Source organism: Algoriphagus lutimaris (assembly GCF_017051705.1).
GTDB classification, from domain to species: Bacteria; Bacteroidota; Bacteroidia; order Cytophagales; family Cyclobacteriaceae; genus Algoriphagus; species Algoriphagus lutimaris.
In genome coordinates, this window is the sequence record NZ_JAFIDJ010000002.1 from 268384 (window position 1) to 499069 (window position 230686).

Sequence of the window (230686 nt, forward strand, 5' to 3'; positions counted from 1 at the left end):
AACGGCTACTGATTCTGACCAACCTGATAAAAAAGGGGATTTGATTGACGATTCAACTGCACCATCAGACAAAACAGATGCACCACCAAGTGATACTGAAAACAAGCATTCTGAGGAAGATCAATCAGATATAAATAAGGATACAGCTAATCAATTAATGGTAGAATCAGCAACAGAAGAGGACTCATCCGTTAATAAAGATAAAACGGCTACTGATTCTGACCAACCTGATAAAAAAGGGGATTTGATTGACGATTCAACTGCACCATCAGACAAAACAGATGCACCACCAAGTGATACTGAAAACAAGCATTCTGAGGAAGATCAATCAGATACAAATCAAGAAGTAAAAAAAGCAAAAGCTAAAGACCCGATTTCTGGTAACAAAAATGGTACTCTCCCAATTTTTCCAGAATAAATAAAACCAGTTTGTAAAGCCTATTATCATTTATCTGCTTAACATAAATTAGAATGTAATCATTAATAGGTATTAGTTAAGCAATTTTAGTGAGTTTAATGTAATGGTATTAATACTGGAGATTGCACTGAGAAAAATAAGTTTATGATTTAACCGTACTCATTTATGTGCTAAACAATGGAAAATCAGAAATATGAAAGCTAATGAGTAAACTAAGCAATAAAATTGAAGCCCACGACCGATCTATTTCAGAAGTATTGGACGATAAAAAGTATACAGTAGATTACTTTCAGCGTGAATACAAATGGGAAGAACGGCACATTGAACAATTGGTTTCTGACTTAACTTCTTCATTCCTGAATGAATACAAGCCTGAGCACAAAAGAAAAGATATAGAGAACTATAATTCCTACTATTTGGGTCCTTTTGTAGTGAGTGTCAAAGATGGACAACGCAGTATTATTGATGGACAACAACGACTCACATCTCTTACTTTACTTCTGATCTACTTGAACAACCTTCAAAAAGAACTTGGAATAAATGAAAAATTAGAATCCCTCATATTTTCAGAGAAGTACGGCGAAATGTCCTTCAATATTCAAGTAGATGAACGCATTGCCTGTATGGAATCACTTTTTAAGTCAGGCGAATATGAACAAAAAGAAACGGATGACGAGTCTACGTTAAATATGGCAAGTCGCTATACTGATATAGAAAATGCTTTTCCGGAAGAAATAAAAAATAGTGTGCTTCCCTTCTTTATTGATTGGTTGAAATACAATGTTGTGTTAGTGGAGATCATTGCCTATTCAGATGAGAACGCCTACACTATTTTTGAAACAATGAATGACCGGGGTCTAAATCTTACCCCAACAGAAATGCTAAAAGGCTTCATTCTATCGAAATTTGAAGACAGTAAAAAGCGTCAAAAAGCAAATGAACTTTGGAAATTATCTATGCAGGATCTTCATGCCTTTGATAAAGACGAGGATCAACGCTTTATACAAGCCTGGTTTAGAGCACAATATGCGGAAACCATCAGACCAGGAAAGGCGGGTTCAAAAAACGAAGATTTCGAGAAAATAGGTACCAGGTTCCACAGTTGGTTCAGAGACAATTTAGACAAAGTTGATATCGAACAAGACGACTCAGAGGGATTTCAGCTTTTTATTGATCGGGACTTCAAATTCTTTTTTAATGCCTACAAGCACATTTTATCGGCCGAACGTAAACTAAATGAAAAACTTCAACACGTTTTCTATATTAAAAGATGGGGTATTGCAAATTCGCTTAGTTATCCATTGCTACTTTCTTCATTGAAAACAACAGATAATTCTGAAATTGTAATGGAGAAAATAGATTTAGTCGCTAGATATATTGAAACATTCGTTGTTCGAAGATCTGTAAACTTCAGGAAGTTTGCTTCAAGCTCCATTCGGTATACTATGTACACTTTAGCTAAAGAAATTAGGAGAACCGAAGTACACGAACTCAAAGCTGTATTAAAGAGAAAATTGAATGAAATGGAGGAATCTTGGACAGGTGTTCAAAATTTCCGTTTGCACGGTCAAAATAGGGTTTTTGTGAAGTTCTTACTTTCAAGAATTACATCCTATGTGGAACAGCAATCAGGTTTCAATTCATCATTTGAAAAATACTATCATAATCCAGGAGGAAAATCCTTCGAAGTAGAGCACATCTGGGCAGACAAATATTTCAACCACCAAGATGAATTTGAACAAGAATACGAATTTCAAGAATATCGTAATAGAATTGGTGCCCTGGTGCTTTTACCAAGAGGAACAAATCAATCTTTCGGTGCAAAACCATATAGTAAGAAGTTGAGTCATTATATTAAAGAAAATTTGTTGGTTCAAAGTCTTTGCCCGCTTACATATCAGAACAACCCAAATTTCATTTCGATGAAGAATAAATTAGCCCTCCCCTTCAAGGCTCATGAAGAATTTAAAAAGGCTGACATCTCAGATAGACAAAAGCTGTATCAGGCCATCTGCGAATCAATTTGGGGTATAGAAATTTATTTTTATGAGAATTAAAAAAGTTGAAATAAAGGATTACAAAGCATTTTACGGTAAGAATGAGTTCAGTGTAGATGGTAAAAACCTGTTTATCTATGGTGAAAATGGTAGTGGTAAGAGTTCTTTTTACTATGCTTTAAAAGATTTTTTCCAGTCTTCGACTGAGGTCTTAAATTACAATGAAACCGAAAACATTTTCCTTACAAAAGCTCAAAAAGGTAAAGGCTATATCGAAGTAACCTTCAATCCTGATAAGGATGGAACAGCTTCCGATAAAAAATATTTTTTAAAGAAAAGCTCGAAAAACACCTATGTAGCAGGAGATACAAGTATTAGGGATGCTATCAAGCTAAAAAGCTTCCTTACTTATAAACACCTTCTAGGTATTCATTCGATCAAAAAGGATAAGGAAATAGACCTATTCGATTTGCTGGTAAAAGGAGTACTAAAGCATTTTAAAAGTATAGCTATTACTGGCAGTAAAGAATTAGGAGAGCTTTGGGAAGATGTTGAAAAAGCAATATCCAAACAAACTGAAGGAACGGCTTACAATATCACTCAAAAGAAAACTGATGTTCAAAAGACAATCAACGTTTTTGATACAGCATTCAAGAAACTCTTTGCTGAAAATAGTATTGAAAACATTCTAAAATACGCCCAACCTATTTTGGACAAATTTGGCCACAACATTGAATTGAAACTAAATTACACCCAAGCAAAGCCAACACTAGATTACAAATCGGTTGAACGCAATCATGTTAGAGTCAAGATCAAATTTCTAGGCAAAGAGATTGATAAACCGCATATATTTCTGAATGAAGCAAGACTTTCTGCAATTGCCATTTCTATTTACCTCGGAATGGTAAAAAGGCATATTCAGGGAATACCTTGCAAGGTTCTATTTCTGGATGACATCTTTATTGGTTTGGATATATCCAACAGATTACCGCTATTAGAAATACTCAGAACGGACTTTACCAACTATCAGGTATTTATCACTACTTACGACAAGCCGTGGTATGAATTTGTAAAAACCAATTATTTACACAATAACAATAACTGGAAATGCTTTGAGATTTATGCAGGTCGATCCAAAAAGGGATTCACAATTCCAGTAGTAAAGGAAATAAAAGCCCGAGGAAATAATGACCATTTAGATTACTACATTCAAAAGGGAGAGAATTATCATAATTCTGGAGACAATAAAGCTGCGGGGGTCTATTTGCGTTCAGCGTTTGAAGCAATTTTAAAGCAATTCTGCTTTGGAAAAGTTACTGTGAAATTTGTGGTGGATCAAAGTAAACTTACAGCAAATGATTTTTGGACTGCCACAAAAAACCATAGCACTGCAAATACAAGATTAACACAACCAACAGTGAGTGAAATTGATAATCTCATCCCTTTGGTCTTGAACCCTCTCAATCATAATGACATTAACAAAAACGAACACAGCATTGAGATAGGAAGAACGATTAGAGTACTTAAAACCTTAAAAACAGAACTTAGGGTTTAAAAGCTTATAATCAGATTTATAGTTATTTTTAGTAAACCAATCTGATTATGAAACAATCATCTAAAATCAATTGCGAGGAGTCACATCTTTCCGACAAGGAACTAAGATTTGCCAATTATTACTTAGGCGAAGCAAATTTAAACGCTACAGAAGCAGCCAAACTTGCAGGATACAGCCCAAATACTGCACGACAACAAGGCTCTAGGATGTTGACAAATGTTAACATTAAAAAATACATTCAATCCAAATCCTCCGAAATACTAGAAAGTATAGGAGTCACCCAAGAAAAGGTTTTAGCAGAAATCGTAAAAATTGCATTCGCTGATATTACTGATTTTTTTAATGATGATTGGAGCCTTAAACAAGTAAGCGAAATTCCAAAAGAAAAATCTGCAGCAATAAAATCTCTGAGAAAAACTGAAACAGGTGTTTCAATCCTAATTCATGATAAAGAAAAAGCTCTTTCACTTCTTTGGGAATTGGTAAAAGATGATGCCCCAACCCGATAAAGTGTACCCCAGAGTGTACCCCAAAAAAAGAAAACCCCAAATACTGAACGTATAAGGGGTTTTTAGTAGCGGGAACAGGACTCGAACCTGTGACCTTCGGGTTATGAGCCCGACGAGCTACCAACTGCTCCATCCCGCGATATGTCTTTTGCTTGATTGAGCTCTACGAGCTACCTCCCGATAGCTATCGTGGATGCTCCATCTCGCGATATATTTTTAAGCTTTAAAGCTAATTATTCTGTTCTGAATCTGCCCTTGTGGCGAATTGTGATACAAAAGTAGTGGTTTAAATTTCAAATGCAAAATACCAAACCAAAAAAAATTTGTAATAACTAGATTTCACCCTTTTTCCATCCAATTAAGATAAAAACAATTTCCCCCAAGCCCCTCAAGAGCAATCTGTTTAGCCATCCAGGAAAAACTTCTTTAAATCTTTTAAAAATCACCAAATTTTATTTTGCTGAAAACCCAAAAACTCCTGTATTGTCTAAAAATCAAGTACCTTTGTGGAAAATTTCTCAGAATGACTCAAGAAAAACACCAAGCTGGATTTGTCAATATTATTGGCAAACCCAATGTAGGAAAATCTACATTGATGAATATCCTTGTTGGAGAAAGGCTTTCCATCATTTCCTCGAAAGCCCAAACTACCAGGCATAGAATCTTAGGCTTGACCAATTCTGAGAATTACCAAATTGTATTTTCTGATACTCCCGGGATGCTCAAGCCTCAGTATGAGCTACACAAAAACATGATGAGTTTTGTCAACATCTCCCTAGAAGATGCGGACATCATCTTGTTTGTCACGGACCTGTATGAAACAGATGAGGAAATTGAGGAAGTGATTGAGAAAATCAATCAATCCGGAATCCCAGTCATCCTTGTGATCAATAAAATAGACCTAGCCAAAGAAGGTCAATTGGATACAGTTACTGAATACTGGACTTCCAGGATCAAATCTTCAGTAGTAATCCCGATTTCTGCCGGTGAGAAATTCAACACGGACAAAATTTTACAAGAAATTCTAGCTAGACTACCTGAGCACCCGGCTTTTTACGATAAGGAGGAACTAACTGACCGCTCAGAAAGGTTCTTTGCCTCTGAGATTATCCGTGAGAAAATCTTCAAAAACTATAAAAAAGAAATCCCTTACAGTTCCGAGGTAAACATTGAAGAATTTCATGTAAAGAATAAAATCATCCGAATCCGAGCGACCATTTACGTAGAAAGAGATAGTCAAAAAGGGATTATCATCGGTGAAAAAGGGAAAGCTCTTAAAAAAGTAGGAATTGAAGCGAGAGAGGAGCTAGAAAAATTCTTTGGCAAGCAAGTCATGCTCGAAACCTTTGTGAAGGTGGAGTCAGACTGGAGAAAAAATAAATTGAAACTGAAAAAATTTGGGTACGACCCAACTTGATTATGGCAAATATTGTAGCAATTGTAGGTAGACCCAACGTAGGCAAGTCTACTTTATTTAATAGACTGGTAGAGGAGAGAAAAGCGATCGAGGACAACATGAGTGGTGTGACCCGAGATCGTCATTATGGCCATGCTCAATGGATCGGTAAATTTTTCTCAGTCATCGATACTGGCGGATATGTGACCGGTTCGGATGACATTTACGAAGCTGAGATTAGAAAGCAAGTAAAACTTGCCGTAGAAGAATCAAATGTAATCCTATTTGTGGTGGATTGCCACGACGGATTAACTGATTTAGATATGGAGTTTGCGAATGAACTGAGAGGTACGGAGAAGCCCATTTACATTGTAGCCAACAAAGCAGATAATCAAGACCTCAGCTTTATGTCTGCTGAGTTCTATTCTTTAGGAATCAGTGACTTTGAGGTATTTCCAATTGCTGCTGCCAGTGGTAGCGGAACAGGAGATTTATTGGATAAGGTTGTCGAACATTTTGAAGATGAAGGAACAGAAGACCCAGATGCCGGCATCCCTAAAATCTCCATTCTAGGAAGGCCCAATGTGGGTAAATCTTCTTTCTTGAATGCCTTACTAGGAAAAGAAAGATCGATCGTCACCAATGAAGCAGGTACAACCAGGGATGCTATCCATACGAGGTACAAGCTTTTCGGCCAAGACTTTATCATCACTGATACTGCAGGGATTCGGAAAAAAGCCAAAGTTCATGAAGACATTGAGTTTTATTCCGTGATGAGATCTTTGAGAACTTTGGAAGAATCCGATGTAATCATCGTCATGGTAGATGCTACCAGAGGTTTAGAGGCTCAGGATATTAACTTGATTTCTTTAGGTATCAAAAATAATAAAGGTATCATGATCATGGTCAATAAATGGGATCTGATTGAAAAGGACCATAAGACCATGAACAAAGTGAAGGAAGATATGCTGGAGCGCTTGGGAGAAAACAAGTGGATTCCAATAATTTTTACATCAGTGACAGAGAAGCAACGGATTTTTCAGGCGATTGAACTGGCAGTAAAAGTTTATGAAAACAAAACCCGGAAAGTACAGACTTCTAAACTGAATGATGTCATGCTTCCTGAAATAGAAAAATATCCTCCACCAGCATGGAAAGGGAAGTACATTAAAATTAAGTATGTCACGCAGTTACCGACCAAAAACCCTGTTTTTGCGTTCTTTTGCAACCTCCCTCAATACATCAAATCTCCTTACACGAGGTACTTGGAAAATCGTTTAAGAGAGAACTTTGAATTCGACGGAGTACCTGTAAAAATTATTTATAAAAACAAGTAAAAAATATTTAAACGGTCTCTTGTTTAATTGCGAAATCCTATAATACTTTGTGCTGTAATTAAGAAAATCACAACAAATGAAAAAAGTATTTGCAATTTTCGCAATCTCCAGCGTAATGTTCGCTACTTCTTGCGGTAACAAAGAAGTGAAAGAAGAGACTGTAGAAGTAACTGAAACAGTAGAAACTGTTGAAGAAGAAGTGATCATTGAAGAGTCTACTTCTGACTCTACTGAAGTTGTAATCGTTGAAGAAACGGTTGAAGAAGTAAAATAAAAGAAACCACTTCTTAAAATTGAGAGTCCTGAAATTTCGGGACTCTTTTTTTTGTATTTTACGCCATGCTTGCTCCCTCAAAATTGGAAGAAGTTTTTTCAAAACACCTACCTGCAAATGCGGTTAACCCTTGTCTTAAACTTTGGGAAGAAAAACCATTCCATTTTAAAATTACGTCTAGTAGAAAAACCAAACTCGGAGACTTTAGATACAGGAAGGACCAGCAGTTCCAGACCATTACTTTAAATGCTGATCTGAACCCTTACCAGTTTCTTTTAACTTTTGTCCATGAGGTAGCCCACTTACATGCATTTCAAAAATTCGGATATGCTATTGCCCCTCATGGGAGAGAATGGAAGTCTACGTTCCAACAACTTCTTTTTCCTTTTTTGATGGAAAATATCTTTCCGATAGATATTCTAATTCCTCTCAAAAAACACATGAGAAACCCAAAGGCAAGTTCGGCTTCGGATCTGTTTTTGATGAAGGAAATGAGTAAATATGACAAGCATCTAACAGGAAATGCCACCTTCTTTTTATCTGACCTAAAACCAGGAAGTAACTTTACTATTTCTGGAAGAGTGTTCAGAAAAGGTGAAACTAGAAGAACACGAGTCCTTTGTGAGGAGGTGAATACTGGAAAAAAATACTTGATTGCTCAATTGGCAAAAATACAGCCGTTGGAATAGAAGCAGTAACTAACTCGTCAACCAACACCACTATGTTTTGAATTACTCTTTCTCCTCTCCAATCTGGTTTTCAGGTTGGGAAAAATCTTTAGGTTGAGGAAGATCCTGAATGGAATTAATGCCAAAATACTCCATGAACTTGTCGGATGTACCAAAAAGTAACGGCCTGCCTATCCCATCGGACTTACCTTTGACTTCCACCAATTCTTTCTCCAATAACTTTTGAACTGAATAATCAGAATTCACCCCTCTTATTTGCTCAATATCCCCTTTGGTAACAGGCTGCTTATAAGCAATAATAGAAAGGGTTTCCAACTGAGCGGTGGACAATCTTTTTTGGGATTGTTGCTTGAGCAAAATACTAATACTAGTCTGGTAGGCAGGTTTGGTTAGGAATTGATAGCCTCCACCGAGATTTTCCAATGCAAAAGAAAACTCTTCTGAGTCGTACTTTTCCTTTAACTCTTCAATAGCATTTTGGACATGATCTTTGGGCACCTCTGCCTCAAACATTTCTGTAAGACATTTCCCAATTTCATCTACCCCCAATGGGGAAGGGGCACAAAATATCAATGCTTCAATATGCCTATGAAGAAATTCCAAAGATCAGATTACTTTTTAGCTAGTTTCGCTTCAATTGAATGCATGGTATGAGGAACCGCTTTTAATCGCTCCTTGGAAATTAATTTACCAGTATCCACGCAGACACCATAAGTTCCATTTTTAATACGGATTAATGCATTCTCCAAATTGATAATGAACTTTTGTTGCCTAGCGGCCAATTGATTGAGGCTTTCTCGTTCTAGCGTGTCTGCACCATCTTCAAGCAATTTTGATGTTGAGGCAGTAAAATCAGTCCCACTATCATTTTTCTTGCTCAAAGTTTCCTTTAACGAATGTAATTCTTCCTTAGCTACTGACAACTTCTGAAGAATGATCTCTTCGAATTCTTTTAGCTCACTCGCAGAGTAAGCAGTCTTACCTTCCTGACTCATAATACGCTGGGATTAGATGATATACTTGGGACGAATAATTTCAATAAATGTTCCCTAAAATACATTTAGCTGGCTTAAATACAAAGATTATATAGCGAGAAGAATTTAAAAAAAGCAGCAAATGAAAATTAAACCATATTAAAAAATAAAAACACTTCTCATTATCAAGCTATTATAAATTTCAGGGCTTTTTTACAAGTTGGATTTATTGATAAATATGATTTTAATCAGAAGGAAGCAGCATAAAAAAAGCTGTTATGCAACAGCTTTCTCTTCATTTAAAATTTTCTCTAATCTTTTTTGCAGCACCAGAAGATCCACGTCCATTCTATACTTCATCAGCAAATATTGATGTACTTCTTTATGGTCTTTTCCTTGTTGTATGCAAAGATTCTGTAGGGCAAGGGTAATGAGGTCTCTTTCCATAGTTCTCCATTTATTATATCTAATTTATTTATTTTTCCTGTCAACTAATAGAAATATTTCAAGAAAGTTAAAATTGAGTCGCTACCACCATCGTTTTTCTAAATCTGATCACCTCTCCCTGTAAATCAAATAGTTCCACCAACAAAACATAATAACCCGGCCTTACTTTTCTTCCTGAATCATCCGTACCACTCCAATTATACATTCCTGAATTTCCCAAAATCGCATTTCGATCCAATACTTTAACAATTCTACCCCCGACATCATATATTTCAAAGGTCCCAACCCAACCAGGTTGGTCCAATTCGTAGGATATTACAGTGAAGGTATTCCCATTATTTCCTTCCGGATCAAATACCTCTGGACTAATGGTGATCAGCTGTGATTCAAACTCTCCAGTAAATGAATTGGAGTTTTTCTTGCCAGGGGTTCCATAGTCCTCTACCCCAGATGCGGAATGCCAATTACTTTTTAAATTGGATGGAGCGTTAATGGATATCCTTTCCAAGGACACTCCTTTGGGATCTCTCATTAAAGGATGATGCATTTCTTCATCAAAGGAAAATTCTTCCAATAATTCTTGTTTCTCCGAAAACAGCACTACTGTCCCTCCACTAATTGGATAACTGGGTAGGATTGTCACCTGAAGAAAATTCCCAATTGACGATTTCGGAAAATCCTGTTTAAGCAAAATCGTATCTGTGGTAATAGCCAAATAGGATTGAGGAGGGAAAATAAATCCGGATTCACTAATCTTCTTGAGTTGATCCGGAAGACCATTTGCATCCAGATTTCCCAACTGAAGGTCCCCGATTTGCAAGTAATTCGAACTCCTATTGTATAGCTCTACAAACTTCGGCCTTCCAGATTGAGGATTAAATAATAGCTCATTGATGATCACATCTCCTGCAAGAGGGATAGTTGACAAAATCACAGTTGCTATTGGGCTTTTTAAGCCATTCCCCGCACAATCAAGAACAGAATACAGGCTCACTCTATATTCAATAGATTTAGCCGCTGCACTTTTCAATTCTAGCTTTAATGTACTAGCCTCATTCAAATAAACCGTATCAATATCCAATTCAGGTTGATTTTTAATTTCCTCGAAGCTCCATTTGATTGGTTCGGAAAATTGTACCTGCAGGGTCAAGGAGTCCAAAAACTTAATTTCTTGAACCCAAGGCAAAACCTCATCGGGACTTAAATCAAATACCGAGTTTCTACTTCCAGGTGTGCCTCGAAATAGGGAATTAGAAACTTTAAGAAAGGTGGATTGCTCACAGTCCAAAAATGGATTTACCACCTCTAAGCTAAACCCTGAATTCCTTAATTCAGGGTCATCCCAACTCTCTGAAGAATAACTTATACGATCAACCAGATCTCCCTCCCTACCTTTTAATTCCAATTGATCTCCTGCATTTAATAGGGTTGGCCAAGATCCCACAGGAATTAGAGTTCCAAATTCTCTCATTTCTTGTTGTTGGTTGGAAGGCACTAGTAGAATTAACTCCTCGGGATCAATCCAAACATCAGATAGTTCAACCGTATTTCTGGAATTAGACCACGCCATGCCCTTGGTACGAATCGGATAATCCAGGTTATTTCTCAACTCCACATATTCCACATTAGGCAAATCCAAATCTGCTTTTGGAGCAGGCATAATCTCATTAATGACAAGGGATTTGTAAGGGATTAATATGGGGTTATGGTACCGAAAACTGAGTAAAGTATCCTTGATAAAATTCCCCGCTAAATCAGGTATTTGAGAAACTTGAAGATCAAGCTCTTCTCCATGAACAAGAGGGCTTGAAAAAGTCAAAGTAGCCAAAGAATCACTCTCTAATCTCACCAAATCGGGCTCTTGACCATCCAGTTTATAATTGAGTTGGATAATAGAAAATACAGGATCAATGGCTTCGGAAAATTCAACCTGAATTTCATTATCATTAAAACCACGAACCATTTGAACGCTCGGAGGCAAGGTGTCTTCAGCTATATCTCCAAACACAAAATCATCCAATAGCCAGCGAGCACAAGTCCCAGCTCCATTTCCATAACGTACCTCTAGCTTAAAAAATAGTAAATCACTCCCCTTAAATTGATCCGGCATATGAATTTCAAAAAGACGAAATTCCTGTTCCTCATTTGGAAATTCTTCAAGGGAACCTAAAATCTGGGGAGTTGAAAAATTCTCATTTAAACTATTAGACCAAGAAAAGTATACTTCGGCAGCCCTGCTTCCATTTCCATTCTTACTGGATTTGGCCAAAAATTGGATTTTTGGAGCAGTAAATTCTGAAACGGAAAGCCTGACTATTAACTCACCATTAAAGGTTGAAATTGGTTGAACCGCTAAGGCATGGGATTGATTAACTCCATGACCTTTCTCCTGAAAGATTCTAGAACTGGAATTCCTTACCTCATTCCCATACCATCCTGGTAAAAATTGGGATGGAAAGCTTACCGGATTAAAATCAAGTTCGAAGGCTTGAGTTTGTGCATGAACTTCTGACGCTTGGTATAAAAGCAGTGCAAAAAAAAGATGAACCAATAAATTAGAATCCAAAAATAAAGACTTCATAGTTTATTAATTAAAAAATTAATAATTAAATATAATGATGAATATTAAACTATTAGTAGATTCAGAATAGAATTTTAACTCGAGTTTGATAATTTTTTTTAGCAGATTATCCTGAAAATGAACCCATAGCCATTACTTTTGCAATCCAAAATAAAAACAACCTATTAAAAACCAGTCTGATGAAATTAGCAGTGGTAGGAGCTACCGGTTTGGTGGGCTCCGAAATCTTAGAGGTGCTGGATGAGCACAATTTCCCTTTTGACGAACTTCTATTAGTTGCTTCTGAGCGATCTGTAGGTAAACAGATTGAGTACAAGGGTAAACAGTATACTGTGATAGGACTTGCCGAAGCTGTTTCATTAAAACCTGAAATTGCAATTTTCTCAGCTGGCGGAGGCACCTCTTTGGAATGGGCTCCGAAATTCGCTGAAGTTGGAACCATCGTAGTAGACAATTCTTCTGCATGGAGAATGGACCCAAGCAAGAAGTTGGTGGTACCCGAAATCAACGCAAAAGAACTGACCTCAGAAGATAAAATCATCGCAAATCCAAACTGCTCTACCATCCAAATGGTATTGGCATTGGAACCTTTGCGTCAGCGATATGGAATCAAGAGAATCGTAGTTTCCACCTACCAGTCAGTGACAGGAACAGGAAAGGCTGCAGTAGATCAAATGATGGCAGAACGTGCAGGAGAGGCCCCTGAAATGGTCTATCCTCACAAGATAGATATGAACGTGCTTCCTCATATTGATGTATTCCAACCAAATGGATATACTAAAGAGGAAATGAAGATGATCAACGAAACCAAAAAGATCTTTTCTGATGATAGTATTCAGGTAACCGCCACTACCGTTCGAATCCCTACTATGGGCGGACATTCTGAGGCTGTAAACGTGGAGTTCAAAGAGGATTTTGATCTGGATGAAGTAAGAAAATTACTTTCCGAAACTCCTGGAATCATTGTTCAGGACGATCCTGCCAACTTTGTATACCCCATGCCTATCCATGCTCATAAGAAGGATGAAGTGTTTGTAGGAAGGTTAAGAAGAGACGAATCTCAGGCAAATACCTTGAATATGTGGATCGTGGCTGATAACCTTCGAAAAGGCGCAGCAACTAACGCAGTTCAAATCGCGGAGTATTTAAAAGAACATAGCCTAGTTTGATGAACTGGGAAGAAGTGCATAGTACAGAATTTCAAAAATTTGTGCAGGATCATCTCCAGGAAGATCCTGCACTTTTACTTTTTAAGTACCAAGGAAAACCAAATTTTGACCTGAAAGCTGCAGTTCATCAAATCGCAGCTAGACAGAAAATTTCCAAGAAGCTTCCCTCCTGGGCAAAAGACCCAAACCTTGTGTTTCCTGCCAGTATTTCCCTAGAGCAATCATCATCAGAAGAGACTGCCTTATTCAAATCCAAAGGTCTTTCGGGAAAATGGATGATCGATTTGACAGGTGGGTTTGGCGTGGATTCCTTTTATTTAAGTCAAGGTTTTGAAAAAGGAACCTATTGTGAATATCAAGAGGAGCTTGCCCAAATCGTTTCTAAAAATCTGGAATACCTTGCTCCTGGCAAATTCGAAATTGTAACGGGAGATGGACTAGCTTTTTTATTATCCAACAAACGGAACTATGACCTCATCTATGTGGATCCGGCTAGAAGAGGAAAAGGCAATCAGAAGTTATATAAACTCCAAGACTGTCAGCCTGATGTAGTTTCTGTTTGGGACCAGCTTAAAGAAAAAGCACAGCAAATCTTGATCAAAGCTTCTCCCATGCTGGATATTTCCCAAGCATTTTTAGAATTACCAGACCTTCAACTGATTCAAATCGTCTCTTCAAAAAATGAGGTCAAGGAACTTCTGCTACATTGGAAAAAAGGTGGAAACTTTTCCGAGAAAAGAATTGAAGCTCATGATTTAGGAAGCAACCAACCAACTTTTTCCTTCTCCATGGAGCAGGAAGAAAAAGCTGTGTCTGAATTCGGAGAGATCACCGAATATCTAATTGAACCGATGAGTGGAATTCTGAAAGCTGGAGCATTCAAGCTTTTCGGAAATCAATTCAAATTGAAAAAACTCGAGCCAAACAGCCACATTTATACAAGTGACTTCCTTCCTGAAAACATTCCAGGTAGAGTTTTTAAAGTCATTCAGGAAGTCTCGGCAAATAAAAAAGAAATCAAGAAACTTTTTCCAAAGGGGAAAGCAAATGTGATCACCCGAAACTATCTCCAAGGTGCAAACGATTTGAAAAAGAAATTAGGATTAAAAGATGGAGGCGAGGACTTTTTAATAGGAACTAAAACCAGCGGTGGCTATAAATTAGTCTGGTGTAAAAGAGTTAAATAGGGTCGTCCTTACAGGACTTTACTATGCCCATTCATTTTTACATTTCTACCAATCCCAAATCCCGAAGGGATTTTATACAAAGAGGATTATTGGCATAGAAAACTTGTCTTATTTATTTTTAATAATTAATTTTATAGTTTTAATTCTGTGCCGTAGGCACGCCAGCTTGTTAGAATAATTAATAAAAATAAATATTAAATGCCGTAGGCATGATCCATTTATTCTTTTTGATGATTATTAAACATTTTTTTCAGTTCCCTCATTCATTTAAAAAACATTTTTAGGGCAAATACCTATACCAAATCTCATCTACCAAGAGTCATAAACTATATAGTAAATCAAAAGACTCATCATCAAAAAATCGATTTTTTGAATGAGTATAAAAATATACTTACTGAATTAGAGGTTGAGTTTGACCTAAATTACATATTCAAAGAACCCACATAAAAAAAGTGAAGGATTAATCCTTCACTTCTTCAAAATCGACGTAGTCACCGCCTTTAATATCTTTCTGCCTTTTCTCTTTAAACTGCTTAGGAACATAATCCACTACCACTTCATCTTTTGGTCTAGAAGCGTGAGCCTGCGCCCTCTGCTGTTCTTTTGCAGCTTCGTTTACCTGTTGGGCAAATTTAGCCAACTTAGATCTGAGAAAGTATCGGATTAGCTGGCCCAAAAGCCAGCCAACTCCAAGAACTATGATAAGAAATTTTATCAAAACTAATTATATTTTTAATCAGGGTTATCTACTCAAATACAAGTTACGTTCTGAGTAAATCTTCAAGAAATAATCATCCATCAGGTCATCGATAAAGTAAATCGCTTCCCCAGTAGATTTCATTTCAGGTCCCAATTCTTTGTTAACATTCGGGAATTTATGGAATGAGAAAACAGGTTCCTTGATTGCATAACCTTTTTTGTAAGGTTTGAATTCAAAATCTGTTACTTTATTCTCTCCAAGCATCACCTTTACGGCGTAATTTACATAAGGTTCTTTATATGCCTTACAAATAAAAGGAACGGTTCTAGACGCTCTCGGGTTTGCCTCAATGATGAATACTTTATCATTTTTGATAGCAAACTGAATGTTGATCAAACCTACTGTCTTCAATGCCAAGGCAATTTTTTCAGTATACGTTTCAATCTGACGGATTACCAAATCTCCCAAATTATAAGGAGGAAGTACCGCATAAGAGTCCCCAGAGTGGATACCCGCAGGCTCGATATGCTGCATAATTCCAATGATGTATACATTCTCTCCATCACAGATCGCATCTGCTTCCGCTTCAATTGCACCTTCCAAGAAATGATCCAGAAGAATCTCATTGTTTGGAATATCTCTTAAGACTTCCACCACGTGCTCTTCCAGTTCCTTCTCATTGATCACAATCTTCATCCCTTGTCCACCCAATACATAACTTGGACGAACCAATAATGGGAACCCGATCGTCTTACAAAGCTCTAAGGCCTCGTCTGTAGAATGGACTGTTCCAAATTCAGGATAAGGAACATCATTTTCTTTCAACAGGGTAGAGAATCTTCCTCTGTCTTCTGCAAGATCCAATGCTTCGAAACTGGTACCAATGATTTTGATTCCGTATTTCTCTAATTTCTCTGCCAATTTTAGGGCAGTTTGTCCACCCAATTGAACAATTACACCTTCAGGTTTCTCGTGCAAGATGATCTCATAAATATGCTCCCAGAATACTGGCTCAAAATAAAGCTTATCCGCCACATCAAAGTCTGTAGACACCGTCTCTGGGTTACAGTTAATCATGATAGTCTCATAGCCACATTCTTTGGCTGCAAGCACCCCATGCACGCAGGAGTAATCAAATTCAATCCCTTGACCTACACGGTTTGGACCTGAACCTAACACAACTACTTTTTTACGGTCAGTTTTTATAGATTCATTTTCCTCACCAAATGTAGAATAGTAATATGGGGTTTGCGCCTCAAATTCCGCAGCACAAGTATCTACAAGTTTATAAACTCGCTTGATACCCATTTCATCATAGCGCTTATTAAATACTTCACTTTCCAAGCAACCGAGTAAATGCGCCAACTGACGATCCGCATATCCTCTTTTCTTGGCCATATCCATAATTTCATATGGAATGTTATTCACATTATATTTTCCAATCTCTTCTTCAAGATGGATTAGTTCTTCAATTTGTCTTAGGAACCACTTATCGATTTTTGTCAAATCGTAAATTGTCCTGAATGAAATACCCAATTTGAAGGCATCATAAATATGGAACAATCTATTCCAACTTGGATTGGCTAAAGAATACAAGATTTTTTCCTGATCTCTTAACTCTTTTCCATCAGCCCCCAATCCATTACGTTTGATCTCAAGGGATTGACAAGCTTTTTGTAAGGCCTCTTGGAAATTTCTACCGATTCCCATTACCTCACCTACTGCTTTCATAGAAAGACCCAATCTTCTATCAGATCCTTTGAATTTGTCAAAGTTCCAACGGGGCACCTTTACGATCACATAATCGATTGAAGGTTCAAAGTAAGCAGAGGTAGTACCTGTGATGGAGTTTGGCAACTCATCCAAATTATATCCGATTGCCAATTTAGCAGCCACTTTAGCGATTGGATAACCAGTCGCTTTAGATGCCAAAGCAGAAGAACGAGAAACCCTAGGGTTAATTTCAATCCCGATGATGGTTTCGTTGTCAGGGCTAACTGAGAATTGTACGTTACATCCACCCGCAAAATTACCGATGCTATTCATCATGGTAATTGCATAGTTTCTCATGCGCTGATACACTGTATCAGGCAAAGTCATGGCAGGAGCCACAGTGATAGAATCTCCAGTGTGAACACCCATTGGGTCAAAGTTCTCAATGGAACAGATCACAATCATGTTCCCGATATTATCCCTCATGACCTCCAGCTCGTACTCTTTCCACCCCATTATACTTTGCTCGATCAACACTTCATGAACTGGAGAAGCCTGAAGACCTGCACTCAATAGTTTCTCAAAATCTTCAGCTTTTTCCACGAAAGCTCCTCCTGCCCCACCAAGGGTATAAGAAGCTCTAATAATCAAGGGAAAGCCAATCTCCTGAGCAATTTCTTTACCTTGAAGAAAGGAAGTAGCAGTATCACCTTTACAGACACCCACTCCAATTTTCTTCATCAATTCTTTAAACTTCTCACGATCTTCTGCAGTATCGATGGCATCGATATCTACACCGATCATACGGGTATTGAATTTTTTCCAGATACCTGCTTTCTCACAATCAATTGCCAAATTCAAGGCTGTCTGACCACCCATGGTAGGTAAAACTGCATCAATATCCGGATGCTCTGTCAAAATCTTGATAATGGATTTTTTCTCCAGTGGAAGCAAATACACGTGATCTGCTGTCACCGGGTCAGTCATGATGGTGGCAGGATTGGAATTGATCAATGTCACGATAATTCCTTCTTCTCGAAGGGACCTAGCAGCCTGGGAACCAGAATAGTCAAACTCACAAGCTTGACCGATGACGATGGGACCAGAACCGATAATTAATACGTGCTTGATGCTACTGTCTTTTGGCATTACAAAAGGGGAATAGAGAGATGAAATTACTTACGTCCAAATTGGGGCAAAATTAGAAAAAAATTCCCGAAGGGGAAGGATAAATCCAGATTAAAATGGAAAAGTCCCCTCAATGAGCTCAACAAAAGTGACTTATCAATTGAAACTAAAGGATCATTCTTTCCAACGAAAGCTTTTCTGGTCAATCGCACGCATGGTACAAAGAATACCATCCAAATGATCATACTCGTGCTGAATCAATTCAGATTCGGCTCCTGAAACCTCCCATTCTTGTTCCTCCCAATTTTCATCCCGGTATTTCAAAGTCAAAGCTTGATGTCTTCTCACCTTGACCAAAAGATTTGGAAAACTCATGCAATCATCCCAAAGTTCAAACTGTTCCTCACTCTTATCTATCAGCTCAGGATTCAAAATCACATACGGCTTATCTAGATTAAGATAAAACATACGTTTCAAAACTCCCAGTTGTGGAGCAGCGATTCCCCTTCCAAAACCATAGACTTTTCGGATATCTTCCATGGCTTCGTGTAGCTGCTGAGTCCATTCTGGAACAAGTGCTAAATCTGATTCTAATACCGGCGCACAGACCTCATAAAGTCTGGGATCTCCGAGTTTGAGAATATCATGGATGGTTTTCATAATTTGAAAATAGCTTTTCTATTGAAACTTAGGAAGTCATAGGTAAACTCCTTATGCTTTTCCCTACTTTTGCGGCATGAATTACCTTTCGGTCGAAAATCTCAGTAAAGCGTTCGGGGAACGCAAGCTATTTTCCAATATCTCTTTTGGCATTTCCCAAGGACAAAAAATCGCATTAGTCGGCATCAATGGTGCAGGTAAATCCACCTTGATGAAAATTATCATGGGTTTAGAAATCCCAGACACAGGAAACGTAGCTATCAATCAACAAGTAAAAGTGGCCTACGTTCACCAAAACCCAGTTTTTGAGGGAAGCCTGAGCATATACCAAACGATATTCGATCAAAGTAATTCTGAAGTGCTGCAAGTCATTGAGGATTATCATAAAGCCATGCTGGAAGCAGAACGAGGCGTTGATAACTCCGAAAAAATGGCAGGTTTATTTGAAAAAATGGATGCATTTCAAGCTTGGGATTTCGAATACCAAGTCAAAGAAGTGCTTGGTAAATTAGGCCTCCACGACACTGATATTCCAGTAGGCACTCTTTCTGGAGGACAGCGTAAGCGAGTAGCTTTGGCCAAAGCCATCCTAGAAAAGCCAGACTTACTGCTTCTTGATGAACCTACCAACCACTTGGACTTGGAAACCATCGAATGGCTGGAAGATTATTTGGCAAAGGCCAATTTGGCCCTTTTTATGGTCACTCACGACCGATATTTCTTGGAGAAAGTAACCAATGAAATCCTTGAACTGGACCAGGGAAAAGTTCACCGCTACTTGGGAAATTATGGCTACTTCTTAGACAAGAAGGCGGAGCGGATGATGCAGGAAGATGTGGAGTTGGAAAAAGCGAAAAGTCTTTATAAAAAGGAGCTGGAATGGATTCGTAGACAGCCTAAGGCTAGAGGAACCAAAGCCAAATACCGCGTGGATGCGTTTGAGGAAACGAAAGAAAAGGCTTCTCAAAAGCGAGAAGAACGTGATATCCAACTGACTGTGACTACCCAGCGATTGGGCAACAAGATTATTGAGATCGAAAAGATGCAAAAGTCTTTTGGAGATAAAACCATTGTCAAGGACTTCTCATATACTTTTAGGAAGAAAGACCGCATAGGAATTGTGGGGCCCAATGGAGCCGGTAAGACCACCTTTCTGAATATGATTACAGGCCAACTGGAACCAGATGCAGGAAAAATATCCATTGGTCAGACCACTGCTTTTGGCTATTACAGACAGGAGGAAAGTTCATTTGATGAAGAAAAACGTCTGATTGATATTGTCAAAGAAGTAGCCGAAGTGGTGAATATTGCAGGAGGAGCAACGATCACTGTCTCTCAATTTTTAACCCAGTTTGGTTTCCCTCCTAAACAACAACATACTCCAATCGCCAAGTTGAGCGGTGGGGAGCGTAGAAGACTTCAATTATTGATGGTTTTGATCAAGAATCCAAACTTCTTGATTCTCGATGAACCTACCAATGATCTGGATTTGATGACCTTAAATACTTTGGAGGAGTTTTTGGACACATTCCCTGGCTGTTTGATCATTGTGTCCCACGATCGATATTTTATGGATCGATTGGTAGAACATTTATTTGTTTTTGAAGGAGAAGGAGAAATCAAAGACTTCCCAGGCAACTATACTGATTTTAGAGAGTGGGAAAAGGAGAATAAGAACCAAGTATCGAGTATCAAGAATTATGAGTCTGAGAATAAAGTTGCCGAAACTAAATTAGAGGCTTCGACTCCGCTCAGCGAGACAAAAGCAAAAGCAAGCTATAAGCAAAAGCAGGAATTCAAGGAAGTAAATGCTTCTATTGCAAAATTGGAAGAAGAAAAAGCCGGGATCACCGATAAAATTTCTGCTGGCATTGAAGATCATGAGGAATTGATCAAACAGTCCAACCGAATTGCTGAAATAGATGCTGAGTTAGAAGAGCTGGAATTGACTTGGTTGGAATTAAGTGAATTGGATGGGATAGAATAAAGCGAAAGCGAAATATAGCTTCGCTGAGATACGCCTGCCGCGATTTAAGTATAGCATGATATTTTGGATTAAACCTTAGACGAGAGTAGCTACGCCTGAAACCTTGGCTTTTTATTTATTTCGAACCTAAATGGAGCATTTATTTATGGATTTTAATTCAGAATTCAGAATTCTGAATTCATACTTAATATTTCAAATCCTGCCTTTCAAAAAATCTTGCCTTACCTTCTCATCAAACTTTTCGATTGCATAGCGTAAGGCGGTTCTAGGCATTTTTTGGTAGTGCTTTTTCAAAAACTCATATTCGACTTCATAATCCTGATTCCCAATTTCACGAAGCATCCAACCAAGTGCTTTGTGCATGAGATCATGGGGATGATCCAGGAACTTTTCAGCCAAGGCTAATGCATCCTTAAACTCTCCTCTTTTGATCCAATAATAGGTACTAACCATAGCTACTCGCTGGCTCCAAAGGTGATCTTTCGAAGCGAGTTCGTAAAAAAGAGATTTATCCTTATTCAGATAGTAATGTCCTAAAATATGATGGCAAGAGCTATCGACCAGGTCCCAATTATTTACCCATTGAAGGTTTACCAAATAAAAATCAACCAACTTTTTTCGCTCTTCATCAGATTTTAGCTTTTCATAACGATAGACCAAAATCATCACTCCAGTCAATCTCACCTCATGATAGGCATCATACATCAAGGTTTCTATTTCCTTGAGGCTGATTTCTTTGTATACAGACTTAGCGATTTTCCGTTGCTCAGGAACTTTCACTCCTAGGAACTGATCTCCTTCCCCATATTCACCAGGCCCTGATTTGAAAAATCTCGGAAAAAAAGCAGCCTTTTCTGGGATGGCTTTATCAGCCAAAGCTGCTTTGATTTGTTCAACAAGTAAAGTCATTCTTAAAGTTAAATGAAGATTGATTAAGAATCATCTCCCATATCATCTCCCACTCATCTTCTGCTTTGTCCACCACTCTTTTCTTTAAGCCCTCCAAAACGAAAGGTAAAAAAAGGGCATCAATTCTGGATTCATTCTGGAACTTATGGAACTGTGTGAGTCGCTTATCATTTGTGGTAATCTTTAAATTACGGGTATGGAAGATATCACTTACATTCAAACTAACGGTGGCTTGATTAGACTCATAAATATTGTTTTAACAGCATAAAAAAACGTATACCGGGGCTCTAATAAACTAGTATCCAAGTAATAAATTGATTTAGCTATATTTAAAACTAAATCAACGAGTTATTTTGAAAATTGCGGACAATGGGAAAGGATTTGATTTTTTTGAAAGGTTTGTGACTTCCAGAGTCTAGCTCTAAAAACATTAAAGGATAGAATCGCTTCTATTACTGGAAGCATGAAAGTAACAAGTCAAAAAAGGAAACTACACCAGTTTAAGTTTCAATACCTATGTCTAAGCCAACAGTAGTAATTGCAGACGATCATCCTTTATTATTGAAAGGTCTCCAAGAGTTTTTGGAGGAAAACAATATTGATGTATTGGATTCAGCCAGTAATGGGAAAGATGCATTAGAAAAAATCCTAAAGCATCATCCACAACTTGCAATTTTGGATATGGAAATGCCTTATTTTTCAGGCCTAGAGATTGCCGCTAAATGTAAGAAACTGCAAGTTCCTACCAAGATTATTTTATTGACACTACATAAAGAATTGTATTTGTACCACCAAGCAAAGGAACTGAACCTTTCCGGCTACATTTTAAAAGAATTTGCATTAGGAGAACTATCCAAAGCCATTGATTCCGTATTACAAGGGAATCATTTTTTCAGTGAAAAGATTTTTGAAAACAAAGAAATTGGCAATTTGGAATCTGAGCAGACCCAATTAACTCCTTCTGAAAAGAAAATTTTAAGGCTAATTGCTAATGGACATTCTACCAAAGAAATTGCAGAGAAATTATTTATCGCGGAACGCACAGTTGATAAGCACAGAAGCAATATGATTGTGAAGCTCAAACTGGAAAAAAAGCACAATTCCCTTCTTCTCTGGGCTCAAAAAAATAAGGAAATCATCAATTGAAATACCAATTTTTGCAGTTCCTATTTTAAAAAATAGGTATTAATACGTATTGAGAAGTGCTGATTTTTAATCTAGTTTTGATTAATCAAATCAGTTAAACCAACTTTTTACGTCATGAAAGTATCCACATCAAGAGGAAATTTTAAAATCATTCAAACTGTCAAAAATCAAGATGAACTCCTAATTCTTGGCTCTTGGAATGATCTTGTAAACAACTTTGAAAGCAGCCGAATTTTTTTAGTTAATAAGCCTGATAGCTTGTTTGGTATTTATGTGTGCAAACAAGAATGTACAGATTTTTTAGGCGAGCTGCTTTTGTCAATTAACTATAACGAATGGGAAGACTTCAAATTGGGAGAAATAAATGCTTATAGAACGTATTTAGCGTAAGGGTGATTATTTTTTAACAAGCAACTTCAGTGCTGCGCGGATCAAGGAATCCACGGTTTTTTCAGCCACTTTATCAAACTCTTTAAGTTTTCTATTCGCAACAATCGCATTTAGGCTAAGCACCTGATGCCCCAATAAAGCTCCCATAGCATAATACCCCGCCGTCTCCATTTCAAAATTAGTCAATCTTTCACCCTCAATTTCCATTTCTGCCAGACGGTCTAGCATCTGATCAATTGCTGGTTTTAATTTGACTGTTCTTCCTTGTGGTGCATAGAATCCTGGACAGGTTAGGGTAATTCCTTTCAAAAATTCCGGTCCCAGTTTAGATAGTAAATTTGGACTGCATTCTGCTTGATAGGGAACAAAACCCAAATTCAATTCCTGATGGATTGCTTCTCCCCAAACTTGAGAGCTGCTTAATGCAGGATAAAATTGCATCAACGTATCCAATCCTACTGCTTTTGAAGAGGCCAATAAGGAGCCCACAGGAATATCCTTTTGCATAGCTCCTGAAGTGCCAATTCTAACTATCTGAAGACTTTGGTGTGTAGGTTTGAGGGTTCGGGTTTGTAAGTCAATATTAACCAAGGCATCGAGTTCTGTCATTAAAATCTCGATATTGTCAGTTCCCATCCCAGTACTCATGACTGTCACTCGCTCCCCAGCAATCCTTCCGGTGTGAGTCACAAACTCCCTCTTTCTTGTCTGAAATTCAATCTCATCAAAATATTGAGAAACCAGAGGAACTCTGTCTGGGTCACCTACAGTAAAAACAAAAGAAGCCAGATTTTCTGGCTTCAAATGTAAATGATATACGCTTCCATCAGCGTTAAGTATTAGTTCGGATTCAGGAATTCGTTGGCTCACCCTCTAATTTAGTAATTTGATTTTTATTGCCAGAACGTTTTAATCCTTTGTAAGGATTATATCCATTGGTATTTTTTTGGTAATAACCTGTTCCGTCATAGGTTCTTTTTTCAGGATGATCTTTACACTCATCCGAACACGCACCTTCCATTTTCCATCCACATTCCTCACAAATGGCAACATGGGCATTACAAGATGGGTTTGCGCAGTTGACCATTCTGTCAGAAGCAGTACCGCAAACATGGCAAGTCGAAATTACTTTTGGATTCACCTTATTTACATCCACTGCAATTCTGTTATCAAAAACATAGCATTTCCCTTCAAAATCTTCTCCTCCAGCTTCCATTCCATACTTGATGATCCCTCCATGAAGTTGGTACACATCCTCAAAGCCTTGTTCCAATAAGAAAGCTGATGCTTTTTCACACTTGATCCCTCCAGTACAATAGGTCAGGACTTTTTTGTTTTTCAAGTGTTCCAATTCCTTTACTTTTTCGGGAAAATCCCGGAAGTTGTCAATATCCAAGGTAAGGGCATTTTTGAATCTCCCTAACTCATGTTCGTAGTTAGAGCGAACATCCAAAATGACTACGTCCTCCTGATCTTTCAATTTTTTAAATTCTTCCGGATCAAGGTGTTTCCCAGTTTTGACATTTGGATCCAAATGTCTCAATGCAGAATGAACAATCTCAGGTTTGTACCTTACATGAATCTTGGTAAATGCATGTTTGTCATGTTCATCGATTTTAAATTCAGTTTTGGCAAATCTTGGGTCTGCATGAACGTAGGCCATGTATTTTTCACAGTCTTCCTTCAGACCGGAAACTGTACCATTCAATCCTTCATCTGAGATAATGATCCTACCACGGATGTTGTTTTCTACACAAAACAAGTGATGCTGCTCCCGATATTCTTCAGGATTTTCAATTTTGGCGTAGCAATAATAAAGGAGGATGTAATAATTGTTATTTTCCATAACTAAAGCCCTGTTTCGGCAGGGTGTTTAAGGATGTATAAGTTTGTACTGATAAATTAAAAGGCAAATTTAAGATTTAATTTTTGCAGCAGGGTTACCAAAAACTGTTTCATTGTCTCCAACAGAAGAAATTACCACTGAACCGGCTCCTACTCTCGCATTTTTTCCGATGGTTACTCCAGAGACGATGGTCACTCCAGAACCGATAAATGCTCCTTCTCCTATGGTTACTTCAGAATTGATAATAGAACCTGCCCCTATTTGAACAAAATCTCCCAACTTCGCTTTGTGATCTATGATCGCACCGGTATTCAAAATACAGTGTTGACCGATCTCTGCTCCTGTTCCAACAGTAACTTTGGCATTGATAAAGTTTCCATGACCAATAAGCGCATCGGTAGAAATATAAGCTGTTTGGTGAATTGCGTTGATCGGCTGAACCTTTCTTCGCTCGTTCAACAATTTCACAAGAAATTTTCTATACTTGACATCATCTACTGCCACAAAAGCCTCCGCTTTTTTCCCTACTAGTTTTAAAAACCCATCATCTTCAGGATTCCCTAAAACAGAAACGGTATTGATTTCAGTGCCATGAAGCTTTTCATCTTCATCCAGAAAACCATATACCACGACATCATTGCTGTTAAATATTTCAAGAGCGGGATGAGCAATACCGGTTGCTCCCAAAATAATTACTGGTTTTTCCATAGTATTTTCCTTTTCGGACTGCAAAAGTACGGTAAATCATATGCTTACGCAAAAATCATTTGCTTTCTCTCTTTACCAAGCTCTGGGCGATTTTACATTGAAGACACTTTTTGGGTAGGCAATAATTTTTGTATAAACCCAACATCCCCTGGGTATCAAAAGCGTTGGAAGGAATCCAGTTGGCAGTTTGAAATTTCTTAATAATCCTATTATCCTCAGGAGCCACCTCCTGAAGTAAATCAAAACAGCGTTCTTTCCATTCCGATTGCTGGAAATACCTCCCATAGGCAAACCACAAAGGCAAAACATAATTGATTATTAACAACTGCAACACTGTATTGGAAACTCCATTAGAAACTTTTCTAGAAGCTGGCTTTCCAAAAGAATAATGATGTAACCAGTAATCACTTGGCTTAACTTGAAGCAGCTTTTTAAACGAGAAGAAATCTCTTGAATCTTCTAATATTGCCCTCAACAAACTCGGTGCATTAGATAAAATAGCCGCAAGTTGCGCAATTCTCAGTGTTGGAAAATTGCTAGGTCTGGTTCCCATAAAGGACCAATGCTGACGGCTCAAGGAACGCTCCCATCTATATTTCCTCTGTATAAATTCCGACTCCTTTATCAAATATTGTACATAAGGCTCTTTTGAATCCTCCGGTAACAATCCCGCTTGTCCGAATAATATGGCTTCCAATACAGCTAGCTTATCCCGGTGTTTCATCAGGATTTTATAGGGTACTAACTTAGCCAACTCAGTCATTCCTTTACTGTTAGTTTTGAATCCAAAAGTGGTAAATAACCACTGGTAGGCAGTTTCCTCCCAATCTCCTTTGTTTTCCTCCAACAGATTTAAAATTGATTGAGACTTTTCTTGAAGTCGTTCTACCAAGGATTTTTCCAAACTCGAAAAGCGAATGATCTCTTGGACCTGGTACACAGCATGAGCACAGGGAAGCTCTGATTGATAGTCCAATAAACGCTCGTAGTTTCTCCAGATATTTAAAAATATTTTCCCTTTCAATTCAACAGTAGGAATTAAGGTCCCATCATTACGTAATACGGCTTTGTCATTTTCCCATACTACATGCAGGACTACAGAATTATATGCGGGATTCTCCTCATGATCATGGTTTTTCCAATCGGAAGCATATTTATGGACCTCTACATGACCATGCAAGGTAACCCCATCTATCATGACCACAGAATCTAAAAAATCGGGCCCTTCCGCTAGATTATGGAAGCCAATTTGGATCACCTGAACTTGTTCCTGATTGGTAGTTTGGAAATCTCTTTTTTCGAAATATTGAAATTTCCAGACGAGCTGTAAAAAATCTTCTCTGAAATTCATAAAAATCACCTAAAGTCTTCTTTAAATTAAAAAAACTTTATAAAAATAAAAAGCCAGTAAAAACTGGCTTTAAAAACAATTAATAATCTTCTGTTTTATAGGTAAGTGTCCAATAGACGGGACATTTCTTCCTGTAGTTTTTGGGATTCAGACCTAGCCGACTTACCAAAATCTTTATCTTGAGATGCATAAATAATCCCACGGCTTGAATTCACGAGCAAACCACAGGAAGAATTCATTCCATATTTTGCAACATCAGACAGGCTACCGCCTTGAGCTCCTACCCCTGGCACTAAAAAGAAATGATCCGGAACCAATCTCCTTACCTCTCCAATCAACTCTCCACGTGTAGCTCCTACCACATACATCATATTATCTGAATTCCCCCATTGCTTGCTTTTCTCTAACACAGTTTGATACAATGGCTTGCCGGTTTCATCCTTAATGAGTTGAAAATCCATTGATCCGGCATTAGAAGTAAGCGCCAAAAGAATGACCCATTTATTTTCAAATTCTAAAAATGGAGTCACACTATCTACCCCCATGTAAGGAGCCACTGTTACCGAGTCAAAGTCCATTTTTTCGAAAAAGGCTTTAGCATACAATTTAGAGGTATTCCCAATATCTCCCCTTTTTGCATCTGCAATTGTAAAAATTTCTTTGGGGATTAATTCATTTACTTTTTGGAGCGTTTCCCAACCCTGCTGACCTAAGGCTTCAAAAAAAGCGATATTTGGCTTGTATGCTACTGCAAAATCAGCTGTCTGCTCTATGATTTCTTTACAGAAAGTGAAAATTGGATCTTTCTCCGTCTTAAGATGTGCTGGAATTTTCTGGATATCTGCATCGAGCCCTACACATAGAAAGGATGACTTTTTCTGAATTTGGGAAAATAGCTCGGCTTTGTTCATGAATTATAGGATTTTGGGCAAAGGTAAGAAATGCTGTTTAGCTATTTTTGGGAAAAGTTAATTTATGAAGACAGTCCTTCTTACTTTCTTATTTTTTTATGCTTCACATTAACATTTGGGCAAGAACTCCTTGGGAATTGGAAATGGATCGAAAATTCAGAGGAAAGGTCCTTTAGGGTAACCTTATTCAATGATCAAGATAAATCAAAATCACTCATTAAAGGAATCCATTGTGGAGAATATTACAATGGAGGCCGGGTAGATTGTGCTTCAACAGTTTCCATCATTTTAAAACCGGAGAAACTTCCAAATAGGTGGAGTGGAAGCATCAAAAGTAACTTTTCAGGAGAGACTTCCGAGATTAGAGTTACTTATATACCCCATAAAGGTCAATTGAGCTGGGAAATAAAAAAGGCCTTAGGTCAATTCTATTTTCCTTATGACGCAATCCTTATAAAAGAAAACAGTTTATAAATCTGATACTATTTTATCTTCAAATTCCACCTTGATCATGGAACCTGCGAGAGAAACAAATGCAGAAATCAAGAAAAAAATCAAACTAAAAGCAACTGCAGTGGCTTCATTTATCCCTGCATAGGTATGTGCATAAATGAACACCAGTTCACGAGCCCCAACCCCACCAATGGTTAAAGGAAGCACGGCAACGATAGAAGAAAGTAAAAATACCAGTTGATAGGCTAAGAAGTTTGTTTCTACTCCTAAGGCAATCAAAATAAATACGGCACAAACCAACTGAGAAATCTGTCCTAACATGGACCAAATGTTAGACTTTATAAATGACGGTAAAAAAGATTTGAAGAAAAGCTTTTGAACCATCCAAAATGCTGGGAATACCAACACTAAAGCAATTATAATCAATACTTCCCAAGGTACTTGGGATTCAAATGGAAGCTCTAAATCTACCGGAAGTACTAGGAAAAGTAACAGAAACACAATGGCAACCAATCCTCCTAATCGGTCCAATAGAGAAGCTTGTATCAGCGATTTAACAGAAGCTTTATAATTCTTATTGAGTAAATAGATTTTGTAACCATCTCCTCCAATTCCTCCAGGAAGAAATAGGTTATAAAACATGCCTACCAGATACAATCTGAAATTCAACTTTTCAGATATATTCAATCCAATATTTCTGAAATAAAGATTCAACCTTAATGCTGTAAAAACTTTACTTAGTACAAATAAGATCAGGGCAGGCAATAACCAAAACCAATGAATGGACTTGGTGATCAACCAGAGTTCCTCGGTGTCAATTTTTCGGAACACCAAGAAAATCGCCAAACCCGTCAAAAGAAGTTTTAGTCCAGTTTTGAGTTTTTTTCCTAATGTACTTACTTTTTTTTCCAAGGGAAGTCAGGTCTATTCTTCTGAATTGAACAGCTCAACGAATAGGGAATAAAACAGTCTTATGCTGTCAATACTTCCCCTTGATAAACTGATTTAATGGTATAGGTAGTTTTATTTTGAGACTCAAAATAAGTTCTGACGATGATCTCAGCAATAATTCCAGTCGTGATAAATTGAATACCTCCAAGCACCAAAATAAAACCTAAAATCATGATTGGCCTTCCCCAGATATCCTCTCCCATTATTTTCAACACTAGCAGGTAAATATTGATTAGAAATCCTATTAGGAAAGCGATAATCCCTATTCCACCAAACAAGTGAATGGGACGCTGGAAATACTTTTGAAAAAACAGCATCAAGATCAGATCAGCCATTACTTTAAAGGTTCGGCTCAATCCATATTTAGACTCTCCATGGATTCTAGGGTGATGCTTCACATCCATTTCGGTCATCCTTGCCCCCTGTTGCTTGGCAAGAACTGGAATAAAACGGTGCAATTCTCCATATAACCCCATTCCTTGAGCAATCTCTGCTTTGTAGACTCTAAGTGTACAGCCATAATCATTCAAATAGACTTTGGTAGTATTTCGGATCACCCAGTTTGCGATTTTGCTCGGAATCTTCCTTAAAACAAACCCGTCTTTTCTATTTGCCCTTCTTCCAGCTACCACATCCCAGTCCTCATCAATCGCTTTTTGAAGCATAATAGGAATGTCAGTCGGGTCATTTTGCAAATCCCCATCCATGGTAGAGATATACTCTCCTGTGGCCATATCTATTCCTGCTGCCAATGCGGTGGTCTGACCATAATTCCGATTAAAAATAATCAGTTTAGTCCGATCATTTGCATACTTTTTCACTTCAGCCACTGTCTTATCAGTAGAACCATCCTCTATTAGAATGACCTCATAGTCGATTTCGGAAAGTGCAGAATAGGTAGCTTCTAATAAGGGCTTGATGTTTTCTTCTTCGTTGTAGATGGTAATAACTACAGACAACCGGGGCTTGCTCATGATCATAAATTTGGTCAAAAATACGGCAAAATACTTCCGTTGGCAATAAACTGCTTATCGGCTTTCGGATGCCAACGAAAATTTGGTGTGACAAAGTTCATTCATCTTATCTTTGCAAGATGTTTTCAAAAGAGCTTCAAATTAATCCATGGGTATTGATGGCTGCCTTTACTATTTTGGTTGGACCATTTGCCCTAAGTTTTCATATGCATTTCCCGGACGAAATGTATTATAGTGATGCTGCTGTTAAAATGATGCAAAATGGAGACTACCTCACCACTTATCTCGGAAACGGAGAGTTGAGGTTTCGAAAACCCATAGGAACTTACTGGGTGGTTTTAGCTGGGTTTAAATTATTTGGAGTCAGTGCTTTTTCATCAAGAATCTTCTTTTTATTAGCTGGCTCTATGACAATCGGAATCACCTATATGGTGGCAAAAGTCTTATTCTCAGACAAAAAAATTGCAGGTCTTTCTGCCTTGATCATCGCTTCCAATATAGTTTTGATATTTGCCTCGACTCGCTCCATTCCTGACGTATTGTTAGGCCTCACTATGTCCGCTAGTGCTATTGGTTTTGCTGGATTGATGCGATATGGAGATCATACTCCAAAAAAGTACATATGGATATTATATATCAGTTTGGCTTTGGCCTTTGAGGTAAAAGGACTACCTGCCGCCGCTTTAGGAGGAATTGGAATACTTTACCTACTGTTCAATCCATGGAAAAAAATATCCTGGAAGACTTTCCTTCATTTACCTTCTCTACTTATCGCCATTTTTATCGGACTCTTCTGGTTTGTGGCCATGTGGAAAATCCATGGACCTACTTACCTGGATAGCTTTTTGGAAGATCAAGTAGGAGGAAGAGTAGCATCACGCTACTTACTTATTCTGAAAAATGGCGCACTTGCCACTGCCATTCTATTTGCGATTTATCTGCCTTGGGGGATCTATTCCTTCCCGAAATTCAAAGAGACCATTCAGAAAACTTGGAAAGAGAATGCTGTATTCTTTGGATTCGCCGTTCTGTGGGGACTTGCGATATTGGGAATGGGAGCTATGACTACCAAATTCTATGAGCGCTACTTACTCCCAGTTGCCCCGGTTTTAGCCATCTTTCTCAGTTGGATCCTAGTAAAAGCTGATTTCCAAATTCGTCAAAAAGGTTTGAAGATAGGCACTGGTTTTTTCATCCTATTATCGCTCATAGTAGGAATAGCTGGACTTTGGATCAATTTCCAATTAGGTAGTACCTTTTGGATTTACTTGCAACTAACAATTGGATTCACTCTTATAATTTATTTAGCCCGATCAGTTTATAAAGAAAGGCAGCTTCCATGGGGATTATCCCTATCGGTTTTACTTGTTTTCTTTCTCTTATCTACTGTCACTGCAAAAATCTCCCTACCAGAGCAAGGAGCCCAAGTTCAAGCATATGCGTCTTCCCAAGGGATTGATCCTGCAAATGAAATCGGTTTTATCGGCAACATTCATGTCAGCAGCAAGATTCGGGTTTACTTAGGCCCAGATTATTACATGACTGATATTACTGGTGAGAAATCCTTGAGTGAGCAAGAACTATTGGACCGATCATCTATTTACCCCAACTTAATAGTCGAAGACAAATACCTTCAGAAACTCCCACTTCAAAATTTTGATGTTAAAGTTGCTTCTTTGAATTGGGATTCGAAAAAGATTCCATTTTTACTTCAGCATCTGGGAGATCCCAAATTTGAAGAACTTTTAAAAGAAAATGGGAAAGTCTACTACTGGCTTCAGAAAAAAGGGGATCAATAGGTTTCAGGAATAAAGGGATCAAACTCTTTTAAGTCTTTCCAAACTTGAATAGTAGCAGTTCTCAATGGTTCTCCCTTAAAGTATACCTCAAACTTCTCCTCGTATAGCAAAGAGTCAAATTGAGCGAACATACCCAGAGAGTCATAATTCCAGCTGACAAAAATCCCCACCTTGTTCTGTCCCAAAAACTGCTCCATTCCAGGCCAAAGATCAAATTGGTTTCTTCTTGCACCCATGTTTAACATATAGGGCTGCGGATGATCTTTTAGATAAAAAGACATTTCTGAGGCCATGTGATAGGTTTCAGAAAAGACAAAAGGAGCCGACAAAGCCAAACTATCCTGTAAAAAACCAACTCTTTCGGCAAGCGGATCGTAGCCAGACATCCTTCTAAAAAATTGGCTTTCACCTTTTTTAATGAGTGGAATTGATTTGAAAAAAGTGAAGTCAGGAAGAATGAGTAATAAGGATAGACCAATACTGATTCCAATACTCCAATTGCGAAAATTCTTCCATTTAACTGATTGGTTTAAAACCCATTCACTCATAATAATCGGCAATCCCACATAGGAGAAAACTGGCCAATTCACTAGAACCTCTGTGAAAAAGCTTAAAAAAGAGAAACTGATAAATGTGAGTAAAGCAGGTAGAATGATGTAAAACTTATCTTGGCTTCTAAATTTCAAGACACTCTTGATGGAGCAAAATAGGATTGGCAACAAGAATATAGAGAGCATAGCCAATTGACCACCTAAAAATTCGAAAAATTGAGCGACAGATTTCCCTAAAGAGGCTGTAGTCACTTCATTACCTCCAGCCCAAGCTAGGTTGGCCAGATGCTTGAAGGTATAAAAGTCATTTTGAAAATTCCATACCAGAATCGGAATAAATGCCAAGGACATGATCAGGAAGAAAAGTAGCATGTCTCTCCACTTTTTGCTCAGCTTTCCTTCTTGCAAAATGAATAAAAAAAGGAATGGAAACACCAGAACCATCATAGCCTTAGCCATCAGTCCCAAAGCAGCTGCCAAACCAGCTAGTATCCACCAATTAAGCTTACTTTCTTTCAGGGCTCTATAAAGTAAATACATGGTCAAAGACCAGAAAAAAGTAAGAGAGGTATCTGTAGTGTGAAAAGAAGAAACTATCCACCAAAAAGGCATTGCCTGTAAAAGGATGGAAGCCCAAAAGCCAACCTTCTCATTGTATAGATAAGATCCGAATTTATAAGTCACCAAAGCAGTCCCCAGACCAAAAAGTATTGGGTTGATACGAACGCCCAATTCGGTAACTCCAAAAATGGAGGTACTGATATAATTTAAAAAGGCCACCAAAGGCGGTTTGGAATAATAATGCCAAGCTAAGTTTTTTGACCAAAGCCAGTACTGGGCTTCTTCCGTAAACAAATCGAGTTCAGGCCGAAAAACGAAGGCTATTTTTGCCAAAATGATAGCCAGGTTGACTATCCAAAATGCCGATTTATAGGAAAAGTTGGATTTCATGGGAAAAAGCTCTCAAGAAAAAGGAAAACCCTCGGAGTTCCGAGGGTTTATAAAAGATTTTAGGGTTTACTATTGCCTTACGAGAACAACCTTTTCTTTGTACTTTTTAATTTGCCTTCTTAACCCTTCTATCGCTTCATCAGCGGCCCCTTCGAAAGAATCTGACTGATTCTTTGCAAAAAACTGCTTCCCTGGCACATTTAATTTGATTTCAACAATCTTGTTTTCATTGTTGTCATTCTTATCGAGCCTCATAAAAACCTCTCCGTCTATGATTCGATCATAAAAGGTCTCCAGCTTGTCTGCTTTTCTTTGAATAAAATCGATCAATTTTCGATCAGCATCGAAGTGGATTGAGTGCATCTGCAGTTTCATTTTGATTTGCATTTAATGGTTGAACAATAATTTATTTACGCTTTAGGATGTGCCTGTTCAAACACAGCCTTGAGTTTTTCTAACGAATTGTGAGTATACACCTGCGTCGCCGCAAGGTTGGAATGCCCAAGTAAATCTTTAACAGCATTCAAATCTGCTCCCTTGTTGAGTAGATGAGTCGAAAAAGTATGGCGCAGGATATGAGGACTGCGCTTGGAAGTCTGTGCAAAAAGGTCTAGATACTGTCTGACTACACGGTATATCATCATAGGGTAACTTGGCTTTCCGTGATTTGTAACAATAAAATAGTCACTTTGAGCAACATTTGAAAACCTTTGCTCAAATACTTTTTTATACAAAATGATATTTCGAACAAGCCCCTTTGTAAGAGGTATTATTCTTTCCTTTTTTCGCTTTCCTAAAACTTTTACCACTTCCTCTTGAAGATTTATATTTTCCCATTTCAATCCGGTGAGCTCAGAAAGTCTCACTCCTGTCAGGTACAAAAACTCCATCACCATTCGGTCTCTATTACCTTCAAATGTTTCTTCATAAACACTTTCCTCTAGAACGGAGGAAATGGTGGTTTCTTGAAGAAATTCGGGTAATTTTTTCGGGTTTTTAAGGGATTTTAACTTGTAGGTAGGATCCTTTGAAATAAGCCTGGAGCGAAGCAAAAATTTATAAAAAGAACGCAGGGTAGCGATTTTCCTGTTAACAGTAGTGGTACTCAGACCGTTCTCTACCAATTCTATCACCCATGCCCTAATTTCAGAATGATCGGACATCAAAATATCCTTCCTTTCAAAAGCGGTGGAAACGAACTCCTCAAATTGCTCCAAGTCTTTTTGATAGGCCAATACGGTATGTTGACTGGATTTTTTCTCGAATTCTAAATAATTAATAAATGAGTCGATCATGTACTGAGATTACTTATTTAAGGTACATGAAAAAAAATGAAATAAGTAATGAAAATGAAAGGAAATATTACTGATATAAATCAGCGAGAAAACAGGCCTCCTTGTCCATAACCTAGAGCCATTCACATCCTTCTTTAAAATGACCCTATTAGAATTCGAAATACAAAAAAAGCGCACTTACCGAAGTTAGTACGCTTTTATATGTTTTTGTCAAAAACGATTACTTATTAGCTTCCTCTTGAAGTTTTTGCTTATAAGACGCTTTGATGACCTGTGCTCTTCTTTTTACAGAAGGTTTTGTGAACGCTTGTCTAGCTCTAAGTTCTCTGACTGCACCAGTCTTGTCAAACTTCTTTTTGAAACGCTTTAGCGCTTTTTCGATAGATTCGTTCTCTTTTACGTTTACTACGATCATATTTTTACACCTCCTTTCGCGACTGCAAAGGTATGGATAATACTTTAGAAACAATAACATTCCTCTAAATTATCCTTATCAATGTTTTGACCTTGAAGTTCATATTCAATTAACTATTTTCGGGGCTTAAAAAAGAAATTCAATTACCCCATGTTATTTAGAAAAACAGCTTCTCTACTAATTCTGACTTTTTGCCTGATCACATTTCTTACCTCCAAACCAGCTATTTCACAGGAAAACCCCAATAAAATGGAGTGGTTTAAGGATGCAAAACTAGGAATCTTTATCCACTGGGGTATTTACTCGGTCAATGGAATTGATGAATCCTGGTCTTTTTTCAACGACTACATCAAGTACGAGGATTATATGAAGCAGTTGGACAGATTCACAGCTTCCAATTATGACCCAGAAAAATGGGCTAGATTAATTAAAGCAAGTGGTGCTAAATATGCGGTTCTCACTACCAAACACCATGATGGGGTTGCACTTTGGGACACCAAGGCAAGCGATCTCTCGGTAGTTCAAAAATCTCCTGCTGGAAGGGATTTGGTAGGGCCTTTTATGAATGCTTTGGAAAAAGAAGGAATTAAAAAAGGAATCTATTTCTCTGTACTGGATTGGTCCCATCCAGATTATGACAGGAATACTCGTGAATCATTTCGATACAAAAATGATCCGGAAAGATTCCGTAAGTTCACTGATTTCAACTTTGCTCAGTTGAGTGAACTTTCTTCCCAATATAGTCCCGATTTATATTGGTTTGATGGGGATTGGGAACATAGTCCAGAAGAGTGGAGAAGTGCTGAATTGAAAGAAAAATTATTGGGCTATAATCCCAACCTGATTATCAACTCCCGGTTGGGCCCTGGATTTGGAGACTATGCTACGCCTGAACAAGGAGTCCCTGTTTCAAGACCCGACAGTGAATATTGGGAATTGTGTATGACCATGAATAACAGCTGGGGATATCAAGGAAATGACCATGCCTATAAATCTCCCAGTGAACTCTTAAGAATCTTTGTGGATTGCCTACACATGGGCGGCAACCTATTAATGGACTTCGGCCCAAAGGCGGATGGCTCTATTCCCGAAGAAGCAGAAAATATTTTAACCGAATTTGCGCGCTGGACTTCCAAACATGAATCAGCCATTTACGAAACCCAGGCGGGAATTCCTGATGGTCATGTCTATGCTCCTACCACCTTATCGAAGGATAAGACCATCCTGTATATCTATCTGGATTATAAAGTGAATGAATCACTTGCTATCAAAGGCCTGAAAAATAAAATCCAGCGTGTCTGGGTGGTTGGAAATGGAACCAAATTGCAATCTAGGGAAGTGGGAAAAATGTACTGGAGTTCTGTCCCTGGCATGAAATACATTGATATACCTGACAATGTTTATGATAAAGACATTACTGTATTAGCTGTGCTATTGGATGGCCCTGTGGATTTGTATCGTGAAAAAGGTCAGGTGATTGAGAGTAATTAAGAAGTCGGGAAGTTGGAAGCAAGCAGTTCGATGAATGATTTGAATTGAAAAAAGAAAATAGAAAGGCTTCCCGTTTCAAAAATAATAATCAACACCCGACCTGATTGAGCGGGGCCTTTCTTTTTGGTGAACACGAAATATTTTAAAATAAAAAAGTCCAACTCGAACAAGTTGGACTTTCTTTATATCTAATCAAATTAGCTTAAGCCTCTACTTTTTCGGCTAGCAATACTATCACATTATCTTTTACTTCCACAACTCCACCATCCACAACCATGGATTGCTTGCCTTCTGCAGTGGTAAAGGAAACAGTTCCTTTTGCCAAAGCAGATACGATCGGAGCGTGATTATTCAGCACCTGAAATGCACCTCCGGCACCTGGGAAACTGGCCTCGGTCACTTCACCCTGAAATACTTTTTTGTCCGGTGTGACGATTTCTAAATGCATCTGATTCGGATTTATATAAAAGCAAGCGGCCAAGAATCACCTAAGCCGTCGCTCTATTTTCTAATTATTTAACTTCAGCCAACATTTTCTCACCCTTAGCAATCGCATCTTCGATGCTACCTACCAAGTTGAAAGCTGCCTCTGGAAGATGATCTAACTCACCATCCATGATCATATTGAAGCCTTTGATCGTATCCTTGATATCAACCAACACTCCTTTTAGACCAGTAAACTGCTCTGCCACGTGGAATGGCTGAGATAAGAAACGCTGTACACGTCTTGCTCTGTGTACCACTTGCTTATCTTCTTCAGAAAGTTCTTCCATACCCAAGATCGCAATGATATCCTGCAATTCTTTGTAACGCTGAAGAGTTTCTTTCACTCGTTGAGCACAATCATAATGCTCATCACCCAAGATCTCTGCAGAAAGAATTCTTGAAGAAGAATCCAAAGGATCCACTGCTGGGTAAATACCTAATTCGGCAATCTTTCTTGACAATACCGTAGTAGCATCCAAGTGAGCGAAAGTCGTCGCTGGAGCAGGGTCAGTCAAGTCATCCGCAGGTACATAAACTGCCTGTACGGAAGTAATGGAACCATTCTTAGTAGAGGTAATTCTTTCCTGCATGGCACCCATTTCTGTTGCCAATGTTGGCTGGTAGCCTACCGCAGAAGGCATACGACCTAGAAGTGCAGACACTTCAGACCCTGCCTGAGTGAAACGGAAAATGTTATCGATAAAGAAAAGGATGTCTTTACCAGCACCTTCTCCATCACCATCTCTATAATATTCAGCCAAAGTCAAACCAGTCAAGGCTACACGAGCACGCGCCCCTGGAGGCTCATTCATCTGACCGAACACGAAGGTTGCTTTAGAATCTTCTAATTTTTTCAAATCCACTTTGGAAAGATCCCATCCACCTTCTTCTTCTAAGCTGTGGATGAAGTCATCACCGTAAGTTACAATACCTGACTCGATCATTTCACGAAGCAAGTCATTTCCTTCTCTTGTTCTTTCACCTACACCGGCGAATACAGAAAGACCAGCATATGCCTTCGCAATGTTGTTGATCAATTCCTGAATCAATACTGTTTTACCTACACCGGCACCACCAAACAAACCGATCTTACCACCTTTTGCATAAGGCTCGATCAAATCAATTACTTTAATACCAGTGAAGAGTACTTCTGTAGAAGTAGAAAGGTCTTCAAATTTTGGTGCGGATCTGTGAATAGGAAGTCTAGCTCCAGTAGTAACTTGTGGAAGACCGTCAATTGCATCTCCAACCACGTTGAAAAGACGTCCTTTAATAGCCTCGCCAGTTGGTACAGAGATTGGTTGACCCAAGTCTTTTACCTCCATGCCACGTACCATCCCTTCGGATGAGTCCATTGCGATAGTTCTTACTCTGTCTTCACCCAAGTGCTGTTGAACTTCCATAACGACTACTTGGCCGTTTTCTTTGGTTACTACAACCGCGTCAAGGATGTTTGGCAGTTTACCGCCTTCGAAGGAAACGTCCACTACGGGTCCAATTACCTGAGTTATCTTTCCAATATTTGCCATTTGATAGAATGAAATGTAAAAAGGATATGCTTTTTGAATTCGTCCGCAAAATTAACCAATAAAGCCTAATCCCAAAGGATATTTGGGAAATAATCCGAAGCTTATCAATTATTTGTTAAGTATTTGCTCCAAAAATGCACCTATAGTCAAAAAATCACTCCATTACTCTCCGCGCAAATAAAAATACCTTGGACCAATACCGGTTACTCAAATAATCTTCCGAAACCCCCAAAGAAGTGGAAGAATGTATAAATCGTACATCATTTTTGCTGACTTCAGTCACAATTCCGGCATGGGTCACCCTGTTTTTTCTTCTTCCAGTAGCAAAAAACAACAAGTCCCCCCGCTGTAAATCTCTTTGATTAATTTTTTTTCCTACTTGACTCTGATCCGCAGAAACTCGAGGCATTGTGACTCCAATAGAGTAATAGGCATGGTACACTAAAGCCGAACAATCCATTCCTGCTCTACTCGTACCTCCATATTTATAAGGGGTCCCGGTATAGCTTCTAGCGGTGGAAATCACTACATCAAACGGATCCGATGCCGCTTTCTTTTTTGATGCACAGGAAAAGGCCAAAAAGGCCAGAATTGGAATCCAATAAAGAAAGGAAGAAAATCTTTGCTTAATCATTCGCATAATTACTCTTTCAAGTATATGATTCTCGAACGAAGGAATCAACCCTAATATATCAAAAACAACCTATCATTTCGTTATATTCGTAGTTTGAAGCGAAGGATATGAGTAGAGAAGAATTTACAAACCTCCCTTTCCATAAAAAAATCAACACCTTATATACAGAAGGTACATTTGTCGTGGGTATTCGTTATTACCGACATAAAGTAAACTTGTACCTTTTGAATAATGAATACGTCGAAGTTTTTTACAATCACAAATTGGACAAAATCGATAAAATTGACTTTTTACCCAGGAATCATTCTAGAATGAAATTTTATCTAGATCAAATTAAACTGGCTTAAAAAATCCCGCAGATATCCGCAGAAAAGGACGCTGATCCAAGCTAATTTTTATTCTTCTACCCTATAACAACTCTTACTTTAGCGAAAATCTGCGGTATTTATCTCCGAGAATCTGCGGGGAACTGCGGGAAATAAAAGAAAATTCAAGTAATTCGTAGTTCTAATTTTTATCCCAATGAAGAAGAAAATAGCTCTTGTGACCGGAGGATTTACCGGAGAGTCGGTCATATCATTAAAAAGTGCGGCAGTTGTTGAAAAAACCATAGACAGAGACCTTTATGATATTTATAAAATCCTGATTTACCCTGGCGACTGGTATTTTTTAAACGAGTCGGGAATTAAAATCCCTGTCAACTTGAATGACTTTAGTATTGAGTTGGAGGGGCAAAAAATCATCTTTGACGGAGTATTCAATATCCTTCATGGTTCACCTGGGGAGGACGGAAAGCTTGCCGGATATTTTGATATGATTGGCATCCCATATACTACTTGTGATCAACTGACTTCAGCCATTACCATGAATAAGGGCTATACCAAGGCAATAGTAGATGACATCGAGGAATTATACATTGCAAAATCTCTCCAACTTTTTGAGAACTCCTCCGAGAATCGAGAAAAAGTCGCAAATGAGTTAACCTTACCCTTATTTATCAAACCAAACAATGGGGGAAGCTCCATTGGCATGAGCAAAGTCAAAACTTGGGAGGAGTTACCAGAAGCCTTGGAGAAAGCTTTTGCTGAAGACAAACAGGTGTTAGTGGAAGAGTTCGTCTCAGGAAGAGAATTTTCTATCGGTTGCTTCAAAGGCAAAGGCAATATCCAGGTATTACCAGCTACGGAAATAGTGAGCAGCAAAGAGTTTTTTGATTATGAGGCGAAATACGTAGCAGGTGTTACAGAAGAAATTACTCCTGGCAGGATGAACGAAGAAGAGGTAGATAGAGTCAATCGCATCATCCCAAAGATTTATGAAAAATTGAACTGCAAAGGTGCTGTTAGAATCGATTATTTTCTTCAAAAAGAATCTGGGAAATTCTACTTTATAGAGATCAATACAGTGCCAGGTCAAACTGAAACAAGTCTAATTTCCCAACAGGTCCGCGCGATTGGGATGGAGGTAAAAGACTTCTACACTCAGATAATTGAAGAAATGTTTTAAGATCCTCAAATTCTAATCTTAAGCACCCCTTAGGAAGAATATCGAATTTTGGAATAACATTTGGACCATTTAGGCAAGAAATAATTAATAATTCATTGATCAAGCCTTCAGGAGCTAAAAAGTAGCTTTCAAGGTAATTAGCATGTATTGCATGTGAAAATAAATCCCCATTTCCGGGAAAATTTTGGTCTGTGAACTTCATCCTAAAACCCAAATTCGATATGAAAAATTACATGTTTGTAATGGTGCTTTTTGGATTGATTGTGAGTTGCGGTCCATCTGATAGGCAAGAAGAAAAGTTGAAAGACCTTATTGCGGAATGGAAAAATACGTCTGAAAAAGTAGCAGATCTTTCTGAGCAAGTAGGGAATCAAATGTATTTATTGAAAACGAAAAAAGAAGAAAATGGAATTTCCGAAATGATTCCTGTTCGTTTTCAGGGTGAGGAGAGTAATTGTGAAACTGCCTATGAAACTCTTCGTGAGGATATTGATGAGTTTATTGTCGACTGGAAAGAAAACTCTCTAAAAGTTGACGAACTTACAAATAACATGGCAATAGGAAAATGGACTATTGAAGATGATGAAAATCTCAAAGCCTTAGATTTAGAGGTTAAAGAAAGAGATGTTGACATCGAACAATGGTTGAATCAATTGGAGGAATTGAAGGAAAATTGCGGAATCAATACAGAGCCTTCGAATTCCTAAATTCTGCTCTTTAATAAGTAAATATTGAAACAAAAAAGCCTTCTGAGCAATTCAGAAGGCTTTTCGTTTTATAACCCGAAAGCGGATTTAATCTTATCTACAAAATCTAATTTTTCCCATGTAAAGAGCTCTACTTCCAAGGTAATCTCATCTCTATAAGGAGAAAGGAAAGTTTTTGAAACGACCTCATTTTGTCTTCCCATATGACCATATGCAGCAGTTTCCTCATAAATCGGATTTCTCAACTTCAATCGTTGTTCGATTGCATAAGGTCGCATATCAAATAACTCTTCTACTTTCTTTGCAATTTCCCCATCATGCATATCTACTTTAGCAGTGCCATAAGTATTTACATAAATACCCATTGGTGCAGCTACTCCAATTGCATAAGAAACTTGAACTAAGATCTCATCAGCAACTCCAGCAGCCACCATATTTTTGGCAATATGTCGGGTGGCATAGGCAGCAGATCTATCTACCTTAGAAGGATCTTTTCCAGAGAATGCACCTCCACCATGAGCCCCTTTACCTCCGTAAGTATCCACGATGATTTTTCTTCCAGTTAATCCAGTATCCCCATGAGGACCACCAATTACGAATTTACCTGTTGGGTTGATGTGGTATTTAATATCGTCTGTAAATAACTTCTGAATTTCAGGCTTTAATTGTGCGATCACCCTTGGAATCAGAATAGAAACTATATCTGATTTGATCTTGGCAAGCATAGCTTCTTCCTCATCAAAATCATCATGCTGAGTAGAAACTACAATAGCTTCAATTCTCTGGGGTACATTGTCATCAGAATATTCGATAGTCACCTGCGCTTTGGAGTCTGGTCTCAAATAGGTGATCTCTTTATTTTCTCTTCTTAATTCAGCCAATTCCCGAAGGATCATATGAGAAAGATCTAGTGCCAAAGGCATGTAGTTCTCAGTCTCATTAGTTGCATATCCAAACATCATTCCCTGATCACCAGCTCCTTGTTCTTCAGGACTCTTTCGATCTACTCCTTGATTAATGTCTTGGGATTGTTCATGAATAGCAGATAAAACACCGCAGGAATTACCTTCAAACATGTAATCGGATTTGGTATAACCAATACGGTTAATTACATCTCGGGCGATTTTCTGAACGTCCAAATAAATATCGGATTTTACCTCTCCGGCCAAGACTACTTGTCCTGTAGTCACCAAAGTTTCACAAGCAACCTTAGAATTAGGATCAAATGCCAAAAAATTATCAATTAATGCGTCGGAAATTTGATCCGCAATTTTATCTGGATGCCCCTCAGAGACTGACTCTGAGGTAAATAAATATGCCATAAATATTAATTTGTAATGCGTTTTTTAAGCAAGCACAAAAATACAGGAACTGTACGAAATAAAAAATCGAAGTAAAAGGTCCTTCAATTTGTTTTTAAGGGAGATAATGGGACATTCTCTTTCCCCGCAAAGATTAGCCTTAGTCACCCATCAAGTTAATTAACAGCCTCTCTAATAGAAACTGGATTTACCAACTCTATACATTATCTTACTTTTTAATTGAAAACCTCTTCCTACTATGAAGCTTAAAATTTTACTTTTCACCTCCCTAACCTTTTTTTCCTTTCTGCTCTTGCATAGCCAAGCAATGGCAACAGAACCGATATCATCCTATAACGAATTAGTTGCTCTCTTTAAAACATGGAGAACATTTGAAACTCCACCATTACATGAAGGAGCGCCTGATTACCGGAAGGAAACTTTTGAAAAAAGACAAACTCAGTTTAAGGAAATCCAAACTCAATTTTCCCAACTCGATACTTCTGATTGGTCTATTTCAGAACAAGTGGACTATCGAATTGTACAAGCAGAATTAAATGGGTATGATTTTAATCAACGCATCCTTAAACCTTGGGAAAGAGATCCTGCTTTTTATAAAACTATCTGGACAGAAAGAAGTGATGTTCCTGCCCATGAAGGACCTACCCATCATGGGGTTTTAGAACTTTGGCAATACGAATTTCCTTTGCAAGGAGAGGCTCTTTCGGAATTTATAGGTGAGATTAAAATCATTCCTGCTTTAAACCAACAAGCCAAACAAAACCTAACGGGAAATGCCAGAGAACTGTGGGCTGCAGGCATTCCTTCTATCGCTACACAGATCAATGATCTGGATAATATATTGAAACTAGAAGGAGTTTCTGATCAGCCGGAATTAGTAAAAGCCATTAACGAAGCAAAAAGTGCTACCCAAGACCTGGTCACTTGGTTAGAGAAAGAAGCTTTGACCAAAACCGGAGAATCCGGTATAGGAAAAGAAAATTACACCTGGTATTTACAAAATGTACATTTAGTACCCTTAACCTGGGAAGATGAGGTAATGATCTTGAAACGGGAGTTAGCAAGAGCTTGGTCTTCCTTGAAACTTGAAGAGTACAGAAACGCTGGACTGCCCGAGCTGAAAGATGCAAATTCCCCCGAGGAATTTGACCTCATGGCCGAGGAATCAGTAAAAAGTATCCTGACATTCTTAGATGAAAAAGACATCGTCACAGTTAAAGACTATTTTGAACCAGCACTTAGAGAACACATGGGTTCATTTATTCCTAAAGAAAAACGAAACTTCTTTACCATAGGAATGCATTATGATCCACGTCCCCTTTATTCTCACTTTTACCATTGGTTTGAATTAGCTAGGATGGATAATGAACCTCATCCTAGTGAAATCCGAAAAAATCCCTTGCTATATAATATTTGGGATTCAAGAAATGAAGGAACAGCCACTGCCGTAGAGGAAATTTTTATGGATGCTGGACTGTATGAAGACTCCCCGCGATCCAGGGAAATTGTCTACATCATGATCGCACAAAGAGCCGCACGAGGTTTGGGTTCGCTTTATGCACAAGCCAATGAAATGACCATGGTAGAAGCTGGAGGGATCCATTCCAATTATACCCCTCGCGGGTGGATGAAAACCGAAAAAGAATTACTCCTTTTTGAACAACATTTATATATGAGACAACCAGGCTATGGAAGTAGTTATATCACAGGGAAGTATTTACTTGAAAATGCATTGGCTGATTATTTCAGAATCAATGAAGGCAGGTCTTTTCCGTTAAAAGAATTCTTTGACAAACTCAATTCAATTGGAAGCATTCCTATCTCACTTGGGCATTGGGAAATGACAGGTATTGATCAACAACCTAGCAGATAAAACTTAATTTCAATCCAAAGGGCTTTAACGATTTGTGACTAGCCCTTTGGTGATTTTATTCATTGCTTTCACCTTATGTTGAAAGTCTCCTTTTAAGGTATCTCGATAGGCATTCAGGTTATTCAATAACTCATCCATCTCTTCTGGAAGTACCTCTTCAAATAATTGCCTTAATCTCTTCGCTGCCGTAGGGGATTTACCATTGGTACTGATCGCAATTTTTAAATTGCCTTTGGTCACAATTCCTCCTAAATAAAAGTCACAGAGGGCAGGCGTATCCGCTACATTGACTAATAAAAATCGCTCCTTTGCCTGATCATGGATCAGTTTATTTACTGCCTTATCATCTGTAGCCGCAATTACTACGTGCTTTGCTCCCAAATATTTTTCGTCATAGGCATCAGTGATCATGGAAACAGTTTCTGCCGTCGAAGCCAATCCCAAAAAAGAAGGTGAAAACTCCTTTGCCACTGCAGTGACCTGGGCATTGGGACTTGACTTCAAAAGAAATTCTAATTTTTCAGTACCCACATTCCCTCCACCAACGAGAAGGATATTGAGTTCATGAACTTTTAGAAAAACAGGGTAAAGATGATTCATTGAGATTCTAGGGTTTATTATTGGATGATTATTCAAAAGATAGGAAATCTATCTTGGAATAGGCCGTTTCTTGATAAAGAAGACTACAAGCCCCCTAAACATTAGAAACAAGGAAGGCGATAAATCACCTGTCACTTAATCTATCATTAGTCTAAGCATTAAATTTTACTACCTCTCTGTACAGCTCTGCTAATTTTTGACTTTCTCTTACTACTTCTCCCAAAATGATAATAGCAGGTGCTTTTATATGTTTATCGAAAGCCTTTTGGGCAATATCCTCAATGACCCCTGCGACAATTTTCTCCTCAATAGTAGTCCCACTTTGAATAATCGCTACTGGCAACTCAGATTTCCCAAAATCTTGATATATCCTTACTATTTCATTTAGTTTTTTGGTTCCCATCAAAACTACCACTGTAGCGGTGGATTGTGCAGCTAATGCAAGGTCTTTGGAAAGCTCTCCTTGCGAAGTTGTTCCAGTCACCACCCAAAAACTTTCTGAAACGCCACGTTTGGTTACGGGAATTCCTGCAGCCGTTGGTACAGCAATAGCCGAGGTTATTCCTGGCACCACTTCAGTTTTTATCCCAAAGGTTTCAATGTAATCCAGTTCTTCTGACCCTCTCCCAAAAACAAATGGATCTCCCCCTTTCAATCGAACCACATGACCGTGTTGAATCGCCATACTCACACAAAGTTCATTGGTATCCTGCTGAGGCATGGAGTGTTTACCCACCCTTTTTCCAACATATATTTTAATGGCGGTCTCCGGTGCGTGCTTCAATAAAGCAGGATCAATCAAGGCATCGTAAAGAACCACGTCAGCCTGATTCAATGCCAATACTCCCTTGAGGGTGATCAGGTCCGGATCTCCCGGACCCGCCCCCACAAGGGTTACTTTAGGGTTTAAATTTTTGTTCATGCTTCTACCTCTTCCTCTCTGTAGCTTTTCAGTAAGTCATAGATTTCCAAAGCTTGAGCAGCATAAGCTTTCGCAAACTCTTCCTTAGGTTCATATTTATTGATCTGATAAACTTTCTCTGCGAAAGTCCCTCCTAAATCAATCTTCCCATTTTCGACAAAGTTTTGATCAAACTTTGCGATGATATTAGCATAACTATTCGTGGTTACATTTTCACCTAATAAGATGGCTTTTGCAGCATTAATTAAGCCTGCATAGTGATGATAAATACTATCTGACCATCTACCTTCTTCCAGAGCTTCTTTTCCAAGATCTATTTTCTCGTAAGCTTCCAATAGCAAGGTGGCCACCAAGTCCAATACCACTCCGGCACATTCTCCAACCCCTACAGCAACTTTATACTCTTCGGTATTTCCCCAGTCTATAAAATCAGCTGGAGTTACGGTGGAAGCATCACCCAATTCTTTTAGAAGTTCATAAAAATAAATCTGCCCTTTTTCATCATAATATGACAAGAAGTCTTTTCCAGCAGCATTTTCTTCAAAATCATTCAATAAAATACGTAATGCTTCTGGCCCTCTTTTACTAGGAATTTTGGTCACTTTATCCGCAAATCTGCCATTACCATCTCCAAGATTTCCGCCTCCTAGCAGCACTTGTAAAGCGGGAATTACCACTTTTCCAGCTTTCATGGACATTCCCTGGAAACCTATATGTGCCATATTGTGCTGCCCACAGGCATTCATACAACCTGAGATCTTAATGACCAGGTCTTTGTTTTTCAAATACTGAGGGTATTCCGCCAAAATCACTTTCTCCAATTCAGCAGCAATCCCGGTAGAACTTGCAATTCCCAGATTACAGGTATCGGTCCCTGGACATGCTGTAATATCCGCCAAAGAGTTATATCCCCCTTCAGCCAAACCGATTTTCTTTAATTCCTGATGGAAATATGGAGCTAAATCCTCTCTCACATCACGTATCAAGAAATTCTGTCGAAGTGTAAAACGAAGCTCAGAATTAGCATAGGTTTCCACCAAATCTGCCAATTTTCTTGCTTGATCGATGTAAAAATCACCCAAGGGAACCCGTACCCCAATAGAAACAAAACCCTCTTGCTTTTGAGGTAAGACATTGGTTAATTTCCAAAGCTCATAATCCAAGCCTGGCTCTGCATCTAATTTAGCTTCAGGTGCATTGGGTAGGGTTTGGACAGCATCATAAGTAGCTGCATCAATAGGATAGGTAGAAAAAGGCAATGCTTTCTTTTCCTGTTCTACTAATTCCAGAAATGCTTCCAAGCCCAAATCCTTTACCAAGAACTTCATTCTCGCTTTATTTCTTCTTGCCCTTTCACCGTGACGGTCAAAAATCCTCAATACCGCCTCAATAAATGGGATAATCTGATCTGTTTCCAGAAAATCATATACTGCATCGGCATGTCTAGGTTGAGAACCTAATCCTCCTCCTAACAAGACTTTAAATCCACGAACTTCTTGTCCATTGACTGTTTTCATTTTTGGAATGAACCCCAAATCATGTAGATAGCTCAAGCCAGTATCCTCATCTGAGGAAGAGAAAGCCATTTTAAACTTTCTTCCCATTTCCTGGCAAATTGGATTTCTCAAAAAGTATTTGAAGGTAGCATCGGCATAGGGAGTCACATCAAATGGTTCATTCGGATCAATACCTGCAGTCTCTGATGCAGTGACATTCCTAACGGTATTTCCACATGCTTCCCGCAAGGTCACATCATCCTTCTCTAATTCAGCCCAGAGTTCAGGGGTTCTATCCAAACTCACATAGTGAATCTGAATATCCTGACGAGTGGTAATATGTAATCTTCCGGTAGAATATTCTTCAGAAACTTTTGAGATTCTTCTTAGCTGATCCGAACTCACCCTACCATAGGGTAATTTGATTCGGATCATCTGAACCCCCTGCTGTCTTTGCCCATATACACCTCTGGCAAGACGCAGGCTTCTGAATTTCTCTTCATCAATTTTACCATCTTTAAACAGCGCTATTTTACGCTCTAACTCGATGATATCTTTTTCTACAATAGGATTTTCTAATTCGGTTCTAAAGCTTTGCATGGCTTTACTGTTTTTACCCTATAGGGATAGTGGTTAAAAGGTATGAGGAAACGTCCGGTGTTTTTCCCGGACGTCTTAATTTCTATAAATCAACTTCATTAAAGCTTATTACCAAGGTCTATTTTAAAACAAGTTTCAATCGATAAAGCCAACTGAAACGGTATCAAATTCACCTTCTTCAATCAGGATAAAGCTTCCATTTGACTTATTCTCTCTATAGGAGTCAAAATGTATAGGTTTACTCAGCCTAAATTTCACCTTTCCTATATCATTCAATTTCAATTGATCTGCCTCCTCAGAACCAGAAAAATCTGTATGAATTTTAGATTCAATTTGATCCACTTTTGCCAATACTCGATTGACTCCGTGCTGCAAAATATACTTAGCTCCTACTCGAAGACCTTTGCTATTTACCTGACAAATAGTGGCCGAAATCTGCTTTTCACTTCTTGGAACAGCATCACTCTTGACTAACATATCACCTCGGCTCAAATCTACTTCTGAATTCAAAGTCACTGTAATTGAACTTCCTGGCGTCGCCTCATCCAGCTCTCGGTCAAAGAAGTGTATACTTTTGATAGAGGAAGTATTCATAGAGGGGAGTAAAGTCACTTCATCTCCAACTTTCAAACTTCCACCATACAATTTTCCGGAGAATCCTCTAAAGTCATGGAAGGCTTCTGTTTTAGGTCGGATCACATATTGTACGGGAAATCTAGCTACCGAGCTTTCCTGTAAATCCTCCGGTTCTAATACCTCCAAGTGATCCAATAAGGAATTTCCAATGTACCAAGGCATTTCCTCAGACTTTCTGGCAATATTTTCACCATTTAAAGCCGACACAGGAATGAATGTGATTTGATCTTCTGAGAAATCAGATTTTGCTACCAATTCATCAAAATCCTTTTTGATATTTAGAAACACTTCCTCGTCATAATTGACCAAATCCATTTTGTTGATAGCAACCACTACATGGCTCATTCTAAGCAAATTGGAAATAAAGAAATGTCTATAAGTTTGCTCGATTACACCTTTACGGGCATCAATGAGAATAATAGCCACTTGGGAAGTGGAAGCACCCGTCACCATATTTCGGGTATATTCCACATGTCCAGGAGTATCTGCGACGATGAAATTTGTTTTCTCCGTATTAAAATAAATATGGGCCACATCGATGGTAATCCCTTGCTCACGCTCTGCCACCAAACCATCCGTAGCCAAAGAAAAATCAAGGTAATCGTATCCTCGCTGCTTGGAGCTACGTTCGATTGCTTCAATTTTATCAGTAGTCAAGGACTTGGTATCGAATAATAATCGTCCGATCAGTGTGCTTTTGCCATCATCCACAGAGCCGGCAGTAGCGATTTTGATAAGTTTTCTATTTTCAGACATTTTGTTCGTTTTTTTGATAGTAAAAGACCATGGTTGTGTCTACTTTGTACTTGGTGTATTCTAATTAGTACAATTCTAGAAGTATCCGACTTTCTTTCTGGTTTCCATCGCCGCTTCGGAGCGCTTATCGTCAATTCTAGCTCCTCTTTCAGAAATAGTGGACTCCCTGATTTCGCCTACTACATCCTCTAATGAAACTGCTTCAGAAAGTACTGCTGCGGTACAGGTCATATCGCCTACGGTTCTGAATCGCACCATTTTTACTATCACCTCCTCATGCTCTTCCCTGTACACATGCTCATTGGCGGTCCATATCATTCCATCTCTTAAGAAAACTTCCCGTTCATGCGCAAAGTAGATCGATGGAATTTCAATATTTTCTGTTTTGATATACTCCCAAACATCCAATTCAGTCCAATTGGAAATTGGAAAACACCTAACATTTTGACCTACATGAATTTTCCCATTGAGCATATCAAAAAGTTCAGGACGTTGATTTTTTTCATCCCATTGCCCAAAGTCGTCTCTGACAGAGAAAACCCGTTCTTTGGCCCTGGCTTTTTCCTCATCCCTTCTCGCACCACCGATACAAGCATCAAATTTGAATTCTTCGATTGCATCCAAAAGGGTGGTTGTTTGAAGGGAATTTCGGCTAGAATACCTGCCTCGTTCCTCCCGAACTTTTCCTTGATCGATGGAATCCTGAACATTTCTTACAATTAATTCCAGACCCAATTCATCCACCAATTTGTCTCGAAACTCAATAGTTTCAGGGAAATTATGCCCTGTGTCCACATGTAATAATGGAAAAGGAATCTTCGCTGGATAAAAAGCTTTTTGAGCTAATCTTACTAATGTAATCGAGTCTTTTCCGCCTGAAAAAAGCAAAACCGGACGCTCAAATTGAGCTGCCACTTCACGAATGATGTGGATCGATTCTGCTTCTTTTGGATTAGGTATTAATAGGTTGTTCATGATATTTATGATTTACGAAGTACGATTTACGAGGTAAAATTGCACTTCAAATTTCATCGATTAACAGGTCATTTTGTCTTCGACTTCGCTCAGAATGACTAGACTTTCGTCAGTTTTGAATCTTTTGTCTTGTGTCTTAATTCTAAAATCTCACTTGGCATGTAGCCCACATTCTTTTTTGGAGTCTTCCCACCACCATCTTCCTGCTCTTGCATCTTCGCCTTCCATAATTGCTCTTGTACAAGGCGCGCAGCCAATACTGATAAATCCTTTATCATGTAGAGGATTGTAAGGGATACTCTTCTCGGAGATATAAGCTATCATCTTTTCAAAAGTCCAATCCAATAAGGGATTGAATTTTAAGATCTGATTTCCTTCATCCCATTCAATTCGCTTCATATCAGATCTATTGGCAGACTGCTCTGCACGAAGTCCAGTCACCCAAACCTCATTTCCTGCCAATGCCCTTTTTAAGGGCTCCACTTTACGGACAAAGCAACAAGACTTTCTATTTTCTACAGACTCATAAAAACCATTGATCCCGATCTCGGAAACCAATTTTTCCACTGACTCGGTAGTTGGATAATACACCTTGATTTGTTGCTTGTACTTTGCCTCCGTCCTAGAAAGCAATTCCAATGTTTCTGGAAATAATCTTCCTGTGTCCAAAGAAAATATAGAAATAGGCAAATGTGCATCGGCAATCAGCTGGGTAATCACTTGATCCTCCTGCCCCAAGGAGGTGGAGAAAGTTACTTTTCCCGGAAATAGATCAGCAATGAGTGCCAACCCTTCCTGTGCACTCAGTTGATTTAACTGAGCTTCCAGTTCATGCATATTCTTTTTGAGTGTCATCTTCTTTTGCTTTAGGTGCAGCTTCCCAAACTCGCTCGTGTAAATAGTATAAAATGATTTTAGAGAACACTTCCACAGAACCTATTGATATGGCCATTACAAATTGCCCGGTGACGAAATAGGAAATGATAATCGTATCAATCGTCCCTACAATTCTCCAAGAAATTGACTTGAGCAGACTCTTTGCATTGCTGTCTTTTCCAGACTTGTTGCTAAATAGTTTCTTAAGAGGTTGATCTAAAATCATATCAGGTTTATACGAGCGTAAAGCACAAAAGTATATAAACCCTATTTAATTTATAGGGTTTATGGTAAAAAAATTTTAACCTGTCTTCAAAATATCCTCTAACGTTTTGTTTTCCAGTATTTTAAGAGTCTCATCTCGAACCTGCACCATGACTTTATTAATCCCACAAAGCGCTTCACTTTTACATTCAGCACAGGGTTCATAGTAATTCAAACTCACACATGGAAGCAATGCAATGGGTCCATCTAAAAGCCTGATTACTTTAGATAATGGAATATCCTTAGGTTCTTTGATCAAGTAATAACCTCCTCCTTTACCTTTTTTACTCCCAAGCATCCCAGCCTTTTTCAATTCCAGCAGAATATTTTCCAAAAACTTATGAGAAATCCCATGTTCCTCAGCTATATCATGGATCAATACTGTTTTTTCATCTTTGTGCTTACCCAGGTAAGTCAAAGCATGTAGCGCATATTTGGTCTTTTTTGAAAGCATGGACAAAAATAAGTTATTTCAGGTAATACCCTAGTATGGAACTAGGCTTTTATAAATATGATAAAAAAAACGGGTATGCAAGCACACCCGTTTAAGATTTCATATTAAAACTCGCTTATTTAAAGCAATTCCACACTTCTCTTTACAAATGCAGTCAAGTCTTTGCCTGTTAACAAGCCTTGAGAAAGTTTCGCCAAATCAAAGGCTTGCTTAGCCAATTTGGTTTTCTCTTCTTCTGTTTCTGCTTTTAAGACTTTATCTACCACTGGATGGTTTCCGTTGATCGCTACTTTGTAAGCATCGGGAAGCTGTCCGTAGAAGCCCATTCCTCCACCACCTGTAGCTGCCATGTCTTTCATTCTTCGCATAAACTCTTCCATGGTAATGGTTACAGGAAGTTCCTCTGGACTTAAACCTTCTACCTCTACTGAGTAAGTCTTGTTATTGATCGCCTTCTCAAAGATCTCCTTTACTTCTTTGCTCTGATCTTCAGTAAGCAAATTAGAATAGGTATCTTCTTTTTGGATCAATTTCTCCACGACATCAGAGTCCACTCTCTTCAAAGAAGTCTTTTCCAATTTGGACTCTAAGTTTTGGATAAAGTGACTATCAATAGGTGAATCCATCACCAGTACATCATAATCCTTCTTATTGGCAGATTGGATAAAGCTATCTTGCTTTTCTACATCTGTAGCATACAAGACGATGGTTTGCTCATTTTTATCTGTTTGGATAGGCTTTACTTTAGATTGGTATTCTTCTAAAGTAAAGTACTCACCCTTGGTATTTTTAAGCAAGGCAAAGTCTTTTCCTTTTTCATAGAACTTCTCTTCGGAAATCATTCCGTATTTCACGAACAAGCCGATATCATCCCACTTCTCCTCATAAGCTTTTCTGTCTTTCTTGAAAAGCTCAGCCAACTTGTCAGCCACTTTCTTAGTAATGTAAGAGTTGATCTTCTTCACATTTCCGTCGGCCTGCAAGAAGCTTCTAGACACGTTCAAAGGAATATCCGGAGAATCAATCACCCCATGAAGCAACATCAAGAATTCAGGAACGATATCCTTCACTTCGTCCGTAATGAATACCTGGCGAGAGAATAGCTTGATCTTATTTCTCTGAAGCTCAAATTCATTTTTAACTTTTGGGAAATAGAGCACTCCAGTCAAATTGAATGGGTAATCCACATTCAAATGAATCCAGAAAAGTGGATCCTCTGACATTGGATACAGCTCTTTGTAGAACTTCAGATAATCCTCGTCTGTCAAATCACTTGGAGACTTGGTCCAGATTGGCTCAGTAGTATTGATGATATTATCAACTTCAACTGATTTCCATTTCTTTTCTCCTTTGTCATCTACTCCATCTTCAACAGATTCGGTCTTAGTACCAAACTTAATCGGCACAGGAAGGAATTTCGCATATTTATCTAGGATACCTTGAAGCTTCCATTTATCCAGGAATTCTTCAGAATCCTTGTTGATATGAAGAATGACGTCTGTTCCCCGTTCTTTTCTTTTCCCTTTGGAAATTTCAAAAGAAGTTGAACCATCACAAGTCCATTTTGCGGCCTCAGCACCTTCTTGATAAGAAAGGGTGTTGATCTCCACTTTATCAGCAACCATAAAAGCTGAGTAGAAACCTAAACCAAATTTACCGATGATCTCATTGGCATCTTTGGCATCTTTAAATTTCTCCACAAACTCTTCTGCTCCAGAGAAGGCCACTTGGTTGATGTACTTTTTAATTTCCTCAGCGGTCATCCCTAGACCACGGTCAGAAATGGTAATGGTCTTTTTCTTTTCGTCAAACTTTACCTCCACGGTCGTGTCACCTAGTTCGCCTGAATACTGACCTAATGTCGCTAATCGTTTGATTTTTTGAGTTGCATCCACTGCATTCGATACGAGTTCACGAAGAAAAATCTCATTGTCAGAATAGAGAAACTTCTTGATTATTGGGAAAATATTCTCGGTATGAATCGAGATGGTGCCTTTTTCCTGCATGGCTATAAATTTGTTAAGTTAAACACAATGTTTTTTGGGCTACGGATTGCAACAGTTGTTCCAGTTGAAAAAAAGTGACAAGATGACAGAAATTTAAATCAGAAATTTTAAGGTAGAAGCTTGAAAAATCTCCTCATATGTCTCCCGAATCTAACTTCTGACTTATCTTTGGCCGATGTTAAAAGAAATCTCCATTTTAATCCAAAAAGAACTGACCCTTGAATGGCGCCAGAAATACGCGTTGAATGGAATTCTTTTATATGTAGTTTCTGCAGTTTTTATCACCTACCTCAGTGTTGGAGCAAAGCAAGGCAATATTTCATCTCCTACCTGGAATGCACTTTATTGGATTATCATTCTTTTTTCTGCGGTGAACGCAGTGGCCAAGAGTTTTGTACAGGAACACCAAGGGAGGCAGCTTTATTATTACATGATCGCTTCACCTGAGTCCATCATTTTATCCAAAATCATCTACAATACCGGTTTGACTTTGGTACTGGCCCTTTTGGGATATGGTGTTTTTTCTATTATTCTTGGAAATCCCGTTCTAGATCAGGGCTTGTTTCTTTTGAATTTGATATTAGGAGCCATGGGTTTTTCAGCCAGCTTGACCATGGTCAGTGGAATAGCTTCGAAAGCCGGGAATAATGCAACTTTAATGGCAATTCTGAGCTTTCCGGTCATTATTCCTATTCTGTTGATGGCGATCCGAATTTCAAAAAATGCCATGGACGGATTGGACTGGAGTGTCAGTGCAGATAAAATTATATCCCTTTTTGCCATCAATGCCATCGTGGCGGCAGCTGCCTATATTTTATTTCCTTATTTGTGGAGATCCTGATCAAAGAGATCTACAAATAGATTATCTGAAATTCATCCAAAAAGTTTAAGTCAAGCTTAGGGACTAATTTCCTTTATAGGTTTTACTAAATGATCCCCCATTTCAAAAGACTTTAGAAAAAGCAGCGAAATCAGGAACTTATGACTTATTTTTGCGCTTGAATTAGCAAAAATACCCTATGCGCCAAAGTTGGTGGAAAATCCTTACCATCGCCCTGCTGCTGTATACCTTGATTGCAGGTTTGCTGATGGATGTACCACGTCTCCCGATTCTAAACGAAACGATCAGAGCACTGCATTTCCATGTGACCATGTGGTTTGGAATGATCTTGATGCTGGTAGTTTCCGTATTCTACAGTATCAAATACCTCCGAACCAATGACATCAAGAATGATGACATGGCAATTGAATTTGCAGGAGCGGCCATTTTATTCGGAGTATTAGGAATCGTGACCGGCATGCTTTGGGCCAAATTTACTTGGGGAGATTATTGGAGTGGAGATCCAAAACAAAATGCAGCAGCCATTGGTATCCTGATGTATTTTGCCTATTTGATTTTGCGTAATTCACTGACTGACACTCAACAAAGAGCTAGGATAGGTGCCATTTACAACATCTTTGCTTTTGCTGCATTTATTCCTCTAATATTTGTACTTCCAAGGTTGACAGATAGCCTTCACCCGGGCAATGGTGGAAACCCAGGATTTAATGCATATGACCTAGACTCTAAACTTCGAATGGTTTTTTATCCGGCTATCATAGGTTGGACACTTTTAGGCAGCTGGATCGCAACTGTTCGTGTGAGAATGCGTAGGGTGGAAAGGATACTTGAAGACCGAATGATTAATTCCTGATCGATGAAAAAATTACTGATTATAGCTTTTATGATTTTCTCATTTGGTGCAATGGCCCAAGAGAAGATTCCCGTTACTGAATCTGACTATTCTAACAACACTGTTGAAATGGCTGATTCCATGAGAGCAGATGGAAAAATTTATGTGTTGGTAGGTATAATTGTCTTGATATTCGCTGGAATCACTATCTACTTGATCAGCACAGATCGAAAGATCAGCAGACTAGAAAAAAATATTCAATCCTAACATTCAGAAAACATGAAAAAGGGACATTTAATAGGAATTGGGATTATTGCCATTGCCATTGTCATCATTATGACCTCCATCGGCGATGCCAGTAGTTATGAAAGTTTCAATACTGCTTTGGAAATGAAGCATGATGGAAATGACAAACCGATTCACGTAGTAGGACAATTGAAGAAAGACCAAACAGGAGCTGTTACGGGCTTGAATGTTAGAGAAGACAAAACCTCATTTACCTTTGTATTAGTCGATAATGACGGCACTGAACAGGAAGTTTTTTACAACGAGCCTGTCCCTGCAGATTTCACCCGATCTGAATCCGTGGTTGTAATCGGACAATACAAAACAGATGATATTTTCATCGCAGATAAGATCCTGATGAAATGCCCATCTAAATATCAGGAAACAGATGTACAGGCTGCGGGAATGTGAGAAGTGTAGATAGAATAAAAACCCCATGATCAATACCTTTATCGGAAATCTTGGCCACATGATGACCATCGTGGCCTTTGTCAGTGCATTGGTTACGGCCTATGCTTACATCCAATATTTCCGTGCAAACGAACTAGAAAAAGCAAGCTGGAGGAAATTCAGTAGAATCAGTTTTTTAATCCATGGCGTATCAGCCACGTTGATTGCGGTTTCACTTTTTGAAATCATTTACAATCACCGGTTTGAATATTTCTACGCATATTCGCACAGTTCAAAAGCCCTACCAGTCCATTACATGATCTCCAGTTTCTGGGAAGGTCAAGAAGGAGCGTTTATCCTTTGGATCTTCTGGAATGTGATACTGGGGGCTGTGTTAATAAAAACCAATAAATTCTGGGAAGCGCCTGTTATGGTTGTGTTTGCATTGGTACAGGCATTTTTGGTATCCATGATTTTAGGAGTGGTCATTGGGGACTTGAAAATAGGAAGTTCGCCCTTCATTCTGCTTCGGGATGCTACTCAAGCACCTATTTTCCAAGTAAACCCAGACTTCGTACCGGAAGACGGAACTGGACTCAACCCATTACTTCAAAATATTTGGATGGTCATCCATCCACCCACCCTTTTCCTAGGGTATGCTTCTACCCTTGTCCCATTCGCTTTTTTGATGGGAGGATTAGTGATGAAAAGATACTCAGAGTGGATTCGTCCAGCATTACCTTGGGCTATTTTCTCTGCCATGATCCTAGGAATGGGAATCATAATGGGGGCCTATTGGGCTTATGTGACGCTTAACTTTGGAGGGTACTGGAACTGGGATCCAGTAGAAAACGCTGTGTATGTGCCTTGGCTAATCTTAGTGGCTGCCATTCACACTATGATCACTTTCAAGAAAAGTGCTACTGCTCTGAAAACTTCCATCATATTGGTGATATCGACCTTCATCCTGGTATTGTATGCCACTTTCTTGGTAAGGTCAGGCGTATTGGGAGATGCTTCGGTACACTCCTTTACCGACCTAGGATTATCAGGTCAGTTGTTAATCTACATGCTGTTCTTTTTGGTAGTAGCCATAGTACTTTCTGTCAGAGCCTGGAAACATATCCCAAGTTCAGAAAAAGAAGCTTCCGTATACTCCCGGGAATTCTGGGTTTTCATTGGTGCAACTACTTTAGCTTTAATGGCATTCCAAGTGATTTTACCTACATCTATTCCTGTTTGGAATACCTTGGTAGAAAGCTTTGGTGGAATCTCCAATATGGCGCCTCCTGCTGATCAAATTGAATTCTACACGAAGTTTCAATTATGGTTTGCAGTAGCTTTGTCCCTTTTGACTGCAGTAGGACAATTCTTCTGGTGGCAAAAAATGGACAAGCAGAAGTTGAAAGAAACATTGGTGACGCCTTATATCGTTTCCGTGTTGATTTCTGCTGTGATCATAGTATTGGCCAAAGTTTACGACTGGAAATACATCATTATTATTCTGGCAGGAACCTTTACCATTGTGGCCAACTCTGTGATTTTGGCAAAGATTCTCAAGAAATCTACTTTCAAATTAGCAGGTGGATCTCTAGCACATATTGGCTTAGGAATGGTTTTGATTGGAATCATGTTTAGCTCCGGTTACTCAGATGTTATCTCCATCAACATGTCAGGGCTAACTTATAGCAATAGCTGGGAAGATGAATTGAACAAGGAACATGTTTTGCTTTGGATCAATAAACCTACTCAGATGAAAGACTATACGGTCACGTATAGAGGCCGACAAAAGAAAGTAGTGGGAGTTCCTGAATACGTTCCTGCAAAAATCCTGGAAACTACCGGTTTGGTAAACAAATCCGTAGCATTGGAATCCTATAAGGACTATTTCCAAAAAGGGGATACGGTTAATTTGGTGTTGGAAGAAAATGATTATTTCAAAATCGACTATTACCAAAACAATACGCTACAATTTTCCTTGAACCCTATGTCTCAATTCAATGCGGGCATGGGAGGTTTGATCTCTTCTCCGGATTCTAAGATTTATTTCGACAAGGATCTTTATACCTATGTAGCCGCTATGAATGACTACGAAGACCCTGACTGGAAAGAGGATGAAATCTATGAAGTAGCTCCTGGAGAGCAGTTCCATGTAGCTGATTTCGTTACCTATTTTGATGGTGCGGAGGTATTGCAGGAACTAGAAGACTATGTCTTACAAGAAGGAGATGTAGCTGTGAAAGCCAAGCTTAGAATATTGGATTACGATGTAGAAAAAGTATTGGAACCCACCTTTATCATCAGAAATAGCCAAGTCGGTAAAATCCCATTAGTTGATTCTGAATTAGGAATTAAAATTTCTTTGGAAAACATTCTTCCAGAGGAGAATAAATTCGTCTTCAAGGTCAATCAATACCAGAAAGATTATGTGGTCATGAAAGCCATTGTTAAACCTTATATCAATGTGTTGTGGATGGGTACCATCATTATGTTGACAGGTTTTACCGTAGCCATTTTTAGAAGATTTGATGAATTCAAGAAAATGAGAGATAAAGGCTTGGAATAGCCTTAACATAAATACTTACAAAAAGAAAAGCCCGAATAAAATCGGGCTTTTCTGCTATCTAACATATCCTTTACACTTAAAGCAAAGGGGTAAATTGTTTCAGGAATCTGACATCGTTTTCTGTGAATAAACGAAGGTCTTTGATTTGATATTTCAACATCGCAATTCGCTCAATTCCCATACCAAAAGCAAAGCCTGTGTATTTCTTCGAGTCGATTCCACAGTTTTCCAACACATTCGGGTCTACCATTCCAGAACCTCCAATTTCAACCCAGCCAGTTCCTTTACAAACATTACAACCAGATCCTCCACAGATCAAACAAGTAATGTCAATCTCTGCACTAGGCTCCGTAAAAGGGAAATAAGAAGGTCTGAAACGTACTTTAGTGCCTTTACCAAACATCTCTTTAGCGAAGTGGTATACGGTGTTTTTCAAGTCAGCAAAGCCCACGTTTTCATCCACATAAAGCCCTTCTACTTGATGAAAGATACAATGTGCTCTTGCTGAAATTGCTTCATTTCTATACACTCTTCCAGGGGAAAGAGTTCTGATAGGCGGCTGTTGGTTTTCCATTACTCGCACCTGCACAGAAGAAGTATGAGTTCTGAGCGCGATGTCTGGATTTTTCTCTATAAAGAAAGTATCCTGCATTTCACGTGCGGGGTGATTTTCAGGGAAATTCAAGGCTGTGAAATTATGCCAATCATCCTCAATCTCTGGTCCTTCTGAAAGGTTGAAACCTATCCTTTCAAAAATTTCAATAATTCGCTGTCTGGTAGCAGTAAGAGGATGAATTCCTCCCAAACCTTGATTGGAAGGAGGCAATGTCAAATCAATATCCGCAGATTTAGACTTTTTATTTGCTTCGCTTACCTTTTCGATTAGCTCCTTAAACTTAGCTTCAGCTAGTTGCTTTACTCCATTGACCAATTGTCCGTAAGCACGCTTTTCTTCATTAGGAACCTTTCCCATACCTGCAAAAAGCTCTCCCACCACAGACTTCTTGGAGATATACTCCATTCTGTAGGCTTCCAACTCCTCTGGTGTATTCGCATCAGCCGCTGAAATGGCTGCTTTGATCGCTTCAATTTTTTCCTGATACATGCTTTGCAATTTTATCAAGCCACAAAGCTAAGAGTTTTAGGATTTTTTGGACAAAAAATCAGGAGGGATTGCATGCATTTCATGATAGTCGGGGCAAGATTCTAAAAATAGTTTGAATCTCTTGCGATCCAGTTGACATAGCTACCGCGTATTTCCATTCAAATACAAATACTAAGAATCATCAAAATTTAAAAAATCATGGACATTCAAAAATTCTTCAAATTGGCTTTTGCTGCCTTTATTTTTCTATATGCAAACTCAGCTTTTGCTCAAATGGAAAAAACAGTCCTAGTCGGAGGAGCAGAAATGTATCCCTCTAAAAGCATTGTAGAAAATGCCACCAACTCCATGGATCATACCACCTTGGTAGCAGCTGTAAAAGCCGCTGGTTTGGTAGAAACTTTACAAGGAGCTGGTCCCTTTACGGTATTTGCGCCAGACAACATGGCTTTCGAAAAATTACCAGCAGGTACTATTGAAACCTTACTAAAACCTGAAAATAAAGCTCAGCTTCAAGCTGTATTGACTTATCACATAGTAGCAGGTAAAATGGGATCAAAAGATATCACAGAAGCGATCAAAAAAGGAAATGGAAAAGCAGAATTCACCACAATTCAAGGAGGCAAATTAACCGCATGGATGAAGGGAAAAGACCTGTACATCACCGATGAAACCGGAGGCCAATCAAAAGTAACCATCGCAGACGTGTGGCAGAATAATGGCGTCATTCACTCTGTAGATGCGGTAGTACTTCCGAAAATGTAACAGATATAGTTTACTTAATAAAAAAACCGACTCCATTCCTTGAGTCGGTTTTTTTAATACAGATCCTTCAGGAATTTGAGAAAAAGCAATTCTAAGATCTTAATCTGTAGCCTATTCTTTGATGGAAATCTTAACTCAAAATTCGAAATTCACATATTACCAAGTTCTACTTCCTCCAGGTCTTCTGCGCTCCCAAGGGTTATTTGAAGGTTCTGGTTGTTTGAAATTACCAATGATATAAGTAAAGGTTAACATCCCATATCTCGTCAAAACATTTGTGAAAACATCGGTCACCGAAACGTCGGAAATAGTTCTTTGGATGCTATTGTTCTGGTTGAGCAAGTCAAAGATCATTACTTTCAACTCAGCTTTATTATTCTTAGCAAATCTATATCCGCCTTCAATATTCCAAAGCCAAAACGATTGATCAAATCCTTCGGACAAGCCACTGTATAAGCTATGATTGATATTATTTCCAATAAATAACTTTCCTCCATTTGGAGAATAATACAATCTCAGATTGGACTCCTGTACGTAGAAATTATTATCCTGCGTAGTTTGAAGACTGGAATTGACAATATTATAATTACCTGTCGTACTCAAGGTGAAATCTACATTCTCACTGATGTTTGAGGTAAAGGTAATCCCTTGCCTTAAAGACAGGTTATCATTGAGATTTCTTTCCCCATTGATCAACCCAGGAATTCTATTGAAATTCACCCGGGTATTCATATTAAACTGAGTCTTGATCCCTTTTATTGGAGTTCCGTAAGTGAAGAAGAAGGTGGTTCTAAAGTTGCCGTCCAAGTTGATGGGCTGGGTAATTTGCCCTCCAGGTCTCAACAAAATCTCTCCATTGATCAAAGTGTCTTGCGCTGTCAAAAAGGTGCTTGAACCTATGTAATTCTTCGTGCCTGAGTAATTAAAAAACATAAACATGGTGTGGTTCTTCTCCATATTTATTTTGCTCATGTTGAGGAATATATTGTGATTATAGCTTTGCCCCAGATTTGGATTCCCAACACTCAAGTTCAATGGATTTTGATTATTTACTACATTTTGAAGCTGAGACACATTTGGTTCATCGGTATTGGTTCTATACCTCATCCGGTAAGAAATTCCAGTCTCTCTATTTCTATAGCTCAAACTTGCCCCCGGCAAAATATTATTGAAGCTTCTATTGAACACTCCTGGCTCTGGAAAAAAAGCCTCATTATCTAATTTCGCATTTTGATAATCTAGGTTGAAGTTCAAGTTTAACCCATTGTTATTGTAGGCATAGCCTGAACGTACTCGTTGGGTTATAAACTTGTTATCAAACTCATTACTCAAGGCAGTATCCAAGAGATAAATCCCTTGTTCTGCACCCAGCACATATGTCTTTTGATCTGAGTTAGATTTATTATTTCCAACTTGATAACCAATAGTACCTATTGACTTCTCTCCCAAAGGTTCGGTCAACGTCGCATTGACCCTATAGTTAAACCCTTTGGAAAGAGTATAAGTCTCCTGTAATGTCGTATCTAAAACCTCTCTTTTATAATCTATGCTGGCAGCAAGCAAATCGGAAATTTGATCCCGATTGGACCAGGTTGTATTGATATCCGTGGAAAAAGTTCTCCCTTTTTTATCAAATTTATATCGATAGGTAATGTTGTTAGAAATATTGTAAGTCTTATTCTCAGCATTGGTAATGGATCTTAAGGCACTTAAAGAATCTCCTGTACTCGCAGTGGTCAATGCATCCCGGTCACTGTAACTAGTACTGTTTTGAATGGATACATTGGGAGTCACAATAAAGGAATTCTTGTCATTTAAATCGGCTTCCAATCTTCCGCTAAATCGATGATTGTAATTGTCTGTAGTACTGATCAGGTTTTCCTGATAATACTGGGTCAAACTTTCATTGACCACTGTTTCTCGATTGGTGATTTCCTGTAAATTATTTGCTGAGTTATTGAAAAAATAGCTACCTGTAAAATTCACTTTTTGCCCCCATTTATCAGAGTAATTAAGGCCTATAGAATTGGTAGTATTGATGCCACTATTATTTCCTGCATTGAAATTATTATTTCCTCCGCCAAAGCCTCCTCGGCCTCTACCTCTATCTCCTCCTGAACTATTGGCGTTCACTCCGGCCAAATCCTGACTAGAAAAGTTTTGTTGATTGATATTATTCGCCAATCCTAAAATTGAAATTCTTCTGTCCCCACTAAACAAGTTCAAACTTCCTCCTGCAGAATATCGATCGTCCGTTCCATACCCTCCATATACACGTCCGAATTTCCCATTTTTTCGATCTTCTCTTAAAATGATGTTTATCGTTTTGGTATAAGACCCATCATCGAAACCTGTCAATCTACTTTGATCAGATCTTTGGTCCAACACCTCTACTCGGTCAATTGCATCGGCAGGAAGGTTCCTTAAGGCAATATTTGGATCAGAACCGAAAAACTCTCTTCCATCAACCAAAATCTTTTGCACGGTTTCCCCTTGAGCCTGAACTTCGCCATTTTGAATGGTGACCCCTGGTAGTTTTCTAATCAGATCCTCTGCTTGGGCATTTTGTTGTGTTTTAAAGGCTGAAGCATTGAAGGAAGTGGTATCCCCTCTCATTTCCCCAACAGGAGACTGCCCCTCAATCACTACTTCTCCCAACGTCTGGGTATCTTCATTTAACACCAAGATGCCCAAATCAGCTGGTTCACGAAAGCTGTGAGTTTTGGAAATCGTTTCATAACCTATAAATTTTATTTCAATTTTTACTTGAGGAATCATCGGCCTAATCAATTCGAATTTCCCTTGGGCATCTGTTACACCTCCTACTAATAAAGAATCAGTAACTGTCTTAATCAAAACATTGGCTCCATTCATTGGAGTCTTGGTGCTTCCGTCTATGACGGTGCCAGTAAGTTTAATTTGAGGTCTTTGACCCTGAGGCCGTTGCCCATACACATTAAAAACTAGTAGCAGGCAAAAAATCAGTAAAAGGTATTTATACATGTTTCCCATAGTTGCGCAAATATCTGATTCTTTGACCCTAGAAAAATGTCAAAGGTTTAGTGCTCAACTAATGAAAAATTAGAATGGAAAATCGGAAGGATAAATGGCTAAAAAACGATTTAAAAGATGAATTATTTTTTCACCACATCCATTATTTCCGGATAGGATATCCCAAAATGGCTATTATCATATACAGCCTCTCCGTTTTTAATTACAATTACCTGCGGAGATTGATGTGGAATACCAAATTCCTGACTTACTTGATTAGACAACTCTCTGTTTTCGATGATATCCAAATGGTAAGGCATAACATTTTTATGGTCATCCTCTTTCCAATTACGTAGAAGTCGATCTAAAGACATGCTACTTAACGAGCAGCGAGTACTATGCTTAAATATCATTACGGGGACATCCTCACTCAAAACCTTGATATCCTCTAATTGACCTAATTGTGTTAATTTATTCCAATTCATTTTACATCCTTTAATAAAGGGCAATATTTTTGGGGAAGATAAAGTTCCCTGATTAACCAAGGAATTTACAAATGAAATTAAAATCCAAGTTTGATTTAGTCAAATCGTCTATACTATTCGTTTTTGTAATCGCTAGCTTCGCTTCTTGCAAAACTTTTAATCCACATCTGAACCCTCAGCCAGAAATTGCTCCTCCTGCATTTTCCTCAGTCAATGTACCAGTCCAAATCCCTAAGGAAACACTGGATAAACTATTTAATCAGGCCATCCCTCAAGTATTGGTAAATGATGAAGCAATAGGATCCGGAAATTTCGAAGGAAACTTATTGTTGACAAGAAACGGAAAACCTTCCTATACTGCCTTGGACAGTCAGAGAATTCAATTAACGCTTCCCCTAAAACTTCAGGGTGAGATTGGATTAAAAAGGGGTGGTCTAGGTAGTTTTATTCAATCCAAAATCCCATTAGACGAAACCCTTACCCCGGTATTTATTCTGAATCCCTCGATCAACCCGGATTGGAGCATTTCTATAGCTGACTTTGAACTGGTCGACTTAGGAGGAAAATTAGCTTTATCAGTATTTGGAATGGAAGTGGATCTTTCAGGGCTTTTAGAGAGGGAGATCAATCGCTGGGGAGAACAAAACTTAGCCTCTTCCAAATCCCTAGTTAGCTTGAAGACCTTTATTGACCTTGCATGGAATCAAGTGGGAAGGCCTTTTACAATCAATTGGGAAGGAGAAGCATCCGCATTTTCCATTCAACCTGATTCTGTTAAACTTCAAGAATTCTTTGATCAAGAAGATCAACTGAATGTTTGGCTGGGCCTTAACGGAAAAGTAAATTCCCATCCGGTAAATGCAGCTCCAAGCCGTGCATTCCCTCTACCAAAACTAAGCCCAAATCTGGATCCTGAAAACCACCTGGAAATTACCCTGCCATGGGTTCTTGACTATGAAAAAATAAATCAACTTTTGGGAGAAAACCTGAATAATCGTCCAATTCGGGTAGATAAAAAGACCATCCTCACCCCAGATAATATTCTAAGCCAATCCTATGGAGATCTGTTGAAAATAACTATGGATTTCATGGCAGAACAAACCAATGGGAAAAGTTTGGATGGAAAGCTTTACATCGTGGGTAAACCTGCATATGATCCCAAAAATCAGAACCTTTATTTCACGGATATCAATTTTAAAATAGAAAGTGGCAACCTAGGAGCTCAAACGAGTATTGGTCTCAAAAAGAAAAAGATCATCCGAAATATTGAAAAAAGAGCGGTTTTTCCAATTGGAGATTATCTAAATGAAGGCATGTTAAGTATACAGGACAGACTGGCTTTGAAAACAGGAATTGCTGATTTACGAATAGAAGATTTAGAAATAATACCCGAAGATTTTTTCCCTACCAAAAATGGGTTGACAGTGCACATGAAAGCTAGGGGCAAGGTGAATTTTGACTGGAAATAATAAATGGGAAGTACTCAATGCTTCCCATTTATTATTTCTATGATTGTCACTTGATTTTTTTCATCATATCTTTTGCTGACTTCTTAATGTCCTCATCCAAGAAATGTTTGGAAATATGATCGATTTTAGATTTCAGGTTTTTACCTAACTTCATTGATGAAACTGATCGCATGGCGAATTTTACTACTGAGGGGTTATTATCCTCTAAAGATTTCGACAATATTGCCTCTGCCACTTCTGGAGGCCTTTTTTGAGCTCCAAAAGCCGCGGCAATTCGAATGGTAGAAGATCCTTTTTCAGCTGCATTTTTCAGGATATCTCCCACTCTATCATCATCAATATATCCTACCAAATAGGCTGCCTTCATTGATAGATTCTCATCGGAGCCTTCTATCAAATCCGAAAGTAAGGGCAATGCATCTTTCCCAAACTTTTTTGCACCTGCAGGGTAATCCAACTCATCCTGTCTAAGGAAATTCAATAATTCTTCAGGATCGAAGCCTTTAGAGGCTGCTTTTTTTCTTGATTGTGCCATAAGTTCTAAAAATTTTGGGTTAAAGATTTGTACTAAGTCCACTTGATCTCATGGTACTGGATTCCCCAGATGTCAAGTTTGGTGGTGGATTGGTAATATTGAAGGTTCCATTACCAGTCATCAACCGATCGTTATTGTTCACATGGCTAAGTCCTAAAACATGCCCAAATTCATGGCCCAAAGTCCACCTACTTGCGGTCCTTACTACCACACAGCCTGGCCTTCCTGATGGAAATGCTGCACATCCATTGTATCCAGGCACGGTACTATTTACAAAATATACGACAACGTCATTGACACCAACGAAATTCCTGTTCCCAAATAAGGTGGTCTGTTCTGCTGTAACCGATCCCATCGTACAACCGCCTACGTCAACATCATTAAGAGTAGGCAGATTAAGTGTTTCCGTGGTCGCGCAATCTACCCGAATTCCTGCTACCGCAAAAACTTCCTGCATGGCGGCAAACTGTTCATTAATTGTAAACCTTGTGGGGGTCGTCAAAATTTTCACATGAACTCTTATTCGCTCACGTAAAACTCTCACCCCTGCAGTTGATGACCAATAAATACTTCCATGCTGGAAATGCGAAATCCTTCCGGCACCTCCAAAAACCACCAATTCATCAGAGGTGGGATAGCCTAAAAAACTTCTTTCCCATCCCAAGGAAGCCCAATGTGCACGGATTGCACCATGAACCTCATGTGCTCCTGTACTTGGCGTCCAATATATGCTTCCGCCTTGAAAATGATTAAAGCGACCTACTCCATCTGGACAGGTAGTTTCATTGGTTAAGGGATATTTAAGGAAACTTCTTTCCCAACCCAAACTTGCGTATTTGCTCCGAATGGCTCCATGCACTTCCCATGCTCCTGAAGCTGGAGACCAATAAATACTGCCTCCTTGAAAATGATTAAACCGGCCGATTCCATCGGGAGTTTTTGTTTCATCCGTTTTTGGATATCCTAGAAAACTTCTTTCCCATCCCAATGACTTCCAACGGGCTCTGATTAATCCATGTACTTCATGAGCCCCTGTATTGGGATGATAATAAATGGATCCATTGACATAATGCTGGAATGAACCTACTCCATCAGGACATTTCAAAATCCCAGTGGTGGATGTTCCCAACCATCCTCCCGATCCTCCCAATGACCAATATTTTGTGGTAATGGGATGCACTGGAATGGCCTGTAAATTTTTTAGCTTTTCTATGAGCTCGCTTTGTACCAGTAATTGAGGGTCTATTTTAAATTTTGACATTGGTATTTAGTTGAAAAATGAGACAAAAAAACCTTCTTTAATATAATTATATTAAATTGATTTGTAATAGGTTAAATGATATTTTTTATTCAATTACTGATAAAGAATAATCAAACTATAAATTAGGTTTCAATTATTTTTTCAACTGTCCCCAGTTATTTATGCCTTTTTTGCAGGCAAGTTTTAAGAGTTTTAAAAATAAATTAGCAGTTAAAAAAGCATCTCCACCAGCCGTATGTCGATCATCTGTTTCGATTTTGAACCGTTGGCACAAGGAGTCTAGCGTGTAATCCTGAAAATTAATTCTACTCGGATCCACCATTAACCCATGGTCTAATCGAATTGCTAAATCTTTGGTATCAATACTTGGGTTAGGAAAATCAACCAATCCAAAAGGTCTAAGCGCTTTTTTCAACATCGCCAGATCAAAACCGATGGAATGCCCTATAATCACATGGTTCCCCAGATAAGGTAACATTTGAGTGGCGAATGATTCCAAGGATAACTCCTCTTCATTTTTTAGAAGTCCATGCACAGTTATAGCTTCTTTTCCTGTTTTGGATGAAGCCAAATACCATTCTACTGCAGTGGAAATAAGGATTTTTTGCTCTTGTATTTTCACAGCCCCAAAGGATAAAATATGGTCTTTAAAAAGATCGAGGCCAGTGGTTTCCGTATCCAAAACCACAAATGTCAGTTCATCGAATTGCCGGATATCGGGAATATCACTTTTAAACTCCTTTAAAAAATCTTTAACAAAGGACTTTGGAGAAATCTTTTTCCTGAACAACGACCAACTCATTTCGAAAAGTAATCTAATTGAAACCTAACTTTCACTAATTCTTGAAGTTCCAAAAGTGGAGAAAAGGTATTCTTCAATAGTTGCTTATAAAGTTTTCCAAGGCTCTCAGGGTCAATAAATCTTCCGCTATTCCCATGATGGAGTCCCTCTAATGCCCTCATACGCATGAGTATCTCATAGGCCTTTCCAGCTTGGGTATACAATTCTTCATTAACAGGCTCTAATTCAGCAAGCTTTTCAAATCGTTTAAAAGTATTGTTGATTCCTACTACTCCATGACTTAAGATCAACAATCTCGCCAGATCAGCCAAAGGCATCATCGCTCTGGCTTTAATATCAAATTGATCTCTATGTTCTCCAGATCTCTCTACCATAAACCCTCTGAAAAAACCTAATGGAGCGGGCTTCCTATATGCGTTATTGGCCAGAAAATTTAGAAAAAAATGCTTCTTTCTAACTTCTTCATAAATATGATCAGTCAATTGATCTGCCAGAAAATTAGTCCCCCCAATGGCCCTGAAATCAAAAAATATGGTAGAATTTAACAATGCTTCTTCCGTAGGCCTCAGAATCCACTCAGAGAAGTATTCTTTCCAAGTACTAATCGGCTGAACCCATTTGGAATTACTTGCCATAATATTACCGGGACATGGGGATATTCCACAATGAATTAATACTTCCACCATTTCAGTCCCTATTTTCAGGAAATATTCTGCTGCCTGGTCATAAAGTTCCTGAGGGACATCCTCATATATGATCGCATTATCCTGATCTGTCCGTAATAACTGCTCTTCTCTTCCTTCACTCCCCAGAGACAAAAAACAGAATTTGATCCCTTCCATTTCAGGGTATTCCCTTCTATATTTCGTAAGTGCAATAATTCTTGCCTGACTGATGATTACATCATTTATTTCAGTCATGACGGATGCCACGAAATCCATTGCCACTTCATTTTCTAAATAATATCGAAGCATTTGCTCGGCTCGAAGTCGAATACTTTTCATCTCTTCTAGATCCATGGTATTTAGAAGGGCATGAATCAGAATTGCTGGACTATTTCCCATGGACAATAGCACATCATGATCTGAAATAATTCCAGTAACCGGACTTTGAGAGGTCCCATCTTTTGTTAACACCAAGTGATGAAGTCTATTCTTGATCATGCACAAATAGAGGTCTGAAAAGGAAGCATCACTTTTGCGAACAATCAATTCTTTAGTCATAATCTCAGAAACGGATGCGCCCAATGGCAAACCTGCTGCAACCACTTTTTTTCTCAGGTCCTTGTCAGTAATGATTCCTAGGGGATGTTTTTGTTCATTCACCACCACGATACTGCTCACTTCTTCAAAACTCATTTGTTCGGCAGCCTCTTGAATGGAAAGATCTTTAAAACCTGTTAACACGTTTTCAGAAATCTTAATGACAGAAGGGTCTGAAAAAATCAACAAGGAATGGTCATTCGACTCATTTTTAAAAACACCCCTTGCTTTTTGCCCTTGCGACAAATCCTGACGGACGACCACTTGACCACTCGCAAATCCTGCTGCAAAATAGAGTGCGACTTTACTATTCTGCTCGAGAATTAACTCAAAGATGGATACCGGGACAAAGTAAACAATCGTTTCTTCGGCCACAATTGCATTCAACACATAAGGACGCTTACCCAAAAGAGCCAACACTCCAAACACATCACCTTGGTCACAATATTCTTTAACCAGTTCTCCAGAGGCCTGATTCTCTGTCAGTTTGACAGACCCTTCCCGAACAATAAAAAAATGGGATTGAGCTGGTTCACCTTGGGAAAATAAACGCTCCCCCTCCTCAAAATACTTGATAGAAACCTGTTGCGCTACATTCTCTAAATCATCTTTACTCAAAAAATTAAAAGGAGGATAAGTTTTTAAGAACTCTGCTACCCGATTGACAATTACATTAGACATGCTTTGAAAATTGAATTTCGAATAAATTGGCCATGGACGAGTGTCAAACTGACAAACAATCGAATATGGAATAAAAATTGGTAAATAAAATTAAACCTTAACTAGGATGAACCTGTTCAAGCAAATTTTTAGACCCCTACGAAGTATTGTTTGGGCTTTGATCGTTGCCTTTATGGTCGGGGTTCATAATTTTTATAAACAAGAAATGGATTCTCCAAACTCCATTATTTCTCAAATTGAAATATACGCTGAGGAAGGAGATTCTTCGCCAAAGGATTAAAAAAAGAGCCATCGTTTCCCATGGCTCAGTCTCATTATTTCCTTCCTTCGATAATCTTAGTAACTACCTCCGGATCAAGAAGCGTACTGGTATCTCCCATATTGTCCAGACTATTTTCAGCTACCTTTCTTAAGATCCTTCTCATGATTTTGCCTGATCTTGTTTTCGGTAATCCAGGGACTATTTGGATCTTATCTGGCTTGGCAATCGGTCCTATGATTTTGGATACCATTTCTTTGATTTCATTTACCAAGTTATCCTCTGTACGATTCGTCATGTCACAAATGACATACGCATAAATCCCCTGCCCTTTGACATCGTGAGGATAGCCCACGACAGCAGACTCGATTACTTTTGGGTGTTCGTTGATCGCATTTTCTACTTCAGCAGTTCCCATTCTATGGCCAGAGACATTGATCACATCATCTACACGTCCCAGGATTCTATAATACCCATCATGATCCCTCTTTACTCCATCTCCTGTAAAATACATGCCTTTATAGGTAGAGAAATACGTTTGCTTACACCGATCATGATCACCATAGGTAGTTCTAATCATAGATGGCCAAGGAAATTTGATACAAAGGTTACCTTCTACAGAATTTCCTTTTAATTCATTTCCTTCCGGATCCACGATACAAAGCTGCACTCCTGGCAAAGGCAATGTTGCATATGCAGGTTTAGTAGGTGTAATACCCGCTATTGGAGAAACCATAATTCCTCCTGTTTCGGTTTGCCACCAAGTATCTACTATTGGGCATCTATTTTGCCCAATATGAGTATGGTACCAATGCCAAGCTTCTTCATTGATAGGTTCTCCCACAGAACCCAAAACTTTCAAGGAACTTAGGTCATATCCTTGAATAACATCAGTCCCATAAGCTTGTAAAGCTCTAATTGCTGTAGGTGCCGTATAGAATTGATTTACTTTATATTTTTCAACGATCGCCCAGAACCTTCCAGCATCTGGGTAAGTAGGAACTCCTTCAAACATCAAGGTAGTGGCCCCTGCCAATAAAGGCCCATAAACAATGTAAGAGTGACCAGTAATCCATCCCACATCCGCAGTACACCAATAAATATCTCCGGAGGAATATTGGAATACATTCTCAAAGGAATATTTAGTATACACCATGTACCCACCAGTAGTGTGCACCACACCTTTAGGCTTGCCTGTAGAACCAGAAGTATAGAGAATAAACAACATATCTTCGCTGTCCATTTCCTCGGCCACACATTCAGTTGATTCATCCGCGATCACATCATGCCACCAGAAGTCTCTTCCTTCTTTCATCGTCACCTCCTGCTTAGTGCGTTGGTATACGATGACTGTTTCTACCGAACTTTTCTCCAAAGCTTGGTCTACTATTGCTTTCACAGCAATTTTTTTACTACCTCTGAAGTTTCCATCTGAAGTCAAAATTGCTTTTGCTTCACAATCGTTTACACGGTCTGCCAAAGCAGTGCTTGAAAATCCTGCAAATACAACTGAGTGGATCGCCCCGATTCTGGCACAAGCAAGCATGGCTACGGCCGCTTCTGGAACCATAGGCATATAAATAATCACCTTATCGCCTTTCCCAATCCCCTTGCTCTTTAAGGCATTTGCAAAACGGCAAACTTCCTGATATAGCTCTTTATAAGTAAGGGTTCTACCTTGCTCATTTGGATCACTTGGCTCCCAAATAATCGCCGGTCGATCACCAATTGTAAATAAATACCGTTCAAAAATATTTTCTGTAATATTCAGCTTACCATTGATAAACCACTTTACATCTGGTTCATCAAAATTCCACTTCAACACTCGGTCCCACCTCTTTCTCCAATAAAAAGAATCAGCAATCCTTGCCCAAAATTCTTCAGGTTGGGTGACACTTTTTTGGTACTCGTGTAAATATCCACTTAGGGTATGTATTCTATCACTCATGATATTATTGGGTTATCGAAATCTTTATTAATTGATTCTTCTAAGTTACGATTAATGATCAACAGCCTTGCCTGCACCTCTAGGAATTCTTATTTCCTGGATCATATCCTGGACTGATTGAGGTGGAGCCGGCGTAAATTGGGACACAACGATGCAAACCAAAAAGTTGATAAACATTCCGATGGATCCTATCCCTTCAGGAGAGACTCCAAACCACCAATGATCTGCTGTGTTTAATTCAGGCGAAATGAATTTAAAGTAAATGATATAGGCCAGCGTAAATACTAAGCCAGAAACCATTCCGGCAATTGCACCCTCTTTATTGATCCTTGAGGAAAATATCCCCATGATAATCACTGGGAAGAAAGAAGCTGCAGCCAAGCCAAATGCAAAAGCAACCACTTGTGCTACGAAACCTGGAGGATTCACCCCAAAATAACCTGCCAACAGGACCGCACCTGCTGCTGCAATCCTTGCAATTCTCAATTCCTTTTTCTCTGAAATCTCCGGCTTAAAGGTTTTGAACAGATCCCTCGATACTGAGGTAGATATTACTAGTAGCAACCCTGCTGCCGTCGACAAAGCAGCGGCCATGGCTCCAGCAGCCACGAGGCCTACTACCCAATTGGGAAGCTCAGCGATCTCAGGACTAGCCAATACCATTATATCTCTATCAATACTTAATTCATTGGTTTCTGGGTCTGCAACGTATTGAATTTTCCCATCTCCATTTTTATCATCTACAGCAATTAAATTCGTTTTTTGCCAATTCGACACCCATACAGGGAGACTGGAAATCTCTTTCTCTGAAGTACTGTTGATGGCATTATAGATTCCAAAGGCGGCAATTGCGGGAGCTGTTGTATATAATATGGCAATGAATACCAATGCATAGCCTGCAGAAAGCCTTGCATCTTTTACTTTAGGTACGGTAAAGAAACGAACAATGACATGTGGCAATCCAGCTGTACCTACCATCAGGGCCAAGGTAATCATAAAAATATCCGTCATCCCTTTTCTACCTGCCGTATACTCTGCAAAGCCAAGCTCTCCCAACACGCCATCAAGTTTATCCAAAAGTGGCGTCCCATCCGCCAACTCTCCACCTAACCCCAACTGAGGAACGGGGTTACCAGTCAATTGCATGGAAACAAAAATCGCTGGAACCATGTAAGCAAATATTAATACACAGTACTGGGCCACTTGGGTGTAAGTAATTCCTTTCATTCCCCCCAACACCGCATAGAAAAACACGATGCACATTCCAATCACCACTCCCCACTCAATAGGTACTTCCAAGTACCTTGAAAACACGATTCCTACCCCTCGCATTTGACCAGCTACGTATGTAAAAGAGATGAAAAGTGCACATATGACCGCTACTACTTTGGCAGTATTCGAATAGTAACGATCCCCAACAAAATCGGGAACAGTAAATTTCCCGAATTTCCTAAGGTAAGGAGCTAACAACAAGGCCAGTAATACATAGCCTCCTGTCCATCCCATCAGATAAACGGAACCATCATAACCCGCAAAAGAGATAATCCCTGCCATGGAAATAAATGAGGCGGCAGACATCCAATCTGCTGCAGTGGCCATCCCATTCGCCAAAGGTGAAACTCCACCTCCAGCTACATAAAATTCTTTGGTAGAACCTGCTCTTGACCAAATCGCTATGCCAATGTATAATGAGAATGAAAGTCCAACAAGTATATATGTCCAGGTTAAAATATCCATGTAATGAAAAGGTTTTGGTGATTGGGTTTATTCCTCGTTGACGTCAAATTCTTTGTCCAGCTTATTCATTCGATAAACATAGACGAAAATCAATACAACAAATGCATAAATAGAACCCTGTTGGGCAAACCAAAATCCTAATTTATACCCTCCTAAACGAATCGCATTCAATTCCTCTACCCAAAGAATCCCAAAACCAAAGGAGACTAAAAACCAGATGAGCAATAAAAAAAATAATGTTTTCAGGTTCTTTCTCCAGTAGGCTTTCATTTTGCCAGAATCCTTGGCCATAATCGTGCGGGTTTATTATTGGGAATCAGTTTTAAAAGTAAGCGTAGATTCTCACGAAATGCAACCCATTCATCATTAATTAATGAAAAATTAAGGTTTAAAACTCCCTTCACCTCCTATTATTCTGAATAAAAGCGAAAACTCCAATAATCTTATGGGGCCTTGATAGGTCTAAAATTTATGGCATCAAAACATATACTCTGATAGGATCGCCAATCCAGCTGCCAAGAAACTAACCAAAAGCTTATTCCAATTAAATTTATGATGTGGGCTACTTTCAAAGAATATGGTAGTAGAAATGTGCAAAAAGCCTCCTGCTACAAGCCCGAATAACATACCTACTCCTTCTCTTTCCAAAAGACCACTTTGAAATAAGTATGCGCTGGAAAACATGCCCAAAGGTGAAGCCAGTGCAAACAAAGTCAATAAGATCAAGGTCCATTTTTTGCTCATTGAACTGGACAATACCGCAGCCAAGGCGAAAGCTGCAGGCCCCTTATGTAAAATCACTCCTGCCAAAACGGTTTTACTGTTGTGCACATGCCCGAAAGCTGCGGAGTCTGCTCCGATCAAACTCCCATGGGAAAGCAGTGTCCCTTCTAAAAATGCATGTACAAACAACCCTATCATCACTGTAAAGATTCCAGCTTTGGTTTCTCCGTGATGGTGGTGAATATGACCATGCTCGATGCCGCTGGACAAAAACTCTAATAATTGCTGAAGTAAAAACCCAATCAATATGTACAGCCCCATTTTCCCACCTTCATAACCACTATGAAATAACTCTGGAAGAATATGTAAAATAGTGATGGAAAAAAGGTATGAGCCAGCAAATACCAATACCAACTTAAAGTATTTATCCCTGAAGTTTGGAGCGATAAAAACCAAAGAACCAGCAATCAATGCAGTTAAAAAAAGAAGAAGAAAATTTAAAACCATAACCTAGTTTGCCCTGTCCTTTGTGGAATTTGGAGGTATAACCGCGGCAAAGGTAATAAAATTCAATAATGTTGCATTTAAATAATGGGAGTCTTCATTAATCACATCCAAGTTTTAATTTTGAATGAAGGATAAATAAGGCTTGATTTCTGGGCTTGCAAACGTCTGATAATCGCCATTGGAATCACTATAAATCAGGAATATTTGGATTTCTTCAAGTTCCTCATCCAATGCGATAGCTTTCTCCGTTCCCATCACCATCAATGCAGTAGCATAGGCATCCGCTGTCATGCAGTCATCTGCTAGCACTGTGGCGCTTAGTAAATTATGTTCTACTGGATAACCCGTTTCTGGATTGATGGTATGAGAAATTTTGATAGAATCTCTCACGTAAAAATTTCTATAGTTACCTGAAGTAGCCATGGCTTTATCCTGCAGGGCAATAATGCTAAAGAGATCAGACGCATTGGCAGATTCCTCCGGTCTATTAACCCCTACTTTCCAAAGTTCTCCACTTTCGTTTACTCCTCGGGCGACTAACTCCCCTCCAATTTCAACCAAATAATTATTAATCCCTTTTTCCCTTAAAAGGTCAGCTACCACATCTACTCCATACCCTTTAGCAATCGAACTAAAGTCTAAATAAATATCATGTAGCGATTTTCTAACCTCTTTGGAATCAAAATCCACTTTTTCAAATCCTACTAACTTGAGGAGGTTTTGGATATCCACACTATCCTTTAACTCTGGACCACTTGGACCGAATCCCCAAATATTCACCAATGGTCCAACTGTTGGATCAAAAGCACCATCGGTTTTTTGGTTAATTTCTTTACTCGCTTGAAGGACTGGCAATAAATAGGGAAGTTCAAATTCCAGTGTGTCTCCTATATTAAATCTACTTAACTCAGATTCTGGGATATAAGTAGACAGACTTTGATTGAAAACGACCAAGATAGAATCTATAGAAGTTTGAAAATCTCTACCCTTTTCATCCAAGTATGTAATGTTATAGGTAGTCCCCATAGTTTTACCAGAAAGCGTTATCTTTCCATTCACGACTACTTCCTCTTTTTCAATTGTATTGGAAGGGTTTTGATTTCTCCAAATGTAAACGAGGATCACCATTGCCAACAGCACCAGTGAATAGATGATATTTTTTCGAGTATTGGGACGCATAGCATTCTTAATTTCGCTGCGAAGTTAAGAGATATTTTTAAGTTTAATTGATTCAGAACCCTTTCAAAAAGCTCCTCGCCAAGACAGGTATTTTTCTATCTTTGTAGGAGTACGGTACAACTATGAGAGAAGATTATCTAACAGGTGACGACGAACATCTAAGTTCTAAAGATAAGGAATATGAAAAAGCATTACGTCCGTTAAGCTTTGAAGATTTCACTGGACAGTTCAAAATCGTTGAAAACTTACGGGTTTTCGTTTTGGCCGCAAAACGTCGAAACGAACCATTGGATCATGTCTTACTTCATGGCCCTCCAGGGTTAGGCAAAACCACCCTGAGTCATATCATTGCCAATGAGCTTCAAGCTGGAATCAAAATCACTTCTGGCCCCGTTTTGGATAAACCTTCCGATTTAGCTGGTTTATTGACGAACCTAGAGGAAGGAGATGTGCTATTCATAGATGAGATACACAGATTAAACCCTATCGTTGAAGAATATTTGTATTCAGCCATGGAGGATTTTAGGATTGATATCATGTTGGACTCTGGGCCCAATGCTAGATCCGTACAAATTTCTCTCAGTCCATTCACTTTGATTGGCGCTACCACTCGGTCAGGACTGTTGACGTCACCTCTTAGAGCCCGATTCGGTATCAATTCCCGTTTGGAATATTATGATGCTAAATTACTTACTGACATTGTCAGTAGGTCCGCAGGCATTTTGCAAACTCCAATAGATGAAATAGCGGCCTATGAAATTGCTAGAAGGAGCCGAGGCACGCCTCGTATTGCAAATATGCTATTGAGAAGAACACGCGATTTTGCAGAAGTAAAAGGAAATGGCACCATTACCTTAGAAATTTCCAAAGTTGCCTTAGATGCTTTGGATGTAGATATGAATGGTCTGGACGAAATGGATAATCGAATCCTGATGACCATCATTGATAAATTCAAAGGTGGGCCAGTAGGACTAAGCACCATCGCCACAGCCTGTGGGGAAGAAGCAGAAACTATCGAGGAAGTATATGAACCCTTCCTGATTCAAGAAGGATATTTAAAAAGAACTTCAAGAGGTAGAATGGCTACCGAAATGGCTTATAAACACCTCAATATAAAGCCTTCCCAGGGACTGGGAGGTTTGTTTGACGGAATTTAAAAAACCGACCGAGAATTTAATTTCGGTCGGTTTTCCTATTTTTTCAAGGGAAGTATTACCTTTTCAAAGAAGCCATGTCAATTACAAATCGATATCTTACATCTCCTGCAATCGTACGCTCATATGCTTCGTTGATCTCATCCATGGCGATCACTTCCACATCAGAAACAATTCCATGCTCAGCACAAAAATCAAGCATTTCTTGGGTTTCCTTGATACCTCCTATTAATGATCCAGCTAGACTTTTTCTACCAAAAATCAATGATGAGGCATGGATAGTTTCTGGAGTAGGTGGTACACCCACTAAAACCATCACACCATTAGTCTTTAATAAATTCAAATAGGTAGCATAATCATGAGAGGCAGACACCGTATCGATGATCAAATCGTAGGTACCCTTTAATTTATTAAGATTCTCGGGATTTGTTGTAAGTTCAAAATGGTGAGCTCCTAACGAGTCTGCATCTTTTGCTTTTTGAGGAGAACGGCTAAGCATTGTTACTTCCGCACCCATTGCTGCAGCAAGCTTTACCGCCATATGACCCAATCCGCCTAAACCAACTACAGCTACCTTATCTCCCTTTTTCACATTCCAGTATCTTAAGGGAGAATAAGTAGTAATCCCTGCGCAAAGTAAAGGCGCAACTCCTTCAATAGGCAACTTATCCGAAACGGAAAGGACAAATTTTTCCGTCACCACAATATGAGTAGAATAGCCTCCATAGGTAATTGTCTTTTTATCCTGGAGGTAAGAGCTATAGGTGCCTGACATTCCATTTTCACAGAACTGCTCTAAATCCTCCTCACAGCTTCCACATTTACCACAGGAATCTACCATACAGCCCACACCCACAGTGTCACCTACTTTGTGTTTGCTGACTTCAGACCCTACTGAAATTACTTTTCCAACAATCTCATGACCTGGAACAATCGGGAATATAGTTCCTCCCCATTCGTTTCTGGCCATGTGAATATCCGAGTGGCAAACACCACAATATAAAATCTCTATTTCTACATCTTTTGGTCCTGGAGTTCTTCTGACAAGGTCAAATGGTGCAAGAGGTTGATCAGCTCTCTTAGCTGCAAATGCTTTTACTTGTTTCATAAAAATTTGGTTAGAGGTTCTAATTTATTTTGATAACAAAAGAATTCTATAGCGAACAATAAAAAAACTTCCTTTTAGACCAAGTTGGCGGATGCTCTTCCAATATAACTATTCGGAAAAATCTAAATCTTTAGCAGCTTCTCTATCTAAATACCAAGTTAAGTCCTCACTTTCAGGTTTTACCAAAGAAGCAGGATATTTTTCATAATCACCTTCCAACATCACTATTTCTTTTACTTTTTGGGCTTTATTAGCCCCTGTTACTAAAAAGGCAACCGCTTTGGCATTGTTTACTACCCTTCCGGTGATAGTTACTCGCTTTTGTCCAGAATCAGGATGAACCGCAACTACACAAGTTTCTTTTGCATCCCACAATTCAATATTGTAAGGAAAAATAGAAATAGTATGTCCATCATCTCCCATACCCAACATGACCAAATCAAACTGAGGAGTTCCATTGACGATCGGCAACTCACTTTCCAACACCTTGCTATACCTAATAGCCTCCTCTTCCGGATCATTTTCTCCTAAAACTCGGAAAATATTCTCCTCTGGCATATCCACTTTTGACAAAAGGTGGTCTACCGTCATTTTATAGTTGCTTTCCGAATCTGTCGGAGGAACGCATCGTTCATCTCCCCAATAAAAATTGATATTATCCCACAAGATGTCTTCTCCTAGCTCTTCTGCGATGTAATCAAATATGACTTTAGGAGTACTACCCCCAGAAAGTGCCACATGGATTTTCTCTCCTGTATCTGACATTTCCTTCAAAACATAGGCAAATTCTTCTGCTAGGCTATCTTTTGAACTTGAAACAATAATATTCATTGATTTTAACTTTTTGTTGAAAAAGGATAGGATAAAATGGTTTTAAAGAATGCAGAAGCCGGTTTCATCTGTTAGGCGCTTTCCTGGATTTCTCCATCCAAAATGCCCCTCAAACATTTCATCTGAATTTCTTGGCCCCCAAGTACCTGCAGCATAGCCATACGTTGGAACATCCTCATTTTCCCAATACTTCAAAATAGGGTCTACAAATCTCCATGCCGCCTCCACTTCATCCGCTCTAGCGTACAAGGTAGCATCTCCTTGCATGGCATCCAGCAATAATCGCTCATAAGCATCCATCACCTGTGCAGAATCCAAGTCAGAATAATAGAAATCTAAATTAGCTTGCTCCACATTGAAACCAAGCCCTGGGATTTTCACTCCAAATTTGATCAAAATACCTTCATCAGGTTGAATTCGAATGATCAATTTATTGTCTTTTTGATAGGCATCATGGCTTTTAAACACCTCATGTGCAGGAGATTTGAAATGAATGACTACCTCCGTCACTTTTGTAGGCATGTATTTGGCAGTTCGCACATAAAAGGGAACATCCTTCCATCTCCAATTATCCACAAAGAATTTGATCGCTGCAAAGGTCTCAGTTTTAGAGTCTGGATCTACACCTTCTTCCTCTCTGTAACCTTTTACCTTCTTTCCATTGATCGTAGAGGCTACATATTGGCCTTTCATGGTATGCGTAGCCAACACCTTCTCATCCGTCATGATCCGAAGAGATTTCAAAGCTTTCACTTTCTCATCACGAATCTCTTCAGCACTTGCATTAATAGGGGGCTCCATGACGATCAAAGACAAGATTTGAAGCAAATGACTTTGGAACATGTCTCTCAATGCCCCGGATTTATCATAGTATCCACCTCTTTTCTCCACCCCAACGGTCTCTGCATTGGTAATCTCTACGTGATGAATGTACCTTCTATTCCAAGTAGGTTCGAAAATTGAATTGGAAAAACGAGTCACTAACAAGTTTTGAACCGTCTCTTTACCCAAATAATGGTCAATTCGGTAAACCTGTTGCTCATTAAAATATTTATGCAAGCCTAAATTTAATTCTTTGGCAGTCTCTAAGCTGTAGCCAAAAGGCTTTTCCACAATAATTCTCTTCCAGCCATTATCTTCTTTTGTCAAGCCTGCTTCACAAAGGTTCTTGGCAATTACTTCATATAAACTTGGAGGGGTAGACAAGTAAAAAATATAATTTCCTTCACATCCTTTTTCCTCATTTAAATGAGCAATCCTATTGGCAAGCATCGAGTAATCTGTATCGTATTCCTTACCCAAATCTTGATAGAATAACTTATCAGCAAACTCTTCAATATAGGAGGCTTCCTCTTTACTAATTTTCTCTTTCAAAAATTTGCTTTCCTGAACTACTTTCTTGCGGAACACTTCATCACTCATGTCACTTCTACTCGCCCCTAACACCACAAAGTTTTCAGGAAGATGCTTGCCCTTGTATAAGTTAAATAAAGCCGGTACTAGCTTTCGAGCTGTTAAATCTCCTGATGCTCCAAAAATAATGAGCATCTGGTTTAATGTTTTTTTCATGCGTAGGTCTGTATTTTCAGCTCTTCAATCCAATTGAAATGCTTTGAATCTTCCAATGTATTTTTTGGTAAACAGGTTCCTCTCTAGGGATAATTCACCAAAAATAATTCCCTTCAGAAGGTTCATGCTTCATTTTTTATAGTTGAATAGGCCAAATTTGAGAAACAGGGTTAATTGATTAAGATAAAAAAGTGAACAATTGCCACTTTAATTTAATTTTGCTCTGCAGTCGCAAAATTAAGGCTTATTTATTTTAATTAACATAACATCTAAAAATGAATGCCTTGATAATTTTAAGTACAATAGAACTAAAAAATGGATTATAAAGACTACGATTTTGGCCTGGTTGGTCTAGGAGTAATGGGTCGAAATTTTATTTTGAATGTTGCTGACAATAATTTCAAAGCATTTGGATATGACTTAGATGGGGAAAAAGTAGAGGCATTAAAAACGGAAGGTGGAGACCTTTCAAAAGTAAGTGCTTCCACGGATATCAATACGTTTGTACAGGCATTAAGCAGCCCAAGAAAAATCATGTTGTTGGTACCTGCCGGTAAAATAGTAGATCAAGCCATTGAAAGTTTACTTCCTTATTTAGATAAAGACGATATCATAATAGATGGAGGAAACTCCTTCTTTACTGATACTGACAGAAGAGAAGCTTATTTGAAGGAAAAAGGAATTCACTTTTTCGGATCTGGGGTTTCTGGAGGTGCTGAAGGTGCCAGAAAAGGACCTAGCATTATGCCTGGCGGAGATAAAGAAGCCTACCAGCATGTCAAACCAATTTTTGAAGCAGTATCTGCAAAATACAAAGGAGAGCCTTGTGTTGCCTACTTAGGCCCTAAATCTGCCGGAAACTATGTGAAAATGGTGCACAATGGGATTGAATACGCCATGATGCAATTGACTTCTGAAATTTATGACCTGTTGAAGAAGTCCAGTGAATTGTCCAATGAGGAACTACATCAAGTTTACTCCAAATGGAATGAAGGCAGACTTCAATCCTTCTTAGTAGAAATTACAGCCGAAATCTTTACTCAAAAAGATGATCTAACCGATGGTGATTTGGTGGATATGATCCTGGATAAAGCCAAGCAAAAAGGAACCGGTAAGTGGACTTCTCAAAATGCGATGGATTTAGGAATACCAGTTCCTACCATAGATATGGCAGTTAGTATGCGCGAAATTTCCGCATTGAAAGATGAAAGAATTGTGGCGGACAATCTGTATAATCGACCAGAAATACCCTCTATTTCTAAAGAGGAATTGATTGAAAAGGCTGAACAAGCGTTGTATTTTGCTTTCATCATCGCTTATGCACAAGGATTACATCAGCTTTCCTATGCATCGAAAGAATATGGTTATGAGTTGGATATGGCTACTATTGCTAGAATCTGGAGAGCGGGATGTATTATACGGGCAGGTTTATTAGCCGACATCGCTGAAGCTTATACTGCTGATAAAGAGGTCCCAAACCTTTTGCTTTCACCTTCTTTTGTTCCAAAAGTACAAGAGACCTTACCTGCAGTGAGAGACATGGTGGCCTTTGCGGCAAAGTCAGGAATACCAGTCCCCGGCCTATCAAGCGCACTTAGCTATTTTGACGCCTATACTTCCAGCAAACTCCCACTTAATTTAATTCAGGCACAAAGAGACCATTTTGGTTCTCATACTTACGAAAGAATTGATAGAGAAGGGATTTTCCACACAGAATGGGGATCTTGAATAGTAGACTATGATCAGTAGTCAGTGATCAGAAGATAAAAAAAGGAAGTAAAAATTTTTACTTCCTTTTTTTATCCGATTTTAAGTTTCAGTTCACCCTGCCGTTTTACTACCTTGAGTTCAAAATGCTGGTTAATAAATCCTTTGCAATGATTTTCCGCCCACTCTGCTCTTGACTCGGTATCAAACAGTAAAGTCATTCGAAGCATAGTTTTTACATATTGCTCATAAATTCCCAGTTCTTGCACATATCCAATTAATGCTGCAGACCAATCTTCTTTAAATTTGTCCAGGTGGGTTCTACCATCGAACAACATTTCCAATTGATTATCCCCATGCTTAAATCGATAGATTCCACTAAGTTGTCTGTAGATTAACCTTACTCGATCTCTTGGGAATTCAAAAGTATCCAAGATCTGCGCATAGGTCTGATCCATCAACCTCAGAGGGTTGTACAAAAGAGTATAGGATCTCTTTAATTCAAATACCATTCGATCGATTAAATCCTCCTCCAACTCTGATTGAGCTTGGCGTAGGATGTAGTTTTTATCTAATGGGAAAAGCTTTTGAATCATTTTGATACTGTTGATCCGCAAAAATAAGAAATATTATTTTTAGTATGGTTTTAAATTATCAAAAGGAATATTGGAAGTTTATGGAGATAAGAAAAAAGATTAGAGATTGGGAGAAAAAGAGATTAAGCGTTTGGGGAAATACAAGATTGTGGATTCCAATAAAAAGACATTATAAGACAAGGAGAGTAAATTGTATGAGCTTTACGTAGTAGAGATTGAAAGATTAAGATGATTTATTTTTTAGATTCTCCCTTTTTAAATAGTATATAAAACCATTCAAAACCTTTATTGATTCTAAAATTAAACTTCTTATTTACGAATAGACTTCCTCTTCAATAAAGCCATTATCTTTTATCTCAATCAAATGATCTAATAATTCTGATAATGATCCTCTTGAATAATAGTAAAACTTGTTGGACTCCAAAAAATGAAATCGTCCCCAACCTTCTGCTATGTTAGCTGTAGTAGACCTAGAAGCTCTTAAAAGTTGAGAGCGAAGTTCATATTTTTCAGAATCTGGTAAGCAAGGAATGACCTTAGTTTTTATTTCTCCTTTCAATTTGTAAGCTAATTGCCAACATCTAAGATCCTCAAAAGTATCTGCTCGAGTCATATAGAAAATATTTTAAACCGAAAATACTAATTTATTCGTTGATCCAAATCACTTAATAAATGTTTAGTATCCAAAATGGGGCTTAATCTTCCTTTTAAGTTACTCTCCCATTCTCTATTTTCCATTCTCCTTTCTCTACACCATCTACCAATCCGCCTGTCCCTTGGCTTTGTAAGCACTCATTTTATCCAAAATCTCTACAGGATCGTCAGAAACAATCAACAATTCTTCCTGTTCGGGATACAGAAATCCTTCTTGCATGGCATGTTTTAAAAAATCCAACAACTTGTCATAATACCCATTTACATTATAGAGCGCTAATGGCTTTTGAATGTAATGCAGCTGGTTCAAGGTCATGATTTCAAACAATTCCTCCAGTGTCCCAATTCCTCCGGGAAGTGCAATAAACCCATCTCCTTTCTCAGCCATTAGCCATTTTCTATCTCGCATGGTTTCTACAATGACCAAATCTGTACAGCCGCGATGAGCCACTTCTCGATCAACCAGTTTTTGGGGAATTATTCCAATTACTTCTTTCCCTGCTTGTAGCATTTCATCAGCAATCACTCCCATCAATCCTACTCTTCCTGCACCATAGACCAATGAATGATCTCTTTTGATCATTTCTAAAGCCAATGACCTCACTCCAGCCTCATAGAAGGGCCCTTCCCCTTTTCTAGAACCGCAATAAACGGTGATCTTTTTCATAGTATTCTAATAAAAAGTTGAATTCGAAATTACGATTTTCAAGTTCAAAGTAGTAAAGCTGGGTTTTTTAATCCCGTCTCTAAGCCATTCCAAACCAATCTTAACAAAAGTTTCACAAGGATATCTTAATTTTATACTATGAAAATCTGTTTTGCTACCAACAACCAAAAGAAAATTGAAGAGGTCAAAGCGGCCTTAGGAAAAGGAATAGAAATCGTTTCCCTTCAGGAAATCGGTTGCCAAGAAGAACTCCCGGAAACAGGAGACACCTTAGAACATAATGCATTTCAAAAAGCGCAATATGTGAAGGACCATTATGGAGTTGATTGCTTCGCAGATGATACTGGACTGGAAGTGGATGCTTTGGAGGGAGAGCCTGGGGTATATTCTGGCAGGTATGCAGGAGAACCCAGAAGTGATGAGCGAAATATCGATTTGTTGTTGAAAAATTTAGGAAATTCCAGCACCAGAACGGCACGGTTTAAAACTGTAATTGCACTGCTCATCGGAGAAGAAAAATATAAATTTGAAGGGATAGCTGAGGGTGAAATACTAAAGGAACGAATTGGGTCAGGAGGTTTTGGTTATGACCCTATTTTTAAACCCGTTGGATTTTCTAAAACATTCGCTGAATTGAGTATGGAAGAAAAAAATGCCATCAGCCATCGTGGAAAGGCCGTGAGGGGGCTTATCAACTTTTTGAACCAAACAAAATCCTGAGAAAGGCCTGAAAAACTTTAACTTTGCCCCATGAAAAAACCATTTATCGTCGGGATTACCGGAGGCTCAGCTTCTGGCAAAACTCTTTTTTTAGAAAAGCTACTTAGCTCATTTGAACCTGACGAAATATGTTTGATTTCACAGGATAATTATTATAAACCTCGACATCAACAACCCATCGATGCTCAGGGAATTCATAATTTTGACACCCCGCATAGCATTGATTTTGAGGAATACGCATCTGATATTCGAAAAATTCAGGCTGGAGAATCTGTTCAGCGGGAAGAATACACTTTCAATAATGCCTCAAAAACACCAAAAATTCTGACCTTCTATGCCGCACCTGTGGTGGTGGTGGAAGGAATTTTTGTACTTTATTACCCAGAGCTCGCGGATTTGCTTGACCTCAAAATTTTTATAGATGCGAAAGATCATATAAAGCTTAAAAGAAGGATTATCCGTGATAAAGTAGAGCGAGGATATGACTTGGATGATGTGTTATATAGGTATGAAATGCATGTGATGCCTACTTATGAGAAGTATATCAAGCCCTTTAAAAATGAAGCTGATTTGATTGTTCCTAACAATCATAATTTTGATAAAGCACTGGAAGTCATTAGAATATATCTCAGAGCAAGGTCTGGGAAGTAGTTATGGTGAAAAAAGTTCCTCGAATTCGTGTGATTTTCAAATAATACCTATATTTGCGCCGCATGAAAGGTAATAATCCAAATAGCAAGATTTTTCAACAGCGCATCACGATGATGCTGGCTTTGCTATTGTGTTTGTTTATCTCAAGTGTAGAATACCTTCCTGAAACGTCCCAAGCTATTTCGCAAGAACAGCAACAGGATAATCCATCAGATCAGGATCAACACCAAACTTTTTTAAATGTTGCAGTAGATGCGGTAGTACCATTTGTGGTACATGTTTCCCACACTGTAATGTACCTTATTTACCAAATAGAGCAAGAAAATACACCTGGTTATCATGTTGAAACCAATGTATTCTCGCATCCCAATCAACTGGTAGAAATTCTCTTTGAGCGGATTATCTCTACCAAAGGACCCTGAATCTTCTTCTGAGTTCACTATTACCCATGCTTCCTATCGAATAGGAAAGCAATTCATCTGTATTTACAATTCAATTAATTAATATCTAATCCTTATGCAAAATAAAGGTGTCATTGTGTTTTTGACAGCGATTATTACAGCACTTTGTCTGTATTATCTGTCATTCACATTTGTATCAAATGGCGTACAGCAAAAAGCAGAAGCTTATGCTACCGACGCATCCGGCAATGTTGATTTTGCCTTGAGAAGAGCTTATCTCGATTCAGTTTGGAGAGAGCCTGTTTATAATTTCCTAGGTGCTGACTATACCTATCAGGAAGTAAAAGAAACCGAACTTGGATTAGGTCTAGACCTTCAAGGCGGTATGCATGTTACGTTGGCGGTTTCTCCAGTTGAGATCGTGAAGGGAATTGCTGGAAATCCAAAAGATGTGGCATTCAACAAATCAGTAGATGATGCCAAGGAAATTGCAAAAACCTCTGATGACAAATTTGTAGACTTGTTTTATGCTGAATGGCAAAAAAACAGTCCAGACAAAAACCTTAGCTCCATTTTCGCAACTGCTGCCAACAGAGGAAAAATCTCTTTGGAGACTTCAGATTCTGAAATTCTGGATATCATCGATACTGAAATTGAAAATGCAATTGAACGTTCTTTTAACATCCTAAGAACTCGTATTGACAGATTCGGTACTTCTCAGCCAAATATTCAAAGAATTCAAGGTTCTGGAAGAATCCAGATTGAACTTCCTGGTGTAGACAACCAAGAGCGCGTAAGAAACTTACTACAAGGAGTTGCTAAACTTCAATTCTGGGAAGTTGCAGAAGTAAACGAATTTGGTTCTTCTTTAGAAGCAATCAACACAGCTTATGTTGCTGATCAAAAATCTACTTCTTCAACAGAAACTGAAGTAGAGTCTACTGAACCTCTTTCTGAGGAAGACTCTTTGAGAAAGGCATTGGAAGAGCAATTGAGTCAAATTGATCCAATGAATCCAGAGGCAGGTACCTCTCCTATTTTTAGCTTATTGAAAGCTAATTACGGACTAGTATACGACGTAAAGGACACTGTTACCATCAACAGAATCCTGAAAAGAGATGAGTACAAAGCAATGCTTCCAAGAGACATCAAGTTACTTTGGGCTGTGAAGCCTCAAGTATTGGAAGATGGGACGGAAGCATTGGAACTTTATGGAATCAAAATACCAAAAGGATCTGACCAAGCTCCTTTGGAAGGTGATGTAGTTACCGACGCAAGACAAGTTTTGGATCAAACCTCCAGACCAGCGGTATCCATGCAAATGAATGCGGAAGGTGCTAGAAAGTGGAGAAAATTAACTGCTGAGAATATCGGTAAAAGAATCGCTGTAGTATTGGATGACTATGTATACACTGCTCCAGTTGTAAATGGTGAGATCCCAACAGGGCAATCCGAAATCTCTGGTAACTTCACGATTTTGGAAGCACAGGATTTAGCGAACATTCTCAAATCAGGTTCTCTACCTGCTCCAACACAAATTGTTGAAGAAAGCATTATCGGCCCAACTTTGGGTAAAGAAGCATTGAATCAAGGATTAATTTCCATGGTTGCCGGTTTGGCGATCGTAGTACTATTTATGGTTGCTTACTATGCTAAAGGTGGTTTGATCGCTATCTCTGCATTGGTATTCAACATCTTCTTCATTTTAGGAATCTTGGCTCAGCTTCAAACTTCATTGACCTTACCAGGTATCGCAGGTATTGTATTGACGATCGGTATGTCCATTGATGCCAACGTACTGATATTTGAACGTATCAAAGAAGAACTTCGAAATGGCATTGGCCTGATAGCGGCAATTAATGCCGGTTACAACAAAGCATTCTCTGCAATTCTTGACTCCAACGTTACCACTTTCTTGACTGGTGCGATTTTATATGCATTGGGACAAGGTCCAGTAAAAGGCTTTGCGATTGTATTGATGATCGGTATTGCTTGTTCCTTCTTCTCTGCTGTATTCATCACCCGAGTGATTGTCTCTTGGATGAGCAAAAAAGGAGATAAGAGTAGTATCAGTTTTGCTACTCCATTTGCAAAGAACGCATTAAGCACCTTGAGTATCGATTTCCTAGGAAAGAGAAAAGTTGCATACTTGATCTCTACCGGAATCATCATAGTGGGTCTTGCGATTGCTGGAATCAATGGATTGAAATTTGGTGTGGATTTCACTGGTGGTAGATCTTATATCGTAGCATTTGCCGAACCAGTGGCAGCCTCGGATTTGAAAACTGGTCTTGACCGTGAGTTTGATGGCTCGGTAGAAGTAAAAACTTATGGTGCTACCAACGTATTGAAAGTAACTACTTCTTACCTGATCAATGAGGATGATGATGCATCCAATGCAGAGGTAGAATCAAAGGTGAAAGAAGGAATCGCTACCGTAACTGGATTACAGTTTACAGATGATGCAGAAGACCTTACTACTGAAGAATTTGCGATTACTGGTTCCTCTAAAGTAGGAGCTACAGTAGCGGATGACATCAAAGCATCTTCTGCTGAAGCAATGGTTGTTGCTTTAATTGCCATCTTCTTATACATCTTATTGAGATTCCGTAAGTGGCAATTCTCCTTGGCCTCTATCATTGCCTTGATCCACGATACTTTGTTTGTAATTGCTGCCTTTGCGATTGCGAGTGCCTTGGGTGCAACTTTCGAAATCGACCAAGTATTTATTGCGGCGGTCCTTACTGTAATCGGTTACTCTATTAACGATACCGTGATTGTATTTGACCGAATTAGAGAAAATATTGAAAATAGAGGTACCCATAGATTGGTGAAAGTGTTTAATGATGCGATTAACCAAACCCTAGGAAGAACTTTGATTACTTCATTTACTACTTTAATCGTGGTTCTTGTTCTATTGATCTTCGGTGGGGAAGTATTGAGAGGATTCTCATTCGCACTTCTTGTAGGTATTTTGGTGGGTACTTATTCATCTGTATTTATCGCTACTCCTATCGTTGTGGATTTGATGAAAAGAGAAATCGATCAAGAAGAACCAAAAGAATCCAAGAAATTGGCTTAAGAGAATATAGAATTCGAGTATTGTAAAAGAGCGGGTTTTTCCCGCTCTTTTTTATACCCAAAATAAAAATTTGTTTTATAGTTAGGCAAAATCCAATTTTGGATAAAATAAAAAATATAACGCTAGAATATATCAATACATACACATGTATTCTTGACCTTATTGGACATATATGGGAAATAGGTTTTTGGAAAATTTCATGGATTGGTATGTAATTGCCAATTACATATGCTTAATCATAGGTCTATATTTTTTCCTACAATTACCCAAAGCTCAACGGAAAAATAAAAAATTCTGGCTCCCCTTTTTGATTCTTAATTTTACCGTTTTCTATGAGTCCATGGGTTTATTTACCCTTACTTATACTCCATTTACCAGATACATTAATGAGCTTTTGGGAAATATAGAATTTCCACGATACAACCTTTGGGTTTTTAATATAGCGAATACATTAATCGCAACAGCCCTTTACCTTTTTTTGATTAGGTCTTGGATTAGCCCAACCAAAAAGCAATATCTAACTTTGATGATTTATGGCTTTATTATTATAGGCATAGTCTTTCAATTAACTGGAATTGAACCTCTATACTTAGATCAACCTATGCTCTTTGCCATAGCAGCTAATCTAATTTTAGTTGCTTGTGGGATCTATTATTTACAAATGATGACTGACCCATTCTATTTGGAAGTCAACCCCAAACGACTTCTCTCGTTTTGGCAGGTCACCATTCTTTTGTTTACTTATTCCTTGACCTATATTTATTCTGTATCACTTATATATCTATATAATCTAAACCCAGAATTGGCAAATCATTTGGGTAACCTCAATAGGATCTTGGGAATCCTAAAACTTTTTATCTTAATCCTGATTATTGCATCTCCAAGACTAACACATCTATTTGATCAAGAACCTTATTCGTAACCTTAGAAGACCCAAATAGAAAAACAAAGCACTGATTCATCATTACAAATTCATTCAAAAGCATATTTTATTTAGTAAAAGGATTCAGTTCCATATAGTTATCATTGCCCTGAAGGAAAAAAAAATAGTATATTTTGAATCTTATTCTTATTACGAAATTGATTTATCACTTAACGAAAAACATTTTTCTATGAAAATTTCAAAAGCGGACTTTGAGTCCATGAAGGCAAAGTATGACAAAGAAGTAAAGAAAGGAAAACCCGCCAAAGACAAAAAAGGCAAAGACAAGACCAACCAAACTGATTGGATATTTTTTGATAGAGAAACTTTAGAAAAATTATTGGCAAAAGCAGATCAAAACCCAAAAGTGGGAGGTATTCAATTTTATTTTACCGAATACACGGAAGAAACAGCAAAAAAATTCTATCCGAATGAGGCTGATGAATATACCGGTCAAATGACACTGGTGATGAGAGCGGCGAATCTCAATGAAAATCAAATCACCACGATTGAGGTAGAAGCAGATGGGGAAGAGTATCAAAACAGAGGAACTCAATGCCCTTATGTTTGTCAATAATTTTTATTTCTTAAAAAAATGAGCGGCATTGGATGCATCTAACCATATCTAATTGACCATAAAAACGAGAAAAGCCAAAATTAGTGTTTTTGGTATTGCCTTTACAGGGTAATATATGGCATCTTTTATCCATCAAGAACCCACTTGAAATTAAAAACACAAAAGCAATCAATTTTTCAATGAACATCTCAAAAGAGGACTTCAAATCAATGAAAGCTAAGTATGAAAAAGAAGTGAAAAAAGGAAATGCCAAAGACAAAACAGATCAAGAGCCAAAGGTGGGAGGAATCCAGTTTTATTTTACAGAATACACAGAGAAAACTGCCAAGGAAATCTATCCTGGTAATCATGCAGAATATACAGGTCAGATGACCTTAGTAATGCGGCCTGCTAATCTCAAAGATAATCAGGTAGTTTATTTAGAGCTGGTAGGGAACGATGGAGATTATGTTAATGGAACTTCCCAATGCCCTTACCGTTGCGAACCCGATCCAACTAATTCCTAATTATGTCTAGCCCGTTTTGGACAGCTTTTGGAGACTGGTATTTATTTAATATTGATGCCTTGTTGTTGATAGGCACTTACTATTTTCTTAAACTAAAGAAAGAGGAAAAAGCCAATAGTTATTATTGGCTTCCTTTTTTAATTATTGCTTTTACTGTTTTTTATGAAAATTTAGGAGCATACACGAATTATAATTTTGAGTTCAAAAAATCCGTCAATGCACTTTTAGGGAACACAGAATTCCCGAAATACAATCTCTGGTTATATAATATTGCCAATAAGCAACTTTCAACAGTCTTATATCTTTTTTTAATTAAAACATGGCTGGAGCCTTCCCAAAAAAAATATATCAATTGGATGGTGATTGTCTTTGTGATCGTCTCTATCTTTTTACAAATCGCAGGAATTGAGCCTCTCTATCTGAATCAACCGATCATTTTTTCCATGGGTGCCAATATGATTTTAGTTGGAAGTGGGCTTTATTTTATAGGCTTGATTACTAATCAATATTACCTGAATACCAACCCCTTAAAACTTCTTTCCTTTTGGCAAATGACTTTTCTTTTATTTACCTACTCTCTGACCTACATTAATTCGATGACGGTTATTTATCTTTATGAAATAAACCCCCAACTCGGAATTAGTATTGTTCAAATTGATCGGGTTTTGGGTATTTTAAATAAAGTGACTTTGGTATTGATTATCACTTCACCTCTTTTAAAAAAGGTTTTTGTGAAAGAACCTATTTTTGGGGTCGCTTAAAGGCCTTTAGAAAATTAATTACCCCCTCTTCTGTTAAAAAAATCAACCCCAATCTACTTTAATGGACAATAAACTGATTGAAGCCTTTTTTACAGCGTATCCATTGGATTCTATTCCAATGGATGTATTGATGATTATTGGCTTGATCTATTTTTTAAAATTGCCTAAGGAAAAAAAAACAAATATTCATTTTTGGCTTCCATTCCTGATCTTAATCTTTACTTTTTTTTATGAAAACTTCGGGAAATACACTAATTACAATTATGAATTCAAAAAGTCAGTCAATGAATATTTTGGAAATTTCAAGTATCCCAAATTTAACCTTTGGCTGTTTAATGTAGCAAAAAGGCAAGTCGGCACCATCCTTTACTTATTATTGATCAAATCTTGGTTGGAGCCCTCTAAAAAGAAATACATCAATTGGATGATCTATCTTTTTATTATAGTTGCCAGTTTCCTTCAATTCACAGGAATTGAACCTATTTATTTAAACCAGCCTATCATTTTTGCCATTGGTGCCAATATGATATTGATTGGAAGTGCTTTGTATTTCACTGGCATGATTACTCATCCACAATACCTAGACAAGAATCCTTTGAAGCTGCTTTCGTTTTGGCAAATGACATTCGTCATGTTTACTTTTACCTTAACTTACATTAGTTCTGTCTCCTTAATTTATCTCTATGAAGCAGATCCAGTTTTGGGGGCTGCCTTACAACAAATTGATATCGTTATGAAGAACATCAATCTAGGGATCCTTACTTTGACGATTGCCTCTCCCTTTCTTCCAGGGTTTTTTGAGGAAGAACCATTTTATGTATCTCACAAAACACCAGCTTAACTTTGCTATTCTTCATTTCTTATTTAAAATTACCTTTTAACCAGTTTTATAACATAAAATGTATATGAGAAGGGAGCCTATTTTTTAAAACATGGATAGAAGTATTATTGAGCAATTTGGGAGTTGGTATCTAATCATAATTGATAGCTTTTTGATTATAGGAAGCCTCATTTTCTTCCGTCTATCCAAAGATCGTAAAACCAAGATTTTCTATTGGCTACCTTATGTAATCTTGGCTTTCACTGTTTTTTATGAAAACTTAGGTGCTTATACAAATTATAATTTAGAATTTAAAAAGTCTGTAAATGCCCTATTGGGAAATACAGAAAATCCCAATTATAACCTTTGGGTTTTTAATATTTGTTTTCAGCAAATTACAACGATTCTTTATCTACTATTAATCCGTAATTGGCTTGAGCCTTCAAAGAAAAAATTCATTAACTGGATGCTATTGATTTTTGTATTTATCTCTTTCGCTTTACAAATCACTGGAATAGAACCTCTGTATTTGGATCAACCTATCATTTCTGCTATGGGTGCAAATATGATATTAATCGGAAGTGGATTATATTTTATGGGATTGATTACGAACCAACACTATTTAGAAACCGAACCTCTTCGATTAATTTCTTTCTGGCAAATGACCTTTTTGCTATTTACTTACTCTTTGACATATATTAGCTCTGTTTCTTACCTGTATCTTTATGAATTCAACCCAGACTTGGGTCAAAGTATTTCACAAATTGATATGTATATGGGAATCATCAACATTGGCATATTGATCTTAATTATCGCATCCCCTTTATTACCAAAAGTTTTTTTAAGAGAACCATTTTATGAACCCATCTGAAGATCAAATTTACGTCATCATTTTTAGCACCCTTTTTCTAGGAGGCCTGATGTCCACCTTCGTGGTTGCGATGGTCTTTATACATAGGCAAAGACAGGCGCAAAACAAACAAAAGCTTGATCAGATCAAATCTGAACATGAAAAAACCTTGCTAAACATAGAGAATGAAATTCAGCAAGACACCCTCACCCATGTGGGAAGAGAACTTCATGACAATATTGGCCAGTTGCTTTCATTGGCTAAGCTATACTTGGGTTCTTCCAAGCCAGAAAAACAACAAGAAGGGAAAGAAACCATTAACCAAGTAATATCGGAAGTAAGAGCCTTGTCCAAAAACTTAAATTTGGACTGGGTGGAATCCCTGACAATTGAAGAATTTATAGAACAACAATTACAAAAAATCGAATCTACAGGCTTTTGTAAAACTACATTTGAACATTCCATTGAACTTGGCGAATTACCTAAAGACCAAAAATTGGTATTGATCCGGGTAATCCAAGAAATATTAAACAATGCGATGAAGCATGCATCACCCGAGGAAATCAAGGTAAAGATTTGGAAAGATGGTGCAACTCGAACCATCCAAATAAAAGACAATGGCAAAGGATTCGATACTTCCATCGAGTCTTCAGGTAGTGGTATGTATAATTTAAAAAAGAGAATGGAGACCATTGGGGGAGATGTTTCTATTACCTCCAGTATAGGAAATGGAACACTTATCCATTTATTGTTGCCTAATTAATATCCATGCAGTAATTTGTACTAATCTTTTTGTACAAAGCTTACATTTTACTCTGAATACCCCACATGATCAGAATTGCTTTAGCTGATGACCATAAACTATTCGCTAAAGGCTTAGAAGGACTTTTAGAGGAATATGACGATTTATTGATTACCGGTCTTTATCCTAATGGAAAAGAGTTGGTAGACGAAATCGCTACAGATCTTCCGGATGTGATCCTTACTGACCTGAATATGCCCGTGCTCGATGGATTTGGAGTCCTAGAGTACGCAAAAAAAAATCACCCCGAGATTAAAGTTGTCGTATTATCCATGTATGACGAAGAAAAAATCTATAAAAAGTGCATGCAAGACGGAGCAGATGCCTTTGTATTGAAAGATGCTGACCCCGATGAATTGGTCTATACCATCCATGAAGTATATGAAGGAAGACACTTGCCTAATTTTCAACGGGTGATCCAGCAAGCCAACCAAAGCTCATTTTTTGATGCTTTCCGGGAAAAATTCAAATTATCCAGAAGGGAAGTACAGATCATCAAATTGATCAAAGAAGGACGTCAGAATAAAGAAATTGCTGATGACCTCAGCTTGAGTGTGCAGACTATTGAAACCCATCGAAAAAACATACACAGCAAATTACAAGTCTCTTCCAGGATCGAACTGGTCAACAAGGTCCAGGATATGCACCTATAAATCATGAACACTCCTCTCAAAACTGCCATCGTGGGCTATGGCTCAGTTGCAGAAAAAATGCACGCTCCTTTGATTACCGTATGCCCAGACTTAGAGCTAGTGGCTGTGGTAGAACGTAATTCCAATAAAAGCAAGGAGAAATACCCTACTGTCACTATATACCGGAGCTTGGAGGAGTTATTGGAAAAAAGCGAGGTAGACTTAGTAGTCATCACCACCCCAAACACATTCCACTTCCCTATGGCCAAACAATGTCTAGAAGCAGGAAAACATGTGGTGGTAGACAAACCGGTTACTATCTATTCCCATGAGGCAGAAGAACTTCAGGTATTAGCGAAGAAAACTGGAAAAGTATGCTCGGTATTTCACAATAGGAGGTTTGATGGAGATATCATGACCATTCAAAAATTGATTCAAGAAGGAATATTAGGGGATCTGGTCTATTTAGAATCTCATTTTGACCGATTTAGACCAGAACTTTCCGGTAATTGGAGGGAAGAAGCAGGCCCAGGGAATGGAATTACCTATGATTTAGGTTCCCATTTGATCGATCAAGTGGTGATGATATTTGGTGCCCCTGATGCGATTCAAGCAGATATCCAAAAACAAAGAAAAGGGGCGATGGCTGATGATCATTTCGACATTGTCATGCATTATGAGAACTTCAAGGCCAGGGTAACAGCTGGAGTCTTGGTCAATGCTCCTACTCCAAAGTATCTACTGTTGGGGCAGAATGGTTCTTATTTGAAGTTTGGTATGGACGTTCAAGAGCAAGCTTTCAAAGAAGGTATCAAGCCAGAGGGTACCGATTGGGGAGTAGAACCTGAGGAAAATTGGGGAAAAATATTCCTCAAGTCTGAAACTAAATCCTACCCTAGTGTCCCGGGCGATTATAGGATTTATTACTCTAATGTAGCCGATGCCATTTTGAATGACAGCCCACTAAACGTCACCATCCCACAGACAATCAGTGTTTTAAAAATGATAGAAGCTTCTTTCCAAAGTTCTAAAGAACAACGAACCATCTCCAAAGCTGAAGGAAAATGGTAATCTTTTAGGTTTGGCTTCTTCTTGGTGTATTAGGTTAAAAACTAAGCCACCATGAAATCGAGCATTACTAAGATCGCGCTTGGTGAAAATTATTTAAAATGCGAGATTCCATGTGACCAAAAGATCCAAGCTAAAATCACATGAAAAAAGTTTTCTTATTAGCATTTGCACTAGTAGGCTTTATATCAATCTCCCAAGCTCAGGTTGCAGTAGGAGGAGTTGGTGTCAAGTATACATTTAGATAAACAAACCAACTAAATTAAAGGCCATCATACCCAAGTTATGATGACCTTTTTCAATTTGGGACAAGAGAATACTAGTTTTTAGAGATTTAGAACTTTTTTAGCTTCATAGATATCAATATGTTTCTTTATTTTTGCGCCCATGGCAAAAACAGCAACTCCGGCGGAAAACGCCCAATTGAAAGATATTATTTCCCATGCCAAAGAGTATGGTTTTGTTTACCCAAGTTCTGAGATCTATGACGGGCTTCAAGCTGTCTATGATTATGGAGCATATGGGGTAGAATTAAAGAATAACTTGAAAAGACTTTGGTGGGAAACCATGACCAGAGTCCAAGATAATATTGTAGGGATCGATGCAGCCATCTTTATGCATCCTACTACCTGGAAAGCTTCGGGGCATGTGGATTCCTTTAATGATCCAATGATCGATAACAAAGATTCTAAAAAACGATATAGAGCTGATGTGTTGATCGAGGAACATGCTGCTACCTTTGAAAGAGCCGGCGAACTAGAAAAAGCCAACTCTTTAACTGGTGCCTTGGCTAGAATGCTGGAGGCAGAAGACTTAGCTGGCGTGAGAGACCTAATCATCAATGAGGAAATCAAATGTCCTATTTCCGGTACTTCCAACTGGACAGATGTACGTCAATTTAATTTGATGTTCTCGACGCAGGTTGGTTCTTTGGCGGAGGATGCATCCACCATTTACCTAAGGCCTGAAACTGCCCAAGGTATTTTTGTAAACTTCCTGAATGTGCAGAAAACAGCCAGAATGAAAGTTCCTTTTGGAATAGCTCAAATCGGAAAAGCATTCAGAAATGAGATTGTGGCCCGCCAGTTCATCTTCCGTATGCGTGAATTCGAACAAATGGAAATGCAATTTTTCGTGCGACCTGGTACTGAATTGGATTGGTACAAGCAATGGGCGGAGATGAGAATGAAATGGCATTTGGCTCTTGGAACTCCTGAAGATAAGTTGAGAAAGCATGACCATGAAAAATTGGCTCACTACGCCAACGCCGCCATGGATATTGAATATGAATTCCCATTTGGATTCAAAGAAGTAGAAGGAATTCACTCCAGAACTGATTTTGATTTGAAATCCCATCAGGAATTCTCTAAAAAGAAACAGCAATACTTTGATCCAGAGGTCAATCAGAATTACATTCCTTATGTAATTGAGACTTCAATCGGAGCTGATAGATTGTTCTTACTGACGCTTTGCAACGCATACACTGAAGAAAAGACAGAAGAGAAAAGCAGAACGTATTTGAAACTACATCCTGCCATTGCACCAGTAAAAGCTGCCATACTTCCAATCACTAAAAAGGATGGCCTTCCTGAAAAAGGAAAAGAGATCGTAGAGTTACTAAAGTATGATTTCAATATCATTTATGAAGATGCTGCTTCTATTGGAAAGCGCTATACAAGACAGGATTTAATCGGAACGCCTTTCTGTATCGCTGTAGACCACCAAACTTTAGAAGACAATACGGTAACAATTCGTCATAGAGATACTACGGAACAGGAGCGAGTGCCAATCTCAGAACTTCATGGAAGAATCGCTGAAGCTACCAGTTTTAGAAGGGTATTTGAAAAGCTGTAACTAGAAATAAGGTCAACAAAAAACCTCTGAGATAACACTCAGAGTTTTTTTTATTTAACCATTCGATAGGAACTAAGCTTTTGAATCGTTATTTCACATTATTCTAAAGCAAAAAATCCCCTGAGATTAAATTCAGGGGATTCTAGATTATTTTAGAATTAATATTTAGTCTTTAGTAGGACAACCAGAATAAACAATCGATTCAAGGTCTCCTTTTAAAGAGTATGGTCCTTCGTCGATATCCAAAGTTTCAGGATCATCTACTAAATCCTCACCGTTAATAGCAACTATTTTAGCATTTGTCCAAATGTTTGCAAGACCGTCTTTAGCCGAGGAAGGTCCACAATCAGGCATTAAACCTTCAAAAGCAAAGGTCGTAGGTTCCCCTGAAGAACAGCTTACTGGTCCAGTCCAATGAAATACTGTTCCATTTCCAGTTACAGTATAGCTTTTACCATCTGCACCAACATAAGAGCCTTGATTAGGTATATCAATATTTATTTGTGGGAATGTAAAATCAATTGAGACCTCAGCTTCTTCACTGTAACTATAAGAAAATACTACATCCACTTCTGTTTCTCCGATTGTTGCCTCATAAGTAAATGATTCTTCATCACAATTTGAGCAATCCTCTACCTCAACAGTAAACTCAACATTTTGAACTCCTCCTTGACCAGACACTTTCCATCTAAACAAATAAGTGCCTACCTCATACCCTGATAAATTTCCAGAAACACCTGAAGAAGCCTGAGATTGTTGAAATACCTGAACCCATTCCCCATTTACAAATTCTTGAACTTGAACAGTGCGATTTCCTGTAAAACCTGTACCTCCAAAAGTGAATAAAATAGCATCTCCAAGGCAAACTTTTTCAGTATATGTCAAATTAAAGTTTCCACTTTCAGAAACCATAGCATTTTCAAATCTTGAAATTTCAAAAGGACTTAAAGTAAATCCCGACTGATCTGATTTAGCCAAGGTATTGGTCAGATCATCATTTTCATAGGTAGCCATTTGGCTACAGGCTCCAAAGAGCAATGCTGAGATCACTAACCCCAGCAGTTTTATTGTAAAAATTTTCATAGAATGATATAGGGTTATAAATATTTGACTTAAATTTAATTGTATTTCAAATACAAAAAAAAGCTATTTGTAATATTTTTTGAAAAATATTTATATACAAATTCAAAATTATTTAAAAAAGCTTCATCTAATGAATAATTGTATCTTGCCAGTCATATGAACAGGAAAGCTATTGTCATAGGATCAGGAATCGCGGGCATCGCCTCATCCATTCGATTAGCATTAAAAGGGTACGATGTAGCCGTATTCGAGTCCAATTCGTACCCTGGAGGTAAACTTTCAAAGATTGATTTAGGAGACTACCGATTTGATGCAGGCCCTTCTCTTTTTACCTTACCCGAACAAGTAGAAGAATTATTTCTCATGGCCGGGAAAAACCCAAAAGAACACTTTGACTATCTCAAACTACCCGTCACTTGCCATTACTTTTGGGAAGACGGGAAAAAGTTGAAAGCATACGCTGACCTAGACTTATTTGCAGAAGAGATAAATCAGCAATTGGGTGAGCCAAAGTCCCATATCAAAGAAGCATTAATCAATTCTTCTTATATCTACGATCACTTGGCTCCTCTTTTTATGCATAAGTCTCTTCATGATTGGAAAACTTGGACCAATCAGCATGCAATGAAGGCCTATCTAAAAATGGGTAAACTGGGTATCTTCTCTACCATGAATGAAGCCAACGAAAAGCAATTTGACAATCCTAAACTTATCCAACTATTCAATAGGTACGCCACCTACAATGGCTCCAACCCTTATGAAACTCCCGCTACGCTAAATATTATCCCTCATTTAGAATTTAATATCGGGGCCTTTTTTCCCAAAAAAGGCATGCATGATATTACTAACAGCTTATTTCAGTTATCCTTAGATCTTGGAGTCACTTACACTTTCAATCAAAAAGTGGATGAAATCATAGTGGAACAAGGAAAGGCTAAGGGAGTTGTTCTAGCTGAAAATAAAAAAATAGAGGCAGAGATCATAATCAATAACATGGATATGGTCAATGCCTATAGGACGATCTTAAAAAAACAAAAGCAACCAAAACTCCTGTTAAATCAGCCCAAATCCAGTTCAGCATTAATTTTTTATTGGGGCATCAAGCGTAAATTTGAAGATCTGGATCTTCATAATATTTTCTTCTCTGATAATTACCTGGAGGAATTTGACCATATTTTTAAGAAGGGGAAGATTTACCATGACCCAACTGTCTACATCAATATTACCTCCCTATACAAACCTGATGATGCCCCTGAAGACTGTATGAATTGGTTTACTATGATTAATGTCCCTAATAATCAAGGTCAGGATTGGGACCAATTAATTTTGGAATCCAAAAAGAATATTATCCATAAACTCAATAGAATTTTAAAAACGGATATAGAGCCTTTAATTGAGGTAGAGGAAATTCTGGATCCAAGAACGATTGAGTCAAAGACCTCTTCTGCTCAGGGAGCACTCTATGGAAACTCTTCCAACAATAAGTTCTCCGCATTTTTAAGACATGCAAACTATTCCTCCAAAATCCGTAATCTCTATTTTTGTGGAGGATCCGTACACCCTGGAGGAGGCATCCCTCTTTGTTTGCTTTCTGCCAAAATCATGTCTGAAATGATACCGGATGCTAGTTAACCCTCAATATTAAATTCCTCTATCGCTTCCTTGATCAAATCCATTTCAAAGCCTTTGGAAAATAAGTACTGGATGACTTTAAATTTCTTTTTATAAGGGTCCGACTCTTTGATTCTTCCCCAATGTTTCTCCACTTGAGATAATAAGGTATCGTAATATTCATAGGGATCAATTTCAGAAAGTCCCTTTTTGATCAAGTTTTCCGGAATCTGGCGCATCTTCAATTCTTGCCTGATCCTTCCCTTACCCCATTTTTTCAGTCTGAATTTACCTCGCGAGAAAGACCTTGCATAGCGCTCCTCATCTATAAATTTCTCCTCTATCAAATAGGTAATTAATTCATCAGAATCCTCTTCTTTGATCCCCTTTTCGTAAAGTTTCCGCTTGGTTTCCCAAATACAACGTTCCTGATAGGCACAAAAAGTGGATAGCTTTTCTTTCGCTTCCTCCAGAGACCAAGACTTTTTTATGGACTGTTCTGAGTTATTTTTTCGCCAGACGGACATTTTCTTTAATTTTAAGCCAAATTACCCTTGAATTAGATTCTTTCAAATCTTAATTAGATAAACAACCCACAACCATGCGTAAGAAAATTGTAGCTGGCAACTGGAAAATGAATATGACTTTTGAAGAAGGTCAAATTCTGACTTCTGAGATTGTCAACATGTATAAAGACGAAAACATCAAGGATGTTGTAGCGATCTTGAATCCTCCTTTTCCACATATTTTCCCAGTTAAGAAATTAGTAGGTGATGTAGCGGGAGTTAAAATAGGAGCTCAAAACTGTTCTGACAAGGAATCTGGAGCATTTACCGGTGAGGTATCTGCAAAAATCCTAGCTTCCTTCGGAGTAGAATATGTCATCATTGGTCATAGTGAAAGAAGAGAATACTTCCATGAAGGAAATGAGCTACTAGCTGTCAAAGTCAAAGAAGCTTTGGCCCATGGGTTGAAACCTATTTTCTGTTGCGGTGAGTCTTTGGACATCAGAACTGCCGGCACACATGAGCCGAATGTCAAATTTCAGCTAACTGAAAGCCTTTTTGACCTGAGCCCTGAAGATTTTAGCAAAGTAGTCATTGCCTATGAACCTATCTGGGCAATTGGAACTGGTAAAACCGCTACTGCAGAACAGGCACAGGAAATGCATGCTGCGCTTAGAAGACATATTGCTAGCAAATATGGTAAAGATATCGCTTCTGAAACCTCTATTCTGTATGGTGGAAGTTGCAATCCTAAGAATGCTCAAGAAATATTCTCCAAGGAAGATGTGGATGGTGGATTGATCGGTGGAGCCTCCCTGAAATCAAGAGATTTTATAGAAATCATCAAATCATTCTAAATTAGAAATGGATTACCTGGAATTAAAAATCACTTGCCTGGAAGATTTCCGGGAAATCCTAATTGCAGAATTAGCGGAGATAGGTTTTGATTCCTTCTTGGAAACAGAAGAAGGAGTAGATGCCTATGCTCCTGAACAAGAATTTGACCGGGAGGCTTTTTTGGAGTTGGTCGAAAAATATAAGCTTCCCGCTCAAATTTCCTGGCATGAAAGTAAAATGCCAAAAGTAAACTGGAATGAAGAATGGGAAAAAAATTACGATCCCATTGAGGTAGACGATCTTGTTTTTGTAAGAGCTTCGTTTCACGAACCAGTTCCAGGATTTCAATATGAAATTGTCATCAACCCCAAAATGTCATTTGGTACAGGACACCATGCTACCACTTTCCAAATGTTAAAACATCAAGCCGAGATTGACCACAAAGGAAAACGCGTTTTGGACGTGGGTTCTGGTACGGGAATTTTGGCAATTATGGCTCATTTGCTGGAAGCACGAGAAATAGAAGCCTTTGATATCGATGAATGGTGCGTGGACAATGGTAATGAGAATTTCGATTTAAATGGGCTCTCCACCAGAATGGATATTGGTACCATTCGAGAAGTAAATCCTCAAGGAAAATTTGATATAATTTTAGCCAACATCAATAAAAACATCCTCCTGGACGAAATGGAGATCTATGCTGATTTATTGGTTTCAAAAGGATTTCTTTTGTTGAGCGGATTCTATACGGAAGACATCGAAGATTTACTGGAATGTGCCGCTCCTTTAGGTCTCAGCCTCTACAAGAAAAACAGCAAAGACAATTGGGCTGCATTAATATTGCAAAAAGACTAATATGAATGAACTGATTATTTATGCAGTAGTTTTCGCCGCATTAATAGGCCACTGTCTATTAGCAGGCAAAATGTATCGTACTATACATCAGGATTCAGACTTAACATTGAGAGAGAAAAATGACTGGAAATTAAAAGCACTCATATTTCCGGGTTATTTTTGGTTTCAATACAAAAAGAGTAAAGCTTAACGTAATTTCTCTTTTTTAGAACTTTTTTATCGAATTAAAGGATTAAGGTAGATACACTTTTACCTTTTATTAAACCCAAGTATCAAACCATGGAGTACGTTTGGAAGCAGAAACCACGAGCAACGCCAGAGCTAGTTGAGCAGCTAGGAAGGGATATCAACGTAAATCCAATCCTGGCAAACATGTTGATTAATCGCGGCGTGGAGACCTATGAGCAGGCCAAAAACTATTTCAGGCCAAGTTTAAGCCATCTGCATGATCCTTTTTTGATGAAAGATATGCCAGAGGCAATAGATCGGATTGAACAAGCAATTGAGCAAAATGAAAAAATCTTGGTGTATGGAGATTATGATGTAGATGGCACCACTGCGGTTGCCTTGGTTTACAGTTTTCTTCAGACTTTTTATAGTAGAGTGGATTTCTATATCCCTGACCGATACAAGGAAGGCTATGGTATTTCCGATAAGGGGGTAAGGTTTGCCGCAGATAATGATTACAAGTTGGTCATTGCCCTAGATTGCGGAATCAAAGCCATCGATAAGGTGAGGCTTGCCAAAGAGCTAGGAGTAGATTTCATCATTTGTGACCACCACACTCCCGGCAAAGAGTTACCCCAGGCTATTGCCGTCCTAGATGCTAAAAGAACCGATTGTGAATACCCTTATAAGGAGCTTAGTGGTGCTGGAGTAGGTTTCAAATTAATTCAGGCACATGCTAAAAGACGCGGAATAGATGAAGCAGGCCTGTATCCATATTTGGATTTGTTGGTCGTCAGTATTGCTGCAGATATTGTCCCCATAACTGGAGAAAATAGAATTCTGGCTTATTATGGACTAGACCGAATCAATAATACCCCGAGACCAGGATTAAAGGCCTTGATGCTGAGTGCCAAAATTGAAAAAGAAATCGGCATCTCGGATATCGTTTTTAAAATTGGCCCAAGAATCAATGCATCCGGAAGACTGGAACATGCCAAGGCTTCGGTAGAGTTGTTAATTTCTACCGATCTCAATTTAGCCATCGAACGAGCCAAGTTGGTGGATGAGGTGAATACTACACGTAGGAATTTTGATGAGAACATCACCAAAGAGGCGTTTGAGATGATCGCGGATCAAGAAATGGATTCAGAATGGAATTCTACGGTATTGTTTAAAGAGGATTGGCACAAAGGAGTCATTGGAATTGTCGCCAGTCGATGTATAGAAAAATATTATAGACCTACGATCATTTTAACCGAATCCAATGGAAAAGCTACTGGAAGCGCACGGTCTGTAGTAGACTTCGATATTTACGAAGCAATCGCTGAATGTTCTGGTCTTTTAGATCAATTTGGAGGACATAAATATGCGGCTGGTTTAACCCTTTCGGTAGACAAGGTACCCGACTTTCAAAGGATGTTTGAGTCGGTAGTCAAAAGAAGAATTGAAGAAGTACATAGGAAGCCAGTAATAGAAATTGACGATGAATTACTGCTGGATCAAATAAATTATAAGTTTTATAATATATTGAAGCAAATGGCACCTTTTGGCCCAGGAAATACGGAGCCTATTTTCAGAATTTCTCAAGCCTATGCCGAAAATGTGATCATTCTAAAAGATAAACACCTTCGATTTAATATCGTACAAGATGGTCAAGTGACGAAACCTGTTTGCTTAGGGTTTGGGTTAGCCGACCGAGTAAAGGATCCAGATCACACGATTGTTAAAATGTTACAAGGAAAAATGCGTTTTGATCTAGTGGCTGAAATGCGGGAAAATTTCTTCCGTGACAAATCCAGCTTGCAGCTTTACGTAAAAGACATCAAATTTGATTAATATGATTCTAAAAGCCGACAACCTCGTCAAAATTTACAAAGGTCGCCGTGTGGTGAATGATATTTCAGTACAAGTAGAGCAAGGAGAAATTGTAGGTTTACTAGGTCCAAATGGGGCAGGTAAAACCACTTCTTTTTACATGATCGTGGGATTAGTCCAACCCAATGAAGGTAAAATATTTTTGGAAAGTGAAGATATCACAAGCCTTCCCATGTACAAAAGGGCTAAGTTAGGAATAGGGTATTTAGCCCAAGAAGCCTCTGTATTTCGAAAGCTCTCTGTGGAGGAGAATATTATGGCTGTGTTGGAGATGACCAAAATGCCCAAGCAAGAGCGGAAAGAAAAAGTAGAAAGTTTGTTGGAAGAGTTCAGCTTGACCCATGTAAGAAAAAACTTAGGGATGGTGCTTTCTGGAGGGGAAAGAAGAAGAACGGAAATTGCCCGGGCTTTGGCAGTGGATCCTAAATTTGTATTATTAGATGAGCCATTTGCAGGGGTTGACCCCATCGCAGTTGAAGAAATTCAGACCATTGTAGCAAAACTAAAGACAAAAAATATAGGAATTCTGATCACAGACCACAATGTAAATGAAACACTTTCTATCACAGATCGAGCCTATTTGATGTTTGAAGGAAGATTATTAAAAGCCGGAACCGCCGAAGAGCTTGCTGCTGATGAACAGGTCCGAAAAGTTTATTTGGGCAGTCAGTTTGAGCTAAAACGCAAAATTTTTAATTAATGGAGGTATTAAATTCCTTTATGACCTGGATTTTTAAAAATCGAATTGGTCAAATAGAAAACTTTAAAAAAAATCCAATACAGGTCCAGGACACTACTTTTTTTGAATTAATAGAGGCTGGAAAAAACACTGAATTTGGAAAGGAGTTTGGTTTTGCTAAAATCAAACACTATGATGATTTTGCCAGACAAGTTCCCATCCTTGATTATGAGGGGATCAAACCATACATCGATAAGACGATGAGAGGCACTCAAAATGTGCTCTGGAACACCACTATTGAGTGGTTTGCAAAATCCTCCGGAACCACTTCTTCCCGAAGTAAATACATCCCTGTTACTACCGAAAGTTTAGAAGAATGCCATTATAGCGGGGGAAAAGACATGGTTTCCTTATACATCGCCAATCATCCTGACTCCAGACTATTTGCTGGAAAGAGCTTGACCATTGGAGGAACTCTAGAGAAGAACCCGCTAAACCCTCAAGGTTCTGCCAGAGCAGGAGATATTTCTGCGGTTATCATGCAAAACCTCCCCATTTGGGCACAGTTTGTCAGAACTCCATCTTTGGAAACAGCCTTGATGAGTGAATGGGAAACAAAAATTGAGAAAATGGCTAGGGAAACCATGAACGAGGACGTTACTTGTATTGCAGGTGTTCCTACTTGGACGGTGGTTTTAATGCAGCGAATTCTTGAAATAAAAAAGGCGAAAAACATCTTGGAAGTCTGGCCCAATTTGGAAGTTTTCTTCCATGGAGCTGTAGCTTTTGGACCCTATAGAAGTCTTTTCAAAGAACTGATTCCTTCAGAAAAAATGCGATATGTAGAAACCTATAATGCTTCTGAAGGATTTTTCGGTATCCAAGATCAACCTGACTCAGATGAATTACTGTTATTGTTGGATTACGGAATTTTCTATGAATTTATCCCAATGGAAGATTGGGAAAAGGAAGATCCCAAAGTAGTCCCATTAGCGGGGGTGGAAATAGGTAAAAATTATGCCTTGGTAATTTCCACTAATGGAGGGCTTTGGAGGTACAAAATCGGAGACACAGTCAAATTCACATCCATAAAGCCCTATCGATTTAAAATCTCAGGTAGGACCAAACACTTTATTAACGCTTTCGGAGAAGAAGTCATTGTAGAAAATGCAGAGAAAGCAATCCAATATGCAGCAGAACATACTGGAGCTACCATTTCAAATTTCACAGCCGCCCCTGTTTATTTTGATGCCTCAGGATCAAAAGGCGCACATGAATGGCTCATTGAATTCCATAAGGAACCCTTAGACCAGGATCAATTCAATTTGCTTCTGGATCAACACTTACGAGAGGTCAATTCAGATTATGATGCCAAAAGGCACAAGGATCTTGCTTTGGTAGCTCCTATCATTCATACCGCACCTCACGGGATCTTTGAATTGTGGCTAGGCAAAAAAGGAAAGTTGGGTGGTCAACACAAAATACCAAGGTTGTCCAATACCAGGGAATATTTAGATGAAATTTTAAAACTGAAGGAGGAAGTCAAAATTCCAAAGCAATAATCACTGAGTCCAATTCCTTCAGACAAAGATTGGATTTCTCCGACCAGTAAATTTCTGAAGAAGAACTGGCACATCAAGGAATTCAATAAAAAAAGCGGTCTATTTAGACCGCTTTTGCTGTTTCCATCTGGAAAATAATATCCTCATAATCGAGCTTATTCCAATTTTCAGTAATTAAAGGATCAGCCATTACTTTATCCATGATTTCTTCTTGCAATTTACCCTGTGCATAAGCTTCAGAATAACTGATGTCTGAAAATGTAACCAATGTATAGAGGGGAATCCAGTCATTTGGATATAATTCATGAAGCTTGGCTTCAATTTTCTTTCTCAACAAAAATTTCGGGTCCGCTACTGAATCTCTCATTTCAATGAAATTTTCCATTGCCAGTTGACAAACTGCATCCGTATCTCTTTTTCTGTTTTTCTGGAATTTTTCAAAGACCAAATCCCAAGTGTTCGTCCCTAATTTATCTATCAGCCCATTCAGAATAAAGCAATCCTCAAAACCGCAATTCATTCCCTGACCATAAAATGGCACCATGGCATGAGAAGCATCGCCAATCAACAAACTCTTTCCTTGCACCCAAGGATAACAATCCACATTTACTAAAGCAGAGGTAGGGTTTCTGAAAAACTCCTCCACTAAATCAGGCATGAGCTGATAAGCGTCGTCAAAATAATTGCTGAACAAGCTTATCAGATCTTTTTCATCAGTGATTTTCTCAAAACAGATTTTTGTGCCTTCAAATGGCAAAAATAAAGTACAGGTAAAAGACTTATCGGGATTAGGCAAGGCGATTAACATAAACTTGCCTCTTGGCCATATATGCAATGCATTTGGATCCATGGCAAACTCACCGTCAGCGGTGGCAGGTATGGTCAACTCCTTATATCCATGTGAAATATATTCCTGCTTATAGTTGAAGCGAATTTGTTTTTGCATGCTTAGTCGAAGTGCAGAATACGCTCCATCAGCCCCGATAATCACCGGTGCATCTAAAGTTTCTTCTCCTTCGGCGGTTTCAAAGGTAATTTTCTGAGAAGGGAAATCTACCTCTAAGCATTTATGTTCAAATTTGAATTTAGCCCCAAGCCGTTCCGCTTCCTCTGCCAGCAATTGATTAAATTTGCCTCTTGAAATGGAATAAATTGCTTGATCTTTTTTTCCGTATGGGATAAAGGAAGTTCCACCATGTTCATCATGGATTTTTCTACCATACATTGGAATAGACAAAGGCAGCACCTGATCTTTCAATCCCACCTCTTCCAAGCTTTTCCAACCCCTATGGCTCAATGCCATATTAATGGATCGACCACCTTCGTAATAGGGAGTTTTCCGCTTGTCCGGTCTCTTATCATAAACGGTAACATCAAGACCTTGACGCTTGAGATATATGGCCATCAAGGAGCCAATCAGACCGGCTCCAAGAATAGTTATTTCATTTTTTTTCATTCGGATAAGTTTTATCCCAGTTTCTTAAGCGAATTTTTTCAAGCTTTGTTCCAAAATCTGTGCAAATCTGAAAACATCCAAAAAACTATTATACAGCGGAGTAGGTGCTAATCGGATCACATTTGGATTTCTCCAATCACCTACCACTCCATGACTATACCAAACATCGAATACAGCTTTGCCCCCACGATGAATGTGCAAAGATAATTGACAACCTCTCTCATCAGGTTTTTTCGGAGTAATAATTTCCAAAATGCCTGATTTTCCACTGATTTGCTCAATTAAGTAGGCTAAATATCCCGTTAATTTTTCACTCTTTGCCCGTAAATTGCTCATTCCAGCTTCCATGAATATATCTAGAGAAGCTTGATGCGCTGCCAAAGCCAAGATATTAGTGTTGGAAACTTGCCAACCATCGGCCCCATGCATCGGAACAAACCCTTTTTCCATAAGAAATCTCTGCCCCTCATCATGTCCCCACCATCCAGCAAACCTTGGCAAATCAGGTCTATCGGCAAATCGCTCATGAACAAACACTCCTGAAATATTTCCTGGTCCAGAATTCATATACTTATAACTGCACCAAGTAGCAAAATCTACATCCCATTCATGTAGCTTCAGTACGGCATTTCCAGCTGCATGAGCCAGGTCATACCCCGCATACGCACCTACTGAATGCGCTGCTGCTGTGATTGCCTGTATGTCAAATAATTGACCGGTATAGTACTGTAAACCCGCCATATTCACCATAGCCAAGGAATCTCCATGCTTTTCTATCTCTGAAATAATGTCTTCCGTCCTAAGGGTATGCTCCCCTTCTCTCGGAATCAACTCAATGATAGTTTCATCTGGATCCAAACCATGGAATTTAACCTGCGTCTCCAACATGTACATATCTGATGGGAATGCCCCTCCATCAACGATGATTTTGAACCGTTCCGGAGTAGGTCTATAAAATGACACCATCAAAAAGTGAAGATTGGAACTGAGATTGTTCATGGCCACCACCTCATGGGTATGCGCTCCCATGATCTCCGCCAAGGCAGGTTTTGATTTTTGCCTTGCATGATACCAGGCATCTTCTCCATGAAAATGTCCATCTACTCCTAAATTTGCCCAATTTTCCAGTTCTTTCTCCAAATAGGATTTGACGGACTTTGGCTGCAAGCCTAAAGAATTCCCACAGAAATAAATCGCTTCTTCCCCATTGACTTTAGGGAATAAAAAGCGTTCTCTGAAGGATTTCAAGGGATCCTCAGCATCCATTTTTCTTGCAAACTCTTCGGTAAACTGATAATCTATTTGGGTCATATATTTAATGGTTGAAGGTGCTGTAGCAAGCATCCGCTATTAGTTTCAATAGTTCGTTTAGCTACTATTTTTGCATTACCGTTCCACAGTTCTTACAGGTTGTGTGCTCCGGATTGGACCAAAATCTCTCCATGATCGGAGGCAACTGGTTGACGATGTCTGTTACATCTGCATATTCCTCGTATAGTTTTTCGCCACAATTTTCGCAGTGCCAGATAAACCCATCTCGTTCCCCTTCATTTCTATATCTTTCAATGACCAAACCGATGGTATTAGCTGGTCTTCTCGGAGAATGGGGGACTTTAGGAGGGAGTAGGAAAATCTCACCTTCTTTAATCGGAACATCCACTAGCTTACCATCTTCAATAATTTTCAATACAATATCCCCTTCTATCTGATAAAAAAACTCCTCTCCCTCATTGTAGTGATAGTCTTTTCTTGAATTAGGGCCTCCTACGACCATGATGATAAAATCTTCATTATCAAGATAAACTTGCTTATTCCCAACCGGTGGTTTAAGCAGGTGTCTATTATCATCAATCCATTTTTTAAAATTGAAGGGTTTTGTAATTGCCATTAGCTTATTGTTTCGGTTAAAAATGAAATTTGCCTTTCAAAGTAGGTAACACAAATCAGGCTTAAAAGTATTAAAAATCATCCTCTTTTTTGGTTTACTTTGTTCCAAAGCCCAAAAACATGCGTCTTCCTATTGCTGATTTACACTGTGACATGCTTTCTTACCTCGCGAAAGTCCCCGCAGCCAACCCATATTCCAAAGATGATATAGCTTGTGCTATTCCATTAATGAAATCAGGCGGGGTCCGCCTGCAGGTCATGGCAATTTATACCGATGTGAATCCTGACTCGATGAAGTTAGCTAGCAAACAAGCCGATATCTTTTTGGAACTGCTAGAAAAGAATCCACTAGATTTGAGTTTTGCAGATGAAGATTTTCTTACCAATTGGAAAAACCAGAAAAATATAGGCATCCTTGCTTCCCTAGAAAATGCAGCTGGAATCGGTCATGAAACAGCCTCACTTACAGAAATAAAATCCCAGTTTGATAGCATCTTAGAACGTACTCAAAAATTAGCTTATATCAGTTTGACCCATCATACTGAAAATAGATTCGGAGGAGGAAATTATACGGATGGAATTGGACTGAAAGATGATGGGAAATTTATCCTGGATTATATGGCAGGGAAACGGATTCCAATCGATTTGTCACATACTTCAGATTTATTGGCTGAGGGTATTTTAAACTATATTGATCAGGTAAAGCTTGACATTCCTATTATAGCCAGCCATTCAAATTTTAGACAAATTTGGAATCATAGAAGAAATCTGACTGACGAATTTGCCAAAGAAGTAATCCATCGAGGCGGGATTATTGGTGTGAACTTTTTACGCGCATTTCTCGACAATGATGTCCCCGAAAGATTATTTGATCACTTACTTCACGGCTTTGATATTGGAGGGAAAAAGTCCATGTGTTTTGGTTCGGACTTCTTCTACACCAAGAATTTTGGAGATCCTTCCAGAATCCCTTTTTACTTTCCTTTAGCTGAAAACTCTAGTAAATACCCTAGCTTGTTAGACCATTTAGAAACAGATTTAAGTGAGCAAAATTTGGTACGTTTAGCGTACGAAAACGCTATCAATTTTTACAAAAAACTCTGGAGCTAATCCCTATGTCTTCCCATCATTTCGTCAAAGAACAACAAGAACCTGCCGTAATTATCATAAATGCGGATGAAATTCATTTTGACCAGGTATCCCCTTTATTGGAATGGGTTCCAACAGTATTGGTTGCGGAACAGGCTTTGGATCAAGTCCTGAGTTGGGGAATCAAGATTGATGTAATATTAGCCTCCGAATCCTTTCAAAAAAGCCATATTCAGCTGCTGGAAGAACAATACCCTGTGCGTTTTTTGAATTCAACACCTGAAAATGCCTTGGAAGAGGGCTTACAGTATTTATTAGCGAGCAAACATTACGCAGCCCATTTGATAGGAATCCCCCATCTGCAAGCTTTAGACCTGCAAGAAAAAATTAAGCTGATGGACCTTACCATACTAGATGGAGATTGGAAGTACTATCCGGTAAAAGACGGGAACTTTAAAAAGTGGTTTGCACAGTCCACCATTCATATTCATGCAAAAGAAGGCCTACCTGTAGAAGTAATCAATGAAAATGGGCAGCTGATACTGCCCATTACCTATGCTACATTTTTGGAAGTTCCAGAAGGAATTACTGAAATAAAAGCTCCAGGAATATTTTGGATTGGAGAACAAATCTCCTCCTGATCATCCTGGGAAAATTGCCGAAACCATTCGGTTCTTATCATTTAGATCCCGAACCAAATTTATCTCTTTATAGCCCAATCCTTCCAACAACTCCACTGTTTCTGGGCCAAAATTATTATGAATCTCATAATACAATTTACCCCCCGGCTTTAATAATATCTTCGCTTTTTCAGCAATCACTCGATAAAATAACAAGGGATCATGATCTGGAACAAATAGGGCTAACCCAGGTTCAAAATCACGCACATTGCTATGTAAATCCACCCATTCAGCTTCAGGTACATAAGGAGGGTTACTTACCAAAATATCCAAATCAGATAGGTCTGGAATATCTTTTAAAATGTCCAAGTGCAAAAAAGTCACTTCTGCCTGAAGATGCTCTGCATTTTCCATGGCCACATCAATAGCATCTTCTGATACATCGGCTGTATAAACTTCCGAGTCTTTCATTTCCAAAGCCAAGCTGATTGGAATACAACCGGAACCTGTACCAATGTCCAAAATTTTCATTCCTGGAGTTGGATTTTCTTTGATGATCATATGTACCAATTCCTCCGTCTCATTTCTAGGAATGAGCACAGATTCATCTACAAAAAATTCTCTCCCATAAAAAGGAGCCTTCCCGATGATGTATTGAACAGGTTCTCCAGACTTCAATCGCTCGAAGTCCTGATAGAGGGATTCTGACAAACTATTCTCCTCAAAAGCATCCAACATATCTACTTTTCGAATTCCCAAATGATATTCTAAAAGCCAGTTTATCAAGTTGTTTGCTTCTTCTGGAGAATACTGAGTGAGCTCACTCGCCCATTGTTTTACTAGTTCGTTGTAGTTGCTCATAGCTATAGCGAATGACCTTATTTTACTGCAAAGGTAGCAATCCCTATTCTTTCTAAGATGAAAAAAAAAATCAACTCATGGTATTTGTCCTATTTTTCTCCTTGAGCAGCATGGTTCAAACTACAGAATCCAAATTTTACTTTGGTTTTGATGCCAGCTACTGGCAACATTGCTTATACCAATATAGCCTTTTGGCTGTTCAGCGAAATATGCTGGGAAGTATCCGCCCTATGGTTGGATTTAATCTACAAAACGATTGGTCAATCGGAGTCTTATTCAACTTTTGATCCAATCAAAATCAGGTTTCACTTTTCGAGTTACTCTATCCAATTTATGGGGACCCAGATAAAAATAAATATTATCCAATCATTAGCGCTAGAAATGTATATCAGGAAGCTTCCATGAAAAACAATATTCGTTGTTATGGTCTATTTTTAAAGAAATCCATCAGTCTGGGAAAAAGACTTCCTTCAACCCCAGCCTGTTTAGAATGAAAGAATCTGAAAATAGGGGAATATAGTGTTGGCCCCTGAATTCGGGTTTTATTTTCCTTACCCTTCTTGCAACTACGAAAACCCATTGAATGATTAAGTTGGTACTTGCCTGAGTATCGCCTATTATCGGATGGAAATGCCATTGAAGGAAACCAATTGGCGAGCTGGGTTGGATCTTGCCTTTGCATATCAAAGAAAACCTGAGGTTAATATGGAAACTTGAGCTAATGTTCTGGAATACAGAAGACAAATCTTAAAAGATCAAAGTGAAATGAACACCACCGTAGATTTTTTGTACGATTCTTTTTACGGTGCATCCACCCAATATTTTGGAAATCATACCGATTTTGGCTCGGCTGTAGAAAGAGATGGTGTACGTTTTGGCCTGATCTTTAGCCCATTTTAAAAACTCATTCCCAGAGAACAGAAAGAAAAACTACCTTTGTGGAGAATTTCTTTCCAATGAAGCTACATAACAATACCATACGCGGGGTGCATTCTGCACTGGCAGCGATTTTCGAAGAAGGGCAATACGCCGACAAAGTGATCGAGAGAACACTCAAATCCAATCCTAAATGGGGAGCTCGTGACCGTTCATTTATCGCCGAAACGACTTATGAAATGGTTCGTTGGTGGAGACTCATCAATTACCTAAGCCCTTCCAATAATCCATATGACCTTTTCGGAACATATTGGCTCATGCAAGGACACAGTCTTCCTCCCTGGGAAGAATTTCAAAAAATCCAGCCTGAGAAACTCAAAGGAAAGTATGACAAACTGGAAGACCCAGCTTTGATTGAATCCATCCCTGATTGGTTGGAGGAACTAGGACAGAAGGAATTGGGAGATAAATGGGAAGCAGAAATCCACAGCTTAAATCAAGAAGCAGATGTGGTTTTGCGGGTAAACACTCTAAAAACTACTCGTGAAAAACTAAAGAACATACTTGCGGAATCCAACATCCAAACTCATATCATCAAAGGATATAAAGATGCTCTGATCTTGGATGAGCGACAAAATGTTTTCAGACACCCTGCCTTCAAAGAAGGTTTATTTGAAGTACAGGATGGTTCCTCTCAATTGGTAGCGGACTCGCTTGCGGTTGAACCAGGAATGAGAGTAATTGATGCTTGTGCAGGTGCAGGTGGCAAATCCTTGCATTTGGCAGCTTTGATGGAAAACAAAGGCAAAATCCTATCTATGGATGTGGAAGAATGGAAATTGCAGCAAACTAAACTAAGAGCAAGAAGAGATGGGGTATCCATCATTGAAAGAAAAGTCATTGAAGGTTCCAAAACCATCAAAAGACTAAAAGAGTCTGCCGACCGATTATTGCTTGATGTTCCATGCTCTGGTTTAGGAGTTTTAAAAAGAAATCCAGACACAAAATGGAAACTGAGTCCAGAATCCATAGAAAAAGTAAAGCAAACACAGCAGGAGATTCTTCAATCCTATCCATCAATGCTTAAACCAGGAGGGCAAATGGTCTATGCTACTTGTAGTATTTTACCTTCTGAGAACCAAGAACAGGTACAAAAATTCCTAAATAGCGAAGCGGGAAAGAATTTTGAATTGATTGAAGATCACAAAGTGCTTTCACATGAAAGTGGTTTCGATGGATTCTACATCGCCAGACTTCTTAAAAAATAGTTTTAAAATACATATACCTCAAAATCAAAAAGTTATTTCTAACTTCATAGCTTAAATTTTTAAAGCAATGAAGTTAGAATTGATTTTTACCATCGCAAACTCCGTCGCATTCCTGTGTTGGATTTTTCTGTTTGTCTTGTACCAAAAACGATGGGTTTACAAATTTTTGTTCAGCATCATTTTTGTTTTACTGGGTGGACTTTACCTGTTTTATATCATCCGTGGGATGGGAGCCGACACAGGAGGAGGATTCGATACATTGGCAAATGTGAAATTGCTTTTCAGTAGTGATGATGCACTTTTGGCAGGTTGGATCCATTACTTAACTTTTGATTTGTTTGTAGGAATGTGGATTTGTCATAATGCCGACAAGTGTGGAATTAATCGATGGATTTTACTTCCCTGTCTAGTTCTAACATTTATGGCCGGACCAACCGGGCTTCTACTTTACATTATTATCCGCGTAATCCATTCCAAAAAACTGGTTCAAGAGCCATTCCCACAGCAATTCGTATCCTGATTTTTAAAAGGAAATTTCCTTTTCTTAAAATTTTCTGCTGAGTTTCGATATTAATTTTGTAAAAGATTAGTTTGATAAAGAATTTTGTTTGTAATTTTGACGGGCAAATAGGGTTACCTACAACCAATATTTGCCATGAATAGAAACTCCGACAAGTTCCTTTACGAAGCACTCACCTACGACGATGTGCTCCTAGTCCCTGGATATTCAGAAGTCTTACCAAGAGACACGAATACCTCCACACAACTTACCAAAAAAATCAGGTTAAACATTCCTTTGGTTTCCGCTGCTATGGACACGGTTACTGAAGCTGAATTAGCGATTGCTATTGCATTAGAAGGAGGTTTGGGATTCATCCACAAAAACATGTCTATCGAGCAACAAGCAGCGCAAGTACGCAAAGTAAAGCGTTCTCAGGCTGGGATGATTTTGGATCCTATCACCTTAAACATCGATGCCAAAGTTCGTGATGCTGAAACAATTATGCGTGAATATCATATTGGTGGTATTCCGGTAGTAGATGAAAACAGAACCTTGAAAGGTATTATTACCAACAGAGACCTTCGATTCATCAAAGATCAAAATCGTCCGATTAGAGAGATCATGACGATTGAAAACCTGATCACTGCAAAATCAGGAGTTTCTCTAGAGCAGGCGGAAGAAATCCTTCAGGAGTATAAGATCGAAAAACTTCCGATTGTTGACGAGGACAACAAACTAACTGGCTTAATTACCTACAAGGATATACTGAAAAGAAAAGACAAGCCAAATGCTTGTAAGGATGAATATGGAAGATTAAGAGTCGGTGCTGCGGTAGGTGTTACTGCCGATATCGTTGAAAGAGTGGAAGCATTGAAAAGTGCAGGTGTGGATGTAGTCTCCATTGACACCGCTCATGGACATTCCAAAGGAGTAATTGATACTTGTAAGAAAATCAAAGATGCATTTCCCGACTTGGAGGTAATCGTGGGAAACATCGCTACTCCAGAAGCAGCCATTGCGTTGGCAGATGCTGGTGCAGATGCTGTAAAAGTAGGTGTAGGTCCTGGTTCTATCTGTACTACTAGAATCATCGCAGGTGTTGGAGTACCTCAGCTATCAGCTGTTTTTGAATGTTCCCAAGCATTGAAAGATCGCGGAGTTCCAGTCATTGCGGATGGAGGAATTCGTTATTCAGGAGATTTGGTAAAAGCAATTGCGGCTGGTGGAAGTTCTATCATGATCGGTTCACTTTTGGCAGGAACAGAAGAAGCTCCAGGGGAAATGATCATTTTCCAAGGCAGAAAATTCAAGTCCTACAGAGGAATGGGCTCGTTAGAAGCCATGGAATCAGGATCAAAAGACCGCTACTTCCAAGATGCTGAGGACAATATCAAAAAATTAGTTCCTGAAGGGATCGTTGGTAGAGTCCCTTATAAGGGCTTGGTAGCAGAAGTACTTTATCAGCTTGTAGGCGGACTTCAGGCCGGTATGGGATACTGTGGCACCAAAACTATTGATGATTTACAAAGAGATGGCAAATTCGTGAAAATCACTGCTGCAGGTGTAAAAGAATCACACCCGCACGATGTAAGTGTTACCAGAGAAGCTCCAAACTATAGCATTAAAGGCTAATTTGACATCAGATATAAATAAAAAAATCCGGCCACTGTGCCGGATTTTTTTTTGAGATGTTTCAATGATCCTTAGGACAATATTTCTTTAATCTCATAATCTTGTATGTGCACGTTGTACCATCCCCCTTCAATACTCGCTCCATATTTTTTATAGAAATTGATTGCCGGTTCGTTCCAATCCAACACTTGCCACATCATTCCCGTACAGCCATCTTCCAAAGATTTGGCCATTACCCGCTCTAAAAGCAATTTCCCTGCTCCTTTTCCTCTTTCCGATTGCGTCACAATCAAATCTTCCAAATAAAGTCTCTTCCCTTTCCAGGTACTGTATCTGTAGTAATAAATGGCAATCCCAATGATTTCCTTGGTTTCATCTTTTTCGCAAACAAAAATCCCATACACAGGATTACGGCCGAAGCCATCCTCTTTCATCATTTCTACCGTATTAGTCACCTGTTCCGGTGCTTTTTCATACAGCGCTAATTCTTGTACTAATTCTAAAACCCTAGGGAGGTCTTCAACTTGACCTTCTCGTAATGAATACATTTCTATTTTAATTAGGAGGTTATTATTTGGAATTTCCTTTTTTGAAAAGCTAAATTTAATGAAATCAAAGAAACAATGTTTTTAGCAATAGATGCAGGTAATTCCAATGTAGTGTTTGCCCTTTACCACGAACAGGATAAAAAATGGACCAATCACTTTAGGATAGAAACGAAAGGACCTAAACTACATTCACAACTTAGCAAAAAAGTACCTCTCTATTTCTTGGAACATGGAATATCCCCTAACAGCATTTCAGAAATTGGCTATAGCTCCGTGGTTCCCGAAATCAACAGTGCCATTATTGAGTTTTGTCAAAATTATTTTGGAACCAACCCTTATCTGATTTCTCCCAAAAGCTACACAAAACTTCCGGTCAAATCATTGCGTCCCTCAGAAATTGGATCTGATTTGATGTGCAATGTGATGGCCGCCTATTCTAAATACCAAAAGCCCGTCATCATTGTAGATTTCGGAACAGCATTGACGTTTACAGTAGTAGACCAGACAGGTAAGATCAAAGGAGTAAATATAGTCCCTGGACTCAGAACCGCCATTAACTCATTGTTTAACAATACAGCTAAACTTCCTGCTGTAGAACTGAAAATGCCTGAATCTGCATTGGGACAAAACACTATTCATGCGATTCAGGCGGGCATATTATATGGCTATACAGGCTTGGTCAAAGGGATGATAGAGACCTTGGAAAAAGAAACCCAACAAAGCTACCAAGTGGTAGCAACCGGAGGATTATCTTCTGTTTTGACTCCATTGACTGAAGTATTCAATGAAATTGACAGAAACTTAACTCTGGAAGGATTACGATTGATAACCAAAGCTAATACTTAAATCATGGGGCACCTTATCATTAAGTTAGGGTCAGGACAAATGGCCCGAAACTTTTCCATTTCACGTTGAGAACATACTCCGGGAAAATCGCCATAATTCCCCAACATATCCAGCATCAATTGAAAATGTAAATGTGGAGGCCAATCCCCATTTTCGGGGAAAGGTCCTATATGACATAACAAATCTCCAAACTTTACCTGATCTCCCACTTTCCATAAAGTGAGATCACTTCGCTTCAAATGACCATAAAGAGAATACAGGGATTCTCCGCCAATTTCATGCTGAAGGATGATGGTACCACCATAATTCCCAAACCCTTGATTATCCTGTAAACTATACACTTCCCCTTCAAAAGGTGCAAAAACCGGAGTCCCTGCCTCGGCCCATATATCTACTCCCAAATGAATATTCCGGAAATCTAATTCTTGGGTGACAAAAACTTCCGAACGCTGGTAAATTGCTCGATGCTCAAAGTAACCACCTATTCCAAACTTTTTATTTTGATTAGAAAGCTGATCAAAAACAAAATCATTAAACTTTTGGGTATTCCCCAAATTAACAGAGGTCAACTCACTATTGGCTGGACTAAAATCCATTTTCAGCGTATTACCTTCCGTAAGGGCTTCACCCATCACTGGGTAAAAATCCAATTTCTTCCAATTCATGCTTGAAGATAAAAACTCCGTGGTATTGTTTGAATACTATATAGAAACAAAGTTGAGCCTAATAGCTATTCAGTTCCGATAGACATCGAGACCCGAATAGCTAAATTCGTATTGAGGAACCTTTGACTTTGCTCAGGGTGACTCCCTATTAATAGTGTTATTCCAACAAAATAATACTTTCTCCCTTTCAAACTGTTTAGGTCACCATAACTATCGATGATGTAATACTGAACCTGAATCATTGGATTTCGAATCCGCTAACCTTTTCAAATATCAGATAAACAATCTTTGATTAATTGCGAGAATATTCTTTTGAATTAACCTGATATAAAAAGATTATAAATCTTCAGAACAAACTTTGGGATTGCAAATCCCAAAGAGCAAAAGCTGAATCAGTACAAGTTCGGCAGTTGACTATCGGCTATAGACTTTTGAAAAACTTTAATTCAAAAATTCTCTCCAATTCCCTATTTTCGAATCATGAGCCAACCATACCCTTCGCTAGCTGATATCAAAGCTGCCCATGAACGCATTCAGCCGTTTATCCATCGCACTCCAATTTTAAGTTCCTCTGCCATCAATAAGATTGCTGGCTGTAAGATTTTTTTCAAATGCGAGAATTTTCAGAAAGTGGGAGCCTTTAAAGCAAGAGGGGCTGCCAATGCGGTGATGAAACTGACTGAAGAGCAGAAAAAAAAGGGAGTAGCCACCCATAGCAGTGGTAATCATGCCGCGGCATTGGCCCGAGCGGCCAGAGTAGCAGGAATCCCATCTTTCATTGTAATGCCTTCCAATGCTCCAGAGATCAAAAAGAAAGCTGTCAAAGGCTATGGTGGAGAAATCATCGAATGCGAACCAAATCTCAAAGCAAGGGAAACTACCTTGGAAGAAGTAGTGGCCAGAACCGGAGCAACCTTCATTCCTCCTTACGATTTTATGGATGTGATTGAGGGACAAGCAACTTGTGCTTTGGAATTATTAGAGGATCAACCGGATTTGGACATCATCATGGCCCCTGTAGGAGGCGGAGGGCTATTGGGAGGAACAGCATTGACTACCCATTATCTAAACCCTGAAATTGAAGTAATTGCAGGAGAACCAGCAGGAGCAGACGATGCTTTCCAATCCTTCCATGCAGGTAAAATCATTCCACAATCAGGTCCAAACACCATCGCTGATGGACTATTGACCTCGCTAGGGGTTCTAAATTTTCAATTGATTCAACAATACGTTTCGGATATTCTATTAGCCACAGATCCTCAGATAATCGAAGCCATGCGGCTGATCTATGAGCGCATGAAAATTGTGATTGAGCCTTCCTGTGCGGTACCTTTGGCTGCTTTATTAGCCAATCAAGATCGATTCCAAGGAAAGAAAGTAGGAATTATTTTATCTGGAGGAAATGTGGATTTAGGGAAGTTACCTTTCTAACTAATGATTAATCATCGCATGCCTTACAATCCATTTTGATTTCTCCTTCGGTAGTCAGGAATAGACCTTCTGAAAAGAAATCTAAGGAATAGCCATTCGAGCAATGATATAAGGCGGTAGCTTCAGGAACACCATATCTTAAATCGGTGGTCTGATCTAATTCATCTCCATTGTCCACCACTGTCCATATCGCATATTTCCCAATATAAAATGGATCAGAACTTTCAGTAATAATGCCTGTGATTCTTACTGTTTTACAATCTTTTTGAAACACAACGCAAGTCACATTACCTTTTGCATCTTTTTTCAAGACACCATTTTTATCATAATTAAAAGCTTCAAAAGACCCGCCTACAACGCCATTGGTCACAGTAGCTTTATAAGAATGTACTTCTGAACTTTCACCAAAAATAGTTTCTGGTCCAAAAGACAAAGGGATATCTTTTGCGATCACCCAACCATCTCCAACTAAGGCATTATCTTCATCCGAAGAAGGATCCTGTTCATTTTCTCCAGGCACAGGTAAATCAGGCTTAGAGAATCCGGTTTCATCAGTAGGCTTTAAACTGGTGTTTTCATCATCCAAATGACAAGCGGAAACTAGGATCAATTGGAAAAAAATCAGGATAAAAGCCACATTGTTTTTCTTGAAATTTTTCATGATTAAAAAATTTATAAAAATATCTTAGGGTAAATTAAATGATTTTAATATGAAACTAACAAGAAAATGAAATTCATTTTTATTTATATGAAATGCATTATATCTAGTATTTACTATATTTTTTATTGAAATATTCATATTTAAACCTAGATCTTGATCAATATCAATACTAAAAAAGTCAATTTATTTTTTAAGTACAGCTAAAAATATTCTGATTTTTTTTGACGATTTTAAGTAGCAAGTAGTTCAAAGACCTCAAAATATTCATAATAAGAAGTTTTTAATATTTACAGATTCTTATCCAATTGCTCCAATTTGGTTTAACATTTCTACTTTTTTAAAGTCACCAATGATTGACTAAGTGCAGTTCCATTGTAAGAATTTATCCAAAAGGATAAATAAGAACTAATCATTGAATAATCATAGCTATCCAACAGGCTATCTAATGATAGATTATTCTTTCAATTTCTTGGTCAAATAAGCTAATAGTGATTTTAGATTACTGGTCTTTCCATAGTCCTCTTCAGGAATATCTACATTCAATTTTTCATTGATTGCCACAATAAACTGAAGTGCGTCAAAAGAATCGATATTGAGTGCTTCTCGGATATTCTCCTCAGGCATCAATCTAGATGGATCTGTCTCAGGTGCTATCCTTTGAAGTAATTGAAAAATTGTTGTCTTAATTTCTTCTTCTGTCATAGTTCTTCTGGATTTTGTAAATGTCTATTGAGTGCTGCTAAAAACCTACTTCCTATTAATCCATCAGTAGCCCGATGGTCTGCCGCTAAGGTCACGTCTACAACTGGACGAATTCCCAACATGCCTTCCTCAGCGAATGGCTGCTCACTAATCTCACCAAAACCGACGATTCCTACTTGAGGAGGATAGATCAAACCAAAGACTTTATCCGCTCCTCCTTCTCCGATGTTTGTGATGGTAAAAGTGGACTGGCTGAGTTCCGAACTTCTTAATTTGAATGCTCGTGCTCTAGGAATAATATCATTGATGGTTTCCATGATTTCATCCACTGTTTTTGAATCAGACTGTAAAATTGCAGGTACGACAATTCCTCCTGATCTCAAGGAAATCACAAACCCTATGTTGATTTCATTTTTCCGATGAAGCCCATTCTCCCATGTTGCGTTAAGATCTGGAACCTCATCCAATGCCTTGGCTACGGCTTTAATCAAAACCGCTACGGGCAATAGACGATTTTGCACTGGACGATCTTTGTTTGCCTCCTTCACCCAATCCATCGCTTTGGACATATCCATCCTTTTTTCCAGATAGTAATGAGGAATTTCCCGGTTGGACTTACTCATGGCAGCAGCCACAGCCATACGCATAGCATCCGAAGTTGGGCCACTTGGTTTTACTGATATTTCTTTAGTTTTATCCGCTTCTTTTTCGGCGTCTTTGATTGGTTTTTTCACTTCTGAAATGGCCTTTTCAATGTCTTTTTTCACGATTGATCCTTCTGGGCCAGTTCCTTTCAGCAAGGAAATATCAATCCGGTTTTCTTCAGCAATTTTCCTGGCCAAAGGAGAAATCTTAATTCTTTCTCCTAATTCAGTATTCTCATGAACTATTTCCTTCCTATCCTCAATTGGATGTATTTCAGGTTTTTGAATTTCCTCACCAGAAACAGTAGATTCCGTCACCTCAGATTTCCCATCATTAATCAAGGCCAAAACAGTTCCCACTGGAACCTTCTCCCCCTCTTTCACCAAAAATTTCTCCAACGTTCCTTCCTCAAAAACCTCGATTTCAATCAATCCTTTTTGAGTTTCCACATCAGCAATAATATCTCCTCGATGGAGGAATTCGCCTAGTTGCTTTCTCCATTCAACCAATGTACCGGCTTCCATATCTGCTCCCAAATTGGGCATTTGAAACTTGATCATGGCTTTAGCATTTTATTAACTTTTTCTAAAATATCCGAAACTTGAGGTATCGAAGCATCTTCCAAGTGTTTGGGGTAGGGAATCGGAACCTCCACACCACATAGCCTTTCCACCGGAGCATCCAAGTCAAAAAAGGCTTTTTCCATAATTCTGGAAACCACTTCAGATGAAATACTGACAGATTTCCATGCCTCTTCAACAACTAACGCCCGATGTGTCTTCTTCACGGAAGTAAGGAAAGTCTCCTCATCCATCGGTCTCAGTACTCTCAAATCTATCACTTCAACCTCTATTCCCTCTTGTCCAAGGACTTCGGCAGCTTCCAAACATTTGTAAACACCCGCTCCATACGTGATCAAAGAAATATCATTGCCTTCCCTTAGAACTTTGGCTTTTTTAATCTCAACAGTTCCTGAATCTGCAGGGATTTCTTTCTCAAGATTTAGCATAAAGGTGTATTCAAATAGGATTACCGGATCGAGACTTTGCATCGCAGAAATCAACATCCCTCTTGCATCTTCATGGGTTCCTACGGAAAGAACAATCAATCCCGGTACATGGGCAAAAAATGGCTCCCAACTATGGGAATGCTGTGCTGCCAATTGCCGGCCAATGCCACATCCCATTCGGATCACCAATGGAACATTCAACTGTCCACCGGACATATGCAGAAGTGTTGAAGCATTGTTGACAATTTGATCCATCGCCAAAAGACTGAAATTGACAGTCATCACCTCCACTATCGGCCTCATTCCAGCAAGTGCTGCTCCGATTCCTGCTCCGGTAAATCCTGATTCTGAGAGCGGAACATCCATAATCCGATCCGAACCAAATTCCTTCAAGAGACCTTTACTCACTGCGAAAGCTCCTCCGTAATTCCCTACATCTTCTCCCATCAGGAAAACTCGTTCATCATTTTGCATGACATCCCGGATGGCTTGTTTGATAGCCTCTCTATAAGTTATTTTGATCATCTCGCTCATATCGATTCCGTGTCAGAGTATACAAATCGTATCAGGTTCTCATTATCTTCCCAAGTTCCGTTTTCCGCAAATTCAATAGCCTCTTGGATCTGTGCATCCACTGCTTTTTCGATTTCGGTAATTTTCTTGGCTGTAATGAGTTTTCCCTTCAGTAAAAATTCCTGAAACTTTGGAATTGGATCTTTCTTTTTCCACTCCTCCACTTCTGATTTTTCTCTATATAATTCAGCATCAAACATCGAATGCGCTCGAAATCGATAAGTGTTGCAAACCAGAAAATAAGGCTTCCCTTTTTCCTTGATCATCTTTACCGCTTTATCAGCTGCTTCCATCACCGCCAAAAGATCCATCCCATCTACTGCTGCAGATTCAATTCCATATGCGGGGCCTTTCTTCTCCAACTGCTGTACGGAATGTGTTAATTTGATTGCAGTACCCATTGCGTACTGGTTGTTTTCACAAACAAAGAGTGTTGGAACCTGCCATAATGCGGCTAGATTCATCGATTCATGAAACTCCCCTTCTGCTGCTGCTCCTTCCCCAAAAAAGCAGCAAGTCACGTTGTTTTTCTTTTGTTTTTTTGCTGCCAAAGCCATTCCTACTGACAATGGAAGATGACCGCTTACGATAGCATTTCCTCCAAAAAAATTCTTTGTTGCTTCAAAAAGATGCATGGAACCTCCCCGGCCTTTGCTGCAACCTTCCTGCTTTCCATACATCTCCGCCATGATTGCCTTTGGATCCACTCCTCTCGCCAGTGCATGTCCATGCTCCCTGTAGGTGCAAAGAATATTATCGGCTTCCGTCAACGCTTGAATAACGCCCACTGCAACTGCCTCCTCCCCGGAATAGAGGTGAAGGAATCCCCGGATTTGCGACTTGGTGTACTCCTCTGCAGATTTTTCCTCAAACCTTCGAATGAGTATCATTTGCTTTAAAAGTCTCTGGCCTTCTTTTGAATCTAATTTTTTCTTTTTCTCCATGGTTTCATCCTTTTTCAAGAGTTGATAAATCCCCTTCTGGCAATCCCAATTCACGGGCTTTCAATAACCTTCTTAAAATTTTCCCGCTTTTGGTTTTTGGAAGGCTTTCGATAAAGGAAATTTCTTTAGGTGCTACTGCTGGTCCCATTGTTTTTCTTGCGAAACCAATTAATTCTTGACGCATATCATCGGTTGGCTCGAAACCCTCTTTCAGGACAACAAAAGCTTTGACCAGTTCCCCGATCGAGGGCTCTGGTTTTCCTATTACCGCAGCTTCTACCACTGCCGGATGCTTCATAAGTGTGCTCTCCACCTCAAAAGGACCGACCATATGACCAGAAGTTTTGATGATATCATCCGCTCTTCCAATAAACCAGAAGTAGCCATCCTTATCAATTTTGGCCAGATCTCCTGAGATGTACCAGTTTCCTTTGAAGCATTTCTTATATCGTTCTTCCTCATGGAGATAGCCTCTAAAAAGAGAAGGGAATCCCTTTTTCAAAACCAAATGCCCCTGATTTTCTGGTTGATCATAAATTTTGATTTCTGCTTCTTCTACATCAGCAATAGCAGCGATTATTCCGGGAAGCGGCTTTCCCATGGAACCTGGCTTAACTTCCATCGAACGATAATTAGCAATCATAATCCCTCCTGTTTCTGTCTGCCACCAATTATCCAACACAGGAACTCCAAAAGCTTTTTGTCCCCAAGACACTGCGCCAGGATGTAGCGGCTCACCCACACTCAACACCAATCTCAAATTAGAAAGATCATATTTTTCTTTAGGCACAATCTCCATCCGCATCAATCTTCGAATTGCCGTGGGGGCCGTATACCAAACATTGACTTTCTGCTTTTCCAAAATGGAATACCATCGTAATGCATCAAATTCCTCTTCATCAATAATGCTAGTCACCCCATTGACTAGAGGAGATATGATCCCATAAGAAGTTCCGGTAACCCAACCTGGATCCGCTGTACACCAAAAAATATCACCCTTTTGGAAATCCAATACGTATTTTCCAGTTGCAAAATGGGTAAGCACTGCTTGATGAACATGCAAAGCACCTTTTGGCATTCCCGTGGTTCCACTTGTGAAATGCAATAATGCAGGATCTTCAGGGTCTGTGGAAGGAATAATAAATTCTCCAGAAGCCTCTTCCATAAGTTTGGTCAAAGAAAGAGCTTTCATGTCCAAATCATCGGAAGAGTCCGTAAGTAAAATGAAATCTAGGGATGGAAGTCGATTGAGAAGTCCTTTAATTTTTTTTTCGTAAAAGGATGTATTAGTGACCAAGACTTTTGCATCGCCTTTACTTAGTCTCTGGAAAATGGGTTCCGGTCCAAAAACCGAGAACAAAGGGCAAAAAACAGCTTTGAATTTTAATGAACCCAAAGCTGCAATATACAAGTCCGGAACTCGACCCAATAAAGAAAACACCCGATCTCCTTCCTTCAATTTCAATCCATGGAGAAGGTTGGCAAACTTTGAAGTCTGGGTTTTTAAATCCCCATAAGTATAGTCTTCAACATTTTCCTTTTTTCGGTGAAAGCGAAGCGCAACCTTATTTCTCAAATCGCCAGAAGCGTGCCTATCTACCGCTTCATGAGCAATGTTCAGTCCTTTTCCATTGGGTAATCCTGCTAATTGGCTTCGCACATATTGCCAGTCAAACTGCTGATATAGCTTAGCATAGTCGGTTAAATTGGGCTCTTTCATAAGTAGATCTTAAAATTTGAAAATTTTAGAAAAACTGGTTAACCGTCATTATTTAAATCTTCCAATCCTCAAAAAATCAAATAGGGGATTGATCCTTTCTTAATTTACCATTTTAATAAAAGTCAAATCCAACTTTAGCCCAATCATTTGATGATTAATGACTTAAATCATATTATTCTGTTTCATTATAAAGTTTCATGGTGTGGTTTGGAATATAAAATTAAACTCAATTACAGGAAGAACTATCGAATGAAATTCGATTAGCTGGATTTAGAAGCAAAAAATCCCCTCCCAGAATCTCTTCCAAGAGGGGATTAAAATTTAAAACATTAGATTTTAAATTTCTGATTTACTCCTGCTGTTCTGGATTTCCAATCCAGAACCTTAATTATGGGATTTCTAATCCGGATTCTTAAAACCTTCGAATAAGTTAGTTACCCCTTACTTGACTTACTAACATACTATCTGAATTAAAGATTTTAAATCTTCGGAGATAACTTCGGGATTACAAATCCCGAAGAGCAAAGTTTGTCCTCCATTCGGCACAGTCAAATTATTGCACAGAACTGGGTGGAATTTGTAATTCCACCCCAATATTCATATCAATTTCCAATTGATTGAAATTTAGTTGATCAAATTTAACCTTTTAACCGAATTACAATTTTGCTGGAATATGAAGGCGTAATTGCAAATTACGCCTAGCGAAAAGGCAAAAAAATAAGATTTACTCTCTCTAATGGAAATGTGAAATTGGGGAAATTGCCTTTTTATAAAAAACCCTCCCAGAATCTCTTCCAAGAGGGTTTTGAAATTTAAATAACCATGAGAGATTTCCAACCTCCAGTAGGCAGGCTCCCTTCGCAAGCTACAGTCGAAATGACTCCCATGCTATTTCAGATTTTTCACTTCAGCTTTCAATTTCAGACTTCTCACTTTAGCCTTCTGACTTTCAGACTTATTTCTTGCTTTCCGCAACCGCATGATGTGCTGCTCTCGCCGCAAAGGCCATGTAGGTCAAGGAAGGGTTTTGCGTAGAAGTAGAAGTCATACTCGCTCCATCTGTTACATAGACATTCGGTACAGCATGAAGCTGATGGTTTGCATTGAGTAGCGACGTTTTCGGGTCTTTGCCCATTCTCACGCCTCCCATTTCATGTATATCCAAACCTGGAACCCGATGATCATCATTTACCCGGATATTGGTAAAGCCGGCTTTCTCAAACATCTCTGACATTTGCTCCTGATAATCTTTGATCATCTTTTCGTCATTGTCATCGTAATCCACATGGATTTTCAATTGAGGCATGCCATAAGGATCCGTCAAGTTAGGATCCAAAGCCACATAATTGCTTTCCTTTGGAATGGTCTCCCCCATCATATGAGAGCCCACATACCAAGGACCATATTGATCTGGATTCAGCAAGTTATTTTTCAAATCCATTCCTATTCCTTCGGTATTAGGCCTTACGCCGCGACTCGCAGAGAAACCGGCTGCATAACCCCGAAGAAAGTCCGTTTCCTGCTTGTACACATTTCGGAATCTTGGGAAATACCCACTGGTAGGTCTTCCTCCCGAGGTGGTGTATTCCAAATGACCTTCATACTGTCCAGAAACCTGAGCTCTATAGTTATGGAATGCCACGTATTTGCCAAGCAATCCATTGTCATTTCCCAATCCATTTGGAAAACGATTGGAAGTGGAATTCATCAAGATCAAATTGGAATTCAAAGCCGCTGCATTTAGGAAAATCACCGGAGCATAAAACTCCTCCATTTCCTTCGTATGTGCATCAATGATTCTTACTCCTGTTGCCTTTCCAGCCTGCTCATCATAAATAATGGAATGAACCACTGCATCTGGTCTCAATGTCAGATTCCCAGTTTTCAATGCCCAAGGAATCGTCGATGAATTGGAACTGAAATAGCCTCCAAAAGGACATCCTCTTTGGCAGAGGTTTCTATTTTGGCAAAAAGCTCTGCCTTGCGCAGTAAATTCTGGCCTAGCCTCATGGATGTGTGCACAACGGGCAGAAATCATATGACGATCATTGCCATAATTCTTTTTCAGTTGTTCCTGAAAGTGCTTCTCCACAATATTCAGATCATATCCTGGCAAAAACTCTCCATCTGGCAAATTAGGAAGTCCGTCTTTGTTTCCAGAAACTCCGGCAAACTTCTCCACATGGCTGTACCAAGAAGCAATATCCTTGTATCGGATCGGCCAATCTACCGCAAAACCATCTCTGGCCGGACCTTCAAAATCAAAGTCAGACCAACGCTGTACTTGTCTGGCCCATAATAGTGACTTTCCTCCTACTTGGTAGCCACGGATCCAGTCAAAGGGTTTTTCCTGCACATAGGGATGCTCACCATCTTTGACAAAGAAATGCATTGCATCCTCACGGAATGCATAGCACTTGCTGACTACAGGATTTTCATCTTTGATTTTTTGGGGAACCTGACCTCTATGCTCAAATTCATAAGGAAGCATATTGGTGGTCGGATAATCCTTGATATGCTCCACATTCCTTCCACGTTCCAACATCAAGGTTTTTACACCCAAATCACATAATTCTTTCGCTGCCCAGCTTCCGCTGATCCCAGATCCGATGACAATGGCTTCGTAGGTACGCTGTTCTTTACTTTGGATATTTAGATTAGCCATTGATTCTAGGTTTTTGGATATCCGAGATCAAAACAGAACCATTGTAAGCCCCTGGAATTAGGGAATATGGCATGATTTCAGACTGGATATATTCAGAGGCCATGTAGCCTTGAATGGTAAATCGTTTGGTTGTATTCAAGAAATAAGAAATTGCTTTGTTAGTAGCTCCTTCTTCAGTTTCATCTCCTTCCAATTTCTGTCCAGAAAGGATGATAGTTTCTTTTTCTTTATTTCTCAATCCGCTAAAGTTTCCATTCCCAGTCTTCTTTGCATAGTCAGGAAATGCAGCCAACCCAGTGGTGAAAAGCGTTTGCTGCTCTGATGTCAAGCAATCATCCACCATGACCAAAATAAAATCAGGTACTTCAATCTCAAGAGCACCTTTAATCTCTCCAGCTGGAATAATGACATTGGATATATCTCCCAGCAATTGCTTCTGGGATTGGGTAATTTTTAAATTCTCATAAGCGGTGAGGATATCATCTGAACTGAAATCACAGGAGGGAATAAATGCCAATCCTCCGGAAATCAATGCCAGATGCCTCAAGGCAATCCTTCTATTCATAGATATATTATTTTGGGTAATTTTTAAATCGGGTAAATAATGTAATCAAAAAGGTCATCAAAATCTATTTTTTTATGATTGATGGCACAATTTGCCCAAACTTACCTGCTAGACTAGTTTGTCAAGACTCCTACTTCACCAAATGTAGCTCCATTGCCATCGGCAGTTTTGGATGCTTTCAATCGAATGAATTTCGCATTAACCGGATCAAATCGTACCAATTGCTCAATTGGGCTATTGACAATGTTGGAAAATTCACCAGAAGACACCGTTTCCCAGAAATTCCCATCAGGACTTACCTGAAACTCAAAATTGGTAATGATTCCACTTGGATACCTTGCCTGCATTGGCATATAGCTGAAACCTTGGATTTCGATTGATTCTCCCAAATCTATGGTCAACATCCCGTTCTTGCTAGTGAAATACGTATAGGTATTTTCATCGATGGCTTTCGCATCTTCATCTCCTAGGGCTTTCCAAGTCCCTTTAGGTAAATCCAGATCCAGTCGAACCGGGTCGGAAATTTTATCTGTTGCGGGATCATAAGAACTCGCCAGCAAGGTTGTCGCTTTAGTTACTGGAATTGGTCCCGTATATGCTTGGCTATCTTTCGTAGGATTGCTTCCATCCAAGGTATAATACAATTCTAAATTGGTATCTGGAGCAGTTAAGGTCACTTCTCCTGAAGTGGATCTTTTAGTAGTCGGAGGTAACAATAGCTTTGGGGCATGATAAACTCCCACTTCTGCAATTACTGGTACATCCTTGGAATCCAAGAAGTTTACTCTGATTTTTTGTGCTTCCGTATCCGGGAACCTTAAAATCCTTTTATGGCCAACAGTCGTTGCATCCGTTACTTTTTCCCAGTTTCCATTCACTTCTTTTTCCAAAGAAAAAGCTTTGATCCGCTGACCCAAGACCACATATTCCTGAATTAATAATCTGTTGAAAACAGTTGGCTTACCAAAATCAATTTCTACACTTCCTGATTTTTGTCCATCTGGTAAAGACCAATAGGTTTCATAATCCCCGTCCTGAACATTTTCAACCACATAATCTGATCCCCTTTCTACCGATGCAGAAACAGCTGCTTGAGATACTAAATTGACTGCAAAGTCTTCTTTGATCTTTTCTCCCAACTTCAATATGGCTTCCTCATCGTTTTCATGAATCAATCCACGAGTATCAACAGGGAAATTGATCAATAAGGAGGTATTTCTCCCAATACTATTGTAATAGATATCCACCAAATTAGCCAGACTTCTTACCCGGTGATCTTCATAGGTATGATAATACCATCCTGGGCGAATGGATACATTCGTCTCTGCAGGAACCCAGTGCGTCCCATTTTCCTGACCAGGAGCATATTTCTGAGGATAATCCGGCATTCCGGCATACACCGAATCACGCATTAAGTTCCCCCAATTGGTTTCGAATGCCTCTCCGTGCTCATTTCCTACCCATCTGACATCAGGCCCTCCATCACTGAACATCACCGCATTCGGTTGTAACTCCCTTACCAGTTCATAAACTTCTGGCCACTTATAATACGTTAACTTATCCACTTTTCGGGTTTCATTTGCACCCCCGTAATAACCATCTCCACCATTGGCTCCATCAAACCAAACTTCAAAAATTTCCCCATAATTGGTCAGTAACTCAGTCAACTGATTTCTCATATAGGTGATGTATTCTGGCTTTCCATAATCAGGATGATTTCTATCCCATGGAGAATAATAAATCCCAAATTTTAATCCATATTCTTTACAAGCTTCGGATAAATCTTTGATCAAATCCCCTTTTCCATCTTTCCAGGGACTGTTTTTGACAGAATGCTCTGTATAAGCAGATGGCCAAAGAACGAATCCATCATGGTGTTTGGCAGTGATGATCAATCCTTTCATTCCTGCTTCACTGGCTACTCTAGCCCATTGCCTGGCATCCAATCCTGTAGGATTAAACTGTTCCGGTTTTTCATCCCCAAAACCCCACTCACGATCAGAAAATGTGTTCATGTTGAAATGGAGGAATCCATAATATTCTAATTCCTGCCAAGCAATTTGACGGGGAGCCGGAGTCGGTTCAACGGATGCAATTGGAGCTCCTTTTTCTTGACAAAAGGTAAGTCCCAGCAATAAAGCTGGCCATATATACTTCTTCATGAGTTTAAATTTCTGATGGATAACGCAAATTCCAACTCGAATATTAATCAAAAATTTACAAAAAGTACCCTAGGGTTTTTCTAAAAAAACAAATAACCATTATTCGTTTGGTTGAAATCAATTTTTCAAAATAATAATTTACCTAAATTCCAATCCTAGCAATTCATTTTACAAATTACCTTCCTCCTCATAGCCTCAAGAATTGAACTCCAAAATTTATACTTGGAGGGGTTAATTCGGCATTTGTTCAAAAACAAAAACCCCCTTCTTATTAGCAATCACCACATCTACCAAACCATCTTGGTTGATATCTTGTGCTACCACATTGAGGCCTACTCCAGCGTCATCATCAATTTGATGTGCAAGCCATTTAGGATGCTCTCCTGGGATATATTCAAACCAATATAAATAAGCTGGTTCCAAAGCTCCAGTACCATCTCTCATATGGGCATAATACCTTTTACCTGTTACAAAATCCTTCCTCCCATCCCCATTAATATCGACAAAAGCCACCGCATGAGTCTCAGACATTTCCTCTGTCAAGGTATAGGTATTGAATTTTTGGTCACTTCCATCGCCTAGATTTTCATGATACCAAATCCCTCGTTCGTGCGCCGAAGTAGCAAACACATCGATGTGCCCATCCTCATTCATATCTACAGCATACATTTGGGAACTAGGTTCTCCCAAGTTAGCTGGATTCCATTTCCAATTAGGTTGAGTTACATCTGCCGGACCTTTCCACCAACCTTCACGAATGATTACATCGTTCTTTCCATCTCCATTGATATCTCCATAGCCCAAACCATGAGAGAAATTCTCCGAACCTGGTGTATTGGGTAAGCTAATCGTATATTTTTTCCAGGATAGATCCTTGGGGTCATTGGGTGACTTAAGCCATATCATTTGTTTGTTGGCTACATCTCCGCAAAGAATATCTTTTCTTCCATCACCGTCAACATCATAAAAGCCAGGAGACTCATTACCGACGGTTTCATGGATTAGATGCTCCTTCCAATGCCCTACTTTTCCTTTGGGGTTTTCATGCCAATACACTGCTTTTCCAGGAAAGTCGACTCTAATGAAATCTATCCATCCATCTTGATTCACATCCAAAGAAAAATTAAGCATGGAATTACTCCATTCCTTTTCTGGAACATACAGCTTGGGTTCATAAATCTCATGTCGAACCCAATTCGGTGCCTGAAACCAAAAGGGGCCAGCCATGACATCTGTCAATCCATCTCGATTCACATCGCCTACGGCTACCCCTTCAGATACAAAATCGGTAAACAGAACCGTTTTCTTGAATGGAATATCCTGGCTTTTATCCCGATTCTCCATCAATTGAGCTTCACAGAGATGGCTTCCGCCAAAGCCTAAACATAAAAGGAAAATAACTTGATTTTTTTTCATGATTATTCGGAATAGAGTCCGTGACAAGAATTTTATTAATAGAGAAGTCACTGTGACTGGGTACTGAGACTGCCTACATATTACTTTATTTTTGGGTTAATAAATACCCGATCAACGCATCAAAGTCTTCCTCGGAAATACTTTCTCCGAAATTATCCGGCATCAAGGTGTATTGGGATACTTTCTTGTCTTGAATTTCATCTTTTCTCACCGAAAATTCTTTCCCATCATTGCTTGCATATACCTCCAACTCACCTTCTGTTCTACGGAATAAACCAGATAAAACTTCTCCATTTTTTAGAGTAATCGTATAAGTTTTGAATGCCTGGGAAATAGTCCTATTTGGATCTAAAACTTTTTCTGTCAAAGCTCTCCTCCCCCAATTCCCAATTCCATCCAGCTGGGGACCAACTACTCCACCTTGACCTTCTATTTGATGGCAAACAGCACAAACATTTACAAAAACTGCTTTCCCTTTTTCTAGATCAGGCTTTGGAACAAACCTAGCTAATCGCGCTTCAATTAGCTTTTCCCGCTCTTCCAATACAGATTCTAATCCAAGAGTAAGTTGATCGTAATCTTGCTTTTCGGAGGGGTTCATTTGAGCCAAAAGCTGCTCATTTATTCTTCTATCCAACAAAATTCTAGGAGGAATCACTTCTGATTTAGCAGCTGCCAACAAATACTCTCTCCCTATCGGGCTATTCACAAAAACCGAAGCAATCGCCACCTGTAGTCCACTCGGAGCATCTTTTAAAGCATCATTCAGAACGGTCAATACTCTGGGGTCATTGCTAGCACCAATCGTTCTAGCCAATTCTTCCCTAAAAGCAAGATCCTCCTCAGGAGCATTTAATAATCCTGCTACCAAATCAATCTGCTCATCTGGATTAATATCAATCAATGCTTTTGCAGCTTGAGCTCGAGGTCTATTTTTAGCCCAATCGGATTGAAGTAAGTTTATTAATCCCTCTTGGTAATCAAGCAAGGAATATTGGCTAGCAATCTGAGCTGCAAAGGTTTGTTGCCTGGCAACCTCCTCATAAAATTCATATGCCTCATCTGCATGGGCTGAAGGATCATCTGCTACTGAAGCAGGTTGATCTTTCAAATCAGTGATGAATGCTTTTGCAAAACTGATAGACCAGTCTTTCATCTGACCTCTATCGATCTTTCCACCACGTTGATCTAATCCTGATTGGATTGTCTGATACAAAGTAAATTGAGCCGAAGGATCATTTTCAAATTTTTCACGGATCAAATCAATCCCTTCATTTATTTGTCCCTCAGGGATATACCTTCCTACATGCGCAAAGTATTGAACCAGCCTATCGTGAGGGTACTCATGTTTATTCAGATTGGTGAAAATAAATTCAGAAGCTAAAGGAGAGGGCACGTCCGTCATTGCATCCATCAAAATGGAAGTCTCTTGTTGTTCCCATTTCTCTGTGACTACGTTATTTAAAATTTCATCATTTTTTAAGTGATCTCGTAGCGCAATCATCAAGGTGTATTTTAAATGAGAGTCCATACCAGGAACCTCTTGAACAGCCTCCACCAAATTCGTGATTTGAGAAGCTTCGGGATGTCTAACCAAAACTTCAGCTGCGGCTCGTTGCACATGAGGGTCCTTGGACTTCAAACCATTTTTAGCCAGTTGCCTCTCTGGATCATTTATCTTCTCATACTCACTTAACACCCGAAAAGCATGAACACTTAATTCCTGCTCACCACTCGTAGCTGCATTTTTCACCTCCTTGAAATCGAGCCGATTCAATCGCTTCAACACCCAAAGTGCATGAACTTTTTGCTTTGTAGAGGCCGATTGACCGGATAGCAACTGTTTCACAGCTGGAACTGATTCCTCAGCTTTATAATCCACCAATCGGTTTGAAGCCATGATACGTTGACTTATGACACTACTTCCTAAACCTTCCAATAATTGATCGATAGTAGCTTTAGACCAATCCATCTTTTCATTAGTTCTTCCTCTATAAGTGATCCTCCAGATTCTCCCACTTTTTCTATCCCGCCCCGGGTGATCCAAAGGAACTTCATAGTGTCCAATGATTCTATTGTAAAAATCTGCGATATATAAAGCCCCATCTGGTCCAATTTTAATATCCACTGGACGGAACCAGGGATCTTCACTCACTAAAAAATCCTTCTGAGGGACTGCTTGAGGTGTAGAACCGTTATAAACAATCGTATTCCTACTCACTCTACAAGCCACTACATCCCCAGAATAAAAACTGTTTCTATATTCCTCGGGAAAAGCCGAACCATTGTAATATTCCAACCCAGAAAGCGCGGTGGAACCAATCTGGTAGTCCATCATAGCAGGTCCAAACCCTAAGCCAGGGGCTTTCTTTCCAAAATGAGGGTATTCCCCTTGGTTGATAAGTTGGTAAATCGGCATGGAATGGCAATCGGCTGAATAGAGATTTCCTAAATCATCCAAGGCAAACCCAAACGGATTCACCCTTCCATAGGTGGTCTGTTCTACCTGGCTCCCATCAATTTTAAAACGAAAGGTGTTTCCAGATGTCATGCTAATAGAGTCATGGTCAGCACCAGCCACTTTTGATTCATTTCTGAAGCCATGAGAAGAATGAATCCACCCATCTAAGCCTCTCATAAAATTATTGATCATGCCATGTGTATCCACATGGCCAAATGGTCCTACCAGCACCCTTTTATCATCGTATTGATCATCCCCATCTTTGTCCTCTAAAAAATAGATATTCGGAATACTGTAAGCAATGGCCCCTCCTTTTACTGGCATAATGCCAATGGGAATATTCAAATCACTGGCAAAATCAGTAAACTTATCTGCTTTCCCATCCCCATCTGTATCTTCTAAAATCGTAATCTTATCCTGACCAGAACCAGTCGAAGCTTCATAAGGATACTCTATGGAATGAGTCACCCAAAGTCTACCTTGATCATCAAACTCCATATTGATAGGTTTGGTAATGTCAGGTTCAGAAGCAAAGAGATTAATTTCAAATCCTGGGGGCAGGTGGAAGCCTTCCATTTCTTCCTCTGGAGTTTGAAAGTCTGTAACCCGAATGTGATCTTTAAAAAGTTCCGGATCGATAAATGATTCTGGATCATATTCATTGGAGCCTTGATTCGATTCACAGGAAAATAAAATCAAAATCCCCAGGCAAAGAAGAAAACCTACTCGCATATACAAGAATTATTTTGGATTCACTAAAATTCTTTCTTCAGTACTGAATTCGCGAAAGAAAGCCATAGAAAGTATCCTATTTCAGTAAATTTTCCAAATAGAATTACATCAATACCGAAATAGATTCATTGAAATTCTTCTTTTGATTTAATTTATTGAAACCTTTGGTGGAGAATCTCACTTATCTGTCGGACAATCCTGTTATTTTTCGATTATGAAAAAAGCATTTACGCTACTATTCCTGCTCCTTAGTTATCACCTAAGTGCACAAATCAACATTCGAGTTCTAGATGGAAGCTCAAATTCACCTTTAGAAAATGTGAGGGTGAAAGCAGAAGGACACCCTATATTAAGCACAGATTCTAAAGGAGATATTTCAATCCAAGAAACCAATACCATTGTCATATCATTTACTTTAGAAGGATATGAAAAAGTTGAAAAGGTGTTTGGCCCTGGAAATCATGAACTTTCACTTCAGCCATCTATCTACAATCTTTCCGCTGTCACAGTTTCTGCATTTGAATCAGAACGCCCTATTTTGGAGCAATCCGCCTCAATTTCGGTAGTCAATGAAAGAGACCTAAGTCGCTTTAACGAAACCTCCATAGTCAATTCATTCAATACGAAACCGGGGATTAGAATTGAAGAAAGAGCCCCTGCCTCTTATAGGGTATCTATTCGTGGGAGTTCCTTACGGGCTCCTTTTGGTGTTAGAAATGTAAAAGTCTATTGGAATGAAGTACCTTTTACTTCCCCAGATGGCACCACGGCCTTAAACCTCTTAGACTTGACAAATATTCGGACGGCAGAGGTGATCAAAGGGCCTTCAGGAAGTATTTATGGTGCTGGTAATGGCGGGGTAATTAATTTGGCCAGTAAAGCTGATCCCAATGGAGGAAGAGTCAGTACGGATTTTTCTGCTGGAAGCTTTGGTATGTCCCGCTATCGAATTGGTTTATCTCAACAAGTAGGGCAAGGAGGCTTGGATGCTGCATTTGTCCAACAAAAATCGGATGGGTACCGGGATCAATCTGCCATGAATAGAAAAGTCTTTCAATTGGGAGGTTATTTCCCTGTCTCCAATAAGCAGGAAATCAGAACCCAACTCCTGATTTCGGACTTGAATTATCAAATTCCAGGGGGCCTTAACGCCGACCAAGTTGCAGAGGATCCAACCCAGGCAAGACCTGGATCAGTAGAACAAAATAGCTCGATTTCCCAGCAATCTGTTTTTGCTTCATTTGCACATTTGTACAATTTTTCAGAAAAAATAAACAACAACACCATAGTCTATTTGAATACCAATGATTTTGAAAATCCATTCAATTTGGATTACAAAAAAGAATTGGGGTTTGGTTTTGGAGGAAGAAGCAAATTTACTTTTGACACAAAACTGGGAGGAAAAGATCTAAGAATCATTGCTGGTGGAGAATATCAAACCAGTTATACAGACGCACTAAATTTTGGAAATCGCGGTGGAGTTGCGGACACCATACGCTTTGCCGATAAATTGAGAGCAACTCAAGGGTTCCTTTTCCAGCAGGTAGAATGGCAGAGCTTGGAAAAATTATTGATTACCCTAGGGTTAAGTGAGAATTTTTCAAGTTTTGAAATTGACCGATTGGTAGATGCCTCAGGTGGAGATTTAGGAGTACAAAAAAGAACCTTTGATCCGATAGTGGTTCCAAGATTGGCATTTAATTACCTGCTTAATCCTTCATCCTCCCTATTTACAAGTATCAGTAGTGGTTTTTCTCCACCAACAATCGACGAGGTAAGGACCAATGAGGGAAGTCTCAACTTGGACTTAGAGGCTGAAAAAGGATTGAATACAGAGATTGGATATAGATTGGGAAGAGACAGATTGAATATTGAAGCCACCGCTTTTTACTTTCAATTAAAACAAACCATTACGACCTACACCAACGAGCAAGGAGTAGTCTTGTTCAGGAATGCTGGAGCAACAGACCAAAAAGGGATTGAAGCGGCCATAGATTATGCCTTGATTCAAAACAACGATGCCTTTCTAAGAGATCTGAAAATCAGCACCGCATTTACTGGACATTATTTCAAATTCAAAGATTACCAAAAACGAGACAACGACTATTCCGGAAATGACTTGACCGGAGTATCTCCCAACACATTGGTGAGTAGGCTAGATTTTCGAACTGCTCCAGGAATCTACCTTAATTTCACTCATCAGTTTACGGATGAAATTCCATTGAATGATGCTAATACTGTCTACCAGGATTCCTATAACTTGGTCAACCTAAGATTTGGTTGGGCAAAATGGCTTGGCAAGTCCTGGGAACTGGAAGCCTATGCAGGTGTGGATAACTTGCTGAACGAAAGTTATTCTCTGGGGAATGATTTGAATCCGTTTGGTGGAAGATATTATCAACCTGCCCCCACCAGAAATTGGTATGGAGGTATCAAAGTAGCATTCAATTATTAAAATAATCTTCATCGATTTTAAAACACCAACAACCATGAAAACCAATCTTTCGATTTTAGCCCTTTTGCTCGGCTTAATCTTCCAATCTTTTGCTCAGGAGGAGAAGGCTGAAAAAATAGAGGTGACCAGAGATCCAATTAAGTTTGAAAAGGCCATGTCTGGTACTTTTAATGGTCAAAAGGTAGACTATAATGCAGTAGTAAGTGAGACCTTTCTTCGCAATTCAAAAGGAGAAGTAACGGCAGGATTATGGAGTACTGCCTATATCCGAACTGGAGTAGATTCTTCTAAGCGACCAGTTACCTTTATTTTCAATGGTGGACCCGGCTCAGCTTCCTTCTGGTTACATATGGGATTCTTTGGGCCTAAAGTAGTCAAGACCGACTCAGGTGCTACAATGGATGATGGATCTGCTCCTTACACTTTTGTAGACAATCCACAGGCTTTATTGGACATCACGGATTTGGTTTTTATAGACCCTATAGGTACTGGGTATAGTCAAGTAGAAGGAGTTGGTAAAAACGAGGATTTTTGGGGATTGAATGAAGATGCGAGATCCATTGCCCAATTCATGAGAATTTGGGTGACCAAACATGGAAGATGGCAGGCGCCCAAGTTCATCGCTGGAGAAAGCTTTGGCACCACCCGAGCGGCAAAAATAGCTGAAGTACTGGAAGGTGGGGGACAAACCATGGCGGTTAATGGGATTGTATTGATTTCACAAGCCTTGGATTATGCGGGTTCCTCTTCTTGGGAAGACAACATCACCTCTTTTTTCACCTATTTACCATCCATGGCGGCTACAGCTTGGTACCATAAAAAAGCAGGAGAAGGAAAAGAGTTGGAGGCCTTTGTTCAGGAAGCAAGGGAATTCGCCTATAATGATTATCTGACGGCACTTTACAAAGGTGAAAAACAGTCTGAAAGCGAAAAATCAGCCATAACAGCTAAGCTGGTTTACTTTACCGGTCTTGATAAGGATTTCATCCTACGTTCCGATAATCAAGTTTTAATGCATCGGTTTAAAAAGGAATTACTAAGAGACCAAGGAAAGGCAATTGGAACCTTGGATGGGCGCTATTTAGCTACTGAAACAGACAAAGCTGCTGAGGGACCAGTGTTAGGAGATCCAAGTAGTTATATGACCGGTGCTGCTTATACAGCTGTCTGGAACGATTACGTCACGAGAGAATTGGGAGTGGTCATGGATAGACCCTATTATTCCTCTGCTGTAGGAATGGGGGGAAACTGGAATTGGAAACCAGTACCAGATGGTGCCTATTGGGAACCTAGCTACGTGAGTACTGCCAGATCTTTAAGTGAAGCCATGCACAGAAATACAACTATGAAAGTCCTGGTAGCCAACGGATATTATGATTTAATTACACCTTTCTTTGATGCAGAATATACTTTTGCAAGGCATAATTTCCCTCAGGAAAGGGTAGAAATGAAGTATTACGAAGCAGGGCATATGATGTATAATCATCAAGAAGATTTCGATGCTTTGTCCCAAGATATTCGTGAGTTTTTGACCAAATTGATCCAATAAAAATCAAATCGTTGAACTTTAATTGTTCAAAATCCGATTTGAATTAAAGTATAAATTAAATCACCATGCAAAGACCTGATTTCAATATAGAAGAAGTCAACAAAATCATTCGTGGACGAAGATCCATGTTTGTCGCTCAGTTTAAAGAAAATGATCCTATTGAGGACAGCATCATTGAAGAGATGTTGGAAAATGCAAGATGGGCTCCTACCCATAAACTCACTCAGCCTTGGAGATTTATCGTCTATAAAGGAGAAGGATTAAAGACCTTTGGGAAATATCAAGCTGAACTTTATAAGAAAAGAGCAGAAAAAAACGGAACTCCATTTATTGAGGCTACCTATGAAAAATTTCTGAATAACCCTCAGAAAGCTTCTCATGTAATTGCAATTCTACTGAATCGCTCAGAAGGTATTCCTTTGATGGAAGAAATCTCTGCTGTTGCTATGGCTGTTCAAAACATGTATTTGACCGCATCGGCACATAGTCTAGCTGCCTATTGGGGCACAGGTGGACCGACTTTTTGGCCGGAAGCTAGAGAAGATTTCGGATTAGAAGGGGAAGATATGCTGATGGGATTTTTCTACGTAGCTAAACCAGCCACAGATCAATGGCCTGCAGGCAAAAGAGATACAATGGAAGATAAAGTCGCTTGGATTACAGAATAAAAAAAGGCCGATCAAATGATCGGCCTTCTTCTTTAAAAACCAACAAAGGCGGGAGGTTCAACACCCTGAACCCTTAGGTAGGCAATTGCCGTTCCTCTATGATGTGTGCTATGGTCCATCAAGAGAGCCATGACTTGACGTCTGGAAACATTGTTACCAAATACTTCAAGGATCTCACCCTTTTGGGCATCCGTCAAAGCCATCATGGTTTTTTTACCATAATCATAGCACTTTCCCACATAATCTGCCAATTCGGCTTTACTTGCTGATTCCATATCAATTGTAAATCCTGGATCTCCACCATTCAAGAATCCTTGAGAAATTCCCACGATGGCGTTACCGATATGGTGGATCTGCCCTTTGAAAGACATGGCCTCTGGGTCAGTTTTGTAATCCATCCCAGAATCAGGCATTTTATCTAAAACATCAAGTGTGTATTGCTTGCTGTTATCCCACTTAGTCAAAAACTCCTCCATAGTGGTCTGCGCATGGGCAACTCCTGTTGCCAACATCAAAAATGAAGCGAAAACCGCTCCCGAAAATAATCGTACTAATTTGCTCATGGAATTTAGGGTTTGTTTCTACTGTTAAATTTCATCTATTCTCCTATCATTTCAAACCGATTGTCTAATTTTAAGCCATGCGAAAAATTCTTTTGTATATACCTATTCTGTTAGGACTCACGGCTTGTGAAGATTCATATCTCCCTAAACCTCCAGGATATAACCGGATAGACTTACCAGCACATAGTTTCCAAACCTTGTCTAAAGGTTACCCCTATCAGTTGGAATTTTCAAAATATAGTCAGGTAGAGGCAGATTCGTTTAATATAGAGGAAGAGGAGTGGATAAACTTACACTATGTGGATTTTGGAGCAAAGGTCCATTTAACCTATAAGAAAATTGGAGATGGGGTAAGTTTCGAAAAGTTATCCAATGATGCATTCAAATTAACTGCAAAGCATCAAGTGAAAGCGTATGGGATTCAGGAATCCATAGCTCTTACACCTGAAGGATATACGGGAGTCATCGCAGAATTGACAGGAGAAGTTCCTACTCAATTTCAGTTTTTTGTGACCGACTCAACAAAAAATTTCCTAAGAGGTGCGCTATATTTCAATACTGCGACAAAAAATGATTCACTCGCTCCTGTGATAGAATACATCAAGGTGGACATGGCCCACCTGATGAATTCCGTACAATTTCAAAACTGATTAATGGATATTTTTCCAGGATTTAATCAAAATAAATCCGCCTGCTACAGCAATTACCCCGGCAATAATTCCACCCAGTAGATTCCCATAGATAAAGAATCCGGTAGAGAATAGGGCTGAATAAATCATAATAGTACCGATCACCATTAAGCCAATCTCTTTTGGCAATTGGCCGATTACTTGCTTTTCAGCAGGATATCTATCTAATACTTTTTTCCAACCAAATGCAGCTGGTGTTACTTTTCTGTAGAAAGATAGTAAAACCTCGTCTTTTTCTGGCTGGGTAATGAAGGTTACGATCAACCAACCTACGGTCGTAATACTTACACTGTAAATCAACTTGAGGTAAGCCTGATTTTCAGGAATCAAAATCCAGTTTACTTTCGGATTAATCACTTCAAAGAAAATAGCCACTACAAACGAAATTGCCATCGCGGATATTTCAGTATAGGCGTTAATTCTCCACCAGAACCATCTTAGAATAAAGATCAATCCGGTTCCAGCACCAATCTGTAATAAGATATTGAATGCATCTAATGCTGAGGATAATGCCAAAGCTAAAATCGCCGAAAAAGTCATCAATAATACTGTTGAAATCCTTCCTACAGCTACCAATTGTTTATCCGAAGCATCAGGCTTGATGAATCTCAAATAAAAATCATTTACCACATAGGATGAACCCCAGTTAAGGTGTGTAGACAAAGTAGACATCACCGCTGCAATCAAAGAAGCCAGAACAATACCAATCAATCCAGTAGGCAGATACGTCAACATCGCTGAATACGCCAAGTCATCACCTAATTTATCAACCGGGATTTCTGGAAACGCCGCTTGCAAATCTGAAATATTCGGGAAGATTACTAAAGACGATAAAGCAATTAGGATCCAAGGCCATGGTCTCAAAGCATAATGGGCAATATTGAAAAACAAAGTTGCACCCATCGCATTTTTTTCATCCTTTGCCGAAAGCATTCTTTGAGCGATGTAACCACCACCTCCAGGCTCAGCCCCCGGGTACCAAGTGGCCCACCACTGAATGGCAATAGGCATGATAAACAAAGGAATATAAATATTAGGGTCCGTGAATTCAGGAAGGAAATTCAACTTGTCTGATACATTTTCATGTGCCAACAAATTATTTAAGGAACCGATTTCAGGGAGATCCAAAATAAAATAAGCCGCTCCAAATGAACCGATCATAGCAATAAAGAATTGGAAAAAATCAGTAAGCAATACTCCCTTGAGTCCACCTAAGGAACTGTAAATTACAGTCACGATGGAAGCAATTAACAAGGTCTGAATAGGACTTAACCCAAGCATGACTCCACCAATTTTAATAGCAGCAAGAGATACTGTTGCCATGATCACGACATTGAAAAACACCCCTAAATAGATGGCTCGGAATGCTCTTAAAAAAGCAGCACCTTTTCCAGAATATCTTAATTCATAAAACTCCAAATCTGTAGTCACTTCTGATCTTCTCCACAATTTTGCATACACAAAAACGGTAAGCATACCTGTGAGAAGGAAAGCCCACCATGCCCAGTTACCTGCAACTCCATTCTTTCTAACAATATCAGTTACTAAATTTGGAGTATCTGCAGAAAAGGTGGTGGCAACCATAGAAACACCTAATAGCCACCAAGGCATGTTTCTACCCGAAAGGAAGAATTCTTTTGCAGAGCTTCCCGCTTTTTTGGCAGTGAAAAGACCAATTAATAGTGAGATCACAAAGAAGGCGGCAATAATGCCCCAATCTATGGCGGTTACATTCATAATGATGGGTTTTGAAACTCAATTTCTCTCATTTTTTTTATAAATGAGAAAGACTTTATTAATATTTTTTACTAATGTATTTATTTTTTTTAATCTGATAATAACATTGACATGATTTAGCAGTAAAAATGAAAAATTAAGCCCATTCTAAAAGGAAAGAATTGAATTGGCAGAAGGATCTATGCTCTTTTTAATTATTAGATTCATTATCCACAAACTACCACCAAATTACGGGATCCTGATTTTCTAGAACATTTTTTAACTAATCATCAAATAAGTAAGGACGTTACCCCTAGCAAGTAATAATATAATTCTCTAAAGTTTGAAATATTAGATATAATAGTGAGAAAGTTTTACTAATATTTTAATTAGAGTACTGGACCTCAGTTGTGGAGTGGTGATTTATTCTCCAGGTCCAGTCAGCCTATCTTTTAATGAAATTAGCAGCTTAAAAGTAGCAAGAGAAGCAGTCTCTGAAGATCCCATTACCCAAATACTAGTTATTGTAGTCAATAGTAAAGGGTTTTCAATAGTGAATGTAATTGATTTTTCAGATCCTGTAAACCTAACATTACTAATCCCGATTGACATCATTACTTTTTGAGGTGGCTTAAATTCGGTTGCAGTAAAGATGAAATCTTGAGGATTGCGGCTGAAGCCGATACATGAGATTTTGTTGTTCTATCAATATAAATGGTGCTTCCAGTTTGAGATTACTTCAGGTATTAGATGGATTTGCTAAACCTAGAGGCACAGGAAAAAATACTTGGGAAGAATTGCTTTTATCCCTACGGAGGAAAGCCTTACGGGAAACCACGATTAAATAGTGAGTTGAAAGGATGATAAGTGAAATACTAATGATCAGAATTAACCTTGAAGAAAAACCAGCAAATCAGTCGGCTTTTTAAATTCTCATCTTTTTAATTTTTGAAGAAGGGCTAGCTTTGCAAAATGAATAATGAGCAAATCGCAGCTATCTTAAATCAATACGATTTTTTAAAAGGAACAGCATTCTCCTTCAAAACTTTTGGATCGGGACTCATTCATGGAACCTTCCTGATTGAAACCCCTGAATCAAAATTCATTTTACAAGAATTCAACAACTCTGTTTTTTGGTATCCTGAGCGGATTGCCCATAACCATTGGATTTTAGGCGAAAAAGGAAATGTAGACGATCTGCCCTTTGCCCTCCCCCTACCTCGTTTAAATGAATCTGGAGATTCGCTCACCAAGTTTGAAAACAAGCTTTTTAGACTATTCGATTTTGTCGGGGGAGAAACACTTCAAGAAATTCAAAAACCTAAACAAGCCTATTTAGCGGCCAAAGCCTATGGGATTTTTGCAAGCTGGGCAAAAGATATTGATGCCCATCAAATGCAAGAGTCTATCCCTAGATTCCATCAGTTGGACTGGAGGTTCGAGAATTTGGAAAAAGCAGCAAAAGAGGCCAATAGATTATCGGCTGAGGAGCAAGAAGTGCTTAATTTCTATTTATTGCAAAAACCTCTGGTTGAGAAATACCTAGAATTTCAAGCCTCCTGTCCACTGAGGATCACACATAATGACACCAAAATCAACAATCTTATTTTCTCAGAAGATTTAGAAACTGTTGCTGCAGTAATCGATTTGGACACCTTGATGGGAGGATTGCTGCTTTATGATTTTGGAGACTTGGTCAGGACAGTTGCTTGCTCAGAAGTTGAAACAAGCCAAAACTGGGATCATTTGAACCTTCGACCTGCCATTTTTGAAGAGTTGTTAAAAGGCTATTGGGAAGGAATCTCTGCCATGGCTTCAAAACAAGAAGCTCAATCTCTTTTGATCGCTGGGGAAGTAATGACCTGCATCATGGGATTGCGATTCTTAACAGACCACTTACAAGGAAATGTATATTATAAAGTTCAATACCCAGAGCAAAACTTTCATAGAGCAAAAAACCAGATGATCTATCTTAAAAACCAACAGGATCATGCTGAAGAGATTAAGTCATTGTGGAATAAAATAACTGGCATCTATAATTGATCTGGACATTTCCTGTCAATTCAGTTGGCAATTGAATAGTCTAAGATTAATTTGCCAGCTTCCTAACCATCCAAAAACTTGCCTGGTATTTTTGACACGAAAATAGAATTCCTAAAAGGAGTTGGCCCTCAACGCGCCGCCCTCCTTAATAAGGAATTGGCGATTTTCACTTATGGAGAACTGATTCAACATTACCCATTCAGGTATGAGGACAGAACCCGATTTTTTAAAATAAGAGAACTCAACCCGGACTTAGAAAACGTCCAAGTTATCGCCAAAATCAGGAAAATCGAACTGATAGGCATGGGAAATAAACGAAGGTTGGTAGCCCATGTGTTTGATGAAACAGGCGAAATGGAAATGACCTGGTTTAAAGGAATCCAATGGGTTCAGAAAAAACTTCCTGCCGGGGCCGTGTATGTATTTTTTGGAAAACCAGCACGATTTGGAAGTAAATGGAGTATTGCACATCCAGAAATGGAACCTCTTAGTCAAGCCAATGAGCAACGAAATAATTTCCAACCAGTCTATTCCACTACCGAAAAATTAAGAGCCCGATTTTTGGACTCTAAAGGTATATCCAAAATCATGGAATCACTCGTGCAGGCCTGTTTGCCTCACATCCATGAAACCATGCCTGCCAAGCTTCTCCAGCAATACCAGTTGATCGATAAAAAGGAGGCTATTCGACAAATTCACTTTCCTACCCAACCTGATTTACTTAATCGAGCAAGGAAAAGGCTGAAGTTTGAAGAATTCTTTTTCCTTCAGCTACGATTGTTATTGATGAAAGTCACTAGGACAGAAAAATTTAAAGGGCAGTCACTAGGCAATACTGAGTTACTGACTGAATTTTATAAAAACCACATCCCCTTTGAGCTCACCAATGCCCAAAAGCGTGTAATCCGTGAATCCTTTGCTGACATGAAATCCGGGACCCAAATGAATCGATTGATTCAAGGAGATGTTGGTAGTGGAAAGACGATGGTAGCATTTATATGCATGCTGATTGCCATTGGGTCGGGGGCTCAGGCCTGTTTGATGGCTCCAACAGAAATTTTGGCCAATCAACATTATGAGGGCTTGAAGGAGTTTGCGGATATGATGGATTTGGAAATTGAAATTCTGACAGGATCAGTCAAGAAATCAAAGCGTAAAATCATCCATGAAAAACTGCTTTCGGGGGAACTGAAGATCCTAATAGGAACCCATGCTTTATTAGAGGATGTAGTGCAATTTCAAAATCTAGGCCTGGCAATTGTAGACGAGCAACACCGGTTTGGAGTGGCTCAACGTGCGAAATTATGGGCTAAAAACAGAGAGTATATACCTCATGTATTGGTCATGACTGCAACTCCAATTCCCAGGACCCTGGCCATGACTTTATATGGCGATTTAGATGTGTCTGTCATCGATGAATTACCAGCCGGAAGGAAACCTATCCAAACAGTCCATCGCTATGATAAGGACCGATTGAAAGTCTTTGGGTTTATCAATGAGGAGATTAAAAAAGGGAGACAGGTTTATATAGTCTACCCACTAATCGAAGAATCTGAGAGCCTCAATCTTAAAAACTTAATGGATGGATACGAAAGTATTGCAAGGGCATTCCCTCAATATCCATTAAGTATCGTGCATGGAAGCATGAAATCCGAAGACAAGGATTATGAAATGCAGCGATTTGTCAAGGGAGAAACGAAAATCATGGTTGCTACAACTGTAATTGAAGTTGGAGTGAATGTTCCCAATGCCTCAGTAATGATCATTGAGAATGCAGAGCGGTTTGGACTGTCACAGCTTCATCAATTAAGGGGAAGAGTAGGAAGAGGTGCAGAACAAAGCTATTGCATCCTAATGAGTAAATACGAACTTTCAAAAGAAGGTAGAATTCGCCTTGAGACCATGGTGCGAACCAATGACGGATTTGAAATCGCAGACGTAGATTTAAAATTACGAGGACCGGGAGATTTGATGGGTACACAACAAAGTGGAATTACCGACCTTCTAATTGCTGACCTTAGTAAGGATGCTCCAATATTAACTTTAGCTAGAGATGCCGCTCAACAATTATTAGCGGAAGATCCTCATTTGAGCTCACCTGAAAATGCTCCGGTCCTACGACAGGTAAAACAACAAAAAAAGACAGCCGTCAACTGGAGCAGGATTTCTTGATTATTTTTTCTTGGAAAACAGACTTCCAATTCTTCTAAAGATTTGCTTTTCCTTTTCCCAAAAAAAATTAAACTGACCAAATAGAAACCCATATACCAACAGGAAAATCTGATATAGAGGCAAAACCAACAATAAGTAAAGTAGGGTATTGACAAAGCCACCTTTTTCTACTCCAAAAAAATCAAGAATTGGAGCTTTGATAAAAAGTATGGTAAATCCAGTACAGGCAAATACCACCAAAACCAGGATTACCTGAAACACCGAGTCCAACTTCCATTTTGTTTGAAGTCTTTGAAGAAATCCTGGACGGCTTTTTGGTTTTGGCATTCCCAAAAGTAATAAGAATCATTCTAAAGAAAATAACCGGCACGAGGCCGGTTATCCAATTACCAGGAAAATAATCCTTTATTTAATCTTTGTAATGCTTCATTTTTGAATTTGGCATCGATTAGCAAAGAGACATTGTGTCGACTTCCTCCATAGGACACCATTCTAACTGGGATGTCTTCCAAGGCATCCATCACAGATTTAATCACTCCTTTTGTTTCAGAAATCTCATTTCCTACAATACATACGATCGCTTGATTTCTATCTACTTCTACAGATCCCAATGCTTCTAATTCAGCTGTAATTTGGCCCAAATGACTTAAGTCATCGATGGTTACCGAAACGGCCACCTCAGAAGTAGTAATCATATCTATTGGAGTTTTATATTTCTCGAAAATTTCAAATATTCTTCTCAAGAAACCATAGGCCAATAACATTCTACTGGATTTGATTTTCACCGCTGTAATCCCATCCTTAGCCGCAATTGCTTTGACTCCAATCGCATCTACCTCTGCTTTGATTAAGGTACCATGTGCTTGAGGCTGCATGGTATTGAGTAACTTCACCGGCACATTGTATAGTTGAGCAGGCCAAATGGAAGCTGGGTGAAGTATTTTGGCTCCGAAATAAGCCAACTCCGCAGCTTCATCAAATGAAAGCTCAGCAATAGGCCGCGTACGATCCACAATTCTTGGATCATTGTTGTGCATCCCATCGATATCGGTCCAAATTTCACAAGCAGAAGCTTGAATTGCCGCTGCGATCAAAGATGCAGTATAATCACTGCCTCCACGCTTCAAGTTATCTACTTCATTTCTGTGATTTTTACAGATATATCCTTGTGTCACAAATAGCTTCGTATCTCCATACTCAGCCAAAATTGCTTTTAGCTTTTCCGAAATCTTACCGAGTTCAGGCTCCGAATTTTCATCAATGCTCATAAAATCCAGTGCTGGAAGGAAAACCGCAGGTATATTCAATTCTTCCAAAAGTGTGTAAAACAACTTGGTAGAAAGCAATTCTCCCTGAGCCAAAATATCTCTATTAATCGCTTCATTAAATGAAATTTTCAATAGAATATTCAAAAACTCAAAATGCTCCTTGATGATCCCCTCTGCTTTTTCCCGAGCTGAATCAGACTGAAGTAACTCTTTGTAGAAGACTAAGTAATGAGCATGAAGGGTATCTATTCTCTCTTTGGCCAAAGCCTTATCGGCATCTGCTAAAGCTTCTCCAATCCCCACCAAGGCATTGGTGGTGCCGGAAAGCGCAGAAAGAACTACGATGGTGGGCTCATCACCAGAGGTAACCAGGTCTTTCACCTGATGCATTCGCTCGGGTCGACCTACTGAGGTCCCACCGAATTTCATGATTTTCATTTGTTATAATAGATTTTTAATGGTCAAATGGAATCTCGCATTATTACTATACGATTCCGTCAGTAAGACTTGAATCATGCTCGATTTCATAAAGGGTAAATTGTATAGGTTTGAAAGCTTAATTTAAAATCCGAGCATTTTTACAGCGGTAATCGCGGCCTCATCTCCTTTGTTGCCATGTTTTCCTCCTGCACGGTCCAATGCCTGTTTTTGTGTATTAGGAGTCAACACACCAAAAATCACTGGTTTATTATACTTCAGACTGACATTGGTGATTCCATGAGCTACTGCATCACAAATAAAATCGAAGTGTTTGGTCTCCCCTTGGATAACACAACCCAAGCAGATTACCGCATCAATATTTTCTTCTTGCGCCAACCATTGAGCCGCTAAAGAGAGTTCAAAAGAACCGGGAACGTTCTTACGGATAATGTTTTCTTTTTTTGCCCCATTGTCTAATAAGGTTTGTAACGCACCTATATAAAGTGCCTCCGTAACTTCCTCATTCCATTCGGAAACAATAATGCCAAATGTTTTTGTACTGATATCGGTGATATTCTTTGAAGAATGATCGCTTAGGCTTTTTAAAGAAGTTGCCATATGTTAATTTTTAAATTTTTAAACAAAAAAAGAGTAAGACTTTTGGTCTTACTCTTCTCTTTTATGCTTTTGAAAGCAGCATTATTGAGCAGCAAGACCCTCCAATCGTGCCTTGTGTTTTCGTGCTGCAGAAAATTCGTATGATTCGAAGTAGTTTTCTTCAATCTCTCCATATGCATCAATAGCATTTTGGATTTGACCCGCTTCTTCATAAGCGATTGCTAACTTCATCAAATACTTAGGGGTGAAGAATTTGTTAGGCTCATAAGAAGCTGCTTTTTCAAAATAAGAAATTGCCTGCTCATTATTACCAAGTTCCAAATAAGCATCTCCCAAAAGGGAATATGCTTGTCCCTGCATCAAATAGTCATCTGCTGAGAATTGCTCCAATTCTGAGATTGCTTCTTGAAACTTTCTTTCTGAAAGGTAAATAGATCCAATATAGAAATGTGCAAGATTTGCAGCGTCAGTTCTTGGATACTCTTCTACGATAGACAAGAAGCCGGAATTAATTCCATCACCATTCAAAGCAAATTCCACTGAATCTTGCTCAAAATAATAAACTGCTTGGAACATTTCTGCCTGGGCAGCTTTGTTCTGGTTTTGGGTATTGAATTGGAAAAACAGAATTCCACCAATTAAAATAATCGCTGCGGCTAATACGCCTCCCAATACTTTACTGTTTTTCTTTAAAAAAGCTTCGCCTTGACCAAGTCTTTCTGCCAGTTCATCTGGATTCTCCAAAATTTCTGACTGATGGTGAGGTTGTGCTTTATTAGATTGTTTCGTTGCCATGATACTCAAATTTCGACCGCAAATATACGCTTTTTATGAATTACACAAAGTCAAATAAAAAAGCCACGAAGCATTTGTAACTTCATGGCTTTCTGAACAATGCTTTTTTCTGTTTATTCCATCACAAATGGATAGTCTTCTTGAACATAAACGTCCTTGAAAGCATCCATTCCGTCAGGCCAAGGGGATTCTTCAGCAAATTTCACTGCATCCGTCACTTTTTTCTTAACTCTATCAACTATTTCAGAAATTTCTTCTTCTGTTAAAATTTTATTTTCCTTGATAGTGGATAAAACTTGTTCGATTGGGTCACGCTTCTTGTATTCCTCGACCTCTTCTTTGGTTCTGTATTTCTGAGGATCAGACATGGAGTGACCTTTGTATCGATAAGTTCTCATTTCCAATAAAGTCGGCCCATCCCCTCTTCTTGCTCTTTCTGCAGCTTCAGCAACTGCCTCGTGAACTGCCTCAACATTCATTCCGTCTACTGCAAAAGATGGCATGTCATAAGACTCTCCTAAAGTAGATAAATCATCCACATTGGAAGATCTCTTAACAGCAGTACCCATTGCATACCCATTATTTTCAATTACAAAAATAACTGGGGTTTTATACAACATCGCCAAGTTTAAGGCTTCATGGAAGGCTCCTTGACGAACTGCACCATCTCCCATGTAGGTAATAGAAAGGTTTTTGGTACCGTTATATTTTTCAGCGAAGCCAATCCCTAGTCCCATAGGAACTTGCGCACCTACGATTCCATGACCTCCCATGAAATTTCTTTCCTTATCAAAAATGTGCATGGATCCACCTTTACCTTTAGTGGTACCTGTTGCTTTTCCAAAAAGTTCTGCCATCACCGCACCCGGGTCTGTACCCAAACCTAGTGGATGAGCATGACAACGGTAAGCAGTGATCCACTTATCGTCTTTTGTCAAGGCTGTGATTGCACCGGAAGCACAAGCCTCCTGTCCAATATATAAATGACAGAATCCTCTAATTTTTTGCTGACCGTAAAGTTGTCCCGCTTTTTCTTCAAACCTCCTCATTAAGAGCATGCTCTCATACCAATAAGCGTAGGTTTCTTTCGAATATTTTACTTTAGACTTAGTCGCTGCAGTTTTCTTTGCCATATCGTAATGATCAAAATATGCTATTTTAGGCCTCAAATATAATCATCCCGACCTAAAAATCAGGCTGCCGCCAAAATAATTCACCAAACTCATGTACCTCAAGTCGCTGGAGCTAATACAATTCAAAAATCATGAGAAGACCAAATTGGAGTTTTCACCACAGATAAATTGTATCGTAGGATTGAATGGAAGTGGTAAAACCAACATTCTGGATGGAATTCATTACCTCTCACTTACCAAAAGTGCGGTTCAGTCAAGCGATAGTCTCAACGTACAACACGAAAAAGATTTTTTTGCGATTAAAGGGAATTTCGAGCTCTCCAAAAAACCTCTGGAGGTTCGCTGCACCGTAGAATTAGGGAAAAAGAAGCTCATCTATCAAAATGGAAAAGCTCTGGATAAAACCTCCGAACATGTAGGCTTGATCCCTTTGGTCTTGATCGCGCCAGATGATACGGATTTAATTAAAGGAGGAAGTGAAGGCCGGAGAAAGTTTTTTGATGGATTGTTATCTCAACTGGACCGAAGTTATTTGGATCAGTTGATTCAGTATCACCATTTCCTAAAACAACGGAATGCATTATTAAAAAAATTCGCAGAATCGGGAAGAAGGGATTTCACGCTATTGGACGGCTATGACATAGAATTAATTGAGCTCAGTATCACCTTATCAAAAAGGCGAAATGAGTTATTAGAGGAAGTCGCTCCTTTGCTACAAAGTCACTATGCAGATATCTCCCAAGGACAGGAACTGGTCAGCATAGAATATGACACCCAAGCCACCCAAGCAGATTTCGAAACCTACTTCAAAAATCAACGAAAAAAGGACCTGATCACCAAAAACTCCAATGCAGGAATTCATAAAGATGATTTCAAGTTTCAAATCGGCGATCATCCAATCCGAAAAATCGGAAGTCAAGGACAACAAAAATCATTTATCATATCCTTAAAGCTCGCTCAATTCAAGATTTTCGAAAAAGCGAAAGGCGAAAAGCCCATCCTATTATTAGATGATATTTTTGACAAATTGGATGATTTGAGAATTGCCAAAATGATGGAGTTGATTTCGCATCACACCTTTGGCCAGATATTCTTGACGGATGCGAGACCAGAGAGGTCAAAAAAAATCCTAAGTGAGCTAGATTCCGAGGTATTTTATTTTTCCTTAAAAGCGGGAAAAATAGAGGCATAAAAAAAGAGGCCGAAGCCTCTTTCAATTATTTCCACAAATTTGCTGGATACTCTCCGTCAGCATGAAGTTTCTTCAAAGCTTCAATAACGACAGGCCTATCATCTGTATAAGTAACTCCAAACCACACTTTTCCTCCTTTTAAAATTTCGAAAGCAGATTTCCCAGATTGAATCAGGTTATTTGCAACGGTAGGAATATAAAATTCAGATTTCAGATTATCGAGGTTTGCTGGAAGGAACTCATTCCACATTTCTTCAATATCTTGAAATACCTCCTGGTGAAAGCCCCAGAAATTCATACTAACAGGGGTATTTTCAGCGATTTCCAACACTTCGTTTTCTCCCCTGCTCAAAATCTTGTCACCTTCTCGGGCGATAGAAGTTCGTTCTACCATCCCTATCAATTGTCCTTTTTCATTGGTATCACATACTCCACGACTCACCGTACCATTTTCAGAAAGTACGTTTTGAATGGCATAGCCCACCATGGCATTCAAGTCTGGTTTCACCTCGGTGGACAAAAACTTCCCAACCTCAATAAAAGCCTCTCGGCCATAAAAATCATCCGCATTAATCACAGCAAAAGGCTCTTTGATCGCGTCTTTGGCACATAAAACTGCATGCGCTGTTCCAAAAGGCTTTTTTCTTCCTTCTTGTTTCAATTCAGCAGGCACAAAACTATCCAAAGTTTGGACCACAAAGTCCAGTTCAATTTTACCTGCCATTTTTGGAACAAACATTTCTTTTGCCTCCTCCAAAATTTCATCCCTCACGATAAATACCACTTTGCCAAAACCAGCCTGAATGGCATCATAAATGGAATATTCTAAAATTGTTTCGCCATTAGGCCCAAACCCATCGATTTGCTTATTCCCTCCATAACGGCTCCCCATACCGGCAGCTAATACTAAAAGTGTTGGTTTCTGATTCATAGTTAATTGCTAATGCTAATAAGGCAGCAAAATTAATTTTTTATTGTTTGGACACAAACTTTACTAAGCCACCTTTACCAGCAAACTAGGTGTATTATGAACTATATTCCGTGATAAAACGCAAAAACATAACCATCTATAGGTATTATGGGAACCTCAATTTTATTTTTTTTTAATTTTTATTGGAAAGTAGGTTATTTTTTTAACCAGCAATTGATATTGATTTAATTTTTCTGTTACCTTCATGCCAAAATTTCAATAAACCACCAAACCCATTGTGAAATATGAAAAAAATAGAGGCGATTATTCGAACTTCTCGATTTGATCAGATTCATTCATGCGTTGCTGCATTGGGAGTAAAGTTCCTCACCTTTTATGAGGTAAAAGGGATGGGCTTAGAGCATGCACGTCAACAAACCTACCGTGGGGTAGCTTATGAACCTGCCTATATCCCGAGAACTAAGCTTGAAATCGTAACAGTCGAAGAATTGGTCGAGCCAGTGATCAATTGCATCCTTTCCGAAGGAAAAACCGGAGAAATCGGTGATGGAAAAATCTTTGTCTATGATGTTTTGGAAGCCTATAGAATCAGAAACACAGACAAAGGAGAGCAAGCCCTATAATTTTCAATTTCACTAAAGACCTATCAAACCTATGCAAGAATTATTTACCGTCAATAACCTATGGATGATGGTAGCCACTACGATGGTTTTCATTATGCACTTGGGATTTGCCAGTTTGGAAGCTGGATTGACCCGTGCCAAAAACACTGTAAACATTCTTTTTAAAAACACCATTATACCTGCCATTGGGCTTTTAACCTATGCTTTTGTAGGGTTTAACCTCATGTATCCAGGAGCTGATTTTGCTGGATCTTTCTTTGGATTTGCCGGATTTGGACTACCCCTTCCCGAGGGATGGGATACCAGCAATTATAATGAAGGGTACACCTTCTTCACTGATTTTATATTCCAGGCGATGTTTGCAGCCACTGCGGCAACTATTGTCTCAGGAGCCGTGGCTGAACGTGTAAAACTGGGGCCTTTTATCTTTTTCTCTATACTTTATGTAGCGATTTGTTACCCAATTGTCGGTATGTGGAAATGGGGAGGAGGATTTTTAGATGCTTTAGACAATTCATTTTATGACTTTGCAGGGTCAACCATTGTTCATTCTGTCGGTGGATGGGGTGCATTGGTAGGTGCCTATTTGTTAGGCCCTCGAATTGGAAAATACACAGAAAGAGGAATGACAGCGATTCCGGGACATAACATTCCATTAGCTACTGCAGGAGTCTTTTTGTTATGGTTTGGATGGTTTGGATTCAATGGCGGATCCGTGTTAAGTGCTGATCCAGGCCTGGTATCAAAAGTATTTGTGACCACTTGTATTGCCGCCTCTGCCGGAGCCTTTGGAGCACTCATCGTATCCTATTTGAAATTTAAGTCCTATGATATTACCATGGTACTAAATGGCATCCTCGCTGGGTTAGTAGGGATTACTGCTGGTGCAGATCAAATGGGAGTTGGGGAATCTGCTATTATTGGATTTATAGGAGGAGGATTGATTGTCTTTGCCGTAGTTTTCTTTGACAAAGTTAAAATAGACGATCCTGTAGGTGCGATTTCGGTTCACTTAGTAGGTGGAATCTGGGGAACTTTAGCTGTAGGGATATTCGGAGATTTAGCCGGAATGGGACAATTCATTTCTCAGCTGATTGGAGTTGCTTCCGTAGGTTTGTTCTGCATATTGTTTAGCGGAATCATCTTCTTCACTTTAAAGAAAACAATTGGAATCCGAGTAGATGAAAAAGAAGAAACTGAAGGTTTGGATATTAATGAGCATTCCATGAGCGCTTATCCTGACTTTAACATAAAAGATTAAAAAATAACAACTACCACCAACCAAGAAAAAGCCCCGAACCTTCATTGGAACGGGGCTTTTGCAATTCTTAAATGGGTTGAAAGTATCGATTCAGGGTATTTTGATGAATTTTACCGAACATCTCGTAACACCAGTCTTTAAATTCTTCTATTTCTGATGGTAAAATAAGCTTAAGGCCTTTCTTCAGTTCTCGTTCAAATAAATACGCGCTGAAGCTAACTTTTTGCAGAATGGTCTTCACATATTCTATCATAGTTTAAAGAGTTTAGGGTTTATTAACTGAAATTAATTACTAGTACGGAAGCATTTATCCATATGTTACGTAAAATAAGGGCTTCTAAAAATAGAATAATCCCTAATTTCGCAACCATGATTAAAACGATCCTTCAAACAACTTTGGTATACATGGCTTTGCTATTTGTTGGCAATGCCTTTGGCCAAGATGTACAAATAGAGCTGGGTCCTGATGAAATTGGATTAAATGAAACGTTTACCATTAAAGTAACATTATCCAATGATAAAATAAAGTCATACGACCAGTTTCCAGATATCCCAAGCTTTCAAAAACAAGGTATTTCGCAATCATCTTCCATGAACCTGATCAATGGACAGATGAGTAGCTCCAATAGTATTATCCAATATTATAAACCTACCCGTAAAGGGGACTTTACTTTACCTTCTTTTGACATCTTGATCAATGGGAACGCTTATTCTTCCCCTGGGAAAACTATCACAGTGGGAGATGCTTCCAGCGCCTCTTCGTCAAGAGTGCCAGATCCTTTTGCTGATTTCTTTGGTAGGTCTTCCCCATCCGAGGAACCGGAATATGTGGAATTAGAGGATGATGCATTCTTTTCTTTAGCTGTGGATAAGGAAGAGGTCTATGTAGGGGAAGGATTTAATCTAAGTTTGGCTTTTTATATGTCTGAAGCCAACCAAGCTCCTTTTCAATTCTATGAACCGGGCAGGCAATTAGATGAGATTCTGAAAAAAGTAAAGCCTACCAATGTTTGGGAAGAGAATTACAATATTACCAATATTGAGCCGGAACAAGTCACGATCAACGGCAAGCGTTGGACTAGGTACAAGGTATTTGAAGCGACTTTCTTCCCTTTTTCAGAGGGAGAAATAGAAATCCCTAGAATTTCTTGGGAAATGATCAAATATCGAGTGGCCAAAAACCCTACGTTTTTTGGATCCAATAGACAGGAGGATTTCAAAACTTTTTATTCCAGTGCCAAAAACATCAAGGTAAAACCCCTTCCACCTCACCCTTTAAGGAATGAAGTAAGTGTAGGTGAATATCAAATACGAGAGAATATTAAAAATATTGAAGTAGAAACAGGGCAGGGCTTTGATTATAATTTCGGGATCAGCGGAGTAGGGAATATTAATGCTATTCAAGCCCCTAGAAGACTCTCAACGGCTCATCTCAACACGTATGATCCCAATGTACGCCAACAGATCAATCGTGGCTACGGAAGGGTTTCAGGGATCAAAGAATTCAATTATTACATTACGATCAACGAAGCTGGGGACATTGATTTGGCAGACCATTTTGAATGGATTTATTTCGATCCCTCAAGAGAAGTTTACGACACACTTCGCCCACAGGCAAAAATAAAAGTGGTAGGAGAAAGCAAAGTAAACCAGGCACTATCCAACCAAAGATTAGGTGGGCTATATGATCGAATTGATGTAGAGGACAATAGGTTTTTAAACGAGCAATATAAATACTATTTTACGACCGCAATCAACGTGCTTTTGCTCGCATCAGTCATATTGTTGGCGGTATTGATTATAAGAAAGAAGTAATGGGGAATTCATTTGGTAAGCTATTCAAGATCACCACATTTGGGGAGTCCCATGGAATAGCTTTAGGAGTAACGTTGGAAGGATGTCCTGCAGGACTGGAAATAGATGAGGCAAAGATCCGACAGGAGATGCAACGCCGTAAACCAGGCCAATCCAAAATTACCACACAACGAAAAGAAGAAGACGAAATTGAAATTCTTTCAGGAATTTTTGAAGGAAAAAGCACGGGTACACCCATAGGAATCGTCATTCGGAATGCAGATCAAAAAAGTAAAGACTACTCTCATATTTCAGATAAGTTTAGACCCTCTCATGCGGACTATACCTACTTTGAGAAATATGGAATCAGGGATTACAGGGGAGGCGGAAGAAGTAGTGCCAGGGAAACTGCAGCAAGAGTAGCTGCTGGAGCGATTGCAAAACAATTGCTAGATCACTATGGTGTCTCTATTCAGGCATTCGTCTCTCAAGTAGGAAATCTGAAGCTAGAGAAGCCTTATCAGGAAATGGATCTTAACAAGGCGGAGGAAAATATTGTCAGATGTCCTGATCCGGAAATGGCTGATCAAATGATTCAATTGATTGATACTGTTCGTTTAGAGAGGGATACAATTGGAGGTGTTGTTACCTGCGTGATTAAAAAGACACCTGTAGGAATAGGGGAACCTGTTTTTGATCGATTGCACGCTGAGTTAGGCAAAGCAATGCTGAGTATCAATGCAGTCAAAGGATTTGAATTTGGAAGTGGATTCGATGGAGTCAGCATGCGCGGTTCCCAACACAATGACGCATTTTATAAAGAAGAAGGACAGGTAAAGACCAAGACCAATTATTCAGGTGGAATCCAAGGGGGTATTTCCAATGGACAAGACATTTATTTTAGAGTAGCATTCAAACCTGTTGCCACGATCATGCAGGATCAAGAATCCTTGAATGAAGCTGGAGAAACAATCACAGTTTCAGGAAAAGGACGACATGACCCTTGTGTAGTACCTCGTGCAGTACCGATTGTGGAAGCCATGGCTGCATTGGTCATAGCTGATTATATATTATTGGCAAAAAGCAATAAACTTTAAGGCTTAAAGAACTACTAGATGTTAAAAAAAATACCCTTACATACAAAAATAATCATAGGCCTTGTTCTGGGGTTAGTTTTCGGATTGGTCGTCATCAAAACATCAATCCCCAATACGTTTACCTTAGATTACATTAAACCAATAGGAACCATTTTCATCAATTCTTTGAAAATGATTGCCGTTCCTTTGGTTTTCGCCTCTTTGATAGTGGGGGTGTCCAATCTAGGAGATATATCCAAACTAAGTAGAATTGGAGGAAAAACCATCGGAACTTACCTCGTTACCACCGTCATCGCGATTTCTTTTGGTTTAATTCTAGTCAATGTATTTGCCCCAGGTAAAAGCCTTCCTCCTGAAACCAGAGAGAATCTAATGAGCCTTTATGAAGGCGACGCTGGCTCCAGAGTAGGTCAAGCAGCTCAATTACAGCAACAAAGTCCTTTACAGCCTTTAGTAGATATTGTTCCACAAAACATCTTTTTAGCAACCACCGATAATGGCGCAATGCTTCAGGTAGTTTTCTTCGCAATCATCGTCGGTATCTCATTGCTGCAAATCCAAAAATCAAAAGCGGAACCTGTCATCGCATTCTTTGATGGCATGAATGATGTCATCATCCAAATTGTCAATTACATCATGTTGATTGCTCCCTACGGAGTTTTTGCCCTGATGGCTTCATTGATTGTGGAAATAGCCGGAGACAACCCAGACTCTGCAGTACAATTGCTATTTGCATTGCTTAAATACAGCTTAGTCGTAGTGGGAGGTTTGTTCGCCATGATCCTGATTGTTTATCCATTGATCTTGATGGCATTTACGAAAGTGAAATACAAAGACTTTTTTAAAGCTATTCGACCAGCACAGCTCCTCGCATTTTCTACCAGTTCGAGTTCTGCCACGCTTCCAGTCACTATGAAACAAGTAGAGGAAGAATTAGGTGTCTCTGAAGAGGTTTCTAGTTTTGTATTGCCTTTGGGAGCAACCGTAAATATGGATGGAACCAGTCTTTACCAAGGCGTTGCAGCGGTATTTATTGCTCAAGCGTTGGGAATGGATTTATCCTTTTCACAACAATTAATGATCGTGTTGACTGCTACCTTGGCCTCCATTGGATCTGCAGGAGTACCAGGAGCAGGCTTAATCATGTTGATTATTGTTTTGGAATCAATTGGGGTTCCAGCCGCTGGGATCGCATTGATTATTGCCCCAGATAGAATATTAGATATGTTTAGAACCGTTGTCAATGTCACTGGGGACGCTACTGTATGTACGATCGTAGCCAGTACGGAAGGGGAATTGCCAGATGGCTTGATCCGAAAATCCAATCCTTTGACTCCAGACTTGTAACAAAAAAGGCTTCCAAATGGAAGCCTTTTTTGATTTGGATGCCTGCCTTATTTCAAGCTTCCAATCATATCTTCTGGTTTCACCCATTCATCAAACTGCTCATTGGTCAAAAGTCCCAATGCTATGGCAGCTTCTCTTAGGCTAGTACCTTCTTTATGTGCTTTCTTCGCAATTGCTGCTGCATTCTCATATCCAATATGCGGGTTTAATGCAGTCACCAACATCAATGAATTCTCCAAATGTCTCTTGATCATTGGATTGTTTGGCTTAATACCTATAGCACAGTTATCATTAAAGGATACGCAAGCATCCCCAATTAATCTTGCAGACTGAAGGAAGTTTGCAGCAATCAAGGGTTTGAATACGTTCAATTCAAAATGTCCAGTCGCTCCACCGATAGAAATAGCCACGTCATTACCCATCACTTGTGCTGCCACCATAGTCATAGCTTCTACTTGAGTTGGATTGACTTTTCCTGGCATAATGGATGATCCTGGCTCATTTTCCGGGATCAAAATTTCACCAATACCTGATCTTGGTCCTGAGGACAGCATCCTGATATCATTGGCAATCTTCATCAAACTAACTGCTACTTGTTTCAAAGCTCCATGCGTTTCTACCATCGCATCATGCGCAGCAAGGGCTTCAAATTTGTTCGCAGCAGTAATCAAAGGCAAATCAGAAATATCCGCTATTTTTTGAGCAACCAATTCAGCATATCCTTGTGGAGTATTCAGACCAGTACCTACAGCAGTTCCTCCAAGAGCTAATTCTGAAAGATGGGGCAACGTGTTCTTAATCGCTTTGATTCCATGGTCCAGCTGAGCTACATAACCGCTAAATTCCTGACCTAGGGTAAGAGGCGTTGCATCCATGAAGTGGGTACGACCAATCTTCACCACTTTTTTAAAGGATTCAGCTTTATCATGAAGCGTATCTCTTAATTTTTGAATTCCAGGCAAGGTTGTTTCTACAACCATTTTATAGGCAGCGATGTGCATCGCTGTAGGATAAGTATCATTAGAAGATTGAGACTTATTTACATCGTCATTCGGATGTATTTTCTTTTTAGCATCCTCCAGTGATCCTCCTAACAACACATGGGCGCGATAAGCAATCACCTCATTCGCATTCATATTGGACTGGGTACCAGAGCCTGTTTGCCAAACTACCAATGGAAATTGATCATCTAGTTTTCCTTCCAAAATCTCATCACATACTTGACCAATGATTATAGCTTTGTCTTTATCCAAAACCCCTAGCTCAGCATTGGTAAATGCAGCAGCCTTTTTCAGAACGGCAAATGCTCTAATAATTTCAATAGGCATTCTATTTTTCTCACCACCAATTTTAAAATTGTTGATAGATCGCTGAGTTTGGGCTCCCCAATATTTATCAGCAGGCACCTCTACAGGTCCCATGGTATCATTTTCGATTCTAATGCTCATATTTTTGGAATATTGAATTGATTTTCGCCGCTAAATTAACCTCTGACTTCTTTTTTCCCTAGTTTGGATTCATTTAATCCTTCAATTGGAAATTGATCAGCTGATGGAATATCTTTCTGGAAGCCCTAACCTGCCGTTGGAAGAAATACATCGCTAATCCATAATTCCCCAAACCCAAGGCCAAGCAAATTGCTCCGTAATTGTATTGATGGATTAATGCAAAAAAGTAAACTGTAAAGGCTGCCAAAATAAAAGACCAAAATGCTAGGAAGAATATAGCTCCCGGAAATAATCTGTATTTCAGAAAAATGATACTTCCTCTTGGAGTTTCCTCTACCTGACCCAATACCAATGGCAAAAAGGTATCTCCCTTATCCACTACTTTTGATATTCTAAAGCCTTTTTGACCCACCATACCATTGAAAAGGATCTTTTTGTTACTTCTTGTCCTTTGGTCCAGGTAATTCACTTCAGCCGTCACCCGAATTAAGTGCCCCAAGACCTCTTGCTTACTCAAAGCACTAACTAAGGTTTCAGAATGGTATGGTAAAAGTTTCACGTTGTTTTATTTCACTGCAATACAAGAAATCTCCACATTCACATTTTTAGGAAGCTTACTTACTTCAACTGTTTCTCTTGCAGGTGGGTTTACTTTAAAATATTGACCATAGGCTTCATTGATCGTACTGAACTCATCCATACTTTTAATGAAAATGGTGCATTTAACCACATCAGCAAATGAGAAATCTGCTGCTCGTAACACCGCTTCCAAGTTTTTCATGACAGCATGGGTTTCTTCTGTGATATTCTCATTGATCAACTCCCCTGTATCCGCATCTAAAGGAATCTGACCGGATACATAAAGCGTATTTCCTGCAAGTACCGCTTGAGAATAAGGTCCTATAGGAGCTGGAGCTTCTTTCGTGAAAATTATTTGATTTGCCATTTGTTAAATTACTTATGGGGAATAGAATTAAATATTGTTGAACTAACTAGTAGTATCTCACTGCTTTTTTGCTTCATTCCAAAAAACATCCATTTCAGCTAAGGTCATATCTGCTAAGCTTCTCCCTGAATTTCGGGCAGCATTTTCCAGGTACTGAAATCTTTTAATAAACTTCAGGTTTGTCCTTTCTAACGCTTCTTCTGGATTGATGTCTATAAAACGGGCATAATTTATTAGGGAAAACAACAAATCCCCAAATTCACCGGTGGCCTTTTCCTGATCAACATCCAATCCATTAGCGGCATTGAATTCCTCCTTAAATTCCTGCATTTCTTCTTCCACCTTTTCCCAAACTTGGCTTTTCTCTTCCCAATCAAAGCCTACTCCTCTTGCTTTTTCCTGAATTCGCATTGACTTGATCAAAGCGGGAAGAGATCTTGGAACACCACCTAAGACCGAAGTATTACCCTTTTCTTTCAGTTTAATTTTCTCCCAATTTTGCTTTACCGCTTCTTCATCATCCGCTTGGGTATCTCCATAGATATGGGGGTGCCTTCTGATCAATTTCTCGCACAAGGAATCGATAAGGGTCTTTATATCAAAATTACCTTCCTCTGAACCTATTTTGGCATAGAAAACAATGTGCAACAAAATATCTCCTAGTTCCTTCTTGATCTCGTCTGGATTCCCTTCCAAAATGGCATCGGATAACTCAAAGGTTTCCTCTATGGTTAAGTGCCTTAGACTCTCCGTAGTTTGCTTTTTATCCCAAGGGCATTGCGCACGAAGCTCATCCATGATGGTCAATAATCTATCAAAAGCAGCCAATTGCTGGGCTCTGGTACTCAAATTTGTCATTCCGAAGGAAACTAAGCTAGAATTGTGGACGTTTTCGAAGTAAAGCTTTAAATTTGCGCAAATTTATCCGTTATGGCAACTGTATATCTAACTCTGGGCTTTGTGGCGTTGTTCTTCATTTTGATGTCGGTAAGGCTGATTTTCTTAAAGAACGGTGAGTTCAAAGGCACCTGTGCTTCACAAAATCCTTATTTGAATAAAGATGGCGAAACCTGCAGCTATTGCGGGAAAACTGTGGATGCGAATAGCAGCTGCGGGAATCCTGACAATGAAGTAGACAAAGTGATGGCCAAATTCAAATAATCATTCAATCTGAGTCTAAGCTTAGAAAATTTCCATTTTTCACACATTAAATTACCCCATACGTGTCGCTAATAAAATCTATCTCTGGAATCAGAGGTACTATTGGAGGAAAAGCTGGCGAGGGACTAACCCCTGTCGATGTTGTTAAATTCACTTCTGCATATGGTGCCTGGGTATTGGAAAATACTGGCAACCCCAAGATTGTGATTGGTCGAGATGCAAGAATTTCTGGCGAAATGGTTTCCAAATTGGTATCAGCCACGCTTCAAGGCATGGGAATTCATGTAATTGATCTAGGCTTAAGCACCACCCCTACTGTGGAGTTTGCGGTTCCTTTGGAAAAAGCTGGAGGAGGAATTATCCTGACAGCCAGTCATAACCCTATCCAATGGAATGCATTAAAATTATTAAACTCTAAAGGAGAATTTATTTCAGATTCAGAAGGGAAAGATATTCTTGTTAAAGCAGAAAAAGAGGATTTCTCATTTGCTGAGGTAAAAAAACTGGGAGACTACACGCTGATTGAAGATTACATTGATCGACATATTCAGCATGTATTGGATTTGGAACTAGTCGATAGAGAAGTGATTGCTGCGCGAAAATTCAAAATTGTAGTAGATGCGGTCAACTCTACTGGCGGTATTGCTATTCCAAAATTGCTCAAGGCATTGGGAGTCACTGAGGTCGAAGAAATGTTTTGCACACCTGATGGACACTTCCCTCACAATCCGGAGCCACTTCCTGAAAACTTACGAGATATTTCCCAAAAATTGGAGAAAGGAAGTTTTGACTTAGGTATTGTGGTAGATCCTGACGTGGATAGATTAGCATTTATCAATGAAGACGGTTCTCCATTCGGAGAAGAATATACATTAGTAGCAGTAGCAGATTACATTCTTTCCAAAACTAAAGGCAATACAGTATCTAACTTGAGTTCCACTCGAGCACTTCGAGATGTGACTGAAAAACATGGTGGAGTTTATACTGCTGCTGCTGTAGGCGAGGTAAATGTAGTCAACCAAATGAAAGCCGTAGAGGCCGTGATTGGAGGAGAAGGAAATGGAGGAATCATTTACCCAGCCTCTCATTACGGAAGAGACGCATTGGTTGGTGTTGGACTATTTTTAACCCATTTGGCAACTTTCGGAAAATCAATTTCAAGATTAAGAGCCACTTACCCAAACTATTATATCTCTAAAAACAAGATCGAGCTTACTCCAGAAATCGATGTAGATAAAATTCTAGTCGAGATTAAGGAAAAGTATAAGAAGCAACCAATCAACGATATTGACGGGGTAAAAATAGAATTTGATAAAGAATGGGTACATTTGCGAAAATCAAATACCGAACCGATCATCAGAATTTATTCTGAGTCTGAGTCCGAGGCTACTGCAGAGCATTTAGCAAAAAAAATCATGCAGGATATCAAGGAAATTGTAAGTGAATCCCTTCTGTGAGAGATTCCTAGATAGTCTATAACCCAAGTATATTGAAGATGAAAGTTTATTTAGATAATGCTGCTACCACAGCGATGGATGATCGAGTGATCGAGGCGATGCTTCCGTTCATGAAGTCCCATTATGGAAATCCTTCATCGGTCCATAGTCAAGGAAGAGAAGTACGTTCAGCGATAGAAAAAGCAAGGAAGAAAGTAGCTGAATTACTAAATACCACTCCATCGGAAATCTTCTTTACTTCAGGAGGCACAGAAGCTGACAATACAGCGATTGTTTGCGGAATTGAAAGTCATGGCATCAAACATGCAATTACCTCTCCTTTAGAACATCACGCGGTACTACATACCTTAGAAGTATGTGAGAAAAAAGGCCTGATCAAGCTAAGCATCCTTGATGTCAATGACAAAGGTGAAATCGATCTATTTCAACTAGAGGAACTCCTTAAAGCCAATCCAAACTCATTGGTTTCTTTGATGCATGCCAACAATGAGATTGGAAACCTTAATGACCTTGAAAAAATCGGAACCCTTTGTAAGGAATATGAAGCATTTTTCCATTCCGACACTGTACAAACTATGGGACATTATACCCATAACCTAAAAGAACTACCGATCAATTCTTTGGTAGCCGGAGGTCATAAATTTCATGGTCCAAAAGGGTCAGGATTCTTATATGTGAATAAGGACAAAAAAATCCATCCATTTATTCATGGTGGTGCCCAGGAAAGAAATATGAGAGGGGGGACTGAAAATGTCATTGGGATCATTGGAATCACCAAAGCCCTTGAATTGGCCTATGAAGAAATGGAAAGTCATCAACAGCATGTTGGGGCGATAAAACAACATTTTATCAAAAGCTTAACAGAAGCTATCCCTGATGTTCAATTTAATGGACTTTCTGCAGAGATGGATAAATCTTTGTATACGGTATTGAATGTGAGCCTTCCTCCTTCTGAAGCCAATAGAGGAATGTTATTGTTCAACCTAGATTTAGAAGGAATTTCAGCATCTGGCGGATCTGCTTGTAGCTCCGGAGCTACTGTTGGTTCCCATGTATTGAGAGCTTTAAATCATAATCCTGAACGCGATGCAGTAAGATTCTCCTTTAGTAGGTTTAATACCATTGAGGAGGTTGATTACACCATCTCTAAATTAAAAGAATTATACACCATAGAGGTTTAACAAAAAAGGAGCTTTTAAAAGCTCCTTTTTTGTTACTTCTCCGTCATTAAAACTGAAGGCTTGTATCCAATGGAATAAGGGGTCCAAATTTCATAGATAGGATTTCCAGTGGAACTCTTCCCAGAATGATGCCACTCTCCATCTACTACTTCATAATCAAATCCTAAATTTGCTCCTACTCTACTATCATCTCTAGAAAAGAATGTAATACTTTCTACATATTTTCCATTCTCTGCAGAATAGGTTCCGCCTCCTGATCCTGAAAATTCCTTCGTTTCTGAATTAAATGCAACCCACTGGAATCTTCCTCCTGCTAGAATCTTGATAGTTCTTCTAGCCCCTGGAGTAGATCTCGAAATCTCCCCACCCCTTTTTCTTCCGGTAATCACCCAATTCCCAGTTAAATCATCTACTTTTTCAGGCAATTTCTCCCAGATTTCCACCAACATTCTTCCATTTATTTCTGAAGAGATTACCATCTTGCCATTGGTCAAGTCCAATTGATATTTATTAGTAGTACCCACTTGAAATGGATCCAAGGTAAAAAAGTCAAGTGTTTCATAATAAACCCCATCCTCGAATCTATATGGACCTCCTCCTGCACTTATGAAGTGATTATCGACCACCTTCTTCGCCCCAAAGGCAAAGTAATTGTCTTGATAGATTTTCACATATTCCTCATCTTCAACCTCTGCACCATTTTGGTGTGTAAGCTTCCACGCACCATTTAAATCTTGGGCATTTACCCATCCAAAAAGGAAAAGCAAAGGAAGGAAAGCAAATTTTTTCATGGTATTTAGGGTTTAAAAATTTCTTTATTCTGAAAATTCACCAAGAATTTGGACAAAACCAATCATTTCTATCTTAATTACCGAGTAATTTGATAGAATATCCATCAAAAGTCATGAAAAAATATACGTTGGGATCCTCAAAAGAATCAGTTTTGGAAATGATTCCTGAACAGTCGGTTAAAAAGATCATTCTAGGAGACAAAAATATAACCCTAGTGAGAGTCACTTCTAACTTTTATGCATTTCAAGGATATTGCCCCCACAGAGGAGCCCCTTTATATCAAGGCTCCTTAAATCACATGAATGAAATCATTTGTCCTTTGCACCAATACCGATTTGATGTACGGTCTGGAGAGGTAAAAGCCGGGGCATGTCCAGATCTGGAAACCTTTCCAACTCAGCTGACAGATAAAGGACTAGAAATTTCTATACCTTAATGCAATTTGGATCCATTGGGGACGGTTTGATCCACGGTAGCCAAAATAATTCCTCCATCCTCGGCAGTAAAACCTGTTACCAATACTTCTGACATAAAATCGGCAATTTGCCGAGGCTTAAAATTACAGACACAGATCACTTGCTTCCCAATTAAATCTTCCGGTTTATAATGAATCGTGATTTGAGCAGAAGATTTTTTTATCCCAATTTCCTCTCCCAGATCAATCCAAATTTTATAGGCAGGTTTCCGGGCTTTTTCAAAAATTTCTGTACGTATTATTGTCCCAATAATCAGTTGAATTTTGTCGAATTCTTTATAGTCAATCGTTTGCATAGACAAATTTTTTTATAATTTTAGGAACCTTTTGCAAATTCTGTAGTTAACCTAATAAGAACACTATTTTAAAAATGTCCACAAAACCTTTATTTCCTTTTAAGAAAATCGGCTTTTTAGCATTAACCATGATTGGATTATGCCTAATCGCAGATGAATCTTTTGCCCAAAGCGAGCAGGAAAAGGTGGATTTGGAAAATGCAAAATCTTCTGATAGACCAATTTTAGAAGATCAGATTCAAAATTCTGAAAATATTTCTCCTAAAATATTGGCCCCTAAGATTATTACAAATTCTCCCAATAAAGTAGCTGTGAAAAGAGATTTACCTGCTGGGGGTGTAGACAAAGAAATCAAGAAAGAGGAATCTGTTCCATCTACTTTATCCTTTAATATATTTCTATATATCGTGGATAAATTCAAAGCTGATTAAGCTAACTTCAATAGTTAAAATGGAAGAGGCATTTATGCCTCTTTTTTTATTTTAGACTATTTTACTTTTCTGAGATAAATTTCTCGAGATCACTTAGCTTCAACATACCTTCGTAATAAGCTCGTCCAAATACCGCAGCTCCAAGCCCAATATCTCTCAATCGTTTGAAGTCATCAATATTCCTAACCCCTCCACTTGCAGCAATATTAAGATTCGGGAATTTTTTAACCAGCTGCTTATACAACTCAAAATTTGGACCTTGCATTACCCCATCTCTTGTCACATCAGAGCATTTCAAGTATTTTAGACCTCTTTCGTAAAAGAAATCAATATGATCATAAAGGTCTATCTCAGTTTTCTTTAACCAACCTTTAATTTTTATTTTTAGATCTTCCGGATTGGTATCTGCTGCCAGATAAATTTTTTCGCGACCATAGGAAAGGATAAATTGACCGAACCGCTCCGGGTAATTGGCGGCCGCAGAGGCAATAGTAACAGTCTTTGCACCAAATTCAAAACATTTAATCACATCTCCATCAGTGGAAATCCCCCCAGTAAAATCTACCTTCAGGTTTGTATAACCAGCTATGGCTTCCAAAATATGGTAATTTTTAGGCTCTCCTCTTCTAGCTCCATCCAAATCTACTAAATGAAGCCGCTCTATTCCGATAGACTCAAAGTCCTGTGCGATTTCAAGAGGATTATTGGAAATAGCCTCTTCAGTAGAAAAATCGCCCCTCTTTAAGCGGACGCATTTGCCATTAATTAGCCAAATCGATGGAATTATTTCAAACATGAGTTAAAATTAAAAGAGTATGATTCGAATTGTAGTAGGAAACTTTTGCATAAAGATAATACAGAAGTACCAATCCTATCCTTCGATCGTCGAAATCTAGTGAAAATTCAAACGTATTTTGATGAAACAGGCATAAATCCTAAGACTATTGGATTTTTAAACGGGCTATGCGGCCGTTTGATCCCGAAGCCCATATTGTTCCTTCCGCATGTCCAAGTTTCACAGCATGAAAGCCTTCTGATGAAAAATTTTCCCAGCTGGCACCACCATCTTTTGAGAAATCAGACCCCGTTGGGCCTACGGCTATTAACCAATGGTATTTGGGGAAATACACCACACCTGATCTATATCCCTTTGGCGAAGCTTTCGGAAGTTTCCATTCTTCCTTATTTAAATTGAAAGTAGCAGCTACAGAATTGGTATCTTCCATGTTGAGGTAATCTCCTCCCACTAGAAACACCCCTCCATTTCCAAGATTGGTAAGGGAAAAAATTCCTTTGCTTGCTTCTCCTTGCATTAAAGGAGAATTCCATTGCTTCCAAGTAGTACCTTGATCCGGAGAATAGTGAAGATTTGCTTCAGTACCTCCACTACCTAACCATAGGTTTTCACCATCTGCTATCAAAGAAGAAGCACTTGCTGCAAAACCTGCCTCTCCTTCTTTTGCCGATGGTAAATTGAGTAACGGATACCAAGATTCTCCTTGGTTGGCTGATTGTAGGATCATCCATTTGCCATCGACAGGATCTCCAACAACATATCCCTGGTCTGGATTCGAAAAAGAAATCCCATCCAAAAATGCTGCTTCCTCTTCTTGGTGCTTCAATTCCCAAGTTTTTCCTCCATCGATAGTCTTGTAGATCACAGCAGGTTGGCCTGCAGAAACTACCACCGCCTGCTCTGCATCAAAGGCATGAATGGATCTAAAATCTACAGTATCGAGATCGGAAATTACACCGTGATCCCAAGTAGTTCCTCCATCTAGGGTACGCAACCAAGTTCCGCCACTTCCTGATGCCCAGGCTATTTCATTCGTAACAGGTGAAAGCCCCCTTAAGGAGGCTTTCACAGGTACTTCAAATATTTCCCAACCAAAGGGTTTTTCAGGGACTTTTTTTTCATTTGTCTGGCAGGAAAACAAAATCCCCAAAGACAAAATGGATAAGATTTTTCGCATAGGCGAAATTACGATATATCTACTTTTCTGTATGCTTCAATTAATGCTTTTTCTCCTTCAACTCCTGGATTTGCATTTCCGTGTTCCATGCCACAGATACCTGTAAATCCTTTCTCGTGGATAAACTTAAATACATTACCATAGTTTATTTCACCGGTTCCAGGCTCTTTTCTACCTGGATTATCGCCAATTTGGATATATGCAATTTCATCCCATGTTTTCTGCATAGTGGCGATGAGATTCCCCTCGTTTCGCTGCATATGGTAGATGTCATATAAGATCTTACAAGCTGGACTATCAACGGCCTTGCATATCATATAAGACTGGTCAGCATGCCTTAAAAACAAGTCAGGATTATCACTCAAGGGCTCCATTACCATAACCAACCCATGAGGCTCAAATATCTCAGCAGCTCGCTTATATGCCTCAATCACATTTCCGGTTTGCACTCCTATTGGTAAGTTTCTTTCGAAATATCCCGGTACTACTGTCATCCATTTCGCATTTACACGCTTGGCGACTTCTACTGATTTTCTACAGGTATCAAGAAAATGATCCATAAACTCTGGTTTTCCAGAAGTCAATGAAACTTTCCAATTATCTCCTCCATCAACCACAAACACGCCCATCCGCATATCCAATGATTCCATCGTTTTTGCGATTAGTGTCTGATCCTCAATGGATCTTCCCAGCATCCCATTGTCTTCCAATGATCTAAACCCCTGATCCGCCATAAACTTGAGTTGATCGACGAATCCTCCTGGCGCCGAATTTCGGAACATTCCAAAATGAGGTGCAAAATCCATATTAAATGTGGGTTCAGCTTTGACAGAATTACTAGCAAAGGAAGGCAATACGGCTCCAGTGGCCAAAGTCAATGCTGAACTACTCAACCCTAGATTTTTTAAAAACTTTCTTCTTTGCATGTTTAGACCGTTTTAGTTTTACCAGGAATAGCATGTGGATAGAATCCATCTGCATTTGGAACCAATTTAGGGGTTGCATCCCAAGCCAAGGTATCTGGGAATAGGTTAATATCTGAATTGATCGCCTCTTCCATGGTGATCACTTTGCCAGAATAGGTCGCATATCTACCCAAAATAGATGTCATCGTACTTCTTGCTCCATTTTCAGCATCAGCAAATTTGTATTCCCCATTGACGATAGCCGCCCATAGCTCATTATGCTCTTGTTGATATGGATTGATATTGTTCTCACGATCATGCTCGTACAATTTCTTTCCAGTATAATCGGTCAATACACCATGGTTACCTGCACTTAAATACGCGGTTCCTTTTGTTCCTTGGAAAGTCTCATCTACACGGTTAGCAGCACCTGGAAAATGACGACACTCACTGTGAATTACAGTTCCGTCTTCGTAAGTAAATTGTACCGTATGGTGGTCAAAAATTTCACCAAACTCTTTTCCTGTTCTCACCATTCTACCACCGGTACCTTCTGCTTTGACAGGATACCCTTTCTTCACCCAGTTTGCCACGTCGATGTTGTGAACATGCTGCTCGGTAATATGATCTCCGCATAGCCAGTTGAAATAATACCAGTTTCTCATTTGATATTCCATTTCGGTTTGCTCAGGCTTACGAGGTCTAACCCATACACCTCCATCATTCCAATATACCTGCCCACCGACGATATCACCGATTTCACCAGCATGGATCTTTGCGATGGTCTTTCTATAATTATCTTGGTAATGTCTTTGTAGACCTACTACCACATTCAGTTTCTTAGCTTTTGCCTCCTCAGCTGCTTTCAATACTTTACGAATCCCGACCGCATCCGTAGCGACAGGCTTCTCCATGAAAATCTGTTTTCCTTGCTTCACAGCTTCCGTAAAATGATCAGGTCTAAATCCTGGAGGTGTTGCTAAAATTACCACATCCGCCTCTGCGATTGCATGTTTGTAAGCATCAAACCCAACGAATTTTCTATCTTCAGGAACATCTACTTTTTCAGCACCATATTTGTCTAAAATTGGCTTTAAACTTCCATCCAATCTATCTCTAAACGCATCAGCCATCGCTACCAATTTGATAGGATGCCCAGTCTCCATTGCCTGGAAAACGGCTCCTGTTCCTCTTCCTCCACAACCGATCAACGCAAGTTTAAGATGAGTTTCAGGGGCAGCATAAGCTCCCGGAACAATGAAAGAATTTGCAGCAAGTACTCCGCCTGTAGCTATTGCTGAAGTTTTGATAAAGTCTCTTCTTGTGTTTTTCATAGTATTGTCATTTCAGGGTTTAATAGTCCGCAATAGGAGCTGCGGTATAGTATGCATTAATTTCTTCGGGACTAGGGGGATTAAGTGGTCTAACCAATCTTAATCCAATAAATGGCGCTTCTGGGAACCACCATTGACTTTTTGGGATTTGAGGATCTAATTGTTTCCATTTTGGATCATTCACAAACCTTTTAGCAGAGCTGACTTCTTCAGCAGGAGTTTTGAAACTTCCTCCTCTTACAATTCGAGGATATAGTTCATCCGAAGGATTCACTGGATTTTTTGAAGGGGAATTTTTGTAGAATTCAGGATCATATTGATCAGCAGTCCACTCTAATACGTTCCCATAAATGTCATAGAGCCCCCATGGATTCGGCTTCTTTTGGCCTACCAAATGGGTCATTCCATCACTGTTCTCTTTAGTCCAAGCATATTCTTCTAATACGGAGGCATCCTCCCCAAAGAAATACTTACTATCAGATCCCGCACGTGCAGCATATTCCCACTCTGCTTCGGTGGGAAGTCTATAAAATATACCAGTTTTCAAATAGAGCCAATGGCAATATTGGATAGCTCCGTATTGAGTCATTCCTATAGCAGGCTTATTTTCTTTACCCATTCCAAAGGTCATATCTAAATACGGAATGCTAGGCCTTGTTAAGCCATCAACAATTTCACCAATCGGTTCTTCTGATATAGCTAACTCATAATTCTTATCTAAAAACAATTCAAATGCGTCCCAAGTGACTTCATGAGTTCCCATCCAAAAAGGATCCAATGTCACCTCATGGACAGGCTTTTCGTCTGCATTAGCACTAATGGAAGACCCCATTTTGAATGTTCCTCCCTCTATAGGAGCCATGTCAAATACAACAGGAGTTCCAGGGATTTTTTGACTATAGGGTTCAAATATTGGCTTTTCAATGTTGTAAAACGCCAAAATACCGATCAACAAGACCGGAGCAAGTACTCTTTTCATTTTAAATAGTAATCGAAAGAAATTAAGAAGTAAATTAATCAGTAATTATATAAATACATTCAATCTTTTGACAAAAGGAAAGAATAGGATACAATCCCCTTATCTTTTACTAAAAAAAGCAATTTATTATCGACAATCTCACTATTTCTAATATCACCTTTCTCGGAAATACCGGAAACCAATTTGTCTAGATAGGTGAAATCTCCTTTCCCATTTCCTAAAAACACCATCACATGGTTTGCGTCGTACTTTCCATAACGCAGCTTGGTCTGATTCATGTTACCTGCAATAATCAGATCTTTATCTCCATCCCCATTGATATCCTCAAAAATGCTGGTAAATACAGGAGAAAACTGAACCTGAATAGGTAATTTCTTTTCCTCAAATTTACCGGTAGTACCTCTGACAAATAGGGTGGATTTTAATCGATTAATGTATATTTTTTTCGCTCCTTCTCTCTCCTGAGGAGTGAAAATATCATCAGTTTTAACAGAAGCAAATGATTTAAAGTCCAAGTATCTCTTTTTCAAAAAATTAACCTGACCCAATAATTCATCCCGACTAATAGTAGGATATCGTTCTGTTCCAATATATGAACTCAATAAGGCATCGATAGAACCATTGCCATCAAAATCCTTGTAAAGCAGCTCGGCAGGTTCTTGGTCAGAAACTTTCAATTGGGAATTCAATCCAAGATTCCCAGCAAAAATATCCATCTGACCATCCCTATTAAAATCATCAATGGTTAAATTATTCCAAAAACCAATCTCTGGCTGATCAAAGAAATCTAAAGTTTTGTCTTGTATTTTACCTGGCTGAACTCCAAACACTTTTATTGGCATTGCTTCTCCTACTACTACCAATTCAACAACTCCATCTTGGTCTAAGTCCGCTACTTGAGCATCAGTTACCATCCCCAATTCCATGAATCCAGGAGCCAACGTAGAAGTTTGATCTTTAAACTTACCACTACCATCATTAACTAAAAGCCTAGATCCAGGAGACAACGGATATTGACCTGGAACCACTCTTCCACCAACATACAAATCCAAAGCTTGGTCTTGATTGAAGTCAAATGCTACAATAGTACCTGTTGCAAAGTTTTCTACTGGTAGAGCATTGGAAGAAAGGTTAAAATTACCTTTCCCATCATTGAGGTATAAACGGTCGGCTAACCTAGAGTCAGATTCAGTAAAATCGAAAACTCCACCGCTGCCTACGTACAAATCAATAAACCCATCTCCGTTCGCATCAAATGCAATCGCATCAGAATCTTCGGAGGCTTTTGAAGCTATAAATGCAGAGGAATCGACTTTGTTAAAGCTCCCTGATTGGCTTTGGAAGTATAGTCTTCCACTAATCCCAACTCCACCACCTACAAATAGGTCCGCTAATCCATCTCCATTGAAATCCTGTGCCACCAAAGCTTTCCCATTGCCTGAAATCTGATTGGTTAAGAGAGGCTGCCTCTTAAAATCATTGATTTGCTTTCCTCCAGGAATCTCGAAGGTATTAGAAGCTTTAAAAATGCTTTTAGAAGAAGAAATACTCGAATTGGAAGACTTTCCGCTGTCAGATTGGTTGAGTACTAACTTTTGATTAACCTGTACATTGATTTCCTTTGATTCCCTACCATCTGGCCAGGAAACTACCAGAGAATCCACTTGGGAAACTTGTCCTAGACCAAAATGTAAAATCGGACTTACAGAGGATTGAAAACCTCTGTGAATGTTTTGTTCCAGAAACTGGATTTTTCCTTGACTATAGAGTTTGACCGAAGCACCTAAGGCAAGGGAATTCTGATCATCCCCAACTAGCTTCACTTGAAGGAAATTTGTCTGGTCTTTTTCAACGCTGAGGTTTTGATAAACAAAAGCTTTAGAGTTGATATTATTAATGACTAAATCCAAATCTCCGTCATTATCCAGGTCAGCATAGGCCACTCCATTACTATTGGCAGGTTGATTTAACCCCCATTCTTTTGTAACATTTTCAAAAGTCAGATTTTTGTTATTTCTATAGGTATAATTTGTCAAATTGGAGGAAGGCATATTCTTCACCATATTCAGCAAATCCTCTCTCTTCAATTTACCACCAGAAGTTTGCACGTAATTATCCATATACTTTAAGAAATCCATATTATTATAATCCCTCAAGTACCCATTACTTACAAATAGGTCTTTCCACCCATCATTATCGAAATCAGCAAATAAGCTAGCCCAACTCCAATCTGTATTGGATATTCCGGCCACTTGACCAATTTCATAAAAAGTACCATCTCCATTATTTACATGCAGCATGTTACGCATGTATTGATGGTGAAAGCCTTTTCTCACATTCAAATCAAAAACTTCATAATTATCAGGAGCCAGCAATAATTTTTGACGGGTATTATCTTCTGGCATCATATCCAAAGTCATGACATCTAACAGGCCATCGTTATTGATATCAGCGATATCATTTCCCATGGAAAAATTGGAAACATGATCCATCATTTCCAAAATTTGATCTTTAAATGTACCGTCCTTTTGATTGATGTATAGATAATCCGGAATGGTGTAATCATTCCCAATGTAAATATCTGGCCAGCCATCTCTATTTATGTCTGATATAGCCAGTCCTAGTCCATAGGATAGGCTGCTACTAGAAATCCCAGCTTTTTCAGTGATTTCTACAAACTTACCATTTTGATTTTCAAAAAGCTGAGGTCCTGCTTCATGCTTTTGTTTTAAAGCGGACTTGGTCACAGAAACATCGAGGATCTGAGTTGATTTTGTATTATGATTTAAGAGAAATAGATCTAAATCCCCATCACGATCAAAATCGAAAAAACTTGCTGAAGTACTAGGAGAACCAGAAGCAATCCCATATTCCTCAGCCATTTCCTGAAAAATCGGAATCCCATTTTCGTTGTTTCCCTGATTGACAAATAATTGGTTTTTCCTTTTATCGGGCCTCAAATTTCCCGAATAACAGAGATAAATATCTAACTGCTTATCTCCATTGATATCTACAAAAGTGACCCCCGTCTTCCAGGGCCCAGGTCTACCTTCCGTTCCAGAAATTTTTGATATCTCCTGAAATTTAAACTCCCCTTTGTTGAGGTAGAGTTGATTTCCCGAAACATTGGCGGAAAAGTAAATGTCTTCCAATCCATCTCCATTCAAATCTCCAACTGCAACTCCACCTCCATTGTAGAGGTATTCGTACATAAGGACATTGAGATTAAGAGATTCATTCAGGGTATTTTGAAAATTAATTCCTGAATCGGTTGAATTTATTAGTTTAAAAAGAGGTGGTGAAGATGGTTCTTCTAATTGCTCGACTTCTGAATTATTGGAACAAGAAAAAAAAATGGATAGGGATATTATGGTAAGGTAGGGGACTAATTTTTTCATGTGTTAATAACAGTCTTTCAGAGGCCACATTTGCCTGACGGCATAAAGTTAGAATCTTGCAAAAAGTAGTTGATATCCGATTGGGCATAATTGTCTTTATGCTTGATTTCATAACCAATTTAAAGAACCAAGCCACCTAAAAAGGTGGCTTGGAGTTTTTGAAACTTATTCGAATCCTGGATTCTGTACCAGAAGCGTGTTTCTGTTTAATTCATCCCTTAATATCGGAATATAATACATCTTATCTAACCAAGTTCTGTTTTCTTTACCTGGATCTATAGGAACTACTTTGTAAACATAGTTATAGATTTCAGGATCATATCTATACAGAGAGTTAGTCGCTCCAGGTTTCAATGTACCTGTAATACTAATTGTATTCGCTTTTCTTCCCAAAGTCTCTTCTGCAATCATCCAACGACGAGCATCATGGTATCTTTGTTCTTCATAAGCCATTTCGATTCTTCGCTCGTTTCTATAATCCTCCATCAATTCTTCACCACTGGAGGTTAATGCAGGCTGACCTACTCTAAATCTGATCTGGTTCAACCAAGCTCTTGCTTCATCTTCCTGACCTAATTCTAAGGATGCCTCTACATAATTCAATACAGCTTCAGTATATCTTAAGATTGGCCATGGAACTTCTTGCCAAGTGTTCTGATCTACAATAGCTGGGTCTGGATCGATGAATTTTCTAACATAATAACCTGTGTAGCTACCATTCCAGTCCTCAATAGGGCTGTTTCTAGTGTCCAAACCGAAGTGGGTTACTTTATTACCGGATTCATCAGTTATTTCATAGGTACCTGTTTGGATCTGACCTAGTGGGTCTCTCGCCTGATTAGCTGAAGATCTAGGTTTCCACTGAGCACCATCATACAAAATAGACGCATAGAAACGTGCATCACGATTTTCATATGGATTAGCAGCATGCTCTGGGTTATTCCAGTCAAATTTAGTACCATCCATCATTTCATAATCGTCTACCAATAATTGTACAGGACTATTTCCTGCCCAGTTGTTATATCCATTTGGACCATTGAATAGGCCTTGACGTCCACCGTTTTCCTGCTTTGCATTAATAAAGTATCTCGCCATGATCAATTCATTCTCTCCCCCATTTCTAGATAAGGAATTATTGATATAGTTCTGTATACCTTCCTCATGGGAGACAGGCTCCGAAAGACCGTACAAATTACCAGAGGCTCTATCTAAAACAGCTTTTGCTGCAGCTTGTGCTTGTTGCCATCTTTGAGTTCTATCTCCGCTTGGATAAGCCAATAAATCTAAATCTGAATAACCTGCCAATAGAGAAGATTTAGCAGATGCAGTAGGTCCATCATGTAGGTCACTAGCTGCATATAACAATACTCTAGATTTTAAAGCCAGAGCAGCCAATTCAGAAGCTCTACCCGCAGCCATTGACTTTCCTGCCAACAAAGAAGCTGCATCATCTAGGTCAGAAACAATGAAATTGATAGTTTCTTCCCAAGTATTACGAGGAGCTTCATAGGTTTCCTCACCTAATCCATAAGGTCTATCCACGATAGGAACACCACCGTAATATCTAGCCAATTGCTGATAATAGTAAGCTCTCATGAACTTTGCTTCTCCCAACAATCTATCTACAATACCTCCATCATTTGCGAATTGAGGTTCAGAAAGCTCCTCGATTGCAATATTTGCTCTTCTGATGTAGCTATACATATTACCCCAGAAAATGGTATTGTTTACCCATCCATCATCAGCTGAGTTAGTTCTAGCTTCTGTGATGGTAGTAATACCTCTACCAGGGTGGGTAAAGATGGCTTCATCTGTAAGGGAAGCAAGCATTTGCTCGTCGAAACCGCCATTTCCAAATCCTTGGTAAATACCAGTAACGAAAGCCTCGGCTAGTGCTGGGTCGGACCAAACAGCTGCTTGGGATACTTCCCCTAACGGATCAGTATTCAAGAAATCATTGTTACAGCTCGCAATTGTAAATAGGGCTGTAACGAGTACGAATATGTGTTTTATGTTTCTTTTCATTATTTCGGGTTGTTTAGAATGAAACAGAAATACCTGTGTTAATCACCCTTGCTTGTGGGTAATATTGTCCTGTAGCATTGCTTGATTCAGGATCGTACACTTTTAATTTATCCCAAGTGATTAAGTTCAAACCGTTTACATAAATTCTAGCATTTCTGATTCCAACTTTTTCAGTTAGAGTAGCAGGCAAGTTGTATCCAATCTCCAAGTTTTTCAATCTTAGATAATCAGTTTTTCTGAACCAGTATGTATTTCCGTTAGAATAATATTGATCAGATCTGTTTGCAATTCTTGGGTGCGTGCTGCTTGGATTATCAATAGTCCATCTGTTTTCATAGATATCTAGCAAGTAGTTACCAATGTTACCAGATTCACCAGCACTTACATATTGTCTAGCTCCTAAAGCACCTTGGAATAAAATTGCTAAATCAAATCCTTTCCAATTTGCAGAAATATTCACACCGCCTTGGAATGTTGGAATATTATTTTGATCCATTCTGACACGGTCATCCGGAGTGATTTTACCATCACCATTATAATCCTTATACCTCATATCACCTGGACGAAGATTATTAGTGATCGCAGTATAATCCAAAGATTCTGCATCAATTGACTGCTGATCTGGGAATACTCCATCATATTGGTATACCAAGAAAGTGTTCATTGGACTTCCAGTTGATTGCTGCCATTCTGGAGCACCAGGAGACTCATCCCAGAACAAGATCTTGTTTTTCGCATAACCACCGTTTGCACTGATAGAGTATTGAAATTCTCCTTTACCACCTCTATAGCCCAAGTTTAAGTCAAATCCTTTGTTTTCCACTTCACCGATGTTTTCAGCTGGTAGGGAAAGCCCTGTACTTTGAGGAACTGAGGCATTTCTTTGCCAAAGAATATTGGTTCTCTTGTTATAGAACAAATCAAACTCGAAGAATACCTTACCTTGTAAAAACTGACCTTCAAATCCTAAGTTAGAATTATTAGCCACTTCCCATGTTACGGATGTATTAGGTACTCTTGTTTCAAACAAAGTCTTCGTCTCAGCACCTCCGATGATGTAAGAGCTAAAACCGTAGGTTGACAAGAATTGATATTCCGCAATTTGGTCATTACCCAACTGCCCCCAAGATCCTCTGATTTTGAAGAAATCGAATGTTCCACCTAAAGAGTTTTTCCAGAAATTTTCTTCTGAAACCACCCAACCCAACATGATACCTGGGAAGAAACCAAATCTAGTCTCTTCAGGGAAGATGTAAGATCCATCATTTCTCCATAAGAATTCCGCCAGGTATTTCTCTTTGTAGTTATAGGCAACTCTACCAAAGTAGTTTAAACGAGCTCGTTCAAAAGCACCACCACCGTTGTCTTTCTGCAAGTCACCACCAGCAAACATCTGGTCAATAGCAGTAGAGATAAAGAATCTTCTAAAAGCATTGAAGTTATTTCCTTCTACTGTTTCTCTGTTCACACCGGCTACCACATTAATGGTATGGTCTTCACCAAAGGTCTTATCGTAGCTTAACACTGCTCCTAATAAGATATTCAATTGATTCTCATTTGCTTCTCTCAATCTTGGTTCAGCAGGACCTCTTTTACTTGGTACCAATACTGGAGTTACTCCATCATCTTCAAATCCGTTCCCTAATTGGTACAAAGTCCATGGAATCTCCCATCTTTTAGTATATCTGATATATTTATCAATTGCAGCTGTACCAGTTAATTTCAAACCTTCTACTCCAGGAATCTTAATTTCCAAATTACCTGTAGTTTGGATATAATCTCTTTTATCTCGGTCATAACCAGTCGCATTGGTTGTAATTACCACTGGGTTTTCACCGTTTTCGATATCTGGACCTGGTAATCCATTTGGCCAGTAAGCTGGTTGATTTGGCTTACCTCTCATTTGCATACGGAAGATTGAACCAGCACCTCTGGTTGGGAAGAATCTAAATTCCTCTCTTGCTAAGATCCCTAAACCAACTTTCACATACTTATTTACATTCGCATCCAAATTGATTCTGAAATCATACTGCTTGTAACCAGTAGCTGCATTTTTATAATACGCATCTTGGTTTTGATAACCCAAAGAAGTCAAATACTTGACGTTGTCACTACCGCCTACCAACTGAAGGTTGTATCTGCTTTGAGGAGACCAATTCTTCAACGTGGCATCATACCAATCGGTGTTTGGATAGAACCAAGGATCAGTGCCATTTCTGTACAATTCTAACTCAGAAGGAGTATAAGGAGCAGAACGAACTTGACCATTTGGTCTAGTGTACTCTCCCGTCTGCTTGTAAGCTTCATTAGCAGCAGCCCATTCTGAAGTAGGAAGAGCATAAATATCCAAGTCATTCAACATTTCTGCATATTGAGCAGCATTAGCCAAATCAGGCACTACAGTTGGTTGAGCCCAACCTTGGTTTGCTTGAAAAGTCAATTCTGGTGCTCCAGTGGAACCTCTTTTGGTAGTTACCAAGATTACACCATTCGCAGCTCTAGAACCATAAATTGCAGCAGAAGCATCCTTCAAAACTGAGATATTCTCAATGTCATTTGGATTCAATCGCTGAAGACCACCTGCTCTCGCCGGAATACCGTCAATTACAACTAGTGCTTCATTGTTACCTAAAGTATTACTACCTCTAATTCGAATACCGGATCCATCATAACCTGGCTCACCAGATCTGTTTACCGCAACTACACCAGCCATACGACCAGCAAGAGAGTTGGATAAGTTCATGGCTGGAGATTTCACCAAGTCTTTACCTTTTACGGTGGCTACTGAACCAGTAATTGTTTCTTTCTTCTGCTCGCCATAACCTACTACCACCACTTCTTCTAGAGATTTGGTGTCAGGCAATAAAGTAAGATCAAGAGTTGAACGACTTCCTACCGGAACTTCAAGAGTAGTAAATCCAATAAATGATAATACCAATGTAGCATCATTACCATCTATATTTACACTAAATTTTCCGTCTATATCAGTTACTGTACCTGTGGTAGTACCTTTCACTAATACGGAAACCCCAGGGAGCGGCAAATTATCCTCCCCTGAAATTACGACACCAGACACCTCCCGGGTCTGCGCCAAAACTGAGCCCATTACGCCCAGAAACATTAAAAATGTTAAGCCAAAAAGCTTAAATCGAGTAGAGTTTTTCATACACGGTTATTGGTTTGGGTTGCATTAAAATATTAACTAACAATATTGACTATAAATCTAGGCAAAATCTCACTGTATACTTTTGAAAACTGACTGTATTTTATCTTATTCAATCGATTGCATCGCCAAAAAACGCTCTTTAATTTGTATTTTTAAAAGAATAGTTAGATTATTTTAATAGATATTAAGAAGCTTAATTTAGAAATATTCAATAAAATCATTTTTTTATTGATTTAACTCTAACAAATATTAATATTTTTTGAATATTCAATAAATATTGAAAAAAATTATCTTTATTCAGCAGAGTTTTTTAAAAAAATTAGGCTTTATAGCCTTTTTACCACTTCTTTTTTGGGAATCTTTAATGACCACATCCCTCTTAGATCTCCTTGCTGGAACCCAGTCGCTTGATCTGCAGGATAAAGTTCTTTTATTGATTTTAAAACTTCACTGGAAATTTCGGTATTAGGATCACCATGGCAATTGGAACAAACCCCGCCAGGAAACATAATTGCCTTGGTGTATAAAAAAACTTCCCCATTCTCAACTTTTTGAATATTAGGTTTATTTTCAATTCCATTCTCAGCATTGTACGAATAGGCGTCTAAAATTAAGGCCTCATCAGAATCTGGTACATTCTGCGGATTTCTATTTTTAAATGCAACTCTTTTCAATTGTATCTCTTCTGTAGGAACCTTACTGGCAGTAATTGTCGAAGCATTTTCTTTACAAAATGCAATCGCATGCTCAAACCCTCCTTCCTCTATCGCTTTTTGAAGACTAGAAATCAGGTTCTTTTGGGCTTCTGAGGTCAATGAATCTCCCCAAATCATAGCCTCTTGAAGAATTTCTGCATCACTTAGCCGCTTTACTTCCATTGTCTTATTTACTTCATCGAATACTTCCTTTGAAACTCGCTCGCGAGGTCCACAGGAAATCAAAAATAAAAAAAGACCAAGAGTTAGATACGTGTTGTTCATTGTACATTAATTAAATAGGAGCAGATAAAACTACAAATAATCTGGAAGGTTTGTCATCATCCCTTCTAAGGATATTCGAGCAAATAAATTTGAAAACCATCGTCATTTGCTTATCTCTTACAATTAAAGAACTAGTAAATACCGTGTAGGTCACTTTGTCAAGTAAGGAATTCGCGTATTTTTGTTTTATTAATGCATCCCTCCTATGCGTAAAGCTTTTTACTTATTTATTGTTTGCCTACTCATCGGTAACTCACTTTTTGGACAAAGCTGGAAAAGAATGCAAAGCTGGGGCTTAGATCTAGAAGACATTACCTGGATTGACAATTTGGTAGGCTATGGAGGAGGAGAAAATCTATTGATCAAGACCGTTGATGGTGGACTTACTTGGGAAGAACAATTGATTCCCACAACCGCAAGGATTAATGATCTGGAATTTTGGAATGAGCAAATCGGGATAGCGATTGGTGAAGGAGGAGAACTATTAAGAACTCTGGATGGAGGAGTGGTTTGGAGTTCTATAGCTGGGCCCACTTCCTTGAACTTAAATGGAGTTTCTTTTATCAATGAAAACACCCTCCTTATAATCGGGGAATCCGGCACCATTTATAAAAGTGAGGACTTGGGTAATTCTTGGCAAAAAACTTCCTCAACTTCTGTCAAGCTGAATGACATTCATTTTATTAATGAGAATATTGGCTTTATCACCGGGGAAGAAGGAACTATACTCAAAACGATAGATGGAGGCACCACTTTCGAAAATTTGACTATTCCCGTGAACACCCAATTGAATGCAATCAATTTTTCGAGTGAAACAACCGGGTATGCAGTAGGGGATGAAGGATCTATTATAAAAACAGAGGATGGAGGTAATAGTTGGATAGTTTTAAACTCAGGTGTAAGTAATAACTTAAATGATATTGGATTCAGCCCTCTTAATTCTAATATTATTGTGGTAGTTGGGTCAGAAGCCACTGCTTTAAAATCTATCAATGCTGGAGTTACTTTTTCAAAAGCGAATCTAGGTTCAGGGAATTCAAGAAAGCTAAATGCGCTCGAATTTATTCCTGATTCAAACGTACTTTTGGCTGTTGGAGAAAATGGTTATGTGATCAGTTCAGGAAATGCCGGAAGTAATTATAGTACTAGATTAGCGGGGTACAGAAATGATTTTGGTTCTATTGACTTCAAATCTGAGCGGGTTGGGTATATAGCAGGACAGCAGGGAACAGTGTTTCTAACAACTAACGGAGCCACCTCAATTATTAATAGGTCACTACCTGAAGAAACAGACATCAATGCCATTTCGTTTTGGAATAATGGTTTTGGGTACGCCTCCAGTAACTCTGGCAAAGTATTTAGAACAAGTAATTCAGGATCATCTTGGGTATCCGTACCTGCAACTACCTCTGAGGATATCACTGGCTTCTATTTATTTGCACCTTCGGTACTGTATATAACTGGAACGAATGGGTATATCGCCAGATCCTTTAATTCAGGTGGAACCTGGGATTCTGAAATTGTCACAAATACGAACGAAAACCTGAAAGACGTTACTTACTTTGATTTCCAAGTCGGCTTTGCCATGGGAGAAAACGGGCAGATCAGTTGGACCAATGGAGGAAACACATGGGAAAATCTTCCTAAACTCAGTGAGCAACATTTAAACGCTTTAGCCAAGGTTGATTCCAGTACTGCTATTATTGTAGGAGATGGAGGTATTATTTTAAAATCAGAGGATTTAGCCAAAACCTGGAGAATCATTCCCACAGATATCACCGAAAACCTGAACTCTGTAGATTTTTGGGATGAAAATATTGGAATTATAGCAGGAGACAACGGGTTAACACTTCAAACCAAAGATGGAGGAGAGAGCTGGCTTCAAATAGAAACCGGTACAACCAGAAATTTGAATGCGGTCAGCATGGGAACATCATTAGTTGCATTTGCCGCAGGTGACGATGGCACTATTTTAAACTATACCTGTAGCACACCACCTGGGATTAGTGAAATAACAGGAGAAACGAGTGTGTGTCTTGGTAGTTCTACCTACCAAGTGAATGACCAAGCCATTTCAGGATCCCAAATAGTATGGAGAGTAGATGGAGGTGAAATTATTTCAGGACAAGGCACCTCCCAAGTGGAAGTAAACTGGAATAAGACAGGAAGACAAGGTCTATTTGTAAGCCGACAAAATTTCTGTGGTAATGGTGAAACCTCTGCATTAGAGGTAGAAGTGCTGTCCTCACCTACTTTAAACCTAGAAATAGAAGGCCTTGGTACCGTTTGTACGAATCAATCAGAGCTCTATACTTTACCTTCTGAGCAAGGAGTAATCTACATTTGGACAGCAGAAGGAGGAGAAATCCTTTCTGGACAAAACAGTTCTGAAATAGAGGTTCTTTGGCAAGATCAGGGTACACAAACACTTTCTGTGGTTTTGGAAAATACTTGTGGAAGTACAGCTCCCATTAGTAAAACTATTATAGTTGGAGCACCTCCTGAGCAGCCTAGTCTTATAGAAGGAGATCGACTAGTGGGATTCGGAGAAGCCTATTATACTATAGAACTACAGGAAGGAGTAGATTATCATTGGGAAATATCGGAAAATGGAGGCAGCATTCTATCTGGACAAGGAAGTTCTTCTGTAGTAGTGGATTGGAAATTGGAAGGAGATTTTATTTTAACAGTCACTCCCCAAAACAATTGCAATGAGGGAGAAGCCAGAGAACTTGAAGTTACAGTTAACATTATCACTGGGGTTGAACCCAAGCCAGATCTCTCCCTAATTTTTTATCCTAATCCTAGCCAAGGAAGTTTAACAATTACATCGGATAACTTATCCGATTACCAAGAAGTATCTATAATGAATGCTCTTGGACAAGAATTTATTCATTCAGTAATCCACGAAGGTCAGAGGGAAATCTATTTTACTGATTTGCCAAGAGGGTTGGCATTGATTCGATTACGAAATCATTCCAAAACAGTCGTGAAAAAGATTATAGTCAAGTAAATAATTGACAGGGCTAAATATTTTCTTCTCCCCTGACGATAACATATTGAAATAAATCTCCTACCACTCCATTTTTAATGAATCCTTTCTTTAGGATCGCTTCAGGGACGTATCCTGCTTTCTCCAAGACATTCATGGATTGCCCGTTGAAATCATAGATTTGAGCATACAATCGCTGAATATCAAATTTTTCAAAAATGTATTTGGTATACAGCTTTACCGCCTCATTGGCTATTCCCTTACCCCAAAAAGGCTCTCCTACCCAGAAACCTAATTCCATATTGGTTCTGAGTTCATCCTTTCCTCGCTCGGCTCCAATAGCTCCAGCTAATTTTCCCTCAAACTCAATGGCAAAATTCTGGGGTGGATTAAATTTTTGATTATGTTCTATCCAATGCCTTGCATCGTGAATTGTATAGGGTTGCGGAAAGCTATCCCTCAAATTCATCGCAATTTTCGGATTGTTGGCAAGAGGATAGAGTTGATGGAAATGAGATTCATTCCAAGTGACTAAGTTGATTCCTCTTTCTCCTGCGATGTTCATAAAAGTCGTTTGATTAATCCTTTAAGATACTATGGTTATCTCAAAAACAATAAAATTGCCAAAATTTCTATTTAAACAGACTTCCTAATTTTCTAAACCGGTTGATTGCATTTTTTCGAGGTTTTCCGCCATTCGTAATGCAGAAATAAAGTCCTCAATATGCCCATCCATCACATCTGGAAGGTTATAAACTGTTTTATTAATTCTATGATCTGTCACTCTTGATTGAGAATAATTGTAGGTCCTGATTTTATCAGATCTATCCCCACTTCCTACCATGGATTTTCTTTGAGCTCCTACTGTTTCATTATGTTTGGCCAGCTCAATCTCATAAATTCTGGATCTCAATACTTTCAAGGCCTTTTCAAAGTTTTTAATCTGGGACTTTTCATCCTGGCAAGTTACCACCAAACCTGTTGGAGCATGAGTCAATCGAACTGCTGAATAAGTAGTATTCACTGACTGTCCACCTGGACCTGAGGAACAAAAAGTGTCTTTTCTTACATCATTCATATCAAGGTGTACTTCCACCTCATCCATTTCCGGTAGTACCGCTACAGATGCGGCTGAAGTATGGACTCTACCTTGAGATTCGGTGGCAGGCACTCGTTGAACACGGTGTACTCCTGACTCATATTTAAGCATTCCGTAGACATCTGCCCCAGAAACTGTGGCGATAATTTCTTTATATCCTCCTGCTGAACCAAAAGTCAAATCGAGCACTGTTAATTTCCATCCTTGCATTTCGCAGAATCGCTCATACATTCTAAATAAGTCCCCTGCAAAGATAGCAGCCTCATCTCCTCCAGTACCACCGCGGATTTCAAGGATACAATCTTTGGAGTCATTCGGGTCTTTTGGAATTAATAACTGCTTCAAGTCCGCTTCCAGAACTTCCTTTCTATCCTTTAATTCCTCTATTTCAGCCTTGGCCATTTCACGGAAGTCAGGATCTTTTTCTTTATCCAGAATTTCTTTTGAACTGGTGATATTTTGAAGGACCAACTTGTACTCATCATAGACCTTCACAATTTTTTCCAAGTCTTTGTACTCCTTGGTCAGCTTGGCATATTTACTCATATCAGCCATGCTTTCCGGCAATACAATGAGCTGGCCAACTTCTTCAAATCGATCCTTTAGGGCTTGTAATTTATCTAGCATAGTTATTCTTTCGCATAGCAAAAGTAGGGAATTTTATCGGTTGCTAGAAAATACCAAAAAAGTATGACCTAAGAATTCTGTGGAATTTAGTAGTGCTCCCTTATTAAAATAAGTTTATAAAAAAGGCTGTCTGAACTAGACAGCCTTAGATTTTTATTCAACAGTAACTGACTTGGCCAAATTCCTCGGCTGGTCTACGTTACATCCACGCATCACTGCGATATGGTAAGATAGTAACTGAAGAGGTACCACAGCTACCAAAGGGACAAAGGCCTCATGGATAGCAGGAATCTCTATCACGTGATCTGCCATTCCTTTGACAGTCGTATCGCCTTCTGTAACTACTGCGATAACCTTGCCTTTTCTAGCTTTAACCTCCTGAATGTTGGATACAACTTTTTCATAGGAACTATCTTGCGTAGCAATAAAAATTACCGGCATTTCTTCATCTATCAATGCGATCGGACCATGCTTCATTTCTGCTGCTGGGTAGCCTTCCGCATGTATATATGAGATCTCTTTGAGCTTCAATGCACCTTCCAACGCCACAGGGAAATTATATCCTCTTCCCAGATATAAGGCATTTCTCACATCCTTATATTCCGAGGCAATGTATTGGATCACATCATTGGTCTTTAATGCAGTCTCCACTTTGGATGGAACAGATGCCAATTCATGCAATAATTGGATATATCTGCTTTCGGGTAATGTCCCTCTTTGGTAGCCCAATTTTAAAGCCATCATAGCCAAAACAGATATCTGAGCTGTAAATGCTTTGGTAGAAGCCACTCCAATTTCGGGGCCTGCGTGGGTATAGGAACCAGCATGGGTAGCCCTAGGAATTGAAGAACCTACCACATTACAAACTCCAAAAATGGTTGCACCTTTGGACTTTGCCAATTCAATTGCTGCCAAGGTATCGGCTGTTTCTCCGGATTGTGAAATGGCAATCACAAAATCTTTTTCACTAATCACGGGATTTCTATACCTGAATTCGGAAGCATATTCCACCTCCACAGGTACTCGAGCAAATTCTTCAAATAGGTATTCTGCTACTAAACCGGCATGCCAAGAGGTGCCGCAAGCAGTAATGATGATCCGTTCTGCATTTTGGAATTTATTCATATAGTCCCTCAATCCACCTAGGACCAACCTACCAGATTTTGCATCCAATCTACCTCTTAGGCAGTCTGCAATGGATTTGGGCTGTTCGTATATTTCTTTGAGCATAAAATGCTCATATCCACCTTTTTCGATAGCTTCCAGCTCCAATTCCAATTGATTGATATAAGGATTGGTTTCCACATTTTCAATCGTTTTGATTTGAAGCCTATTGTCTCGAATCACGGCGATTTCATAATCATCCAGATACACTACCTTGTTGGTATATTCAATAATTGGAGTAGCATCGGAGGCCAAAAAGTATTCATCTTCACCTATCCCAATTACCAAAGGAGAACCTTTTCTAGCGGCAATCAAGGTATCAGGTTCATCTTTATTGATTAAGACTATAGCATATGCCCCAACTACTTTATGAAGTGCCAACCTTAAGGCCTCTTCTAGGCTACAGTCGTTATTGGCATAGATATCTTCAATAAACTTGATGAATACTTCCGTATCGGTTTCACTTTGAAATTGATATCCTTTTTTCTCCAGATCCTTTTTTAGGACTTCATAATTTTCGATAATCCCATTATGAATAATCGCCAAATGCTCCGAAGAAGAATAGTGAGGATGTGCATTCACATCATTGGGCTCCCCATGAGTAGCCCAACGGGTATGCCCTATCCCTATCTTGGAACGGAGATTTCCATTATCCTGTAGGTGTTTTTCCAATTCGGAAACCTTCCCTTTCTTCTTATAGATCCCTAATCCTTGATCATCTAAAAGTGCGACTCCAGCACTATCATACCCCCTATATTCTAATCGACGAAGTCCTTTGATGATAATAGGCAAAGCCTCTTGCTGGCCTACATATGCAACAATTCCACACATATTTAAAAATTCTTTAGTATTATTTGAACTTGCACAAATAAACATCATTCATGTCAAAAAAAATAGCCGACTTCTTAAAAATAAAGAAGTCGGCCTTTAATATTTATTAAAATCTGGTGTTACCTAATTTTGGAATAGATAACCCGGACTTTTACTTTATCACTACCCACTTTGAATTGTCTTAAAGACTCCCGGAATGGATCATTATTTATACCAATAGGGCTACTAATATAACCTCCATAAATCAACCAATCTCTTCTTGTTAATTGACCTCTGAAAACAGCATTCACATGCGAGGTAATTAATTCAGAATAAGAATTTGATTCAGAATCAAATTTTATTGAGGCAGGAGCAGTTACATTTGGAACAACATCTCCATCTTCATTTGTGTAAACTTGAGATTGCCCATCTGCTTGTACCGTAAAATAAACTGTGTTAGTACCTTGCAAGAAATTATTATTGGCATCCGTGAAATACATTGCAAGAGAAGATGGGGGTGTTTGACCTTCTGAAACTTCCTCGATCTCTCCAATAGTCAACAGCACTTGATTAAATGTAACGCCAGATAAGGTATCCAAAAAAGCATCTAAAGGACTCGTATCCAATCTAATCATCATACCAAGTCCAGACTTCAAACCTACCGTAGATCCAGTAGAATAATTTTTTCCCGGTTCCGTAACCACACTAGTCGGCGTATTACTTCTGTCGCTATCCACATTATTGAAATATCTGGAAGAAGTGGTATTGATTTCATAAGAAGAAGAAACCGTATCCCCGGGATAATGAAAATAAGTAACTATCCTCGTTTTTTCATTCAAATCGATTCCAAAAGAAGTATTATCTCCCTCTCTTCCTTTGAAGGCCATTCCAGGCAAATATTCTCTGAACTTGAAAATATCTTCAAACTCTACCCCTCTTTTGATTTTACCAAATAACTCTTCCTGAAATTCCTCATTGACAGTCATGGATACCACAGTATCCCTAACTTCTCCAAATACAAATTCACCGGTTGCGATTGGATTTTCTTCATAGGCCAGTTTATCAAAACTATAATAAACCGTATCTAGAATTGGCTCTGACAAACGGTGGATAGAAAGAAGTTTTGGCTCATCTAGATTTGATCCATTCACACTAATAACGTCTACCTCAAACAACATAGAATCCAAAAACGCTTCAGATTCTGGTCGCTTTGCTGCAGTATTAAAATACATACGAGTATAACCTGTCCCCTCTGTTCTACCGAAATAGTCGTCCTCTTCCACCCCAACTATCAAGTTTCCTTTGTTGGTAGTATTAAACGAATCCAACAACACCACCTCTGCAGGGAATTCGAACTCCTCGAAAAACACACCAATCTGGTCGTTTCCGGGACCGAGCTCGATACCTACAGAGGCGGGGTCGCTACAAGAATTTGTTAGAATAATGGACAAGAGGGCCAAAAAGGCCAATTTAACCGGCGAGACTTGTGTAGATGCCGTATAGCTCTTCATGAGCTTGTTCTTCTGCTTCGATGCTGATTTCAAACTTCTTGTCTTTTGAGAAATCCTCTATTAGTTGGTTCAATTTATCTGACACTTCGGCGCCTTTCACCACCATGTCTGCATATTGCATACCCATGCTGATAAAGCCTTCGAAGTCTTTGCTTTTCAAAGGTGCTAAAATAGTATCATCTATGTCTACCATCTTAACCTTGTTTAACAAATCATCGCCAAAGGTATGAGAAAATCCGTTGTTATAAATAGCAAACACAGATTTCGTCTCCTTAAATAAAGGTTCGTTTTTATAGGTGGTTTTCAAATACATTGGAATCAAGCTGGTCATCCAGTCATTACAATGTACGATATCAGGTGCCCAACCCAATTTTTTTACAGTTTCGATTACTCCTTTACAGAAGAAAATGGCTCTTTCATCATTATCTTCATAAAACTTCTGCTGCTTATCGTGGAATACACTCTTCCTTTGGAAGTAATCTTCATTATCGATAAAGTAAACCTGAAGTTTAGCGTTTGGAATAGACGCAACTTTAATTACTAATGGCTTTTCCTCTTCTCCTACTGCGATGTTGATTCCTGAGAGTCGGACTACTTCATGTAGTCTGTTTTTTCTTTCATTGATCAAACCGAATCTTGGAACCAAAATACGAATCTCCATTCCGCGCTCTTGCATAGCTTGAGGAAGCGATCTTAGGAAATTGGCTACTTCGGAAGTTTCGAGAAAAGGGTTGATTTCACTGGCAACGTAGAGAATACGTAGTTTAGACATGCTCTTTGGATTTTAGCGTTATTAGGTGATAAACAACGATACAAAGATAATAAAAAAAGCCCAAAACGCATTGTTTTTCTAAATATTAATCTACTTTTGCGGCTATTTACCTATCAAACACCCTTTTCCCTTGCAGGTATTCAATAATGAAGCCAAATGGCATACTTACTGGATTAAAACCCTTCAAACGCATAAATCAATAGGATTTGTCCCAACCATGGGAGCTCTTCACGAAGGTCATTTAGAATTGATCAAAGCATCAAAAAAAACCTGTGACATCACTGTAGTTTCCATATTCGTCAATCCTATTCAGTTTAATAATGCGGAGGATTTCGAGAAATATCCCGTCTTGACCGACCAGGATTTATCTTTATTGAGACAGGAAGAAGTAGATTATGTTTTTCTACCGTCCAAGGAAACCATTTATCCAGAATCCCCGGTTTTAAGCTTCAATTTTGGACATTTGGAAAACGTATTGGAAGGGGAATTTAGACCAGGTCATTTTAGTGGGGTAGGAATTATCGTATCCAAACTATTTAATATTATACGACCCACCATTGCATTTTTTGGGCAAAAAGACCTTCAACAAGTTGCCATCATCAAAAGATTGGTGTTAGACCTTTCTTTTCCATTAAAAATAAAGGTCGTTCCTACCAAAAGGGAACAAGATGGATTGGCACTTTCATCTAGAAACATGAGGTTATCTTCTATTGAAAGAGAAAAGGCCCTGCTTCTAATAAACAGTTTAATTCAAGCAAAGAATGAACTATTGACCGGCAAAAGTTGGTTGGAGGTTCGGAACAAAGTTCGGCAATCATTTGAGGAAGAGCCGCTGACGCAATTAGAGTACTTTGAACTGGTTCACCCTGAAACATTTGAGGTTTTCAGAGAATTTGATCCACATAAAAAGTCCGCCATTTGCGTGGCCTCGTTTGTAGGAATTGTCAGATTAATAGACAACCTATCAATTAATCCTTAATTTTGCGGCAAATTTCAAACAATGCATATTCAGGTATTAAAGTCCAAGATACACCGAGTTAAAATTACTCAAGCGGAACTCAATTATGTAGGATCAATCACCATCGATGAGGATTTGATGGATGCAGCAAATCTGATCGAAAACGAAAAAGTGCAGATTGTCAATGTGAACAATGGCGAGCGATTGGAAACTTACGTAATTAAAGGAGAAAGAGGAAGCGGTCAAGTTTGTCTAAATGGACCCGCTGCAAGAAAAGCACAAGTAGGGGATGTAGTCATTATCATATCCTATGCAGGAATGGAACTAGAGGAAGCTAAACAACACAAACCAGTGTTAGTATTCCCTGACGATAGCAATAATATCATTTGATGATTAATCAAAAACTTAAACAATGGATCCAGATCGCAATTTCTTTGGGAATAGCTATCTGGATTTTTTGGTTCTTATACAAAGATATCGCGATCGAGAGTTTACTCGAGCAACTTCAATCCAGTAATTGGTTTTGGATTGGAACCTCCATTTTTGTTTCATTTTTTGGATACTTTCTGAGAGGCTGGAGATGGACGTTATTGATTCATCCCGAACAAGGAGAGAAAGTTACTCCTGCTCGTGCTTATCATGCGACCATGATAGGTTACTTGGTCAATCTTTTAATACCTCGAGCAGGTGAAGTTGCCAAATGCGGAGTACTGAATAGAACAAATGGTATTTCTATGGGCCACTTACTGGGAACAGTCATTTTGGAAAGAAGTGTAGACCTATTGTGCCTCGTGGGCACCATCCTTTTGGCGTTCATTTTACAAAACTCTTTGTTTCTTGAACTTGCAGGACAATTAGTCAACTTTGATGATCTTTTGGAAAGCCTGAGATCTAATCTACCGATCGTCATTGGAGGCATCCTAATTCTAATCCTGGTATTTCGGTTTATATTGAAGAGGTTCCGAGATCATGGACTCATCAATAAAATCCAACATTTCATCCGCGAAATGGGTGGTGGAATTAAGAGAATTAACCAACTAGAAAATCCACTTGGGTTTTGGCTAAGCTCAGTTGTACTCTGGGTGATCTATTTTCTTACTATGTATACGGTATCTCTTGGAATCGAAAGTACTGCCAATTTGTCCTCGGGAGAAGTTCTTTTAGTCATGGTTATGGGAAGTATTGGCATGGTAGCACCCGTTCAAGGTGGTATTGGAACCTTTCACGCACTTGTGGCCTTTATTTTGATCCAACTTGGAGTAACCGAGGTAGATGGTAAAATTTTCGCAGCCATCATCCATGGCACCCAATTAATTCTTGTTTTGGTACTGGGAATTATTAGTTGGCTTTCTATGATGAAATTGCCAACTTGGAAACAACCCGAACAAACATAAATCGTTATCAATAGCAAACTAATAAACTATGATTTTCCTAATTGTAATTGTCTTTGCAATTGCCGGCTTTGCGGTCAGCAATCGATTAAAAAGCAAATTCAAAAAATACTCTCAAATCAGTCTGGAGGCAAATCTATCCGGAGCTGACATTGCTAAACTAATGCTTGCGGACAATAATATCCATGATGTACAAGTAGTCTGTGTAGAGGGTCAGTTAACTGACCATTACAATCCTGCTAATAAAACAGTCAATCTTAGCCCAGATGTATATTATGGAAGAAATGCCGCCGCTGCTGCAGTTGCCTCCCATGAATGCGGTCACGCAGTACAGCATGCCACTTCTTATGCCTGGCTCAACTTGCGATCTACTCTGGTCCCTATTCAAAATAGCGCTAGTAAGATTCTGAATATTGTATTGATTGCCTCTTTATTTGGAGGCTTTGCATTAGGGTTGCCTGTACCATTCATTGGATATATTGTAGTGGGATCCTATTCTGTGATTACTCTATTTACTATTGTCACCCTACCTGTAGAGTTTGATGCTAGTAATCGGGCACTTGCTTGGGTGAAAAACAGAAACATTGTAACCCCATCAGAATATGAAATGTCCAAAGATGCCTTAAAATGGGCTGCAATGACCTACGTAGTGGCAGCTTTGGCCTCCATTACTACTCTTGCGTATTATATTATGGTGTTTTTTGGAAATAGAGATTGATCCAGATCAAATAAGAATTTCGAAGAGGGGCAAGCTTTTGTCCCTCTTCTTTTTTTGCTATATCTTCCTAAATAAGATCATAAACCCAATTATTGAATATGAATTTTCAATTAACAGAAGAACATTTAGCAGTTAAAGAAGCGGCAAAAGAATTTACCCAAACTGAGCTTTTACCTGGAGTCATTGAAAGAGACACCCATGCTATTTTTCCAAAAGAACAGGTTAAAAAGATGGGGGAACTGGGATTTTTAGGAATGATGGTAGATCCCAAATACCATGGCGGAGGAATGGACACACTTTCTTATGTAATAGCGATGGAGGAATTATCTAAAGTAGATGCTTCTGCCTCTGTTGCCATGTCCGTCAATAATTCTTTGGTATGCTGGGGTCTGGAAAAATATGGTACCGAAGAGCAAAAGGAAAAATATCTAAAACCATTAGCAGCAGGTGAGGTTCTGGGGGCATTTTGCCTTTCCGAACCAGAGGCAGGATCAGATGCCACTTCCCAAAGAACAGAAGCTGTATTAAATGGAGATCATTACCTACTCAATGGAACAAAAAACTGGATCACCAATGGTTCCTCTGCAAGCATATATTTAGTCATTGCCCAAACCCATCCAGAATTAGGACATAAGGGCATTTCTGTATTTATAGTTGAAAAAAACTGGGAAGGGTTTGTGGTTGGTAAAAAAGAAGATAAATTGGGCATCAGAGGATCCGACACCCATAGCTTAATGTTTTCCGACGTTAAAGTTCCTTTAGAAAATAGAATTGGAGAAGAAGGATTTGGGTTTACGTTTGCAATGGAAACCTTAAACGGAGGTCGAATCGGAATTGCTGCTCAAGCGCTAGGGATCGCTGCAGGAGCCTATGAATTAGCCTTGGCCTATTCGAAAGAACGGAAAGCTTTTGGAAAACCGATCAGCCAACATCAAGCTATCCAGTTTAAACTGGCAGATATGGCTACCCAGATTGAAGCGGCAAGACTACTTGTTTACAAGGCAGCTTGGACCAAAGATCAGGGAGAAGATTACTCGCAAGCTTCAGCGATAGCAAAATTATATGCTTCCCAAGTAGCAATGGATGTGACAGTAGAGGCTATCCAAATTCATGGAGGCTATGGTTACGTCAAAGAGTACCATGTAGAACGATTGATGAGAGATGCAAAAATCACTCAAATTTATGAGGGTACCTCCGAAATTCAAAAAATTGTAATATCCAGAGGGATATTGAGATAATCCAGTTTTTTCTAATTATCAGAGGGTATAATAACATAAAATTATACCCTACTTTTATTTTTATATACCTTTTATCAAATTTTTACGTTAATAAGTAAGAAAAATCATATTTTTGTTTTCTGTTTTTCTACTAATAAATAATGGAATATTACAACAAAGTAATTGAATCAATAAATGTCCGCTTCTTAAGGGGTAATAATTATCGCGTGGAAAAGCCTGCGACAATTGTAAATTATGAAGAACCAGACAATACCCTAGTTTTATTACACCATGGTACCCTGAAATTTGGGGAGGACCAGGAGTTGGTAAACGAAGGAGAGGTTTTGTTTTTACCAGGAGGTCAAAAGACCGTTCTTACCATAGGTGGAAGTGCTAAAAAAAGTGAAATTAATCTAGATCAGTTTACTGAATCGAAGAAAAAACACCTTCAAAGTTTAAGTTTTAGGGAGATCAAAAATACAGAAGACGACTGTATCTCTATGGTCAGTTTTGAATCTAAGGTTTTTGACGTTGTCAATTTCTTCAACTCACTGGACATCCCTCCTTTTATTATCCGCTTTAATGATCGCTTGGCAACCATTATTGAGGACCTAATGAAGGAAATGGAGCAAACTCACGTGGGTAGAGAAAGAGCATTAAAGTCTCTTACCGAAATCCTTGTGATAGAATTGCTTAGACACATCCTCAAAAACAGGTTGTTCTTGGAGGAGCTTTCTACCAACTCCACTTATTTTAAAGATCCAAGATTGATAGATCTTTTCAATTACATCAAAACCAATTTGGGAGGAGATCTATCCAATAAAATTCTTGCCAAAGTAGCCAATGTTTCTGAAGACTATGTTGGTCAGTATTTCAAAATGTTGACAGGCATTAACCCGCAAGATTACATTGAATACCAGCGAATGGAGGCGGCTGTGGAATTACTCAGAACCACCAAGAAATCTATTCGGGATATTGGTAAAGAAGTGGGCTATAAAGACACCGCTTATTTCTGTAGAAGATTTAAGATGATGTATGGAGTACCTGCTGGAAAAATGCGAAGAAGAGAATCCTTAATTAACGTTTAAGGATAGATTATATAAAGATTTATAGTTTAAGACCTCGGCCAAAAAGCCGGGGTCTTTTTCTATGGAGTTTCCTACTACAATTAAGTCTGCACCAGCTTCATAGCTTTTTTTAAGTTTATCTAAACTATCAATGCCTCCTCCTACAATGACTGGACAAGGAACTTCCTTCTTGACCAACTCAATAACTTGAGGAGACACTTGACTTTTCGCCCCACTACCTGCGTCAAGAAACACATACTTCATCCCTAAAAAATGACCTGCCAAAGCAGTATCTTTCACTAAATTGGATTGAGAGTTTAGGATAGGCAATGTTTGACTCACCGCATGAACACTTGTGATTTCACCGTCATTGACCAATAGATAGGCCGTTGGCAAAACCTCTATTCCCAATTTGGAAATCTTGGGAGCCGCAGCAATTTGTTGACCTATGAGGTAATCTGGATTTCTTCCAGAAATCAGAGAAAGAAACAAAATCGCATCTGCGTCTTTAGACACTTGTAACTGGGATCCTGGAAAAATCACAACAGGAATTGTTCCCGCAATCTGGCTGACTGTACGTACCACCAGCGAAAAGTTTTTTTTATCGGTGCTACTCCCTCCGACAAATATCAAATCCAATTCAGAATCTTTTACCCAAGAAAAATTCTCAGCCAACATTTCTGGATCATGACATTTGTCTGGATCAATCAACCAAGCCAGACCTTTTTTGTTGGACTGTTTTATCCCAGCCAATAACTCACTGACTTTCTTTTTCTCCTTTTCCAGCATCTTCTGAAGCCTGATCACTAAACAAATTTGGAAGGTATTTTTCCTTGGCGTATGCCAATCCCAACACTAACAATCGCTGACTTAAGGAAGGCCAAAAGCCACCAGACTTGGCTTTGCTTTTAATTTTATCTTCCAACTCTTCGGTTAGCAACCCTTCTTTTTCTAACAAAGCCAAGACTTTCTCTGTATTCCTGTTTTTCTTCCTCTTTTTGGTTTTTAGGATTGCAAAGGCAATCAGCCCACCCGCTAAAGCCAAACCCCCAATTTTCACCCATTCTTCAGAGTCCTTTTTAAGTAACTCTAATTGCTTCGCCAAAGTCTGCTCCAGCTCTTCAGCCTTTTTTTCAAGCTCCTGGTTCATCTTCTTTTCTTTTGACTTTTCTAGCATTCAAAATAAATATCTTCAGCCCGTCCTGTACATTTCTCTGGATAGTTTTTGAATATCGAGTATAGTATAAAAAGCCCAGAAAAGCGAGATACATCAAACCAACCAGCAAAAATCCCATGTACGGAGATTGGGTATATTGACTTAAATAAAAAGCCAAGGAGAAACTAAAGAACAACAAGACCAAAAGGAAAACTGCACACATAAAGAGGAGCAGGACCAATCTGGAAACTATCCCTAAAAATTCTTCTTGGACTTCTAGTTTTACGATGTCTATTTTAGTTTCTACAATTCCTTTTAAGGTTTGTATGATTTCTCCAATCTTTAGCATAAAGGCAAAATTCGGTTCCGATTTATGTCACAATATACTTGAAATCGAAAGAGCAAAAAAATCATGTAGTCTGGCCGACCTCTTGTTGGTAGTATTTAAACCTCAAAACCAGTTCCAGGGCAAAGGCTATTGCCTGATTTATCGGCAATTGTTTGCAAAGAGATTCGTCAATTTCTTCCAGGTACATATAAAATTTTGAAGCACTTGGAATGGGTAAATCCTCGTTTATTCTCTTTGTAACAGCCAAAAAAGCTTCCTGCTTTTGTTCTTTTAAAGTTTTACAAATAATAATATCCTTTTGACCATACTTATTCTTTCTGGCAGAAGCAGCAAAAAGCCTACAGATCATACCTCGATTTACATAATTGGTACAATATCCCATTCTGCCTGAAATGGAATTGGTTCGGTATACGATACAATTGCCTTGGTCATCTCCAGATTCAATGAGACTTAGGATGGTTTCTGCCAATCCCTTATTAAAAAAATCAAATGCTAATGGTAGAAACTCCAATGCTGAAGCTGGAATTTGGGGGTTAGCGCAGCAAGCGCCACATCCTGAAAGACAACTTAAGCCACTCCCGGAAGTAAATTGCTTTGCTTCCTCCTCTAGCTCTTTGAAAACTTTCAATACGGCCAGAGACTTTTCTTCGAGATTCAACGATATGTTCAAATAGTGCGCAAATCTACAGAAAGGAATGACACAAAGTTCAAATACAAGAACTTAATTTTTCAAACTGATTTACAGATATTTATCAAAATAATATTAGTAATAACTAGGCACTGACTGTCCTTTTTTGACTGGAGATCGTTTTCTTTAATAAACGATTTAAAATATGAGCAATACGGACGAACAAAACCATGAAGATAGAATCCGACAGGCTTTTAAAGAAAGGGATTGGAATGAAATCAAAAGTTCTGATTCTTGGGTGATTTTTAAAGTGATGTCAGAATTTGTGGAAGGATTTGAAAAGCTGGCTAAAATTGGACCCTGTGTTTCTGTTTTTGGTTCTGCTAGAACTCCCCGCGATCATCACCACTACAAAATGGCCGAAGAAATTGCTGCCAAACTAGTACGACATGGATATGGGGTAATCACCGGTGGTGGCCCAGGAATCATGGAAGCGGGGAACAGAGGAGCCCATTCTGAAGGAGGAAAATCAGTAGGATTAAATATTGAACTTCCTTTCGAACAATTCAACAACATCTACATAGACAGAGACAAGCTTTTAACCTTTGATTATTTCTTTGTCAGAAAAGTAATGTTTGTAAAATATTCTCAAGGGTTTGTGGTACTTCCTGGAGGATTCGGTACCATGGACGAATTCTTTGAGGCCTTAACCCTAATACAGACCAATAAAATCGGAAGATTCCCCATTGTATTAGTAGGAAAGAACTATTGGACAGGATTGTTGGATTGGATCAAAAACACAATTTTGGAAAATAATTACATCAATGAAGAAGACCTAGAGCTTTTCAGCATAGTAGAAGATGCTACAGAAGCGGTTAAAGTAATTGATGATTTCTACAGCAAATACCTTCTTAGTCCTAATTTCTAATGTCCCAAAAAAATCTAATTCCAATTTATGCGTTAGTAGTCTTGTCTATTGGACTCGCTACTTATGCAGTATTCAAAACTTCTTCTTCAACCACATCATTTTTTAATCCAGTTGCCAGTGAGGGAGTCCTTCAGTCTATGCCTCGCCCCTCTAGAGACTCTTTGATGTTGTTTGACATTCCGTCGCAACTTTCGTTTGCAGGCGAAGAGGTCCCTCTGAATATTCCGGATGTAAAAGAAAGATTGGAAAGAGAAATATATGTGAATGCATACTGGCAGTCTAACATGATTCTTTTAATGAAACGATCTTCTAAATTTTTACCGGAAATTGAAGCCATCTTAAAAGAAAATGGAGTTCCTGATGATTTCAAATATTTGGCCATGGCTGAATCAGGATTGATGAATGTAGCTTCACCTGCCGGAGCCAAAGGCTTTTGGCAATTTCTTTCCTCCACAGGGAAAGAATATGGTTTAGAGATTTCCAAAGATGTAGATGAGAGATACCACCTACAAAAATCCACAGTGGCTGCAAGTAAATACCTCAAGAAAGCTCATCAAAAATTCGGTGACTGGACTGCAGTGGCTGCAAGTTATAATATGGGACAGACGGGCTTTGCAAGACGACAATCAGAGCAGCTGCAACAAAACTACTATGACCTGTACTTGAATGATGAAACCAGCAGGTATATGTTTAGAATTCTGGCCTTCAAAGTAATTTTTGAAAACCCAGGGGAATTTGGCTTCCACCTCCGAGAGTCTGATTTCTACCAAAACCCTGTAATGAAGACTGTTTCAGTATCATCAGATATAAAAAACCTGGCCAATTGGGCTAAAAATGAAGGTAGCAGCTATAAAGAATTGAAATTGTACAACCCTTGGCTAAGGGATAAAAACTTAAATGTAAGAAGAGGAAAATCTTATGAGATCATCCTTCCTAAATAGAAGAACTGATTTCTCTCAACTTCCTATTTTAATTAGTTAATTTGGTTAACCACACGACCTTAAACTACTAAGAATGAAAAGAAGAGATTTTATTAACTTATCAGCCATGAGTGCTGGAGCCAGCATTATGGCAGGCGGCATCGCATGTGAATCTAAAGAAGTTAACCACCTTAATACATCTCCATTGGAACAACTCAGCTCAAGAACTACCGACATTCAACTAATTACTGTAGAAGAAAGAAAGTCAAGAATAGCCAAGGCACAGGACCTAATGAATAGCATTGGAATGAAAGCCATTCTACTCGACGGCGGCACTTCTTTAGATTATTTTACTGGAATCAAATGGGGTGGGAGCGAACGGCCGATGGTTGCCCTGATTCCAGCATCTGGAGAAGTAAGCTATGTTTGCCCGGGCTTTGAAGAGGATCGATTAAAAGAACTCATCAAGATTGGCGACCGAGTTTACCCTTGGCAAGAAGATGAAAGTCCATACTTACAGATTAAACAGGCCCTTAGCGATTTTGGAATTACCAGCGGAAATGTAGGAATGGAGGAGAGAGTCCGTTTTTTCATTGTGGATGGATTGAAGAAAGTAGCTCCATCCTTAAACCTGATCAGCGCGGACCCTGTTACAATTCCATGCCGCCTCATTAAATCTCCAGCAGAGATCGCCTTGATGCAAAGAGCCACTGAAATCACGATTGAGGCAATGACCCTAGGTTTAACCTTCCTAAAAGAAGGTGGCAGCCCGTCAGACTTTTCCTCTGCTGTAGCACAAGCCCACCAGAAAATGGGCGCTCAACATGCATTTGCCTTAGCCAATTTTGGAGAAGCATCTGCTTTCCCACACGGGAGTATACAACCCCAAATCCTTAAAAAGGGAGATGTAGTCCTAATAGATTGCGGGTGCGAAGTAGAAGGGTACAATTCTGATATCAGTAGGACTATCGTATTTGGAGCTGAACCTACCGCAAGGCAGCAGGAAATCTGGGATTTGGAAAAAGAAGCACAGGCAGCTGGATTTGCGGCGGCCCAACTAGGAGCTACCCTAGGTGAGGTAGACGCTGCCGCGAGAAAAGTAATTACCGATGCAGGTTTTGGCCCCGGATATCAATTACCTGGATTGCCACATCGGACAGGACATGGAATTGGCATGGATGGCCATGAATGGGGAAATGCTGTAAAAGGAAATACTATGATCCTCAAACCTGGCATGTGCTTTAGCATAGAGCCTAATATCTCCATCGTAGGGGAGTTTGGGGTTAGACACGAAGATTGTGTTTATATGACAGAATCTGGTCCAAAATGGTTTTCTCAACCAAGTCCTTCTATCAGTCAACCTTTTGCTTAAGGACGATACCTTAGAGATAAGAACCTTCTTTTTGAAGGAAAATGTCTGAAAATGTAACAACCAAGCTAAAAGCCGGTTACATTTTAGAATTCGACTACCTCTTACCCTCTAAATTTCGTACCTTTGCCGACTGTATTTGCCAAGCGATTTATGAGTCAATCTACTTCTAATCAAGAAGAATTTATTGAGATTTTTGGTGCCAGAGAGCATAATCTAAAAAACTTAGACCTAAAAATTCCACGAAATAAATTAGTGGTAGTAACAGGACTGAGCGGAAGTGGAAAAAGCTCCTTAGCTTTTGATACGATTTATGCGGAAGGTCAAAGAAGGTATATGGAGTCTTTCTCCGCCTACGCTAGATCTTTTTTGGGAGGCATGGAAAGGCCTGATGTAGATAAAATCAATGGGCTGTCACCGGTAATTGCTATTGAGCAAAAAACCACCTCTAAGAACCCAAGGTCTACCGTCGGTACCGTCACGGAAATTTATGATTTTATGCGTTTGCTCTACGCAAGAGCTGGAGAAGCATTCTCCTACTTGACCGGCGCAAAAATGATTCGACAAACCGAAGATCAAATCATAGAGCAATTATTTTCAAACTTTGCCAATAAGAAACTCTACTTATTGGCCCCAGTGGTCAAAGGACGAAAAGGCCATTACCGTGAGCTTTTTGAACAGATCCGAAAAATGGGTTTTTCCAAAGTTCGGGTAGATGGAGTAGTGTTGGATATGGTCCCCAAAATGCAGGTGGACCGATACAAAATACATGATATTGAAATAGTCATCGACCGCATCGTTGCAGAAGAATCAGATAGATATCGTATTACCCAATCCTTGAAATCTGCTTTGCAACATGGGAAAGGTGTGATGATGGTTCGGGATGAAGAAGGGGAAATCCATCATTTTTCCAAATACTTAATGGATCCAGAAACAGGCTTATCATACGATGAACCTGCCCCTAATAACTTTTCATTCAATAGCCCTTATGGAGCTTGCCCTACCTGTAATGGATTAGGCATCAAAGAAGAAATTACCCGGGAAAGCATTATTCCCGATCCTAACCTAAGTATTACCAGAGGAGGAATAGCTCCTTTGGGAGAGTATCGCGATATCTGGATTTTCAAAAAAATTGAAGCGCTCCTCAAGCATTACAAGTGCTCTATGAGTTCCCCTATCAAAGATCTTCCTGAAGAAGTAGTGGAAATTTTACTTAATGGAGATAAAATGGAAGTAGCGGTAGATTCTGTGAAATATCCCGGGACCAAATGGCATACCACGTTTGAAGGAATTATCAATTTCCTCCAAAAATACCAGGAAGGTAGCTCAGACAAAATCCAGGAATGGGTCAGTGAGTTTACCACTACCCAAATTTGCCCCGACTGTGATGGATATCGCTTAAAAAAAGAATCCCTTCATTTCAAGATCGACGACAAACACATTGGTCAACTTGCCGTTATGGACATCCGTGGATTAGGTGAGTGGTTTGAGGGCTTGGAAGATCGACTTACTGATAAGCAAAATATTATCGCTAATGAAGTTTTAAAGGAAATCAGAAAACGTATCGGTTTTCTTTTGGATATCGGTCTGGATTACCTTTCCTTAAACAGACCTTTAAGAACCTTATCGGGAGGAGAGGCTCAAAGAATTCGACTGGCTACCCAAATAGGCACCCAGCTCGTCGGTGTACTTTACATCTTGGATGAACCTAGCATAGGCCTGCACCAACGTGATAATGTCAAACTGATTAAAGCCCTTCAAAATTTACGGGACCTTGGTAATTCTGTTTTGGTGGTGGAGCATGACAAAGACATGATGTTGGAGTCTGATTTTGTCCTAGACATGGGGCCTGGCGCGGGAAGACATGGAGGACATGTAGTTGCTTCTGGCACTCCTAGAGAAGTGTTGAGTTCTTCTGGAAGTACAGCTAAATACCTACAAGGCAAGCTTGGGAATGCCATTCCAGAAGTAAGAAGACCGGGAAAAGGAAAAGAACTGGTACTTCAAGGTGCATCTGGAAACAACTTAAAAAATGTGGATTTAAGACTTCCTCTAGGTACGATGATCTGTATTACTGGGGTTTCAGGGAGTGGTAAAAGTACGTTAATCCACGAAACTTTATATCCTTTATTAAGCCAGGAATTCTACCGCTCCAAGAAAGATCCCATGCCTTATAAAAGCATTGATGGGCTTAATGACCTGGATAAGGTAATTGAAGTGGATCAATCACCTATTGGTAGAACTCCAAGATCCAACCCTGCTACCTATACTGGAGTATTTTCAGATATTCGAAAATTGTTTACAGAGTTACCTGAAGCCAAAATCAGAGGCTACAAACCAGGTCGTTTCTCCTTCAATGTCAAAGGAGGAAGATGTGAAGACTGCGAAGGCGCAGGGATGAAATTAATCGAAATGGACTTCCTACCGGATGTGCACATCCCATGTGAAACCTGCAAAGGGAAGAGATACAATAGAGAAACCCTTGAAATCAGATTTAAAGGAAAATCAATTTCTGATGTCTTGGATATGACCGTGGAGCAAGCAGTAGAGTTTTTTGAAAACCAGCCAAAAATATTGCGAAAAATCAGCACTCTCAATGATGTAGGCTTAGGCTATATAACCTTAGGCCAGCATGCTACCACACTTTCTGGAGGGGAGGCACAGCGGGTAAAATTGGCAACAGAGTTATCCAAAAAAGATACTGGAAAAACCTTTTATATTTTGGATGAGCCAACTACAGGACTTCATTTTCAGGATATTGACCTGTTGATGCTGGTTTTAAACAGATTAGTAGACAAAGGCAATACAGTGTTGATCATTGAACATAATATGGACGTGATCAAAATGGCTGACTATATTGTAGACCTAGGTCCTGAGGGTGGAAATAAGGGGGGCACCATCGTAGATCAGGGAACTCCTGAACATGTTGCGAAAAATTCGAAAAGCCATACCGCTAAGTTTTTAAGATTGGAATTAAATAACTGATCTGGATAGAAATCAATGCTTTACTCCTTTTATCACATTAAAGGAAATCAATCTTATGTGATAACTATCTTTGGAATCCAATGAACAGATTAAGTTTATATTGGATTCTACAGATTATTGGCTGGGGATCCTTTGCCTCCGTACTTATATTCTTTGCCTCTTTATCTGGTGGGAGTCTTACACCTGCACAAATTTGGGCGTTCATTACTTTATCCGCCTTTTACTTACTATCAAGCCATCTTTTAAGGTATATCGTAAAGACCTATGAATGGTTTAAACTGGAGTTACCCCAACTACTCCTTCAGGTAATATTGGCATTACTTGCCCTGAGTTTGGTGACTACGATCGCACAAATATTTATCAATCTGGGCTTTGGATTATTAAATCCGAAAGAAGACTTCAGGTTCTTGATTATTTCGGCGAACCTATTCCTAAGTTTCCTTTTTTATGCGCTCTGGTTTTTATGTTACTTTCTGTTCCATTTCCTTGATAATTATAACAACTCATTAAAATATGAGGCAAAGATCAATGAAATACGACTGAACCATCTTAAAAGCCAGCTGAACCCTCATTTTATTTTCAATGCCTTAAACAGTGTTCGGGCTTTGGTGGATGAAGATCCGGTAAAGGCCAAATCTGCAATAACCCGAATTTCCAATATTCTTCGCTTTAGCCTTATGATGGATAAAAAGCAGGTGATTGAATTTGCAGATGAACTAGCTACTGTAAAAGATTATTTGGCATTGGAAAGCATTAGGTTTGAAGAGCGTTTGGAAGTAATCTATAATATCGAGGACGATGCCTATAGCTATAAAATCCCTCCAATGATGCTACAAACCATTGTGGAAAATGCAATTAAACATGGCATATCCAATTTAGTAAAAGGAGGACTCATAGAAATAAAATGTAGAGAAGGAATCGATGACGATCTCTACATCCAAGTAAAAAATAGTGGTAGGTTAATCACCCCTCCTACCCTAAAAACCAAACGAGAAGGTGGACATGGGCTCAGTAACACCCTACAGAGACTCAAACTCATTTATGGAGAAAAGGGTACATTGCGTATCTTTAACTCAGGAACCCAGTTCGTTATCACTGAAATAAAAATCCCAAAACAAAGAGTTAACTTAGAGTAATCAATAAAAAATAACATGCGAGCAATTGTAATAGATGATGAAAGACTAGCTCGAAAAGAGCTTATCACCCTTTTAAATCAATTGGAAAGTGTAGAAGTAGTCGGAGAAGCCGTGAACGTGGATGATGCCAAAGAAAAAATTGACCAACTTAATCCAGATGTGATTTTTCTGGATATTCAAATGCCAGAAAAAACAGGCTTTGAATTACTAGAGGAATTGGACCAGGTACCCCATGTGATCTTCACTACCGCCTATGACGAATATGCCTTGAAGGCTTTTCAAGTGAATGCACTGGATTATTTATTGAAGCCAATTGAACCCAAAAGACTCGAAGAGGCAATTAATAAATTATCTACCAAAATTGAAGGCGGCTCCAAAAAAGAAGAAGTTTCTTACTCCGATAATCAGAAAAAACTTACGTTGGACGATCAAGTATTTGTCAAAGATGGTGACAGATGTTGGTTTGTTAGACTTTCCAACGTACGATTATTTGAATCAGATGGTAACTACATCAAAGTATATTTTGACAACTTCAAACCAATGATTCATAAATCATTAAATGCTTTGGATGAACGCTTGGATGAAAAGTCCTTTTTCAGAGCTAGTAGAAAGCATATCATCAATTTAGGCTGGGTTGAAGGAATAGAACCTTGGTTTAATGGAGGCTTAGTGGTTACCTTAAAAGGAGGCGATAGAATTGAGGTAAGTAGAAGACAAGCAGCACGATTTAAGGAAATGATGAGTCTTTAATCTTTAGTCAAAATTTCATACGCAAAAAAAAGCATTTGATTTTATACATTAAATTCGGTAATTAGTGTAAATTATAGTTCGATGAATTTCATCCAAAACTAATCATCACTAACTGAATACCTTAAGCGCCTTATGAAAGAAGAGCGGATTTTAATAGTCGAAGATGAACTCAGTATTGCTGAAAATATCCAAGAGATCTTAGAACTTTTGGGATATGTCAATATTGATATCGCTAACTCGGCAAACCAATGTATTAAAGTCATCAAGAAATACCGACCAGATTTGATATTTATGGATATCAAACTCAAAGGTGACAAAGATGGAATTGAATTAGGTGAAATCGTAAAACAAATGGTCGATGCACCTTTGGTGTACGTCACCTCTTACAGTGACCCTACTATCATCGAAAGGGCTAAAAGAATTAACCCTGCAGGCTTTATAGTGAAACCATTCAACACGAATGATATTCACGCCATCGTAGAAATAGTTCTTTATAATAAGCGTACTAAACCAAGCACAGAAGCGGCCGTATCAAAATCTACCAACGACAGCCCTTTCTTAGTGACAGATGCTGTGTTTATTAAAGCGGATAATGCTTTTGAAAGAGTTCCATATAATGACATCTATTATGTAGAAGCCAATGGGAACATGGTCACGATATTTACCAAAAATCGAGATTTCAGTATTCGTAAGTCCATGAAAGAAATTGAAGATATTCTTCCTTCTCAATATTTCTTACGAGTTCAAAAATCATACATTGTACATTTAGGACAAATTGAGTACTTCAACACCAAAGAAATCACTCTTAAGCAAGGTGCCGTTGTACAAGTAGGTAGGCAATATTATAATAGTTTTCTTTCCAAATTGAACACTATTACGGAAAGTTAATAAACAAAAAAGGTGAGCAAAACTCACCTTTTTTGATAACCAAACAATCAACCAAATTAACCCTTACGAGTAATTATCTTTAAGATTTTAAAGGCCTGAGATCAATCAATTCCAATTGATTCTCAGGCTTTAATGTTTTTAAGTAGATGTGGTAAACATCCTCATTTTGTCCGATAGTATTCGTTGGTTTAGTATTTTCAAATCGGGCAGTATGCTCTTGTGTGTAGGAACTTGCTTCTGTTTTAGCTTTCCAAACAATGGTGAAAGCCATTAGTAAGCCAAGTACAGCACAAATGTTTTTTTGGGATAAATATGTAGCTATCATGGCAGTAGTATTTATAGTTGGTTTAATTTCGATGATAGGTATATGCCAAAAAGTGACCCAAAGTGTAAAATCGGCCTTTAACAGCAAATAGAGCTGGTTCACCTAATTTGGACTGTACAAAAACGTACACAACATCCCCATTGACGGACAAAAACTCAAACAAAATTTGGTTGTCCTTTTTAAAAGTATTTTCAGGACTATTTCTAAAATTCTAAAAGCTGTCTATTTAGAACCTTAAAATCAAAAAATTCAACAAATAATACCTTCCAAATGCTCAGCAAAGCATTCATCATTTGAGTAAAAAGCATTTGTAATTATATTACCCGGGTAAAGTTTACCTACAGCTACTTTACGATGAAATCTGCAAGTTTCTTAATTTAAGCGTTTTGGGCATGATCAAATTCTTCAGGAAAATCAGACAGCAACTTCTTTCCAAAAATCAGGTGAGTAAATACCTGGTTTACGCTTTTGGAGAAATCATCTTGGTAGTAATAGGCATTTTGATAGCGTTGGGAATCAATAACCTGAATCAGCAGCGAATCAATAAAAACATCGAACAAATCTACCTTCAAGGATTGAAGGAAGAATTCCAGACCAGTAAGATCAAACTAGAAGAATTAATTCAAGTCAATCAAGGAAATATTGACGGAGCAAAAAGTATCCTGACATTTGTCGCGGATCCAAACAATAGCCCGGAAGAAAAGGAGTTTTCAGAATTACTATACCAATCATTTTCTTCTGACATCGCCTTTAACCCTAATAATTCTCTATTAAATGAAATGATCAACTCAGGAAATCTAAAGATTTTAAGCAACTCTGAATTACGGCGTTTGTTAACCAACTGGATTTCCACACTAGAAGATATTAAAAGACAGGAAAATGAACTGGATATTCAAAGGGAACATGTGTTAAATGAATTCAGAACCGAAGGCAACAGCCTTCAAACCATTTTAAAACAAGTCGGAGTATATCAACAACTAGGTATCCCCACTGTGAGAAAGGAACAAAGCAACTTAAAGCTTTTGTCCTCTACTGAATTTGAAAATAATATCCTGATGTTCATTTTAGCTAGCCATGCCACAGGAGATGCCCATTACCTACCACTAATGAGGGAAATGGATCAAATTTTAAATTTGATCCAGAAAGAAATTGAATGATGTAGGATTCGAATAAAAAAAGCTCCGAATTGATCGGAGCTTATATCATTACTATGAAACCAATTTACAATAATTCGTTGGCCAAGTTTGCCAACTCAGAACGCTCCCCTTTTTCCAGTTTTATATGAGCATATAATGGATGGTCTTTCACTCGGTCGATGAGGTAAGACAGTCCATTCGATTGAGAATCCAAATAAGGAGTGTCAATCTGATGTACATCTCCGGTAAAAACGATCTTCGTATTTTCACCAGCTCGGGAAATAATCGTTTTAATCTCATGTGGTGTCAGGTTTTGGGCTTCATCCACAATAAAGAAAATATTCGATAGAGACCTTCCTCTGATATAAGCCAGAGGCTGAATAACCAGTTTTTCCTGATTGACTAATTCCGTGATCTTCTGAAATTCCTTATCAGTCTCTTTATATTGATTTTGAATAAATTTCAAGTTATCCCAAAGAGGCTCCATATATGGGTTCAACTTAGATTTGATATCACCTGGCAAATACCCTATATCTTTATTGCTCAAAGGAACAATAGGCCTTGCCAAGAATATCTGTTTATAATCTCTTCGTTGTTCCAAAGCTCCAGCCAACGCTAGTAAGGTCTTTCCGGTACCTGCTACCCCTTGAATAGATACCAAGCGTATTCTAGGATTGGTTATAGCATTGAGCGCAAAGGTCTGCTCGGCATTTTTCGGCTTAATATTATAAGCTAATTTCTTATCTACACGCTCCAAAATATTCTCTTCCGGATTGAAATAGGCTAAAACAGAATTCTTATCACTTTTTAGAATGTAATAGGCATTGGCTTTTCTCTTTCGAGTTCCTAAAACCGACTTCGCTTCTATGTATCCAATTTCATACAGTTTGTTAATCGCATCCGGATCTACATTATCCAAGAAATATTTACCTGTATTTTCAAGCTCTGTAATATTCTTGATTTTACCGGTTTCATAATCTTCAGCAAGTAATTCCAGCGATTTCGCCTTGAGTCGAAGATTAATGTCTTTGGATACCAATATGACCTTCCTATTCTTTTCATGCTGTTTGAGATAAAGTGCAGCATTCAGAATTTTATGATCATTCTTCTCTTCACCAAAAATTTCATTGGCATTCATCTGGTTCTCTGGATTCATTAAGACTCGAAAGTTTCCTCTCGTCTTTCCATTCAGAGGAGTCCAATTGTGAATCATCTGATCTTTGGATAGTTTATCCAATAATCGGATGAATTCCCTTGCCTCAAAATTCTTGGTGTCATTGCCCTTTTTGAACTGATCCAGTTCCTCCAACACAGTGATCGGAATGACCACATCGTGTTCGGCAAAATTCATGATGGAGTTGTGTGCATATAGGATTACTGAAGTATCCAGCACAAAGATTTTCCGATCTTTATCGGCTTTTGCTCTTGGCATGCGTGCGGTAGGTTCTAATGGTACTGACTTAGTATAATTTAGAAAAATATTGACTGTAATGCCTCTATTTCTTCAATAAATTATTACTAAAAAAAATAAAAAACACCCTATTTATTTGACTATCAAGTGAATAAAAAAGGGTGAAAATTATCTTCGCACCCTTTTATTAAGCCTAATCTTCAGATTATGCCAATAATGCAGCAATATCATCTTGATCCAAGCTCTTCATAAAGCTTTCTTCTGTTCCGATTAACTCTCCTGCAAGCGCCAGTTTTCTATTCTGTAAAGCCATAATTTTTTCCTCCACAGAATTACGACTGATAAACTTGTAAATAATCACCTTATTTTCTTGGCCAATTCTATGAGCTCGATCGATGGCCTGAGCTTCTACTGCTGGGTTCCACCATGGGTCAAGTAAAAATACATATTCTGCTTTCGTCAAGTTCAATCCTACACCACCTGCCTTCAAAGAGATTAAAAACACCTTAATATCTTCTTGCTCTTGAAAGGCCTCTACCTGAGCCTGCCGATCTTTGGTTGAACCATCCAAGTAAGAAAATGGAATGTGCTCTTTCTCGAGATATTCTTTCACGATCGCCAAATGCCTCACAAACTGACTAAATACCAATACTTTATGACCTTCCGAGATAGTAGACTGAAGCATATACGTAATATCTTCCAACTTACCGGATTCTCCTTCATAATCATCTCTAACCAATTTTGGGTGATTGGCAATTTGTCTTAATTGGGTAAGACCTCGTAGTAAGGTGAATTGCTGTGAATTTCTTCCTGTTGCTTTTATATCTGAAATAATCTTTTCTCTATAATAGCTCTTTACCTCCTCATAAACCGATTCCTGCTCTGCAGTCATAGCGGAATATTTCACGTTGGTGATCTTTTCAGGTAAATCCGTAGCCACTTGGGATTTTAGCCTTCTCATGATAAAAGGCTTAATCATTGAATGAAGCTTGGTAGCCTTATTTTTATCATTTTGCTTCTCAATAGGCAAAAGGAATTGCTTTTTGAAGGAATGCTGCGTTCCAAGCAGCCCAGGATTCACAAAATTCATTTGCGACCACAGGTCCATGGTACCATTCTCCACTGGAGTACCGGTAAGAATCAATCGCTGTTTACTTTTCAGTTGATTTACCGCAGAAGCAATATTACTATTGGGATTCTTGATCGCTTGTGATTCGTCTAGTATGACATAGTTGAAAAAGAAGTCCTTGAGGATATCTATATCCAACCTGATGATTCCATACGATGTCAGCACAAGATCATATTCACTGAATCGATAGGGATCTTTAATACGATTTGTGCCGGTATAAACCAGAATCTTTAAATCTGGAGTGAATTTTCTTGCCTCTAATTCCCAGTTGTAAATCAAAGAAGTAGGCATTACCAATAACGAAGTTTGTCCTTCATTCACCTCTGCCTCATGAGCCAACAAGGCTAAAGTTTGGACCGTTTTACCTAAACCCATGTCATCCGCCAGACATCCACCAAACTTAAATTCATTAAGAAACCTAAGCCAATTATAGCCGGCATGCTGGTAAGGTCTTAAGGTTCCTGCAAACTTCTTAGGAACTTCATATTCCTCTATGGTCTCAAAATCACGAAGCTGCTCCAACTTCCTACTCAAGGTTAATTGAACAAGGTTTCCTGACTCCAAGGTCTTTGCTAAAGCCAAATGATGTTTCCTCATCATCATTTGGCCGGTCCCACCTTTATCTTCTAAAAATGAAAAGAGTTCCGAATAATTGACAAACCATGAAGCTGGAATCACCGCATATTCACCATTGGGAAGTTCAAATTCAGTTTTCCCTTGAACTAATAGTTTCCTCAATTTGGCAAATGGCACCAGATATATTCCAAACTTGATCTGGGCATTTACATCAAACCAATCGATGTTCTCGTTTACTTCGATCGAGATTTGAGCTCGACCAATATGATACGTTTTCCCCTTTGGACTTTCCTTTTGCTCAAATTTAAACCCTTCTATTTCCAGCCTATCCAAATGCTCACTGATCCAGTCAAAAGCCAGGGACTTGTTCATAGCCCTTTTGCCATGGTCAAAGTCCAGCCCTCTTTCCTCCAAGTACTTTACAATCGCTCTTTCCTTTTCCTTACTTCTAATTACTTTATGGAAAATGTAATGCTCTCCATTTTCTTCTAATCGTACCGAATTATTGATGGATTCTGCGGAGTCAAACACATAGTCTCCATATTTATATTTCAGTGAAAACACCAATTGATCCTCTTGACTTTTTTCTACTTCTTCCCCAAAGAGGTCGATTCCAGAATTCCCTGGAAGGTCAGCAATACAAAGAATAGGCTGTGGATTGCCTCTTTCCACCTTGATATCAAACCCTTCCGCATAAACATCAAAAACTGAAAGTAACTGGGTAATAAATTTCCTGTAATATTCTCTTTCGAAGCGCTTATCAATGACAATAAACTTCTTATTTAAGAAAGGCTTAAGCTTTTTGCCGTCTATGCCCTTTTCAAAGCTGAACAGCATTTGGTTCACTACCAACCAAGCAGGGTTGTGGCAAACTAAATAGCCATGTCTATACTGCCATTCCAGCTTTGCTCCTTTGTACTTAATCGTTGGAAAGTAATGAGTATTTTCTTCGTTTTTTCTAAAGTGGAATAACACCGTCGCTTTCTGATCCGTCACCTCGATTTCCTTCCAAATCGGATTCCCGTCGTTCCCCATTTCAAAGAATCTCTTACCTTTCAACAAGGGAAATATCTTAGATCTAGTATGCTCTAAATTTTCCTCAATCAGCTTTTGAATCGTTTCATTCCCGGAATTCTCATCATAAATTTTACGTAGAAATTCCTTTGGTTTCAAGTTTCTTTTGTTGTGCTTTCTAACCACCACTTCTTGCTGCATGCTGTCCATTAATTTGATCAGCTCAAAATCTGCCTTATCCAATTTGGATGAAAACTCATGGGCATTGACAGAACTGATATTTTGATGCGCCAAAGAAAGCCTTCCTTGTTCATCAAGTTGGATTACAAAAGAGTCAAGTAATAAGCCGAGGTATTCATGACTAAAAAGGGAATAAATAATCTCAAAGGGTTTCTCTGGATCAACTATCATAATCAGGGTCTTAGTATAACAGCACGGTCTTTTATTAAAGTAAGATTTAATAAAAGCAACCAAAAATGTAGTATTCATCACTTTTTGCGATGAATGCAGCTTGAAAATTACATAAAAATTGATCAGAATGGAGCCTCAACAGCCCTTTTTTCCTAAAAAAGTGATAAAATAAAGAAAATGGGCTCCTTCTAAATTCAAAAGGAGCCCATTTTTTTATTCACTTTCTACAGAAGAATTTATTTCTTCTATTTCTTCCTTTTTAGGTTCTTCTTCCTTGTGCTCTGGAAAAAATCTCCCTTGGAATATCAAGATTATTGCCACTCCAATAAAAATAGAAGCGTCGGCAACATTAAATATAGGCCATAGAGCAGTATAATCGCCACCCCAGATGGGAACCCATTCTGGAATATATCCTTCCCAAATGTCGAAATAGAACATATCTACTACCTGCCCATGAAACCAAGGTGAAGGAGCATTATAAGGCGCATTGTTTAACCAAACCCCATAAAATATGGAGTCTACCAAGTTTCCTATGGCTCCTCCCAATATCATGGCAATACATACAATAAATACTGGATGACTTTTTTGCTTGATAATATGGTATAGATAGTATCCTATTCCAGCCATTGCTACCAAACGAAAGGAAGTCAAGATCAATTTACCATATTCAGATCCGATTTCCATCCCGAAAGCCATTCCAGGATTAGTGGTATAATGAAGCTTAAACCAATCACCGAAAATCGGGATTTGACCCGGCGAACCAAAATCCATTTCGAAATGGACCAGCATTTTCACTGCCTGATCAATTAAGATCACCAACAATGCAATGCCAAAATATTTAATGTATCTATTCATTCTTAATCGATTGACCTCAGGCCTTTTCTACTTTTACTGCAATTTCAAAATCATCCATCTCCAAGGTAATCGCTTCCTGAAGGTCCTTTTCCAGAGTAAGACCTAATGCCTGAGTTTCAGATTGAATATAATCCCCAAAATTCTCTGTAGAAGCCATTATCAAATCAGAAGAAGGCTCAATGAAAATTTTGATTTTATCCTGAACTTCCAGTCCCATATCTTTTCTTAGGTTTTGGATTCTGTTCACCAAATCTCTCGCCACTCCTTCTTGCTTCAATTCTTCCGAGATGGTCACATCTAAGGCTACGGTAACTCCCATATCAGAGGCAACGGACCAGCCAGGAATATCTTGCGAAGTGATCAATACTTCTTCTAACAATAATTCCAAAGCTTCTCCATCCACATCTATTGAAATTTTTCCATCACGCTCGATGGTAGCAATTTCCCCTTGTCCCCATGAATTGATGGCAGCCACAACAAATCTCATTTTAGGGCCTAGCTTTTTACCTAATACAGGAAGATTTGGCTTCACGCTTTTTACAAGTATGCCGGAAGCATCGTCAATGAATTCAATTTCTTTGATATTCACTTCAGATTTAATCAACTCTTCTACATGTTGGATTTGTTCCTTTGTTTTCTCTTTAAGAATAGGAATCAATATTCGCTGTAAAGGCTGCCGCACTTTTACTTTTTCCTTCTTTCTCAAGGAATGAACCAAAGATGAGATGGTCTGTGCCAACTCCATGCTTTCTTCCAGATCCTTATTGATCAAATTGGAATCCGCATTATTCCAATCTGTTAAGTGAACGGATTCTTTACCTTCTTTGCTGGACTTAGTCAAATTCTGGTACATCCAATCAGAATAGAATGGAGAGAAAGATGACATCAGCTGCGTAAGGGTAAGTAAACATTCATACAAGGTTTCATAAGCTGCTTGCTTATCTGTATTCATGTCTCCTCTCCAGAATCTCTTTCTTGCTAATCTTACATACCAATTGGATAATTGATCTACTGTAAAATTCATGATCGCTCGGGTAGCTTTGGTAGCATCGTAATTATCCATAGCTTCTTCCACCTCAACAATCAAAGACTGTAGTTTGGAAACGATCCATTGATCTAGTTCGGCTCGTTCACTGACAGGAATAAGTTTGGATGGGTCATACACAAATGCATCCAAATTGGCATAGAGAGCAAAGAAATTATAAGTGTTTTGAAGGGTTCCAAAGAACCTTCTTTGTACCTCCCCAACCCCATCTAAGTTGAACTTCAGGTTGTCCCATGGGTTGGCGTTACTCAACATGTACCAGCGAACTGCATCTGGCCCATACTCTTTTAATGTCTTGAACGGGTCCACTGCATTGCCCAATCTCTTGGACATTTTGTTTCCGTTTTTGTCAAGAACCAAACCGTTTGCAATTACATTTTTAAATGCAACGCTATCAAACAACATCACCGCGATTGCATGCAAGGTAAAGAACCAACCTCTAGTCTGGTCAACTCCTTCAGCAATGTAATCAGCTGGATAATTCGCTTTAAACACATCTTGGTTCTCAAATGGATAGTGCCACTGTGCATAAGGCATGGCTCCAGAGTCAAACCAAACATCGATCAAGTCTGGCTCTCTGAACATTTTTTCACCCTTTTCTGATACCAGTACCACATCATCTACATAGGGTCTGTGTAGGTCTAGTTCTTTACCTTCATAAGGAGATTTCTCCATGAATCCTTTCGTCACAGACTTTTCTATTTCAGTCTGTAAATCGGCGATAGACCCAATGCATTTCTCTTCAGTTCCATCCTCTGTTCTCCAAATAGGCAATGGAGTTCCCCAGAATCTTGATCTACTCAAGTTCCAGTCTACCAAATTCTCTAACCAGTTACCAAAACGTCCAGTCCCTGTTGCTTCAGGCTTCCAATTGATGGTCTTGTTTAACTCAACCAATCGATCTTTATAAGCCGTGGTTTTAATAAACCAGCTTTCTAATGGGTAGTACAATACAGGCTTATCCGTTCTCCAGCAGTGAGGATAGCTATGTTCATACTTTTCTACTTTGAAGGCTTTATTTTCATTCTTCAAAATAATGGAAATGATGACATCCGTATTTTTAAAATCGGCAGCATTCTCATCATCTTCCGTATAATTTTTCACATAGAAATCATTCACCCCATATTCTTTATGGGCTGTGATTCCATGCTCTTTCATTTTTGCAGATAGATATTCTCCTACCACAGAAATGAATTTTCCTTGGCGATCTACAATCGGCAATTCATTTCCTTGCTCATCTTTCACAAAAACACCAGGCACATCATTTTGAACCAACGTCCTAAAGTCATCCGCACCAAAAGCCTTTGCCAAATGGACAATACCTGTACCATCTTCAGTAGTCACATAGTCTCCTGAAACGACAGTAAATGCAGGTGCGGGAAGCGCTAAGGCTTCAATTGGAAAAAGTTGTTCATATTCCCAACCTAGCATATCCTTTCCTTTGAACTCAGCTACGATCTCAAAAGGAATTAATTTATCTCCTGCTTTGTAATCTTCAATTTTAAGTTCAGCGGCCTTTGGATTCAGGTATGCATTCATACGCGCCTTTGCCAGAATCACTTGACAATGTTCATGGGTGTATGGGTTGAAAGTTTTCACTTTCACATAATCCAAGTTCTCGCCAATGGCCAAGGCAGAGTTGGAAGGCAAAGTCCAAGGTGTAGTAGTCCAAGCAAGAATAAACGTGTTCTCCTCTCCCTTTAATTTAAACTGTGCAGTAATGGAAGTATCCTTCACATCTTTATAGGTTCCTGGTTGGTTCAACTCGTGTGAACTCAATCCGGTCCCTGCAGCAGGAGAAAAAGGTTGAATGGTATACCCTTTATACAACAATCCTTTATCATAAAACTTCTTCAGCAAGTGCCAAAGAGTTTCAATGTAATTGGAATCAAAAGTGATATAAGGATCATCCAAATCTACCCAGTAGCCAATTTTTTCAGTCAATTCATCCCATTCATTTTTGAATCGCATGACTGTCTCCTTACACTTCTTGTTGTATTCTTCGACAGATATTTTCTTACCGATATCTTCTTTTGTAATACCAAGCTCCTTTTCAACTTGAAGTTCTACCGGAAGACCATGGGTATCCCAGCCACCTTTTCTTTTTACCTGAAACCCTTTTAAGGTTTTGTATCGGCAAAAAATATCTTTTAGGGTTCTCGCCATGACATGGTGGATCCCAGGAGTACCATTGGCAGATGGTGGCCCTTCAAAAAAAGTAAAGGTTTCTGCACCTTCACGGTTTGAAATAGATTTTTCAAAAATCTTATGGTCTTTCCAGTACTGAAGTACGTCTTCTCCTATAGCAGGGTAATCGACTTGTTTGAACTCTTTATATGTTTTCACAATATCCTTTCTTGTAAGCAAGTAGGTGATTTGATTCCAATTATTGCTTTTTAAGCTCCTAACAGTCAAAATTGTTCGGACTCATTATTATTGGAAAGAAAACCAAAAGGTTTTCATGCTCCTCAAAAGCAGGCACAAAGATAAGAGAATTACCCCTTTTTATGTGAGTTGAAGGGAAAAAATGGCGGGATTGGGTAACTACTGGCAAATTTTTGAAAACAAATGAGCAAGAGTAAAGGTCCTCAGGAAATTAAAAGCCTTTTTAGCGCCTTTCCAATTTGGATTATTTTCTAGGCCATTTACTATAAGCAGGCATTTTTATCCAGAAATTTACACAAGAGACTATATGCTCTGAAATGGAGTTTGTAAATTTCAAGAAATTTCAACCCCCTATTGTTAATGAAAACCAAAATCCCTCTTTATATCTTTTTGGCAATCTTGGCTTTTTCATGTGCCAGCCCAAAAGAAGAGACTACAGAAATTTTTTCAGGCAACCCTATCTCTACCGGTTGGTATGCTGATCCTGAAGGAATTGTTTTTGGGGACGAATATTGGATTTACCCTACCTTTTCGGCGGGCTATACAGACCAGCTTCACTTTGATGCGTTTTCTTCCAAGGATTTAATAACCTGGGTAAAACATGAAAATATCTTAGATACCTCAGCCATAAAATGGGCAAAACAAGCCATGTGGGCCCCGGCTGCCATAGAAAAGGATGGCAAATACTACTTATTCTTTTCTGCCAATGATGTTCAAAGACCGAGCAGGGCAGGGTGGGATCCTGACAATGACATCAACCATTATGGTGGCATCGGGATAGCAGTGGCTGATTCACCTGCTGGACCATTCAAAGATTATCTAGGAAAACCCTTAATAGATGATTTTTACAATGATGCTCAACCGATTGATCAATTTGTTTTTAAAGATACTGACGGACAATACTACATGTTTTACGGAGGCTGGAGTCATTGTAATATTGGTAAATTAAATGATGACTTTACCGGATTTGAGCCTTGGGAAGATGGAGAGTTGTTTCACGAGATCACTCCTGAAGGGTATGTAGAAGGACCTTTCATGTTTATCCGAAATGGTAAATATTATTTTATGTGGTCAGAAGGTGGCTGGACCAACGACAGTTATAAAGTTGCTTATGCCATGTCAGACAAGGTAACTGGACCCTATGAACGAATTGGAACCATTTTGGAATCTGATACTACCGTAGCCACGGGTGCTGGTCACAATTCTGTTATTCAAAAACCAAATTCAGATGACTGGTATATGGTATACCATAGAAGACCAATCCCTAATCAGGGTAGAGATCACCGAGTAACCTGTGTGGATGTGATGGAATTCAATCAAGATGGTACCATTAAGCCCATTAAAATGACATTTGAAGGAGTAGCTGCCAACCCTATTATTGAATAAGAGAAAAGTTTCTTTATTTAAAATTAAGCCTTTTGTAATTGAAAGAAACAAGAAAGGATAAGATGAAAACGAACCGCTATCAGGTAGCGGTTTTTTTATGATATATTAGATTCTTTACTCTCAGAATCTTATGAAACTTAATTCTTCTTACTTCGGGGACATATTTGATGATGTCGTATTGAAATAAAAGAGGAATGAAAAAAGTATAGGATCAAGTAGTAGAGAAAAAAATAGCCATGTCATCTTAAAAAGACTTGATTCCCTGAATTTTACCATTACATTCTTTCTATAAATAATCAACTGGAAGCTTTACCAAACTTGTCTTTCTAAGGCTATTTGTCTAATTTCCAGCCTTATACCGCCCAAAATCACCTTTTTAAATGGTTGGAGTTACCAACCAGTTCAAGCTTCATTCTTTAACCTTTAGCATATGAAAATTTATTCTCGCCTAGTTATCCCATTGTTGGTAACGATCATTCTTGCATTATTGAAACTTTATTTGGGGGGATTATCTAAAGATTGGGAGGGATGGATGGCTTATTTACCCTCCATCAATACCATATTGATTATTAGTGGATTTACCTGGTGCTTATTGGTAGGGATGCAAATAGTAAAGTCCATGTTTTTAAAACAATATGACATCTCTCAAGAGGACAACCTCCGGGCAAGAAAAGTCTATACACAGATCAATATCCTTGTGAAAATTGCCAATTTTATCATCATTCTGTTCTCCATTGGTTTAGTTCTATTATCTTTTGAATCTGTCAGAAAAGTAGGGGTTGGATTTTTTGCTTCAGCCGGGGTAGCTGGAATCATCATCGGTTTTTCTGCACAAAAAGCTATTGGAACCTTGATTGCCGGAATTCAAATTGCCTTTACTCAACCGTTTAGATTGGAAGATGCAGTGGTAGTAGAAGGTGAATGGGGATGGATCGAAGAAATCAATTTGAATTACATCGTCGTGAGAATATGGGACCTAAGAAGACTGGTACTTCCTACAACCTATTTCTTGGAAACCCCTTTCCAAAACTGGACAAGAACTTCAGGTGATTTATTAGGCTCTGTTTTTCTTTATACGGATTATACGATTCCTTTTAACGAACTCAGAAAAGAATTGGACCGCATTCTGGAAACAACAGATCTTTGGGATAAGAAAGTAAAAGTATTACAAGTCAGCGATACGAAAGAACATACCGTAGAAACAAGGATTTTGGTAAGCGCTAAAAATTCACCGATTGCCTGGGATTTAAGAGTATATGTTCGGGAAAAAATGATTGAATTCATTCAGAAAAATTATCCTGAATGCCTACCAAAAACTCGTGTCTTAATGGAAAAGGAAAAGAGCTAATCTCTTTAGACTAGACTTCTTTGTACTATCTATTGGAGCCATATTATTGGTGAGCATAAAAGTAATGGTCGGTTATATCAGGCATTTGGTAATGGTAAGCCAAGTTAATTTTGAAAGACCTGTTGCTGATATACAGGAACAACTTTTGAACCTTAAACTATCTTTGATAAACAGTACAAGACTTGTGGTTTTACAAATTCCATTTTACACTACCTGGCATTTGAGTAGTTCTTGGTTTCCAAATCAGGCGAATCCAAGTTGGGTAATTTTCAATATGAAATAACTGGCCTTTTACCTGTTTCACGCTGTTCTTATTTTTGAATGTAGAACCAAAAAATACCGGAAAAAATGGGTAAAATGGGTGATTTCAATCGCCGGCATAAGTCACATTGAAAAATCATTAATCCAATTACAAGAATCAAAAGATTTAAAAGCTGATTCTTAAACAGCTAAAATCTTAATATTTAAAGCAAGGCATAGAGGACTTTCTGCCAGCTCCGGAAGCTTTCCCCCAAAGGAAACTATATCGCAGGGAAATTTCATGTGCTCCTCCCGTATTGGCATTCCCAAGGGAAGAGATAGTAAAATCATGGCTATATCCCACATCTAAACCTCCGCCTAATGACATTCCTACCAGAGCAATGATGGATTCATGATTAGGCTGTTCGGAATTAGAAACCGGAATTCCTCTATACCAAACCCCCAAAACCAAAGGTTGAATATTGAGCTGGGCTCCCATATCCAATTGGGTGAAAGGTTTTTGGTTTTTGTAATTAAAAGCCAATGTCAACTCCTTAGTTCCAGACTTTTGATTGTAAAATTCGGTAGAAGAACCACCAGAAAGATCAAATTTCACCCCGCCATGAGCTGAAACCTTAAGTGGTAACTTACTATTTTGGCCATCAACAAAGGATAAATTAGGTTGGGTAACATGCGCAGTCGATACACCAAACCAAACCTTCTCATTGTTATAAAGGAAACCAAAACTGTAATCCATAAATTGTCTGCGAACATCTTGGCCTAGGTTTTCTCCACTAAAATCCCCAATTGATCCAGTTTGATCATCAATTTGACTCCCGAAGATCAGATCTCCAAAATAAGCATCTCTATCCATGAAGCTAACTTGCCCCCCAATCCTCAAAAAAGAACGGAATCCTAGCCTCATCCTATAAGAGTAAACGGCTCCAATTTCAGACACACTGAGGTTGGCCATACTTTGCTGGGATTTATTAAAAATTAACCCAATCCCACTATTAATATTAAACATGTAATGATCCACATAAGCAGAATAGGAAGTGAAGGATTGATCTAATCCAGGCCATTGATTCCTATAGTTTACCCCAATTCTAGTCATTTCGGAGGATCCGGCCATCGCTGGATTTAAGTAGAGAGGAGCTGCATAAAATTGGGAATACTGTACATCCTGAGCTTGAGAAGTCAGACTCAGCATTCCTAAAATAATTAATGTAAAAATTCTTTTCATAACCTATCTAATAAGGGTGATTCCGCCGCTGCGACTTTGATTTTCGCCAGCAGTATTGGTGTAGGTAATTTTATACAAGTAGTTACCGGCAGGTAAAGCCTGCCCCTTATATGTACCATCCCAACCTTGAGATTCCTGGTTGGTGGTCATAAACATTCTTTCTCCCCAGGTATTAAATACCTCCATAGAGAAATTTGATACGGCCTTCATTTTGGGGATAAACACGTCATTAAGACCGTCTCCATTTGGAGTAAATGCATTTGGAATGACAATCATTTCCTCAGGCACATTTACTTGAACAGTATTCTTTTCAATGCTTGAACAGCCATAGATATCGAAGGCCGTAAGCGTTACTTCAAATGATCCAGCTTTTTCAAATATGTGTATAGGATCTTTTTCAGATGATTTATTTCCATCTCCGAAATGCCATTCCCAAGCAATGAATTCCTCAGAGATTTCACTTTCAAAAATTATTTCCTCATCTACTTGCACTTCTGGCTCACTGGAAATTTCCAGCTTTCTAAACTGGAAATTCAATCTGCTGCCCTGAGTATTCAAATTAGGGTAATCTACTTTGGCTTCAGTAATCACTGAACAACCTGTAGCATCAATTACTTTAACTTTTAGGGTTCCAGTTTTGAAATAATTGATCTCCCTGGCATTGGTATTTCCATTATTCCATTCGATGGTGTAAGGTTCTACTCCACCCTCTATTGAGACCCAAGCGACTCCTGTGAAAGATCCCTCTTCACAATCCACATCAAGCATACTTTCAATTCTCGCGTTGATATTCCCAGAACCCTTTACCTCGAAAGATTTAGTGATTTCACAGCCTGAAGCATCTTTAACAGAAATTGAATAGGTTCCTGGAGCCAAATCTTCTCTTTTGGAAAGGCCTTTGACACCATCTGACCACTCTATAGAATAATCCCCAGAAGCCCCGATAACTTCTAGCTCTACTAAGCCATCTTCACCTCCAGCACAAGAAGTAGGTTGATTATTCGCAATAACCAGATCCAGATTAGAGGAATTAGAGAGATTGAACTGCTTCTCAATAATACATCCAGAGGCATCAGAGACAAGCACAGAATAATTACCGGAAGAAAGGTTGGTGGCTTTTGCAGAATTTTGTCCATTACTCCACTGGTAAGTATATGGGGCTTGTCCTCCAATTACCCCCAATTCAATTTCTCCATTTGCATTTCCATCGCAATAAGGGGAAAGGATCGACTCAGTTAAAGTCATCACTGCCGGGCTTTTCACTTCGTAATTCGCTGTAAATGAACAGCCGGTTTGATCTTTGATAGTTACTGCGTAATTACCCGCAGAGAGATTATCGACATTTTGGGTAGTAGCTCCGTTGCTCCAGCTATATATATAAGGAGCTTGCCCTCCACTGATGGTAAGCTTGATTGCCCCATCATCAATTCCACTGCAAGACAAATCCTTAGTGGTTTCTTGTACTGAAATACCTTCTGATTCAGATTTTACTTCAAAAGAAACGGTTACATCACAATTATATATATCAGCAACTTTCACTGAATAAGTACCAGGCTTTAGACCATTCACTTCCCATTGGTCCTCCACCCCATTGCTCCAAGTAACCTTGTAAGGCTCCCCTCTTCCTACCTTAACACTAAGCTTAGCCGAACCATCAGCTCCCGACCCACAAGAAGCTGGAATAATTTCAATAGGATTTAAAATCAATGGGTAAGGAGGCTGAACCACTATATTCTCTTTATGGACAGCACCTTTTGAATCAGTAATTTCAACAGTATAGGTTCCTGCGTATAAATTGGTACGGTCTTTGGTTGTTTCAAGTGTATTCCACTTATAGGTATAAGGAGCCTGGCCCCCTGTGACCGTTAAAATAATGTGGCCTTTCTCTGAATGAGAGCAAAGTGCAAGTTTTCCTGAAACAGCAACCTGTATATCAGAAGCACCCATTGTTCGGGCTTGAACCAAATCAGGGTCTTTCAAAGATGATTGCGCATAAATGGAATTGATATATCCCATCATCATTAGAGGGAGTAATATCATTAAGCCATATGTAGAAAATGCCTTCTTCATCTTTTTTCGCCTGGTCCTCAAGCGCCTGATTTTCAATTGGGTAAAATTGCCTTATATAATAGGGTTTTTGTATTTTGTTTTTAAGAATAATATTTTTTGCAAATCGTATACAACAAAATGATATTCTTTCTTTTAGTGTTTATCTTAAAATAAGTGCAGAAAAATTCTAATATCCAAAGATTGGATGCACGTCAAAAGGGAATAGTTCAAACTTGAAAAAGTATCATTTTTATTAAAAAATTACCATAATCAAAAAAAGTATGAAATGATGCTTTTTTTTGATCATAAAAGACAAAAGCCTGAAAATCAGGCTTTGAATATTATTTTTAAAAAAAATCGATTTTTTTTTAAAAAGCTTATGAAATGTTGCTCAATGCTAGTATTTAAAGCAAGGAATGACTCTTCCTCTTTGGTTTCTGGATTTTGGATCCCCCCACAAAAAAGTATACCTGATGGATACTTCATGCGCACCTCCACTATTTTTTTGTCCTAATTTTGACACAGTCACATCATAGGAATATCCAATATCCAACCCGGAAGGAAGCGACACGCCAACTAACCCAATGACGGCCTCATTATTAGGCAAAGAATTTTTGGTTGGAAGTCCTCTATACCAAAGCCCCAACACCAAAGGTTCAAGAAAAACTTGGGCACCTAAATCAAGTTGATTAAAAGGATCTTGTTGTTTATAGTTGAAGGCAAAGGAAATAGATCTTTCGGAATAAGCATGAGTAAAATAATCTCGCCCCCCATGTCCTAAATCAAACTTCACACCTCCTTGAGCAGAAATCTTCATTGGGAGTTTGGAAATTTGCCCTTCCATAAAAGACCTATTAGGTTCTGACAAGTGATGTGCTGAAACTCCTAACCAATACTTATTGGTATAAAATAACCCTCCGACTGCATAGTCCATAAAACTATACTTGGAATCCAGCGGTACTCCATCCAATTCATCTGTAATTCCACCTATGGTTCCATTTATGATATCAATTTGACTTCCAAATACCAAGTCTGAGAAAAAAGCATTCCGCTGCATAAAGCTGACTTGCCCTCCAACTCGGAAGAATAAATCCTGACTTATTTGTAAACGGTAGGCATAGGATAAACCAATTTCATTGGTTGAAAGCTGCGCCATACTTTCTTGGCTTCCATTAAAAATCAATCCTATACCCGAATTGTAATCCATAATATAGTGATCAATGTATGCAGAATAGGAATTAAAGCTCTGGTCTAATCCAGGCCATTGATTTCTGTAATTGACACCGATCCGTGTGAGCTCACTTGCTCCGGTAAGGGCAGGATTTAAATAAATAGGGGCTGCGTAAAACTGGGAGTACTGGGTATCTTGGGCATAGATATCCAACTGTACAAAAAATTGTACCATCAAAAACATACATACGCCTAAGATCTTCCTCAACATAATCTTCATCACGATCCCTATACGGCAAAGGTATTATAACCGCAACGGAAAACCGTGAATTTAAAATGAAATGTAGGTTGTGAAACTACTAGGGCTTATGATTGAGAAATACAATCTTATTGGGTTTCAAACCATTATGATTAAACGCATTTTTAATTTGCGATTAAATCAATTAATGGCTTTGAAAATCAATAATTATACCAAAGAGATTTTATTTGGAAATATTCCTGATTAAATATCAAGAATTACCTGATTACGAATAAGATCTTGAAATTCTTCTCTTTTTCGAATCAATTGTGCTTTACCTTCCCATACCAGGACTTCTGCTGGCCTTAACCTTGAGTTATAATTAGAGGCCATACTTATCCCATATGCTCCAGCATTTTTAATAGCCAATATATCTCCCCTTCTAACTTCCTCAATTGCTCTCCCTGCAGCTATAGTATCTGTTTCACAGATGTATCCCACCACATTGTAAGTAGCAGGTTTTCCTTCTGGATTACTTACATTATAAATTCCGTGGTAAGCATCATACATCATGGGTCTAATCAAGTGATTCAACCCAGAATTCACTCCTACAAAGGTAATTTGCGGAGTCTTTTTTACAACATTGGCTTCAACCAATAAATACCCCGATTCGCTTACGACAAATTTTCCAGGTTCCAACCATAATTCCAGATCTCGCCCATACTTTTTACAAAATTCCAGAAAAGCCTCAGAAACTCGTTTTCCTACCGCCATGATATCTGTAACCACGTCACCATCCTTATACCCTACTTTAAACCCTCCTCCAAAATCAAGAAAATTCAAGTCCGGAAAATTCATAGCAGCATCAAAAAGAACATTCCCTCCCTTCAAAAACACTTCTGCATCCAGAATATCCGAACCAGTATGCAAATGGAGGCCTGTCACTTTCATCCGATAGCGTGAAACTACCTCTAGGATTTCATCCAATTGTTGAATTGAAATACCGAACTTACTGGTAATATGACCTACGGAAATTTTCGCATTTCCTCCAGCCATGATATGTGGGTTAATTCGGATACAAACAGGCACCGAGCCTCCAAAGGTCTGCCCGAATTGCTCCAATATAGAAATGCTGTCTAAATTGATCATGGAACCCAACTCTACTACTTCTTTGATCTCCTCCAGGCTCACTCCGCTGGGCGTGTACATGACGTCTTTCCCTTCATAGCCTGCTTCAAGACATATTTTCACCTCCTCCAAAGAGACCGCGTCTACCTCTCCGCCAGCTCTTTTCACCAATTTCAAAATAGAGATATTGGTCAATGCCTTCGTAGCATATTTTATCTTCAAAGGAACTTTTTCAAATGCCTTCTTCAGAGTATGTATCTGCGTAGTGATTTTCTCACCATCATACACATACACTGGAGTGCCAAATTCTTTTGCAATAGTTTCCAAGGAAACTCCTTGGATTGAAATAGGGTTATGAGATGCTGACATGATCTGAAATTTGCGCCCAAAGATAGCCAAATAACAAAAAAAGGAGGCATAAGCCTCCTCTTTTCCTTTATCGTAAATGTAATTAAGAAATCATAATTTAAAGAACGGAATCAATTCTGAGATTGTTCCTATAAAACTCAAGCTATTGTGAGTCAATGGCAGTTAAATATTGTTAAGCCCTATTTCACCCCTAAGAATCAGGCTAAATTTGTAAAATGTCCAAAGGAAACATAATTCTTATCATTGTTTTGATGTCCCTGGCCAGTTTTGGCTTAATGGGTTTCCAATACTATTGGGTAAGAAATGCGGTAAGGATAAACCGTGAACGGTTCGATCAAAAC

204 protein-coding genes and 1 tRNA gene (1 of these 205 cut by a window edge) are annotated in these 230686 nt (G+C 38.9%); 94 read left to right on the plus strand and 111 right to left on the minus strand.

Translation table 11 applies throughout. From position 1 onward, the window contains the following. The 4 genes from JYB62_RS11980 to JYB62_RS11995 form a co-directional block, all read left to right on the plus strand. Nucleotides 1-418 (plus strand): hypothetical protein (locus JYB62_RS11980; protein ID WP_205645676.1); only part of this gene is annotated, 418 nt, incomplete at its 5' end. A 203-nt stretch (nt 419-621) separates the two neighbouring features. Continuing rightward, a complete protein-coding gene (locus JYB62_RS11985) occupies nt 622-2475 on the plus strand; it encodes a DUF262 domain-containing protein (protein WP_205645677.1) in 1854 nt (617 codons plus the stop codon). Further along, nucleotides 2465-3970 carry an AAA family ATPase gene (locus JYB62_RS11990; protein WP_205645678.1) on the plus strand — a complete coding sequence of 502 codons (1506 nt, stop codon included), beginning with the start codon at nt 2465-2467 and terminating at the stop codon, nt 3968-3970. The genes JYB62_RS11985 and JYB62_RS11990 overlap by 11 nt, the downstream gene beginning before the upstream one ends. 47 nt (nt 3971-4017) lie before the next feature. Beyond that, complete coding sequence (locus tag JYB62_RS11995; RefSeq protein ID WP_205645679.1) at nt 4018-4479, plus strand: terminase small subunit; 462 nt, start codon at nt 4018-4020, stop codon at nt 4477-4479. Nucleotides 4480-4545: 66 nt separating this feature from the next. Here JYB62_RS11995 and JYB62_RS12000 read toward each other — a convergent pair. Next, a tRNA-Met gene (locus tag JYB62_RS12000) sits at nt 4546-4618 on the minus strand. A gap of 384 nt (nt 4619-5002) precedes the next feature. On the opposite strand from JYB62_RS12000, the gene era reads away from it, so the two are divergent. From era to JYB62_RS12020, 4 genes are all read left to right on the plus strand, one after another. Next, nucleotides 5003-5896 (plus strand): GTPase Era, encoded by an 894-nt coding sequence (era, locus tag JYB62_RS12005; RefSeq protein WP_205645680.1) that lies wholly within the window; start codon nt 5003-5005, stop codon nt 5894-5896. A gap of 2 nt (nt 5897-5898) precedes the next feature. Continuing rightward, nucleotides 5899-7212, plus strand: a complete 1314-nt coding sequence (gene der, locus JYB62_RS12010) for a ribosome biogenesis GTPase Der (RefSeq protein WP_205645681.1) — start codon at nt 5899-5901, stop codon at nt 7210-7212. A 76-nt stretch (nt 7213-7288) separates the two neighbouring features. Continuing rightward, nucleotides 7289-7486 (plus strand): hypothetical protein, encoded by a 198-nt coding sequence (locus tag JYB62_RS12015; protein WP_074225456.1) that lies wholly within the window; start codon nt 7289-7291, stop codon nt 7484-7486. A 65-nt stretch (nt 7487-7551) separates the two neighbouring features. Further along, nucleotides 7552-8175 (plus strand): SprT-like domain-containing protein, encoded by a 624-nt coding sequence (locus JYB62_RS12020; RefSeq protein WP_205645682.1) that lies wholly within the window; start codon nt 7552-7554, stop codon nt 8173-8175. 42 nt (nt 8176-8217) lie between these two features. Here JYB62_RS12020 and scpB read toward each other — a convergent pair whose 3' ends face one another. From scpB to JYB62_RS12040, 4 genes are all read right to left on the minus strand, one after another. After that, the gene (scpB, locus tag JYB62_RS12025; RefSeq protein WP_205645683.1) at nt 8218-8778 is read right to left on the minus strand and encodes an SMC-Scp complex subunit ScpB; all 561 of its coding nucleotides are present in this window, start codon (nt 8776-8778) and stop codon (nt 8218-8220) included. Nucleotides 8779-8786: 8 nt separating this feature from the next. Beyond that, nucleotides 8787-9170 (minus strand): TraR/DksA family transcriptional regulator, encoded by a 384-nt coding sequence (locus tag JYB62_RS12030; protein WP_074225459.1) that lies wholly within the window; start codon nt 9168-9170, stop codon nt 8787-8789. Nucleotides 9171-9425: 255 nt separating this feature from the next. Continuing rightward, complete coding sequence (locus JYB62_RS12035; RefSeq protein WP_205645684.1) at nt 9426-9596, minus strand: hypothetical protein; 171 nt, start codon at nt 9594-9596, stop codon at nt 9426-9428. A gap of 67 nt (nt 9597-9663) precedes the next feature. Beyond that, on the minus strand, nt 9664-12177 hold the full coding sequence (locus JYB62_RS12040) for a hypothetical protein (RefSeq protein ID WP_205645685.1): 2514 nt from the start codon (nt 12175-12177) through the stop codon (nt 9664-9666). A gap of 179 nt (nt 12178-12356) precedes the next feature. On the opposite strand from JYB62_RS12040, the gene JYB62_RS12045 reads away from it, so the two are divergent. Beyond that, entirely contained in the window at nt 12357-13346 is a 990-nt protein-coding gene (locus tag JYB62_RS12045; RefSeq protein WP_205645686.1) for an aspartate-semialdehyde dehydrogenase, read from the plus strand. Further along, nucleotides 13346-14533 (plus strand): class I SAM-dependent methyltransferase, encoded by a 1188-nt coding sequence (locus tag JYB62_RS12050; protein WP_205645687.1) that lies wholly within the window; start codon nt 13346-13348, stop codon nt 14531-14533. Before JYB62_RS12045 ends, JYB62_RS12050 begins: the two co-directional genes overlap by 1 nt. A gap of 460 nt (nt 14534-14993) precedes the next feature. Here JYB62_RS12050 and JYB62_RS12055 read toward each other — a convergent pair whose 3' ends face one another. From JYB62_RS12055 to JYB62_RS12065, 3 genes are all read right to left on the minus strand, one after another. Beyond that, nucleotides 14994-15251, minus strand: coding sequence for a DUF4834 family protein (locus JYB62_RS12055; RefSeq protein ID WP_205645688.1), 258 nt, complete (start codon nt 15249-15251; stop codon nt 14994-14996). A gap of 24 nt (nt 15252-15275) precedes the next feature. Next, nucleotides 15276-18095 carry a carbamoyl-phosphate synthase large subunit gene (gene carB, locus JYB62_RS12060; RefSeq protein WP_205645689.1) on the minus strand — a complete coding sequence of 940 codons (2820 nt, stop codon included), beginning with the start codon at nt 18093-18095 and terminating at the stop codon, nt 15276-15278. Nucleotides 18096-18248: 153 nt separating this feature from the next. After that, nucleotides 18249-18734 carry a peptide deformylase gene (locus tag JYB62_RS12065; protein ID WP_205645690.1) on the minus strand — a complete coding sequence of 162 codons (486 nt, stop codon included), beginning with the start codon at nt 18732-18734 and terminating at the stop codon, nt 18249-18251. A 76-nt stretch (nt 18735-18810) separates the two neighbouring features. Between JYB62_RS12065 and JYB62_RS12070 the strand changes: the two genes are divergently transcribed. Then, complete coding sequence (locus JYB62_RS12070) at nt 18811-20721, plus strand: ABC-F family ATP-binding cassette domain-containing protein (protein ID WP_205645691.1); 1911 nt, start codon at nt 18811-18813, stop codon at nt 20719-20721. A 192-nt stretch (nt 20722-20913) separates the two neighbouring features. Here the strand turns inward: JYB62_RS12070 and JYB62_RS12075 are convergent, their stop codons facing one another. Continuing rightward, a complete protein-coding gene (locus JYB62_RS12075; protein ID WP_205645692.1) occupies nt 20914-21630 on the minus strand; it encodes a DNA alkylation repair protein in 717 nt (238 codons plus the stop codon). Nucleotides 21631-22146: 516 nt separating this feature from the next. On the opposite strand from JYB62_RS12075, the gene JYB62_RS12080 reads away from it, so the two are divergent. Together JYB62_RS12080 and JYB62_RS12085 are read left to right on the plus strand one after the other, a co-directional pair. Then, nucleotides 22147-22776 (plus strand): response regulator, encoded by a 630-nt coding sequence (locus JYB62_RS12080; protein WP_205645693.1) that lies wholly within the window; start codon nt 22147-22149, stop codon nt 22774-22776. Between the two features lie 114 nt (nt 22777-22890). Next, the gene (locus JYB62_RS12085; protein ID WP_205645694.1) at nt 22891-23166 is read left to right on the plus strand and encodes a hypothetical protein; all 276 of its coding nucleotides are present in this window, start codon (nt 22891-22893) and stop codon (nt 23164-23166) included. A 6-nt stretch (nt 23167-23172) separates the two neighbouring features. Here JYB62_RS12085 and JYB62_RS12090 read toward each other — a convergent pair whose 3' ends face one another. The 5 genes from JYB62_RS12090 to pyrF form a co-directional block, all read right to left on the minus strand. Next, nucleotides 23173-24036, minus strand: a complete 864-nt coding sequence (locus JYB62_RS12090) for a nucleoside phosphorylase (protein ID WP_205645695.1) — start codon at nt 24034-24036, stop codon at nt 23173-23175. After that, nucleotides 24017-25012 carry an oxygen-dependent tRNA uridine(34) hydroxylase TrhO gene (gene trhO / locus JYB62_RS12095; RefSeq protein WP_205645696.1) on the minus strand — a complete coding sequence of 332 codons (996 nt, stop codon included), beginning with the start codon at nt 25010-25012 and terminating at the stop codon, nt 24017-24019. The genes JYB62_RS12090 and trhO overlap by 20 nt, the downstream gene beginning before the upstream one ends. 69 nt (nt 25013-25081) lie before the next feature. Next, nucleotides 25082-25720, minus strand: coding sequence for an acetyltransferase (locus tag JYB62_RS12100; RefSeq protein WP_205645697.1), 639 nt, complete (start codon nt 25718-25720; stop codon nt 25082-25084). Nucleotides 25721-25775: 55 nt separating this feature from the next. Beyond that, nucleotides 25776-27071 (minus strand): DUF2851 family protein, encoded by a 1296-nt coding sequence (locus JYB62_RS12105; RefSeq protein ID WP_205645698.1) that lies wholly within the window; start codon nt 27069-27071, stop codon nt 25776-25778. 95 nt (nt 27072-27166) lie between these two features. Next, nucleotides 27167-27982, minus strand: coding sequence for an orotidine-5'-phosphate decarboxylase (gene pyrF / locus JYB62_RS12110; RefSeq protein ID WP_205645699.1), 816 nt, complete (start codon nt 27980-27982; stop codon nt 27167-27169). Nucleotides 27983-28012: 30 nt separating this feature from the next. On the opposite strand from pyrF, the gene JYB62_RS12115 reads away from it, so the two are divergent. Further along, nucleotides 28013-28456 carry a hypothetical protein gene (locus JYB62_RS12115; RefSeq protein ID WP_205645700.1) on the plus strand — a complete coding sequence of 148 codons (444 nt, stop codon included), beginning with the start codon at nt 28013-28015 and terminating at the stop codon, nt 28454-28456. On the opposite strand, the gene JYB62_RS12120 is transcribed toward JYB62_RS12115, so the two are convergent. Both JYB62_RS12120 and JYB62_RS12125 read right to left on the minus strand, forming a co-directional pair. Beyond that, entirely contained in the window at nt 28451-29347 is an 897-nt protein-coding gene (locus JYB62_RS12120) for a lysylphosphatidylglycerol synthase transmembrane domain-containing protein (protein ID WP_243431555.1), read from the minus strand. The two genes, JYB62_RS12115 and JYB62_RS12120, sit on opposite strands and share 6 nt — an antisense overlap. Before the next feature lie 59 nt (nt 29348-29406). Beyond that, nucleotides 29407-30360 carry a glycosyltransferase family 2 protein gene (locus JYB62_RS12125; RefSeq protein ID WP_205645701.1) on the minus strand — a complete coding sequence of 318 codons (954 nt, stop codon included), beginning with the start codon at nt 30358-30360 and terminating at the stop codon, nt 29407-29409. 119 nt (nt 30361-30479) lie between these two features. Between JYB62_RS12125 and JYB62_RS12130 the strand changes: the two genes are divergently transcribed. Further along, on the plus strand, nt 30480-32159 hold the full coding sequence (locus JYB62_RS12130; RefSeq protein WP_205645702.1) for an ArnT family glycosyltransferase: 1680 nt from the start codon (nt 30480-30482) through the stop codon (nt 32157-32159). Here the strand turns inward: JYB62_RS12130 and JYB62_RS12135 are convergent. The 4 genes from JYB62_RS12135 to rpsU form a co-directional block, all read right to left on the minus strand. Continuing rightward, nucleotides 32153-33661, minus strand: coding sequence for an ArnT family glycosyltransferase (locus JYB62_RS12135; RefSeq protein ID WP_205645703.1), 1509 nt, complete (start codon nt 33659-33661; stop codon nt 32153-32155). The genes JYB62_RS12130 and JYB62_RS12135 overlap by 7 nt on opposite strands. A gap of 69 nt (nt 33662-33730) precedes the next feature. Next, complete coding sequence (gene hpf, locus JYB62_RS12140; RefSeq protein ID WP_074226131.1) at nt 33731-34036, minus strand: ribosome hibernation-promoting factor, HPF/YfiA family; 306 nt, start codon at nt 34034-34036, stop codon at nt 33731-33733. 35 nt (nt 34037-34071) lie between these two features. After that, entirely contained in the window at nt 34072-34956 is an 885-nt protein-coding gene (locus JYB62_RS12145) for a tyrosine-type recombinase/integrase (protein ID WP_205645704.1), read from the minus strand. A gap of 220 nt (nt 34957-35176) precedes the next feature. After that, nucleotides 35177-35371, minus strand: a complete 195-nt coding sequence (gene rpsU / locus JYB62_RS12150) for a 30S ribosomal protein S21 (protein ID WP_074225478.1) — start codon at nt 35369-35371, stop codon at nt 35177-35179. A gap of 150 nt (nt 35372-35521) precedes the next feature. On the opposite strand from rpsU, the gene JYB62_RS12155 reads away from it, so the two are divergent. Continuing rightward, the gene (locus JYB62_RS12155; protein ID WP_394369695.1) at nt 35522-36862 is read left to right on the plus strand and encodes an alpha-L-fucosidase; all 1341 of its coding nucleotides are present in this window, start codon (nt 35522-35524) and stop codon (nt 36860-36862) included. Between the two features lie 202 nt (nt 36863-37064). Here JYB62_RS12155 and atpC read toward each other — a convergent pair whose 3' ends face one another. From atpC to JYB62_RS12170, 3 genes are all read right to left on the minus strand, one after another. Then, nucleotides 37065-37310 (minus strand): ATP synthase F1 subunit epsilon, encoded by a 246-nt coding sequence (atpC, locus tag JYB62_RS12160; RefSeq protein ID WP_205645705.1) that lies wholly within the window; start codon nt 37308-37310, stop codon nt 37065-37067. A gap of 64 nt (nt 37311-37374) precedes the next feature. Then, on the minus strand, nt 37375-38877 hold the full coding sequence (gene atpD, locus JYB62_RS12165) for a F0F1 ATP synthase subunit beta (protein WP_205645706.1): 1503 nt from the start codon (nt 38875-38877) through the stop codon (nt 37375-37377). Nucleotides 38878-39031: 154 nt separating this feature from the next. After that, nucleotides 39032-39511, minus strand: coding sequence for a C40 family peptidase (locus JYB62_RS12170; RefSeq protein ID WP_205645707.1), 480 nt, complete (start codon nt 39509-39511; stop codon nt 39032-39034). 107 nt (nt 39512-39618) lie between these two features. Between JYB62_RS12170 and JYB62_RS19875 the strand changes: the two genes are divergently transcribed. The 3 genes from JYB62_RS19875 to JYB62_RS12180 all read left to right on the plus strand — a co-directional run bounded on the left by JYB62_RS19875 (nt 39619) and on the right by JYB62_RS12180 (nt 41724). After that, entirely contained in the window at nt 39619-39858 is a 240-nt protein-coding gene (locus tag JYB62_RS19875) for a hypothetical protein (RefSeq protein WP_243431557.1), read from the plus strand. A gap of 175 nt (nt 39859-40033) precedes the next feature. Further along, nucleotides 40034-41017, plus strand: a complete 984-nt coding sequence (locus JYB62_RS12175; RefSeq protein ID WP_205645708.1) for a D-alanine--D-alanine ligase — start codon at nt 40034-40036, stop codon at nt 41015-41017. A 221-nt stretch (nt 41018-41238) separates the two neighbouring features. Then, on the plus strand, nt 41239-41724 hold the full coding sequence (locus tag JYB62_RS12180; RefSeq protein WP_205645709.1) for a hypothetical protein: 486 nt from the start codon (nt 41239-41241) through the stop codon (nt 41722-41724). Between the two features lie 68 nt (nt 41725-41792). Here JYB62_RS12180 and metK read toward each other — a convergent pair whose 3' ends face one another. Continuing rightward, nucleotides 41793-43046: a methionine adenosyltransferase gene (gene metK, locus JYB62_RS12185; protein WP_205645710.1), complete on the minus strand. Its 1254-nt coding sequence runs from the start codon at nt 43044-43046 to the stop codon at nt 41793-41795. A 238-nt stretch (nt 43047-43284) separates the two neighbouring features. On the opposite strand from metK, the gene JYB62_RS12190 reads away from it, so the two are divergent. Beyond that, nucleotides 43285-44919: a DUF885 family protein gene (locus JYB62_RS12190; RefSeq protein ID WP_205645711.1), complete on the plus strand. Its 1635-nt coding sequence runs from the start codon at nt 43285-43287 to the stop codon at nt 44917-44919. A gap of 24 nt (nt 44920-44943) precedes the next feature. On the opposite strand, the gene JYB62_RS12195 is transcribed toward JYB62_RS12190, so the two are convergent. From JYB62_RS12195 to htpG, 9 genes are all read right to left on the minus strand, one after another. Continuing rightward, a complete protein-coding gene (locus JYB62_RS12195; protein WP_205645712.1) occupies nt 44944-45519 on the minus strand; it encodes a precorrin-2 dehydrogenase/sirohydrochlorin ferrochelatase family protein in 576 nt (191 codons plus the stop codon). A gap of 151 nt (nt 45520-45670) precedes the next feature. Further along, nucleotides 45671-46441: a uroporphyrinogen-III C-methyltransferase gene (gene cobA / locus JYB62_RS12200; RefSeq protein WP_205645713.1), complete on the minus strand. Its 771-nt coding sequence runs from the start codon at nt 46439-46441 to the stop codon at nt 45671-45673. Beyond that, on the minus strand, nt 46438-48537 hold the full coding sequence (locus JYB62_RS12205; protein ID WP_205645714.1) for a nitrite reductase: 2100 nt from the start codon (nt 48535-48537) through the stop codon (nt 46438-46440). Before JYB62_RS12205 ends, cobA begins: the two co-directional genes overlap by 4 nt. A gap of 135 nt (nt 48538-48672) precedes the next feature. Continuing rightward, nucleotides 48673-49929: a sulfate adenylyltransferase subunit 1 gene (locus JYB62_RS12210; protein ID WP_205645715.1), complete on the minus strand. Its 1257-nt coding sequence runs from the start codon at nt 49927-49929 to the stop codon at nt 48673-48675. A gap of 75 nt (nt 49930-50004) precedes the next feature. Then, nucleotides 50005-50904, minus strand: coding sequence for a sulfate adenylyltransferase subunit CysD (gene cysD / locus JYB62_RS12215; protein WP_205645716.1), 900 nt, complete (start codon nt 50902-50904; stop codon nt 50005-50007). A 150-nt stretch (nt 50905-51054) separates the two neighbouring features. Beyond that, nucleotides 51055-51759: a phosphoadenylyl-sulfate reductase gene (locus tag JYB62_RS12220; protein WP_205645717.1), complete on the minus strand. Its 705-nt coding sequence runs from the start codon at nt 51757-51759 to the stop codon at nt 51055-51057. Then, nucleotides 51734-52006 (minus strand): DUF2061 domain-containing protein, encoded by a 273-nt coding sequence (locus tag JYB62_RS12225; protein WP_074225495.1) that lies wholly within the window; start codon nt 52004-52006, stop codon nt 51734-51736. Before JYB62_RS12225 ends, JYB62_RS12220 begins: the two co-directional genes overlap by 26 nt. A gap of 75 nt (nt 52007-52081) precedes the next feature. Next, the gene (locus tag JYB62_RS12230; protein WP_205645718.1) at nt 52082-52498 is read right to left on the minus strand and encodes an RrF2 family transcriptional regulator; all 417 of its coding nucleotides are present in this window, start codon (nt 52496-52498) and stop codon (nt 52082-52084) included. Between the two features lie 119 nt (nt 52499-52617). Then, nucleotides 52618-54504: a molecular chaperone HtpG gene (gene htpG, locus JYB62_RS12235; protein WP_074225497.1), complete on the minus strand. Its 1887-nt coding sequence runs from the start codon at nt 54502-54504 to the stop codon at nt 52618-52620. A gap of 175 nt (nt 54505-54679) precedes the next feature. Here htpG and JYB62_RS12240 point away from each other — a divergent pair, with 175 nt between their 5' ends. From JYB62_RS12240 to ccsA (JYB62_RS12260), 5 genes are all read left to right on the plus strand, one after another. Continuing rightward, nucleotides 54680-55345 (plus strand): heme exporter protein CcmB, encoded by a 666-nt coding sequence (locus tag JYB62_RS12240; RefSeq protein ID WP_205645719.1) that lies wholly within the window; start codon nt 54680-54682, stop codon nt 55343-55345. Between the two features lie 178 nt (nt 55346-55523). Further along, entirely contained in the window at nt 55524-56198 is a 675-nt protein-coding gene (gene ccsA / locus JYB62_RS12245) for a cytochrome c biogenesis protein CcsA (protein WP_205645720.1), read from the plus strand. Between the two features lie 3 nt (nt 56199-56201). Beyond that, nucleotides 56202-56444 carry a CcmD family protein gene (locus JYB62_RS12250; protein ID WP_205645721.1) on the plus strand — a complete coding sequence of 81 codons (243 nt, stop codon included), beginning with the start codon at nt 56202-56204 and terminating at the stop codon, nt 56442-56444. 12 nt (nt 56445-56456) lie between these two features. Further along, nucleotides 56457-56873: a cytochrome c maturation protein CcmE domain-containing protein gene (locus JYB62_RS12255; RefSeq protein ID WP_205645722.1), complete on the plus strand. Its 417-nt coding sequence runs from the start codon at nt 56457-56459 to the stop codon at nt 56871-56873. Nucleotides 56874-56898: 25 nt separating this feature from the next. Further along, nucleotides 56899-59418, plus strand: a complete 2520-nt coding sequence (gene ccsA / locus JYB62_RS12260) for a cytochrome c biogenesis protein CcsA (RefSeq protein WP_205645723.1) — start codon at nt 56899-56901, stop codon at nt 59416-59418. 76 nt (nt 59419-59494) lie between these two features. Here ccsA (JYB62_RS12260) and JYB62_RS12265 read toward each other — a convergent pair whose 3' ends face one another. Further along, a complete protein-coding gene (locus JYB62_RS12265; protein WP_205645724.1) occupies nt 59495-60523 on the minus strand; it encodes a phenylalanine--tRNA ligase subunit alpha in 1029 nt (342 codons plus the stop codon). 198 nt (nt 60524-60721) lie between these two features. On the opposite strand from JYB62_RS12265, the gene JYB62_RS12270 reads away from it, so the two are divergent. Continuing rightward, a complete protein-coding gene (locus JYB62_RS12270; protein ID WP_205645725.1) occupies nt 60722-61288 on the plus strand; it encodes a fasciclin domain-containing protein in 567 nt (188 codons plus the stop codon). Between the two features lie 156 nt (nt 61289-61444). Here the strand turns inward: JYB62_RS12270 and JYB62_RS12275 are convergent, their stop codons facing one another. Together JYB62_RS12275 and ytxJ are read right to left on the minus strand one after the other, a co-directional pair. After that, the gene (locus JYB62_RS12275) at nt 61445-64300 is read right to left on the minus strand and encodes an outer membrane beta-barrel protein (RefSeq protein ID WP_205645726.1); all 2856 of its coding nucleotides are present in this window, start codon (nt 64298-64300) and stop codon (nt 61445-61447) included. A 122-nt stretch (nt 64301-64422) separates the two neighbouring features. After that, nucleotides 64423-64764: a bacillithiol system redox-active protein YtxJ gene (ytxJ, locus tag JYB62_RS12280; RefSeq protein ID WP_205645727.1), complete on the minus strand. Its 342-nt coding sequence runs from the start codon at nt 64762-64764 to the stop codon at nt 64423-64425. A 71-nt stretch (nt 64765-64835) separates the two neighbouring features. Here ytxJ and JYB62_RS12285 point away from each other — a divergent pair, with 71 nt between their 5' ends. Continuing rightward, on the plus strand, nt 64836-66233 hold the full coding sequence (locus JYB62_RS12285; protein ID WP_205645728.1) for a DUF4403 family protein: 1398 nt from the start codon (nt 64836-64838) through the stop codon (nt 66231-66233). A 46-nt stretch (nt 66234-66279) separates the two neighbouring features. On the opposite strand, the gene JYB62_RS12290 is transcribed toward JYB62_RS12285, so the two are convergent. The 4 genes from JYB62_RS12290 to JYB62_RS12305 form a co-directional block, all read right to left on the minus strand. Further along, complete coding sequence (locus JYB62_RS12290; RefSeq protein ID WP_205645729.1) at nt 66280-66768, minus strand: HEAT repeat domain-containing protein; 489 nt, start codon at nt 66766-66768, stop codon at nt 66280-66282. Between the two features lie 19 nt (nt 66769-66787). Continuing rightward, nucleotides 66788-68029: a hypothetical protein gene (locus JYB62_RS12295; RefSeq protein WP_205645730.1), complete on the minus strand. Its 1242-nt coding sequence runs from the start codon at nt 68027-68029 to the stop codon at nt 66788-66790. Nucleotides 68030-68162: 133 nt separating this feature from the next. Continuing rightward, nucleotides 68163-68831: a 3'-5' exonuclease gene (locus tag JYB62_RS12300; protein ID WP_205645731.1), complete on the minus strand. Its 669-nt coding sequence runs from the start codon at nt 68829-68831 to the stop codon at nt 68163-68165. Continuing rightward, the gene (locus tag JYB62_RS12305) at nt 68828-70774 is read right to left on the minus strand and encodes a DUF294 nucleotidyltransferase-like domain-containing protein (protein ID WP_205645732.1); all 1947 of its coding nucleotides are present in this window, start codon (nt 70772-70774) and stop codon (nt 68828-68830) included. Before JYB62_RS12305 ends, JYB62_RS12300 begins: the two co-directional genes overlap by 4 nt. Nucleotides 70775-70880: 106 nt before the next feature. Here JYB62_RS12305 and JYB62_RS12310 point away from each other — a divergent pair, with 106 nt between their 5' ends. After that, on the plus strand, nt 70881-71054 hold the full coding sequence (locus JYB62_RS12310; protein WP_205645733.1) for a hypothetical protein: 174 nt from the start codon (nt 70881-70883) through the stop codon (nt 71052-71054). 34 nt (nt 71055-71088) lie between these two features. Here JYB62_RS12310 and acs read toward each other — a convergent pair whose 3' ends face one another. The 5 genes from acs to JYB62_RS12335 form a co-directional block, all read right to left on the minus strand. Further along, on the minus strand, nt 71089-72981 hold the full coding sequence (gene acs, locus JYB62_RS12315; protein ID WP_205645734.1) for an acetate--CoA ligase: 1893 nt from the start codon (nt 72979-72981) through the stop codon (nt 71089-71091). Between the two features lie 51 nt (nt 72982-73032). After that, entirely contained in the window at nt 73033-74718 is a 1686-nt protein-coding gene (locus JYB62_RS12320) for a sodium:solute symporter family protein (RefSeq protein ID WP_205645735.1), read from the minus strand. Between the two features lie 27 nt (nt 74719-74745). Beyond that, the gene (locus tag JYB62_RS12325) at nt 74746-75009 is read right to left on the minus strand and encodes a DUF4212 domain-containing protein (RefSeq protein WP_205645736.1); all 264 of its coding nucleotides are present in this window, start codon (nt 75007-75009) and stop codon (nt 74746-74748) included. A 186-nt stretch (nt 75010-75195) separates the two neighbouring features. After that, nucleotides 75196-75948, minus strand: coding sequence for a ZIP family metal transporter (locus JYB62_RS12330; protein WP_205645737.1), 753 nt, complete (start codon nt 75946-75948; stop codon nt 75196-75198). A 114-nt stretch (nt 75949-76062) separates the two neighbouring features. Then, on the minus strand, nt 76063-77127 hold the full coding sequence (locus tag JYB62_RS12335; RefSeq protein WP_205645738.1) for an FAD:protein FMN transferase: 1065 nt from the start codon (nt 77125-77127) through the stop codon (nt 76063-76065). Between the two features lie 122 nt (nt 77128-77249). On the opposite strand from JYB62_RS12335, the gene ruvB reads away from it, so the two are divergent. Then, entirely contained in the window at nt 77250-78284 is a 1035-nt protein-coding gene (gene ruvB, locus JYB62_RS12340) for a Holliday junction branch migration DNA helicase RuvB (protein WP_205645739.1), read from the plus strand. A gap of 55 nt (nt 78285-78339) precedes the next feature. Here the strand turns inward: ruvB and JYB62_RS12345 are convergent, their stop codons facing one another. The 3 genes from JYB62_RS12345 to zwf form a co-directional block, all read right to left on the minus strand. After that, the gene (locus JYB62_RS12345) at nt 78340-79389 is read right to left on the minus strand and encodes an NAD(P)-dependent alcohol dehydrogenase (RefSeq protein WP_205645740.1); all 1050 of its coding nucleotides are present in this window, start codon (nt 79387-79389) and stop codon (nt 78340-78342) included. Nucleotides 79390-79497: 108 nt separating this feature from the next. Further along, a complete protein-coding gene (pgl, locus tag JYB62_RS12350; RefSeq protein WP_205645741.1) occupies nt 79498-80220 on the minus strand; it encodes a 6-phosphogluconolactonase in 723 nt (240 codons plus the stop codon). Nucleotides 80221-80262: 42 nt separating this feature from the next. Further along, nucleotides 80263-81789: a glucose-6-phosphate dehydrogenase gene (gene zwf, locus JYB62_RS12355; RefSeq protein WP_243431558.1), complete on the minus strand. Its 1527-nt coding sequence runs from the start codon at nt 81787-81789 to the stop codon at nt 80263-80265. A gap of 315 nt (nt 81790-82104) precedes the next feature. On the opposite strand from zwf, the gene gndA reads away from it, so the two are divergent. Next, nucleotides 82105-83517, plus strand: a complete 1413-nt coding sequence (gene gndA, locus JYB62_RS12360) for an NADP-dependent phosphogluconate dehydrogenase (RefSeq protein ID WP_205645742.1) — start codon at nt 82105-82107, stop codon at nt 83515-83517. Nucleotides 83518-83588: 71 nt separating this feature from the next. Here the strand turns inward: gndA and JYB62_RS12365 are convergent, their stop codons facing one another. The 3 genes from JYB62_RS12365 to JYB62_RS12375 form a co-directional block, all read right to left on the minus strand. Further along, complete coding sequence (locus JYB62_RS12365) at nt 83589-84092, minus strand: hypothetical protein (RefSeq protein WP_205645743.1); 504 nt, start codon at nt 84090-84092, stop codon at nt 83589-83591. 313 nt (nt 84093-84405) lie between these two features. Further along, a complete protein-coding gene (locus JYB62_RS12370; RefSeq protein ID WP_205645744.1) occupies nt 84406-84705 on the minus strand; it encodes a four helix bundle protein in 300 nt (99 codons plus the stop codon). 144 nt (nt 84706-84849) lie between these two features. Then, nucleotides 84850-85413 carry an LOG family protein gene (locus JYB62_RS12375; protein ID WP_205645745.1) on the minus strand — a complete coding sequence of 188 codons (564 nt, stop codon included), beginning with the start codon at nt 85411-85413 and terminating at the stop codon, nt 84850-84852. A 138-nt stretch (nt 85414-85551) separates the two neighbouring features. Here JYB62_RS12375 and JYB62_RS12380 point away from each other — a divergent pair, with 138 nt between their 5' ends. The 14 genes from JYB62_RS12380 (at nt 85552) to JYB62_RS12445 (ending at nt 99059) form a co-directional block, all read left to right on the plus strand. Then, nucleotides 85552-86133: a non-canonical purine NTP diphosphatase gene (locus tag JYB62_RS12380; RefSeq protein ID WP_205645746.1), complete on the plus strand. Its 582-nt coding sequence runs from the start codon at nt 85552-85554 to the stop codon at nt 86131-86133. Nucleotides 86134-86163: 30 nt separating this feature from the next. Beyond that, the gene (gene udk / locus JYB62_RS12385; protein WP_205645747.1) at nt 86164-86784 is read left to right on the plus strand and encodes a uridine kinase; all 621 of its coding nucleotides are present in this window, start codon (nt 86164-86166) and stop codon (nt 86782-86784) included. A gap of 62 nt (nt 86785-86846) precedes the next feature. Then, nucleotides 86847-87206, plus strand: coding sequence for a hypothetical protein (locus tag JYB62_RS12390; RefSeq protein WP_205645748.1), 360 nt, complete (start codon nt 86847-86849; stop codon nt 87204-87206). A 94-nt stretch (nt 87207-87300) separates the two neighbouring features. Continuing rightward, nucleotides 87301-90267, plus strand: coding sequence for a protein translocase subunit SecDF (gene secDF, locus JYB62_RS12395; protein ID WP_205645749.1), 2967 nt, complete (start codon nt 87301-87303; stop codon nt 90265-90267). A 307-nt stretch (nt 90268-90574) separates the two neighbouring features. Next, entirely contained in the window at nt 90575-91189 is a 615-nt protein-coding gene (locus tag JYB62_RS12400; protein ID WP_243431560.1) for a histidine kinase, read from the plus strand. Nucleotides 91190-91379: 190 nt separating this feature from the next. Further along, complete coding sequence (locus JYB62_RS12405; RefSeq protein WP_205645751.1) at nt 91380-91766, plus strand: molecular chaperone DnaK; 387 nt, start codon at nt 91380-91382, stop codon at nt 91764-91766. 209 nt (nt 91767-91975) lie between these two features. Then, nucleotides 91976-92272, plus strand: coding sequence for a molecular chaperone DnaK (locus JYB62_RS12410; RefSeq protein WP_243431561.1), 297 nt, complete (start codon nt 91976-91978; stop codon nt 92270-92272). Nucleotides 92273-92274: 2 nt separating this feature from the next. Next, nucleotides 92275-93033, plus strand: a complete 759-nt coding sequence (locus tag JYB62_RS12415; protein WP_205645753.1) for a histidine kinase — start codon at nt 92275-92277, stop codon at nt 93031-93033. Between the two features lie 61 nt (nt 93034-93094). After that, the gene (locus JYB62_RS12420) at nt 93095-93874 is read left to right on the plus strand and encodes a histidine kinase (protein ID WP_205645754.1); all 780 of its coding nucleotides are present in this window, start codon (nt 93095-93097) and stop codon (nt 93872-93874) included. Nucleotides 93875-93965: 91 nt separating this feature from the next. Next, nucleotides 93966-94724: a histidine kinase gene (locus JYB62_RS12425; protein ID WP_205645755.1), complete on the plus strand. Its 759-nt coding sequence runs from the start codon at nt 93966-93968 to the stop codon at nt 94722-94724. Next, nucleotides 94711-95466, plus strand: a complete 756-nt coding sequence (locus JYB62_RS12430; protein ID WP_205645756.1) for a sensor histidine kinase — start codon at nt 94711-94713, stop codon at nt 95464-95466. The genes JYB62_RS12425 and JYB62_RS12430 overlap by 14 nt, the downstream gene beginning before the upstream one ends. A gap of 65 nt (nt 95467-95531) precedes the next feature. Next, nucleotides 95532-96158: a response regulator gene (locus JYB62_RS12435; protein WP_205645757.1), complete on the plus strand. Its 627-nt coding sequence runs from the start codon at nt 95532-95534 to the stop codon at nt 96156-96158. Nucleotides 96159-96161: 3 nt separating this feature from the next. Next, nucleotides 96162-97208 carry an oxidoreductase gene (locus JYB62_RS12440; RefSeq protein ID WP_205645758.1) on the plus strand — a complete coding sequence of 349 codons (1047 nt, stop codon included), beginning with the start codon at nt 96162-96164 and terminating at the stop codon, nt 97206-97208. 384 nt (nt 97209-97592) lie between these two features. Then, entirely contained in the window at nt 97593-99059 is a 1467-nt protein-coding gene (locus JYB62_RS12445) for a glycine--tRNA ligase (RefSeq protein WP_205645759.1), read from the plus strand. 165 nt (nt 99060-99224) lie between these two features. Here the strand turns inward: JYB62_RS12445 and JYB62_RS12450 are convergent, their stop codons facing one another. After that, nucleotides 99225-100142: a hypothetical protein gene (locus tag JYB62_RS12450; protein ID WP_205645760.1), complete on the minus strand. Its 918-nt coding sequence runs from the start codon at nt 100140-100142 to the stop codon at nt 99225-99227. Nucleotides 100143-100298: 156 nt separating this feature from the next. Between JYB62_RS12450 and crtD the strand changes: the two genes are divergently transcribed. Then, nucleotides 100299-101774: a 1-hydroxycarotenoid 3,4-desaturase CrtD gene (crtD, locus tag JYB62_RS12455; RefSeq protein ID WP_205645761.1), complete on the plus strand. Its 1476-nt coding sequence runs from the start codon at nt 100299-100301 to the stop codon at nt 101772-101774. Here crtD and JYB62_RS12460 read toward each other — a convergent pair. Then, the gene (locus JYB62_RS12460; protein WP_205645762.1) at nt 101771-102280 is read right to left on the minus strand and encodes a regulatory protein RecX; all 510 of its coding nucleotides are present in this window, start codon (nt 102278-102280) and stop codon (nt 101771-101773) included. The genes crtD and JYB62_RS12460 overlap by 4 nt on opposite strands. Nucleotides 102281-102354: 74 nt before the next feature. Between JYB62_RS12460 and tpiA the strand changes: the two genes are divergently transcribed. From tpiA to JYB62_RS12485, 5 genes are all read left to right on the plus strand, one after another. After that, nucleotides 102355-103116 (plus strand): triose-phosphate isomerase, encoded by a 762-nt coding sequence (tpiA, locus tag JYB62_RS12465; protein WP_205645763.1) that lies wholly within the window; start codon nt 102355-102357, stop codon nt 103114-103116. A gap of 7 nt (nt 103117-103123) precedes the next feature. Further along, nucleotides 103124-103951 (plus strand): 50S ribosomal protein L11 methyltransferase, encoded by an 828-nt coding sequence (prmA, locus tag JYB62_RS12470; RefSeq protein ID WP_205645764.1) that lies wholly within the window; start codon nt 103124-103126, stop codon nt 103949-103951. 279 nt (nt 103952-104230) lie between these two features. Then, complete coding sequence (gene recJ, locus JYB62_RS12475) at nt 104231-105955, plus strand: single-stranded-DNA-specific exonuclease RecJ (protein WP_205645765.1); 1725 nt, start codon at nt 104231-104233, stop codon at nt 105953-105955. A gap of 1 nt (nt 105956) precedes the next feature. Beyond that, nucleotides 105957-106694 (plus strand): LPS export ABC transporter ATP-binding protein, encoded by a 738-nt coding sequence (gene lptB, locus JYB62_RS12480; protein WP_205645766.1) that lies wholly within the window; start codon nt 105957-105959, stop codon nt 106692-106694. Beyond that, nucleotides 106694-108235, plus strand: coding sequence for a GH3 auxin-responsive promoter family protein (locus JYB62_RS12485; RefSeq protein ID WP_205645767.1), 1542 nt, complete (start codon nt 106694-106696; stop codon nt 108233-108235). Before lptB ends, JYB62_RS12485 begins: the two co-directional genes overlap by 1 nt. A 103-nt stretch (nt 108236-108338) precedes the next feature. On the opposite strand, the gene JYB62_RS12490 is transcribed toward JYB62_RS12485, so the two are convergent. From JYB62_RS12490 to JYB62_RS12500, 3 genes are all read right to left on the minus strand, one after another. Next, complete coding sequence (locus JYB62_RS12490; RefSeq protein ID WP_205645768.1) at nt 108339-109691, minus strand: FAD-dependent oxidoreductase; 1353 nt, start codon at nt 109689-109691, stop codon at nt 108339-108341. Between the two features lie 24 nt (nt 109692-109715). Then, nucleotides 109716-111002 carry a kynureninase gene (gene kynU, locus JYB62_RS12495; protein WP_205645769.1) on the minus strand — a complete coding sequence of 429 codons (1287 nt, stop codon included), beginning with the start codon at nt 111000-111002 and terminating at the stop codon, nt 109716-109718. A gap of 64 nt (nt 111003-111066) precedes the next feature. After that, nucleotides 111067-111579, minus strand: a complete 513-nt coding sequence (locus JYB62_RS12500; RefSeq protein WP_205645770.1) for a 3-hydroxyanthranilate 3,4-dioxygenase — start codon at nt 111577-111579, stop codon at nt 111067-111069. Between the two features lie 119 nt (nt 111580-111698). On the opposite strand from JYB62_RS12500, the gene JYB62_RS12505 reads away from it, so the two are divergent. Together JYB62_RS12505 and JYB62_RS12510 are read left to right on the plus strand one after the other, a co-directional pair. Next, nucleotides 111699-112688: a dipeptidase gene (locus tag JYB62_RS12505; RefSeq protein WP_205645771.1), complete on the plus strand. Its 990-nt coding sequence runs from the start codon at nt 111699-111701 to the stop codon at nt 112686-112688. A 5-nt stretch (nt 112689-112693) separates the two neighbouring features. Further along, on the plus strand, nt 112694-113308 hold the full coding sequence (locus JYB62_RS12510) for a thiamine pyrophosphokinase (RefSeq protein ID WP_205645772.1): 615 nt from the start codon (nt 112694-112696) through the stop codon (nt 113306-113308). On the opposite strand, the gene prmC is transcribed toward JYB62_RS12510, so the two are convergent. After that, nucleotides 113309-114148, minus strand: a complete 840-nt coding sequence (gene prmC / locus JYB62_RS12515; RefSeq protein ID WP_205645773.1) for a peptide chain release factor N(5)-glutamine methyltransferase — start codon at nt 114146-114148, stop codon at nt 113309-113311. A gap of 77 nt (nt 114149-114225) precedes the next feature. Here prmC and JYB62_RS12520 point away from each other — a divergent pair, with 77 nt between their 5' ends. The 5 genes from JYB62_RS12520 to guaB all read left to right on the plus strand — a co-directional run bounded on the left by JYB62_RS12520 (nt 114226) and on the right by guaB (nt 118426). After that, entirely contained in the window at nt 114226-114435 is a 210-nt protein-coding gene (locus JYB62_RS12520) for a hypothetical protein (protein ID WP_205645774.1), read from the plus strand. 478 nt (nt 114436-114913) lie between these two features. Further along, nucleotides 114914-115048: a hypothetical protein gene (locus tag JYB62_RS20000; protein ID WP_262897661.1), complete on the plus strand. Its 135-nt coding sequence runs from the start codon at nt 114914-114916 to the stop codon at nt 115046-115048. A 56-nt stretch (nt 115049-115104) separates the two neighbouring features. Beyond that, nucleotides 115105-116292 (plus strand): RsmB/NOP family class I SAM-dependent RNA methyltransferase, encoded by a 1188-nt coding sequence (locus JYB62_RS12525; protein WP_205645775.1) that lies wholly within the window; start codon nt 115105-115107, stop codon nt 116290-116292. Between the two features lie 67 nt (nt 116293-116359). Next, a complete protein-coding gene (locus tag JYB62_RS12530; protein WP_205645776.1) occupies nt 116360-116812 on the plus strand; it encodes an ABA4-like family protein in 453 nt (150 codons plus the stop codon). A gap of 135 nt (nt 116813-116947) precedes the next feature. Next, entirely contained in the window at nt 116948-118426 is a 1479-nt protein-coding gene (gene guaB / locus JYB62_RS12535; RefSeq protein WP_205645777.1) for an IMP dehydrogenase, read from the plus strand. A 71-nt stretch (nt 118427-118497) separates the two neighbouring features. Here the strand turns inward: guaB and JYB62_RS12540 are convergent, their stop codons facing one another. After that, on the minus strand, nt 118498-118974 hold the full coding sequence (locus JYB62_RS12540; RefSeq protein WP_205645778.1) for a GNAT family N-acetyltransferase: 477 nt from the start codon (nt 118972-118974) through the stop codon (nt 118498-118500). A gap of 75 nt (nt 118975-119049) precedes the next feature. Here JYB62_RS12540 and JYB62_RS12545 point away from each other — a divergent pair, with 75 nt between their 5' ends. Then, nucleotides 119050-119820: a type III pantothenate kinase gene (locus JYB62_RS12545; RefSeq protein WP_205645779.1), complete on the plus strand. Its 771-nt coding sequence runs from the start codon at nt 119050-119052 to the stop codon at nt 119818-119820. On the opposite strand, the gene JYB62_RS12550 is transcribed toward JYB62_RS12545, so the two are convergent. Further along, nucleotides 119817-120485, minus strand: coding sequence for a peptidoglycan DD-metalloendopeptidase family protein (locus JYB62_RS12550; RefSeq protein WP_205645780.1), 669 nt, complete (start codon nt 120483-120485; stop codon nt 119817-119819). The two genes, JYB62_RS12545 and JYB62_RS12550, sit on opposite strands and share 4 nt — an antisense overlap. 480 nt (nt 120486-120965) lie before the next feature. Here JYB62_RS12550 and JYB62_RS12555 point away from each other — a divergent pair, with 480 nt between their 5' ends. Continuing rightward, nucleotides 120966-121916, plus strand: coding sequence for a pyridoxal-phosphate dependent enzyme (locus JYB62_RS12555; RefSeq protein ID WP_205645781.1), 951 nt, complete (start codon nt 120966-120968; stop codon nt 121914-121916). Nucleotides 121917-121923: 7 nt separating this feature from the next. Here JYB62_RS12555 and JYB62_RS12560 read toward each other — a convergent pair whose 3' ends face one another. From JYB62_RS12560 to JYB62_RS12610, 11 genes are all read right to left on the minus strand, one after another. Further along, a complete protein-coding gene (locus JYB62_RS12560) occupies nt 121924-122577 on the minus strand; it encodes a hypothetical protein (protein ID WP_205645782.1) in 654 nt (217 codons plus the stop codon). Nucleotides 122578-123030: 453 nt separating this feature from the next. Further along, nucleotides 123031-123279: an acyl carrier protein gene (locus tag JYB62_RS12565; RefSeq protein ID WP_205645783.1), complete on the minus strand. Its 249-nt coding sequence runs from the start codon at nt 123277-123279 to the stop codon at nt 123031-123033. Then, on the minus strand, nt 123276-124484 hold the full coding sequence (locus tag JYB62_RS12570; RefSeq protein ID WP_205645784.1) for a dihydrolipoamide acetyltransferase family protein: 1209 nt from the start codon (nt 124482-124484) through the stop codon (nt 123276-123278). The genes JYB62_RS12565 and JYB62_RS12570 overlap by 4 nt, the downstream gene beginning before the upstream one ends. Then, nucleotides 124481-125458, minus strand: coding sequence for an alpha-ketoacid dehydrogenase subunit beta (locus JYB62_RS12575; RefSeq protein ID WP_243431563.1), 978 nt, complete (start codon nt 125456-125458; stop codon nt 124481-124483). The genes JYB62_RS12570 and JYB62_RS12575 overlap by 4 nt, the downstream gene beginning before the upstream one ends. Nucleotides 125459-125463: 5 nt before the next feature. Beyond that, nucleotides 125464-126450 (minus strand): pyruvate dehydrogenase (acetyl-transferring) E1 component subunit alpha, encoded by a 987-nt coding sequence (gene pdhA, locus JYB62_RS12580; protein ID WP_205645786.1) that lies wholly within the window; start codon nt 126448-126450, stop codon nt 125464-125466. A gap of 4 nt (nt 126451-126454) precedes the next feature. After that, nucleotides 126455-128170 carry an acetate--CoA ligase gene (gene acsA / locus JYB62_RS12585; RefSeq protein ID WP_205645787.1) on the minus strand — a complete coding sequence of 572 codons (1716 nt, stop codon included), beginning with the start codon at nt 128168-128170 and terminating at the stop codon, nt 126455-126457. 955 nt (nt 128171-129125) lie between these two features. Beyond that, a complete protein-coding gene (locus JYB62_RS12590) occupies nt 129126-130835 on the minus strand; it encodes a GMC oxidoreductase (RefSeq protein WP_205645788.1) in 1710 nt (569 codons plus the stop codon). Then, the gene (locus JYB62_RS12595; protein ID WP_205645789.1) at nt 130828-131400 is read right to left on the minus strand and encodes a gluconate 2-dehydrogenase subunit 3 family protein; all 573 of its coding nucleotides are present in this window, start codon (nt 131398-131400) and stop codon (nt 130828-130830) included. Before JYB62_RS12595 ends, JYB62_RS12590 begins: the two co-directional genes overlap by 8 nt. Nucleotides 131401-131513: 113 nt before the next feature. Further along, a complete protein-coding gene (locus JYB62_RS12600) occupies nt 131514-133562 on the minus strand; it encodes an alpha-L-fucosidase (RefSeq protein WP_205645790.1) in 2049 nt (682 codons plus the stop codon). Nucleotides 133563-133793: 231 nt separating this feature from the next. After that, complete coding sequence (locus JYB62_RS12605) at nt 133794-134978, minus strand: FG-GAP repeat domain-containing protein (RefSeq protein WP_205645791.1); 1185 nt, start codon at nt 134976-134978, stop codon at nt 133794-133796. 85 nt (nt 134979-135063) lie between these two features. Beyond that, nucleotides 135064-138171 (minus strand): PVC-type heme-binding CxxCH protein, encoded by a 3108-nt coding sequence (locus tag JYB62_RS12610; protein ID WP_205645792.1) that lies wholly within the window; start codon nt 138169-138171, stop codon nt 135064-135066. A gap of 214 nt (nt 138172-138385) precedes the next feature. On the opposite strand from JYB62_RS12610, the gene JYB62_RS12615 reads away from it, so the two are divergent. From JYB62_RS12615 to JYB62_RS12625, 3 genes are all read left to right on the plus strand, one after another. After that, nucleotides 138386-140626 carry a TonB-dependent receptor family protein gene (locus JYB62_RS12615; protein ID WP_205645793.1) on the plus strand — a complete coding sequence of 747 codons (2241 nt, stop codon included), beginning with the start codon at nt 138386-138388 and terminating at the stop codon, nt 140624-140626. 34 nt (nt 140627-140660) lie between these two features. Beyond that, nucleotides 140661-142175, plus strand: a complete 1515-nt coding sequence (locus tag JYB62_RS12620; protein ID WP_205645794.1) for a S10 family peptidase — start codon at nt 140661-140663, stop codon at nt 142173-142175. A 65-nt stretch (nt 142176-142240) separates the two neighbouring features. After that, nucleotides 142241-142843, plus strand: a complete 603-nt coding sequence (locus JYB62_RS12625; protein ID WP_205645795.1) for a nitroreductase family protein — start codon at nt 142241-142243, stop codon at nt 142841-142843. 32 nt (nt 142844-142875) lie between these two features. On the opposite strand, the gene JYB62_RS12630 is transcribed toward JYB62_RS12625, so the two are convergent. Next, a complete protein-coding gene (locus JYB62_RS12630) occupies nt 142876-143406 on the minus strand; it encodes a DinB family protein (protein ID WP_205645796.1) in 531 nt (176 codons plus the stop codon). 77 nt (nt 143407-143483) lie between these two features. Here JYB62_RS12630 and gldD point away from each other — a divergent pair, with 77 nt between their 5' ends. Then, on the plus strand, nt 143484-144056 hold the full coding sequence (gldD, locus tag JYB62_RS12635) for a gliding motility lipoprotein GldD (protein ID WP_205645797.1): 573 nt from the start codon (nt 143484-143486) through the stop codon (nt 144054-144056). Here gldD and JYB62_RS12640 read toward each other — a convergent pair whose 3' ends face one another. Continuing rightward, nucleotides 144057-145832 (minus strand): sodium:solute symporter family protein, encoded by a 1776-nt coding sequence (locus tag JYB62_RS12640; protein WP_205645798.1) that lies wholly within the window; start codon nt 145830-145832, stop codon nt 144057-144059. 951 nt (nt 145833-146783) lie between these two features. On the opposite strand from JYB62_RS12640, the gene JYB62_RS12645 reads away from it, so the two are divergent. Beyond that, the gene (locus JYB62_RS12645) at nt 146784-147854 is read left to right on the plus strand and encodes a phosphotransferase enzyme family protein (RefSeq protein WP_205645799.1); all 1071 of its coding nucleotides are present in this window, start codon (nt 146784-146786) and stop codon (nt 147852-147854) included. Nucleotides 147855-147932: 78 nt separating this feature from the next. Then, nucleotides 147933-150026: an ATP-dependent DNA helicase RecG gene (recG, locus tag JYB62_RS12650; protein ID WP_205645800.1), complete on the plus strand. Its 2094-nt coding sequence runs from the start codon at nt 147933-147935 to the stop codon at nt 150024-150026. Here recG and JYB62_RS12655 read toward each other — a convergent pair whose 3' ends face one another. The 5 genes from JYB62_RS12655 to pdhA (JYB62_RS12675) all read right to left on the minus strand — a co-directional run bounded on the left by JYB62_RS12655 (nt 150027) and on the right by pdhA (JYB62_RS12675) (nt 154260). Further along, nucleotides 150027-150353: a DUF6787 family protein gene (locus tag JYB62_RS12655; RefSeq protein ID WP_074225575.1), complete on the minus strand. Its 327-nt coding sequence runs from the start codon at nt 150351-150353 to the stop codon at nt 150027-150029. A gap of 59 nt (nt 150354-150412) precedes the next feature. Further along, nucleotides 150413-151732 (minus strand): aspartate kinase, encoded by a 1320-nt coding sequence (locus JYB62_RS12660; protein WP_205645801.1) that lies wholly within the window; start codon nt 151730-151732, stop codon nt 150413-150415. A gap of 123 nt (nt 151733-151855) precedes the next feature. Continuing rightward, nucleotides 151856-152332 (minus strand): 6,7-dimethyl-8-ribityllumazine synthase, encoded by a 477-nt coding sequence (gene ribH, locus JYB62_RS12665; protein WP_205645802.1) that lies wholly within the window; start codon nt 152330-152332, stop codon nt 151856-151858. A gap of 81 nt (nt 152333-152413) precedes the next feature. Continuing rightward, nucleotides 152414-153127, minus strand: a complete 714-nt coding sequence (locus tag JYB62_RS12670; protein WP_205645803.1) for a tetratricopeptide repeat protein — start codon at nt 153125-153127, stop codon at nt 152414-152416. 113 nt (nt 153128-153240) lie between these two features. Then, nucleotides 153241-154260 carry a pyruvate dehydrogenase (acetyl-transferring) E1 component subunit alpha gene (gene pdhA / locus JYB62_RS12675; protein WP_205645804.1) on the minus strand — a complete coding sequence of 340 codons (1020 nt, stop codon included), beginning with the start codon at nt 154258-154260 and terminating at the stop codon, nt 153241-153243. 91 nt (nt 154261-154351) lie between these two features. Between pdhA (JYB62_RS12675) and recF the strand changes: the two genes are divergently transcribed. Beyond that, complete coding sequence (recF, locus tag JYB62_RS12680) at nt 154352-155452, plus strand: DNA replication/repair protein RecF (protein ID WP_205645805.1); 1101 nt, start codon at nt 154352-154354, stop codon at nt 155450-155452. Nucleotides 155453-155477: 25 nt separating this feature from the next. Here recF and JYB62_RS12685 read toward each other — a convergent pair whose 3' ends face one another. Beyond that, nucleotides 155478-156383, minus strand: coding sequence for a nucleotidyltransferase family protein (locus tag JYB62_RS12685; protein WP_205645806.1), 906 nt, complete (start codon nt 156381-156383; stop codon nt 155478-155480). Nucleotides 156384-156667: 284 nt separating this feature from the next. On the opposite strand from JYB62_RS12685, the gene JYB62_RS12690 reads away from it, so the two are divergent. The 5 genes from JYB62_RS12690 to JYB62_RS12710 all read left to right on the plus strand — a co-directional run bounded on the left by JYB62_RS12690 (nt 156668) and on the right by JYB62_RS12710 (nt 162505). After that, nucleotides 156668-157006 (plus strand): P-II family nitrogen regulator, encoded by a 339-nt coding sequence (locus tag JYB62_RS12690; RefSeq protein WP_074225582.1) that lies wholly within the window; start codon nt 156668-156670, stop codon nt 157004-157006. A 31-nt stretch (nt 157007-157037) separates the two neighbouring features. Further along, complete coding sequence (locus JYB62_RS12695) at nt 157038-158267, plus strand: ammonium transporter (RefSeq protein ID WP_205645807.1); 1230 nt, start codon at nt 157038-157040, stop codon at nt 158265-158267. Nucleotides 158268-158636: 369 nt separating this feature from the next. Continuing rightward, complete coding sequence (locus JYB62_RS12700) at nt 158637-160082, plus strand: BatD family protein (protein WP_205645808.1); 1446 nt, start codon at nt 158637-158639, stop codon at nt 160080-160082. Then, nucleotides 160082-161158, plus strand: a complete 1077-nt coding sequence (gene aroC / locus JYB62_RS12705) for a chorismate synthase (RefSeq protein WP_205645809.1) — start codon at nt 160082-160084, stop codon at nt 161156-161158. The genes JYB62_RS12700 and aroC overlap by 1 nt, the downstream gene beginning before the upstream one ends. Nucleotides 161159-161176: 18 nt before the next feature. Continuing rightward, nucleotides 161177-162505: a dicarboxylate/amino acid:cation symporter gene (locus JYB62_RS12710; protein WP_205645810.1), complete on the plus strand. Its 1329-nt coding sequence runs from the start codon at nt 161177-161179 to the stop codon at nt 162503-162505. A gap of 47 nt (nt 162506-162552) precedes the next feature. On the opposite strand, the gene fumC is transcribed toward JYB62_RS12710, so the two are convergent. The 4 genes from fumC to mazG form a co-directional block, all read right to left on the minus strand. Next, complete coding sequence (gene fumC, locus JYB62_RS12715) at nt 162553-163953, minus strand: class II fumarate hydratase (RefSeq protein WP_205645811.1); 1401 nt, start codon at nt 163951-163953, stop codon at nt 162553-162555. A gap of 73 nt (nt 163954-164026) precedes the next feature. After that, entirely contained in the window at nt 164027-164512 is a 486-nt protein-coding gene (locus JYB62_RS12720) for a hypothetical protein (protein WP_205645812.1), read from the minus strand. 6 nt (nt 164513-164518) lie between these two features. Next, on the minus strand, nt 164519-164899 hold the full coding sequence (locus JYB62_RS12725) for a RidA family protein (protein ID WP_205645813.1): 381 nt from the start codon (nt 164897-164899) through the stop codon (nt 164519-164521). A 57-nt stretch (nt 164900-164956) separates the two neighbouring features. Then, nucleotides 164957-165757, minus strand: a complete 801-nt coding sequence (mazG, locus tag JYB62_RS12730) for a nucleoside triphosphate pyrophosphohydrolase (RefSeq protein WP_205645814.1) — start codon at nt 165755-165757, stop codon at nt 164957-164959. 72 nt (nt 165758-165829) lie between these two features. Between mazG and JYB62_RS12735 the strand changes: the two genes are divergently transcribed. From JYB62_RS12735 to JYB62_RS12745, 3 genes are all read left to right on the plus strand, one after another. Then, complete coding sequence (locus tag JYB62_RS12735) at nt 165830-166060, plus strand: hypothetical protein (RefSeq protein ID WP_008198222.1); 231 nt, start codon at nt 165830-165832, stop codon at nt 166058-166060. Between the two features lie 62 nt (nt 166061-166122). Then, nucleotides 166123-167517 (plus strand): phosphoglucosamine mutase, encoded by a 1395-nt coding sequence (glmM, locus tag JYB62_RS12740; protein WP_205645815.1) that lies wholly within the window; start codon nt 166123-166125, stop codon nt 167515-167517. A 38-nt stretch (nt 167518-167555) separates the two neighbouring features. Then, nucleotides 167556-168698, plus strand: a complete 1143-nt coding sequence (locus JYB62_RS12745) for a cysteine desulfurase family protein (protein WP_205645816.1) — start codon at nt 167556-167558, stop codon at nt 168696-168698. Nucleotides 168699-168730: 32 nt separating this feature from the next. Here JYB62_RS12745 and JYB62_RS12750 read toward each other — a convergent pair whose 3' ends face one another. Beyond that, nucleotides 168731-169489 carry a hypothetical protein gene (locus tag JYB62_RS12750; RefSeq protein WP_205645817.1) on the minus strand — a complete coding sequence of 253 codons (759 nt, stop codon included), beginning with the start codon at nt 169487-169489 and terminating at the stop codon, nt 168731-168733. Between the two features lie 113 nt (nt 169490-169602). On the opposite strand from JYB62_RS12750, the gene JYB62_RS12755 reads away from it, so the two are divergent. After that, nucleotides 169603-169926, plus strand: coding sequence for a Rieske (2Fe-2S) protein (locus JYB62_RS12755; RefSeq protein ID WP_205645818.1), 324 nt, complete (start codon nt 169603-169605; stop codon nt 169924-169926). Here JYB62_RS12755 and JYB62_RS12760 read toward each other — a convergent pair. Further along, entirely contained in the window at nt 169923-170261 is a 339-nt protein-coding gene (locus tag JYB62_RS12760) for a tRNA-binding protein (protein ID WP_205645819.1), read from the minus strand. The two genes, JYB62_RS12755 and JYB62_RS12760, sit on opposite strands and share 4 nt — an antisense overlap. A 74-nt stretch (nt 170262-170335) precedes the next feature. Here JYB62_RS12760 and JYB62_RS12765 point away from each other — a divergent pair, with 74 nt between their 5' ends. Then, complete coding sequence (locus JYB62_RS12765; RefSeq protein ID WP_205645820.1) at nt 170336-170692, plus strand: hypothetical protein; 357 nt, start codon at nt 170336-170338, stop codon at nt 170690-170692. A gap of 61 nt (nt 170693-170753) precedes the next feature. Here JYB62_RS12765 and JYB62_RS12770 read toward each other — a convergent pair whose 3' ends face one another. From JYB62_RS12770 to JYB62_RS12810, 9 genes are all read right to left on the minus strand, one after another. Next, nucleotides 170754-171488: a 1-(5-phosphoribosyl)-5-[(5-phosphoribosylamino)methylideneamino]imidazole-4-carboxamide isomerase gene (locus JYB62_RS12770; RefSeq protein ID WP_205645821.1), complete on the minus strand. Its 735-nt coding sequence runs from the start codon at nt 171486-171488 to the stop codon at nt 170754-170756. Nucleotides 171489-171633: 145 nt separating this feature from the next. Further along, nucleotides 171634-172665: a YCF48-related protein gene (locus JYB62_RS12775; RefSeq protein WP_205645822.1), complete on the minus strand. Its 1032-nt coding sequence runs from the start codon at nt 172663-172665 to the stop codon at nt 171634-171636. A gap of 8 nt (nt 172666-172673) precedes the next feature. Further along, nucleotides 172674-173591: a hydroxypyruvate isomerase family protein gene (locus JYB62_RS12780; RefSeq protein WP_205645823.1), complete on the minus strand. Its 918-nt coding sequence runs from the start codon at nt 173589-173591 to the stop codon at nt 172674-172676. A 2-nt stretch (nt 173592-173593) separates the two neighbouring features. Continuing rightward, nucleotides 173594-174904 carry a Gfo/Idh/MocA family protein gene (locus JYB62_RS12785; protein ID WP_205645824.1) on the minus strand — a complete coding sequence of 437 codons (1311 nt, stop codon included), beginning with the start codon at nt 174902-174904 and terminating at the stop codon, nt 173594-173596. A gap of 19 nt (nt 174905-174923) precedes the next feature. After that, on the minus strand, nt 174924-175883 hold the full coding sequence (locus JYB62_RS12790) for a formylglycine-generating enzyme family protein (protein ID WP_205645825.1): 960 nt from the start codon (nt 175881-175883) through the stop codon (nt 174924-174926). A 59-nt stretch (nt 175884-175942) separates the two neighbouring features. After that, nucleotides 175943-179095, minus strand: a complete 3153-nt coding sequence (locus JYB62_RS12795) for a VCBS repeat-containing protein (RefSeq protein ID WP_243431565.1) — start codon at nt 179093-179095, stop codon at nt 175943-175945. Nucleotides 179096-179446: 351 nt separating this feature from the next. Then, nucleotides 179447-181306 (minus strand): RagB/SusD family nutrient uptake outer membrane protein, encoded by a 1860-nt coding sequence (locus tag JYB62_RS12800; protein ID WP_205645827.1) that lies wholly within the window; start codon nt 181304-181306, stop codon nt 179447-179449. 13 nt (nt 181307-181319) lie between these two features. Then, nucleotides 181320-184472 carry a SusC/RagA family TonB-linked outer membrane protein gene (locus JYB62_RS12805; RefSeq protein ID WP_205645828.1) on the minus strand — a complete coding sequence of 1051 codons (3153 nt, stop codon included), beginning with the start codon at nt 184470-184472 and terminating at the stop codon, nt 181320-181322. A 326-nt stretch (nt 184473-184798) separates the two neighbouring features. Continuing rightward, nucleotides 184799-185452 carry a Tll0287-like domain-containing protein gene (locus JYB62_RS12810; RefSeq protein WP_205645829.1) on the minus strand — a complete coding sequence of 218 codons (654 nt, stop codon included), beginning with the start codon at nt 185450-185452 and terminating at the stop codon, nt 184799-184801. Between the two features lie 205 nt (nt 185453-185657). Here JYB62_RS12810 and JYB62_RS12815 point away from each other — a divergent pair, with 205 nt between their 5' ends. Beyond that, entirely contained in the window at nt 185658-188465 is a 2808-nt protein-coding gene (locus tag JYB62_RS12815) for a YCF48-related protein (RefSeq protein ID WP_205645830.1), read from the plus strand. Between the two features lie 13 nt (nt 188466-188478). Here JYB62_RS12815 and JYB62_RS12820 read toward each other — a convergent pair whose 3' ends face one another. The 5 genes from JYB62_RS12820 to JYB62_RS12840 all read right to left on the minus strand — a co-directional run bounded on the left by JYB62_RS12820 (nt 188479) and on the right by JYB62_RS12840 (nt 194427). Beyond that, a complete protein-coding gene (locus JYB62_RS12820) occupies nt 188479-189009 on the minus strand; it encodes a GNAT family N-acetyltransferase (RefSeq protein ID WP_205645831.1) in 531 nt (176 codons plus the stop codon). 84 nt (nt 189010-189093) lie between these two features. Beyond that, nucleotides 189094-190170, minus strand: a complete 1077-nt coding sequence (gene prfA, locus JYB62_RS12825) for a peptide chain release factor 1 (RefSeq protein WP_205645832.1) — start codon at nt 190168-190170, stop codon at nt 189094-189096. Between the two features lie 153 nt (nt 190171-190323). Next, nucleotides 190324-192165, minus strand: coding sequence for a glutamine--fructose-6-phosphate transaminase (isomerizing) (glmS, locus tag JYB62_RS12830; RefSeq protein WP_205645833.1), 1842 nt, complete (start codon nt 192163-192165; stop codon nt 190324-190326). A gap of 119 nt (nt 192166-192284) precedes the next feature. Then, nucleotides 192285-193655 carry a DUF4270 family protein gene (locus tag JYB62_RS12835; RefSeq protein ID WP_205645834.1) on the minus strand — a complete coding sequence of 457 codons (1371 nt, stop codon included), beginning with the start codon at nt 193653-193655 and terminating at the stop codon, nt 192285-192287. Further along, a complete protein-coding gene (locus JYB62_RS12840; RefSeq protein WP_205645835.1) occupies nt 193615-194427 on the minus strand; it encodes a glycogen/starch synthase in 813 nt (270 codons plus the stop codon). The genes JYB62_RS12835 and JYB62_RS12840 overlap by 41 nt, the downstream gene beginning before the upstream one ends. Before the next feature lie 130 nt (nt 194428-194557). On the opposite strand from JYB62_RS12840, the gene panC reads away from it, so the two are divergent. The 6 genes from panC (at nt 194558) to JYB62_RS12870 (ending at nt 199799) form a co-directional block, all read left to right on the plus strand. Beyond that, nucleotides 194558-195406, plus strand: a complete 849-nt coding sequence (panC, locus tag JYB62_RS12845; RefSeq protein WP_205645836.1) for a pantoate--beta-alanine ligase — start codon at nt 194558-194560, stop codon at nt 195404-195406. A gap of 21 nt (nt 195407-195427) precedes the next feature. Then, nucleotides 195428-195775 carry an aspartate 1-decarboxylase gene (gene panD, locus JYB62_RS12850; RefSeq protein WP_205645837.1) on the plus strand — a complete coding sequence of 116 codons (348 nt, stop codon included), beginning with the start codon at nt 195428-195430 and terminating at the stop codon, nt 195773-195775. After that, nucleotides 195775-196779 carry a lysylphosphatidylglycerol synthase transmembrane domain-containing protein gene (locus tag JYB62_RS12855; RefSeq protein WP_205645838.1) on the plus strand — a complete coding sequence of 335 codons (1005 nt, stop codon included), beginning with the start codon at nt 195775-195777 and terminating at the stop codon, nt 196777-196779. Before panD ends, JYB62_RS12855 begins: the two co-directional genes overlap by 1 nt. A gap of 28 nt (nt 196780-196807) precedes the next feature. Then, complete coding sequence (locus JYB62_RS12860) at nt 196808-197494, plus strand: zinc metallopeptidase (RefSeq protein WP_205645839.1); 687 nt, start codon at nt 196808-196810, stop codon at nt 197492-197494. Between the two features lie 98 nt (nt 197495-197592). Then, a complete protein-coding gene (locus tag JYB62_RS12865) occupies nt 197593-198732 on the plus strand; it encodes an acyl-CoA dehydrogenase (protein WP_205645840.1) in 1140 nt (379 codons plus the stop codon). Between the two features lie 140 nt (nt 198733-198872). Next, nucleotides 198873-199799 (plus strand): AraC family transcriptional regulator, encoded by a 927-nt coding sequence (locus JYB62_RS12870; protein WP_074225619.1) that lies wholly within the window; start codon nt 198873-198875, stop codon nt 199797-199799. On the opposite strand, the gene JYB62_RS12875 is transcribed toward JYB62_RS12870, so the two are convergent. From JYB62_RS12875 to JYB62_RS12890, 4 genes are all read right to left on the minus strand, one after another. Continuing rightward, a complete protein-coding gene (locus JYB62_RS12875; protein ID WP_205645841.1) occupies nt 199785-200567 on the minus strand; it encodes a geranylgeranylglyceryl/heptaprenylglyceryl phosphate synthase in 783 nt (260 codons plus the stop codon). The genes JYB62_RS12870 and JYB62_RS12875 overlap by 15 nt on opposite strands. Next, on the minus strand, nt 200536-200928 hold the full coding sequence (locus tag JYB62_RS12880) for a hypothetical protein (protein WP_205645842.1): 393 nt from the start codon (nt 200926-200928) through the stop codon (nt 200536-200538). The genes JYB62_RS12875 and JYB62_RS12880 overlap by 32 nt, the downstream gene beginning before the upstream one ends. Then, on the minus strand, nt 200912-201283 hold the full coding sequence (locus JYB62_RS12885; protein ID WP_205645843.1) for a phage holin family protein: 372 nt from the start codon (nt 201281-201283) through the stop codon (nt 200912-200914). The genes JYB62_RS12880 and JYB62_RS12885 overlap by 17 nt, the downstream gene beginning before the upstream one ends. Before the next feature lie 61 nt (nt 201284-201344). After that, nucleotides 201345-201953 carry a YkgJ family cysteine cluster protein gene (locus tag JYB62_RS12890; RefSeq protein ID WP_243431566.1) on the minus strand — a complete coding sequence of 203 codons (609 nt, stop codon included), beginning with the start codon at nt 201951-201953 and terminating at the stop codon, nt 201345-201347. Nucleotides 201954-202116: 163 nt separating this feature from the next. Here JYB62_RS12890 and JYB62_RS12895 point away from each other — a divergent pair, with 163 nt between their 5' ends. The 7 genes from JYB62_RS12895 to JYB62_RS12925 all read left to right on the plus strand — a co-directional run bounded on the left by JYB62_RS12895 (nt 202117) and on the right by JYB62_RS12925 (nt 210887). Continuing rightward, a complete protein-coding gene (locus JYB62_RS12895) occupies nt 202117-202839 on the plus strand; it encodes an LOG family protein (protein ID WP_205645844.1) in 723 nt (240 codons plus the stop codon). Further along, nucleotides 202839-203780 (plus strand): lytic transglycosylase domain-containing protein, encoded by a 942-nt coding sequence (locus JYB62_RS12900; RefSeq protein WP_205645845.1) that lies wholly within the window; start codon nt 202839-202841, stop codon nt 203778-203780. The genes JYB62_RS12895 and JYB62_RS12900 overlap by 1 nt, the downstream gene beginning before the upstream one ends. 73 nt (nt 203781-203853) lie before the next feature. Then, entirely contained in the window at nt 203854-205131 is a 1278-nt protein-coding gene (locus JYB62_RS12905; protein ID WP_205645846.1) for a M24 family metallopeptidase, read from the plus strand. A 150-nt stretch (nt 205132-205281) separates the two neighbouring features. After that, a complete protein-coding gene (uvrA, locus tag JYB62_RS12910) occupies nt 205282-208113 on the plus strand; it encodes an excinuclease ABC subunit UvrA (protein ID WP_205646626.1) in 2832 nt (943 codons plus the stop codon). An 80-nt stretch (nt 208114-208193) separates the two neighbouring features. Next, a complete protein-coding gene (locus JYB62_RS12915; RefSeq protein ID WP_205645847.1) occupies nt 208194-209249 on the plus strand; it encodes a sensor histidine kinase in 1056 nt (351 codons plus the stop codon). 15 nt (nt 209250-209264) lie between these two features. Next, nucleotides 209265-209999 (plus strand): LytR/AlgR family response regulator transcription factor, encoded by a 735-nt coding sequence (locus JYB62_RS12920; protein WP_074225628.1) that lies wholly within the window; start codon nt 209265-209267, stop codon nt 209997-209999. Nucleotides 210000-210131: 132 nt separating this feature from the next. Then, on the plus strand, nt 210132-210887 hold the full coding sequence (locus tag JYB62_RS12925) for a LytR/AlgR family response regulator transcription factor (RefSeq protein ID WP_205645848.1): 756 nt from the start codon (nt 210132-210134) through the stop codon (nt 210885-210887). Nucleotides 210888-210966: 79 nt separating this feature from the next. Here the strand turns inward: JYB62_RS12925 and JYB62_RS12930 are convergent, their stop codons facing one another. After that, nucleotides 210967-211212 (minus strand): hypothetical protein, encoded by a 246-nt coding sequence (locus JYB62_RS12930; RefSeq protein ID WP_205645849.1) that lies wholly within the window; start codon nt 211210-211212, stop codon nt 210967-210969. A 392-nt stretch (nt 211213-211604) separates the two neighbouring features. Between JYB62_RS12930 and JYB62_RS12935 the strand changes: the two genes are divergently transcribed. After that, nucleotides 211605-212369 (plus strand): DUF6090 family protein, encoded by a 765-nt coding sequence (locus JYB62_RS12935; RefSeq protein WP_205645850.1) that lies wholly within the window; start codon nt 211605-211607, stop codon nt 212367-212369. Between the two features lie 64 nt (nt 212370-212433). Here JYB62_RS12935 and JYB62_RS12940 read toward each other — a convergent pair whose 3' ends face one another. The 4 genes from JYB62_RS12940 to ileS all read right to left on the minus strand — a co-directional run bounded on the left by JYB62_RS12940 (nt 212434) and on the right by ileS (nt 221135). Continuing rightward, nucleotides 212434-213780 carry a PhoH family protein gene (locus JYB62_RS12940; RefSeq protein WP_205645851.1) on the minus strand — a complete coding sequence of 449 codons (1347 nt, stop codon included), beginning with the start codon at nt 213778-213780 and terminating at the stop codon, nt 212434-212436. Between the two features lie 184 nt (nt 213781-213964). Continuing rightward, nucleotides 213965-216889, minus strand: a complete 2925-nt coding sequence (locus tag JYB62_RS12945) for a DEAD/DEAH box helicase (protein ID WP_205645852.1) — start codon at nt 216887-216889, stop codon at nt 213965-213967. A gap of 213 nt (nt 216890-217102) precedes the next feature. Continuing rightward, nucleotides 217103-217744 (minus strand): lipoprotein signal peptidase, encoded by a 642-nt coding sequence (locus JYB62_RS12950; RefSeq protein WP_205645853.1) that lies wholly within the window; start codon nt 217742-217744, stop codon nt 217103-217105. A 16-nt stretch (nt 217745-217760) separates the two neighbouring features. After that, nucleotides 217761-221135, minus strand: a complete 3375-nt coding sequence (gene ileS, locus JYB62_RS12955) for an isoleucine--tRNA ligase (protein ID WP_205646627.1) — start codon at nt 221133-221135, stop codon at nt 217761-217763. A 399-nt stretch (nt 221136-221534) separates the two neighbouring features. On the opposite strand from ileS, the gene JYB62_RS12960 reads away from it, so the two are divergent. Together JYB62_RS12960 and JYB62_RS12965 are read left to right on the plus strand one after the other, a co-directional pair. Next, nucleotides 221535-222560 (plus strand): glycoside hydrolase family 43 protein, encoded by a 1026-nt coding sequence (locus tag JYB62_RS12960; RefSeq protein ID WP_205645854.1) that lies wholly within the window; start codon nt 221535-221537, stop codon nt 222558-222560. Nucleotides 222561-222990: 430 nt separating this feature from the next. Further along, nucleotides 222991-223908 (plus strand): mechanosensitive ion channel family protein, encoded by a 918-nt coding sequence (locus JYB62_RS12965; protein ID WP_205645855.1) that lies wholly within the window; start codon nt 222991-222993, stop codon nt 223906-223908. Nucleotides 223909-224365: 457 nt separating this feature from the next. Here JYB62_RS12965 and JYB62_RS12970 read toward each other — a convergent pair whose 3' ends face one another. From JYB62_RS12970 to lysA, 4 genes are all read right to left on the minus strand, one after another. Then, nucleotides 224366-225391, minus strand: a complete 1026-nt coding sequence (locus JYB62_RS12970; RefSeq protein ID WP_205645856.1) for a PorP/SprF family type IX secretion system membrane protein — start codon at nt 225389-225391, stop codon at nt 224366-224368. Nucleotides 225392-225394: 3 nt separating this feature from the next. Beyond that, nucleotides 225395-227461 carry a T9SS type B sorting domain-containing protein gene (locus tag JYB62_RS12975; protein ID WP_205645857.1) on the minus strand — a complete coding sequence of 689 codons (2067 nt, stop codon included), beginning with the start codon at nt 227459-227461 and terminating at the stop codon, nt 225395-225397. Nucleotides 227462-227837: 376 nt separating this feature from the next. Further along, on the minus strand, nt 227838-228881 hold the full coding sequence (locus JYB62_RS12980; protein WP_205645858.1) for a PorP/SprF family type IX secretion system membrane protein: 1044 nt from the start codon (nt 228879-228881) through the stop codon (nt 227838-227840). Nucleotides 228882-229112: 231 nt separating this feature from the next. Next, nucleotides 229113-230345: a diaminopimelate decarboxylase gene (lysA, locus tag JYB62_RS12985; protein WP_205645859.1), complete on the minus strand. Its 1233-nt coding sequence runs from the start codon at nt 230343-230345 to the stop codon at nt 229113-229115. A 215-nt stretch (nt 230346-230560) separates the two neighbouring features. Between lysA and JYB62_RS12990 the strand changes: the two genes are divergently transcribed. Beyond that, on the plus strand, nt 230561-230686 hold the beginning of the coding sequence (locus JYB62_RS12990; RefSeq protein ID WP_205645860.1) for a sensor histidine kinase. 1590 nt of this gene lie beyond the right edge of the window; only the first 126 of its 1716 coding nucleotides appear in the window; it begins with the start codon at nt 230561-230563; its stop codon lies beyond the right edge, outside the window.

Bases quoted from the DNA above. Each gene is read 5' to 3' on its own strand.
- JYB62_RS11985 (WP_205645677.1), top strand. From the start codon at position 622: ATGAGTAAACTAAGCAATAAAATTGAAGCCCACGACCGATCTATTTCA.
- JYB62_RS11990 (WP_205645678.1), top strand. From the start codon at position 2,465: ATGAGAATTAAAAAAGTTGAAATAAAGGATTACAAAGCATTTTACGGT.
- JYB62_RS11995 (WP_205645679.1), top strand. From the start codon at position 4,018: ATGAAACAATCATCTAAAATCAATTGCGAGGAGTCACATCTTTCCGAC.
- era (WP_205645680.1), top strand. From the start codon at position 5,003: ATGACTCAAGAAAAACACCAAGCTGGATTTGTCAATATTATTGGCAAA.
- der (WP_205645681.1), top strand. From the start codon at position 5,899: ATGGCAAATATTGTAGCAATTGTAGGTAGACCCAACGTAGGCAAGTCT.
- JYB62_RS12015 (WP_074225456.1), top strand. From the start codon at position 7,289: ATGAAAAAAGTATTTGCAATTTTCGCAATCTCCAGCGTAATGTTCGCT.
- JYB62_RS12020 (WP_205645682.1), top strand. From the start codon at position 7,552: ATGCTTGCTCCCTCAAAATTGGAAGAAGTTTTTTCAAAACACCTACCT.
- JYB62_RS12030 (WP_074225459.1), bottom strand. From the start codon at position 9,170: ATGAGTCAGGAAGGTAAGACTGCTTACTCTGCGAGTGAGCTAAAAGAA.
- JYB62_RS12035 (WP_205645684.1), bottom strand. From the start codon at position 9,596: ATGGAAAGAGACCTCATTACCCTTGCCCTACAGAATCTTTGCATACAA.
- JYB62_RS12040 (WP_205645685.1), bottom strand. From the start codon at position 12,177: ATGAAGTCTTTATTTTTGGATTCTAATTTATTGGTTCATCTTTTTTTT.
- JYB62_RS12045 (WP_205645686.1), top strand. From the start codon at position 12,357: ATGAAATTAGCAGTGGTAGGAGCTACCGGTTTGGTGGGCTCCGAAATC.
- JYB62_RS12050 (WP_205645687.1), top strand. From the start codon at position 13,346: ATGAACTGGGAAGAAGTGCATAGTACAGAATTTCAAAAATTTGTGCAG.
- carB (WP_205645689.1), bottom strand. From the start codon at position 18,095: ATGCCAAAAGACAGTAGCATCAAGCACGTATTAATTATCGGTTCTGGT.
- JYB62_RS12065 (WP_205645690.1), bottom strand. From the start codon at position 18,734: ATGAAAACCATCCATGATATTCTCAAACTCGGAGATCCCAGACTTTAT.
- JYB62_RS12070 (WP_205645691.1), top strand. From the start codon at position 18,811: ATGAATTACCTTTCGGTCGAAAATCTCAGTAAAGCGTTCGGGGAACGC.
- JYB62_RS12075 (WP_205645692.1), bottom strand. From the start codon at position 21,630: ATGACTTTACTTGTTGAACAAATCAAAGCAGCTTTGGCTGATAAAGCC.
- JYB62_RS12080 (WP_205645693.1), top strand. From the start codon at position 22,147: ATGTCTAAGCCAACAGTAGTAATTGCAGACGATCATCCTTTATTATTG.
- JYB62_RS12085 (WP_205645694.1), top strand. From the start codon at position 22,891: ATGAAAGTATCCACATCAAGAGGAAATTTTAAAATCATTCAAACTGTC.
- trhO (WP_205645696.1), bottom strand. From the start codon at position 25,012: ATGGAAAATAACAATTATTACATCCTCCTTTATTATTGCTACGCCAAA.
- JYB62_RS12100 (WP_205645697.1), bottom strand. From the start codon at position 25,720: ATGGAAAAACCAGTAATTATTTTGGGAGCAACCGGTATTGCTCATCCC.
- JYB62_RS12105 (WP_205645698.1), bottom strand. From the start codon at position 27,071: ATGAATTTCAGAGAAGATTTTTTACAGCTCGTCTGGAAATTTCAATAT.
- pyrF (WP_205645699.1), bottom strand. From the start codon at position 27,982: ATGAACAAAGCCGAGCTATTTTCCCAAATTCAGAAAAAGTCATCCTTT.
- JYB62_RS12115 (WP_205645700.1), top strand. From the start codon at position 28,013: ATGCTGTTTAGCTATTTTTGGGAAAAGTTAATTTATGAAGACAGTCCT.
- JYB62_RS12125 (WP_205645701.1), bottom strand. From the start codon at position 30,360: ATGAGCAAGCCCCGGTTGTCTGTAGTTATTACCATCTACAACGAAGAA.
- JYB62_RS12130 (WP_205645702.1), top strand. From the start codon at position 30,480: ATGTTTTCAAAAGAGCTTCAAATTAATCCATGGGTATTGATGGCTGCC.
- JYB62_RS12135 (WP_205645703.1), bottom strand. From the start codon at position 33,661: ATGAAATCCAACTTTTCCTATAAATCGGCATTTTGGATAGTCAACCTG.
- hpf (WP_074226131.1), bottom strand. From the start codon at position 34,036: ATGAAACTGCAGATGCACTCAATCCACTTCGATGCTGATCGAAAATTG.
- JYB62_RS12145 (WP_205645704.1), bottom strand. From the start codon at position 34,956: ATGATCGACTCATTTATTAATTATTTAGAATTCGAGAAAAAATCCAGT.
- rpsU (WP_074225478.1), bottom strand. From the start codon at position 35,371: ATGATCGTAGTAAACGTAAAAGAGAACGAATCTATCGAAAAAGCGCTA.
- JYB62_RS12155 (WP_394369695.1), top strand. From the start codon at position 35,522: ATGTTATTTAGAAAAACAGCTTCTCTACTAATTCTGACTTTTTGCCTG.
- atpC (WP_205645705.1), bottom strand. From the start codon at position 37,310: ATGCATTTAGAAATCGTCACACCGGACAAAAAAGTATTTCAGGGTGAA.
- atpD (WP_205645706.1), bottom strand. From the start codon at position 38,877: ATGGCAAATATTGGAAAGATAACTCAGGTAATTGGACCCGTAGTGGAC.
- JYB62_RS12170 (WP_205645707.1), bottom strand. From the start codon at position 39,511: ATGATTAAGCAAAGATTTTCTTCCTTTCTTTATTGGATTCCAATTCTG.
- JYB62_RS19875 (WP_243431557.1), top strand. From the start codon at position 39,619: ATGAGTAGAGAAGAATTTACAAACCTCCCTTTCCATAAAAAAATCAAC.
- JYB62_RS12175 (WP_205645708.1), top strand. From the start codon at position 40,034: ATGAAGAAGAAAATAGCTCTTGTGACCGGAGGATTTACCGGAGAGTCG.
- JYB62_RS12180 (WP_205645709.1), top strand. From the start codon at position 41,239: ATGAAAAATTACATGTTTGTAATGGTGCTTTTTGGATTGATTGTGAGT.
- metK (WP_205645710.1), bottom strand. From the start codon at position 43,046: ATGGCATATTTATTTACCTCAGAGTCAGTCTCTGAGGGGCATCCAGAT.
- JYB62_RS12190 (WP_205645711.1), top strand. From the start codon at position 43,285: ATGAAGCTTAAAATTTTACTTTTCACCTCCCTAACCTTTTTTTCCTTT.
- JYB62_RS12195 (WP_205645712.1), bottom strand. From the start codon at position 45,519: ATGAATCATCTTTACCCTGTTTTTCTAAAAGTTCATGAACTCAATATC.
- cobA (WP_205645713.1), bottom strand. From the start codon at position 46,441: ATGAACAAAAATTTAAACCCTAAAGTAACCCTTGTGGGGGCGGGTCCG.
- JYB62_RS12205 (WP_205645714.1), bottom strand. From the start codon at position 48,537: ATGCAAAGCTTTAGAACCGAATTAGAAAATCCTATTGTAGAAAAAGAT.
- JYB62_RS12210 (WP_205645715.1), bottom strand. From the start codon at position 49,929: ATGTCTGAAAATAGAAAACTTATCAAAATCGCTACTGCCGGCTCTGTG.
- cysD (WP_205645716.1), bottom strand. From the start codon at position 50,904: ATGAACAACCTATTAATACCTAATCCAAAAGAAGCAGAATCGATCCAC.
- JYB62_RS12220 (WP_205645717.1), bottom strand. From the start codon at position 51,759: ATGACACTCAAAAAGAATATGCATGAACTGGAAGCTCAGTTAAATCAA.
- JYB62_RS12225 (WP_074225495.1), bottom strand. From the start codon at position 52,006: ATGATTTTAGATCAACCTCTTAAGAAACTATTTAGCAACAAGTCTGGA.
- JYB62_RS12230 (WP_205645718.1), bottom strand. From the start codon at position 52,498: ATGCTTTCAAAAAAGACCAAATATGCGCTACATGCTTTGACTTACCTG.
- htpG (WP_074225497.1), bottom strand. From the start codon at position 54,504: ATGCAGGAAAAAGGCACCATCTCGATTCATACCGAGAATATTTTCCCA.
- JYB62_RS12240 (WP_205645719.1), top strand. From the start codon at position 54,680: ATGTTAAAAGAAATCTCCATTTTAATCCAAAAAGAACTGACCCTTGAA.
- ccsA (WP_205645720.1), top strand. From the start codon at position 55,524: ATGCGCCAAAGTTGGTGGAAAATCCTTACCATCGCCCTGCTGCTGTAT.
- JYB62_RS12250 (WP_205645721.1), top strand. From the start codon at position 56,202: ATGAAAAAATTACTGATTATAGCTTTTATGATTTTCTCATTTGGTGCA.
- JYB62_RS12255 (WP_205645722.1), top strand. From the start codon at position 56,457: ATGAAAAAGGGACATTTAATAGGAATTGGGATTATTGCCATTGCCATT.
- ccsA (WP_205645723.1), top strand. From the start codon at position 56,899: ATGATCAATACCTTTATCGGAAATCTTGGCCACATGATGACCATCGTG.
- JYB62_RS12265 (WP_205645724.1), bottom strand. From the start codon at position 60,523: ATGTATCAGGAAAAAATTGAAGCGATCAAAGCAGCCATTTCAGCGGCT.
- JYB62_RS12270 (WP_205645725.1), top strand. From the start codon at position 60,722: ATGGACATTCAAAAATTCTTCAAATTGGCTTTTGCTGCCTTTATTTTT.
- JYB62_RS12275 (WP_205645726.1), bottom strand. From the start codon at position 64,300: ATGGGAAACATGTATAAATACCTTTTACTGATTTTTTGCCTGCTACTA.
- ytxJ (WP_205645727.1), bottom strand. From the start codon at position 64,764: ATGAATTGGAATAAATTAACACAATTAGGTCAATTAGAGGATATCAAG.
- JYB62_RS12285 (WP_205645728.1), top strand. From the start codon at position 64,836: ATGAAATTAAAATCCAAGTTTGATTTAGTCAAATCGTCTATACTATTC.
- JYB62_RS12290 (WP_205645729.1), bottom strand. From the start codon at position 66,768: ATGGCACAATCAAGAAAAAAAGCAGCCTCTAAAGGCTTCGATCCTGAA.
- JYB62_RS12295 (WP_205645730.1), bottom strand. From the start codon at position 68,029: ATGTCAAAATTTAAAATAGACCCTCAATTACTGGTACAAAGCGAGCTC.
- JYB62_RS12300 (WP_205645731.1), bottom strand. From the start codon at position 68,831: ATGAGTTGGTCGTTGTTCAGGAAAAAGATTTCTCCAAAGTCCTTTGTT.
- JYB62_RS12305 (WP_205645732.1), bottom strand. From the start codon at position 70,774: ATGTCTAATGTAATTGTCAATCGGGTAGCAGAGTTCTTAAAAACTTAT.
- JYB62_RS12310 (WP_205645733.1), top strand. From the start codon at position 70,881: ATGAACCTGTTCAAGCAAATTTTTAGACCCCTACGAAGTATTGTTTGG.
- acs (WP_205645734.1), bottom strand. From the start codon at position 72,981: ATGAGTGATAGAATACATACCCTAAGTGGATATTTACACGAGTACCAA.
- JYB62_RS12320 (WP_205645735.1), bottom strand. From the start codon at position 74,718: ATGGATATTTTAACCTGGACATATATACTTGTTGGACTTTCATTCTCA.
- JYB62_RS12325 (WP_205645736.1), bottom strand. From the start codon at position 75,009: ATGGCCAAGGATTCTGGCAAAATGAAAGCCTACTGGAGAAAGAACCTG.
- JYB62_RS12330 (WP_205645737.1), bottom strand. From the start codon at position 75,948: ATGGTTTTAAATTTTCTTCTTCTTTTTTTAACTGCATTGATTGCTGGT.
- JYB62_RS12335 (WP_205645738.1), bottom strand. From the start codon at position 77,127: ATGCGTCCCAATACTCGAAAAAATATCATCTATTCACTGGTGCTGTTG.
- ruvB (WP_205645739.1), top strand. From the start codon at position 77,250: ATGAGAGAAGATTATCTAACAGGTGACGACGAACATCTAAGTTCTAAA.
- JYB62_RS12345 (WP_205645740.1), bottom strand. From the start codon at position 79,389: ATGAAACAAGTAAAAGCATTTGCAGCTAAGAGAGCTGATCAACCTCTT.
- pgl (WP_205645741.1), bottom strand. From the start codon at position 80,220: ATGAATATTATTGTTTCAAGTTCAAAAGATAGCCTAGCAGAAGAATTT.
- zwf (WP_243431558.1), bottom strand. From the start codon at position 81,789: ATGAAAAAAACATTAAACCAGATGCTCATTATTTTTGGAGCATCAGGA.
- gndA (WP_205645742.1), top strand. From the start codon at position 82,105: ATGGATTATAAAGACTACGATTTTGGCCTGGTTGGTCTAGGAGTAATG.
- JYB62_RS12365 (WP_205645743.1), bottom strand. From the start codon at position 84,092: ATGATTCAAAAGCTTTTCCCATTAGATAAAAACTACATCCTACGCCAA.
- JYB62_RS12370 (WP_205645744.1), bottom strand. From the start codon at position 84,705: ATGACTCGAGCAGATACTTTTGAGGATCTTAGATGTTGGCAATTAGCT.
- JYB62_RS12375 (WP_205645745.1), bottom strand. From the start codon at position 85,413: ATGAAAAAGATCACCGTTTATTGCGGTTCTAGAAAAGGGGAAGGGCCC.
- JYB62_RS12380 (WP_205645746.1), top strand. From the start codon at position 85,552: ATGAAAATCTGTTTTGCTACCAACAACCAAAAGAAAATTGAAGAGGTC.
- udk (WP_205645747.1), top strand. From the start codon at position 86,164: ATGAAAAAACCATTTATCGTCGGGATTACCGGAGGCTCAGCTTCTGGC.
- JYB62_RS12390 (WP_205645748.1), top strand. From the start codon at position 86,847: ATGAAAGGTAATAATCCAAATAGCAAGATTTTTCAACAGCGCATCACG.
- secDF (WP_205645749.1), top strand. From the start codon at position 87,301: ATGCAAAATAAAGGTGTCATTGTGTTTTTGACAGCGATTATTACAGCA.
- JYB62_RS12405 (WP_205645751.1), top strand. From the start codon at position 91,380: ATGAAAATTTCAAAAGCGGACTTTGAGTCCATGAAGGCAAAGTATGAC.
- JYB62_RS12410 (WP_243431561.1), top strand. From the start codon at position 91,976: ATGAAAGCTAAGTATGAAAAAGAAGTGAAAAAAGGAAATGCCAAAGAC.
- JYB62_RS12415 (WP_205645753.1), top strand. From the start codon at position 92,275: ATGTCTAGCCCGTTTTGGACAGCTTTTGGAGACTGGTATTTATTTAAT.
- JYB62_RS12420 (WP_205645754.1), top strand. From the start codon at position 93,095: ATGGACAATAAACTGATTGAAGCCTTTTTTACAGCGTATCCATTGGAT.
- JYB62_RS12425 (WP_205645755.1), top strand. From the start codon at position 93,966: ATGGATAGAAGTATTATTGAGCAATTTGGGAGTTGGTATCTAATCATA.
- JYB62_RS12430 (WP_205645756.1), top strand. From the start codon at position 94,711: ATGAACCCATCTGAAGATCAAATTTACGTCATCATTTTTAGCACCCTT.
- JYB62_RS12435 (WP_205645757.1), top strand. From the start codon at position 95,532: ATGATCAGAATTGCTTTAGCTGATGACCATAAACTATTCGCTAAAGGC.
- JYB62_RS12440 (WP_205645758.1), top strand. From the start codon at position 96,162: ATGAACACTCCTCTCAAAACTGCCATCGTGGGCTATGGCTCAGTTGCA.
- JYB62_RS12445 (WP_205645759.1), top strand. From the start codon at position 97,593: ATGGCAAAAACAGCAACTCCGGCGGAAAACGCCCAATTGAAAGATATT.
- JYB62_RS12450 (WP_205645760.1), bottom strand. From the start codon at position 100,142: ATGAAAATTTTTACAATAAAACTGCTGGGGTTAGTGATCTCAGCATTG.
- crtD (WP_205645761.1), top strand. From the start codon at position 100,299: ATGAACAGGAAAGCTATTGTCATAGGATCAGGAATCGCGGGCATCGCC.
- JYB62_RS12460 (WP_205645762.1), bottom strand. From the start codon at position 102,280: ATGTCCGTCTGGCGAAAAAATAACTCAGAACAGTCCATAAAAAAGTCT.
- tpiA (WP_205645763.1), top strand. From the start codon at position 102,355: ATGCGTAAGAAAATTGTAGCTGGCAACTGGAAAATGAATATGACTTTT.
- prmA (WP_205645764.1), top strand. From the start codon at position 103,124: ATGGATTACCTGGAATTAAAAATCACTTGCCTGGAAGATTTCCGGGAA.
- recJ (WP_205645765.1), top strand. From the start codon at position 104,231: ATGGAGTACGTTTGGAAGCAGAAACCACGAGCAACGCCAGAGCTAGTT.
- lptB (WP_205645766.1), top strand. From the start codon at position 105,957: ATGATTCTAAAAGCCGACAACCTCGTCAAAATTTACAAAGGTCGCCGT.
- JYB62_RS12485 (WP_205645767.1), top strand. From the start codon at position 106,694: ATGGAGGTATTAAATTCCTTTATGACCTGGATTTTTAAAAATCGAATT.
- JYB62_RS12490 (WP_205645768.1), bottom strand. From the start codon at position 109,691: ATGAAAAAAAATGAAATAACTATTCTTGGAGCCGGTCTGATTGGCTCC.
- kynU (WP_205645769.1), bottom strand. From the start codon at position 111,002: ATGACCCAAATAGATTATCAGTTTACCGAAGAGTTTGCAAGAAAAATG.
- JYB62_RS12500 (WP_205645770.1), bottom strand. From the start codon at position 111,579: ATGGCAATTACAAAACCCTTCAATTTTAAAAAATGGATTGATGATAAT.
- JYB62_RS12505 (WP_205645771.1), top strand. From the start codon at position 111,699: ATGCGTCTTCCTATTGCTGATTTACACTGTGACATGCTTTCTTACCTC.
- JYB62_RS12510 (WP_205645772.1), top strand. From the start codon at position 112,694: ATGTCTTCCCATCATTTCGTCAAAGAACAACAAGAACCTGCCGTAATT.
- prmC (WP_205645773.1), bottom strand. From the start codon at position 114,148: ATGAGCAACTACAACGAACTAGTAAAACAATGGGCGAGTGAGCTCACT.
- JYB62_RS12520 (WP_205645774.1), top strand. From the start codon at position 114,226: ATGGTATTTGTCCTATTTTTCTCCTTGAGCAGCATGGTTCAAACTACA.
- JYB62_RS20000 (WP_262897661.1), top strand. From the start codon at position 114,914: ATGAACACCACCGTAGATTTTTTGTACGATTCTTTTTACGGTGCATCC.
- JYB62_RS12525 (WP_205645775.1), top strand. From the start codon at position 115,105: ATGAAGCTACATAACAATACCATACGCGGGGTGCATTCTGCACTGGCA.
- JYB62_RS12530 (WP_205645776.1), top strand. From the start codon at position 116,360: ATGAAGTTAGAATTGATTTTTACCATCGCAAACTCCGTCGCATTCCTG.
- guaB (WP_205645777.1), top strand. From the start codon at position 116,948: ATGAATAGAAACTCCGACAAGTTCCTTTACGAAGCACTCACCTACGAC.
- JYB62_RS12540 (WP_205645778.1), bottom strand. From the start codon at position 118,974: ATGTATTCATTACGAGAAGGTCAAGTTGAAGACCTCCCTAGGGTTTTA.
- JYB62_RS12545 (WP_205645779.1), top strand. From the start codon at position 119,050: ATGTTTTTAGCAATAGATGCAGGTAATTCCAATGTAGTGTTTGCCCTT.
- JYB62_RS12550 (WP_205645780.1), bottom strand. From the start codon at position 120,485: ATGAATTGGAAGAAATTGGATTTTTACCCAGTGATGGGTGAAGCCCTT.
- JYB62_RS12555 (WP_205645781.1), top strand. From the start codon at position 120,966: ATGAGCCAACCATACCCTTCGCTAGCTGATATCAAAGCTGCCCATGAA.
- JYB62_RS12560 (WP_205645782.1), bottom strand. From the start codon at position 122,577: ATGAAAAATTTCAAGAAAAACAATGTGGCTTTTATCCTGATTTTTTTC.
- JYB62_RS12565 (WP_205645783.1), bottom strand. From the start codon at position 123,279: ATGACAGAAGAAGAAATTAAGACAACAATTTTTCAATTACTTCAAAGG.
- JYB62_RS12570 (WP_205645784.1), bottom strand. From the start codon at position 124,484: ATGATCAAGTTTCAAATGCCCAATTTGGGAGCAGATATGGAAGCCGGT.
- JYB62_RS12575 (WP_243431563.1), bottom strand. From the start codon at position 125,458: ATGATCAAAATAACTTATAGAGAGGCTATCAAACAAGCCATCCGGGAT.
- pdhA (WP_205645786.1), bottom strand. From the start codon at position 126,450: ATGGAGAAAAAGAAAAAATTAGATTCAAAAGAAGGCCAGAGACTTTTA.
- acsA (WP_205645787.1), bottom strand. From the start codon at position 128,170: ATGAAAGAGCCCAATTTAACCGACTATGCTAAGCTATATCAGCAGTTT.
- JYB62_RS12590 (WP_205645788.1), bottom strand. From the start codon at position 130,835: ATGGCTAATCTAAATATCCAAAGTAAAGAACAGCGTACCTACGAAGCC.
- JYB62_RS12595 (WP_205645789.1), bottom strand. From the start codon at position 131,400: ATGAATAGAAGGATTGCCTTGAGGCATCTGGCATTGATTTCCGGAGGA.
- JYB62_RS12600 (WP_205645790.1), bottom strand. From the start codon at position 133,562: ATGAAGAAGTATATATGGCCAGCTTTATTGCTGGGACTTACCTTTTGT.
- JYB62_RS12605 (WP_205645791.1), bottom strand. From the start codon at position 134,978: ATGAAAAAAAATCAAGTTATTTTCCTTTTATGTTTAGGCTTTGGCGGA.
- JYB62_RS12610 (WP_205645792.1), bottom strand. From the start codon at position 138,171: ATGCGAGTAGGTTTTCTTCTTTGCCTGGGGATTTTGATTTTATTTTCC.
- JYB62_RS12615 (WP_205645793.1), top strand. From the start codon at position 138,386: ATGAAAAAAGCATTTACGCTACTATTCCTGCTCCTTAGTTATCACCTA.
- JYB62_RS12620 (WP_205645794.1), top strand. From the start codon at position 140,661: ATGAAAACCAATCTTTCGATTTTAGCCCTTTTGCTCGGCTTAATCTTC.
- JYB62_RS12625 (WP_205645795.1), top strand. From the start codon at position 142,241: ATGCAAAGACCTGATTTCAATATAGAAGAAGTCAACAAAATCATTCGT.
- JYB62_RS12630 (WP_205645796.1), bottom strand. From the start codon at position 143,406: ATGAGCAAATTAGTACGATTATTTTCGGGAGCGGTTTTCGCTTCATTT.
- gldD (WP_205645797.1), top strand. From the start codon at position 143,484: ATGCGAAAAATTCTTTTGTATATACCTATTCTGTTAGGACTCACGGCT.
- JYB62_RS12640 (WP_205645798.1), bottom strand. From the start codon at position 145,832: ATGAATGTAACCGCCATAGATTGGGGCATTATTGCCGCCTTCTTTGTG.
- JYB62_RS12645 (WP_205645799.1), top strand. From the start codon at position 146,784: ATGAATAATGAGCAAATCGCAGCTATCTTAAATCAATACGATTTTTTA.
- JYB62_RS12655 (WP_074225575.1), bottom strand. From the start codon at position 150,353: ATGCCAAAACCAAAAAGCCGTCCAGGATTTCTTCAAAGACTTCAAACA.
- JYB62_RS12660 (WP_205645801.1), bottom strand. From the start codon at position 151,732: ATGAAAATCATGAAATTCGGTGGGACCTCAGTAGGTCGACCCGAGCGA.
- ribH (WP_205645802.1), bottom strand. From the start codon at position 152,332: ATGGCAACTTCTTTAAAAAGCCTAAGCGATCATTCTTCAAAGAATATC.
- JYB62_RS12670 (WP_205645803.1), bottom strand. From the start codon at position 153,127: ATGGCAACGAAACAATCTAATAAAGCACAACCTCACCATCAGTCAGAA.
- pdhA (WP_205645804.1), bottom strand. From the start codon at position 154,260: ATGGCAAAGAAAACTGCAGCGACTAAGTCTAAAGTAAAATATTCGAAA.
- recF (WP_205645805.1), top strand. From the start codon at position 154,352: ATGTACCTCAAGTCGCTGGAGCTAATACAATTCAAAAATCATGAGAAG.
- JYB62_RS12685 (WP_205645806.1), bottom strand. From the start codon at position 156,383: ATGAATCAGAAACCAACACTTTTAGTATTAGCTGCCGGTATGGGGAGC.
- JYB62_RS12690 (WP_074225582.1), top strand. From the start codon at position 156,668: ATGAAAAAAATAGAGGCGATTATTCGAACTTCTCGATTTGATCAGATT.
- JYB62_RS12695 (WP_205645807.1), top strand. From the start codon at position 157,038: ATGCAAGAATTATTTACCGTCAATAACCTATGGATGATGGTAGCCACT.
- JYB62_RS12700 (WP_205645808.1), top strand. From the start codon at position 158,637: ATGATTAAAACGATCCTTCAAACAACTTTGGTATACATGGCTTTGCTA.
- aroC (WP_205645809.1), top strand. From the start codon at position 160,082: ATGGGGAATTCATTTGGTAAGCTATTCAAGATCACCACATTTGGGGAG.
- JYB62_RS12710 (WP_205645810.1), top strand. From the start codon at position 161,177: ATGTTAAAAAAAATACCCTTACATACAAAAATAATCATAGGCCTTGTT.
- fumC (WP_205645811.1), bottom strand. From the start codon at position 163,953: ATGAGCATTAGAATCGAAAATGATACCATGGGACCTGTAGAGGTGCCT.
- JYB62_RS12725 (WP_205645813.1), bottom strand. From the start codon at position 164,899: ATGGCAAATCAAATAATTTTCACGAAAGAAGCTCCAGCTCCTATAGGA.
- mazG (WP_205645814.1), bottom strand. From the start codon at position 165,757: ATGACAAATTTGAGTACCAGAGCCCAGCAATTGGCTGCTTTTGATAGA.
- JYB62_RS12735 (WP_008198222.1), top strand. From the start codon at position 165,830: ATGGCAACTGTATATCTAACTCTGGGCTTTGTGGCGTTGTTCTTCATT.
- JYB62_RS12745 (WP_205645816.1), top strand. From the start codon at position 167,556: ATGAAAGTTTATTTAGATAATGCTGCTACCACAGCGATGGATGATCGA.
- JYB62_RS12750 (WP_205645817.1), bottom strand. From the start codon at position 169,489: ATGAAAAAATTTGCTTTCCTTCCTTTGCTTTTCCTTTTTGGATGGGTA.
- JYB62_RS12755 (WP_205645818.1), top strand. From the start codon at position 169,603: ATGAAAAAATATACGTTGGGATCCTCAAAAGAATCAGTTTTGGAAATG.
- JYB62_RS12760 (WP_205645819.1), bottom strand. From the start codon at position 170,261: ATGCAAACGATTGACTATAAAGAATTCGACAAAATTCAACTGATTATT.
- JYB62_RS12765 (WP_205645820.1), top strand. From the start codon at position 170,336: ATGTCCACAAAACCTTTATTTCCTTTTAAGAAAATCGGCTTTTTAGCA.
- JYB62_RS12770 (WP_205645821.1), bottom strand. From the start codon at position 171,488: ATGTTTGAAATAATTCCATCGATTTGGCTAATTAATGGCAAATGCGTC.
- JYB62_RS12775 (WP_205645822.1), bottom strand. From the start codon at position 172,665: ATGCGAAAAATCTTATCCATTTTGTCTTTGGGGATTTTGTTTTCCTGC.
- JYB62_RS12780 (WP_205645823.1), bottom strand. From the start codon at position 173,591: ATGCAAAGAAGAAAGTTTTTAAAAAATCTAGGGTTGAGTAGTTCAGCA.
- JYB62_RS12785 (WP_205645824.1), bottom strand. From the start codon at position 174,904: ATGAAAAACACAAGAAGAGACTTTATCAAAACTTCAGCAATAGCTACA.
- JYB62_RS12790 (WP_205645825.1), bottom strand. From the start codon at position 175,883: ATGAAAAGAGTACTTGCTCCGGTCTTGTTGATCGGTATTTTGGCGTTT.
- JYB62_RS12795 (WP_243431565.1), bottom strand. From the start codon at position 179,095: ATGTACGAATACCTCTACAATGGAGGTGGAGTTGCAGTTGGAGATTTG.
- JYB62_RS12800 (WP_205645827.1), bottom strand. From the start codon at position 181,306: ATGAAAAGAAACATAAAACACATATTCGTACTCGTTACAGCCCTATTT.
- JYB62_RS12805 (WP_205645828.1), bottom strand. From the start codon at position 184,472: ATGAAAAACTCTACTCGATTTAAGCTTTTTGGCTTAACATTTTTAATG.
- JYB62_RS12810 (WP_205645829.1), bottom strand. From the start codon at position 185,452: ATGAACAACACGTATCTAACTCTTGGTCTTTTTTTATTTTTGATTTCC.
- JYB62_RS12815 (WP_205645830.1), top strand. From the start codon at position 185,658: ATGCGTAAAGCTTTTTACTTATTTATTGTTTGCCTACTCATCGGTAAC.
- JYB62_RS12820 (WP_205645831.1), bottom strand. From the start codon at position 189,009: ATGAACATCGCAGGAGAAAGAGGAATCAACTTAGTCACTTGGAATGAA.
- prfA (WP_205645832.1), bottom strand. From the start codon at position 190,170: ATGCTAGATAAATTACAAGCCCTAAAGGATCGATTTGAAGAAGTTGGC.
- glmS (WP_205645833.1), bottom strand. From the start codon at position 192,165: ATGTGTGGAATTGTTGCATATGTAGGCCAGCAAGAGGCTTTGCCTATT.
- JYB62_RS12835 (WP_205645834.1), bottom strand. From the start codon at position 193,655: ATGAAGAGCTATACGGCATCTACACAAGTCTCGCCGGTTAAATTGGCC.
- JYB62_RS12840 (WP_205645835.1), bottom strand. From the start codon at position 194,427: ATGTCTAAACTACGTATTCTCTACGTTGCCAGTGAAATCAACCCTTTT.
- panD (WP_205645837.1), top strand. From the start codon at position 195,428: ATGCATATTCAGGTATTAAAGTCCAAGATACACCGAGTTAAAATTACT.
- JYB62_RS12855 (WP_205645838.1), top strand. From the start codon at position 195,775: ATGATTAATCAAAAACTTAAACAATGGATCCAGATCGCAATTTCTTTG.
- JYB62_RS12860 (WP_205645839.1), top strand. From the start codon at position 196,808: ATGATTTTCCTAATTGTAATTGTCTTTGCAATTGCCGGCTTTGCGGTC.
- JYB62_RS12865 (WP_205645840.1), top strand. From the start codon at position 197,593: ATGAATTTTCAATTAACAGAAGAACATTTAGCAGTTAAAGAAGCGGCA.
- JYB62_RS12870 (WP_074225619.1), top strand. From the start codon at position 198,873: ATGGAATATTACAACAAAGTAATTGAATCAATAAATGTCCGCTTCTTA.
- JYB62_RS12875 (WP_205645841.1), bottom strand. From the start codon at position 200,567: ATGCTGGAAAAGGAGAAAAAGAAAGTCAGTGAGTTATTGGCTGGGATA.
- JYB62_RS12880 (WP_205645842.1), bottom strand. From the start codon at position 200,928: ATGAACCAGGAGCTTGAAAAAAAGGCTGAAGAGCTGGAGCAGACTTTG.
- JYB62_RS12885 (WP_205645843.1), bottom strand. From the start codon at position 201,283: ATGCTAAAGATTGGAGAAATCATACAAACCTTAAAAGGAATTGTAGAA.
- JYB62_RS12895 (WP_205645844.1), top strand. From the start codon at position 202,117: ATGAGCAATACGGACGAACAAAACCATGAAGATAGAATCCGACAGGCT.
- JYB62_RS12900 (WP_205645845.1), top strand. From the start codon at position 202,839: ATGTCCCAAAAAAATCTAATTCCAATTTATGCGTTAGTAGTCTTGTCT.
- JYB62_RS12905 (WP_205645846.1), top strand. From the start codon at position 203,854: ATGAAAAGAAGAGATTTTATTAACTTATCAGCCATGAGTGCTGGAGCC.
- uvrA (WP_205646626.1), top strand. From the start codon at position 205,282: ATGAGTCAATCTACTTCTAATCAAGAAGAATTTATTGAGATTTTTGGT.
- JYB62_RS12915 (WP_205645847.1), top strand. From the start codon at position 208,194: ATGAACAGATTAAGTTTATATTGGATTCTACAGATTATTGGCTGGGGA.
- JYB62_RS12920 (WP_074225628.1), top strand. From the start codon at position 209,265: ATGCGAGCAATTGTAATAGATGATGAAAGACTAGCTCGAAAAGAGCTT.
- JYB62_RS12925 (WP_205645848.1), top strand. From the start codon at position 210,132: ATGAAAGAAGAGCGGATTTTAATAGTCGAAGATGAACTCAGTATTGCT.
- JYB62_RS12930 (WP_205645849.1), bottom strand. From the start codon at position 211,212: ATGATAGCTACATATTTATCCCAAAAAAACATTTGTGCTGTACTTGGC.
- JYB62_RS12935 (WP_205645850.1), top strand. From the start codon at position 211,605: ATGATCAAATTCTTCAGGAAAATCAGACAGCAACTTCTTTCCAAAAAT.
- JYB62_RS12940 (WP_205645851.1), bottom strand. From the start codon at position 213,780: ATGCCAAGAGCAAAAGCCGATAAAGATCGGAAAATCTTTGTGCTGGAT.
- JYB62_RS12945 (WP_205645852.1), bottom strand. From the start codon at position 216,889: ATGATAGTTGATCCAGAGAAACCCTTTGAGATTATTTATTCCCTTTTT.
- JYB62_RS12950 (WP_205645853.1), bottom strand. From the start codon at position 217,744: ATGAATAGATACATTAAATATTTTGGCATTGCATTGTTGGTGATCTTA.
- JYB62_RS12960 (WP_205645854.1), top strand. From the start codon at position 221,535: ATGAAAACCAAAATCCCTCTTTATATCTTTTTGGCAATCTTGGCTTTT.
- JYB62_RS12965 (WP_205645855.1), top strand. From the start codon at position 222,991: ATGAAAATTTATTCTCGCCTAGTTATCCCATTGTTGGTAACGATCATT.
- JYB62_RS12970 (WP_205645856.1), bottom strand. From the start codon at position 225,391: ATGAAAAGAATTTTTACATTAATTATTTTAGGAATGCTGAGTCTGACT.
- JYB62_RS12975 (WP_205645857.1), bottom strand. From the start codon at position 227,461: ATGAAGAAGGCATTTTCTACATATGGCTTAATGATATTACTCCCTCTA.
- JYB62_RS12980 (WP_205645858.1), bottom strand. From the start codon at position 228,881: ATGTTGAGGAAGATCTTAGGCGTATGTATGTTTTTGATGGTACAATTT.
- lysA (WP_205645859.1), bottom strand. From the start codon at position 230,345: ATGTCAGCATCTCATAACCCTATTTCAATCCAAGGAGTTTCCTTGGAA.